The sequence below is a fragment of the Paraburkholderia sp. J8-2 genome, assembly GCF_905220195.1.
Lineage (GTDB): Bacteria > Pseudomonadota > Gammaproteobacteria > Burkholderiales > Burkholderiaceae > Paraburkholderia.
Genome location: NZ_CAJMZA010000005.1, coordinates 227842 through 423234, shown reverse-complemented (window position 1 = coordinate 423234; position 195393 = coordinate 227842). Strand labels below are relative to the sequence as shown.

At 64.9% G+C, this 195393-nt stretch carries 176 protein-coding genes, 7 tRNA genes, 1 other RNA gene and 1 riboswitch (1 of these 185 only partly in view); of the genes, 85 read left to right on the top strand and 99 right to left on the bottom strand.

Annotated features, from left to right (window positions below):
* From U5A52_RS15295 to U5A52_RS15280, 4 genes are all read right to left on the bottom strand, one after another.
* Positions 1-234: electron transfer flavoprotein subunit beta/FixA family protein (locus tag U5A52_RS15295; RefSeq protein WP_415773909.1), on the bottom strand; the 234-nt coding region annotated here is incomplete at its 3' end.
* Positions 235-456: 222 nt separating this feature from the next.
* On the bottom strand, positions 457-1266 hold the full coding sequence (locus U5A52_RS15290; RefSeq protein WP_321935167.1) for a MetQ/NlpA family ABC transporter substrate-binding protein: 810 nt from the start codon (positions 1264-1266) through the stop codon (positions 457-459).
* A 55-nt stretch (positions 1267-1321) separates the two neighbouring features.
* The gene (locus U5A52_RS15285; RefSeq protein ID WP_158758320.1) at positions 1322-1975 is read right to left on the bottom strand and encodes a methionine ABC transporter permease; all 654 of its coding nucleotides are present in this window, start codon (positions 1973-1975) and stop codon (positions 1322-1324) included.
* Positions 1965-2999 carry a methionine ABC transporter ATP-binding protein gene (locus U5A52_RS15280; protein WP_321913830.1) on the bottom strand — a complete coding sequence of 345 codons (1035 nt, stop codon included), beginning with the start codon at positions 2997-2999 and terminating at the stop codon, positions 1965-1967. Before U5A52_RS15280 ends, U5A52_RS15285 begins: the two co-directional genes overlap by 11 nt.
* 281 nt (positions 3000-3280) lie before the next feature.
* Between U5A52_RS15280 and U5A52_RS15275 the strand changes: the two genes are divergently transcribed.
* On the top strand, positions 3281-4171 hold the full coding sequence (locus U5A52_RS15275) for an alpha/beta hydrolase (protein WP_321935166.1): 891 nt from the start codon (positions 3281-3283) through the stop codon (positions 4169-4171).
* 13 nt (positions 4172-4184) lie between these two features.
* Here U5A52_RS15275 and U5A52_RS15270 read toward each other — a convergent pair whose 3' ends face one another.
* Together U5A52_RS15270 and U5A52_RS15265 are read right to left on the bottom strand one after the other, a co-directional pair.
* Positions 4185-4979 carry an enoyl-CoA hydratase gene (locus U5A52_RS15270; protein ID WP_321935165.1) on the bottom strand — a complete coding sequence of 265 codons (795 nt, stop codon included), beginning with the start codon at positions 4977-4979 and terminating at the stop codon, positions 4185-4187.
* A 64-nt stretch (positions 4980-5043) separates the two neighbouring features.
* Positions 5044-5970 (bottom strand): histone deacetylase family protein, encoded by a 927-nt coding sequence (locus U5A52_RS15265; RefSeq protein ID WP_321913833.1) that lies wholly within the window; start codon positions 5968-5970, stop codon positions 5044-5046.
* Between the two features lie 272 nt (positions 5971-6242).
* On the opposite strand from U5A52_RS15265, the gene mltB reads away from it, so the two are divergent.
* Positions 6243-7553, top strand: coding sequence for a lytic murein transglycosylase B (gene mltB, locus U5A52_RS15260; protein ID WP_321913834.1), 1311 nt, complete (start codon positions 6243-6245; stop codon positions 7551-7553).
* 69 nt (positions 7554-7622) lie between these two features.
* Here the strand turns inward: mltB and cysM are convergent, their stop codons facing one another.
* The 17 genes from cysM to gyrA form a co-directional block, all read right to left on the bottom strand.
* Complete coding sequence (cysM, locus tag U5A52_RS15255) at positions 7623-8525, bottom strand: cysteine synthase CysM (protein ID WP_321913986.1); 903 nt, start codon at positions 8523-8525, stop codon at positions 7623-7625.
* Positions 8526-8780: 255 nt separating this feature from the next.
* Entirely contained in the window at positions 8781-9131 is a 351-nt protein-coding gene (locus tag U5A52_RS15250) for a ComEA family DNA-binding protein (RefSeq protein WP_321913835.1), read from the bottom strand.
* A 73-nt stretch (positions 9132-9204) separates the two neighbouring features.
* Positions 9205-10197, bottom strand: a complete 993-nt coding sequence (gene rfaD / locus U5A52_RS15245; RefSeq protein WP_321913836.1) for an ADP-glyceromanno-heptose 6-epimerase — start codon at positions 10195-10197, stop codon at positions 9205-9207.
* Positions 10198-10315: 118 nt separating this feature from the next.
* Positions 10316-11320 (bottom strand): D-glycero-beta-D-manno-heptose-7-phosphate kinase, encoded by a 1005-nt coding sequence (rfaE1, locus tag U5A52_RS15240; RefSeq protein WP_321935164.1) that lies wholly within the window; start codon positions 11318-11320, stop codon positions 10316-10318.
* A complete protein-coding gene (locus U5A52_RS15235) occupies positions 11292-12689 on the bottom strand; it encodes a UDP-glucose/GDP-mannose dehydrogenase family protein (RefSeq protein ID WP_321935163.1) in 1398 nt (465 codons plus the stop codon). The genes rfaE1 and U5A52_RS15235 overlap by 29 nt, the downstream gene beginning before the upstream one ends.
* 86 nt (positions 12690-12775) lie before the next feature.
* Complete coding sequence (lapB, locus tag U5A52_RS15230; protein WP_321913839.1) at positions 12776-13951, bottom strand: lipopolysaccharide assembly protein LapB; 1176 nt, start codon at positions 13949-13951, stop codon at positions 12776-12778.
* Between the two features lie 64 nt (positions 13952-14015).
* On the bottom strand, positions 14016-14309 hold the full coding sequence (locus U5A52_RS15225) for a lipopolysaccharide assembly protein LapA domain-containing protein (protein WP_028208175.1): 294 nt from the start codon (positions 14307-14309) through the stop codon (positions 14016-14018).
* 296 nt (positions 14310-14605) lie between these two features.
* Entirely contained in the window at positions 14606-14929 is a 324-nt protein-coding gene (locus tag U5A52_RS15220) for an integration host factor subunit beta (protein ID WP_027817382.1), read from the bottom strand.
* A 25-nt stretch (positions 14930-14954) separates the two neighbouring features.
* Positions 14955-16685: a 30S ribosomal protein S1 gene (rpsA, locus tag U5A52_RS15215; RefSeq protein WP_321913840.1), complete on the bottom strand. Its 1731-nt coding sequence runs from the start codon at positions 16683-16685 to the stop codon at positions 14955-14957.
* A 182-nt stretch (positions 16686-16867) separates the two neighbouring features.
* Positions 16868-17563: a (d)CMP kinase gene (cmk, locus tag U5A52_RS15210; RefSeq protein ID WP_321913841.1), complete on the bottom strand. Its 696-nt coding sequence runs from the start codon at positions 17561-17563 to the stop codon at positions 16868-16870.
* Positions 17564-17591: 28 nt separating this feature from the next.
* Positions 17592-18896, bottom strand: coding sequence for a 3-phosphoshikimate 1-carboxyvinyltransferase (gene aroA / locus U5A52_RS15205; protein WP_321913842.1), 1305 nt, complete (start codon positions 18894-18896; stop codon positions 17592-17594).
* Between the two features lie 76 nt (positions 18897-18972).
* Complete coding sequence (locus U5A52_RS15200; protein ID WP_321935162.1) at positions 18973-19917, bottom strand: prephenate dehydrogenase; 945 nt, start codon at positions 19915-19917, stop codon at positions 18973-18975.
* 31 nt (positions 19918-19948) lie between these two features.
* Entirely contained in the window at positions 19949-21070 is a 1122-nt protein-coding gene (hisC, locus tag U5A52_RS15195) for a histidinol-phosphate transaminase (RefSeq protein ID WP_321913844.1), read from the bottom strand.
* A 139-nt stretch (positions 21071-21209) separates the two neighbouring features.
* Positions 21210-22295, bottom strand: coding sequence for a prephenate dehydratase (gene pheA / locus U5A52_RS15190; RefSeq protein ID WP_321913845.1), 1086 nt, complete (start codon positions 22293-22295; stop codon positions 21210-21212).
* A 63-nt stretch (positions 22296-22358) separates the two neighbouring features.
* Entirely contained in the window at positions 22359-23441 is a 1083-nt protein-coding gene (gene serC, locus U5A52_RS15185) for a 3-phosphoserine/phosphohydroxythreonine transaminase (RefSeq protein WP_321913846.1), read from the bottom strand.
* A gap of 225 nt (positions 23442-23666) precedes the next feature.
* Positions 23667-24275, bottom strand: coding sequence for a DUF2059 domain-containing protein (locus U5A52_RS15180; protein WP_158758339.1), 609 nt, complete (start codon positions 24273-24275; stop codon positions 23667-23669).
* Positions 24276-24482: 207 nt separating this feature from the next.
* Positions 24483-27092: a DNA gyrase subunit A gene (gyrA, locus tag U5A52_RS15175; protein ID WP_321913847.1), complete on the bottom strand. Its 2610-nt coding sequence runs from the start codon at positions 27090-27092 to the stop codon at positions 24483-24485.
* A 563-nt stretch (positions 27093-27655) separates the two neighbouring features.
* Between gyrA and ompA the strand changes: the two genes are divergently transcribed.
* The 4 genes from ompA to ssrA all read left to right on the top strand — a co-directional run bounded on the left by ompA (position 27656) and on the right by ssrA (position 30524).
* A complete protein-coding gene (gene ompA, locus U5A52_RS15170) occupies positions 27656-28300 on the top strand; it encodes an outer membrane protein OmpA (RefSeq protein ID WP_321913848.1) in 645 nt (214 codons plus the stop codon).
* Between the two features lie 225 nt (positions 28301-28525).
* The gene (ubiG, locus tag U5A52_RS15165; RefSeq protein WP_321935161.1) at positions 28526-29224 is read left to right on the top strand and encodes a bifunctional 2-polyprenyl-6-hydroxyphenol methylase/3-demethylubiquinol 3-O-methyltransferase UbiG; all 699 of its coding nucleotides are present in this window, start codon (positions 28526-28528) and stop codon (positions 29222-29224) included.
* A gap of 86 nt (positions 29225-29310) precedes the next feature.
* Positions 29311-30033 carry an HAD-IA family hydrolase gene (locus U5A52_RS15160; protein ID WP_321935160.1) on the top strand — a complete coding sequence of 241 codons (723 nt, stop codon included), beginning with the start codon at positions 29311-29313 and terminating at the stop codon, positions 30031-30033.
* Between the two features lie 121 nt (positions 30034-30154).
* Positions 30155-30524, top strand: a transfer-messenger RNA (tmRNA) gene (gene ssrA, locus U5A52_RS15155).
* A gap of 201 nt (positions 30525-30725) precedes the next feature.
* Here the strand turns inward: ssrA and U5A52_RS15150 are convergent.
* On the bottom strand, positions 30726-30992 hold the full coding sequence (locus U5A52_RS15150) for a hypothetical protein (RefSeq protein ID WP_321913851.1): 267 nt from the start codon (positions 30990-30992) through the stop codon (positions 30726-30728).
* A gap of 112 nt (positions 30993-31104) precedes the next feature.
* Positions 31105-32187, bottom strand: coding sequence for a substrate-binding domain-containing protein (locus U5A52_RS15145; RefSeq protein ID WP_321935159.1), 1083 nt, complete (start codon positions 32185-32187; stop codon positions 31105-31107).
* A gap of 130 nt (positions 32188-32317) precedes the next feature.
* On the opposite strand from U5A52_RS15145, the gene U5A52_RS15140 reads away from it, so the two are divergent.
* The 4 genes from U5A52_RS15140 to U5A52_RS15125 are packed head-to-tail and all read left to right on the top strand — an operon-like array spanning position 32318 to position 37583.
* Complete coding sequence (locus tag U5A52_RS15140; protein WP_321913987.1) at positions 32318-32833, top strand: NAD(P)H-dependent oxidoreductase subunit E; 516 nt, start codon at positions 32318-32320, stop codon at positions 32831-32833.
* Positions 32830-34389 (top strand): formate dehydrogenase beta subunit, encoded by a 1560-nt coding sequence (locus tag U5A52_RS15135; protein ID WP_321913853.1) that lies wholly within the window; start codon positions 32830-32832, stop codon positions 34387-34389. The genes U5A52_RS15140 and U5A52_RS15135 overlap by 4 nt, the downstream gene beginning before the upstream one ends.
* Before the next feature lie 13 nt (positions 34390-34402).
* Positions 34403-37339, top strand: coding sequence for a formate dehydrogenase subunit alpha (fdhF, locus tag U5A52_RS15130; RefSeq protein WP_321913854.1), 2937 nt, complete (start codon positions 34403-34405; stop codon positions 37337-37339).
* 4 nt (positions 37340-37343) lie between these two features.
* Positions 37344-37583 carry a formate dehydrogenase subunit delta gene (locus U5A52_RS15125; protein ID WP_254316108.1) on the top strand — a complete coding sequence of 80 codons (240 nt, stop codon included), beginning with the start codon at positions 37344-37346 and terminating at the stop codon, positions 37581-37583.
* A 55-nt stretch (positions 37584-37638) separates the two neighbouring features.
* Here the strand turns inward: U5A52_RS15125 and U5A52_RS15120 are convergent, their stop codons facing one another.
* The 3 genes from U5A52_RS15120 to U5A52_RS15110 form a co-directional block, all read right to left on the bottom strand.
* Positions 37639-39333: an FAD-dependent monooxygenase gene (locus tag U5A52_RS15120; protein WP_321913855.1), complete on the bottom strand. Its 1695-nt coding sequence runs from the start codon at positions 39331-39333 to the stop codon at positions 37639-37641.
* 120 nt (positions 39334-39453) lie between these two features.
* Complete coding sequence (locus U5A52_RS15115) at positions 39454-40524, bottom strand: cation diffusion facilitator family transporter (RefSeq protein WP_321935158.1); 1071 nt, start codon at positions 40522-40524, stop codon at positions 39454-39456.
* A complete protein-coding gene (locus U5A52_RS15110) occupies positions 40521-40841 on the bottom strand; it encodes a metalloregulator ArsR/SmtB family transcription factor (protein WP_321913857.1) in 321 nt (106 codons plus the stop codon). Before U5A52_RS15110 ends, U5A52_RS15115 begins: the two co-directional genes overlap by 4 nt.
* 142 nt (positions 40842-40983) lie before the next feature.
* On the opposite strand from U5A52_RS15110, the gene U5A52_RS15105 reads away from it, so the two are divergent.
* Positions 40984-42933: a tetratricopeptide repeat protein gene (locus U5A52_RS15105; RefSeq protein WP_321935157.1), complete on the top strand. Its 1950-nt coding sequence runs from the start codon at positions 40984-40986 to the stop codon at positions 42931-42933.
* 87 nt (positions 42934-43020) lie between these two features.
* Here the strand turns inward: U5A52_RS15105 and U5A52_RS15100 are convergent, their stop codons facing one another.
* A complete protein-coding gene (locus U5A52_RS15100) occupies positions 43021-44316 on the bottom strand; it encodes an MFS transporter (protein WP_321913859.1) in 1296 nt (431 codons plus the stop codon).
* 344 nt (positions 44317-44660) lie between these two features.
* On the opposite strand from U5A52_RS15100, the gene U5A52_RS15095 reads away from it, so the two are divergent.
* Positions 44661-45191, top strand: a complete 531-nt coding sequence (locus U5A52_RS15095) for a GNAT family N-acetyltransferase (protein ID WP_321935156.1) — start codon at positions 44661-44663, stop codon at positions 45189-45191.
* A gap of 184 nt (positions 45192-45375) precedes the next feature.
* Entirely contained in the window at positions 45376-46533 is a 1158-nt protein-coding gene (locus U5A52_RS15090) for a hypothetical protein (RefSeq protein WP_321935155.1), read from the top strand.
* Between the two features lie 117 nt (positions 46534-46650).
* On the opposite strand, the gene U5A52_RS15085 is transcribed toward U5A52_RS15090, so the two are convergent.
* The 3 genes from U5A52_RS15085 to U5A52_RS15075 all read right to left on the bottom strand — a co-directional run bounded on the left by U5A52_RS15085 (position 46651) and on the right by U5A52_RS15075 (position 50975).
* Positions 46651-47427 (bottom strand): DUF2968 domain-containing protein, encoded by a 777-nt coding sequence (locus tag U5A52_RS15085; RefSeq protein ID WP_321935154.1) that lies wholly within the window; start codon positions 47425-47427, stop codon positions 46651-46653.
* 273 nt (positions 47428-47700) lie between these two features.
* On the bottom strand, positions 47701-49044 hold the full coding sequence (locus U5A52_RS15080; RefSeq protein WP_321935153.1) for a gamma-glutamyl-gamma-aminobutyrate hydrolase family protein: 1344 nt from the start codon (positions 49042-49044) through the stop codon (positions 47701-47703).
* A 173-nt stretch (positions 49045-49217) separates the two neighbouring features.
* Positions 49218-50975, bottom strand: a complete 1758-nt coding sequence (locus U5A52_RS15075) for a cation:proton antiporter (RefSeq protein WP_321913864.1) — start codon at positions 50973-50975, stop codon at positions 49218-49220.
* Positions 50976-51135: 160 nt separating this feature from the next.
* Between U5A52_RS15075 and U5A52_RS15070 the strand changes: the two genes are divergently transcribed.
* From U5A52_RS15070 to U5A52_RS15035, 8 genes are all read left to right on the top strand, one after another.
* Complete coding sequence (locus tag U5A52_RS15070; protein ID WP_321935152.1) at positions 51136-52524, top strand: amidase; 1389 nt, start codon at positions 51136-51138, stop codon at positions 52522-52524.
* Positions 52525-52686: 162 nt separating this feature from the next.
* On the top strand, positions 52687-53217 hold the full coding sequence (locus tag U5A52_RS15065; protein WP_321913866.1) for a disulfide bond formation protein B: 531 nt from the start codon (positions 52687-52689) through the stop codon (positions 53215-53217).
* A 370-nt stretch (positions 53218-53587) separates the two neighbouring features.
* Complete coding sequence (gene xdhA / locus U5A52_RS15060) at positions 53588-55153, top strand: xanthine dehydrogenase small subunit (RefSeq protein WP_321935151.1); 1566 nt, start codon at positions 53588-53590, stop codon at positions 55151-55153.
* A 23-nt stretch (positions 55154-55176) separates the two neighbouring features.
* Entirely contained in the window at positions 55177-57549 is a 2373-nt protein-coding gene (xdhB, locus tag U5A52_RS15055; protein ID WP_321935173.1) for a xanthine dehydrogenase molybdopterin binding subunit, read from the top strand.
* Positions 57550-57627: 78 nt separating this feature from the next.
* On the top strand, positions 57628-58686 hold the full coding sequence (xdhC, locus tag U5A52_RS15050) for a xanthine dehydrogenase accessory protein XdhC (protein WP_321913868.1): 1059 nt from the start codon (positions 57628-57630) through the stop codon (positions 58684-58686).
* Between the two features lie 40 nt (positions 58687-58726).
* Positions 58727-59800 carry an adenosine deaminase gene (locus U5A52_RS15045; protein ID WP_321935150.1) on the top strand — a complete coding sequence of 358 codons (1074 nt, stop codon included), beginning with the start codon at positions 58727-58729 and terminating at the stop codon, positions 59798-59800.
* A gap of 193 nt (positions 59801-59993) precedes the next feature.
* Positions 59994-61301: a guanine deaminase gene (gene guaD / locus U5A52_RS15040; protein WP_321935149.1), complete on the top strand. Its 1308-nt coding sequence runs from the start codon at positions 59994-59996 to the stop codon at positions 61299-61301.
* 46 nt (positions 61302-61347) lie between these two features.
* Positions 61348-61503, top strand: a riboswitch (yybP-ykoY riboswitch).
* A gap of 92 nt (positions 61504-61595) precedes the next feature.
* The gene (locus tag U5A52_RS15035; RefSeq protein WP_321935148.1) at positions 61596-62168 is read left to right on the top strand and encodes a TMEM165/GDT1 family protein; all 573 of its coding nucleotides are present in this window, start codon (positions 61596-61598) and stop codon (positions 62166-62168) included.
* Between the two features lie 5 nt (positions 62169-62173).
* Here U5A52_RS15035 and U5A52_RS15030 read toward each other — a convergent pair whose 3' ends face one another.
* The gene (locus tag U5A52_RS15030; protein WP_321935147.1) at positions 62174-62860 is read right to left on the bottom strand and encodes a DUF4136 domain-containing protein; all 687 of its coding nucleotides are present in this window, start codon (positions 62858-62860) and stop codon (positions 62174-62176) included.
* A gap of 378 nt (positions 62861-63238) precedes the next feature.
* Between U5A52_RS15030 and pepN the strand changes: the two genes are divergently transcribed.
* The 3 genes from pepN (at position 63239) to U5A52_RS15015 (ending at position 67344) form a co-directional block, all read left to right on the top strand.
* Positions 63239-65929, top strand: a complete 2691-nt coding sequence (gene pepN, locus U5A52_RS15025; RefSeq protein WP_321935146.1) for an aminopeptidase N — start codon at positions 63239-63241, stop codon at positions 65927-65929.
* A gap of 255 nt (positions 65930-66184) precedes the next feature.
* Positions 66185-67201, top strand: coding sequence for a class 1 fructose-bisphosphatase (locus U5A52_RS15020; RefSeq protein WP_321935145.1), 1017 nt, complete (start codon positions 66185-66187; stop codon positions 67199-67201).
* A 67-nt stretch (positions 67202-67268) separates the two neighbouring features.
* A tRNA-Thr gene (locus U5A52_RS15015) sits at positions 67269-67344 on the top strand.
* Between the two features lie 84 nt (positions 67345-67428).
* On the opposite strand, the gene U5A52_RS15010 is transcribed toward U5A52_RS15015, so the two are convergent.
* Together U5A52_RS15010 and U5A52_RS15005 are read right to left on the bottom strand one after the other, a co-directional pair.
* A complete protein-coding gene (locus U5A52_RS15010) occupies positions 67429-69249 on the bottom strand; it encodes a tetratricopeptide repeat protein (RefSeq protein ID WP_321935144.1) in 1821 nt (606 codons plus the stop codon).
* A 148-nt stretch (positions 69250-69397) separates the two neighbouring features.
* Positions 69398-70360: a LysR family transcriptional regulator gene (locus U5A52_RS15005; protein ID WP_321935143.1), complete on the bottom strand. Its 963-nt coding sequence runs from the start codon at positions 70358-70360 to the stop codon at positions 69398-69400.
* A 117-nt stretch (positions 70361-70477) separates the two neighbouring features.
* Here U5A52_RS15005 and U5A52_RS15000 point away from each other — a divergent pair, with 117 nt between their 5' ends.
* From U5A52_RS15000 to U5A52_RS14990, 3 genes are all read left to right on the top strand, one after another.
* On the top strand, positions 70478-71596 hold the full coding sequence (locus U5A52_RS15000) for an aldo/keto reductase (RefSeq protein WP_321935142.1): 1119 nt from the start codon (positions 70478-70480) through the stop codon (positions 71594-71596).
* A gap of 550 nt (positions 71597-72146) precedes the next feature.
* Positions 72147-72296 (top strand): hypothetical protein, encoded by a 150-nt coding sequence (locus U5A52_RS14995; protein WP_027795377.1) that lies wholly within the window; start codon positions 72147-72149, stop codon positions 72294-72296.
* 277 nt (positions 72297-72573) lie between these two features.
* A complete protein-coding gene (locus U5A52_RS14990) occupies positions 72574-73164 on the top strand; it encodes a chorismate mutase (RefSeq protein WP_321935141.1) in 591 nt (196 codons plus the stop codon).
* Positions 73165-73167: 3 nt separating this feature from the next.
* Here U5A52_RS14990 and U5A52_RS14985 read toward each other — a convergent pair whose 3' ends face one another.
* The 3 genes from U5A52_RS14985 to U5A52_RS14975 all read right to left on the bottom strand — a co-directional run bounded on the left by U5A52_RS14985 (position 73168) and on the right by U5A52_RS14975 (position 75766).
* On the bottom strand, positions 73168-74334 hold the full coding sequence (locus U5A52_RS14985) for an exonuclease domain-containing protein (protein WP_321935140.1): 1167 nt from the start codon (positions 74332-74334) through the stop codon (positions 73168-73170).
* Positions 74335-74610: 276 nt separating this feature from the next.
* Complete coding sequence (locus U5A52_RS14980) at positions 74611-74814, bottom strand: cold-shock protein (protein WP_028205165.1); 204 nt, start codon at positions 74812-74814, stop codon at positions 74611-74613.
* Positions 74815-75577: 763 nt separating this feature from the next.
* A complete protein-coding gene (locus U5A52_RS14975; protein WP_321935139.1) occupies positions 75578-75766 on the bottom strand; it encodes a hypothetical protein in 189 nt (62 codons plus the stop codon).
* Between the two features lie 197 nt (positions 75767-75963).
* On the opposite strand from U5A52_RS14975, the gene U5A52_RS14970 reads away from it, so the two are divergent.
* Positions 75964-77112 carry a porin gene (locus tag U5A52_RS14970; protein WP_321913883.1) on the top strand — a complete coding sequence of 383 codons (1149 nt, stop codon included), beginning with the start codon at positions 75964-75966 and terminating at the stop codon, positions 77110-77112.
* Positions 77113-77201: 89 nt separating this feature from the next.
* Here the strand turns inward: U5A52_RS14970 and greB are convergent, their stop codons facing one another.
* Complete coding sequence (greB, locus tag U5A52_RS14965; protein WP_321935138.1) at positions 77202-77765, bottom strand: transcription elongation factor GreB; 564 nt, start codon at positions 77763-77765, stop codon at positions 77202-77204.
* Between the two features lie 132 nt (positions 77766-77897).
* Between greB and U5A52_RS14960 the strand changes: the two genes are divergently transcribed.
* Both U5A52_RS14960 and U5A52_RS14955 read left to right on the top strand, forming a co-directional pair.
* Positions 77898-77974, top strand: a tRNA-Arg gene (locus U5A52_RS14960).
* 81 nt (positions 77975-78055) lie between these two features.
* Positions 78056-78132 (top strand) — tRNA-Arg (locus U5A52_RS14955).
* A gap of 89 nt (positions 78133-78221) precedes the next feature.
* Here the strand turns inward: U5A52_RS14955 and U5A52_RS14950 are convergent.
* The 5 genes from U5A52_RS14950 to U5A52_RS14930 form a co-directional block, all read right to left on the bottom strand.
* On the bottom strand, positions 78222-78701 hold the full coding sequence (locus U5A52_RS14950) for a phage protein NinX family protein (protein ID WP_321913885.1): 480 nt from the start codon (positions 78699-78701) through the stop codon (positions 78222-78224).
* A gap of 205 nt (positions 78702-78906) precedes the next feature.
* The gene (locus U5A52_RS14945; protein ID WP_158758377.1) at positions 78907-81273 is read right to left on the bottom strand and encodes a RelA/SpoT family protein; all 2367 of its coding nucleotides are present in this window, start codon (positions 81271-81273) and stop codon (positions 78907-78909) included.
* Positions 81274-81383: 110 nt separating this feature from the next.
* Positions 81384-81587, bottom strand: coding sequence for a DNA-directed RNA polymerase subunit omega (gene rpoZ, locus U5A52_RS14940; RefSeq protein WP_006400783.1), 204 nt, complete (start codon positions 81585-81587; stop codon positions 81384-81386).
* A gap of 40 nt (positions 81588-81627) precedes the next feature.
* Positions 81628-82341, bottom strand: a complete 714-nt coding sequence (gene gmk / locus U5A52_RS14935) for a guanylate kinase (protein ID WP_321913886.1) — start codon at positions 82339-82341, stop codon at positions 81628-81630.
* 14 nt (positions 82342-82355) lie between these two features.
* Positions 82356-83294 (bottom strand): YicC family protein, encoded by a 939-nt coding sequence (locus U5A52_RS14930; protein ID WP_321935137.1) that lies wholly within the window; start codon positions 83292-83294, stop codon positions 82356-82358.
* Positions 83295-83597: 303 nt separating this feature from the next.
* On the opposite strand from U5A52_RS14930, the gene rph reads away from it, so the two are divergent.
* From rph to U5A52_RS14890, 8 genes are all read left to right on the top strand, one after another.
* Positions 83598-84338, top strand: a complete 741-nt coding sequence (gene rph / locus U5A52_RS14925) for a ribonuclease PH (RefSeq protein ID WP_321935136.1) — start codon at positions 83598-83600, stop codon at positions 84336-84338.
* Positions 84331-84978 (top strand): RdgB/HAM1 family non-canonical purine NTP pyrophosphatase, encoded by a 648-nt coding sequence (gene rdgB / locus U5A52_RS14920; protein WP_321935135.1) that lies wholly within the window; start codon positions 84331-84333, stop codon positions 84976-84978. The genes rph and rdgB overlap by 8 nt, the downstream gene beginning before the upstream one ends.
* A 44-nt stretch (positions 84979-85022) precedes the next feature.
* On the top strand, positions 85023-86192 hold the full coding sequence (gene hemW / locus U5A52_RS14915) for a radical SAM family heme chaperone HemW (protein WP_233271676.1): 1170 nt from the start codon (positions 85023-85025) through the stop codon (positions 86190-86192).
* A gap of 65 nt (positions 86193-86257) precedes the next feature.
* A tRNA-Ser gene (locus U5A52_RS14910) sits at positions 86258-86347 on the top strand.
* Between the two features lie 329 nt (positions 86348-86676).
* Positions 86677-86889: a hypothetical protein gene (locus tag U5A52_RS14905; protein WP_321935134.1), complete on the top strand. Its 213-nt coding sequence runs from the start codon at positions 86677-86679 to the stop codon at positions 86887-86889.
* A 127-nt stretch (positions 86890-87016) separates the two neighbouring features.
* On the top strand, positions 87017-87538 hold the full coding sequence (locus U5A52_RS14900; protein ID WP_321913891.1) for a TonB family protein: 522 nt from the start codon (positions 87017-87019) through the stop codon (positions 87536-87538).
* 386 nt (positions 87539-87924) lie between these two features.
* A complete protein-coding gene (locus tag U5A52_RS14895) occupies positions 87925-89241 on the top strand; it encodes an MFS transporter (RefSeq protein WP_321935133.1) in 1317 nt (438 codons plus the stop codon).
* 155 nt (positions 89242-89396) lie between these two features.
* Complete coding sequence (locus tag U5A52_RS14890) at positions 89397-89576, top strand: hypothetical protein (RefSeq protein WP_158758386.1); 180 nt, start codon at positions 89397-89399, stop codon at positions 89574-89576.
* Positions 89577-89648: 72 nt separating this feature from the next.
* On the opposite strand, the gene U5A52_RS14885 is transcribed toward U5A52_RS14890, so the two are convergent.
* The 8 genes from U5A52_RS14885 to map all read right to left on the bottom strand — a co-directional run bounded on the left by U5A52_RS14885 (position 89649) and on the right by map (position 95752).
* Positions 89649-89774, bottom strand: a complete 126-nt coding sequence (locus U5A52_RS14885; RefSeq protein ID WP_256094537.1) for a hypothetical protein — start codon at positions 89772-89774, stop codon at positions 89649-89651.
* Positions 89775-90044: 270 nt separating this feature from the next.
* Positions 90045-91052, bottom strand: coding sequence for a lipopolysaccharide heptosyltransferase I (waaC, locus tag U5A52_RS14880; RefSeq protein ID WP_321935132.1), 1008 nt, complete (start codon positions 91050-91052; stop codon positions 90045-90047).
* Positions 91053-91433: 381 nt separating this feature from the next.
* Positions 91434-91751: a YXWGXW repeat-containing protein gene (locus tag U5A52_RS14875; RefSeq protein WP_321935131.1), complete on the bottom strand. Its 318-nt coding sequence runs from the start codon at positions 91749-91751 to the stop codon at positions 91434-91436.
* A 230-nt stretch (positions 91752-91981) separates the two neighbouring features.
* Complete coding sequence (gene minE / locus U5A52_RS14870) at positions 91982-92236, bottom strand: cell division topological specificity factor MinE (RefSeq protein ID WP_027795398.1); 255 nt, start codon at positions 92234-92236, stop codon at positions 91982-91984.
* A 14-nt stretch (positions 92237-92250) separates the two neighbouring features.
* Positions 92251-93066 (bottom strand): septum site-determining protein MinD, encoded by an 816-nt coding sequence (minD, locus tag U5A52_RS14865; RefSeq protein ID WP_028205181.1) that lies wholly within the window; start codon positions 93064-93066, stop codon positions 92251-92253.
* A gap of 92 nt (positions 93067-93158) precedes the next feature.
* Entirely contained in the window at positions 93159-94040 is an 882-nt protein-coding gene (gene minC, locus U5A52_RS14860) for a septum site-determining protein MinC (RefSeq protein ID WP_321935130.1), read from the bottom strand.
* A gap of 235 nt (positions 94041-94275) precedes the next feature.
* On the bottom strand, positions 94276-94824 hold the full coding sequence (locus U5A52_RS14855) for a GNAT family N-acetyltransferase (RefSeq protein ID WP_321913896.1): 549 nt from the start codon (positions 94822-94824) through the stop codon (positions 94276-94278).
* A gap of 142 nt (positions 94825-94966) precedes the next feature.
* Positions 94967-95752, bottom strand: a complete 786-nt coding sequence (gene map / locus U5A52_RS14850; RefSeq protein WP_158758391.1) for a type I methionyl aminopeptidase — start codon at positions 95750-95752, stop codon at positions 94967-94969.
* A 212-nt stretch (positions 95753-95964) separates the two neighbouring features.
* Between map and U5A52_RS14845 the strand changes: the two genes are divergently transcribed.
* Entirely contained in the window at positions 95965-96759 is a 795-nt protein-coding gene (locus U5A52_RS14845) for a hypothetical protein (RefSeq protein ID WP_321913897.1), read from the top strand.
* Between the two features lie 79 nt (positions 96760-96838).
* Here U5A52_RS14845 and U5A52_RS14840 read toward each other — a convergent pair.
* The 3 genes from U5A52_RS14840 to U5A52_RS14830 all read right to left on the bottom strand — a co-directional run bounded on the left by U5A52_RS14840 (position 96839) and on the right by U5A52_RS14830 (position 99777).
* Positions 96839-96929 (bottom strand) — tRNA-Ser (locus U5A52_RS14840).
* Between the two features lie 146 nt (positions 96930-97075).
* Complete coding sequence (serS, locus tag U5A52_RS14835; RefSeq protein WP_321935129.1) at positions 97076-98368, bottom strand: serine--tRNA ligase; 1293 nt, start codon at positions 98366-98368, stop codon at positions 97076-97078.
* Between the two features lie 77 nt (positions 98369-98445).
* Complete coding sequence (locus tag U5A52_RS14830; protein ID WP_233882442.1) at positions 98446-99777, bottom strand: replication-associated recombination protein A; 1332 nt, start codon at positions 99775-99777, stop codon at positions 98446-98448.
* 235 nt (positions 99778-100012) lie between these two features.
* Here U5A52_RS14830 and cytX point away from each other — a divergent pair, with 235 nt between their 5' ends.
* The gene (gene cytX / locus U5A52_RS14825) at positions 100013-101329 is read left to right on the top strand and encodes a putative hydroxymethylpyrimidine transporter CytX (RefSeq protein WP_321913899.1); all 1317 of its coding nucleotides are present in this window, start codon (positions 100013-100015) and stop codon (positions 101327-101329) included.
* Positions 101330-101413: 84 nt separating this feature from the next.
* Here the strand turns inward: cytX and bioB are convergent, their stop codons facing one another.
* From bioB to U5A52_RS14775, 10 genes are all read right to left on the bottom strand, one after another.
* The gene (bioB, locus tag U5A52_RS14820) at positions 101414-102499 is read right to left on the bottom strand and encodes a biotin synthase BioB (protein ID WP_321935128.1); all 1086 of its coding nucleotides are present in this window, start codon (positions 102497-102499) and stop codon (positions 101414-101416) included.
* Between the two features lie 42 nt (positions 102500-102541).
* Positions 102542-103252, bottom strand: coding sequence for a dethiobiotin synthase (gene bioD, locus U5A52_RS14815; protein WP_321935127.1), 711 nt, complete (start codon positions 103250-103252; stop codon positions 102542-102544).
* Entirely contained in the window at positions 103249-104469 is a 1221-nt protein-coding gene (bioF, locus tag U5A52_RS14810; protein ID WP_321913902.1) for an 8-amino-7-oxononanoate synthase, read from the bottom strand. The genes bioD and bioF overlap by 4 nt, the downstream gene beginning before the upstream one ends.
* Before the next feature lies 1 nt (position 104470).
* Positions 104471-105859: an adenosylmethionine--8-amino-7-oxononanoate transaminase gene (gene bioA, locus U5A52_RS14805; RefSeq protein ID WP_321935126.1), complete on the bottom strand. Its 1389-nt coding sequence runs from the start codon at positions 105857-105859 to the stop codon at positions 104471-104473.
* A 421-nt stretch (positions 105860-106280) separates the two neighbouring features.
* Complete coding sequence (locus tag U5A52_RS14800) at positions 106281-107663, bottom strand: dienelactone hydrolase family protein (RefSeq protein WP_321935125.1); 1383 nt, start codon at positions 107661-107663, stop codon at positions 106281-106283.
* Between the two features lie 567 nt (positions 107664-108230).
* A complete protein-coding gene (locus U5A52_RS14795; protein WP_321913905.1) occupies positions 108231-108695 on the bottom strand; it encodes a YchJ family protein in 465 nt (154 codons plus the stop codon).
* A gap of 62 nt (positions 108696-108757) precedes the next feature.
* The gene (locus U5A52_RS14790; protein WP_321913906.1) at positions 108758-109435 is read right to left on the bottom strand and encodes an SDR family oxidoreductase; all 678 of its coding nucleotides are present in this window, start codon (positions 109433-109435) and stop codon (positions 108758-108760) included.
* An 86-nt stretch (positions 109436-109521) separates the two neighbouring features.
* The gene (locus tag U5A52_RS14785; protein ID WP_158758403.1) at positions 109522-110718 is read right to left on the bottom strand and encodes an acetyl-CoA C-acetyltransferase; all 1197 of its coding nucleotides are present in this window, start codon (positions 110716-110718) and stop codon (positions 109522-109524) included.
* A 73-nt stretch (positions 110719-110791) separates the two neighbouring features.
* A complete protein-coding gene (gene aceK, locus U5A52_RS14780; RefSeq protein WP_321935172.1) occupies positions 110792-112594 on the bottom strand; it encodes a bifunctional isocitrate dehydrogenase kinase/phosphatase in 1803 nt (600 codons plus the stop codon).
* A gap of 31 nt (positions 112595-112625) precedes the next feature.
* The gene (locus tag U5A52_RS14775; protein ID WP_321935124.1) at positions 112626-113057 is read right to left on the bottom strand and encodes a MerR family DNA-binding transcriptional regulator; all 432 of its coding nucleotides are present in this window, start codon (positions 113055-113057) and stop codon (positions 112626-112628) included.
* A 125-nt stretch (positions 113058-113182) separates the two neighbouring features.
* Between U5A52_RS14775 and U5A52_RS14770 the strand changes: the two genes are divergently transcribed.
* The gene (locus U5A52_RS14770) at positions 113183-114253 is read left to right on the top strand and encodes an MBL fold metallo-hydrolase (protein ID WP_321913909.1); all 1071 of its coding nucleotides are present in this window, start codon (positions 113183-113185) and stop codon (positions 114251-114253) included.
* 71 nt (positions 114254-114324) lie between these two features.
* On the opposite strand, the gene lolA is transcribed toward U5A52_RS14770, so the two are convergent.
* Positions 114325-115032 carry an outer membrane lipoprotein chaperone LolA gene (lolA, locus tag U5A52_RS14765; RefSeq protein WP_321913910.1) on the bottom strand — a complete coding sequence of 236 codons (708 nt, stop codon included), beginning with the start codon at positions 115030-115032 and terminating at the stop codon, positions 114325-114327.
* Between the two features lie 81 nt (positions 115033-115113).
* The gene (locus U5A52_RS14760; protein WP_321913911.1) at positions 115114-117435 is read right to left on the bottom strand and encodes a DNA translocase FtsK; all 2322 of its coding nucleotides are present in this window, start codon (positions 117433-117435) and stop codon (positions 115114-115116) included.
* Positions 117436-117851: 416 nt separating this feature from the next.
* Between U5A52_RS14760 and trxB the strand changes: the two genes are divergently transcribed.
* Together trxB and U5A52_RS14750 are read left to right on the top strand one after the other, a co-directional pair.
* Positions 117852-118847 (top strand): thioredoxin-disulfide reductase, encoded by a 996-nt coding sequence (gene trxB, locus U5A52_RS14755; protein WP_321935123.1) that lies wholly within the window; start codon positions 117852-117854, stop codon positions 118845-118847.
* A gap of 201 nt (positions 118848-119048) precedes the next feature.
* Positions 119049-119825, top strand: a complete 777-nt coding sequence (locus U5A52_RS14750; protein ID WP_321913913.1) for a Smr/MutS family protein — start codon at positions 119049-119051, stop codon at positions 119823-119825.
* A gap of 99 nt (positions 119826-119924) precedes the next feature.
* On the opposite strand, the gene U5A52_RS14745 is transcribed toward U5A52_RS14750, so the two are convergent.
* The 4 genes from U5A52_RS14745 to U5A52_RS14730 all read right to left on the bottom strand — a co-directional run bounded on the left by U5A52_RS14745 (position 119925) and on the right by U5A52_RS14730 (position 124247).
* Positions 119925-121046, bottom strand: a complete 1122-nt coding sequence (locus U5A52_RS14745; protein ID WP_321913914.1) for a sn-glycerol-3-phosphate ABC transporter ATP-binding protein UgpC — start codon at positions 121044-121046, stop codon at positions 119925-119927.
* 31 nt (positions 121047-121077) lie between these two features.
* Complete coding sequence (locus U5A52_RS14740) at positions 121078-121935, bottom strand: carbohydrate ABC transporter permease (RefSeq protein WP_321913915.1); 858 nt, start codon at positions 121933-121935, stop codon at positions 121078-121080.
* The gene (locus tag U5A52_RS14735; RefSeq protein ID WP_321913916.1) at positions 121925-122866 is read right to left on the bottom strand and encodes a sugar ABC transporter permease; all 942 of its coding nucleotides are present in this window, start codon (positions 122864-122866) and stop codon (positions 121925-121927) included. Before U5A52_RS14735 ends, U5A52_RS14740 begins: the two co-directional genes overlap by 11 nt.
* Before the next feature lie 133 nt (positions 122867-122999).
* Positions 123000-124247 (bottom strand): ABC transporter substrate-binding protein, encoded by a 1248-nt coding sequence (locus U5A52_RS14730; RefSeq protein WP_321913917.1) that lies wholly within the window; start codon positions 124245-124247, stop codon positions 123000-123002.
* A gap of 576 nt (positions 124248-124823) precedes the next feature.
* On the opposite strand from U5A52_RS14730, the gene zwf reads away from it, so the two are divergent.
* From zwf to U5A52_RS14715, 3 genes are all read left to right on the top strand, one after another.
* Positions 124824-126293, top strand: coding sequence for a glucose-6-phosphate dehydrogenase (gene zwf / locus U5A52_RS14725; RefSeq protein ID WP_321913918.1), 1470 nt, complete (start codon positions 124824-124826; stop codon positions 126291-126293).
* 93 nt (positions 126294-126386) lie between these two features.
* Positions 126387-127088 carry a 6-phosphogluconolactonase gene (pgl, locus tag U5A52_RS14720; RefSeq protein WP_321935122.1) on the top strand — a complete coding sequence of 234 codons (702 nt, stop codon included), beginning with the start codon at positions 126387-126389 and terminating at the stop codon, positions 127086-127088.
* Positions 127069-128985: a bifunctional transcriptional regulator/glucokinase gene (locus U5A52_RS14715; protein ID WP_321913920.1), complete on the top strand. Its 1917-nt coding sequence runs from the start codon at positions 127069-127071 to the stop codon at positions 128983-128985. The genes pgl and U5A52_RS14715 overlap by 20 nt, the downstream gene beginning before the upstream one ends.
* 70 nt (positions 128986-129055) lie before the next feature.
* Here U5A52_RS14715 and U5A52_RS14710 read toward each other — a convergent pair whose 3' ends face one another.
* Positions 129056-130288, bottom strand: a complete 1233-nt coding sequence (locus tag U5A52_RS14710; RefSeq protein ID WP_158758416.1) for a Bcr/CflA family multidrug efflux MFS transporter — start codon at positions 130286-130288, stop codon at positions 129056-129058.
* A 209-nt stretch (positions 130289-130497) separates the two neighbouring features.
* Between U5A52_RS14710 and U5A52_RS14705 the strand changes: the two genes are divergently transcribed.
* From U5A52_RS14705 to U5A52_RS14685, 5 genes are all read left to right on the top strand, one after another.
* Complete coding sequence (locus U5A52_RS14705) at positions 130498-131127, top strand: hypothetical protein (RefSeq protein ID WP_321935121.1); 630 nt, start codon at positions 130498-130500, stop codon at positions 131125-131127.
* A 178-nt stretch (positions 131128-131305) separates the two neighbouring features.
* Entirely contained in the window at positions 131306-132643 is a 1338-nt protein-coding gene (gene hemL, locus U5A52_RS14700) for a glutamate-1-semialdehyde 2,1-aminomutase (RefSeq protein ID WP_321935120.1), read from the top strand.
* Between the two features lie 79 nt (positions 132644-132722).
* Positions 132723-133841, top strand: a complete 1119-nt coding sequence (ribD, locus tag U5A52_RS14695) for a bifunctional diaminohydroxyphosphoribosylaminopyrimidine deaminase/5-amino-6-(5-phosphoribosylamino)uracil reductase RibD (RefSeq protein ID WP_321913924.1) — start codon at positions 132723-132725, stop codon at positions 133839-133841.
* A 35-nt stretch (positions 133842-133876) separates the two neighbouring features.
* The gene (locus U5A52_RS14690) at positions 133877-134515 is read left to right on the top strand and encodes a riboflavin synthase (RefSeq protein WP_321913925.1); all 639 of its coding nucleotides are present in this window, start codon (positions 133877-133879) and stop codon (positions 134513-134515) included.
* 407 nt (positions 134516-134922) lie between these two features.
* On the top strand, positions 134923-136758 hold the full coding sequence (locus U5A52_RS14685; protein ID WP_321913926.1) for an ABC transporter ATP-binding protein: 1836 nt from the start codon (positions 134923-134925) through the stop codon (positions 136756-136758).
* Between the two features lie 28 nt (positions 136759-136786).
* On the opposite strand, the gene U5A52_RS14680 is transcribed toward U5A52_RS14685, so the two are convergent.
* Positions 136787-137092 (bottom strand): HigA family addiction module antitoxin, encoded by a 306-nt coding sequence (locus U5A52_RS14680; protein WP_321913927.1) that lies wholly within the window; start codon positions 137090-137092, stop codon positions 136787-136789.
* Between the two features lie 11 nt (positions 137093-137103).
* On the bottom strand, positions 137104-137385 hold the full coding sequence (locus U5A52_RS14675; RefSeq protein ID WP_321935119.1) for a type II toxin-antitoxin system RelE/ParE family toxin: 282 nt from the start codon (positions 137383-137385) through the stop codon (positions 137104-137106).
* Positions 137386-137620: 235 nt separating this feature from the next.
* Between U5A52_RS14675 and ribBA the strand changes: the two genes are divergently transcribed.
* The 4 genes from ribBA (at position 137621) to U5A52_RS14655 (ending at position 141068) form a co-directional block, all read left to right on the top strand.
* Complete coding sequence (ribBA, locus tag U5A52_RS14670) at positions 137621-138787, top strand: bifunctional 3,4-dihydroxy-2-butanone-4-phosphate synthase/GTP cyclohydrolase II (RefSeq protein WP_321913929.1); 1167 nt, start codon at positions 137621-137623, stop codon at positions 138785-138787.
* 57 nt (positions 138788-138844) lie between these two features.
* Positions 138845-139360 carry a 6,7-dimethyl-8-ribityllumazine synthase gene (gene ribH, locus U5A52_RS14665; protein ID WP_321913930.1) on the top strand — a complete coding sequence of 172 codons (516 nt, stop codon included), beginning with the start codon at positions 138845-138847 and terminating at the stop codon, positions 139358-139360.
* The gene (nusB, locus tag U5A52_RS14660) at positions 139357-139791 is read left to right on the top strand and encodes a transcription antitermination factor NusB (RefSeq protein WP_028205233.1); all 435 of its coding nucleotides are present in this window, start codon (positions 139357-139359) and stop codon (positions 139789-139791) included. The genes ribH and nusB overlap by 4 nt, the downstream gene beginning before the upstream one ends.
* An 83-nt stretch (positions 139792-139874) precedes the next feature.
* Positions 139875-141068: a pyridoxal phosphate-dependent aminotransferase gene (locus U5A52_RS14655; protein ID WP_321935118.1), complete on the top strand. Its 1194-nt coding sequence runs from the start codon at positions 139875-139877 to the stop codon at positions 141066-141068.
* A gap of 82 nt (positions 141069-141150) precedes the next feature.
* Here U5A52_RS14655 and U5A52_RS14650 read toward each other — a convergent pair whose 3' ends face one another.
* A complete protein-coding gene (locus U5A52_RS14650; RefSeq protein ID WP_321935117.1) occupies positions 141151-142371 on the bottom strand; it encodes a lytic transglycosylase domain-containing protein in 1221 nt (406 codons plus the stop codon).
* A 669-nt stretch (positions 142372-143040) separates the two neighbouring features.
* Here U5A52_RS14650 and U5A52_RS14645 point away from each other — a divergent pair.
* The 3 genes from U5A52_RS14645 (at position 143041) to U5A52_RS14635 (ending at position 147020) form a co-directional block, all read left to right on the top strand.
* Entirely contained in the window at positions 143041-144618 is a 1578-nt protein-coding gene (locus U5A52_RS14645) for a UbiD family decarboxylase (RefSeq protein ID WP_321935116.1), read from the top strand.
* 172 nt (positions 144619-144790) lie between these two features.
* Positions 144791-146263 (top strand): NAD-dependent succinate-semialdehyde dehydrogenase, encoded by a 1473-nt coding sequence (locus U5A52_RS14640; protein WP_321935115.1) that lies wholly within the window; start codon positions 144791-144793, stop codon positions 146261-146263.
* 82 nt (positions 146264-146345) lie between these two features.
* Positions 146346-147020: a LysE family translocator gene (locus U5A52_RS14635; RefSeq protein WP_321935114.1), complete on the top strand. Its 675-nt coding sequence runs from the start codon at positions 146346-146348 to the stop codon at positions 147018-147020.
* A gap of 127 nt (positions 147021-147147) precedes the next feature.
* On the opposite strand, the gene U5A52_RS14630 is transcribed toward U5A52_RS14635, so the two are convergent.
* Positions 147148-147462, bottom strand: coding sequence for a hypothetical protein (locus tag U5A52_RS14630; protein ID WP_321913937.1), 315 nt, complete (start codon positions 147460-147462; stop codon positions 147148-147150).
* Here U5A52_RS14630 and U5A52_RS14625 point away from each other — a divergent pair.
* The gene (locus U5A52_RS14625; RefSeq protein WP_321913938.1) at positions 147440-147742 is read left to right on the top strand and encodes a hypothetical protein; all 303 of its coding nucleotides are present in this window, start codon (positions 147440-147442) and stop codon (positions 147740-147742) included. The two genes, U5A52_RS14630 and U5A52_RS14625, sit on opposite strands and share 23 nt — an antisense overlap.
* Positions 147743-147890: 148 nt before the next feature.
* Here U5A52_RS14625 and U5A52_RS14620 read toward each other — a convergent pair whose 3' ends face one another.
* Positions 147891-148328, bottom strand: a complete 438-nt coding sequence (locus tag U5A52_RS14620) for a hypothetical protein (RefSeq protein WP_321913994.1) — start codon at positions 148326-148328, stop codon at positions 147891-147893.
* A 326-nt stretch (positions 148329-148654) separates the two neighbouring features.
* Between U5A52_RS14620 and U5A52_RS14615 the strand changes: the two genes are divergently transcribed.
* The 5 genes from U5A52_RS14615 (at position 148655) to trmB (ending at position 151387) form a co-directional block, all read left to right on the top strand.
* Complete coding sequence (locus U5A52_RS14615; RefSeq protein WP_321913939.1) at positions 148655-148975, top strand: EthD family reductase; 321 nt, start codon at positions 148655-148657, stop codon at positions 148973-148975.
* 105 nt (positions 148976-149080) lie between these two features.
* Positions 149081-149644 (top strand): YggT family protein, encoded by a 564-nt coding sequence (locus U5A52_RS14610; protein WP_321913940.1) that lies wholly within the window; start codon positions 149081-149083, stop codon positions 149642-149644.
* Positions 149645-149763: 119 nt separating this feature from the next.
* Positions 149764-149838, top strand: a tRNA-Gly gene (locus U5A52_RS14605).
* A 249-nt stretch (positions 149839-150087) separates the two neighbouring features.
* Positions 150088-150297, top strand: coding sequence for a hypothetical protein (locus U5A52_RS14600; protein ID WP_321913941.1), 210 nt, complete (start codon positions 150088-150090; stop codon positions 150295-150297).
* A 307-nt stretch (positions 150298-150604) separates the two neighbouring features.
* Positions 150605-151387, top strand: a complete 783-nt coding sequence (trmB, locus tag U5A52_RS14595; RefSeq protein ID WP_321935113.1) for a tRNA (guanosine(46)-N7)-methyltransferase TrmB — start codon at positions 150605-150607, stop codon at positions 151385-151387.
* A 61-nt stretch (positions 151388-151448) separates the two neighbouring features.
* Here the strand turns inward: trmB and U5A52_RS14590 are convergent, their stop codons facing one another.
* The 3 genes from U5A52_RS14590 to U5A52_RS14580 form a co-directional block, all read right to left on the bottom strand.
* A complete protein-coding gene (locus tag U5A52_RS14590; RefSeq protein ID WP_321935112.1) occupies positions 151449-152303 on the bottom strand; it encodes an undecaprenyl-diphosphate phosphatase in 855 nt (284 codons plus the stop codon).
* 87 nt (positions 152304-152390) lie between these two features.
* Positions 152391-152978: a DUF1439 domain-containing protein gene (locus U5A52_RS14585; protein WP_415765252.1), complete on the bottom strand. Its 588-nt coding sequence runs from the start codon at positions 152976-152978 to the stop codon at positions 152391-152393.
* 79 nt (positions 152979-153057) lie between these two features.
* On the bottom strand, positions 153058-153369 hold the full coding sequence (locus U5A52_RS14580) for a YkgJ family cysteine cluster protein (RefSeq protein ID WP_321935111.1): 312 nt from the start codon (positions 153367-153369) through the stop codon (positions 153058-153060).
* A gap of 244 nt (positions 153370-153613) precedes the next feature.
* Here U5A52_RS14580 and hemN point away from each other — a divergent pair, with 244 nt between their 5' ends.
* From hemN to U5A52_RS14565, 3 genes are all read left to right on the top strand, one after another.
* Positions 153614-154999, top strand: coding sequence for an oxygen-independent coproporphyrinogen III oxidase (hemN, locus tag U5A52_RS14575; protein ID WP_321935110.1), 1386 nt, complete (start codon positions 153614-153616; stop codon positions 154997-154999).
* Between the two features lie 110 nt (positions 155000-155109).
* Positions 155110-155194 (top strand) — tRNA-Leu (locus U5A52_RS14570).
* Positions 155195-155400: 206 nt separating this feature from the next.
* Positions 155401-155622, top strand: coding sequence for a hypothetical protein (locus U5A52_RS14565; protein WP_321935109.1), 222 nt, complete (start codon positions 155401-155403; stop codon positions 155620-155622).
* A gap of 21 nt (positions 155623-155643) precedes the next feature.
* Here U5A52_RS14565 and poxB read toward each other — a convergent pair whose 3' ends face one another.
* Positions 155644-157362 carry a ubiquinone-dependent pyruvate dehydrogenase gene (poxB, locus tag U5A52_RS14560; RefSeq protein WP_321935108.1) on the bottom strand — a complete coding sequence of 573 codons (1719 nt, stop codon included), beginning with the start codon at positions 157360-157362 and terminating at the stop codon, positions 155644-155646.
* 267 nt (positions 157363-157629) lie between these two features.
* On the opposite strand from poxB, the gene U5A52_RS14555 reads away from it, so the two are divergent.
* Together U5A52_RS14555 and U5A52_RS14550 are read left to right on the top strand one after the other, a co-directional pair.
* Entirely contained in the window at positions 157630-158337 is a 708-nt protein-coding gene (locus tag U5A52_RS14555) for a 16S rRNA pseudouridine(516) synthase (protein WP_321935107.1), read from the top strand.
* 155 nt (positions 158338-158492) lie between these two features.
* Complete coding sequence (locus U5A52_RS14550) at positions 158493-158681, top strand: hypothetical protein (RefSeq protein WP_321913949.1); 189 nt, start codon at positions 158493-158495, stop codon at positions 158679-158681.
* Positions 158682-158715: 34 nt separating this feature from the next.
* Here the strand turns inward: U5A52_RS14550 and U5A52_RS14545 are convergent, their stop codons facing one another.
* Positions 158716-159801 (bottom strand): NAD-dependent epimerase/dehydratase family protein, encoded by a 1086-nt coding sequence (locus U5A52_RS14545; protein WP_321935106.1) that lies wholly within the window; start codon positions 159799-159801, stop codon positions 158716-158718.
* 131 nt (positions 159802-159932) lie between these two features.
* Between U5A52_RS14545 and U5A52_RS14540 the strand changes: the two genes are divergently transcribed.
* The 3 genes from U5A52_RS14540 to U5A52_RS14530 all read left to right on the top strand — a co-directional run bounded on the left by U5A52_RS14540 (position 159933) and on the right by U5A52_RS14530 (position 163005).
* A complete protein-coding gene (locus U5A52_RS14540) occupies positions 159933-160964 on the top strand; it encodes a CDP-6-deoxy-delta-3,4-glucoseen reductase (RefSeq protein WP_321913951.1) in 1032 nt (343 codons plus the stop codon).
* 367 nt (positions 160965-161331) lie between these two features.
* Positions 161332-162516 carry an acetylornithine transaminase gene (locus U5A52_RS14535; RefSeq protein ID WP_321913952.1) on the top strand — a complete coding sequence of 395 codons (1185 nt, stop codon included), beginning with the start codon at positions 161332-161334 and terminating at the stop codon, positions 162514-162516.
* An 18-nt stretch (positions 162517-162534) separates the two neighbouring features.
* Complete coding sequence (locus U5A52_RS14530) at positions 162535-163005, top strand: GNAT family acetyltransferase (protein WP_321913953.1); 471 nt, start codon at positions 162535-162537, stop codon at positions 163003-163005.
* Between the two features lie 95 nt (positions 163006-163100).
* Here U5A52_RS14530 and U5A52_RS14525 read toward each other — a convergent pair whose 3' ends face one another.
* From U5A52_RS14525 to U5A52_RS14495, 7 genes are all read right to left on the bottom strand, one after another.
* Positions 163101-163817: an ABC transporter ATP-binding protein gene (locus U5A52_RS14525; protein WP_158758447.1), complete on the bottom strand. Its 717-nt coding sequence runs from the start codon at positions 163815-163817 to the stop codon at positions 163101-163103.
* The gene (locus U5A52_RS14520; protein WP_321913954.1) at positions 163817-164593 is read right to left on the bottom strand and encodes an ABC transporter ATP-binding protein; all 777 of its coding nucleotides are present in this window, start codon (positions 164591-164593) and stop codon (positions 163817-163819) included. Before U5A52_RS14520 ends, U5A52_RS14525 begins: the two co-directional genes overlap by 1 nt.
* 15 nt (positions 164594-164608) lie before the next feature.
* The gene (locus U5A52_RS14515) at positions 164609-165778 is read right to left on the bottom strand and encodes an ABC transporter permease subunit (protein WP_321935105.1); all 1170 of its coding nucleotides are present in this window, start codon (positions 165776-165778) and stop codon (positions 164609-164611) included.
* A gap of 16 nt (positions 165779-165794) precedes the next feature.
* Positions 165795-166745: a branched-chain amino acid ABC transporter permease gene (locus U5A52_RS14510; RefSeq protein WP_158758450.1), complete on the bottom strand. Its 951-nt coding sequence runs from the start codon at positions 166743-166745 to the stop codon at positions 165795-165797.
* A 213-nt stretch (positions 166746-166958) separates the two neighbouring features.
* The gene (locus tag U5A52_RS14505) at positions 166959-167261 is read right to left on the bottom strand and encodes a hypothetical protein (RefSeq protein ID WP_321913956.1); all 303 of its coding nucleotides are present in this window, start codon (positions 167259-167261) and stop codon (positions 166959-166961) included.
* A gap of 550 nt (positions 167262-167811) precedes the next feature.
* Positions 167812-168783: a 4-hydroxy-3-methylbut-2-enyl diphosphate reductase gene (gene ispH, locus U5A52_RS14500; protein ID WP_321935104.1), complete on the bottom strand. Its 972-nt coding sequence runs from the start codon at positions 168781-168783 to the stop codon at positions 167812-167814.
* Positions 168784-168788: 5 nt separating this feature from the next.
* A complete protein-coding gene (locus U5A52_RS14495; protein WP_201695416.1) occupies positions 168789-169244 on the bottom strand; it encodes an FKBP-type peptidyl-prolyl cis-trans isomerase in 456 nt (151 codons plus the stop codon).
* Positions 169245-169433: 189 nt separating this feature from the next.
* On the opposite strand from U5A52_RS14495, the gene radC reads away from it, so the two are divergent.
* The 4 genes from radC (at position 169434) to nadB (ending at position 172852) form a co-directional block, all read left to right on the top strand.
* The gene (gene radC / locus U5A52_RS14490) at positions 169434-170255 is read left to right on the top strand and encodes a RadC family protein (protein WP_321935103.1); all 822 of its coding nucleotides are present in this window, start codon (positions 169434-169436) and stop codon (positions 170253-170255) included.
* Positions 170256-170556: 301 nt separating this feature from the next.
* Complete coding sequence (gene rpmB / locus U5A52_RS14485; RefSeq protein WP_027794135.1) at positions 170557-170790, top strand: 50S ribosomal protein L28; 234 nt, start codon at positions 170557-170559, stop codon at positions 170788-170790.
* A gap of 10 nt (positions 170791-170800) precedes the next feature.
* Positions 170801-170968 (top strand): 50S ribosomal protein L33, encoded by a 168-nt coding sequence (rpmG, locus tag U5A52_RS14480; protein WP_027817504.1) that lies wholly within the window; start codon positions 170801-170803, stop codon positions 170966-170968.
* A 282-nt stretch (positions 170969-171250) separates the two neighbouring features.
* On the top strand, positions 171251-172852 hold the full coding sequence (gene nadB, locus U5A52_RS14475) for an L-aspartate oxidase (RefSeq protein ID WP_321913959.1): 1602 nt from the start codon (positions 171251-171253) through the stop codon (positions 172850-172852).
* 90 nt (positions 172853-172942) lie between these two features.
* Here the strand turns inward: nadB and nadC are convergent, their stop codons facing one another.
* The 5 genes from nadC to purN all read right to left on the bottom strand — a co-directional run bounded on the left by nadC (position 172943) and on the right by purN (position 178928).
* A complete protein-coding gene (nadC, locus tag U5A52_RS14470) occupies positions 172943-173842 on the bottom strand; it encodes a carboxylating nicotinate-nucleotide diphosphorylase (protein WP_321935102.1) in 900 nt (299 codons plus the stop codon).
* The gene (gene nadA, locus U5A52_RS14465) at positions 173843-174973 is read right to left on the bottom strand and encodes a quinolinate synthase NadA (protein ID WP_321913961.1); all 1131 of its coding nucleotides are present in this window, start codon (positions 174971-174973) and stop codon (positions 173843-173845) included.
* Between the two features lie 175 nt (positions 174974-175148).
* Positions 175149-176345 (bottom strand): acyl-CoA desaturase, encoded by a 1197-nt coding sequence (locus tag U5A52_RS14460; protein ID WP_321913962.1) that lies wholly within the window; start codon positions 176343-176345, stop codon positions 175149-175151.
* A gap of 535 nt (positions 176346-176880) precedes the next feature.
* Positions 176881-178272 (bottom strand): RsmB/NOP family class I SAM-dependent RNA methyltransferase, encoded by a 1392-nt coding sequence (locus U5A52_RS14455; RefSeq protein ID WP_321935101.1) that lies wholly within the window; start codon positions 178270-178272, stop codon positions 176881-176883.
* Positions 178269-178928, bottom strand: a complete 660-nt coding sequence (gene purN / locus U5A52_RS14450; protein ID WP_321935100.1) for a phosphoribosylglycinamide formyltransferase — start codon at positions 178926-178928, stop codon at positions 178269-178271. Before purN ends, U5A52_RS14455 begins: the two co-directional genes overlap by 4 nt.
* Before the next feature lie 178 nt (positions 178929-179106).
* On the opposite strand from purN, the gene U5A52_RS14445 reads away from it, so the two are divergent.
* The 6 genes from U5A52_RS14445 (at position 179107) to dut (ending at position 186434) form a co-directional block, all read left to right on the top strand.
* Positions 179107-180102, top strand: coding sequence for a bifunctional riboflavin kinase/FAD synthetase (locus tag U5A52_RS14445; protein WP_321913965.1), 996 nt, complete (start codon positions 179107-179109; stop codon positions 180100-180102).
* 141 nt (positions 180103-180243) lie between these two features.
* The gene (gene ileS, locus U5A52_RS14440) at positions 180244-183093 is read left to right on the top strand and encodes an isoleucine--tRNA ligase (RefSeq protein WP_321935099.1); all 2850 of its coding nucleotides are present in this window, start codon (positions 180244-180246) and stop codon (positions 183091-183093) included.
* Positions 183093-183608, top strand: a complete 516-nt coding sequence (gene lspA / locus U5A52_RS14435; protein WP_321913967.1) for a signal peptidase II — start codon at positions 183093-183095, stop codon at positions 183606-183608. The genes ileS and lspA overlap by 1 nt, the downstream gene beginning before the upstream one ends.
* A 45-nt stretch (positions 183609-183653) precedes the next feature.
* Positions 183654-184883, top strand: a complete 1230-nt coding sequence (coaBC, locus tag U5A52_RS14430) for a bifunctional phosphopantothenoylcysteine decarboxylase/phosphopantothenate--cysteine ligase CoaBC (RefSeq protein WP_321935098.1) — start codon at positions 183654-183656, stop codon at positions 184881-184883.
* A 67-nt stretch (positions 184884-184950) separates the two neighbouring features.
* Positions 184951-185955: an LLM class flavin-dependent oxidoreductase gene (locus U5A52_RS14425; protein WP_321913969.1), complete on the top strand. Its 1005-nt coding sequence runs from the start codon at positions 184951-184953 to the stop codon at positions 185953-185955.
* Positions 185956-185987: 32 nt separating this feature from the next.
* A complete protein-coding gene (gene dut, locus U5A52_RS14420; RefSeq protein ID WP_321935097.1) occupies positions 185988-186434 on the top strand; it encodes a dUTP diphosphatase in 447 nt (148 codons plus the stop codon).
* 54 nt (positions 186435-186488) lie between these two features.
* Here the strand turns inward: dut and U5A52_RS14415 are convergent, their stop codons facing one another.
* The 3 genes from U5A52_RS14415 to clpS all read right to left on the bottom strand — a co-directional run bounded on the left by U5A52_RS14415 (position 186489) and on the right by clpS (position 190723).
* The gene (locus U5A52_RS14415) at positions 186489-187904 is read right to left on the bottom strand and encodes an amino acid permease (RefSeq protein ID WP_321935096.1); all 1416 of its coding nucleotides are present in this window, start codon (positions 187902-187904) and stop codon (positions 186489-186491) included.
* A gap of 216 nt (positions 187905-188120) precedes the next feature.
* The gene (gene clpA, locus U5A52_RS14410; protein WP_321913971.1) at positions 188121-190412 is read right to left on the bottom strand and encodes an ATP-dependent Clp protease ATP-binding subunit ClpA; all 2292 of its coding nucleotides are present in this window, start codon (positions 190410-190412) and stop codon (positions 188121-188123) included.
* Positions 190409-190723 carry an ATP-dependent Clp protease adapter ClpS gene (gene clpS / locus U5A52_RS14405; RefSeq protein WP_028213389.1) on the bottom strand — a complete coding sequence of 105 codons (315 nt, stop codon included), beginning with the start codon at positions 190721-190723 and terminating at the stop codon, positions 190409-190411. Before clpS ends, clpA begins: the two co-directional genes overlap by 4 nt.
* A gap of 585 nt (positions 190724-191308) precedes the next feature.
* Here clpS and cspD point away from each other — a divergent pair.
* On the top strand, positions 191309-191515 hold the full coding sequence (gene cspD, locus U5A52_RS14400; RefSeq protein ID WP_017776809.1) for a cold shock domain-containing protein CspD: 207 nt from the start codon (positions 191309-191311) through the stop codon (positions 191513-191515).
* A gap of 79 nt (positions 191516-191594) precedes the next feature.
* Here cspD and U5A52_RS14395 read toward each other — a convergent pair whose 3' ends face one another.
* Complete coding sequence (locus U5A52_RS14395) at positions 191595-193214, bottom strand: multicopper oxidase family protein (RefSeq protein ID WP_321913972.1); 1620 nt, start codon at positions 193212-193214, stop codon at positions 191595-191597.
* Positions 193215-193387: 173 nt separating this feature from the next.
* Here U5A52_RS14395 and U5A52_RS14390 point away from each other — a divergent pair, with 173 nt between their 5' ends.
* A complete protein-coding gene (locus U5A52_RS14390; protein WP_321935095.1) occupies positions 193388-193552 on the top strand; it encodes a hypothetical protein in 165 nt (54 codons plus the stop codon).
* A gap of 322 nt (positions 193553-193874) precedes the next feature.
* The gene (locus U5A52_RS14385) at positions 193875-194456 is read left to right on the top strand and encodes a lipid-binding SYLF domain-containing protein (protein WP_321913973.1); all 582 of its coding nucleotides are present in this window, start codon (positions 193875-193877) and stop codon (positions 194454-194456) included.
* An 81-nt stretch (positions 194457-194537) separates the two neighbouring features.
* On the opposite strand, the gene icd is transcribed toward U5A52_RS14385, so the two are convergent.
* On the bottom strand, positions 194538-195393 hold the 3' portion of the coding sequence (gene icd / locus U5A52_RS14380; RefSeq protein WP_321913974.1) for an NADP-dependent isocitrate dehydrogenase. It continues 401 nt past the right edge of the window; 856 of the gene's 1257 nt are visible here — the last part of the coding sequence; its start codon lies beyond the right edge, outside the window; its stop codon occupies positions 194538-194540.

Genomic DNA, 195393 nt, shown 5'->3' with positions numbered 1-195393 from the left:
GATGGCCAGTGCCGTGCGCAGCGTTTCCTGCGCTTGCGTCACGCCCGCCGAAACGGCGATGACTTCCGTCGCCACGCCCGCTTCCTTCAGACGCACCGCTTCTTCCACGGCGATTTCGTCGAACGGGTTCATCGACATCTTCACGTTGGCGATATCGACGCCCGTGCCGTCCGACTTCACACGAACCTTCACGTTGTAATCGACTACGCGTTTGACTGGCACAAGGACTTTCATTCACATGCTCCGAAGTTACGAATACGTCAACCTGGCGGACATTATAGCGATAGCCCTGTCGGGCCGATCTGCCACCAGCAATTTTCACGAACCACCGCTGCCGCACCCCTGCTTCACTCCGGCCATCAGTAGCGAACGATCGTGCGATTTTACGGTGGAAAAAACCCGGGCATCAAGCCCGGGCGCCGAAAAATATCTCTAATTTCACGGCCTGGAGGGGGCTTACCAGGCGGTGATGACCGCCCCGCCGAACTTCGTTTCGATGTACTGCTTCACTTCCGGCGAGTGGTAAGCGGCGACCAGTTTGGCCACCCAGGGCTTGTTGCGATCGGCTTCGCGAATCGCGAGGATATTCACGTAAGGCCCCTTCGGGTCTTCGATTGCGATCGCGTCCTGTTTCGGCTTCAGGCCCGCTTCCATCGCGAAGTTGGTGTTGATCGCGGCGGCGTCCACGTCGTCGAGCGAACGTGGAATCTGCGCGGCGTCCAGTTCGACGATCTTCAGCTTCCTGGGGTTTTCCACGATGTCGAGCGGCGTCGCCTTCAAGCCTGCGTTGGCGCGCAACTTGATAAGGCCCTGGCTTTGCAGCAGCAGCAATGCGCGGCCGCCATTCGTCGGATCATTGGGCACCGCGATGCGAGCGCCCGGCTTCAGTTCGGACAGCGATTTGATCTTCTTCGAGTAGATGCCCATCGGGAACGTGACCGTGTCCGCGATCTTGATGAGCTTGTAGCCGCGATCCTTCACCTGCGCATCGAGATACGGCCCGTGCTGGTAGCTGTTGGCATCGAGGTCGCCGCCCGCGAGCGCCGCATTCGGCTGCACGTAGTCGGAGAACTCGACGATCTTGATGTTCAGGCCGTTCTTCGCGGCCACGCTCTTCACGACTTCCATCACCTGCTCGTGCGGGCCGCCCGTCACGCCCACCTTGATGGTTTCGTCCGCGTGCGCCGTCATAGGTGCAAGCAGCGGAGCGATCAGCGAAGCCGCGCCAAGCGCTGCCGCGAGACGGATCATGAAACGACGTTGCATACCAAACCTTTGTCTTGTGTAGTGGTGTTGATCGAAAAACTGCCTGTTTTCAGGCTTATTTATGGCTCAGGCGCCGCACGAGCCAGTCGCCGAACGACTGCACGAGCTGCACGAACACGATCAGGATCACGACGACGATCAGCATGACTTCGGGCTCGAAGCGCTGATAGCCGTAGCGGATGCCGAGGTCGCCAAGACCGCCGCCGCCGATCGCGCCCGCCATGGCCGAATAGCCAACGAGCGAGATGAAGGTGATGGTGAGCCCCGCCACCACGCCCGGCAGCGACTCGGGCAGCAGCACCTTGAAGACGATCTGGCTCGTGCTCGCGCCCATGGCCTGGGCGGCTTCGATCAGGCCGCGATCGACTTCGCGCAACGCCGTTTCCACGAGTCGCGCGATGAACGGTGCAGCGGCAATGGTGAGCGGCACGATGGCGGCCGCCGTGCCGATCGACGAGCCGACCACGACACGCGTGAACGGAATCACGGCGACGAGCAGGATGATGAACGGCGTGGATCGCACGGCGTTGACGATCACGCCCATCACGCGATTCGCGGCGATGTTCTGCAGCACGCCGTTGCGGTCGGTGAGATAGAGCAGCACGCCGAGCGGCAGGCCGATGGCCGCGCCCACGAGTCCCGAGATGCCCACCATGATGAGCGTCTCCCAGAACGACTGGACGAACATGTCGAACATTTCACTCCACATGGGACAGTTCCTCCACCACGACACCTTGCTCGCGCAGCCATGCAATGGCCTGCGCCACCTTCACCGGATCGCCGGCCGCAAGCACCGCGAGCGAGCCGAACGCCTGCCCCTGGATCTCGTCGATCTGGCCGTGCAGGATGTTGAAATCGAGTTCGAAGCGGCGAATCGTTTCTGACAACACCGGCTGGTCGACGCCCGTCCCCTTGAACGCGAGGCGCAGCAAGTGGCCGCTGCCCTTCGCGAGGCGCTCGGCCACGCGCGCCTTGAGCGCGGGCGGCAATTCCTGGGCGATCACGTCGCCGAGCAGCGCGCGCGTGACTTCGTGGCGAGGCTGCAGGAACACGTCGAGCACGGGGCCGCTCTCCACCACGCGGCCCGCATCGAGCACGGCCACGCGGTCGCAAACCTGTTTGATCACTTCCATCTGGTGCGTGATCATCACGACGGTCAGGTTCAGCTCGCGATTGATCTTGCGCAGCAGGTCGAGAATCGCGCGCGTGGTTTCGGGGTCGAGCGCGGAGGTCGCCTCGTCCGAAAGCAGCACCTTCGGCTTGCTCGCGAGCGCGCGCGCAATGCCCACGCGCTGCTTCTGACCGCCGCTGATCTGCGAGGGATAGCGATCCTTCTGCGCGCTGAGGCCAACCAGTTCGAGCAGCGGCAGCACCGTCGCTTCGATCTCGGCGCGCTTCACGCCAGCAAGCTCCAGCGGCAGCGCGACGTTGTCGAATACCGTGCGCGACGACAGCAGGTTGAAGTGCTGGAAGATCATGCCGATCTCGCGGCGCGCCTCGCGCAGGTCGGCCGACGAGAGCGACGTGAGCGTGCGCCCGTTGACGACGATGTCGCCTTCGGTGGGCCGCGTGAGCAGGTTGATGGTGCGCACGAGCGTGCTCTTGCCTGCACCGCTGCGCCCGATGATGCCGAACACTTCGCCCGGCGGAATCGTCAGATTGACGTTGTGCAGCGCCTCGATCCAGCCTTGTGGGCCGGCGAAGCGCTGGGACACGTTTCGAATTTCGATCATGGAAAAAAGCAAAACGGCGGGTGTGCCGCGCGCCGCTCGCATTGACCGCCCCTTTCGGATATTCGGAAAACGCGTCGCGCCGGCAGACAGCCGCCGTTTGATGGACTGGATTTAGCTCGCCATTTTACCCTGGCACGCAAAATTCCTTTTAATAATCAATTTCGATATTTTCATAACCCATTTGCATTAGAGGGCACTGGCAGCGCGTCAGCGCTCGCCCGGCCGCTACACTGCTGCCGACAGACTGATACCGAAAACGAACCGCCCAACCAGGGAGCGAGATGGAGACCAGTCAGAAAACCGGCGCGGCCGACGCCATGGAGCCCACCGAGCGATCGACGCTGCGCACGCGCGACGGCGTCGAACTGCCGCTCTACGTTTGGCGCGCGAGCGCGCCGCCGCGCGCGGCCCTCGCGCTGGTTCACGGCCTGGCGGAGCATGCGGGCCGCTACGCGGCGCTTGCGGCGCGGCTGAACGCTGCGGGCATTGACGTCTACGCAATCGATCTGCGCGGCCATGGGCGTGCGCCAGGCCGCCGCACCTGGGTTGCGCGCGTCGACGAATATCTCGACGACGCCGAGGCGCTAGTCGCCCACGCGAGCACGCAATGCGCAGCACAGGGCACACCGCTCTTCCTGATGGGTCACAGCATGGGCGGCGCGATCGCCGCGCTCTACGCCGTCGAGCGCCTGCCGCAAACGCGCGTGCCGCTCGGGGGCCTGCTGCTCTCGAGCGCAGCGCTCGCGCCGGGCCGCGACGTGCCCGCATGGATGATCGCCGCGAGCCGCGTGATCAGCGCGATCTGGCCAACCTTTCCGGCGATGAAGATCGACGCGGCCCTGCTTGCGCGCGACCCCGCCGTGGTCGAAGCGAATCGCGCCGATCCGCTCGTGCATCACGGCGCGATACCCGCGCGCACGGGCGCGCAATTGCTGGAAGCGATGAAGCGCATCGAAGCGGGCCGCGCGCAATTGCGGCTACCCGTGCTGATCTGGCATGGCACTGAGGACAAGCTCACCGAGCCCGACGGCAGCCGCGCGTTTGGCGCGAACGTGGGATCGCCCGATCGCACGCTCACGCTGTATGAAGGCAGCTACCACGAAACGCTCAACGACCTCGATCGCGAACGCGTGATCGGCGCAATGATCGACTGGATCGATCAGCACTGCTGAGCGGCCAGACTCGCTATTTCGCTGCGCGCTTCTCGATGAATGCCTGCACGCCGTCGAGCGCGGGGTCGGTCATCATGTTGCAGGCCATGGTCTGCCCGGCCAGTTGATACGCGGCTTCGATGCCCATTTCGAGCTGCCGGTAGAAGAGCCCCTTGCCGGCCTCGACCGCCTCGCGCGGTTTCGCGCAGATGCTCGCGGCAAGCGCCGTCACGGCGGCGTCGAGTTCTTCGGCGGGCACCACGCGATTTACGAGGCCTTCGCGCAGCGCCTTTTCGGCGTCGATGAATTCGCCTGTCATGAGCATCTCAAAGGCCGCCTTGCGCGAAACGTTGCGCGAGAGCGGTACAGCAGGCGTCGAGCAGAAGAGCCCGAGATTGATGCCCGACACGGCAAAGCGCGCCGTGTCCGCCGCCACCGCCAGATCACACATCGCGACGAGCTGGCAGCCCGCCGCCGTCGCCACGCCTTGCACGCGCGCGATCACCGGCTGCGGCATCTTTTGAATGGTCAGCATCATCTTCGAGCAGCGTTCGAACAGCTTCGCGTAGTACTCGTGCGAGGGCGCCGCGCGCATTTCCCTGAGATCGTGGCCCGCGCAGAACGCGCGGCCCGCTGCAGCGATCACGATCACGCGCGCATCGGATTTCGCGAGCGCGGCGAGTTCGGCCTGCACGGCATCGATCAGCGCTTCGGAAAGCGCGTTGAACGCATCCGGGCGATTCAGCGTGAGGCGCACGACGCCTGGCACGCCGTACGCGTCGCACGTCACTTCAATCAGCGTTGGCGATGAGCAGGGATTGGCATTCACGATGCGTGTCTCCTACGTTCGAATGTGTGCGATGCGGGTCCGCGCCCAAAGCGGCGCGGGTTGCCTAGATATCGGCCAGCACGCGCAAATGCGCCACCACACTGCGGCCCAGCGCCGAGAGGTTGTAGCCGCCTTCGAGGCTGCTCACGATGCGCCCCTTCGCATAGCGGCGCGCGATCTCGCGAATCTGTTCCGTGATCCACGCGAAGTCGTCCTCCACGAGCCCCATGTTGCCGAGGTCGTCTTCGCGATGCGCGTCGAAGCCCGCCGAGACGAACACCATCTCCGGCTTGAACTCGTGCAGCCGCGGCAGCCACATGATGTCGATGGCCTCGCGCACTTCCATGCCTTTCGTGCGCGCCGCGATCGGCAAATTGACCATGTTCGGCGCCGGATTCTCGGCCCCCGAGTACGGATAGAACGGATGCTGGAAAAAGCTGCACATCAGCACGCGCGAATCGCCCGCGAACGCGGCTTCGGTGCCATTGCCGTGATGGACGTCGAAATCGACGATCGCCACGCGTTGCAGACCATGGACTTCCAGCGCATGGCGCGCCGCGATCGCGATGTTGTTGAAGAAGCAAAAGCCCATCGCGCGCGCGGGCTCCGCATGATGTCCGGGCGGCCGCACGCTGCAGAATGCGTTCTCGTAGCGCCCTGCGAGCACCGCGTCGGTGGCTGCGATCGCCGCGCCCGCCGCGCGCAGCGCCGCCTGCCACGTGTGCGGATTCATCAGCGTGTCGGGGTCGATGCTCGCGTAGCCTTCCGTGGGCGCCGTGTTGCGGATGAAGTCGATGTGCGCCTGGGTATGCACGCGCAGGAGGTCCGCCTCGGTCGCGAGCGGCGCCGATTCGTCGCGCTCGATCAGAGCGTCGATGCGGCTCGCGATCAGCTGGTCTTCGATGGCCTGCAGGCGCGCCGGGCATTCGGGATGCCATTCGCCCATCTCGTGCAGCAGAAAATCGGGGTGAGAGAAGAAACCGGTCGTCATGGGTCGCACTAACCGCGGGCTTCGCGCATGCGCGCGGCCGCGGGTCTCCTTCGATCTGTCGGCCAGAGATGGCGCTTTGGCGCCTGACTCTGGTCCCATGCAATCTGATTGCATTTGTCTGGCGGCGCGCCGGCCGGCGCGCGAACAGACACCACGTTACCACAGCGACCTGGTGCTCACGCGCCACGCCGGCGCGCAACGGCCCAATTCCCATAAGGCGCTCGGTTATACTGCCCGGGATCTTCCTGGCCCGCTCTCCCCCTCTCTCGCTCATGACGCTCAAGACCGCTCTGTCCGCTTCCAGCCGCCCACGTCGCACGACCCTCGCACTCGCGCTTTGCGTTGCGGCGTCGCTGTGCACCGGCGCGGCGCGCGCGCAAACTGCCGCGCCGAAATCGCGACAGACGCCGCTCACGCTCGCGCAAGCCCAGCCGCAAACGCCGGCGCAAGGCCAGACGTTCGAAGAGGAAATCGTCCCGCAGCGCTACGCGAACAATCCGGACGTCGATGGCTTCATCAACGACATGGTGGCGCGCTACGACTTCGATCCCACTGCGCTGCACGCGCTCTTCGCGAGCGCGAATTATTCGGCGACGGCGGTGAAGCTCGTCACGCCCTCGCCCGTTCCGGGCGTGAAGAACTGGCGCGCGTATCAGGCGCGCTTTCTCGACCCAGTGCGCATCAATGCGGGCGTGCGCTTCTGGCGCGCGAACCAGGCTACGCTGCAGCGCGCGTCGGAAGAGTTTGGCGTGCCGCCCGAGGTGATCGTCGGCATCATTGGCGTGGAGACGATCTATGGCCGCTACATGGGCAACTTCCGCGTGCTCGATGCGCTCACCACGCTGGCCTTCGATTATCCGAACACGCCGAACCGCGCCGAGCGCATGGCAACGTTCCGTAAGAATCTCGAAGACTATCTCGTGTGGACGCGCGACTCCCAGATCGATCCGTCGTCGGTGCTCGGCTCGTACACGGGCGCGATCGGCATTCCGCAGTTCCTGCCGAGCAGCATCGTGCAGTACGCGGTCGACTATGAAGGCAACAATCACATCGACCTGCGCGCGAGCACGGCCGACGCGATCGGCAGCGTGGCGAACTATCTGCGGCAGAACGGCTGGGAATCGGGCCGGCCCGTGGTGTGGAATATCGCGACCGACGCGGGCAGCCTCGGCATTGCGCAAGCCGCGGCGGACGGCAAGCCGGAACCGCGCTGGCCGCTCAGCCAGTTGCTGCGCTCGGGGCTCGTGCTCGATCAGCCGGACGTGGACATCGCCGCCGAGGCGGGCACGCCCGTCACGGTGATCGACCTGCCCTCGCCCGGACGCGGCACCGAGTACAAGCTCGGGCTCAAGAATTTCTATGTGCTCACGCGCTATAACCGCAGCTTCTTCTATGCGCTTGCGGTGTATCAGCTGGGTATGCGCGTGAAGGCGCAGATGCTGGCGACGCAGCCGGGCGTGGGTGTGGGCCCGGCGAACGGCAATGGTGAGAATGGTGGAAACGGTGGCGGCAACGGAAATGGCAACGGCATGAACAGTGCCCCGAACGGTACGGGCACGACGCCACCCGGTCAGCAAGACTAATTTCAGCGGCACAAAACAAAACGGCCTTCGGAAACACCGAAGGCCGTTTTGTTTGCACTTACGCTTGAATCAAGCGGGAAACACACCCGTAGACAGATAACGGTCGCCACGATCGCAGACGATGAACACGATCGTCGCGTTCTCGACCTGGCGCGCAACACGCAATGCCACCTCGCATGCGCCGCCCGACGAGATACCCGCGAAAATGCCTTCGACCGAGGCAAGCCGGCGCGCCATGTTTTCGGCGGCGGCCTGGCTCACGTTCTCCACGCGATCCACGCGGCTGCGGTCGAAAATCTTCGGCATGTACGCTTCGGGCCACTTGCGAATGCCCGGAATGCGCGAGCCTTCTTCCGGCTGCGCACCGACGATCTCGATGGCCTGATTCTTTTCCTTCAGGAACTGGGACGTGCCCATGATCGTGCCGGTCGTGCCCATTGACGAAACGAAGTGCGTGATGCGCCCTTCAGTGTCGCGCCAGATTTCCGGGCCGGTGGCCTCGTAATGCGCAAGCGGGTTGTCCGGATTGGCGAACTGGTCGAGGATGATGCCCTTGCCGTCGCGCTGCATTTGCTCGGCGAGGTCGCGCGCATATTCCATACCGCCCTTGACGGGCGTGAGCATGATTTCCGCGCCATAAGCGGCCATGCTCTGACGGCGTTCGACCGAAAGGTCCTCCGGCATGATGAGCACCATCTTGTAGCCGCGAATCGCCGCTGCCATGGCGAGCGCGATGCCCGTATTGCCGCTCGTCGCTTCGATGAGCGTATCGCCCGGCTTGATGCGGCCGCGCTCTTCGGCTTTGCGGATCATCGAAAGCGCCGGGCGGTCCTTCACCGACCCAGCCGGGTTGTTGCCTTCCAGCTTGGCCAGCAGGACGTTATTGCGGGCGCGGATTTCGTCGTCCGGCAGGCGGACGAGCTGCACGAGCGGGGTATTGCCGATCGTGTCTTCAATGGTCTTGTAGGGCATGGGAATGGCAGTAAGGCGCAATGACGTGATCCGTCGATTCTAAACCACGCGGCCACCGACCGCTGGAGACCCCGCTGGAACCCATTACGCTGGTATGGCCGCAGGCTCGCGACCCAATCTCGATGCGCGGCAAAAAGCCCGCGGCCCGGGCCGCGGGTCAACGTCGCGGGCCGACTTCACCTGAGCGACACCTGAAGGAGACTACACCCCGCGCGGCTTACGCACGAGACGCGGGGGAAAAACGCGAGCGGACGCCTACTTCTTGACGGCCACGGTAGCCGGCTGAGGCGCCCCTGCCTTCGCGGGCGTTGCCTGTGCAACCTTCGCCTGCCCCGCCTGGGCATTCGCGGGCCCGACGGCCAATCCTTCGGCCTGCAAACGTTCGACGGTATGGCCACCGAGGCCCTTCACGCGCTTGCCGAGGTCAGCGGCATCCTTGTACGGGCCGTGCGCGGAGCGTTCGTCGAGAATGGCCTTGGCGCGCGCGGGCCCAATACCCTTGATGCCGCGAAGCGCGTCTTCGTTGGCCGTGTTGACGTCCACGGCCGCGAAGGCGTGGCTGAATACGGCCAGAAGCGCGGCCGCCGCAAGGATTTTTCGGAACATGCTGGATCTCCCTGAAAACGCCGGCGACCATCGCCGGCGAGGAGAGTCCAGTTTATGAAGTCACGGCTTCGCGTTACACCTGGCCAGAAAGCCAACGTACGTAACGATCCACGCCTTCCTGCACCGTCAGGAACGGCGCGTCGTAGCCCGCTGCGCGCAGCTTCGACTGGTCCGCTTGCGTGAAGCACTGATACTTGCCGCGCAGCGCGTCGGGGAACGGGATGTACTCGATCAGCCCTTCCTTGACCTGCTCCGCGAGCGAAAGCGCAGGCTTGCCTTCCATCGCGCGCAGCGTATTCACCACGGTCGTTGCGATGTCGTTGAACGGCTGCGCACGGCCGCTTCCGAGATTGAAGATGCCCGTCTTCTCCGGATGATCGAAGAAGAACAGGTTGACCTTCACCACGTCCTCGACAGAGACGAAGTCGCGCGTCTGCTCGCCCGGCGCGTAGCCGTTGTACTCGCCGAACAGCTTCACGCGGCCTTCCGCGCGGAACTGGTTGAAGTTGTGGAACGCTACCGAAGCCATGCGCGCCTTGTGCGTCTCGCGCGGCCCGTACACGTTGAAGTAGCGAAAGCCCGCAATCTGGCTTTGCGCCTTGGGCAGCACGCGGCGGATCACCTGGTCGAACAGGAACTTCGAATAGCCGTACACGTTCAGCGGCGCTTCGACTTCGCGTTCTTCGACAAAGCGCGTCGAGCCGCCATAGATCGCCGCCGACGACGCATACAGAAACTGCACGCGCTGTGCGAGGCACGCGTCGAGCACGGCGCGGCTATAGCGGAAGTTGTTGTCCATCATGTAGCGGCCGTCGGTTTCCATCGTGTCCGAACAGGCGCCTTCGTGGAATACCGCGCGCACGTTGCCGAAATCGCCGCGCGTGAAGCGCTCGACGAACTCGGTCTTGTCGATGTAGTCGTCGATCTCGCAATCGACGAGATTCCTGAACTTGTCCGCGCGGGTGAGATTGTCGACGGCGATGATGCGGTCTTCGCCGCGTTCGTTCAGCGCCTTGACGATGTTGCTGCCGATAAAGCCGGCCGCGCCGGTGACGATGAGAGTCATGATAGGTCTGCGGTGACGAGGTTCACGCGAGGTTGATGCGAGGTTGACCCACAACCGGGAAAACTCTCCGGAAATCCCGGCCGGGGTGCGAGCGCGCTACGCGAGCGCGTGCGGAACGTTATTGAAAGAGTTCGTCGTAGTCGACGGTGGCCGTACCGAGCTTGCCGACCACGATGCCGGCCGCGCGATTCGCGAGCGCAACGCCCTCGACGAGCGGCAAACCCGCGCCCAGCATGACCGCGACAGTCGCGATCACCGTGTCGCCGGCGCCCGAGACATCATACACTTCGCGCGCGTCAGCCGCCGCGTGCAGCGCGCCGTCGTCGGAAAAGAGCGTCATACCCTCTTCTGAGCGCGTGAGCAGCAGCGCGTCGAACTGCAGTTCGTGGCGCAGCTTCGTCACGCGTGCGTGCAGGTCCTCCTCGGATTTCCAGGTGCCCACCACTTCGCGCAGCTCCGCGCGGTTCGGCGTGATGAGGCTCGCGCCGCGATAGCGCTCCCAGTCGTCGCCCTTGGGGTCGACCAGAACTGCCTTGCCCGCAGCGCGCGCCTTCGCGATCATCTGCGTGACGTGCGTGAGGCCGCCCTTCGCGTAGTCGGAGAGCAGAATCACGTCGTGCGTGGGCAGCAGCGCGTCGAAACGTGCGAGGCCGGCAAGCAGGATCTCGTGCGCGGGCGTGTTCTCGAAGTCCACGCGCAAGAGCTGTTGCTGGCGCGAAAGCACGCGCAGCTTGATGGTGGTCGGCAACGAGGGATCGCGTTCGAGATACGCGTTCACGTTGCTTTCGTCGAGCAACTCGACGATGCGCTCGCCGGGTTCGTCATGGCCCAACACGCACAGGAGGCCCGCATGGGCACCGAGCGCCGCCGCGTTGCGCGCGACGTTCGCGGCGCCGCCGAGGCGGTCTTCCTTGCGCTGCACATGCACGACCGGCACCGGCGCTTCCGGCGAGATGCGGTTGACGTCGCCGAACCAGTAGCGGTCGAGCATGACGTCGCCCACCACCAGCACGCGCGAGGTGGCGAGCTTCTCGCGCGGCACGACGCGCACTTCGGGCGCGATCGCCGTGGCAAGCGCGCTGACAGGCGCGGCTTCAGGCTGCGGAGTTTGCGAGATTGACATGGGGCCGCCCAATCGAGTGATAGTCAATGCCGAGCTCTGCCATGGCGTCGGGCTCGTAGAGATTGCGTCCGTCGAAGATACGCGGTGCCTTGAGCACCTTCTTCAAGTGCACGAAGTCGGGCGCCTTGAACGCGGTCCATTCGGTGACGATCACGAGCGCGTCAGCGTCCGTGAGCGCGTCGTCCTGGCTCGATGCGAACGAAAGGCGCGCATGCTGCTCGGGCGCGTGCGCGAGATCGAGCGCGAATACACGCTGCGCTTCCTCGGCCGCGACCGGATCCCACGCGGCCACCGTCGCGCCGCGCGCAAGCAGGTCGGCGATCAGACGGCGGCTCGGCGCTTCGCGCATATCGTCGGTGTTCGGCTTGAATGCGAGGCCCCACACCGCGAAGTGCTTGCCCGTGAGGTCTTCGCCGCACACCTTGGCGATCTTCTTGACGAGCACCTCCTTCTGGCCGTGATTGACCTCCTCGACCGCTTCGAGCACGCGCAGGTTCTGGCCCGACTCCGCGGCCGTGCGGATCAGCGCCTGCACGTCCTTCGGAAAGCACGAGCCACCGTAGCCGCAGCCCGCGTACAGGAAGTGATAGCCGATGCGCGGATCGGAACCGATGCCGCGGCGCACCGACTCGATGTCGGCGCCCACGCGGTCGGCGAGATTCGCCATCTCGTTCATGAACGAGATGCGCGTGGCGAGCATGGCGTTGGCCGCGTACTTCGTGAATTCGGCGGAGCGCACGTCCATGTAGATCGTGCGCTCGTGATTGCGGTTGAACGGCGCGTAGAGGCGTTTCATCTTCTCGCGCGCGGCGTTGCCGTTCTCGTCCTCGTCGAGCCCGATGATGATGCGGTCCGGGCGCATGAAGTCGTCCACGGCCGCGCCCTCTTTCAGGAACTCGGGATTCGAGACGACCGAGAAGCGATGGTCCACGCTGTGCATAAGGCCGCGCTTGGCCAGTTCTTCGGCCAGCACGCCGTGTACGCGCTGCGCCGTGCCGACCGGGACCGTCGACTTGTCGACGACCACCTTGAAGCCGTTCATGTGGCGGCCAATGCTGCGCGCCGCCTCGAGCACGTACTGGAGATCGGCCGAGCCGTCTTCGTCAGGCGGCGTGCCCACGGCGATGAACTGCACCTCGCCGTGCTCGACGCTCGCCGCCACGTCGGTGGAAAACGTGATGCGCCCGGCCGCGCGGTTGCGCGCGATGAGTTCGAGCAGGCCCGGTTCGTGAATCGGCACGCCGCCGCCATTCAAGATGTCGATCTTGCGCGGATCGACATCGAGGCAAAACACGTCGTGGCCGATTTCGGCAAGACACGCACCGGTGACGAGGCCGACGTAGCCGGTACCGACAATGGTGATCTTCATAGGCGCTCCGGTGACAGATGCTGATGTTGTATTGACTGTGTGTGCGTGGCCGCCCAGGCGCCCGGCAACGGGCGCTGCCCTTAGGCTCAGCTCGACGCGGGAACCGGCTCGACGCGGCGCGGCGCATAGGTTTCCCAACCGCTGCAGCCAGGACACTGCCAGTAGAAGAGGCGCGCCCGGAAGCCGCAGTTCTGGCAGGTGTAACGAGGCAGGTTCTTGGTGCGCTGCTGGAGCAGCTTGCGCATCAGTTCGAGTTCGCTGCGGCGCGGCTCTTCGGCCGTTGCCTGCTGCGCTTCGAGCAGGCGCGCCATGCCGGCGAGATTCGGGGACTTCTCCATCTGCGTGCGGGCGAGCGAGTGCGCCGCTTCGGCGCCGCGCAGCGCGGCGACATGCTTGTACGCGACGTCGAGCAGGTCGTTGGACGGATACGCATCGACCCACGTCGTGAGCAGTTGCGCGCCCTCTTCGGCGCGGCCGAGCGTCTCATAGGCCTTCATGACCTTTTCAGCGACGAGCGGTAAATACGCGGGGTTTTGCGCCTCGACTTCGCGCCAGTGACGAAGCGCCGTCTCGCAATCACCGCTTGCCGCATCGACATCGCCCGCGAGGATCGTCGCGCGCACGTTCTGCGCATTGGCCTTGAGCGCCAGCGTCAGCTGACGGCGCGCTTCGTCGGGCTTCTTCTGCTGGAGCGCTTCCTGAGCGAGCTCGCAATGGAACTGCGCGATCTCGAGGTCGAGCGAAGCCGCGCCCATCGTTTCGAGATGACGTGCGGTGTCGATGCAGCGGTTCCAGTCCTTCTCGATCTCGTAGATCGCGAGCAGCGCGCGCTGTGCGCCAAGCGCGAAGTCGCCCGACTTGAGCTTGCCGAAGGTTTCCTCTGCGCGGTCGAGCATGCCGGCCTTCAGGAAGTCCTGGCCGAGTTCATAGAGCGCGTGGTCGCGCTCGTTCACGGGCAGGTCGGAGCGCGAGAGCAAATTCTGATGCACGCGGATCGCGCGATCGGTCTCGCCGCGGCGGCGAAACAGATTGCCGAGCGCAAAGTGCAGTTCGACGGTTTCCGGGTCGAGCTTGGCGACCTCGATGAACGCGTCGATGGCCTTGTCCGGCTGCTCGTTGAGCAGGAAATTCAGCCCGCGGAAATACGAGCGCGGCAGGTTGGCGCTTTCGGAAAGGAGTGCCTTCAGGTCGTAGCGCGACGCCATCCAGCCGAGCGCGAAAGCCACGGGAATGACGAGGAGCCACCAAAAATCGAGATCCATGCGAGCGATGGTATGAGCGGAAAATCAGCCGCACCCGTTCAGGCGCGCGGCACGGCAATACAAATCAGATGAGCGGCGGCAGCGGCGGCTCGACGCTCGGCGTGGGCGTTTCACGCGCCACACGCAGGTCGCGTTTGAGGCGGCCGTTTTCCATGCGCAGCCGGAACACGCCAGGCAGCGCGGAAAGCAGCCCCGCCAGCAGCCCCACCACAAAGAACGCGAGGCCGATCAGGATCAGCGGAGCCTGCCATGAATATCCGGCCAGAAAGTTCAGCGTCGCGGTTTGCGTGTTGGCGAGCGCGAGTACGAGCAGCAGCACGAACACCAGCACACGGATCACCCAGGCGATCAATCTCATTGAAGGATTCTCTTGGCAGTTGAGAAAGGCGCCGGCGTGGCGGACATGCTGCGCCGCAGCACAAGCCGCGCCGAAGTGTCCCGTATTGTAATTGAACGGCTCGCGCGCCGACACGTGTGAGCGAGCGCGGCGCCAGATCAAACCGGGGCGCCAACGCAAACAGCGTCGAAAAGGCGCAGACGAAAAAAAGCGCCGGGGTGGTTCACCCCAGCGCTTTTTACCGGTCCATGCATTCTGGCCATCTGGCATTGACCGCCGACGACCGCAATCGCCTGATCGCAAAAACGATCCAACGCTTACAGGTCGTCGTCCGGCTCGTCCGCCTTCAGCGGCTCGCCCGAATTACGGTCCACGCGCTCGCGCAGTTCCTTGCCCGGCTTGAAGTGCGGTACGAACTTCTCAGGCACCAGCACCTTTTCACCCGACTTGGGATTGCGCCCAACGCGCGACGGCCGACGATTCAGGCCGAAGCTGCCAAAGCCACGAATTTCGATGCGATGGCCCTTGGCAAGCGCCTCGGACATCGCATCGAGCATCGTCTTGACCGCGAAATCCGCGTCCTTGAGAACAAGTTGCGGAAATCGCGTAGCCAGCTGCGCGACCAATTCAGATTTGGTCATACTTCAGCTTGCCCCCGTTTGAGGCTTACTGGTTCTGGCCGTCGAGCTTGGCCTTGAGCAGCGCGCCGAGGTTGGTCGTGCCGGTGGCAGCCTGACCCGAATCAGCCGACATGCTGCGCAGTGCTTCCTGCGTCTCGGCCGAGTCCTTCGCCTTGATCGACAGGTTGATGCCACGCGACTTGCGATCGATGTTGATGATCATCGCGTTGACCTTGTCGCCTTCCTTCAGCACGTTGCGAGCATCTTCCACGCGGTCTTGCGCGATTTCCGAAGCACGCAGGTAGCCTTCGACGTCCGCCGTCAGGGTGATAACTGCACCCTTCGCGTCCACCGACTTCACGACGCCGTCGACCGTTGCGCCCTTGTCGTTGATTGCAACGAAGTTGCTGAACGGGTCGCCTTCGAGCTGCTTGATGCCGAGCGAAATGCGTTCCTTCTCGACGTCGATGCCCAGAACCACGGCTTCGACTTCGTCGCCCTTCTTGTACTTGCGAACGGCTTCTTCGCCAGCTTCCGACCACGACAGGTCCGAAAGGTGAACCAGACCATCGATGCCGCCAGGCAGACCGATGAACACGCCGAAGTCGGTGATCGACTTGATTGCGCCTTGCAGCTTGTCGCCCTTCTTGAAGTTGCGGCTGAAGTCATCCCACGGATTCGGCTTGCATTGCTTCATGCCGAGCGAGATGCGGCGGCGGTCTTCGTCGATCTCGAGGACCATGACTTCGACTTCGTCGCCCAGCTGGACAACCTTCGACGGAGCAACGTTCTTGTTGGTCCAGTCCATTTCCGACACGTGAACCAGGCCTTCGATGCCCGATTCGACTTCGACGAACGCGCCGTAGTCGGTGATGTTCGTGACCTTACCGAACAGGCGCGTGCCCGACGGGTAACGGCGCGAGATGCCTTCCCACGGATCGTCGCCCAGTTGCTTGATACCGAGCGAAACGCGGTTCTTTTCCTGGTCGAACTTGAGGATCTTCGCGGTGACTTCCTGGCCAACCGAGAGAACTTCGCTCGGGTGACGCACGCGACGCCATGCGATGTCGGTGATGTGCAGCAGGCCGTCGATACCGCCGAGGTCCACGAACGCGCCGTAGTCGGTGATGTTCTTGACCACGCCGTTGACGATCGCGCCTTCCTTCAGCGTTTCGAGCAGCTTTGCGCGCTCTTCGCCTTGCGTGGCTTCGATCACTGCGCGGCGCGACAGCACGACGTTGTTACGCTTGCGGTCGAGCTTGATGACGCGGAATTCGAGGGTCTTGCCTTCGTACGGCGTCGTGTCCTTGACCGGACGCGTGTCGACGAGCGAACCCGGCAGGAACGCGCGGATGCCGTTGACCATGACGGTCATGCCGCCCTTGACCTTGCCCGTGATCGTGCCGGTCACGAGTTCGTTGTTGTCGAGGGCCTTTTCCAGCGACAGCCACGAAGCGAGACGCTTCGCCTTGTCGCGCGACAGGATGGTGTCGCCGTAGCCGTTTTCCAGCGCGTCGATCGCGACGGAAACGAAATCACCCGCCTGAACCTCCACTTCGCCCTGGTCGTTCAGGAATTCCTCGATAGGAATATAAGCCTCGGACTTCAGGCCAGCGTTCACGACCACGAAGTTGTGGTCGACGCGCACGACTTCAGCGGAGATGACTTCGCCGGCGCGCATGTCCTGGCGGGTCAGCGACTCTTCGAACAGAGCCGCAAAGGATTCGGTATTGGGGGTGGAGGTTTGCAGGTCGGACATAAAAATCTGGATTTGCATGGTTTTCGCTGCACCGTTGGCCAGTCTTGACCGGTGGTGCGTTGAGGCCGGAACGCTTACGCTCGCGGCACAGATGCAAAAGCCATACTGGGTTAAAGGGTTTAACACACGCCCTGTTTCTTTCCAGGGCACCAACTGGCACTGCTACTGCTTTCTTTACTGCGCTTTGCCGCGCTCGTGAATTACCGCACGGGCCGCAGTTGGCTCGCCCCCTGATACCACCGCACCACCTGTTCGACCGCCTGGTCGACGGAGAGCGCCGAAGTATCGAGAAGCTGCGCATCTGCTGCGGGCTTGAGCGGCGCGGCCGCGCGGTTACTGTCGCGCGCGTCGCGTTCACGCAAATCCCGAAGCAAGTCATCCATATTAGCAGAAAAACCTTTTTGGATCAATTGCTTATGCCGGCGGGCCGCGCGAGCCTCCACGCTGGCCGTCAAAAACACCTTCAGAACGGCGTCCGGGAAGATCACGGTGCCCATGTCGCGGCCGTCCGCCACGAGCCCGGGAAGCTTGCGAAACGCCCGCTGGCGCGCCACGAGCGCCGTGCGCACGGCCGGATGCGCGGCGATCATCGAGGCGCGGTTGCCCACCTCCTCGGCGCGAATATCGTTCGAAACGTCAACGCCGTCGAGCTGTGCGAGCCCCTCGCGGAACGTGATATGGAGGTCATCGATCAGTTTCGCCAGGCTCTCGGCGTCGTCGGCGGCAATTGTGTAGCGCACGCTCGCGAGCGCCGCCAGCCGGTACAGCGCGCCGCTGTCGAGCAGGTGAAAGCCGAGTTGGGCGGCGACCAGCGCGGCCACCGTGCCTTTGCCGGAAGCGGTCGGGCCGTCGATCGTGATGACGGGCGTCGGATAAAAGGGACGGGTCGATTTCATGCGGCAAAGGTACTCGGCTTCGTTTGAATCAAGGTTGCGCGAGCGCCAGGAAGCGCTCGAAATAATCGGGGAACGTCTTGCCGACGCACTTCGGGTCGTTGATGCGCACCGGCACGCCGCCGAGGCTCACGAGCGAGAAGCACATCGCCATGCGGTGATCGTCGTAGGTGTCGATTGCGGCGTTCGGCGTAAGTTTCTCGGGCGGGCGCACGATCAGGTAATCGGGGCCCTCTTCCACATTCGCGCCCACCTTGCGCAGCTCGGTGGCCATCGCGGCGATGCGGTCGGTTTCCTTCACGCGCCAGCTCGCGATGTTGCGCAACGTGGTCGCGCCATCGGCGAACAGCGCGGCGACCGCGATCGTCATGGCCGCGTCGGGAATCAGGTTGAAGTCCATGTCGATGGGGTCGAGCTTGCCGTGATCGTTGCCGATCCCGCGCACTTCGATCCAGTCGTCGGCGACCGTGACGTTCGCGCCCATGCGCATGAGCGCCGCCGCGAATTCAACGTCGCCCTGGATGCTCGAGCGCCCCACGCCTTCCACGCGCAGCGGGCCGCCGCCAATCGCGCCCGCGGCGAGGAAGTACGACGCGGAAGACGCATCGCCCTCCACCATGATCTTGCCGGGCGACTGGTAACGCACGCCCGCCGGGATCTCGAAACGATGCCAGCCGTGGCGCTCGACCTTCACGCCGAAACGCTCCATCAACTTGATCGTGATTTCGATGTAGGGCTTGGAGATCAGTTCACCGTCCACCTCGACGATCGTCATGCCGTCCTTCGCGCGCACGAGCGGCAGCGTCATGAGCAGCGCGGTGAGGAACTGGCTCGACACGTCGCCGCGCACGCGGATCGGCGCCTCGACCGAAATCGGCGCCGGGCGGATGCGCAACGGCGGAAAACCTTCGTTCTCCTCGTAATCGATCTTCGCGCCGATCTGGCGCAGGCCATCCACGAGGTCGCCGATGGGCCGCTCGTGCATGCGCGGCACGCCGTGAATGCGGTAGTCGCCGCCGTTCACCGCGAGCGCGGCCGTAAGCGGTCGCACCGCCGTGCCCGCGTTGCCGAGAAAGAGATCGGCGCGCACTGCCTGGAACGCGCCGCGCGTGCCCTGCACGACACAGGTGTCGCCCTCGCGCTTCAATTTCACGCCGAGCTTTTCCAGCGCGTCGAGCATGACGCGCGTGTCGTCGGAGTCGAGCAGGTTCGTGATGGTCGTGTCGCCCTCGGCCAGCGCCGCGAGCAGCAGCACGCGGTTCGAGATGCTTTTCGAGCCGGGCAGACGGATCGTGCCGGACGCATGGGTGAACGGTCCGAGATCGAGGTGTTCCATGAGCGTGTCCTGAGAATGCCTGGGTTGCAGCCTGGTTTTTGCGGCGCTCGCGCCGCCGGGCTTAAGTCCTGCTTGCTTATTTGCCTGGTGCTGCGTCGATGGCCGCCGCGGCGCCCTTGCCGCCGCGCTCTTGCCATGCCTCGCGCGCCGCGCGCGAACGCGCAAACACGGTTTCGAGCGCTGCGCCGTCGCCGGCGTCGATCGCCGCGCGCAGCCTCGCCAGCACCTCAGTGTAGCCGTCGAGTTCGGCAAGCAGCGCGGTGCGGTTCGCAAGGCACACGTCGCGCCACATTTCGGGGCTCGACGCGGCGATGCGCGTGAAATCGCGAAAGCCGCCCGCCGCGAACGAGAACTTCAGTTGCGCGTCGGGCGAAGCGAGAATCTGGTCGACGAGTGCAAACGACAGCACGTGGGGCAGATGGCTCACCGAAGCGAATACGCGGTCGTGTTGCGCGGCCGGCATCTCGCCGATCACGGCACCCGTGGCGCGCCACATCGCGGCAATGCGCTCGACCGATGCCGGCGCGTTTTCCTCGAGCGGGCACAGCACGACGTTGCGGCCCACGTAGAGATCGGGCAACGCAGCGTCGACGCCGCTCGACTCGCGCCCGGCGATCGGGTGCCCTGGCACGAACTGCGCGATGCGCGCGCCGAGCGCCGCACGGGCCGCGGCGATCACATCGCTCTTGGTGCTGCCGGCGTCGGTGACGATGGTCTCGCTGCCGAGGTGCGGCGCGATGCGCTCGAGCAGCGCCTGGGTTTGCGCAACGGGTGCGGCGATCAACACGATATCGGCGCCATCGAGCGCGGCGGCGAGCGCCGCTTCGTCGTCGAGCGTCGCGGCGGCGTCGATCACGCCGAGTTCGAGCGCGCGCGACACCGAGTGCGCACTGCGGCCCACGCCGATCACCTGCGCGCCCTCTCGTGCCGACGAACCGCGCTCGCGCAACGCACGCGCGAGCGACCCGCCGATCAGGCCCACACCGAAAATCACGAGTTTGTTAAACGAAAACTCAGTCACGACGCCACCGAATAGAGTAAAGGTCGCGCGCTCAAGGCGCGCCGAGCGCTCGCTCGAGGGCCGCGACGAACGCCGCGTTCTCCTCGGGCAAACCGATCGTCACACGCAGCCACTGCGGCAAACCATAGTTGCCCACCGGCCGCACGATCACAGCCTGCTTGAGCAGCGCGAGGTTCACGCGCTCGCCCGCGCCGTCGTCCGCTGCATCCTTCGCCACGCGCACCAGCACGAAATTACCGTCCGAAGGCACGTATTCGAGGCCGAGGCGCTCGAACGCGGCGGTTAGCGTGCGATAGCCTTCGGCGTTGAGCGCCGCGCTGCGCTCGAGGAACGCCGTGTCGCCAAGCGCGGCGATAGCGGCGGCCTGCGCGAGCGTGTTGACGTTGAACGGCTGGCGCAGACGGTTGAGCAGATCGGTCAACTCCGGCTGCGCAATCGCAAAGCCGATGCGCAGGCCGGCGAGCCCGTAGGCCTTCGAGAACGTGCGCGAAACGAGCAGGTTCGGATAGCGGCGCACCCACGCGATCGAGTCGTAGCGCTTCTCCGCCGCGAGGTATTCCGTGTACGCCTCGTCGAGCACGACTGCGACATGCGCGGGCACCTTCGCGATGAACGCCTCGAGCTTCGCACCGTCGATGAACGTGCCAGTCGGGTTGTTCGGATTCGCCACGAACACGAGACGTGTGTCTTCATCGATTGCCGCGAGCATCGCGTCGAGATCGTGCCCGTAGTGCACGGCCGGCGTGACGAGATGGCGCGCGCCAAGGCCCTGCGTCGCGAGAGCATAGACCGCGAACGAGTACTGCGAATAAACGATCGACTGGCCGCGCTCGACGAACGCATGCGCGGCCATTTCGAGAATGTCGTTGCTGCCGTTGCCAAGCGTGATCCATTCGGCCGGCACGTCGTAGCGCGCGGCCAGCGCGGCCTTCAACTCGAACGCGTTCGAATCCGGATAGCGGCCCAGTTCGCTCGCGGCCTGCGCGATTGCACGCTGCGCCGACTCGGGCACGCCGAGCGGATTCTCGTTCGACGCGAGCTTCACGATGCGCGCCTCGTCGAGCCCGAACTCGCGGGCGACTTCGGAAATCGGTTTGCCGGCGATGTAAGGCGCGATTGCGCGCACATACGAGGGGCCGAATTGCGTGGTCATGCGTCTCTCCAGGGCTCAAGGCGCCGGGCGTACAACGGCCGGTTGGGACGGATCGGGAAAGGCGCGCCGCCCGGCATCCTCATGCGGCGGGCGGCGATTGGGCGGCGTTCGGCGGTGGGCCGCCCGCACCTTCCGCGCTTTAGCGCGCGCGCGGATACGAGCCGAGAATCTTCAGAAACGCGGCTTTCTTGCTGAGTTCGTCGAGCGCGGCGGCCACGGCGGGTTCGTCGCGATGGCCTTCGAAGTCGATGTAGAAGTAGTACTCCCACGTGCTGCCAAGGCGTGCCGGCCGCGACTCGAAACGCGTCATCGACACGCTGTGGCGCGCGAGCGGTTCGAGCAGCTTGTACACCGCGCCCGGCTCGTTCTTCACCGAAACAATCATCGAGGTCTGGTCGCGGCCCGTCGCGCCCGCCGGCTGCTTGCCGATCATCACGAAGCGCGTGCGGTTGTGCGGGTCGTCCTGGATCAGCGCGTTGGCGATCAGCAAACCGTAGTGCGTGGCGGCGCGGTCGCCGGCAATCGCCGCAACCGTCGGGTCGGCGGCGGCCAGACGCGCGGCTTCCGCATTGCTCGACACCGGCTGACGCTCGAGCTGCGGCGCGTTCGCGGTCAGCCAGTGCTGGCACTGCGCGAGCGCCTGCGGGTGCGCGCACACGCGCTTCACGCCGTTCAGGTTGCCGCTCAGCGTCATCAGATTGTGCTGAATCGGCAGCGCGATTTCGCCGCCAATGACGAGCTGCGTTTCGAGGAACAGGTCGAGCGTGCGTGAAACGGCGCCTTCGGTCGAATTCTCGACCGGCACGACGCCGAACTCGGCGGCGCCCGCCTCGACCGAGCGGAACACCTCGTCGATCGACGGGCACGGCAGGCCTTCGATCGACTGACCGAAGTACTGGTACATCGCCTGTTCGCTATAGGTGCCGACCGGGCCGAGGAACGCGGCCGAAATCGTCTTTTCGAGCGAACGGCTCGCGGCCATGATCTCGCGCCAGATCGCGCTGATGTGATCGTTGCCGAGCGGGCCGTCGCTCATGTTCTGCAGGCGCTCGATCACCTGAAGCTCGCGCTCCGGGCGAAACACCGGCGCGTTGAAATGCTTCTTGACCTCGCCCACTTCGAGCGCGACCGAGGCGCGCTGGTTCAGGAGCGCGATGAGTTGCGCGTCGATCGCATCGATGCGTTCGCGCAGCGGCTTGAGTTGGGAGTTGAGTTCGTCGTCCATGCGTAAAACCGGCAATCTGAAAGGATGCGCGCGGCGCCGCTTCGCTCGGTGAGCGAGGCGCGCTTACGCGTGCTTCGCCTCGAATTCCTTCATGTACTCGACCAGCGCCTTCACTGCCTCGAGCGGCACCGCGTTGTAAATCGATGCCCGCATGCCGCCGACGGACTTGTGGCCCTTCAGCTGCAACAGCCCGCGCGCTTTGGCGCCGGCGAGGAAATCTGCGTTACGTGTTTCGTCGGCGAGGAAGAACGGCACGTTCATCCGCGAGCGCGCGCGGCGCTCCACCTTGTTAATGTAGAAGCTGCTTGCGTCGATCGTGTCGTAGAGCAGCTTCGCTTTTTCCACATTGCGCGCCTCGATGACTTCGAGACCGCCCTGGCGCTTGAGCCACTTGAACACGAGGCCCGCGATATAGATCGCGTAGGTCGGCGGCGTGTTGAACATCGAATTGTTCGCGGCCACGGTTTTCCATTCGAACGCCGACGGGCAAATCGGCATCGAACGATCGAGCAAGTCCTCGCGCACGATCACGACCGTCACGCCCGCCATGCCGATATTTTTCTGCGCGCCGCCGTAGAGCACGCCGTACTTGGCGATGTCCATCGGGCGCGACAGGATGTGCGACGAGGCGTCAGCCACGAGCGGAATGTCACCGAGGTCGGGAATCTCGAAGGTCTCGACGCCGTCGATCGTCTCGTTCGTGCACAGGTGCACGTAAGCGGGGTCGTCGGAAAGCTTCCACTCGCTCTTCGGCGGCGAATGCGTGAAGCCGGCCTCGGTACGACCCGTCGCTGCAATGTGCGCCTCGCCGTACTTGAGCGCTTCCTTCTGCGACTTCTGCGACCACGAGCCAGTCACGACAAAGTCGGCGCGCGGCTTCGAGCCGAACAGGTTGAGCGGCACGATCGCGTTCTCGCCAATGCCGCCGCCCTGCAGAAATAGAATCTGGTGACTGGCGGGCACCTGCATCAGCTCGCGCAGATCGAGCAGCGCCTCGGCATGAATCTGCATGAATTCCGGGCCGCGATGGCTCATTTCCATCACGCCCATGCCGCTGCCGTGCCAGTCGAGCATTTCGTCGGCGGCCTGACGCAGGACTTCTTCTGGCAACGCTGCCGGTCCGGCTGAGAAGTTGTAGACGCGCATCGTAAAAAGGATCCCCGAGGCAGGCGTTGTGGCAAAAACCACCGGAAAACACGCCAGAAAAAGTAAATGGCCGCTTGCGCTTATCGCGCAAACGACCATTATCGCATTGTCGCCGGGAACCCGCCACGCGTGGCGCGGCGGTGGGTTTCCGGGCCTACGCGGCCAATCCGGCCCCGCTACCGTACTTCATGGCGACGAACCGGAGGGCGCGTAATGCCGGAAGGCTTACTTGGCAGCCTTGACCGAAGCGACTTCCTTGTCGGCCTGGTCGCGCGTTGCCTTGATCGACTGCGGCATGTACTTCTGCATCAGGCTGTTCACGACGTCGCGGCCAACCTGGTCTTGAACCTGAATGAACTTGCGGCCGGTCGGGCTGCGGTAGAACGTGGTCAGGTCCTTGATTTCCTGCGTGCTGTAGTACTTCGCATACGCGTCGTACTGAGCTTGCATGGCGTCCTGCTTGAACGAGTCGGTCGCGAAGACCTGGCCTGCCGAGTCAACCAGCTTCGGCACGGCGTTCTTCTGCAGCGACGGGACGGCAGCTTGCTTCTGCTTGTCCGTCATCGTCTTGTTTTCCGAGAGCGCGTCCGACAGGATTGCCGGGACAAGCTGCTTGGCTTGCATCTGGGCGCTGTTGCCGATTGCGCCGACGAGCTTCTGTGCGTCGATCGCGTCGAGCAGGTCCTTGATCGCGGCTTGCTTGGCCGGATCGACGGGTGCTGCAGCCGCTGCCGGTGCCTGGGGGGCGGGCGCCTGGTTCTGGAGCGCCTGAGCCATGGCAAACGTCGGCACGAGAGCGGCCAGCAACATCACCTGCTTGAATCGTTTTTGCATCATTACTCCCTTTGAGAAATTAATCGATTTGCACTGCCGCGCGGACTGCGGGGCGCCGCATTGGCGTTCATTTGCGTTGTGCGCCCGCCGGCCGGTCCGCCCGGCATACCATTCATTTAGCTGACACTAACAAGGTTCGCTGAAACCCACCTTAAAGCCCGCGTAAGCGCATCGATTGAACGCACTTCTGCGGGCCTGGATGGAGCATCACTCTTCGCCTTCGCCCGGCTCGCCTTCACCTTCGGCGTCCGCCTCTGCGTCTGCTTCGGCGACCTGCTGGAGTCCGGAGAGCTTCGTCCCTTCGTCAAGGCTGATGAGTGTAACACCTTGCGTTGCACGGCCCATTTCGCGAATTTCCGACACGCGCGTGCGAATCAAAACGCCCGTGGTGGTGATCAACATGATCTGCGCTTCCGGGTCGACGAGTGTGGCCGCAACCACCTTGCCGTTACGCTCCGAAGTCTGGATTGCGATCATGCCCTTCGTGCCGCGGCCATGGCGCGTGTACTCCGTGATCGGCGTGCGCTTGCCGTAACCGTTCTCGGTCGCGGTGAGCACCGACTGCTGCTCGTCGCCTGCCACGAGGAGCGCGATGACCTGCTGATTGTCTTCGAGCTGCATGCCGCGCACACCGCGCGCTTCGCGGCCCATCGGGCGCACGTCGTTCTCATCGAAACGCACGGCCTTGCCGGCGTCGGAGAACAGCATCACGTCGTGCTCGCCGTCGGTGATCGCGGCGCCGATCAGGTAGTCGCCGTCGTCGAGACCGACCGCAATAATACCCTTGCGCAACGGGCGGCTGAACGCTTCGAGCGGCGTCTTCTTGACCGTACCCAACGCGGTGGCCATGAAAACGAACTTGTCGGCCGAGAACTCCTTGACCGGCAGCACGACCGTGATCTTCTCGCCGTCCTGCAGCGGGAACATGTTGACGATCGGACGGCCGCGCGAGTTGCGCGAGCCTTGCGGCACTTCATACACCTTCACCCAGTACACGCGGCCGCGATTCGAGAAGCACAGAATGTGGTCGTGCGTGTTGGCGATAAAGAGCGTGTCGATCCAGTCGTCGTCCTTCATCGAGGTCGCCTGCTTGCCGCGACCTCCGCGCTTCTGGGCTCGATATTCCGACAACGGCTGCGATTTCACATAACCGGCGTGCGACATGGTCACGACCATGTCCTGCGGCGTGATCAGGTCTTCGGTGTTGAGCTCCGTGGCGTTCATCTCGATCTTCGAGCGGCGGGCATCGCCGAATTCGCTCTTGATCGAGGTGAGTTCGTCGGAGATCATGGTAGTTACACGCTCGGGACGCGCAAGGATGTCGAGCAGGTCGGCGATCTGCGCCATGACTTCGCGGTACTCGCCGATGATCTTGTCCTGCTCCAGGCCAGTCAGGCGCTGGAGGCGCATTTGCAGGATTTCCTGCGCCTGCGTGTCGGACAGACGGTAGAGGCCGTCGGCCTGCATACCATATTGCGGGTTCAGCCCTTCCGGACGGTAGGCGCCGCGCCCGCCCGCGGCCGCGTTGTCCTGCTCCGCACGCGTGAGCATCTCGCGCACGAGCGACGAATCCCACGAGCGGTTCATCAACTCCTGCTTCGCGATAGGCGGCGTGGGCGCGGCCTTGATCAGTTCGATGAAGTCGTCGATGTTCGCGAGCGCAACGGCGAGACCTTCGAGCACGTGGCCGCGTTCGCGCGCCTTGCGCAGCTCGTACACCGTGCGGCGCGTGAGCACTTCGCGGCGATGCGAGAGGAAATGCTCGAGCATTTCCTTCAGGTTCAGCAGCTTCGGCTGGTTGTCCACCAGCGCGACCATGTTCATGCCGAACGTGTCCTGCAGCTGCGTCGCCTTGTAAAGATTGTTGAGGATGACCTCGGGCACTTCACCGCGCTTGAGCTCGATCACGACACGCATGCCGCTCTTGTCCGATTCGTCGCGAATATCGGAAATGCCTTCGAGCTTCTTCTCGTTGACGAGCTCGGCAATGCGCTCGAGCAGCGAACGCTTGTTCACCTGATACGGCAGCTCGTCGACGATGATCGCCATACGCTGACCGCGATCGATTTCCTCGAAGTGCGTGGCCGCGCGCATCACCACGCGGCCGCGGCCCGTGCGATAGCCGTCGCGCACGCCGGCGACGCCATAAATAATGCCGGCGGTCGGGAAATCGGGCGCGGGGATGATCTCGATCAGCTCGTCGATCGTCGCGTGCGGGCTCTTCAGCAGGTGCTGGCAAGCGTCGACAACTTCGTTGAGATTGTGCGGCGGAATATTCGTGGCCATGCCGACCGCAATACCCGACGACCCGTTGATCAGCAGGTTCGGAATGCGCGCGGGCAGGATCTGCGGCTCGCTTTCGCTGCCGTCGTAGTTCGGCCCGAAGTCGACCGTTTCCTTGTCGATGTCGGCCAGCAGCTCGTGACCGATCTTCGCCATGCGGATTTCGGTGTATCGCATGGCGGCGGCGTTGTCGCCGTCGATGGAGCCGAAGTTGCCCTGGCCGTCGACCAGCATGTAGCGCAGGGAGAAGTCCTGCGCCATACGCACGATGGTGTCGTAGACGGCCGTATCGCCGTGCGGATGGTACTTACCGATGACGTCGCCGACGATACGCGCCGACTTCTTGTAAGCGCGGTTCCAGTCGTTATTCAGCTCGTGCATTGCGTAGAGCACGCGCCGGTGGACGGGCTTGAGGCCGTCACGAACATCCGGAAGTGCCCGCCCGACGATCACGCTCATCGCGTAATCGAGATACGAGCGGCGCATTTCCTCCTCGAGGGAGATTGGCAGAGTCTCTTTGGCGAATTGATCCATTATCGATGTCTTATTTGGGCACGCGGTGTGCTAGCGCCTCGCCCCAACTGGAAGGACGGAGGTCGCCGCGGCCACCGCGAGACGCCCAGCTGTCGCATGGACGCCGCGGACGCAGCGCATCACGCGATTCTACCATGCACGACACCCTCGCCCGCCGCCTGCGTATACCTATTAGAGGAGTGGCGCCGAAGCGCTCAAAAGCGCCTTGAGCGTGGCGCAAACGCCGCAGTGCGAACCGGAATCAGATGCACCGCCAGCGATTTGGATAACAATGTGTGACAGCCCGCCTACCCAGGCGCACTACCAGGTAAAATAACGGGAACTTTTTTGTTGCGGGCGTACCACGTTCGACAAGCCGCAGTGAAAGGGGCGGATTTTTTTTATCGTCGGAGGGGAACGATATGGCAAAATGCCAACGCACAAAGTTAGACACTGCTCGAAGTCTACACAACGCAAAGCGTTCCCCACAACTTGCCAATGTTATACTTCGAGCAATGTATGACTTGTCTTCGTCATATGGCTCGCAGTAAACCTGCGGTAATCTCAATTTCGAGAGGAGAAATATGAATAAACTTTCAAAGCTCGCGTTCATTGCAGCTACCGCAGTTGTGGCTGCATCCGCTCAGGCACAATCGGTGCCGGCGTCGCGACAAGCCGTCAATGACAACTGGGTGAATGGTACCGGCGAATACGTGTGGATGAACGGCACGAACGAGCTTTGCTGGCGCGATGCATTCTGGACGCCGGCCACCGCCAACGCCAAGTGCGATGGCGCCCTGGTCGCCCAGGCACCGACGCCGCCGGTCGCTCCGGTCGCTCCGGCCATCACCAGCCAGAAGATCACGTACCAGGCTGACGCCCTGTTCGACTTCGACAAGGCGATCCTGAAGCCGGCAGGCAAGGAAAAGCTGGACGACCTGGCAAGCAAGATCCAGGCACTGAACCTCGAAGTCGTCGTCGCGACGGGCTACACCGACCGTATCGGCTCGGTTGCCTACAACGACCGTCTGTCGCTGCGCCGTGCGCAAGCCGTGAAGTCGTACCTGGTCAGCAAGGGCGTTCCGGCAGAGCGTATCTACACGGAAGGCAAGGGCAAGCGCAACCCGGTTACGACGGGCTGCAACCAGAAGAACCACAAGGCTCTCATCGCCTGCCTCGCACCGGACCGTCGCGTGGAAGTCGAAGTCGTCGGCACGCAAAAGCAGTAATCGCGAGCTTTCGACCGCAAGTCTCAAAAGCCCCGCTTCGGCGGGGCTTTTTTTATCCCGAGCGCTTTCCTCCTTTTTCCCTTCTTTCATTTCGCCTGACTCTGCGCGGCTTTATCGTTTTGGAAAGATTTACGGCACAGCGTGGCATTTGGCCGCCCTGTGCACCCACAGATATACTCGGGGTTTATTCTTTCTGACCCGCACCGCGCTTCAGGCTGCCACGACATGACGAATGCCGATCCCCACGAGCTGCAGAAATTCAGCGATCTCGCTCATCGCTGGTGGGACCCAAACGCCGAATTCAAGCCGCTGCACGAACTCAACCCCATTCGCCTTGGCTGGATAGACAGTCATGCGCACCTGCCGTCCAAGCGCGTGCTCGACATCGGCTGCGGCGGCGGCATCCTCTCCGAATCGATGGCGGGGCTGGGCGCGACCGTGAAAGGCATCGACCTTTCGCGCGAGGCGCTCGGCGTGGCGGACCTGCATAGCCTCGAAAGCGGCGTGACGGTGGACTACGAGCTGATCGCCGCCGAAGCGATCGCCGCACGCGAACCTGCGTCGTTCGACGTCGTGACCTGCATGGAGATGCTCGAACACGTGCCGGAGCCCGCCGAGGTCGTGAAGGCCTGCGCAACGCTCGTGAAGCCTGGCGGCTGGGTGTTCTTTTCGACGCTCAATCGCAACGTGAAGTCGTATCTTCTCGCCGTGATCGGCGCGGAATACATCGCGCAGATGCTGCCCAAGGGCACGCACGACTACGCGCGTTTCATCCGCCCCTCGGAGCTTGCCGCGTTCGTGCGCGACGCCGGCATGCGTGTCGCCGAAATCAAGGGCATCACGTATAACCCGATCACGCGGCACTTCGCGCTTTCGAACGACTCCAGCGTCAATTACATGATCGCCTGCCGGCGCGACGCCTGACGGCGCTTGCGCGATCGGCGCCGCCGGACCACCCTGCTCCGGCGGCATTTCCTGCACACGGGCGCGCCGCGCCATCGCTTCCAGACATGAACTCACCCACGAACGCCCAATCTGCCGCGGTCAGCGCCGCAGCGCTCGCCACCTGCGACGCCGTGCTGTTCGACTTCGACGGCACACTCGCCGATACGGCCCCCGACCTCGCCGCCGCCGTCAACCAGATGCGCCACGCGCGCGGCCTCATGCCCGCGCCGCTCGAGAAGCTGCGTCCGCTCGCTTCGGCCGGCGCGCGCGGCCTGATCGGCGGCGCGTTCGGGATCGGCCCCGACGATCGCGAGTTCGCGGCCATGCGCGAGGAATTCCTCGCCAATTACGAGGCGAATTTGCGCGTCGAGACGGCGCTCTTCGCCGGGATCGACGCCGTGCTCGACGACCTCGACACGCGCGGCGTGCGCTGGGGCATCGTGACGAACAAGGTCGCACGCCTCACCGAACCGCTCGTGAAGCTGATGCATCTGGACACGCGCGCAAGCTGCGTGGTGAGCGGCGATACCACGCCCTATTCCAAGCCGCATCCGGCGCCGCTGCTGCACGCGGCCGAGGCGCTCGGCATCGCGCCGCAGCGCGTGGTGTATGTCGGCGACGATCTGCGCGACGTGCAGGCAGGCGCCGCGGCGGGTATGGCGACCATCGCCGCCGCCTACGGCTACTGCGGCAACGACGTGCCGCCCTCGCAGTGGAATGCGCAATATGTCGCCGACACCACGGCGACGCTGCTCGCCCTGCTCCAGCACATCGGCAAGCCGGCCTGAGACAACGTGAAGACGGACGTAGAAGCCGAAGCGGCTTTTGCGCGCAGACAGCCCCGCGCCCCCTTGAACCGGGCGCGGTTCGCCTCATATGGCGAACTATGTGATAATTGTTCTTTCCTCTGGGGCCGACCTGGTTTCGACAGGGGTTATGAAGTAATCAGGGCATGCCGAGGACCCGTCACCTCGTTAATCAATGGGAAAAACGTAACTGCAAACGACGATACGTTCGCACTGGCAGCCTAAGGGCCGCCGTCCTCTGCCTAGCTTACTGACGGGCTAGCGTCGCAAGACCGGTAGCAATACCGCCAGAGGTCATTTACGTCAGTTAAGCCTTGTCGGCGTCACGACGCCAAGGTCGAAAATCTAGTGAATCGCCGTAGCGCAGCGTGTTCGTCCGCGTCGCTGCGGTTAAATCAAATGACAGAACTACGCATGTAGAACTGGTTATGGACTGCTTCTGGACGCGGGTTCGATTCCCGCCGGCTCCACCAGATATTTCCGGTCGTCCACGACGAACGGACTCAAGCCCCGGCGCCGCAAGGCTGTCGGGGCTTTTTGCTTTTTTGCGGATTCCCGCCGCCGGCCAACCCAACCCGGCAAAGCGCACACAAAAAAACTCGCGACGGCCCGTTCGGGCCTCGCGAGTTTTTTATTCCGCAAGCGGCGCGACTGCCGCCACTGCCCTTACGCCATTAATTGTCCTGCGGGCACTGCAGATTACAGCCGTTCGGATCACCCAGATCACCACGCTTACGTGCAGCGGACGCTTTGCCATGCTGATACTTTTCCGACGGCGCCGAAGCGGCGTACTGCATTTGCGGATGCTCGTTGAACTTGAACTGATCGCTCAGAATGCCGCCGGGGACGCCCGGCGAGTTCTGCGCGAATGCGAGGTTGAACGTAGCCAACAACGCCGCGGCCGTAGCGGCGGCAGCACCAACTTTGAGGACAAATTTCATGGTCGATCGGCGCGACGAACGCGCATCTGAAACGTGAGAGCGAATACGAACTGAAAGTATCACAAAAAGCGCCGCAGTCTGCAGCGTAGTCCGACCAATACGTTGCCTTCTATTACAACGCCCGCGGCTCGCCCCATGCGGCTTCGAGTTCCACGACGTCACCGCACGCGGCCGGATCGTACCCTTCGAGCTGGGCAACCGAAGTGCGGAACCCGGCACCGCGCAGCAACGACAGAACCGTCGCCAGCGGCTCGTGCGCGAGATGACCGCGATCACACGCGAAATAGTAGTCTTCGTCGGCGATTTCAATGAAATCGAGGCCGAAGTGGTGCGCAGCCGGTTCCACGCCGAAACCCACGTCGGCCATGCCGCTCGCCACGAACGCGGCAATCGCCGAGTGCGTGAGCTCCGAAGACGCATAGCCGTTCACGCGCTCGGGATCGACGCCAATGCGTGTGAGCAGCAGGTCGATCAGCATGCGCGTGCCCGAGCCCGGCTGCCGGTTCACAAAACGTATATCGCCGCGCGCGAGGTCGGCCAGGCCCTTGACGTGCTTCGGGTTGCCGCGCCCGACGAAGAGCCCCTGTTTGCGCTGCGTCAGATGGATGAGCACGTGCCGCTGCGGGTCGAGCCAGCTCCGGTAGGCGTTGGCGCACGCGGCGCGAAAGTCGCCGCGCGGCAAATGAAAGCCCGCTAAATCGCATTCGCCGCGCGCGAGCGCCGTGATCGCATCGACGCTATCGCGGTACTTGATCTCCACGGGCACCTGGTCGGCGACGAGCGCCGTCACGAGCGCCGCCACCGCATAGCCGTGCGAAGCGTGGATGCGCAGATCCTGCGCGTGGGGCGCGAGCCAGCGGTTCAGGTCGCTCGCCACCTCGCTTGCCAGCGCCTCGAGATTACCCTGCAGGCGTTCCCCGCACAGGCGCTGCGAGCGCAGCACAGCCTCGCCCAGTTCGGAGAGCACGGAGCCGCGGCCGCGCGCTTTCGCGATCAGCGCGCCGCCCAAGCGCTCCTCCACTTCGCGCAAAACACCCCACGCATGGCGATAGGACAAACCCTTACGCTGCGCGGCCTGCGCAATGCTTCCTTCTTCCGCGACAAGCGCAAGCAACGGCACAACGTCCGTCAGGCTTGCCTCGCGGCCATCCGCGTCGCGCACGACTAGCTGCGCATGGCACTCGACCTTGATCATTATGAAATGCTCCTTCCTATTGCGTCCGCCTTTCCACGGGCCTATTGTTCGGTCAGACAACAAGACAACCGCAGCATAGATGCACACTTTATGAATAACAAGTGCATATATGCCCAGGAGAAGCCCCATGATGGAAGAGACAGCTGTTAGCACGCCGGACGATCTCGTCCTGCGTCACGCGCAACCGGGCCGCACATTGCTTGCGATCCTGCACGCGATCCAGGACGACGTCGGCTTCGTGCCGCCGTCCACGGTCGTGCCGCTCTCGAAGGCGCTGAGTCTTTCGCGCGCCGAGGTGCACGGCGTGATCACCTACTACCACCACTTCCGCACTGCGCCGCCCGCGCCGGTCACGGTCCAGCTGTGCCGCGCCGAGGCGTGCCGCAGCATGGGCAGCGAAGCGCTCGCGCAGCACGTCGAGGCGCATACCGGCTGCCGGTTCGGACAGCACGGCCACGACGCCGAACACGCGCATGCCCACGAAGGTCCGGTCGCGCTGGAGTCCGTCTATTGCCTCGGCCAATGTGCGCTCTCGCCTGCCATGATGATTAACGGCACCTTGCACGCAAAAGTGACCCCGCAGAAGTTCGACAAGCTCTTCGCCGCCGCCATGACGGCGGTCGCCCGCACCGAGGAGGCCGCATGACACGCGTGTACGTACCCCGCGACTCCTCGGCCCTCGCGCTCGGCGCGGATGCCATCGCTGAAGCCATCGAACGTGAAGCCGCCGCGCGCGGCGCGAGCATCGAACTCGTGCGCAATGGCTCGCGCGGCCTGCTCTATCTCGAACCGCTCGTCGAAGTGCAAACGCCCGACGGCCGCGTCGGCTACGCGAACGTCGAGCCCGATGAAGTGGGCGCGCTCTTCGACGCCGGCTTCCTGCAAGGCGGCCAGCACGCGCGCAGCGTCGGGCTCGTCGAGCAGATTCCGTATCTGCGCAAACAGCAGCGCCTCACGTTCGCGCGCATCGGCATCACCGACCCGCTTTCCACCGACGACTACGTCGCCCACGGCGGCCTCGAAGGATTGCGCAATGCGTTGACGATGACCGGCGCCACGATCTGCGAAGCGCTCGTCGAATCGGGCCTGCGTGGCCGCGGCGGCGCCGCGTTCCCGGCCGGCATCAAATGGCGCACGGTCGCGAATGCGCAAGCCGACCAGAAGTACATCGTCTGCAATGCCGACGAAGGCGATTCGGGCACGTTCTCGGACCGCCTCGTCATGGAAAGCGACCCGTATGTGCTGATCGAGGGCATGGCGATCGCGGGCATCGCGGTGGGCGCCACCGTTGGCCATATCTACGTGCGCAGCGAGTATCCGCATTCGATCGCGGCGCTCGAGGAAGCCATCCAGCGCGCACGTGCGGCGGGCTGGCTCGGCGACGACGTGCTCGGCAGCGGCAAGCGCTTCGAGCTGTTCGTGGCCAAGGGCGCGGGCGCCTACGTGTGCGGCGAGGAAACGGCGCTGCTCGAATCGCTCGAAGGCAAGCGCGGCATCGTGCGCGCCAAGCCGCCGCTGCCCGCGCTCTCCGGTCTCTACGGCAAGCCCACGGTCATCAACAACGTCATTACGCTCGCCACGGTGCCGATCATCTTTGCGAGAGGCGCGGCGTTCTACAAGGACTTCGGCATGGGCCGCTCGCGCGGCACGCTGCCGTTCCAGCTCGCGGGCAACATCGCGCGCGGCGGCCTCGTCGAGCTTGCGTTCGGCGTGACGCTGCGCGAGCTGATGGTCGACTACGGCGGCGGCACCGCCAGCGGCCGCCCGGCGCGCGCCGTGCAGGTGGGCGGCCCGCTCGGCACGTATCTGCCCGAGAGCCAGTGGGACATTCCCATGGACTACGAAGCGTATGCGGCCGTCGGCGCGGTCGTGGGCCACGGCGGCCTCGTCGTGCACGACGATACGTCGAATCTCGCCGAACTCGCCCAGTACGCCATGGAGTTCTGCACGCTCGAATCGTGCGGCAAGTGCACGCCGTGCCGCATCGGTTCGACGCGCGGCGTCGAGGTGATCGCGAAGATCCGCAAGGGCGACACGTCGGAGAAGCAGGTCACGCTGCTGCGCGACCTGTGCGAGACGATGGTGTCCGGGTCGCTCTGCGCAATGGGCGGCATGACGCCCTACCCCGTGATCTCCGCACTCAACTATTTCCCTGAAGATTTCGGTCTCGAACCTGTTGCCGCTCCGGCAGCAGCAGCCTGAACGAGGAACCACCATGTCCGACACGCTCATGTCCCAAGCCGGTGGTTGCGGTTCCGGCAATTGCGCCTGCAAATCGGCCGCAATGAAGCAACGCTCGCCCTTCGACGACACCGATTTCGGCACGCCGCTCGTCCACGCCGACGTCGACGTCACGCTCGAAATCGACGGCCAGTCCGTCACGGTGCCGGCCGGCACTTCGGTGATGCGCGCCTCCATCGAGGCCGGCGTCAACGTGCCCAAGCTGTGCGCCACCGATTCGCTCGAGCCGTTCGGTTCGTGCCGCCTGTGTCTCGTGGAAATCGAAGGCCGCCGCGGCTACCCCGCTTCGTGCACGACGCCCGTCGAAGCGGGCATGAAGGTGCGCACGCAAAGCAATCAGCTGCAAAAGCTGCGCCGCAACGTGATGGAGCTGTACATCTCCGATCACCCGCTCGACTGCCTCACCTGCCCCGCCAATGGCGACTGCGAACTGCAGGACATGGCGGGCGTCACAGGCCTGCGCGAAGTGCGCTATGGCTTTGACGGCGCGAATCACCTGAAAGACAAGAAAGACGAATCGAATCCGTACTTCACGTACGACCCGTCGAAGTGCATCGTCTGCAATCGCTGCGTGCGCGCGTGTGAAGAGACGCAGGGCACGTTCGCGCTGACCATCGCCGGGCGCGGCTTCGAATCGCGTGTCGCCGCCGGCGCGAGCGAAGCGTTCATGGACTCGGAATGCGTGTCGTGCGGCGCCTGCGTGGCCGCGTGCCCGACCGCCACGCTGCAGGAAAAAACCGTCGTGATGCTGGGCCAGGCCGAACATTCGGTCGTGACGACTTGCGCCTATTGCGGCGTGGGCTGCTCGCTCAAGGCCGAGATGAAGGGCAACGAAGTCGTGCGCATGGTGCCGCACAAGAACGGCCAGGCGAATGAAGGCCATGCCTGCGTGAAGGGCCGCTTCGCCTGGGGCTACGCCACGCACAAGGACCGCATCAAGAAGCCGATGATCCGCGCGAAGATCACCGATCCGTGGCGCGAAGTAAGCTGGGACGAAGCGATCAACTACGCCGCGAGCGAGTTCCGCCGCATCCAGGCGAAGCACGGGCGCGATTCGATTGGCGGCATCACGTCGTCGCGCTGCACGAACGAGGAAACGTATCTCGTGCAGAAGCTCGTGCGCGCCGCGTTCGGCAACAACAACGTCGATACCTGCGCACGCGTGTGCCACTCGCCCACGGGCTATGGCCTGAAGACGACGCTCGGCGAGTCGGCGGGTACGCAGACCTTCGCCTCGGTCGATCACTCCGACGTGATCATGGTGATCGGCGCGAACCCCACCGACGGCCACCCCGTGTTCGGCTCGCGGCTCAAGCGCCGCGTGCGTCAGGGCGCGAAGCTGATCGTTGTCGATCCGCGCCGCATCGATATCGTCGATACCGCGCACGTGAAGGCCGAATATCACCTGCAACTGCGTCCGGGCACCAACGTCGCGATGGTCAACTCGATCGCGCACGTGATCGTCACCGAAGGGCTCGTGAACGAGTCGTTCGTGGCCGAGCGCTGCGAAACGCGCGCGTTCGAGCAATGGCGCGACTTTGTCTCGCTGCCGGAAAACTCACCGGAAGCCATGGCCGAAGTGACCGGCGTGCCGGCCGAGCAGGTTCGCGCCGCCGCGCGTCTCTACGCGCAGCAAGGCAATTCGGCGATCTACTATGGCCTCGGCGTCACGGAACACGCGCAAGGCTCGACCATGGTGATGGGCATCGCCAACCTCGCGATGGCCACGGGCAACATCGGCCGCGAAGGCGTGGGCGTGAATCCGCTGCGCGGCCAGAACAACGTGCAGGGTTCGTGCGACATGGGCTCCTTCCCGCACGAGCTGCCGGGCTATCGCCACGTGGGCGACGCCACGACGCGCGCGCTGTTCGAAGACGCCTGGAACGTCGCGCTGCAAAGCGAGCCGGGCCTGCGGATTCCGAACATGTTCGAGGCGGCGCTCGACGGCACCTTCATGGGCCTCTACTGCCAGGGCGAGGACATCGTCCAGTCCGACCCGAACACGCAGCACGTGGCGGCCGCGCTTTCGTCGATGGAATGCATCGTCGTACAGGACATCTTCCTGAACGAAACGGCGAAATACGCGCACGTCCTGCTGCCGGGCTCGTCGTTCCTGGAGAAGGACGGCACGTTCACCAACGCCGAACGCCGCATCTCGCGCGTGCGCAAGGTCATGCCGCCTGTCGCCGGCTACTCGGACTGGGAAGCGACGATCCTGCTCGCTCGCGCCCTTGGCTACGAGATGGGCTACACGCATCCCTCGCAGATCATGGACGAGATCGCGCGCCTCACGCCTACGTTCCACGGCGTCTCGTACAAGCGGCTCGACGAGATGGGCAGCATCCAGTGGCCGTGCAACGAGGAAGCGCCCGATGGCACGCCGATCATGCACATCGACGCATTCGTGCGCGGCAAGGGCAAGTTCGTCATCACGAAGTTCATCGCCTCGCCGGAGAAGGTCACGCGCCGCTTCCCGCTCCTGCTCACGACGGGCCGCATCCTCTCGCAGTACAACGTGGGCGCGCAAACCCGCCGTACCGAGAATTCGCGCTGGCATGAAGAAGACCGCCTCGAGATCCATCCGGTGGACGCCGAAGACCGCGGGATTCGCGACGGCGACTGGGTGGGCATCGAATCGCGCGCGGGGCATACGGTGCTGCGCGCAAAGGTCAGCACGCGCATGCAGCCGGGCGTCGTCTACACGACGTTCCACTTCCCCGAATCGGGCGCGAACGTCATCACCACCGATGCCTCCGACTGGGCCACGAACTGCCCGGAATACAAGGTGACGGCGGTGCAGGTCAGCCACGTGCAGCAGCCCTCGGAATGGCAGCGCGAATACTCGCGCTTCAACACGACCCAGCTCGAGCTGCTGAGCAAGCGCGAACCGCTTACAACCTCAGGGAAATAAAGCGATGAAAGCGGATCACTTGATCGAAATGGCGAACCAGATAGGCATGTTCTTCGACTCGCTGCCCGATCGCGAAGAAGCGCTCACGGGCATCGCGGAGCACATCCGCAAGTTCTGGGAGCCGCGCATGCGCCGCACGCTGCTCGCGGCACTCGATGGCGAAGGCGAGCAAGCGGGCTTCACGGAAATCGTGCTCGCCTCGCTCACGAAGCATCGCGAGGCGTTGATGCCCGCGGCGGCTTGATCTGTACCAGCCAGGCCAGCGCCATTGCATCACGCGCACGGCGCCGCCGGTTCGCTCAGACCGGCGGCGCCTGTGCGAATCCCGCTGCCGCATACCACGTCTCGCAGTGGCGCAGCAACGCATTGAGGTCCGACGCGGGACGCCCCCGCGCACCAATATAGCCGTCGGGCCGCACCAGATAAAACGCGGGCCGCGTGCGCCCGTACGATTCGCTTAGCGAGGCCGCGCCCTCGCCCGCCAGCGGCGTCTCGCCGTTGGCGAGATCGGCGATCCACCACACTCGCAGCGCTTGCGGAAAGAGCCGCTCGACGGCTTCGGCGAAACGCTTGAGCGTAGCGCCCGCTTCTTCGCCGTTTCTTGCCGCCGCGCCTGCAGTATCGGCATCGCCCTCGACGAGCATGAACAACGAGAAACACGCCGGGTCGTGCAGATCGAAGATGCGCCCCTTGCCCGGCGCCTTGCCTAGCGGACCGTCCACCACGCGCACGAAAGCGTCCGGGGCGCGCTCGCCCGCGCGCGGGCCGCCGTCCAGCACGCGCTCGAGCGTAAGCGGGCTGCGGCGATACTGGATCGACAGCTCGCTCACCGCCTGGCGCGCCGCGTCGCGCAGCGGCCCGAGCGCGACGAGCGCCGGCATCACGCGCTCGCGCAGCAGCTTGAGCGGGCCGTGATCGGCCTCCACCAGTTGCGTCATGAAGCTCGTCTGCTGCAGCACGAGCCGCTCGATCGGATAACGCTCCGCGTGATAGGTGTCGAGCAGGCGCTCGGGCGCGCCGCGCGCGTGCACACGCGCGATCTTCCAGCCCAGATTGAAGGCTTCCTGGATGCCCGTGTTCAAGCCCTGCGCGCCTGCGGGGCTGTGTACGTGCGCGGCGTCGCCGGCAAAAAAGGTGCGCTCCACGCGCAGTTGCCGCACCATGCGGCTGTTCACGCTGAAGTAGGAGGCCCAACCCATGTCCGAGACGGACACCGGGTGATGCACGCGCTGCTGGATGATCTCGCGGCATTCTTCCAGCGTGGGCACGGGGATCGTGCCTTCCGGCGCGGCGGGCAGCATCGCCTTGTGATCGGCGATCAGGCGGTAGCGGCCGTGGCCGAACGGGAAAAGCGCGGCGAGCCCATCGCCCGAGGCGAAGATGTGGAATTCGTCGTCGGACCAGGGCGTGCTCGCGCTCAGGTCGGCGAGCAGGAACGATTGCGCCATCGTCTCGCCGTCGAACTTCATGTCGAGGCGATGGCGCACCGTGCTATGCGCGCCGTCGGCGGCAATCACATAAGCGCAGCGCAGCGACTCCACGCGGCCGTCGGGGCGGCGCACTTCCGCGCTCGCACCGGCCGAGCCCTGGGTGTACTCCAGCAACTCGCAGCCGCGCTCGATCTCCACGCCAAGCGTCGCGAGATGCCCGGCGAGAATGCGCTCGGTAACGGTCTGCTCAATGAAGAGCAAATAGGGATAACGCGTGAAGAGCGGATCGAAGTCGAGCCGCGCGCGGCGCTGGCCGTTCGAATAGAGATTCGCGATATGCGCGCGGTGGCCAAGCTCGAGAAATGGCTCGACGACGCGATGCTGCTCGAACAGTTCGAGCGTGCGCGCCTGAATGCCGATCGCCCGCGAGTGGCGTCCTGGCTGCGGCGCGCGATCGATCAGCCGCACGGGAATATGCGCGCGCGCAAGACTCATCGCGGCGGCGAGCCCGGTGGGCCCCGCGCCCACGATAAGCACGGGCGCGAGAGAAGAAGCCACGGCCATGCAGACCTCCATGCGCTCGACACGATACGTAGTGTATCGCCCGCGCCTTAAGCGGTCGCGCGGCAGCGCATCAAAAGCAGCCTGAACGGCTCGGCACGCCGCGCTGCAAATTGCCGCGCTTCAGTGTGCGTGCGGATGGCCGTGCGCATGCTTGTGCGCGGCGCGCGGCATGTCCAGCGCGCAGCGATGCTCGCTCGTACCGAGATCGACCTGTAGCGTGACGTGCCGCATGCCGAAGCGCACTTCGAGCGACTCGACCATGCGATCGAGGGCGGCGTCGCCGGGGTGCCCCGCCGGCATCACGAGATGCGCGCTGAGCGCACAGCCCGTGGTCGAAAGCGCCCAGACATGCAGGTCATGCACATCGACTACGCCTTCCTGCTGCGAGAGAAAGCTGCGCACGCGCACGATGTCGACGTTCTCGGGCACTGCGGCGAGCGCGAGCCGCACCGACTCGCGCAGCAGCCCCCAGGTGCCGTACACGATCACGAGCACGACCGCGATGGACATGAGCGGATCGATCCAGCTGCGGCCGGTCGCGAGAATCACCAGACCGCTCACGGCCACGGCGGCGGACACGCCGGCGTCGGCGGCCATATGCAGGAAGGCGCCGCGAATGTTCAGGTCGTCCTTTTGCCCGCGCATGAACAGCCACGCCGAAAAGCCGTTGACCACCATGCCGATGGTCGCCACGACGAACACGTCGAAGCCCGCGACCGGCGCAGGATGGAGCAGGCGCCCAACCGCCTGCGCGAGGATTGCGCCGCACGCGAGAAGGAGCAACGCGGCGTTGGCGAGCGAGGCGAGAATCGACGAGCTGCCAAAGCCGAACGTGAAGCGCGCGGACGGACGGCGTGTTGCGAGCCACGCGGCGCCCCAGGCGAGCAACAGGCCGAGCACGTCGGAGAGATTGTGGCCGGCGTCGGCGAGCAGCGCGGTGGAATGGGCAAGCACGCCGTACACCGTCTGGACGACGACGATGAATACGTTCAGCGCGACGGCGATGGCGAACGCGCGGCCATGCCCCGCAACCGGTGCGTGATGATGGTGCTGATGGCCGTGCCCTTGCGCCGCGTGAGCGTCGTGCGCGCCGGCGTCGTGATGCGCATGATCGTGGCCATGCTCGCCCTTGTCCTCGTGCTTCCCTGCGCCTTTGGCGTCATGCGCATGCTCGTGGTCGGCGGCACTCATGCGCCCTCCTGCCATTGCGCCGAAGGCTCGGCAACGTGTTCCAGCATGCCGGCGATCATCGCGCTGATATGCGCGTCCGCGGCGGCATAGAACACCTGCTTGCCCTCGCGTTCGGCGCGCACGATGCGCGCGCCGCGCAGGAGCCGCAGATGATGGCTCACGAGCGAAGGCGACAAACCGAGCGCGTCGGCAATCGCCCCCACGGCAAGCCGGCCCTCGACGCAAGCGAGCACGATGCGCAAGCGCGTAGCGTCACCGAGCAAACGGAACAGGTCGGCGAGCGGGACGACACGCTCGTCGTCGGAAACTGGGGTCATGGCTACATACAATACATATGAACAGGTGTTCATATGTTAGTTCAGCAACGGATTCCCGTCAAACTCGGGCGAACTTCGGGAGCAGGTCCGCGAGTGTGGGAAAATGCCGCCTTTGTGTCTCGATCGTTTTGCTTCTTCAGTCATGGAACAGCTTTTTGTCCGCGCGTACGCCGCACATCGCGACGGCCGGCTGGACGACGCCGAGCGCGACTATCGCGCGACGCTCGCCGCCGATCCCGTGCACGTCGATGCGCTGCATCTGCTCGGCGTGCTACGGCATCAGCGAGGCCAGCACGCCGAAGCCGCGGACCTCGTGCGCCGCGCGGTCGCCTTGCGCCCCGACGACGCCGCGCTCCAGCTGAATCTGGGCAACGCGCTGAAGGCGCTCGGCGAACTCGAGGGCGCGATCGAGCGCTTTCGCAACGCCCTCACGCTCGCGCCCGCTTTTGCGCTCGCGCACTACAACCTCGGCAACGCCTACGCGGCGATCGGCCGCCACGAGGACGCGATGTACGCGTTCGGCCAGGCCGTGCGTCTGCAGCCCGGCGACGCCTCGTCGCACAACAATCTCGGCAACGCGCTGCACGCGCTCGGCCGCCATGCCGAAGCCGCCGACTCGTTTCGCCGCGCGCTCAAGATCCGCCCCGGCCACGCGGGGGCGCACAATAACCTCGGCATGTCACTCAACGCCCTTGGCGACAGCGCGAGCGCGGTCGAACACTTTCAGAAGGCGCTGCGCGTGCAGCCGCGCTTCGTCGCCGCACACTTCAATCTTGCGAACACGCTCGATGCGACCGGCCATCACCGCGAAGCCGTGGCCGCCTTCGAAACGGCGCTGTCGCTGCAGCCCCACTTCCCGCCGGCCCTCTTCGGGCTCGGCAATGCGCTTGCCGCGCTCGGCCGCCACGACGAAGCCATCGGACCCTATGAGCGGGCGATCGGCTTCGATCCGAAATTCGCGCTCGCCTGGCTCGCGCTCGGCGTGGCGCATCACGCAATCGGCCGGCATGCGGCCGCACTGCGCGCCTTCGACGAAGCGCTGCGCGTGCGCCCCGATCTGGCCGCCGCGCATTTGAATCGCGCGCTCACGTGGCTCACGCTCGGCGACTTCCGGCGTGGACTGCCCGAATACGAATGGCGGCTTGATCCGGCCGCCCGCGACGAGGCGCATGCCAATGCACCACGCGGCGCAGGCTATGCGCTGCCCCCACCAGTGGACGCACGGGCGGCATCCATTGCGCCCCGCACGCCGCAAGACACGCTGCCGCGCTGGCATGGCGAGCCCCTGAACGGGCGCACACTGCTGATCGAGGCCGAACAGGGTTTCGGCGACACGCTTCAGTTCGTGCGCTTCGTGCCGCTCGTCGCGGCGGCCGCGGCGCAATCAGGCAACGCGCGCGTCGTGCTCGAAGTGCAGCGCGCGCTCGTTCCGCTCATCGCGCCAGCCGCCGAAGCCTGGCGCGTCACGCTCATCGAGCAAGGCGCGCCACGCCCCGCCGCCGACCTGCACTGCCCGCTCCTCTCGCTGCCGCTCGCGCTCGGCACGAGCATCGACACGCTGCCCGCGCGCACGCCCTACCTCAACGCCAGTCCCGCCTACGGGCGTAAATGGCGCGGCTCGCTGGGCGGCCAGGCGCGCCGCAAGATCGGACTCGCATGGTCCGGACGCATCCAGAAGCACGAGAACCGCGCCGTTGCGCTCGCCGCGCTCGAACCGCTCTTTGCACTCGACGGTATCGACTGGATCGTGCTGCAGCCCGAACTCAGCGCAGCCGAACACGCGGCGCTCGACGCCCATCCGCGCTCGCGCTCGATCCATCGTCTTGGCGGCAAGCTGCAGGATTTCGCGGATACCGCGGCGGTCATCGAACGTCTGGACGCGGTCGTGTCGATCGACACGTCGATTGCCCACCTGGCGGGCGCGCTTGGCGCCAGACTCTGGGCCATGCTGCCGTTCGCCGCCGACTGGCGCTGGTTCGCGGATACCGACGAAAGCCCCTGGTACCCGCGGGCGCGGCTCGTGCGCCAGCCGCGCCCGCACGCATGGGCGGACGTCGTGGAAACGGTCGCGCGTGAATTGCGCGACGCGTAATCAGCGCAACACGCGGCACAAAGAAAACGGGGCGCCTAAGCGCCCCGTTTTTTATTGCTGGCATTGCGAGATTACTGCTTCACCCAATCAAGCCGCCTTGTACTGATTGCGCGCTTCCGGCGTGCGATAGAGCACGAGCGTCGCAATGAGGCCACATACGCCCGCCACGCCCATCACCGCCCCCGGCGCAGCCTTGTTGCCGCTCACGTGGATGAGGTACGTCGCGATCGCCGGCGTGAAGCCGCCAACCGTCGTCGCGAGGCTGTAGGCAAGCGAGAAGCCGGCGGTACGCACGTCGGCGGGCATGACTTCCGTGAGCGCCACGACCATCGCGCCGTTGTAGCAGGCATAGAGGAACGACAGCCACAGTTCGACGGTGAGCAAGCGGCCGAACGACGGCTCGACCACGAGCCACTGCACCGCCGGATACGCGGTGAGGATCGTCAGCACGGTGAAGGTGATCAGCATCGGGCGGCGGCCGATACGGTCCGACACCGCGCCGGAAACCGGCAGCCAGAACAGATTCGACAAGCCGATGCAGACCGTCACGATCAGCGTGTCGATTTCGTTCAGGCGGAGCACTTCCTTGCCGAAGGTCGGCGTGTAGGCAGTGATGAGATAGAACGACACGGTGGTCATGATGACCATGCCCATACCGGCGATCACGACGCCCCAGTTCTGCACCATCGACGCCATGATTTCGCCCATCGACGGACGGTGCTTCTTCTTCGCGAACTCCTCCGTTTCCTGGAGCGAGCGGCGAATGATGAACAGGAACGGCACGATCAGGCAGCCGATGAGGAACGGCACGCGCCAGCCCCAGTTCGTCATTTGCTCGACGGGCAGCAGGCGATGCAACAGCACGCCCAGCAGCGCGGCGAACACCACGGCGACCTGCTGGCTGCCCGACTGCCACGAAACATAAAAACCCTTGTTGCCCTTGGTCGCGATCTCGGAGAGATAAACCGATACGCCGCCCAGTTCCACGCCCGCCGAGAAGCCCTGCAGCAGGCGCCCGACCAGCACGAGCGCCGGCGCGAGTATGCCGATGGTTGCGTAACCGGGCACGACGGCGACCGCTAGCGTGCCGAGCGCCATCAGGCCGAGCGTGAGCATGAGGCCCTTGCGGCGGCCGTGATGGTCGATGTACGCGCCGAGGATGATGGCGCCGAGCGGACGCACGAGGAAGCCCGCCCCGAAGACGGACAGCGTGAGCATCAGCGAAGCGAACGCATTGTCGCTCGGGAAATAGGTCCGGGCGATCGCCGAGGCGTAATAGCCGTAGACCATGAAATCGTACATTTCCAGGAAGTTGCCGCTGACGACGCGGAAAACGGTCCGGAATTTTGATTCGCTTGGGGATGCGTGGGACGCGGTAGACATGACACTCTCTGAAGAGACCGTCCGGGAAGCCAATGCGGCTCGCGGGACAGTGAAAAACAATCACCTGCGGTAAAGCGAGGGTCGCGCGGGCGCGCGCGCGGGCATTTTATTGTGCGGTACGCGCCGGGAGTCAGATATTCGGGCATTTCCTTAAAAGAGGCCAGCAAAAAGCGTCAATGATCGCCATATCTTTCATATTTATTACTTTTTCCGTTCTATGCGCTTTCATATTTGGCGAGCCTGCCGCGAGTGCCCTCGGTTGGGGCACAATACTTTGCAGCAGGGCTCGGCACGCGGCCCCCGACGCGCGCCTTGATCCGGACGTCCACACGTCATCCATCCGCATGACCCAAATCCCCACCCTCACACTGCGCCCGGCCACCGTTGCCGATGCGCCCTTGCTCGCCGCCATGCACGCCGCAAGCTGGCAGGCCACTTATCGCACGCTGCTGCCCGCCTCATTTCTCGAACGCGAAGTCGACGCCGAGCGCTCGGCCTACTGGCGCGCACGCATGGAAGCCCCAGGCGGCGACCGGCGTCTCGTTCTGATCGCCGAGCTGGCATCGGGTGCGGCCGTGGGCTTCGTGTGCGTCGAACGCCAGCCGGGCTCCCCGTGGGGCGTGCTGCTCGACAATCTGCATGCGCTGCCGGCGCATCAGGGCATCGGCGTGGGCAAGCGGCTCATGCGTGCTGCGCAGGACTGGGCGCGCGCCCAAGGCGAGACGCAGCTCTACCTGTACGTGCTCGACGGCAACACGCCCGCGATCACGTTCTACGAGCGCCAGGGCTGGACCTATTCGGGCTCCGAACCCGACCGCATGGGCGGTATCGACATCACGGCGCTGCGTTACGTGTACAGGCTCGACGGCGCGTAAAGCGCACCCGCGGCCTGGCGCAAAGGTCTCCGGCTTTTCAGACATTTCCGATAGAAGAGCGGAATGGTGACGGTCATCATCAGCGCCATCCGTTTAATTACACGCGCCGCAGGCGGCCCATCAACGCGCGCCGCCGATGACATTGCCGCCCGGCGCCGTCGCCAAATCAGGGTTGCGAGAGACGATGTCCACATTTCCGTTCGTTCAGGTCGAAGGCGCGCTCGCGTTGCCGCACATTCGCCCGCTTGCCCGTTTGCCCGCTTCGTTTGGCCGGGAATGGGCGCTAACGCCTCCGCATTTCAGTCTGCGCACTGAACTGCGCGCGCTCTACGCGGCCATCATGCGCACGGTCTGCCTGAGCGCCGAGGCATTTCGTGCCGCGGTAGGCTGGGGCAACAATCACCGGCCCGCTGCGCAACCGCCCAGGCCCGTTGCTGCGCCTGTCGCGCCGGCTGCTTCCATGGGGTCCGTCGCGCGGGACGCCGCCGGTAATCCGCCAGCCGGGCGCGCTGCAAACGCGCGGAGCATGCCTGGAGTTTCGCCAGGCCACACGCCAAACCACATACCGCCGTTTCAGCAACGCAAGCTCACTGGCGGCGCGGTTGCGATTGGCGGCGCCGCACTGCTCGCATGGATCGTGGCAAGTCATGCACCGCACGATTCAACAGGCGCAACCGGCAACACGAGCCCACGCCCCACTGCGAGCGCGGGTCAAGACACGTCGCAGCGCCTTGCCGAAGCGCGCACACAGCACGAGCGCGTTACCTCCGAGGCAGTGAATCTGACGAGCCCTCCTGCACCGACGCCTGGCGCGATCTTGCCTCGCTCGGTGGAGAAGCCGGTGCAAGCGCCGGTCGCTGTGCTCGCGCAGGCGTCCCAAACGACCGTCGTCGGTACTCGCACGCCTTTGCAGGCCGTGGTGCCAGCACACGCGAAACCCGATTTCGCCGCGCGAGCGCGCACGCAGCACACATCGGCCGCGAGACTGGTCCAGCGCGAAACGCGCGGCAACGTGCTTGCAGTCAAGCGCGGCAGCGGTCAGCGCGTTGCAGAACGCGGTACGAGCCCGCGCCGCGACATCCGCGCGTTTACGCCATATCGTGAAGCCGCTCCGGTGACGTCGCATCGCATGCATGGCGCCTACTCGGAAGCGCAAGGCTATTCGCCACGGCAAACCGGCGCGAATCCCGCGGATGAATACGCGTCCATCCTTTCCTATGCGAAAACCTACGCGCCGGCACGCGTATCGAGTTCGCCTGCCGTGCCTGCCGACAGTACGGAATGGGTGAATCACGTTTCGCAACGCCGTATCACCGAGGTGCCGGACCGATTCGCAAAGTAATTAATGCGCCGATCCGCCCTCCGTTACACCATAGAAAAAGCCCGGCAGTTGCCGGGCTTTTTTGTTGTTTGCAGGAAAGGGGCTCCGCCAGTGGGGCGAAAAGCCGCCCCGCAACGCTCAGCGCCGCGCCCCGGGCAGTCCTGCCTCCGTTGCGCGCTGCAGTGCGTCCACTTGCCTCTGCAGTTCGCGCAATTGCGCCTGTGCCTGTGCCTTCTGTGCATTGAGCGCGGCTGCGTCGCCCTGCGCCTGGCGCTGGTAGTCGTCGACTCGCGCCTGCTGCGTGCGCGCGATGGCAAGATCGGCCTGCAGACGGCGCGCGCGTTCTTCGGACATCGCGATCACGCGCTCGATGAACGCCTTTTGCGCCTCGAGCTCCGTACGGCGTATTTCTACCTGGGAAAGCTGCTCGGTCTGGCGCACGAAGTCTGCATAGATCGCCTCTGAACGTGCTTCGTCCTGCGAACGGATCACGCGCCAGAAGTGCTTGTCCTGAAACAGTACGACGTAGTACGTCATCTCCGGTGGATAGAAGAAGAGACTCGCGCCATAGCTCGCGTTATAGGTCGTACGCAGTTCAACGAGCTGGGCGTCGTGAATCAGTTGCATAAGCGTGGCAACGTCGCCTTGCACGGCGCCGGCGCTGGCCTGCTCGCCCGCGTTGGCCATACCGCTCGACGGCGGCAACGCACCGGCTGGCTGCGGCGTCAAACTGCCAAGCGAGGGGCGGCTACCCGCCAGCGGCACACGCTCTGCGGCTGCGCCAGACATGTCGGCGGCGTTCGCCGCATTCGCCGCGTCGGCCGGCATGCCGGCCCATGCTGTCGTGCCCTGCTGGAGCAGCATGAGCGCTGCGGCGCTGAGCATCACACGACGCAACGTGATTGAGTGCTTCATACCTGCCTATTCCATTCAGGATTCTCAGTAACCCTTCATTATCGCCGCCGGGAAATCTCAAAAACGACGTTTAATTTTGGATAAGCAGTGGAATCGGAAGATTAGGACGAATCTTACGTAGGAAGCACGCCGATCAAGAACAGAAAGGATGCAAGGCGCGTAGGACGCCGAAGCAGATGAGCGAAATAAAAAGGCCGCGCGCAAGTTGCGCGCGGCCTGAGCGGGGTTGCTGCGGGTTGCTTTGACGCGTTGCGTTTCGCCCGTGGTTTGCAATCAAAAGCGCGTTTCGCGCGCGGCTCGCAAGAAGGTGTCGAGCAGCGGCGTGCAATCGAGCAGTTCGGCGCCGCCCGCGCGATGGAATTCGGGGTGCCACTGCACACCCACGACGAACGGCGAGCGCCGGTAACGCACCGCCTCGATGAGCCCGTCGCCCGCCGAAACAGCCTCGACGGTCAGGTCGCGTCCGAGGTTCTTCACGGCTTGATGGTGAATCGAGTTGACGATGGCCTCGCGGCGCCCGGGGAACATGGACGCGAACGTCGAACCCTCCGGGAATGTGACCGCGTGGCGATGCTGGTCGTAATGCTCGCTCACGTGCACGCCGGCCGTCGGCACGTCGGACGCGATGTCCTGATAAAGCGTGCCGCCAAACGCCACGTTGATGAGCTGGCAGCCACGGCACACGCCCAGCACCGGCTTGCCCGACTCGACGAATTCATGCAGCAGTTCGAGCTCGTACATGTCGCGCACGCGGTCGCCCGGCCATTCGGGGCGTGGCGAGATCTCCGCATACGTCTGCGGCGAGACATCAGCGCCGCCCTGGAGCAGCAGACCGTCGAGATGCTTCGCGTAATCGCGCAAGCGGATATTGCTCGGATGCAGCATGCCCTCGTGTCCGACCGTCGGGATCATGAACACGATGACGCCCCGGGACATCACCCAGTGTGCGATCGATTCCTCGAGGTATTGCAGCGTCTTGCCGCGCAGCCCTTGTGCGCCCGGCTCCGGGTGGAAGATCCGCGCCGAGACGCCAATGCGCAGCGTGCGCTGCGTAATGCGCTGACCGGCGCGATCGAACAGTTGCCGCGCACGCGCGGCGACGATGCGGCCGAAGATCGCCCAAGCCGAATCGCTCGCGCGCAAATAGCGCGGCGGTTCCGGCGGAATCGCGCCGGGCGGCGGTGGGTGATGCGCCGAGAAGTCGGGCGCCTGGCCAAAGCCCGCAGGCGCAGCACCAGGACGTTGCGGCGCAGCAGACGTTGCCGCCTCGTCAGCGCTTGCCGGTTCGGTATGCGGGGCCGGCGCGGGCGCGGACTTGCCGGCCTCGGCAGTTTCCTCGATCGGGATACTCGGCGTGGTGCCGGCCGGCGCCTGCTTCGGCGACTCGCCGGGCGTGACGGCCGAAGCGCTTTCGGGCGCATCGGTCGAAGCGCGTTGCGCGGCTTCCCCAGTGGGCGAAGCTGAAGGTGAAGCGGCGGTCGATGCAGAGGGAGAACCAGCAGAAGCGCCAGGAGAGCCGGCGGAAGGAGAGGACGAGGAGGCGCCGGCAGGACCGGCATCGGCAGGACGGCTTGCGCCGTCAGGGACCTCGGGATGGTCTGATTTGTTATCGCTCATGACGTGGGGTCAGGCGCGCGGCGCGCGAACGAATGAACAAGGTTCGATTATCCGTCGCGCGGCACATCGCCGCCACCCCCGTGCACAATTGCTCACATCCCGTCACACATGAACCGGCTCAAACCGGCGTGCGAGGCGCGCCACTTGCGAAGCCTTTGCTCGCAATGGCGAGGTCAGGCATCCGGCCGTTCGTCGAAGGTCTCGCGCAACGCAATCTGCATCGAGGCATGGATCTTCACGCACCAGCGCCACAGCAGCATGGTGAGCGCCGCGGCGCACACCAGCACGCCGATGAGGAAACCCGTAGGCGGCAGGATCGTCCCCGAAAGCGCCGCCACGAGCAGGAACACGCCGAACATCGACACCACGGGCACCAGTTCCGCAATGACATGACGGATCGCGCGCGTGAAGCGCCCCGCCTTCTCCGGCTGTACGCTCACTTCGGCGAGCAGGAGCGCGAGCGACTGCGTCTTGCGCCATACCGCGACGAGAAACGGCATCGCGAGCACGAGCGCGGCGCTCCAGAGCACGACGCGCTGGATGCGCTCGTCGCCGATCCACTGCGCCAGCAACGGCGCCGCGTAACGCGCGCCATAGGAAACGCCGATGAAAATCGCCGAGACGAGCGCGAGATTCACGGCAATCTGCACGACGATGCGCCTGGTGAGCGAAAAGATCGTGGGCCCGTCCGAGCGCGGCATCAGGCAACGCAGCCACTGGCTGTACATGCCGAACACGTTCGAGACGGCAGGCGGCATGGCGCGCGCGAGACGCTGCGAGAGCGGGTCGGCAATGCGGATGAGGTAAGGCGTGGTGAGCGTCGTGATGGCCGAGACCGTCACCGCGATCGGATAGAGGAAGCCGCTCGTCACCTTCAGCGTGAGGCCGAGCGAGGCGATGATGAACGAGAACTCGCCGATCTGCGAGACGGTCATGCCCACGCGCATGGCGGTGCGTCCGTCGCGGCCCGCGAGGAAGGTGCCGAGGCCGCACGACACGAGCTTGCCGAGCACCACGGCAATCGAGATCACGGCGATCGGCCACGCGTAGTCGACCAGCACGAGCGGGTTGAGCATGAGCCCGATCGTCACGAAGAAGATCGCGGAGAACGCGTCGCGCAGCGGCGCAACGAGATGCTCGATGCGATGCAGATGCCGCGACTCGGCCATGACCGCGCCAATCAGGAAGGCGCCGAGCGCGATCGAATAATCGAGCTTCACGACGAGCAGGCAAAAGCCAAAGCAAAAGCCCAGCACCGAAACGAGCAGCATCTCGTCGTTGCCCACGCGCGCGATGTAGCCGAGCACGCGCGGCACGATCAGAATGCCCGCGAGCAGCGAGACCAGCATGAAGAGCAGCAGCTTGCCGAGCGTGATGAGCGCAATGCCCGGCGAGAGTTCGCCCGTCTGCGCAATGCCGCCCAGCAGCACGAGCATGGCAATGCCGAGGATGTCCTCGACGATCAGGATGCCGAACACGAGCTGCGCGAACGGCTCGCGCTTCACGCCGAGATCGGAGAGCGCTTTGACAATGATGGTCGTCGAGGAAATGGCGAGAATCGCGCCGAGGAACAGCGAATCCATTGTGGCCCAGCCGAACGCACGGCCGATCTCATAGCCGATCCACAGCATCAGGACGATTTCCGAAAGCGCCGCGACGATGGCGGTCGCGCCCACCTGGAAAAGCTTGCGCAGGCTGAACTCGAGCCCGAGCGAGAACATCAGGAACACCACGCCGAGCTCGCCGAGCGTCTGGATGGTCTGCTCGTCGTGGATGAGCTGGAACGGCGGCGTGTACGGCCCGATGATCACGCCCGCCGCGATATAGCCGAGCACGACCGGCTGCTTCAGGCGATGAAACAGCACGGTGACAACGCCCGCGAGCGCCATCACGACTGCCAGATCCTGAATGAAGCCGATTCCCTGATGCATGAAGGTCTTTCCTTACAAATTGCTATCGAATTTCCGCATGTTACCCGATGCACGGCGTGAGCCAAATCGCACGCAAGGAAAAAAGCCGACCTACAATGATGCGACCCTCGCAGGCAATGCCCGCCCGCGCCGCAGCGCATCGACCGAATCTTCTGCCGCCATGACATCCGCATCCACCGCCTTTTCGCCGTTCCCTCCCCTTGCCCAGCTCGGCGCCGATCTCGCCGCAGGCCGCACAACGAGCCGCGCGCTCGCCGAAGCCGCGCTCGAGCGCATCGCCGACCCGGCCGGCCAGGGCGCAACTGTCTTCACGCATGTCGATGCCGAGCGCGTGCGCGCCGCCGCCGACGCACTCGACCGCCTGCGCGCGGCCGGCACGGTGCTGTCGCCGCTTGCGGGCATCCCCGTCTCGGTGAAGGACCTGTTCGACGTGGCGGGCGAAGTCACGCGCGCGGGCTCCACGGCGCTCGCGAATGCGGCGCCTGCCAAGGAGGACGCCGCCGCTGTCGCGCGGCTGCGCCATGCGGGCGCGGTGCTGGTCGGCCGGACCAACATGAGCGAGTTCGCGTTCTCGGGGCTCGGCCTGAATCCGCACTACGGCACGCCGCTTTCGCCCTGGCATCGCGGTGTAGCGGGCGACGCGCGCGTGGCGGGCGGCTCGTCCTCGGGCGCGGCGGCCTCGGTCGCGGACGGCATGGCCGCCGCCGCGCTCGGCACCGACACCGGCGGCTCCCTCCGCATTCCCGCCGCGTTCTGCGGCCTCACGGGCTTCAAACCCACCGCGAGGCGCATTCCGAAAACGGGCGGCGTACCGCTCTCCCCCACGCTCGACTCGTTCGGCCCGATCGGCAACACGGTGGCATGCTGCGCACTCGTGGACCGCGTGCTCGCCGGGCTCGCGCCGCGTGTGCCGGCCGCGCGCCACCTCGAAGGCGTGCGCCTTGGCGTGCTCACCAACTATGTCACCGACGGCGTGGACCCCGAAGTCGCGGAGACGATCGATACGGCGCTCAAGCATCTGGATGCGGCCGGCGCGATCGTGAGCGAAGTCCGCTTTGCCGCTTTCGAGCGCTTCGGCGAAATCAACCGCATCGGCTTCTCGCCGATGGAGGCGTATGCGTGGCATCGCGAGCTGATTGCGAAGCATCGCGATCAATACGACCCGCGCGTGCTCGTGCGCATCCTGAAGGGCGAACACGCTACGGCTGCCGACTATCTGGATCTGATCGCCGCGCGCGCGGCGGTCATGGAGGAGGCCCAAGCCACGCTCTGGTCGCGCTTTGACGTCGTGATCGCGCCGACCGTGCCGATCGCGCCGCCGCCCGTCGCGCCGCTCACCGCCGACGACGATGTCTTCGCGCGCACCAACGCGCTCGTGCTGCGCAATCCGAGCGCGTTCAACTTCCTCGATGCGTGCGCGCTGTCGCTGCCATGCCATCACTATGGCGCGGCGCCCGTCGGGCTGATGCTGGCCGCCGCGCCCGACAACGACGACGCGCTGCTCGCCATTGGCCGCGGCGTCGAGGCGGTGCTCGCACCGCTGCGCTGACCTGAGCGCCAGTCGCTCAAAACAACCGCTGCGCGCGAGCAAGGACACGTCCGCGCCGCGCGCGACCTTCGCGCTAGAATCCCGTCACGCCGTCGCAGCCGCCGGAAACCGCCAGGTCGCTGCGCCAGACAACCCGAACGAACGAGCCAATAAACGAGCCTCATGAACGACGATAACGCGCTGTTGCGCCGCGAGCGCGGCCTGCTGGTCCTCCTTGGCCTGATCTGCCTCGCGCTCCTCGCCGGCGCCCTGTACTTCCAGTATGTCGAGCATCAGGACCCCTGCCCGCTGTGTATCCTGGGGCGCTATTTCCTGGTCCTCATCGCGGTCTTCGCCTTTCTCGGCGCGCGCATGACGAGCTGGCGCGGCGTGCGCGTGCTCGAAGCGCTCGTGGCGCTCTCGGCGGCAGGCGGCGCGGTCGCGGCCGCGAAGCTCGTGTGGGTGCAGGCGTTCCCGAGCTACAGCTGCGGTTTCGACACGCTGCAGCCCATTGTCGACAGCCTGCCGTTCGCGCACTGGCTACCCGGCGTGTTCAAGGTGCAAGGCCTTTGCGAAACCACCTATCCGGCGACGCTTGGCCTGACCATGCCGATGTGGGCGCTGCTCGCGTTCATCGTCGCGTTTTTGGCGGTGACCTTGAGTCTGTGGCGCAACCGGCGCCGCCAGGTGTCGTGGCCCGGCATCCGCCGCTAACCGGCTATTGGGCACGGCGCGCCCGCGCCCGCCCAAACTCCCGCGCCTCATCCGCCGCCCAACCATCGGGCGGCGCGCCCCGCCAGCGCGATTCGAGCGCTAGCTTTGCGCAGCAACATCGAATCGCGCACGACTCCCGCATCTCCCCGGCCATCCAGGCGCGTTCGCCGCATGCAACGGCTGCGCACCGCCATTCGCGCTGTGACGGCTTCATGACCCAAGTCACATAACCCCCATCTAGCGGGGGAAATACTTTCCTGCGGCGAGCGGTGCTATCTTCGGAACTGGATGGCGATCTACGTGCGCGAGGCCGGTGTTGGCGCGCCCCTCTCGTAACGCGCGCCTGATCCGCAATGTCCCCGGGTTCACCATGACAACGCAAACCATCCGCTTCCTCCACCGAGGCGCTGTGCACGAAGTGCGCGGCCTGCCTCCCACGCGCACGGTGCTTCAGCATCTGCGTGAGGATCTGCGCGCCTGCGGCACCAAGGAAGGCTGCGCGGAGGGCGACTGCGGCGCCTGTACCGTCGTCATGGGCGAACTCGACGGCGAAGGCCGTCTCGTGCTCAAGGCCGTCAACGCCTGCATACAGTTCCTGCCTACCCTCGACGGCCGCGCGCTCTACGCCGTCGAAGATCTGCGCCAGCCCAATGGCGCGCTGCACCCGGTTCAGCAGGCAATGGTCGATTGCCACGGCTCGCAGTGCGGTTTCTGCACACCGGGCTTTGTTATGTCCCTGTGGGCGCTCTACGAGAATCAGCCCGCCGGCGCAGGCCTGCCGACTCGCGAAGAGATCAACGAAGCGCTTTCGGGCAATCTGTGCCGCTGCACCGGCTACCGGCCGATCATCGAAGCGGCGCTGCGCATGTTCGACGAAACCTGTCACCCGCGCGTGGCGCTCGATCGCACTCGCGTCGAAGCCCAGTTGCGGGCCCTGCAGCGCACCGGCACGTTCGAATATCACGGCCCCGATGTGCGGGGCGCCGCACACGGCGAAAGCACCTTCTACTCGCCGCGCACGCTCGAGGCCTTCGCGGCGCTGCGTGCCGCGCATCCTGACGCGCGCGTACTGGCGGGCAGCACCGATGTCGGCCTGTGGGTCACGAAGCAGTTCCGCGATCTGGGCGACCTCATCTACACGGGCAACGTCGAGGAAATGAAGAGCGTTTCGCGCGACGCCCAGACGCTCACGATCGGCGCGGCGGTCCCGCTCGAAGAAGCCTACGCGGCGCTCGCCATCGACTACCCGGAACTCGCGGAACTGTGGGCGCGTTTCGCCTCGCTGCCCATTCGCAACGCGGGAACGCTGGGCGGCAACGTCGCGAACGGCTCGCCGATCGGCGACTCGATGCCCGCGCTGCTCGCGCTCGACGCCACGCTCGTGCTGCGCCGCGCGGCGCGCGTGCGCACGCTGCCGCTCGCGGCGTTCTACACGGGCTATCAGAAGAACACGCTCGAAGCGGGCGAATTCGTCGAAGCGATCCGCGTGCCGCGCCCCGCGCCGACTCTGCGCTTTCGCACCTACAAGGTCTCGAAGCGCTACGACCAGGATATTTCAGCGGTGTGCGCCGCGTTTGCACTCGACGTGCGTGAGGACGGCACACTCGCGAGCGCGCGCATCGCCTACGGCGGCATGGCCGCGATCCCGCAGCGCGCCGCGCTCGCCGAGGCGCAGCTTAGCGGCGCACGCTGGGACGAAACCAGCGTTCAGCGCGCGATGGAAGCGCTCGCCACCGACTATCGGCCGCTCACGGACATGCGCGCGAGCGGCACGTATCGTCTAAAGGTCGCACGTAACCTGCTGTGGCGCTGCTGGCTCGAAACGCGCGACGATGCGCCGCTCGCGCTGTGTGACGTCAACGCGTTCGCCTTCGCCGAAGGCGACGACGATGGCCGGGATGATCAGGACAGCGCAACCGCCGGAGTCACGCCATGAACGATCAAGCCGAACCGCTCGTCATGCGCCAGGAACAACGCGATGAGCACGCACACGAACACGCGCTCGGCGCGCCGCTGCCGCACGAGTCGGCGGACGCCCATGTGAGCGGCGAGGCGCGCTACACCGACGACATCCCCGAATTGCACGGCACGGTGCACGCGGCGCTCGGCCTCGCGCGCCATGCGCACGCGCGCATCGTCGCGCTCGATCTGGAGCGCGTGCGCTCGTCGCCGGGCGTGCTTGCGGTGCTGTCGGCCGCCGACATCCCCGGCGAGAACGACTGCGGTCCCGTCGTGCACGATGACCCGGTGCTCGCAAGCGACGTCGTGCAGTACCTCGGGCAGCCCGTGTTCGCGGTGATCGCCACGAGCCACGAACTCGCGCGCCGCGCCGCGGCGCTTGCGGCAAGCGATGACGTCGTTCGCTACGAGCCGCTGGAACCCGTTCTCAGCATCGAAGAAGCACGCAAGCGCCAGCACTATGTGCTGCCGCCGCTGCGCCTGGTGCGCGGCGCGCCCGACGCGGCGCTCGCCGCGGCGCCGCATCGCCTCGCGGGAACGTTCACCGTGGGCGGCCAGGAACAGTTCTATCTCGAAGGCCAGGTGGCCTACGCGCTGCCGCAAGAGCAAACGGGCATGCTCGTCTATAGCTCGACGCAGCACCCGAGCGAGATGCAGCAAGTCGTCGCGCATCTGCTAGGCTGGCCCGCGCACCGTGTGAGCTGCGAATGCCGGCGCATGGGCGGCGGTTTCGGCGGCAAGGAATCGCAGTCGGCGTTGTTCGCTTGCGTCGCCGCGCTCGCGGCGCACAAGCTGCAGCGCCCCGTGAAGCTGCGCGCGGATCGCGACGATGACTTCATGATCACCGGCAAGCGCCACGACGCGCTCTACACCTACGAAGCGGGCTACGACGACGAAGGACGGCTCCTCGGCGCGCGCGTGGAGATCGCGCTGCGCGCGGGCTATTCCGCCGATCTTTCTGGCGCGGTCGCCACGCGCGCGGTTTGTCACTTCGACAACGCCTACTATCTTCCGGACGTCGAAATCGTCGCGCTCTGCTGCAAGACGAACACGCAGTCGAACACCGCGTTTCGCGGCTTCGGTGGCCCGCAGGGTGCGCTCGTGATGGAGGTCATGCTCGACGAAATCGCGCGGACGCTTGGCCGCGATCCGCTCGATGTGCGGCGCGCGAACTACTACGGCATTGGCGAGCGCGACGTCACGCCATACGGCCAGCGCGTGGAGGACAACGTGCTCGCGCCGCTCACCGACGATCTGCTCGCGTCGAGCCGCTATCGCGAACGACGCGCGGCCATCGACGCGTATAACCGCACGAGCCCCGTGCTCAAGCGCGGCATGGCGCTCACGCCGGTCAAGTTCGGCATCTCGTTCAACGTGCCGCATCTGAACCAGGCGGGTGCGCTCGTGCATGTGTACCGCGACGGCTCCGTGCTCGTGAACCACGGCGGCACCGAAATGGGCCAGGGGCTCAACACCAAGGTCGCGCAGGTCGTGGCGGGCACGCTCGGTTTGCCGCTCGCACGCGTGCGCGTGAGCGCCGCCGATACGTCGAAAGTGGCCAATACGTCGGCCACGGCGGCGTCCACAGGCAGCGACCTCAACGGCAAGGCCGCCGAGGACGCCGCGCTGACGATCCGCGCGCGCCTCGCGGCGTTCGCGGCGGCACAATACGGCGGCGCGCCCGAAAATGTCGCGTTCGAAGGGGGCCTCGTGCGGGCAAACGGCCAGGCGATCGCTTTTGCAGAATTCGTCGAACTCGCGTATATGAAGCGCGTGCAATTGTGGTCCGATGGCTTCTACGCCACGCCCAAAGTGCATTGGGACGCGCGCACGCTCACCGGCCATCCGTTCTACTACTTCGCCTATGGCGCGGCGGTCTCGGAAGTGGTCGTCGATACGCTCACCGGCGAATGGAAGCTCGTGCGCGCCGACGTGCTGCACGACGCGGGCCAGTCGATCAATCCGGCCATCGATCTCGGCCAGGTGGAAGGCGGCTTCATCCAGGGCATGGGCTGGCTCACGACCGAGGAGCTTTGGTGGAACCGCGACGGGCGGCTCATGACGCACGCGCCGTCCACGTACAAGATCCCGGCGGTGAGCGACACGCCGGAGGCGTTCATCGTGAAGCTGTATCGCAGCGGCGGCAACGACAATGTGGAGCCTACCGTGTTCCGCTCGAAGGCCGTGGGCGAGCCGCCCCTGCTTTTGCCGTTCTCGGTCTTTCTCGCGATTCGCGACGCCGTGGGCGCGGCGGTGCCCGAGGCGCGCGAGGCTGCCCCGCTGCGCGCGCCCGCGACGCCCGAAGCAATTCTCGATGCGCTGGACGCGCTGCGAGCGAGCGAACCCGCGGCGCTTCACACGCTCCAATCGTGAGGCGCGGTCGAAACAAGGCCACGAAGATTAACCGGCGGTACAGGCTACAACGTGCCGCCCCGTAGGGAGAACCGCCAGATGCAAGCCTGGCTTTCCGATCTGCAGCAACTGCTCGCGCACGGCGACGCCGCCGTGCTGGTCACCGTTGCGCGCGTCGAGGGATCGGCGCCGCGCGAGGCCGGCACGAAGATGATCGTCACGCGCGAAGCGGCCCGCCACACCATTGGCGGAGGCCACCTCGAATGGAAGGCCATTGAAATCGCGCGCCAGGTGCTGCGCGACGGCATGCGCACGCCGCACGCGCGGCGCCTCGAGCGCCTCGCGCTCGGGCCGAGCCTCGGCCAGTGCTGCGGCGGCGCCGTGGTGCTCGCGTTCGAGCGCCTCGACGTAGCCGACCTCGGCTGGCTCGCCACGCTCGCGCGCCGCCTCGCGGCAGGCGCGTCGACCGTGCGTAGCGTATCATTCCGCTCCTCGCGGAACGGGAGCCCCGAGGGCGAAGGCACCGCAGCCGATCCGGCCATGCTCTCCGAGCCGGAAGCGGGCGTGGAAGCGCCCGACTGCCTGCTTTGGGAAACGGGCGGCACGCTGCTCCTCACCGAGACGATCGCGCCGAACGACTTTCCCGTCGTGCTGTTCGGCGCGGGCCATGTGGGCGCGGCGCTCGTGCGCGTGCTCGGCACGCTGCCCTGCCGCGTGCTGTGGGTCGACGAGCGCGACGCCGCGTTTCCGACGCCCGAGGCATTCGCGCTGCTGGGCGCGCCCAACGTCGCGATCGACGCCAACGACGCGCCCGACGAAGCCGTCGACACCGCCCCACCCGGCACCAGTTTCATCGTGATGACGCACGATCATTCGCGCGACCTCGATCTCGCCGAGCGCATCCTGCGCCGCGGCGACTTCGTGTTCTTCGGCATGATCGGCTCGCACACGAAGCGCAAGCAGTTCGAGCACCGGCTCGCCGCACGCGGCATCGACCCCATGCAGATCGCGCGCATGAACTGCCCGCTCGGCGTGGACGGTATCGTCGACAAGTCGCCTGAAGTCATCGCCGTCTCGGCCGCCGCGCAACTGCTGCAGGCCATCGAGGCAGCGAAGCTGGCGAGCGCGGCGCATGTCCCCGCCACCCATTCCGCGTGATGTCAAACACTGAAGAACCCATAAGCGAATCGAAACGAACATGACGATCACGATCCCGGCCAACCCCGCCGCCAACACCGCCGCGAGCGCAACGGCACTCGTCGAAAAGGCCGCCAACGCGCCGAAGGCGGAGCTGCACATCCATATCGAAGGCTCGCTCGAACCCGAGCTGATCTTCGCGCTCGCGCAGCGCAACAACGTGAAGCTCGCGTACGACTCGATCGACGCGCTGCGCGCCGCCTACGCGTTCACCGACCTGCAGTCGTTTCTCGACATCTACTACGCAGGCGCGAGCGTACTGCTCACGGAGCAGGACTTCTACGACATGACGATGGCGTACTGCGAGCGCGCGCTCGCCGACAATGTCGTGCACACCGAAATATTCTTCGACCCGCAAACGCATACCGAACGCGGCGTGCCGATCGAAACCGTGGTCGCGGGCATCGACCGCGCGCTCGCCGACGCCGAAAAGCGCGGCCTCACGAGCAAGCTGATCCTGTGCTTCCTGCGCCACCTGAGCGAAGCCGATGCGCTCGCCACCTTCGACGCCGCGCAGCCGCTTTTCGCGCGCCATGCGCGCCTGATCGGCGTGGGCCTCGACTCGTCCGAGCGCGGCCACCCGCCCTCGAAGTTCGAGCGCGTGTTCGAGAAAGCACGCGCGATGGGCCTGAAGCTCGTCGCGCACGCGGGCGAGGAAGGCCCGCCCTCGTACATCTACGAAGCGCTCGATCTGCTCAAGGTCGATCGCGTCGATCACGGCGTGCGCAGCATTGAAGATCCTGCGCTCGTCACGCGCCTGGCCGACACGCGCGTGGCCCTGACCGTGTGCCCGCTTTCGAACACCAAACTGTGCGTGTTCGACGACATGACGCAGCACACGCTCAAGCAATTGCTCGACAAAGGCGTTGCGGTGACCGTCAATTCCGACGATCCCGCCTACTTCGGCGGCTACGTCAACGAGAACTACCGCGCCATCATCGAAGCGCTCAAGCTCGACGACGACGAGGTGTACACGATCCTGCGCAACGGCTTCGAGGCTTCGTTCGTGACGCCCGAAGAGCGCGCCGCGCTGATCGCGAAGCTCGACGCGAACTGGAGGCGCACAACGGCTTAAAGCGTGCACTAACGCGCGAACAAAAACGCGGACTCGTCCGCACAGCAAGCCCCAGCCCGGGCTGTCACACGAATCCGGTCCAGCGCGCGAGCGCCGGACCGTGGGCCCTCTCGCGCCTCGTTTTCAGGAGCGGCGCGCGACATGCGGGGCATGCATTGGACGAATACCTGAATTTATCGGAGACGAAGTTCCCATGACTCAATCGGCTTACCGCGCAAAACTGTTGACGTTCACCGGCGATCCCGCGCAATCGTCCGACGCCGCGGTCTTCAACGAAGACGGCGTCGTGATCGTTGAAGACGGCCACGTGCTCGCCTCGGGCGCGTGGTCCGCGCTCAAGTCGCGCGTGAGCGAAGGCGCAACGGTCCATGACCTGCGCGACAAGCTGATCGTGCCGGGCTTCATCGACACGCACATCCACTATCCGCAGACGGACATGATCGCGTCGCCCGCGCCGGGCCTCCTGCCGTGGCTGGACACCTACACGTTCCCGACCGAGCGCGGCTTCGAAAACGAAGCGGTGGCGCAGGACACGGCGCGCTTTTTCGTCGATGAACTGCTCGCCTGCGGCACGACCACGGCGCTCGTGTATTGCACCGTGCACAAGCAGTCCGCCGATGCGCTCTTCACCGCGAGCGAAGCGAAGAACCTGCGCATGGTCGCGGGCAAGGTGCTGATGGACCGCCATTGCCCCGAGTTCCTGCGCGATACGCCGCAAACGGGCTACGACGACAGCGCCGAGCTGATCGAGCGCTGGCACAACCGCGGGCGCCAGATGTACGCGCTCACGCCGCGCTTTGCGCCCACCTCGACCGAAGCGCAGCTCGAAGCGTGCGGCGCGCTCGCGAAGGCGCACGGCGACATCTTCATCCAGAGCCATGTGGCTGAAAACCCGGATGAGGTGAAGTGGGTCAAGGAACTGTTCCCGGGTCATCGCAGCTACCTCGATGTGTACGATCACTACGGACTCCTGCGCAAGCGCGCGGTGTACGGCCACTGCATCTGGCTCGACGACGAAGACCGACGCCGCATGGCGGACACCGGCACGGTTGCCGCGCACTGCCCGACCTCGAACCTGTTCCTCGGCAGCGGACTGTTCGACTTCGACAAGGCGGGCGCATCGTCGATGCCCGTGACGCTCGCCACCGACGTGGGCGGCGGCACCTCGTTCTCGATGCTGCAAACCATGAACGAGGCGCACAAGGTCGCGCGCATGGGCGGCCACCATCTCACGGCCACGCGCATGTTCTGGCTCGCGACAGCGGGCGCGGCCCACGCGCTCGATCTCGCCGACAAGATCGGCACGCTCGCGCCCGGCAGCGAAGCGGACTTCGTCGTGCTCGATGCGCAGTCCACGCCGCTGCTCGCGCGGCGTACGGCGCGCGCCGAATCGCTGGAGGAGCTGTTGTTCGCGCTCGCCCTGCTCGGCGACGACCGCGCCGTGTTCGAGACGTACGCGGCGGGCAAACGCGTGCACAGCCGCGACGGCGCGCACCGCTGAAAGCCCCGCCCGGCGCGGGTTACAGGGAAAACATGCATGGTATAATCCGCGCCTCATTGGGGAGTAGCCGCCTCCGAATCGCGCCACAGTGCCGCAGCGCCGGTCTCAAGACCCCGCGCTTGCCGCGCGCGAATTCGCGGGGACGTCCGTCAACAGACTTGGCCTGCGCGGCCATGGCGGACGCAGCCTTTATCCCGGGCCTGGCGAGACCGATGACCCATGACCGCCGCAACAGGGCCCGGCGGTGCGTGGGTCGTCGCTCGCACACACCACGGCCCGAGGATCCACCACAACGTGAACCAAGCTTTTCTGGTTTCCACCGGAGCCGTCGCGCTCGCCGAAATTGGCGACAAGACACAGCTGCTCTCGCTCGTGCTCGCGGCGCGCTACCGCAAACCCGTGCCGATCATTCTCGGCGTGCTCGTCGCCACGCTCGTCAACCACTCGGGCGCGGGCGCGCTCGGCACGTGGCTCGGCGCGCTCGTCACGCCCGGTGTGATGCGCTGGGCGCTCGCCGCCTCGTTTGTCGCCATGGGGCTGTGGATTCTCGTGCCGGACAAGCTCGAAGAAGGCGAAGCGAGCGTGAACCGCTCGCAGCTTGGCGTATTCGGCGCGACGGTCGTGACCTTCTTTCTCGCCGAGATGGGCGACAAGACGCAGATCGCCACCGTCGCGCTCGCCGCGCGCTTTCACGACTTCTTCGGCGTGGTGGCCGGCACGACGCTCGGCATGATGATCGCGAACGTGCCTGCAATCCTGCTCGGCGACCGCTTCGCCCACAAGCTGCCGACGAAGCTCGTGCATGCGATTGCGGCGGTGCTGTTCGTCGTGCTCGGCGTGCTCGCGATTCTGGGCGTGGGGTTCTGACGTGCCTATTTGGCGGGTGCGGCTGCGGCACCCTGCGCCGCTGCAGGCGAGGCCGCACTGGTCTCGTTCGGTGCGCCGCCGCCCTTGCCTAGCGGAATCTTGACCTCCGTCACGGTGCCGTTAGCTAGAGGGAAATTCCCCAGCGCGCTCTGCACGAGAAAGGGCATCACGCGCACGAGCGACGGATCGTCGCCGGAAGTGCGCGCAGTCACGTTGTAGACCTCCTTGCCGCTCGCCCTTTCGGTGATGCGAATGCCGAGCGCATGCGAATACACCGGATAGGTCTGGTTCACGTAGGCGGGCTGATACGGTCCCCACGCGCCCCACGGGTTCCAGGGGCCCCAGTACGGGCCCGGCCAGGGGTTGTAGAACACGGGCTGCGCAACCGTCACCGTGTCGGTGCGGCTGCCGTAAGCGAGCCCCACGAGGTAGTGCGCCTGCGGTTCGGCCACGAGGCGGAACGCATGCGTCGCGAGCCCGTTGGCGACGAACTGCTCGTAGGTGCTCTGCTCGATGCTCTGGCTCTGCTCGGCGCTGCGTGTGAACGCAAAGGTGCGCGTGGCGTCGCTGCCGCCGTCCCATGCGGAGAAAGCGGTCACCTGGCTCGTCACGTAAGTCGTGCAGCCGGAGAGCGTGAGTGCGAGCGCCGCCAGCATCAGTAGGGCGCGGCGGGTCCATCGGTCGTGCATCATGGTCTTCTCGTCTTCATTCAGTTGGAAAGGTGCAGTCGTGGGGGCCGCTCTCTCCGATACGAACTTTGCGCCGCGCTTATTCCCTGTTGGTGCCCTGTCCGGTCCGTGCGCGCTTCACGCCGGTCGTGTCCTGTCTTGTGGCCCGCTTTGTAGTCTGTCACCGCGCGGCAGGGCCTGATCATACTGACTCGCGGCGCAGCGCGAAAGTTCGCGGGCCGAGCCCTGACGGACAAAGCGGCCCGAGCCTTTGTACAATGGGGCGAACCGCCGTGCTCCCGCGACGGCAGGCAGCGCCCTGCGGGCGCCCACGCCGCCGCGGCCGGCCAATCCGATCCACACGATCGATCCACACCGATCCGACACGCCCCTATCCAGACCATGTCCGATACTGCCACGCCCACCGTGATCCGCCGCGAAGACTACGCACCGCCCGCGTTTCTGATCGATACCGTCGACCTCGAATTCGACCTCGCGCCCGAGCGCACGGTCGTCAAGAGCACGTTGCGCGTGCGGCGCAATCCCGACGCGCAACCCACCGCGCATCTCGAACTCATGGGCGAGCAGCTCGAATTCATCGGCGCGGCGATCGACGGCAAACCGTACGCGAACGTGCGCACGCACGAGCACGGCCTCACGGTCGAGAACGTGCCCGAGGCGTTCGAGCTCACGCTCACCGGCGCGTGCGACCCGGCCGCCAACACCACGCTCTCGGGCCTTTACGTGTCGAGCGGCAACTTCTTCACGCAGTGCGAGGCCGAGGGCTTTCGCCGCATCACCTGGTTCCTCGACCGCCCCGACGTGATGGCGACCTACACGGTCACGCTGCGCGCCGACAAGCTCGCCTACCCGGTATTGCTCTCGAATGGCAACCTGATCGCGCAAGGCGACCTGGCCGACGGCCGTCACTATGCGAAATGGGAAGACCCGTTCCGCAAGCCGAGCTACCTGTTCGCGCTCGTGGCGGGCAAGCTCGTGGCGCTGGAAGAACGCATCCAGAGCCGCTCGGGCAAGGAAAAGCTGCTGCAGGTGTGGGTCGAGCCGCACGATCTCGACAAGACGCGCCACGCCATGGACTCGCTCATCCACTCGATCCACTGGGACGAGCAGCGCTTTGGGCTCGAACTCGACCTCGACCGCTTCATGATCGTTGCCGTGAGCGACTTCAACATGGGCGCGATGGAGAACAAGGGGCTCAACATCTTCAATACGAAGTACGTGCTCGCCAATCCCGAAACGGCCACCGATGTCGACTTCGCAAACATCGAAGCCGTGGTCGGCCACGAGTACTTTCACAACTGGACCGGCAACCGCGTGACCTGCCGCGACTGGTTCCAGCTGAGCCTGAAGGAAGGCCTCACGGTGTTCCGCGACCAGGAATTCTCGGCGGCGATGTCGGGCGGCGATGAAAACGAAGCTGCGCGCGCGACCAAGCGTATCGAGGACGTGCGCGTGCTGCGCCAGATGCAGTTCGCCGAAGACGCGGGCCCGATGGCGCACCCGGTGCGACCGGAGAGCTACGTCGAGATCAACAACTTCTACACGATGACCGTCTACGAGAAAGGCTCGGAAGTCGTGCGGATGTATCAAACGCTGCTCGGTCGCGACGGCTTCCGCAAGGGTATGGATCTGTACTTCCAGCGCCACGACGGCCAGGCCGTGACCTGCGACGACTTCCGCCACGCGATGGCCGACGCCAATGGCCGCGACCTCGCGCAGTTCGAGCGCTGGTACAGCCAGGCGGGCACGCCGCGTGTGAGCGTGACGACGAGCTACGACGAAGGCACGCGCTGCTACAGCGTGACGCTCACGCAGGGCTACGCCAACGGCTCGCCCGCCGCGCGCGAAACGCAAAAGGGCCCGCTGCACATTCCGTTTGCAATCGGCCTGATCGGCCCGGACGGCGCGGACCTGCCGCTGCGCCTCGAAGGCGAAGCCGCCGCGCACGGCACGACGCGCGTGCTGGAGCTGACCGACACGCAGCAGACCTTCACGTTCGCCGATGTGATGGCCAAGCCCCTGCCCTCGCTGCTGCGCAACTTCTCGGCGCCGGTCATCGTCGATTACGACTATGGCAATGACGAACTCGCTTTCCTGCTCGCGCACGACAGCGACGCGTTCAACCGCTGGGAAGCGGGCCAGCGCCTCGCGACGCGCGAACTGCTCGCGCTTGCTGCTCGCGCCGCCGCGGGCCAGCCGCTCGAAATCAACAGCGCGCTCGTCGATGCGTTCCGCCGCGTGCTGACCGACGAATCGCTCTCGCCGTCGTTCCGCGAGCTTGCGCTCATGCTGCCTTCGGAAACCTATCTTGCCGAGCAGATGGCCGAATCCGACCCGGCCGCCGTGCACGCGGCGCGCCAGTTCGTGCGCAAGCAACTGGCAACCGCACTGCAACGCGAGTGGCTCGCGGCCTATGAGCGCAATGTCACGCCGGGCGCGTACGAGCCGACGCCCGAGGCGGCCGGACACCGCGGGTTGAAGAACCTTGCGCTATCCTATCTCTCGGAACTCGACGATGCTGCGCAAGCGGTGCGCCTCGCCACGGCGCAATACGACGCGGCGAACAACATGACCGACCGTTCGGCGGCGCTTTCCGCGCTGTTGAACGTGCAGGCGGCCACTGGCGGCGACGTCGCGCGCAAGGCGCTCGAAGACTTCTATGTGCGCTTCGAGAAGGAACCGCTCGTCATCGACAAATGGTTCGCATTGCAGGCCACGCAACGGGGCACGGCGCAACGCCCGACCATCGAGACGGTGCGCGCGCTCATGGGTCACCCGGCGTTCAACATCAAGAACCCGAATCGCGCCCGCTCGCTGATCTTCAGCTTCTGCGCCGCGAACCCCGCGCAGTTCCACGCCGCAGACGGCTCGGGCTACGCGTTCTGGGCCGACCAGGTGATCGCGCTCGACGCGCTCAATCCGCAGGTCGCGGCGCGTCTCGCTCGCAATCTCGAACTGTGGCGCCGCTTCACGCCCGCACTGCGTGACGCGATGCGCGCGGCGCTGGAGCGTGTAGCCGCTGAAGCCAAATCGCGCGACGTGCGCGAGATCGTCGAAAAAGCGCTGGCTTGATCAGACGAAACGAGGCGCAACGCGCGGTGCCTGATCCGCACCGCGCGCCAACCCACGAACCGGCCTTAGGCCGGTTTTTTTGCGCATTTTTTTCGTGATTATTTTCAGCGGCGCGACTACACCCGCCACCGGGCGAAAAGCCGCACCAGCAAGCCGGGCCGCGCCCCGGCGCTTTATTTTGCGCGGCTGTGCGACGGGCGGTCACAGTCGAGCGGGTAGAATTGCGCTATTCCCAAGCGTATCCGGAGTACTGCAATGGCTTTGCAACGTCGCACCACCCTCACCAAGTACCTGATCGAGCAGCAGCGCCAGCACAGCAACCTGCCCGCCGATCTGCGTCTTTTGATCGAAGTCGTCGCGCGCGCGTGCAAGGCGATCAGCTTCAACGTCAGCAAGGGCGCGCTTGGCGACGCGCTCGGCACGGCCGGCAGCGAGAACGTCCAGGGCGAAGTGCAGAAGAATCTCGACATCCTCTCGAACGAGATCCTGCTCGACGCCAACGAATGGGGCGGCAACCTCGCCGCGATGGCCTCGGAGGAAATGGAAACGTTCTTCCCGATCCCGGCCAACTATCCGAAGGGCGAATACCTGCTGGTGTTCGATCCGCTCGACGGCTCGTCGAACATCGACGTGAACGTGTCGATTGGCACGATCTTCTCGGTGCTGCGCTGCCCGGACGGCCAGCAGGCGACCGAAGAATCGTTCCTGCAGCCCGGCACGAAGCAGGTCGCGGCCGGCTACGCCGTGTACGGCCCGCAAACCGTGCTCGTGCTCACCACGGGCAACGGCGTGAACTGCTTCACGCTCGACCGCGAACTGGGCTCGTGGGTGCTCACGCAGAGCAACATGCGCATTCCGGAAGACACGCGCGAATACGCGATCAATGCATCGAACGCACGCCACTGGTATGAGCCGGTGCAGCAGTACATTGGCGAGCTCAACGACGGCAAGGACGGCCCGCGCGGCGAGAACTTCAACATGCGCTGGATCGCCTCGATGGTCGCCGACGTGCACCGTATCCTGAACCGCGGCGGCATCTTCATGTACCCGGCCGACAAGCGCGACCCGTCGAAGCCCGGCAAGCTGCGCCTGATGTACGAAGCGAACCCGATGTCGTTCATTGTCGAGCAGGCGGGCGGCATGGCGACCAACGGCGAGGAGCGCATTCTCGACATCCAGCCGAAGAGCCTGCATGAGCGCGTAGCCGTGTTCCTCGGCTCGAAGAACGAGGTCGAACGCGTCACGCGCTACCACCACGAAGCCAAAAAATGAAAAAAGATGAGGAAAGGGCTTGCATAGTTCGCGGCGACTTCCTATAATCTTTCTTCTCTGATGTGACGCCGGAATAGCTCAGACGGTAGAGCAGCGCATTCGTAATGCGAAGGTCGGGGGTTCGATTCCTCTTTCCGGCACCAGGATTCAAGCAAAAAGCCCAGTCTTCGGACTGGGCTTTTTGCTTTGTGCACGCTGTCTGCGTGCGGTGCCGAGCAGCGGCTACGTCACGCTTTCGGCGGCAGCGCATCCAGCGCCTCGCCTACCTCCTCGATCACCTCATCCCATCGCCCCAGCTCGCGCTGCCTGAAAAGTCTCGCCGACGGATACCAGGGACTATCGGTGCGCTGCGTCATCCAGCGCCAGTCCGTGCAGGTCGGCAGCAGGATCCACACCGGCACGCCAGCCGCACCGGCAAGATGCGCGACCGAGGTGTCGACGGTGATCACAAGATCAAGCGACTGGACGATGGCGAGCGTGTCCACGAAGTTCGCGATCTCCGGCCCGAGCGGCGTGATGTCGATGTCGTGAGGCAACGCCCCCAGCTCGCTTTGCGCGCCGCCCTTCTGCAGCGAAAACCACGACACGCCACGCCGGGCGAACACAGGCAGCAACGTGTGCAGCGCAAGCGAGCGGTAACGGTCGAATTCGTAGTCGGGGTTCCCAGCCCAGACGAGCCCCACGCGGCGTTGGCGCGCGCCACGATGCGCCCCGCCGGCAACCCGCTCACGCCAATGGCCGACGCACTCAGGCGGCGCGCCCAGATAAGGCATGGCCAGCGGCAGCCTGTCCACCGTCAGTTTCATGGACTCTGGAAAGCGGAACATACGGCTCCAGAAGTCATAGGGACCCGGCGGCAATGTGGTCCAGGCCTTGTTCACTCCACGCGCGCATGCCGCGACGTCGCCAATCGCCTTGTCGACCCAGACATCGACCGTCGCGCCCTGGCGCTGCAGCCATTCGATGTAGCGCAAGGATTGAAGCTGGTCCCCCAATCCCTGCTCACCGATCAGCAAAAACCGACGCCCGTTCACGGCTTCACCGGACCACACCGGAAAGCCAGGACGCACGAGCGTACTGTTCTGCGGCAAGCGTTCGTGCCAGTGATAGTGCCGCCACCCTCGCTCGAAGTCGCCGTCGCGCAGCATCGTGACGGCGGCGTTGAACTGAACATGTTCGTCGTCGGGAAGCAAGCGCGCCGCCTCTGCAGCGTGATGCCGCATACGCGCATGTTCGCCGAGCATGTTCGACGCGTAGCTCGCGTTGTGATGGAGCTTGCCCCGCGTGGCATCGACGGCAAGGCCCTCCCGCGCGACTTGATACGCGTCGTCGAAGCGATGAAGCTCGTTGAGCCGCAAGGCGAGGCTTTCGAGTGCTGCGGCGTCTGCCGCGAACTCGGTGCGCATCTGCGAGATTTGCGCGATCAGTTCCGCAGGGCGTTCGAGGCGCACGAGGACCGTTAGCAACTCGAGCCCATCTGCTAGCCGCGAGGTCCCCACTGCGCGTGCGCGACGCAGATATTCCGCAGCCGCTTCCAGGCGTTCGTCTTCGAGATTCAGTCGCGCCAGGCAGCACAATGCGTGATGAAGTGTGGGCGCATAGTCGAGCGCCTTTTCGTAGTGCATGCGCGCTTCCTCGCGGCGCTTCGCCAGCTTGAGTACGTCGGCCAGGTTGCGATGCAAGCTGGCTGTGCCACCGCTGAGCGCTATCGCACGATGGTAGAACGCTTCGGCGGCGACGTGCTCGTTCGCCATGGCCGCGAGCAAGCCGCGATGCTCCCAGAGCTCGGCGCGTTCGGGCGCCACGCCGATTGCGCGTTCCAGATGGTCGCGCGCGAGGTCGCGTTGTCCGTCGCGAAAATACGAGAGCGCCAGACGATGCAACACATGCGCGTTGCGTGGCTCGTGCGCGAGCAGTTCCTGATACGCGAGCAGCGCGTCGCGCGTTCTGCCCGAGTCGAAGTGCTGGTTTGCGAGCGCAAGCGCCGCCTTCGTGCGCGCTTGCTCGTCCGAGGCTTCGGCCGGCGTGGTGGCAGGGTTGCTCATCATAGGATCGCGCCGGCAATGTGGCGCGCGGCGCTGTTACGTTGCTATCTGGAAAAAGGGGAGCGCCGTTCGGCGTCATGAGCCTCACGTGCGAATCTTTTAAAGATAAGTGCGATCTTCACGCGACCGAATCAGACGTATCTGAAAACGGCTACGCGAATCCAGGCGCCACACGCTTCTCGCGCAGGAAGTCGATGAACGCACGCAGTTTGGGCGGCAACTGGGCGCGCCCGGCCGTATACAAATAGAAGCCGGGAAACGATGCGCCCCACGACTCGAGCACCGGCACGAGCCGGCCTTCGTCCAGTGGCGAGCGCACGTAGTCTTCGATCACGTGCAGGAGGCCCACGCCCTGCTCCGCGGCGCGCACCATCGTGCGCAGATCGTTGGTCACGAAGCGGCCCTCGGTGACCACGTCGAATACGCGCCGGGGATCGTCCGGCCGCGCGAACTCCCAGCGGTAGACGCCACCCGTCGCGAAGCGATAGTGCAGGCAATCATGCGCAGCCAGATCCTCGGGGCTAACTGGGCGCGCGTGGCGTTCGAAGTATTGCGGCGAGCCCACCACGACGATGCGTATCGGCCCGCCGATCGGCACCGCCACCATGCCAGGCGCCACTGATTCGCCCAGGCGAATGCCCGCATCGAAGCCCTCGCCCACCAGATCGGCAAAGCCGTCGTCGAGCGCGAGTTCGAGCTTGATCTGCGGATAGCGCATCATGAATTCCGCGAGATGCGGCATGACGAGCAATTCGCTCGCCACGCGTGGCAGGTTGATCCGTAGCGTGCCGGCCGGCGCGTCGCGCGAGGCGTCGAGCGCATCGAACGCCGCTTCGATCTGAGTGAGCGCGGGCTGCACGCGCGCCAGAAACTGCGCGCCCGCCTCGGTCAGCGCGACGCGGCGCGTCGTGCGATTGAAGAGCCTCACGCCGAGTTGCGCTTCGAGCGCCCGCACGGCCTGGGACAGCGCCGAAGTCGAGAAGCCTAGGGCTAACGCCGCGCGAGTGAAGCTGCCGTGCCGTGCGACGGCAGCCACGGCAAGCAGAGCGGGCAAGCGCCCCGCCAGCCCGGACGCGGCGCTCGGCGCTGGCGCCGGATCGGAAAGCGGGCCCATGCCGTCTCCATTGTGAAGCTCAGCTTCACGGTGATTTCAGGTGAACCCGATTTTTCCACAAAAAGGAAAGGCGCAAGATGAGTTCGCGTTCGCCACCCATCCTTTAAGGACACCGCCATGAAACTCGATAGCTACACCCTGCTCGGCCGCTCAGGCCTGCGTGTCAGCCCCATCGCCCTCGGCACGATGACGTTCGGCACCGAATGGGGCTGGGGCGCCGACGAAGCTTGCGCACAGCGACTCTTCGACCTCTATGTCGATGCGGGCGGCAACTTCATCGACACCGCCGACCTCTATACGGAAGGCACAAGCGAAACCTGGGTGGGGCGCTTCGCGGCGGCGCGAGGCCTGCGTGAGCGGCTCGTCATCGCCACCAAGTATTCCTACAACGCGGAATCGGGCAACCCGAACGCCGGCGGCAACCATCGCAAGAACCTGCTGCGAGCGCTCGACGGCTCGCTCAAGCGGCTCGGCACCGACTACATCGATCTCTACTACCTGCACACATGGGACCGCATGACGCCCGCCGACGAAGTAATGCGCGCCATGGACGACGCAGTGCGCGCAGGCAAGATCCGCTACGTGGGTCTCTCCGACGTGCCGGCCTGGTACGCAGGCCGCGCGCAGACGCTGGCCGATTGGCGCGGCTTCGAACCGGTGGCGGCCATGCAGCTCGAATATTCGCTGATCGAGCGCAACGCGGAGCACGAATTCGCCGATGTGGCGACGCAGCTCGGCATGGGGCTCGTGCCGTGGAGTCCGCTCGGGATGGGCGTGCTGTCGGGAAAATATCGGCCGTCACAGGCTGGTGAAGGTGTGAGCGGTGCGGGCCGCCTGCAGACGGTGGGCGCGAAGCCGCCGCCCGGCTTCGACAAGCTCTCCGCGCGCAACTTCGCGATCGTGGCCGAACTGGAGCGCGTTGCGCACGAAGCCAACCGGCCCATGGCGCAGGTGGCGTTGAACTGGCTGTATCAAAAGCGCGGCGTGGCGAGCATCATCGTCGGCGCAACCAAGGCCGCACAACTCGAAGAATCGCTCGGCTCGCTCGACTTCACGCTCGCCCCCGAACTGGTCGCGCGCCTTGACGCCGCCTCCGAACCCGCACATCCGTTTCCATACTACATGTTCGCGGACGGCCACCAGTCACGCATTCATGGCCAGGTGGACGTACGCGCGACGCCCGCGAACCACGCTCACGTGCAACGCGTGCCGGCGCCGGCGAACGAGCAAACGTAACGAATTATCGGAGTGCATCAATACGCCGCGCTGGAATGCGCGGCGATTTACGTACGTTCGGTCATTAAGTCGCGGCCAAATGACACGGATCAAAGTATTAATCGCCCGATCGGATAGAAACGGACACTTACATAGTTTTAATTCTTATTAACGTTTCGACGTCAACGGCTAAGCATAATCGTCCGTTGTAGATGAATGATGGTGCACGTTGATCCAGCGGGACTGGCCCCTCGCTTGCGGCGCCGCGCAAGACAGGCGCGGCAGGCAGCCCGAGCGAGCGCGGGCTCAGAGCCGGGGGAAGTGCGATTGAGGCGTTGTGCGACCGCAGCAGCCGCTGTGCGCGAGATTCGGTGAATCGAGAACCGAACCCGATTCACGCAGCATGTGCGAGTGTGAAGGACATCTCAACAATTATATTCCCGCGCCGTTAATCATTTGCATCGCTGTGCGAAGAAAGCAACACGCGTGCGAGAAAAGCACTGTTACCGTAAGCGGGACTAGCGCAGTAGAAGTGCCGAGCCGGATAATCGGCTTACATAGGAGAAAGATCATGGACGCCAAACCGCCAAGGATTCCGACCCCGGACCAAGTCTTCAGCCCGGATCCGGAACCGGTGGCCGTTGAGTTTCTCGGCGACGAATTGCCTGCTCACGTGCGGGCTTTTCTGGACGAGCAACGCAAGGCACACGAACAGAAGTGACGGGGAAACGCACACGTTCGCGCTCGCGTGGGGAACGCGCGCAGTAGACGTTCGTGTGCAGATTGGCACGCGTAGTACGGGGACGCGCGTGTCATGCTGCGCGCGCGGTTTTGCGCCGTCGCGCGCCGTAGCGATTTGCGTTCGGCACGCTAGATGGAGCGCGCGCGTTCATGCGGCCATCGCGATTCGACTTCTGCGCCCTTCTGCGCTTTTAGACGCAAGCGCACTGTAACCGGCTATGCTTCGGTTTTTATTGCCGGCGTCTTTCTTCCTCTCGATGACATTGCTGACCCGCGCAAGTGCGCGTTGCGCTGCCGCGCTGCTCTTCGCCCTGCCGATCGGATCCGCCCACGCCGACGGTGACGACACCGCCCTGACCAACCTCGTCGCGCTTGTTTCTCAGCGGCTGGCGCTCGCCGAGCCGGTTGCACACTGGAAATGGCAACATCACAAGCCGATCACCGATACGCCCCGTGAAGACGCCTTGCTCGCCGACGTGCAAAAGCGCGCCACGGCGGCCGGCGTCGACCCCACGTTCGCGCGTGCGTTTTTCCGCGATCAGATCGATGCCAGCACGCAAATGCAGAAGTCGTTGTTCGACACGTGGCGTGCCTCGCAGGCGCCCAGCGACCCGGCGCCCGATCTCGCTACGGCCACGCGGCCCCAACTCGACAGACTCACCGGGCAATTGATCGGCGCGCTCGCTCGCGTGCAGTCAATGCGCGGCGCACCGGATTGCCCGGCGCGCGTCGCACGTACGGTTGCGAACTGGAAAGAGCTCACCCGCTACGACTCCGCGCGCACGAATGCGATGAATCAGGCGCTGGAGCATGTGTGCGAATCGGGTGGAGTGGGCGGCGTCGCCTAAGGCTCAGGCCGCGCTCGTGAGGCCGTCGGCCTCGGTTGGCTGCAGCACCTGCACACGCAGGCCGCGTTCGAAGTGCGTCTGCAGAATGCGCCAGGTCGAAAGCTCGAACACCCGCTCGGCGCCGTGGTCCACCAACGCCTCAGCCTCGGTCGTGCTCTGAAAGGCACCCATATAGCACCAGCGGTCGATCAGGTGATAAACGTCGCCGCCATTCGTCGAGTCCTGCTCCAGCACGACCACTGCGCCGTCGAACGGCCAGGGCGCCGCCCCAAGGTCGGCGGGATCGCGCTTCGATACACGCGGCACGCGATTGAACGAGGGCTTGAGCGCTGCGATCCATTGCGCTTCGACAAGGAGCGCACCAAGCTCGCCGCCTGTTGCACGCCACTCCACCCGGCGCACCTGCTGCGCCATTCGTTGTTCGCGGGAAGAGCGCCGCTCCCCCGAAAGATGCGCGCGCACGCGCTGGCGCACCCGCACGCTGCGGCCCACGTAGAGCGGCACGTCGTCCTCGCCGTAAAACGCATACACGCCATGACCTGCCGGCGCGGTATCGATGAGGTCGTCGGTGATGTCGCCGGCCAGCACGTGACGGCGCGTCGTGCGCTCGATCTGCGCCGCCAGCGCTTCCCCCGGCACCAGCGCCGGCAGGCGCTGCCAGAACTGCCAGAGGAGATCGGCGTCGGCGAGTGCGCGATGGCGATCCGATGGCACGAGTGCATGGCGCTCGACCAGCGCATCGAGCCCGTGGCGCTTCTCACCCGGGAAGAGCGCCCGCGACAGGCGCACGGTGCACAGTACATCGGGGTTGAAGGAATAGCCCGCGCGCTCGAACTCCGCACGCAGGAAGCCTCGGTCGAAGGCCGCGTTGTGCGCGACGAAGAGCTTGCCGGCGAGTCGCCCGTGCAGTTGCGCCGCAATGTCGGCGAAGCGCGGCGCGCCGCGCACCATCTGGTCCGTAATACCGGTGAGCTGCTGGATAAAGGGCGGGATGGGCTGACCGGGATCGACGAGGGTGCTCCATCGTGTCACCTGCCCTTGCGCCACCTCCACCACGCCAACTTCAGTAATCCGGTGCTCGCCTACCGAACCACCAGTCGTCTCGAGGTCTACGAAGACGATGGGAAGGTCGCCGGCGGGCTGTGCGGCGTTCAAGGAGGACTCAAGCATGGTGAAACGACAGGGGAAATGGAAAACGGCCCAAGTATGCACCGTTTGGACGCCACGCGCCGACGGTTCCGACAGCGCAAGTGCAACTTTGGGTATTTAGTGAAAACCCGAATCAGGAAAATCGAGAGATCCCAGGGTTTTCCCGATTAAATCTGTTTAAGAAAAGTGGCTACTAATATTGCTCGAATATCAATATGCCAAAATAAAAAAGCCCCGGGTTTGCCCGGGGCCTGATGTTGCATGAGCGCTCGCACAGCGAGCACTCGCACGCTGCACTTACAGCGGCTGGATGTTCGCGGCCTGCTTGCCCTTCGGACCGACCTTGACGTCGAACGACACACGCTGGTTCTCCTTCAACGACTTGAAGCCGTCGGCGCGGATTTCCGAGAAGTGCGCGAACAGATCGTCGCCGCCGGCGTCAGACGTGATGAAGCCAAAGCCCTTCGCATCATTGAACCATTTGACGATACCGGTTTCCATGTTTCCGTTTCCCTCGAGATTTTAATGGCGCGGGCAATAACCCTCACGCCGTATCCAGCCAATTCCCGCCGTCCCGCTTCAGCGAATTCCACGTTTGAAATTGCAGCGGAACGAAAATCAGCTTTGCCGTTATACGGGGAACGCCAATCGCCAGTCAAGCGAATTTTTTATAACAGCTTTCCCGATTCAACGATAAAAGCGGTACGCATCAAAAAGCTGACAAAAAATCGTATGCGATCCGAATCAATATATAAGAACACGTCATTTTTACGCGATTATCTCGATCACGTCATTTCTACCGGGAAGTTTTCCCGAAGTGTAACAATTCGTGTCAAACGTAAGTGTTTCTCCCGGTTGTTCGAGTAATACATTCAATTCATGATCCATATTGTTAGCGGCATCGGAGGTCATCATGCTGACAACTCTGCGGCGATGGATTCATTGGCTCGTACAAACGGACGGGATTGCACCAACGGCCGAGGAAGCCGAAACCTATGGCGCATGGCACGGGGACCACTGGCACAACCTGCTGTGTTCCCCTATGGACGCCAGGCACTACGTAATGGAAGACTGGAGCCTGCAGTCTGAGCCGCCGCAAGCGGGCACCCAGTAAGCGGTGCGCGTAGCGCGTGGCCTGAAGACGGGCAAAAAAAAGCGCGGCTGAAAAGGCCGCGCCGACAAAGGTTTGGAGATCTTTTTCGTCAACGAAAAAGTCTGCTTCGGAAAGCAGCGATTGAAGTATAGCCGGACCCACGTCTGACGATTAAGCATACGGCGCACAATCATCTGTTACGCCAGACGCAATAATCAGTTCTGATTGATTTAAACCGTTTTCTGCAATCAATTGTTGTAGCGATCGCACAACGCTCGCGCGGTTGACAGTTTCACCCTCCTTCCGGGAAATCCGCTCAAAGCCTTTACCAGCAGGGCTTAAGGCGAGCGCGATAATCATTTCCGATAGCGCAATACTTTATTGCGGAATTCGGAATACCCCCTCTCCGAGCACCCTCTCTACACTCTGCCTGTCTGGAAACCGACTGGCACGGATTAATTCGTACCACGCGAACTTTGCCTCTCGCTGCGCTTCGCATGGGCGGTTTCCCAAACAGGGTTCAACGAAACCCACCTCTGTTCTCGGAGTTTACAAAGATGAAAAAGACTCTCATGGTCGCCGCCCTGACGGGCGTTTTTGCAACGGCTGCACACGCGCAAAGCAGCGTTACGCTGTACGGCCTGATCGACGCAGGCATCACCTACGCAAACAACTCCGGCGGCCACAGCCTCTGGAAGGCATCGAGCGGCACGGTCAACGGCAGCCGTTGGGGCCTGCGCGGTTCTGAAGATCTCGGTGGCGGTCTGCACGCGATCTTCACGTTGGAGAACGGCTTCAACATCATGAACGGCAACTCCGGCCAGTCGAGCCGCATGTTCGGCCGTCAAGCGTTTGTCGGTCTGGCAAGCGACCAGTACGGTGCCGTCACCCTCGGTCGTCAGTACGACTCCGTGGTCGACTACCTCGCACCGCTGTCGAACACCGGCACGCAATACGGCGGCACGATCGCTGCGCACCCGTTCGATAACGACAACCTGAACAACTCGATCCGTTTCAACAACACGGTCAAGTACTCGAGCGTCAACTACGCTGGCTTCAAGTTCGGCGGCACGTACTCGTTCTCGAACAGCACCGAATTCGCGAACAACCGCGCATACAGCGTCGGCGCATCGTACAACTGGGGCGGCCTGAACGTTGCGGCTGGCTACCTGCACCTGAACAACGACGTCAACAACCTGCAAAACCTCGCCAGCAACTCGGGCGCGCAAACGGGTGAGTGGACGTTCGCTGCAGGCCGTCAAAGCACGTTCGGCGGTGGCATCAACTACACGTTCGGCCCGGCAACGGCTGGCTTCGTGTACACGCAAACGCAACTGGGCAACGCAGTCGCCATCTCGGGCACGCAAGCTGGCCGGTCGAGCAACATCGGCCTCGGCGGCAACAGCGCCCGCTTCCAGAACTTCGAAGGCAATGTCCGTTACGCTCTGACCCCGGCACTGAGCCTGGCTGGCGCGTACACGTACACCCGCGCGAACTTCGGCGGCGGCGAGAACCCGAACTACAACACGGTCGCACTGCAGTCGGACTACGCACTGTCGAAGCGCACCGACGTCTACCTGCAAGGCGACTGGCAGCACGTGTCGTCGAACCCGCAAGGTATCGGCGCTTACCTGAACGGTCTGGGTTCGGCTTCGACCCGTCAAGACCAGGTCGCTGTGACGGTTGGTATGCGTCACCGCTTCTAAGCGGCACGCTGCTGGCCGCTTCGGCCAGCACTGCAGCAAAAAAGGCACCTTCGGGTGCCTTTTTTTATCTGCGCTGCGAAAGCTCGAATTCAGGCGCGCGGCGGCGGATAGCGCACGTCCAGCACGTCGATCGGCTCCGGCCCCGCCGGCGTGTACAGCGTCACCTGATCGCCGATCTTCGCCTTCAGGAGCGCCCGTGCGATAGGCGAAATCCAGCTCACGTGGCCGTGATCGAGATCGACCTCGTCGATACCGACAATCGTGATCGTATGCGCCTCGCCGTCCTCGGTGCCGTACTCGACGGTCGCCCCGAAGAACACCTGGTCCACACTCTCCTGCCGGCTACTGTCCACGACTTCGGCCAGATCCAGCCGCTTCGTGAGAAAGCGGATGCGGCGGTCGATTTCCCGCAACCGGCGCTTGCCGTAGATGTAGTCGCCGTTTTCGGAACGGTCGCCGTTCGAGGCGGCCCACGAGACGAGCTTGACCACTTCGGGCCGATCCTCGTCTATCAGGTGCAGCAACTCGCTGCGCATGCGCTCATAGCCGGCGGGCGTAATGTAGTTCTTCGTGCCGGCGGGAATCTCGGGGTGACCGGCTTCGAGATCGTCGTCGTCGTTGTCGGTCGATTCTTTGACAAAGGCCTTGTTCATGATGGGATCACTACGTACGTGTACTGGCTCACTCAACTCACTACTGCCAGCGTACACGAACCTCGCCCCAAGACAAATCGCGATAAGGGTCTTCCCTTTTTTCGAACCCCTGCTATAATCTCACTTCTGCGTGCGGCTGTAGCTCAGTTGGATAGAGTACTTGGCTACGAACCAAGGGGTCGTGGGTTCGAATCCTGCCAGCCGCGCCACTTATTCGAAATGTTCCCTGTCAATTTGATCTTGGAACACTTTCAAGCAGTATCGTGTTGTAAGTAGTATCGTTTTAGCGTGCGGCTGTAGCTCAGTTGGATAGAGTACTTGGCTACGAACCAAGGGGTCGTGGGTTCGAATCCTGCCAGCCGCGCCACCATTCGAAGGGCCTTTCCGAACGGAAAGGCCCTTTGTCTTTTCAGCTGCAGAATCGGGTATGTCTGCCGTCTCGCGCGATGCACGCCCCTAGCGCGGCGGCGTACCGATGTCGCCGATTTGCGCGTCGGGTCGCGGCAGGTCCTCCACATCGCCAATCGCGGTGGGCTCCGCTACGGGCTCCATGCCCATGCCCAGCAATGCCTGGGGCTGTCGCAGCATCTCCCCTACCGTCTCACCAAAGCGGCTTGCGACGAACGCCCGCAGCAGCGCCTCACGCGTGGTTTCTCCGTGGGCTTTCACGGCGCCCGCCCCACTCTCGAACTCCGCCACACAGGAAGCCGGCTCGCCTTCGCGAAGCTCCACGCGCTTTGCGCGATCCAGCACCACGCCGGCCGCCTCCCACGAATCGGTCGGCATGAAGCGGCCATCCCATGGACGCCCACGGTCGTTGCCGCGCACGGCGACTGTCTCGCCACTGTCGGTGAAATAGATTTCGCGTACGAAGTCCGGCAGACTGCGCGCCACCCAATAATCGAGCGCGAGGCCGGTCAGTTCAGCTACGTTCATTTCGAGTCCCTCGTTTCGGGTCGAAGGAAGATGGCGGCATGACCGGCAAGCCCGGCCAGGTTGCCGCAGCGATGCGGCATGAGATAACGGTAGATTACCGCGCGAGGCGCTCGGTGGGAGTGGTTCGTGGCACGTAACGGCGCATCGTGATGCGACGCGCCAGCGCGACGCGCCCGAGCTCTCCGCCCGGAGCTACGCGCCCCGATCAATAATCCGCGCGCTCTCGTTCGATGCGCATGCCGCCGTCGTGGCGGTGGTGCCCGTCGTCGCTCGAACGCTCGCGCGCAATGCGCATCACGTCCGGATTCGTGCGCACACGGCGCATGACGTTCGCGAGGTGCACGCGGTCGCTCACCTGGATCACGAAACGCAACATGTTCGATTCCTGCGCCAGATCGTCGTCCATCGCGATGTGTACGATGTTGGCATCCGCCGAGGTAATGTCGGCCGCCACCCGGGCGAACACGCCCTTGGTGTTCTTCACGAGCACCTTCACCGCGACGTCGAACAGACGCCCCGGCTGCGGCGCCCATGCCACGTCGATCCAGCGGCCCGGATCGCGCCGGTGGATACGTTGCGCGACGCGGCAGTCGGTCGTATGGATCGCCATACCGAGACCGATGCCGATATAGCCCATGATGTCGTCGCCAGGGATCGGGCGGCAGCAAGCCGAAAGCTGCACCGACATGCCTTCGGTGCCCGTGATGACAACAGGCGGCGCCGGCGGCGCATTCGGGTCGCGCGGCGGATGATGATGCTCGGCGTCGTCGGCATCCTGGCCGCTCATCAGCACTTCGATGCGCTTGGCCATGACCGCGGCCACGCGCCGGCCAAGACCGATGTCCGCGAAAATTTCCTGGCGGTTCTTGTTGCCGGTCCACTGCACCAGCTTTTCCCACACCTCGGGCGTGACTTCCGAAAGCTGGTAGCCATAGCCCTTGAGCGCCTGATCGACAAGCCGCTCGCCAAGCTGCACCGACTCCGTGAGCCGCATCGTCTTCAGATAGTGCCGGATCGCCGAACGCGCTTTGCCGGTGCGCACAAAGCCGAGCCACGCCGGATTCGGCTTGGAGTACGGCGCGGTGATCACCTCGACGATGTCGCCGCTCTTCAGTTCAGTACGCAGCGGCAGCAGCTCGTTGTTGATCTTCACGGCCACGCACTGGTTGCCGAGGTCGCTGTGGATCGAATATGCGAAGTCGAGCGCCGTGGCGCCGCGCGGCAGTGCCATGATCTTCGACTTCGGCGTGAACACGTACACGGCGTCCGGGAACAGGTCGATCTTGACGTGTTCGAGGAATTCGCTCGAGTCGCCGACTTCGCTCTGGATGTCGAGCAGCGACTTAAGCCACTGGTGCGCGCGCTTTTGCACGTCGTTGAGATCCGCGCCGCCGTTTTTGTAGAGCCAATGCGCGGCCACGCCTGCCTCGGCGATTTCGTGCATCTTGCGCGTGCGGACCTGGAACTCGATGGGCGCGCCGAACGGCCCCACGAGCGTGGTATGCAGGGACTGATAGCCGTTCACCTTGGGAATGGCGATGTAGTCCTTGAACTTGCCCGGAACCGGCTTGTAAAGCGCATGGAGCGCGCCGATGCAGGTGTAGCATTCCAGCGCCGACTCGACCACGACGCGAAAGCCGTACACGTCGAGCACCTGCGAGAATGACAATTGTTTGTCGCGCATCTTCTTGTAGATGCTGAAGATGGTTTTCTCGCGGCCCGTGACTTCGGCGTCGAGCTTGGCGTCGGCAATTGCCCGCTGCACCGCTTCCAGAATCTTGCTCACCACTTCGCGGCGATTGCCGCGCGCGGCCTTCACCGCCTTTTCGAGCGTGGCGTAGCGATTCGGGTTGAAGTTCGCGAAGCTCAGGTCCTGCAGTTCGCGATAGGTGTTGTTCAGACCAAGACGGTGCGCGATGGGCGCGTAGATGTCGATGGTCTCGCGCGCCACGCGGCGGCGCTTTTCGGGCGGCACCGCGCCGAGCGTGCGCATGTTGTGCAGCCGGTCGGCGAGTTTCACCAGAATCACGCGCACGTCGCGCGCCATCGCGAGCAGCATCTTGCGGAAGTTTTCCGCCTGCGCTTCCTCGCGGTTGCGAAACTCCATCTTGTCGAGTTTCGACAGGCCGTCGACCAGTTCCGCGACCTTCGCGCCGAAGCGCTCGGCGAGTTCCGCCTTGGTCACGCCCTGGTCTTCCATCACGTCGTGCAGGAGCGCGGCCATGATGGACTGCGCGTCGAGCTTCCAACCGGCGCAGATTTCCGCGACGGCGACGGGATGGGTGATATAGGGTTCGCCGCTCTGGCGATATTGCCCGAGGTGGGCTTCATCGCTGAAGTGGAACGCCGCCTTGACCTCCTTGATTTCCTCGGGGGTGAGGTAACCGGAGAGCGCGGCGGTCAGATTGGCGATGGAGACGACCCCGTGCTTGCGGGGCTGCTCCGGCGTCGCGGTCGGCCCGAACAGATGGCGAAACGACTGTTCGAGGACCGCGTCGATGTAATTGCGCGCAGGGCTCGCTGTCTCCGCTTCCTGGTCCACGTCGGTGGCCGGCGAGGGCGTGGTGCTCATGTTCCCCTCCGTATCAGGTTTGGCGTTGACGGTTAAAGCCGGTTAATGCAACTACGGCAACTGCGCGCGGTACGAACTACGTGCCTTGCGGAATGCCTGCGAACGCGCCCTTAGACGGGCACCTTCTTCAGCATTTCGAGGCCGACCTGGCCAGCCGCGATCTCGCGCAGCGCGACAACGGTTGGCTTGTCGCGGCTTTCAATCTTCGGCGTGTGACCTTGTGCGAGCTGGCGAGCGCGATAAGTCGCGGCGAGCGCCAGTTCGAAGCGGTTCGGAATCTGTTTCAGACAGTCTTCGACGGTGATGCGGGCCATGTCGGGTTCCTTCTCATTCTCAGCAGGTTCTTATTCTACCTTATGTGCCCGATGCGCCGGGCTGCGGGTGGTGGATACCGAGCTGCACGAACAGCTCGGTATGCCGCGCGTATTGCGAAGCGAAGCGCAAGCGCGTGGCGCTCACGATATTGCGCAGCTCCTGCAACGCGCGATCGAAGTTCTCGTTGATCACGACGTACTCCGATTCGCTCGCGTGTGCGATCTCGCTGCCCGCTGCAAGCAGGCGTCGCGTGATGACATTCGGCTCGTCTTCGCCGCGCTTTTTCAGGCGGTCGGCGAGCGCTTCGAGCGACGGCGGCAGGATGAAAATTTCCACGGCATTGCGGAACTGCTTCTTCACCTGCTGCGCGCCTTGCCAGTCGATTTCGAGCAGGACGTCATGGCCGATTTTCATCTGGTCTTCGATCCACACGCGCGACGTGGCGTAGTAGTTGCCATGCACTTCAGCGCTCTCGAGAAACTCGCCCGCGGCGTGGCGCGTGAGAAAGTCGTCGACGGACGTGAAGTGGTAGTGCTCGCCGTCGCGCTCCTTCGAACGCGGCGCGCGCGTCGTGTACGAAACCGACAGGCGGATCGCGCTGTCTTCGGCGAGCAGCGCGTTCACGAGCGTCGACTTGCCCGCACCCGACGGCGCCACCACCATGAAGAGGTTGCCGGGGTACATGCCCGCATACGGATTGCGCTTCTTGTCGTGCTTCGCGTCCGCTTTGGGGGCGCTACTTTGGTCGGTCATGTTCGTTGCTTCCTTCATTCGAGATTCTGGACCTGCTCGCGCATCTGCTCGATGAGCAGCTTGAGCGTCATCGAGGCGTCTGCGAGTTCCTTCGCCGCCGCCTTCGAGCCGAGCGTGTTCGCTTCGCGGTTGAGCTCCTGCATCATGAAGTCGAGGCGCTTGCCGACGCGGCCGCCCTTCTCGATCACGTGCCGCGTTTCGTTCAGGTGCGCCGTGAGGCGCGAGAGCTCTTCGGCGATGTCGATGCGAATGCCGTACATCGTCACTTCCTGGCGAATGCGCTCGGCAATTTCTTCGCGCGAAATATTGCCGATGCTGCCGCCGTTGCCATTGCTGTCCGGCGCGGCAATGCCGAGCGCTTCCTGCAGACGCTCGACGATCTTCTGCTGGTGCTTCGCGATCAGCTCCGGCACGAGCGGCGTGATGCGCGCGACGATCGCCTCCATTTCGGTGACGTTTGCCAGCAGCATGTTGGCGAGCTGCGCGCCTTCGCGAGCGCGCACTTCGATCAGATCGGCGATGGCCTGCTTGCCGCAGCCGAGCACGGCGTCGCGCAGGACTTCGGCCGCCACGCCGCTTTCCGCCAGCACGCCGGGCCAGCGCAGGATTTCACCCGTGCGCAGACGGCCCGACTCGGGAAACGCTTCGAGCACGGCGCGCTCGAGTCCGGCGAGCTGATCGAGCGCGTCGCGGTTGAGCGTGCCCGCATTGGCGCCTTGCTCGCTCTTCTGGATGTTGATGCGGATGTCGACCTTGCCGCGCGAGAGCTTCGTCATCAGCATTTCGCGCAGCGTGGGCTCGCACACGCGCACGTCTTCGGGCATGCGGAAGTTCAGGTCGAGAAAGCGCGAATTCACCGTGCGCAATTCGACGGAGACACTGGCGCCGCCCGTGCCCGATGCCGCAGCAAGCTCGCGCGTGGCGCTGGCATAGCCGGTCATGCTGTAAATCATGGTTCGTCTCGCGAAGAAAGCCGTGACGTCGTGCGCAAGGCGCTCGGGTCACGGCGGAGGAATCGAGGCGCCCGGCGTGTTGTCGCGATTGGACGAAAAGCGCGGGGCGGAGAATCCACATTATCCCATTTTTGAGGGCGCGCCTTCGCAAGCGCGGGCGGCATGGCGCGCCTCGCTCAGGCGGCCCCCTTTTTCCCCTCCCGGCGCCTCCTCGCCACCTTCGGGCGGCGTCCGTCGCGAGGCGCGCTTAGGCGGTAAAATCATGGTTTCCCCTTCCCTCTCGTGCCCTCGCGCACCCTCACGATGACCCAATCCAACCAGCGCCCCTCCGGCCGCGCCGCCGACCAGCTTCGCGAAGTCCGCATCACCCGCAACTACACGAAGTACGCCGAAGGATCGGTCCTCGTCGAGTTCGGCGACACGAAGGTGCTGTGCACCGCGAGCGTGTCCGAAAGCGTGCCGCCGTTCCTGCGCGACAAGGGCCAGGGCTGGCTCACCGCCGAGTACGGCATGCTGCCGCGCGCCACGCACACGCGCAGCGACCGCGAAGCCGCGCGCGGCAAGCAAACGGGCCGCACGCAGGAAATCCAGCGCCTGATCGGCCGCGCCATGCGTGCGGTGTTCGACCTCGAGGCGCTCGGTGCACGCACCATCAACCTCGACTGCGACGTGCTGCAAGCCGATGGCGGCACGCGCACCGCGAGTATCACGGGGGCGTTCGTGGCCGCCCACGACGCCGTCTCGAAGCTGCTGGCCACCGGCCGCCTGGAGCGCTCGCCGATCACCGACTACGTGGCCGCGATTTCGGTCGGCGTGTACGAAGGCGTGCCGGTGCTCGACCTCGACTATGACGAAGACTCGCAATGCGACACCGACATGAACGTCGTCATGACGGGCTCGGGCGGCATGGTCGAAGTCCAGGGCACGGCGGAAGGCGCGCCGTTCTCGCGTGAAGAACTGAATGCGCTGCTCGATCTGGCGCAAGGCGGCATCCGCTCGCTCATCGAGAAGCAGAAGGCGGCGCTGGAGAGCTCGCATGGCTGACTTGCAGCCGGATTCGGCGGCTAATACCGCGGCTCACGCGCTCGCGCGCGTCGTGCTCGCCTCGAACAACGCGGGCAAGCTGCGCGAGTTCGCGGCGCTGCTCGGCGCGGCCGGCATCGAGCTCGTGCCGCAAGGCGCGCTCAACGTGCCCGAAGCCGAAGAGCCGCATCCGACCTTCGTGGAGAACGCGCTCGCCAAGGCGCGCCACGCGGCGAAGCTCACGGGCCTGCCCGCGCTCGCCGACGACTCGGGCCTGTGCGTGCGCGCGCTGCGCGGCGCGCCGGGCGTGTATTCGGCGCGCTATGCGCAGCTAGCGGGCGGCGAAAAGAGCGACGCGGCGAACAATGCGCTGCTCGTCGCGAACCTGAAGGATCACGCGGATCGCCGCGGCTACTACTACTGCGTCCTCGCACTCGTGCGCCACGCCGACGACCCCGAGCCGCTCATCGCCGAAGGCCGCTGGCACGGCGTGGTGCTCGACACGCCGCGCGGCGACAACGGCTTCGGCTACGACCCCTACTTCTACGTTCCCGAGCTGGAAGCCACCGCCGCCGAACTCGATCCGGCGCTCAAGAACGCGTCGAGCCATCGCGCAGTCGCCCTGCGCCAACTGCTCGCGCGACTGCAGGAGGAAGCGTGAGCCAGCAGCATCGAATCGGCATCGACGTGGTGCAGTCGTTCACGATGCCTGGCAGCATTCGCCTCACTTCGCTGCCGCCGCTCGCGCTCTACGTGCATTTCCCGTGGTGCGTGCGCAAGTGCCCGTATTGCGATTTCAACTCGCATGAATGGAAAGGCGAGCGCTTCCCCGAAGACGACTACCTCGACGCGCTGCGCGCCGATCTCGAACAGGCGTTGCCGCTCGTCTGGGGCCGCCAGGTGCATACGGTGTTCATCGGCGGGGGGACACCCAGCCTGCTTTCCGCAGCGGGTCTCGATCGGCTGCTTTCGGATGTGCGCGCCCTGCTGCCACTCGACGCCGACGCGGAAATCACGCTCGAAGCGAATCCCGGTACGTTCGAAGCCGCGAAGTTCGCGCAGTTTCGCGCGAGCGGCGTGAACCGGCTCTCGGTGGGCATCCAGAGCTTCAACGAGGCGCATCTGAAAGCGCTCGGGCGTATTCACGACGCGGCGCAGGCTCGACATGCGGTCGAGGTCGCGGCGAATACTTTCGACAACTTCAACCTCGACCTGATGTTCGCCTTGCCGCAGCAAACGCTCGCCGAATGCCAGGCCGACATCGAGACGGCGCTCTCGTTCAAGCCGCCGCATCTGTCGCTGTATCACCTGACGCTCGAACCGAACACGCTGTTCGCGAAGTTCCCGCCTGCCTTGCCCGACGACGACCAGTCCGCCGACATGCAGGACTGGATTCACGAGCGCACATCGGGCGCGGGATACGGACGCTACGAGGTTTCGGCGTACGCCCAGCCCGATCGCCAGTGCCGGCATAACCTCAACTACTGGCGTTTCGGCGACTATCTCGGGATTGGCGCGGGCGCACACACGAAGCTCTCGTTTCCGAACCGCATCGTGCGTCAGGCGCGCTACAAGCATCCGGCGACCTTTATCGAGCAGGCGCGCGCGGGCACGCCGGTGCAGGAAGAGCACGAAGTGAACGCACGCGACTTGCCGTTCGAATTCATGCTCAATGCGCTGCGGCTCGTGGAAGGGTTCCCGGTGCATCGCTTCATCGAGCGCACGGGCCTGCCGATCACGACGATCGAACCGGCGCTGCAGGAAGCCGAGCGGCGCGGGCTCATCACGCGCGATTACGAAAAAATCGCGCCGACCGAACTCGGACAGCGCTTCCTGAACGACTTGCAGGCGCTGTTCCTGAAGGACCCGCAATAAGGTCGACCTGGATCGACTGGGCGAGTGCCGCCGCGCTTGCGTTTCGGGTTACAATGCGCGGCTCCGGAGGTGTGGCAGAGTGGTTGAATGCACCGGTCTTGAAAACCGGCGAAGGGGTAACCCTTCCGTGAGTTCGAATCTCACCGCCTCCGCCAATTCTTGAAACCTGGCGCGTCTGCGCGCCAGCGTGTCGTCAAAGCGCCGGCCATCAGGCCAATACGCCGCTGATCAACGAGATGCCACCCCAATGCCACGAGAGCATGCGTGGTCAGCATCGAGGAATAAATAATCAGGACTGCGATTAATTTAACGACGGCAAGCCGTGCTTAGCCAGGGCGCGCCGACATTCGGATCGAATATCCCGTCACAACGCCCGCAATTAAAGGGTCGAACCCATAAATCGCCGCAAGAAACCGCGCGCAATTCACTAGGTGAAAACCCTAACCATGAGGTAAAATCCTACCCATCGATGGGAAAGATCACCATGCCGCACCAATACCAACTGCTCGAAAAATTCGCGTTCTCGCTTGTCGTCCTGTTCGCCGTGATGTGCTCCAGCTACATCGCGTGGGAAACTTCGCCCAATCTTCGCGACAACTTCCAGGTCGGCAAGGAACTGTTCCTGAAGAGCGGCGAGTACTCGTACGCCTGCGCGACGACCACGGTCGATCCCTGCGCACAGTTCCCGGTCGAATAAGCACGCTCAGGCACCCGCCGCTTCGCACGTTTGTCCCACGTCCCGTAACAACGCGGGACAGTTCTGATTGCTTCCCGCTGCGTATCGTCTAAGCTCGAATCAGGTTCCGCTTCCGAGCTTGTTCGACATGCTCATCTGCGTCCAGTGGTCATGCGGTTCGTCCGCACCTCGCGCCTTCCTCGCACGGCGCCTCGGTCTGGTTTTGCTGCTCGCGATTCTCGGGTGCCTCGGCGCCTGCACGATCACGCCGCCGCCCAAACCGCTCCTCGCCATTCCTCCCGCGGCAATCAACAGCGCCACACTCGACGACTACCGCACCACGGTCGCGAAACACATCGTCGCGCACAACCCGACCTACGTTTTGCACGGCACGCCGCAGGCCATGCTCCGCTCGCTCGTGGTCGTGTCGTTCACGGTCAATCGCAATGGCCAGATCGTGAAGTCATCGGTTTATCGAACCAACGGCGACAACGAAGCCGAGGCCACCGCGCTCGCGACACTGCGCCGTGCCGCGCCGCTGCCGCCACCGCCCGGCGGCCTGCTCAATTCCGCCGGCCAGCTCGAGATGTTCGAGGACTGGCTCTTCAACGACAACGGCAAGTTCCAGTTGCGCACGCTCGCTTCGCCGCAAGCGCAGAACTTCCAGTAACGTCAACGCTTCGCCCGCCTGTTTACGCCCGCCTTGCTGCGCGGCGCGCACGGTCGTTATAATTTTTCGCTATCCCCAGCCGGCGCCCGCCGGCCATGCCTCTCGCCACGCGCCATCCGCGCCGCCGCGTGAGGCTTCGATCGTGCTCGCGCCCCTTCGTGCCTATCGGCACGCGCCATAGCCGGTCAGGAACCACCGCGCACAGCCCGCGCTGTGCGATGCATACTGGCGAAGCGTCGCCGCCTGACGGACGCTGCGTGCTGGAAGCGCCCTGAGCGTCGCGCGCCAGAGCGCGCCCCGCCACGCTTCGAGCCTGAACAAAGACGTCCGCGCAAGCCTCGCAAGACGGGAGGCGTAAGCGCGTCACAACGACTGGAGACCCTTGAATGTCCACCTCCCCCATTTCGCCCGCGCGCGCCGATCAGGCAAACGCAGCGAAGCAGCAAAGCACCGCACGCGTGATCTTTGCGAGCTTTATCGGCACCGCAATTGAGTTCTACGACTTCTATGTGTACGCAACGGCTGCCGCGCTCGTCATCGGCCCCGTGTTCTTCCCGCACGGCTCGGCCACCGCGCAGGCGCTCTCGGCGTTCGTCACCTTCGGCATTGCGTTCGTCGCGCGGCCAATCGGCTCGTTCATCTTCGGCCACTTCGGCGACCGCATCGGCCGTAAATCGACGCTGGTGGCGTCGCTGCTCGTCATGGGCCTGTCCACCACGCTGATCGGCTTCCTGCCCGGCTATGACGCGATTGGCAGCCTCGCGCCGATCCTGCTGTGCATCCTGCGCTTTGGCCAGGGCATCGGCCTGGGCGGCGAATGGGGCGGCGCCGCGCTCCTCGCGACGGAATACGCCCCGCAAGGCAAGCGCGGCTGGTTCGGCATGTTCCCGCAACTCGGGCCGTCGGTGGGGTTCCTCGCCTCGAATGGCCTTTTCTTCGGGCTCGCCTCGACGCTCTCCGACCAGCAGTTCCGCGACTGGGGCTGGCGCGTGCCGTTCATCGTCTCGGCGGTGCTCGTCGCGCTCGGTCTGTACGTGCGCCTGAAGATCGCTGAAACGCCCGCCTTCAAAGCCGCTGTCGAGCGCGAGGAACGCGTCAAGGTGCCGATCGCGACGCTGCTCTCGCAGTACTGGTGGCCGACGCTGCTCGGCGCGCTCGCCATGGTCGTGTGCTACACGCTGTTCTACAACGCGACGGTGTTCTCGCTCTCGCACGGCGTGACGGCGCTGCACATTGCGCGCCCGACCTTCCTCGGCATGCTGTGCATCGCCGTGGTGTTCATGGGCATCGCCACCCCGATCTCGGCCTGGCTTTCCGATCGCTTCGGCCGCAAGCCTGTGCTGATCGTCGGCTGCATTCTGGCGATTCTCTCGGGCTTCACGATGGAGCCGCTGCTCGGCAGCGGTGCAACGCCGCTCGTGCTGCTCTTCCTCGTGATCCAGCTGTTCCTGATGGGCGCCACGTTCGCGCCGATGGGCGCGCTGCTGCCCGAGTTGTTCCCGACGAACGTGCGCTACACGGGCGCGGGCGTGGCGTACAACCTCGGCGGCATTCTCGGCGCTTCGGTCGCGCCGTATATCGCTCAGGTGCTCGCCGCGCGCGGCGGTCTCTCGTGGGTCGGCGCGTATGTGTCGATCGCCGCCTGCGTGAGCCTGTTCGGTGTCCTGTGCATGCGTGAAACGCGCCATACGTCGCTGTCGTAACGCGTCGCCGCATCAAAGAAAAAGCGGAGTCCGCCAGCCGGACTCCGCTTTTTTTACGCCCTTGCAAATCGCGATTTTTGATCGCTTTGGGCACGCGCAATGCGTGGCTATACTCGAATCAACAGGCGGGGAGCGATCTCCCGGGGGAGCCGACGATGAACCTGCATCTGAGCAACGCCGACATTGTTCTGATCATCGCCCTCGCCCTGGGCATCTCCCTCCTGATGGCGTTTCGCCTGCGCACCGCGAGTTGGCGCGCGGTCGTGCTCGAAGCGCTGGCGGCGAACGCCGCGGCAATTGCCGCAGTCGTCGCAATCGAAATGCTGCTTGCCTGAAGGCCGGCATGCCGCTGGTGCCGCTGGTGCCATTCGCACGGCGCCATGGGGTGCTGCGCCGTGTGGCGGCGATCAGCGGTAGTAGTAGCCGTGATGGTAGCCACCGCCGTAGTAGCCGCCGGCTGGCACCACGACGCAGCCGCCCAGCGAAGCCGCAAGCAAAGCGCCGGCGATGAGGGTAAGCGTCAATCGTTTCACAGTGTTCTCCCTTCAAGTCAGTGTCTGGGTCCAGCCATGCGATGTCGGGCTGGACGGTTACGATTGAACACGACGGCGAAGGCGTGAGGCGTTGCAATTTGTAAGCAGCGGTATGGCTCGTGTAACAGCATGGGCGTCCAAAGCCTTTTGCACGTGCGCCCACACGCGCGCGTGCAATACGAGCGCGACACTTTTAACAAGCTCGTAATAGGAAACCGCGAGGCAACGGCGAGAAAAGCGCGCGGCAAGCGCGCGCCGAAGCGCGAAAACTCAAGCGGCGTGAACGCGCGATGCCTGCGTGGATGGGCCACCGTCGCGCGCGGGGTAGATGCGGTCGACGGCATCGATCGCTACCTGCACGGGCGGCACGTGATGGCCATCGCCGATCGAGATCGAACGATTGGGCGCACGCACGCCGCTGTGCTCGGCGTCGGTCGAAACGAAGACCATCACGGTCGGCTTGATGAGCGCGTGCGAGAGATGCACGAAGCCCGTGTCGGTGCCGACCACGAGCGCGCAATCTTCGATGCGCTGTGCGACTTGCGAGACCGTGAGGCGCGACAGCACCGTAGCACCTGGGATGAGCGCCGCGATCTCGAGCGCCGTGGCGTGCTCGCTATCGGAACCCCACGGCAGTTCGATGCGCAGGCCACGCGCGATCAACGCGTTGCCCAGTTCACCCCAATGCGCGACCGGCCACTTCTTCTCGTCTTTCGAGGTCGCATGAAAGAGCAGCGCCGTGGGCGACTCAGGCGCAGGCAGCGCGGTGCCGTCGCGCGGAATGCGCATCTGAAAGTCGGGCGGCGTATCGACTGTGTAGCCAAGCGCCTCGCCGGCGCTGATGCGCATGCCGTGCCACGCATCGCATTTCGGACGCGGCCCGAAGCGGCCGTTGTACGCGAAGGCCGCGCCACGCTCGCCGAGATCCTGCGACAGATAGCCGAAGCGGCGCCGCCCGCGCGCGATAAACGCGATGATCGCGCTCTTGTACACGCCGTGAATGTCGACGATCGCGTCGTAGCGGTAAGCGCGCAGTTCCGAAATCGATGCCCAGATCGCCTTGAAGTCGCTCCAGCGGCGCGCCTTCTTGAAGCGGCGCAGCGGCGCGCAGAGCACGCGGTCGACACCTGCGTTCCAGCGCACGATATCGGCAAAGGCCTCGTCCGCGGCCCAATCGACCTTGACGCCAGGGAAGGCGCGCTGCACGTCGGCGACGACCGGAAGCGCTTCGACGATGTCGCCGAGCGAAGTCACTTTGACAATCAAAACTCGTTTCATTGTGCTGCGGACCGCGGGGCCCGATATTCCAGTCTTCAAGGGATTTCCGGAGATTCTAGCGGACGAACCTTGCGTCAACCTGCGAATAGTCGATTCGATGCGAACGATATCTGTCCCTTTCTTACTCAAACGACGTGTGGCATCGACAACGCGCACCGCAAAACACACCGGGCCCGACGCGACAAAAGCGCGTCGGGCCCGGAATGGACGACCCGTCGACGGACCGATAACAACGGTCAACGGCTAGTAGATGACGACCGGCGCGGGTCTCACGTACATGGGCCGCGCCGGCACGACGATGCAGCCCGCCAGCGTAAGCGCGAGCACGGCTGCCGCGAGCAGTTTTTTACTCATATTAAGGCTCCCCTCGGGCTCGAAAGATCAAGCGGCCCAGTGGCCTTCGACCCAGCGCCAGTTCGGGCCGTGCGCGATCCAGTGGCCCGGCACCCAGTGATAGCCAACACGCTCAGCCTGCCAGTGGCCCCGCACCCACACGTACTGGCCGTGGTCCCAACGCCAGTGGCCCTTGTCCCACGCGTAGCCCGCACGCGGCGCCGGCATGACTTCCACGCGTTCGGCAGGCGGCGGCGCGCTCGGCTCGATCACGACGATTTCGGCAAGCGCGGGAGCCGCGACAGCGCATGTGCCCGCAGCAACGATCGCGGCCTTGGCGATGAAGAGGCGAATGGAGTTGTTCATGTTGATCACCCTTGAATGTGGACGCCATGATTGGCGATACCCGATCAATGCACGAACAGGGCGTTGCGCTGACAGCGGCGGTGTAACGGCGCAGGGTGAAGTGAAACCGAATATTTCGGTAAGGCGGAAGGGGCGTTGGCGCGCAGCGCGCGAGAAAGCAAGGCGCGAAGGAAAAGCGAAGCGATACGACAAACGACGCGCGCAGCGCAGCGGCTGCGCGCGCTTAAGACTCAAGCCTGCGGAATCTCGATCTTGACCTCGAGCACTTCGAGATCGTCCTGACGTTCGAGGCTCACGCGAATGTCTTCATCGGAGATCTTCACGTACTTGGAGATCACCGCGACCAGTTCGCGTTGCAGGGCCGGCAGATAGTCGGCGGGCGGATGGCCGCCTGCGCGCTCGTGAGCAATGATGAGCTGCAGGCGTTCCTTCGCTACCGAGGCGGACTTCTTCTTCTCGCCGAGAAAAAACGAAAGAAACGACATGACGTTCGCCTCCCTTACTTGCTACCGAAGAGGCGCTGCAAGAGGCCCGGCTTCTGGTAATCGGTGAAGCGAAGCGACTTGTCCTCGCCGAGAAAGCGCGACACGACGTCCTTGTACGATTCGGCGACGTCGGTGCCGTCCAGATGCACTGCCGGCAGACCCTGGTTCGATGCGTGCAGCACCGCTTCCGATTCGGGGATCACGCCGATCAGTTCAATGCGCAGGATCTCCTGAATGTCGTTCAGCGAGAGCATTTCCCCTTCGCTCACGCGCTTCGGGTTGTAGCGGGTGATGAGCAGGTGCTCCTTGATCGGGTCCTTGCCGTCGATCGCGCGCTTCGTCTTCGACGACAGCATGCCGAGAATGCGGTCCGAGTCGCGCACGGAAGACACTTCCGGGTTCGTCACGATGAGCGCTTCGTCGGCGAAGTGCATCGCGAGCAGCGCGCCCGACTCGATACCGGCGGGCGAATCGCACACGATGTACTCGAAGTCCATCTTGCGCAGGTCCTCGATCACCTTCTCCACGCCTTCCTTCGTGAGCGCGTCTTTATCGCGTGTTTGCGAGGCCGGCAGGATGAAAAGGTTTTCGCACTTCTTGTCCTTGATGAGCGCCTGATTGAGGTTCGCCTCACCCTGGATCACGTTGATCAGGTCGTACACGACGCGGCGCTCGCAACCCATGATCAGGTCGAGATTGCGCAGGCCCACGTCGAAGTCGATGACCGCGGTCTTGTGGCCGCGCAACGCGAGGCCCGATGCGAAACTCGCGCTCGTGGTCGTCTTGCCGACACCACCTTTGCCCGAAGTCACCACAATGATTTTTGCCATTCCCTTACCTTGCGTTCGTCAGTTTCTCAGTTTGGTCTCATCGCGTGCCGCTCATGCCCCTGCTCGCCTGCGCACGACGCTCGAGCTGCGACTCAGGTGAGCCTCAACGGTTCGATCAACAGCTTTTCTTCCTCGAGCCGGATTTGAGCCGGCTTGCCGCGCACGTCGTCGGCGAGTGGGACTTCAGTGGTACGGTAGATGCCCGCAATCGAAATCAGTTCCGCCTCGAGGCTCGTGCAGAAAATGCGTGCGTCGTGGTTGCCGTGCACGCCCGCGAGCGCACGGCCGCGCAACGGCGCGTAGATATGGATGTTGCCCTCTGCGATCACTTCCGCGCCGTTGGAAACGAGGCCGAGCACGACCACGTCGCCCTTTGCGTAGATGCGTTGACCCGAACGCAGCGGCCGGTCGACCACGAGCGTGGGTTCCGCGCGTGCGCCGGCTTCGAGCGACGCCGCGGCGCTCACCGTAGCCGCCGCGCTCGCCTGGGCGGCGGCCGGGTCCGTTTCGGAGGGAAAGAGTTCGGGCTGTGCAGCAGTGGTTTGCGGCGCGGCCGATGCGGTGGCAGAAGCGCTGGCAGATGCAGTGGCAGGCGCATTCGAAGCCTCGCCGTCGCTCGCCGCTTCATCGAAGGCCGGCTTCGTGCCCGCGCCGCGGCGGTCGCGCGCTTCGAGGAAAGGCAGGCCTGCTGCAGCGGCCCAGCCATGTTGCTCAGGCTGTGCAACCACGCCGACCGGGCGCATGCGCACGCTTTCCAGCAGACGCGCGATGTCGCCGAGCGCGACCTGCTCGCCGTCGGCGAGACGCCGCACGTCGATCGCGACGGTGTCGTTTGCGAAGAATTCAGGCGTCGCCTCGAAGCGCCGCGTAAGTTCTGCGCGCATGGCATCGAGCTCGGTCGTCTTGACCACGAACAGAAGCGTATCGACTGAACCGCTCTTCAGTTCAAAATATGGCGATTTCCTGGGCGACATGGCGTTCGGCTAAAAATTTTGCGTATTTTACAGGCGCGGACGCACACGGCCATTATTTTTAATGGTGTATTCGGCCAAATTCCCTGCTCGATACGCACAACCCGCGCACAAACAAAAATGGCGCAAAAAAAGCGCGCGAAGCGAGACCGCGAGCGCAAACGATCGGGTTCGGTCTGTCGTACGGAGGGAAGTGAAGCAGGAGCGCCGCCGCGCACAGCGGCGCGAACGGCACGTGTTATGGCGAAGAAGCCGGTGAAGAAGCGGACTTCGCGTGCTCGCCGAGCGCGCGCATGAGCAACGTTTCCCATTGCTCGGGCTGTTGCTGGCTGCGCGCGTGATCGCCGGTGGCGACAAAGCCGAGGCGCTCGTAGAAACGCATGGCCGTGGTGTTCGCGTCTGTCACCCAGGCGTAGACCTGCGTGGCGCCTTCGCTCACGAGCCATTCGATGGCGCTGTTTAGAAGCAGTTCGCCGCCGCGCAGATGACGCACCGCAGGCGCGACCCACAGCGCCGATACGAACGCGCGGCGCGCCGGCGCGCTTTCGAAACTCGCGCCGATCAGCCCGGCCGGATGGCCCTCGGTATAGAGAATGAACGACGTGCCGGTGTGCGAAACCGCATGGCGGGCCGCCGCGGCGTCGAAAACGGCGGCATCGGCCGATAGCGCGTCTTCGAGCGTGTCGCCGAATGCATAAGGCGCGTCGCGCAGCGATGCTGTTCGAAGCTCGCGGAGCACGGCACCCTGATCGGCGGCGATACGGCGAACGGTCAGTGACGGACTCATGCAGTCGTAAACCCCAATAAAGCGCTAACGCGTAGCTTTAACCGAACTGGCTTGAGAGTCAAATCCTTATTTGACAATTGCCTGCAGACCACGCCTCGCGCGCGATCCTTGACAGACGGCCGCAGAGGCCGCACAACCGCGCTCACGGGGCCTCGTAGGCGCCTGTGCCGTCCGGCCAGGGCGTGAGGAGTTCGTAGCCGTCGTCGGTGACCGCAACCATGTGCTCCCACTGCGCCGAGAGCGAGCGGTCCTTGGTGACGACCGTCCAGCCGTCGCGCTGCACCGTCGTGCCGGCGCGGCCTGCGTTGACCATCGGCTCGATCGTGAAGACCATGCCCGGCTTCAGTCGCACGCCCTGCCCCGGCTGGCCGTAGTGCAGCACCTGCGGCTCTTCGTGATAGACCTTGCCGATACCGTGGCCGCAATACTCGCGCACGATCGAGAAGCCATCGCTTTGCGCGCGCTTCTGGATGGCGTTGCCGACGTCGCCGAGCGTCGCACCCGGCTTCACCTGGCGGATGCCCGCGAGCATCGCTTCGTAGGTCGTGTCGATCAGCTGGCGGCCCACCGTGCTCGGTGTGCCGACGCAGTACATGCGGCTCGTGTCCCCGAAATAGCCGTCCTTGATGACGGCCACGTCGATGTTGATGATGTCGCCGTCCTTGAGCACCTCGCCGCGGCTCGGAATGCCGTGGCAGACCACGGAATTGACGGACGTGCAGATCGTCTTCGGAAAACCGAGGTAGCCGACATTGGCCGGGACGGCCTTGAGCGTGTTGACGATGTAGTCGTTGCAGAGGGCGTCGAGGTCGTCGGTGGAGACGCCCGGCTTCACGTGCTCGCCGATCATCGCGAGCACGTCGGCGGCGAGCCGGCCCGAAATGCGCAGGCGGGCGAGATCGTCGGCAGACTTGTAGGTGATAGGCATCTGTGGACCGAAGTAGGCGCGGCGGTGTGCTGGAAAACGCTTCGCCGCAAATTCAAAGGAGCGATTGTACCGGCGCTGCAGCGTCGCTAGCGCAGCAAGGCGCGTCATCGCCATGACGCCGGGCGTGGAATTTTCAGATATCTCCGATTGTTCGAGCGCAACCCACCGTCAAAAATGAGAAATATCTTACATCGCAAGCAGGAAGCCCGATCATGACCTCAAGTCATCCCGCCCCCTCCTCCACTCCGAACACGGCGCTCAACGTCCTGATCGCGCTGCCCACCTACGACAACTCGGTGCATTTCGACTTCGCCATGGCGCTTGCCCGCCTCATGGAAACGCTCAAGGAGCGCGGCATCGGCTTCGAGTACATCCACACGGCTTCGTCGCATATCATCCGCGCGCGCAATTTCTTTGCGAATTATTTTTTGAGCCATCCCGAGTTCACCCATCTCCTCTTTCTCGATACGGACATGGACTTCTCGCGCGAAGCGGTTCTGCGCCTGATCGCCGGCGACAAGCCGGTGGCCGGCATCGCCTGCCCGTACCGCTTCTTCGACCGGGAAAAGCAGATCACGACCGCCGATGTGGGGCTCACACTGCGCGAATGGCAGGAAAAAACGGTGGACTACAACACGGCGATCCTCGCCGACGAAGCGGGCAGCAGCTTCGTGTCCGATGGCTGGGCGGAGGTGAGCCATATCGGCACGGGCATCTTCCTCGTGCGGCGAGACGCGCTGGAGTCGATCGTGGCGCACACGGAGCTATACCGCCCGCCTGCGCAATACGCGGGCTACCTGCCGGACGGCAAGTTCTATGCGTTCTTCGACACCGTCGGCGAAAAAGGCGTGTACCTCTCGGAAGACCTGTCGTTCTGCCGGCGCGTGCGTGCGGCAGGCAAGTCGGTGTGGGCGCTCGTCGACGAGAAGATCGTGCATCACGGCGGGTCGTCGATTTCCGGAACGTACCTGCGCGCGCTGGAGATGCGCGGGCATATGCAGCAGTAGTGCGCGCACCTGCGCGAGCACCGCGCGCAGAAAAGCAAAAACCCCTGCAGCGGTTAAGCATGCAGGGGTTTTCTGAATTTGGCGGAGAGGGTGGGATTCGAACCCACGGTACGGGGAAACCGTACGCCTGATTTCGAGTCAGGTACATTCGACCACTCTGCCACCTCTCCGGTGTACTGCCTTTTACTGCTTCTCTAGCCTTGGTCGGCGACCAGAGAAGCGAAGATTATAGAACATTTTTTGAATTCCGCAAGCCCTCTTTGGAAAAAAGTTTCGAGGGCAAGCCAATCCCATGTTCTGTTCGCGAAGCAGTGCCTCAGGCGCTCATTGCAAGGCGCGCCACGCCGCCCATATACGGCCGCAGCGCTTCCGGCACGGTGACCGAGCCATCCGCTTCCTGATAGTTCTCCAGCACGGCAACGAGCGTGCGGCCCACGGCGAGGCCCGAGCCGTTGAGCGTATGCACGAGTTCGGGTTTGCCCTGCGCGTTGCGGTAACGCGCCTGCATGCGGCGCGCCTGGAAAGCTTCCGTATTCGAGCAGCTCGAAATTTCGCGATACGTGTTTTGCGCCGGCAGCCACACTTCGAGGTCGTAGGTCTTGGAAGCCGAGAAGCCCATATCGCCCGTGCACAGCGTGATGACGCGATACGGCAGGCCGAGCTTGCGCAGGATGGCTTCCGCGTGAACGACCATCTGCTCGAGCGCGTCGTACGACGTTTCAGGCGCAACGATCTGCACCATTTCGACCTTGTCGAACTGGTGCTGACGGATCATGCCGCGCGTGTCGCGGCCATACGAACCGGCTTCCGAGCGGAAGCACGGCGAGTGCGCCGTGAGCTTGATCGGCAGCGCGCTGCCTTCCACGATGCTCTCGCGCACCGTGTTCGTGAGCGAGATTTCCGAAGTCGAAATGAGGTACTGCGTGACGGTGTTCTCGCCGCCGCCCTTTTCCACGCGGAACATGTCGTCGGCGAACTTGGGCAGCTGGCCCGTGCCGTACAGGATCTCCGGGTTGACGATGTACGGCGTGTACGTTTCCGTATAGCCGTGCTCGAGCGTGTGCGTGTCGATCATGAACTGCGCCAGCGCACGATGCAGGCGCGCGATCTGGCCGCGCAGCATCGTGAAACGCGCGCCAGAGAGTTTCGCGCCCGTCTCGAAGTCGAGGCCCAGCGGCGTGCCGACATCCACGTGATCCTTCACCTCGAAGTCGAACGCGCGCGGCGTGCCCCAGCGGCGCACTTCCACGTTGTCGGCCTCGTCCTTGCCTGCGGGCACGCTCTCGTGCGGCAGGTTCGGCACGCCGAGCAGCAGGTCCGAGAGCTTCGACTGGATCTCGTCGAGCTTGGCTGCCGACGTCTTCATCTCGTCGCCGATGCCGCCCACTTCGGCCATGACCGCCGAGGTGTCCTCGCCGCGGCCTTTCATCGCGCCGATCTGCTTCGACAGGCTGTTGCGGCGTGCCTGGAGCTCTTCGGTGCGGGTCTGGATGGCGCGGCGTTCCGCTTCGAGCGCGGAGAAGGCGGCGACGTCGAGGGTGTAGCCGCGGTCGGCGAGGCGCTTCGCGACGCCGTCGAGGTCTTTGCGCAGCAGCTGGATGTCGAGCATGGGATTGTGAGACGCAGTTTCGTTGTGTGAAGGGACGATTTTAGCGCACCGGCCGGGGCATCCCGGCGGGACTGGCATCAGCCTTTGCGCTTCCTTTCGCGGATTTCGTCGCGATGCTCGTCGCGCCATTGCGCGTCGAGGTCGGCGAGGCGCGCGAGCTTTTCGCCGATCTTGCCTTCGAGCCCGCGCGGCGTGGGCTGATACCAGCGCGGCTCGCGCATGCCGTCGGGCAGGTAAGTCTCGCCGGCCGCGTAGGCGTCGGGCTCGTCGTGCGCATAGCGATATTCGTGGCCGTAGCCCAGTTCCTTCATGAGCTTGGTCGGCGCGTTGCGCAGATGGATGGGCACCGCGCGCGACTGGTCCTTGCTCACGAAGCGCCGCGCCTCGTTATAGGCGTTGTAGCCCGCGTTCGACTTCGGCGCGACGGCCAGATAGATCACGGCCTGCGCGAGCGCGAGCTCGCCTTCGGGCGAGCCCAGACGCTCGTAGGTCTCGGCGGCGTCGAGCGTGATACGCCCGGCGCGCGGGTCGGCGAGCCCGATGTCCTCCCACGCCATGCGCACGATGCGCCGCGCGAGATAACGCGGATCGGCGCCGCCATCCAGCATGCGGCAGAACCAGTAGAGCGCGCCGTCCGGGTTGCTGCCGCGCACCGACTTGTGCAATGCGCTGATCTGGTCGTAGAACGCGTCGCCGCCCTTGTCGAAGCGGCGCAGGTTTTCGGCCAGCGCGCTGCCGAGCAGCTCGCCGTCGATCTCGGTCTTCTTTTGCTGCGCGGCCGCGCGCGCGACGATTTCGAGGTTGTTCAGGAGCTTGCGGCCATCGCCGTCAGCGGAACCGATCAGCGCCTTTTTCGCCTCGTCGGTGAAAGTCAGGCCGCCCAGCTCCTCGCTCGCGCGCGCAAGCAGTTCACCCTGCTCCTCCTCGTCGAGGCTCTTGAGCACGTACACGGCCGCGCGCGAGAGCAACGCGCTGTTCACTTCGAACGACGGGTTTTCCGTCGTCGCGCCGATGAACACAAAGAGGCCCGACTCCACATGGGGCAGAAAGGCGTCTTGCTGGCTCTTGTTGAAGCGATGCACCTCGTCGACGAACACGAGCGTCTGGTGGCCACGCGCACGATGCAGCTGCGCCTGCTCCACGGCCTCGCGGATGTCCTTCACGCCCGAGAGCACGGCGGAGAGCGCGATGAATTCGGCGTGGAACGCATCGGCCATGAGGCGCGCGAGCGTGGTCTTGCCCACGCCCGGCGGCCCCCAGAGGATCATCGAATGCGCTTCGCCGGACTCGAACGCGACGCGCAGCGGCTTGTTGGGCCCGAGCAGATGCTTCTGGCCGATAACCTCGTCGATGGAGCGCGGACGCAGCCGTTCGGCGAGCGGGACGTTGGCACGGGTTTCTTCAAACATGACGTTTTCGCGATAATGACGGCTTTCCGGCTGGCCGAGCGTGAGCTGCCCAGGTTGCCTGGTCAGCCGCAGATTCGGGGACACAACGTCCGACACTACAAAACGGCCTGCCGCACCGGATGCAGTCGTGCATTATGACAGCGAGTGCCGCGGCGCGAAGCGCGGGCCGAGCCGCTCATGCTGACGAGCCCGGATAAAACAGACAAAACACACGACACAGAGGAAAGCGTTCCACATGACTCAAGATTCGCACGCCGGCGAGGCCGGCTCCACCTACGCGCCGAACGTGCCCGTACCCGACGCGCGCCGGCAGTTCCGCACCGGCGACGCCTTCGCGCTGTGGTTTTCGCTCGGCATCGGCCTGCTGGTCGCGCAGGCGGGCGCACTGCTCGTGCCGGGCCTGTCGCTGCCGCACGCGCTGGTGGCCATCGCCATCGGCAGCGTGATCGGCGTCGTGCTGCTCGCGCTCGCGGGCGTGATCGGCACGGATACGGGCCTTGCCGCCATGGCGTCGCTGCGCCCGACGCTCGGCGTTCGTGGCGTGTCGGTGCCGGCCGTCATCAACATGGTGCAGCTCGTGGGCTGGGGCTCGTTCGAGATCATCGTGATGCGCGATTCCGCCGATGCGCTCGCCAAACAGGCCTTCGGCCTGTCGATGCCGCTCGTCTGGACCGTGATCTTCGGCGTGCTCGCTACGCTGCTCGCCGTGAGCGGCCCGCTCTCGTTCGTGCGGCGCTTCCTGCGCACGTGGGGCATCTGGCTGCTGCTCGCGGGCGCGGCGTGGCTCACGTGGAGCCTGCTCGTCAAGCAGGACCTTGGCGCGCTGATGCGCCGCCCCGGCACGGGCGAAATGCCGTTTGGCAGCGCCATCGACCTCGTGGTGGCGATGCCGCTCTCGTGGCTGCCGCTCATCGCCGACTACACGCGTTTTGGCCGCAAAGCGGGCGAAACCTTCCGCGGCACGCTGTTCGGCTATGGCATCGCGAACCTCTGGTTCTATGCGCTCGGCGCCGTGTACGGGCTGGCTGCGGGCGGCGGCGACGCGCTCCTCACCACGGCGCTCGCGCAGGCCGGCGGCGGCTTCGCGCTGCTGCTCGTACTGATCGACGAAATCGACAATGCGTTCGCCGATATCCACTCGGCCGCCGTCTCGACCGGCACGTTCTGGACGCGCGCCAGCGTGCCCTGGCTCTCGGCAGCCTTCGGCGCGCTGTGCACGCTGATCGGCCTCGTCGTGCCGATGGCGAAATACGAGAACTTCCTGCTCTTCATCGGCTCGGTGTTCGCGCCGCTCTTTGGCGTGGTGCTTGCCGATCACTTCATCGTGCGCCGTCGCCGTATCGATCCGCAGGCGCTCGCCGACCTGAACGGCGTGTATGGCTATTCGGGCGGCTGGCACGTGAGCGCGTTCGTTGCCTGGGCGGTCGGTTTCGGCGCGTATCAGGCGCTCAACCAGTGGCTGCCGAACCTCGGCGCGACGCTGCCGTCGCTCGTGATCGGCGCACTGTGCTATCTCGTGCTCGCGGGGCGCCGGCGCGCGGCCTACGCTTAAGGCGCCGTACTCCGCGTCCCCCACGCAATGAAAAACGCCACGCTTCGCAGCGTGGCGTTTTTGCTTCCGGCAACTTGCGCGGTGTTACTCGCAGTGGCCGCAGCCGCCGTGCGAATGGTCGTGATGACCGTGACGTTCGTGGTCGTCAGCGGGCAGGTGCTGCGCGGCCTGCGCCGTGATGCCCAGACGCTGCAGCAGCTTGCGGTCGGCTTCCGCTTGCGGATTGCTCGTGGTGAGCAGCTGGTCGCCGTAGAAAATCGAGTTCGCGCCGGCCATGAAGCACAGCGCCTGGAGCGCGTCGTCCATCTGCTCGCGGCCCGCCGAGAGGCGCACCATCGCCTTGGGCATCGTGATGCGCGCCACGGCGATCGTGCGCACGAACTCGAACGGGTCAATCGGATCGGTCCCTTCGAGCGGCGTGCCCGAGACCTGCACGAGATTGTTGATGGGCACCGACTCCGGGTACGGCTCCATGTTCGCAAGCTGCGCGATCAGGCCCGCGCGCTCGCGGCGCGACTCGCCCATGCCGACAATGCCGCCGCAGCACACGTTGATGCCCGCGTCGCGCACGCGTTCGAGCGTCTCCAGACGGTCCTCGTAAGTGCGCGTCGTGATGATCTTGCCGTAGTACTCCGGCGACGTATCGAGGTTGTGGTTGTAGTAGTCGAGGCCCGCATCGGCAAGTTCCTTCGCCTGGTGATCTTCGAGCATGCCGAGCGTCACGCAGGTTTCCAGACCCATCGCCTTCACGCCGCGAATCATGTCCTTGATCGGCTCCAGATGGCGATCCTTCGGATTGCGCCACGCCGCGCCCATGCAAAAGCGCGTCGCGCCGTTGGACTTGGCCGCACGCGCGGCTTCCAGCACAGCGTCCACGGCCATGAGCTTGCCGGCTTCGAGTTCGGTTTCGTAGTGCGACGACTGCGGGCAGTACGCGCAATCTTCCTCGCAGCCGCCGGTCTTGATCGAGAGGAGCGTAGAAAGCTGCACGGCGTTCGCGTCGAAATGCTCGCGATGCACCTGCTGCGCGCGGAACATCAGGTCGTTGAACGGCAGCTCGTAGAGCGCGGCGACGTCGGCGACCTTCCAGCGCGCGGCGGCTTCAGCGGCGGCGTGGGCGCTCGGCGCGGTCGCCTTCAGCGAAGTAATGTCGATGTGGGTTTGCGTCATGGTGTCGTGGTCCTTCTTTACGTGACTGTGCTTGAATGTGCGTCAAGCGTCGGCGCGCAAGCGCGCTAGCAACGCGTCGATGTTCAGATGTTCTGCTGCGTCATCGGCGCTCGCGCCGCGCATATGCGGCACAACACCGACGAGCGGCGCGCCGTACCGGGCGGCGAGACGCTCGCGCAGCGCGTCGATGTTTTCTTCGGGGAACGTCATGGCCGGGTCGATCCGGTTCGCGACCCAGCCCGCGAGCTTCAATCCGCGCGCGGCAATCGCTTCGGCCGTAAGCAGCGCGTGGCTGATGCAGCCAAGGCGCATGCCCACCACGAGCACCACGGGCAGACCGAGCGCGACGGCGAGATCGGCGGTGTCTTCGGTCGCCGTGAGCGGCACGCGAAAGCCGCCCACGCCTTCCACGACGATGGCATCCGCGCGCTCGCGAGCCGCGCGGTAAGCATCGACGATACGCGCCATGTCGAGCGTCACCCCTTCGAGCGCAGCGGCGATATGCGGCGCGGCGGGCTCCTTGAGCAGGAACGGCGTGCGCATCTCCGGCGGCAGCAGCACGCTCGCGGCGGCGTCGAGCTGATCGGCGTCCTCGTTGTGCCAGACGCCGTCGCGCTCGTACGCGCCCGCGGCGATCGGCTTGAGCGCGGTCGCGCGCAGCCCCGCGTGGGCGAAGCCGCGCAAGAGCGCGGCGCTCACGAAGGTCTTGCCGATCTCGGTATCGGTGCCGGTGACGAAAAGCGAAACCGTCATTGCGCGAACTCCTGCGCGTTTGCGCGTGCTTCGAGGCTCGCGCGTTGCAGCGATGCGTTCAGCCGGTCGAGGTCCGCATCCGAATGTGCCGCGGAGAGCGAAATACGCAGGCGCGACGTGCCCTCGGGCACGGTGGGCGGACGGATGGCCGGCACCCACAGGCCGTCGCCCTCGAGCTTGGCCTGCAGCGAGAGCGTCGCTTCGTTGGCGCCGATGACGAGCGGCTGCACGGCGGTATGCGAATCGACGGGCTGCCAGCAGGTTTCCTGCAGGAGCGAACGCGTGCGGCCAATCAAATGCTTGAGATGCGCGCGGCGCGCATCGCCCTCCTCGCCCCCGATCAGACGCAGGCTCGCGGACACCGCATGCGCCACCGCCGGCGACGAAGCTGTCGTGAAGATATACGGACGCGCGCGCTGCACGAGCCATTCGATCACGGTGCCGTGCGCGCAGATGAACGCGCCCGAAACGCCGGCCGCCTTGCCGAGCGTACCGACCATCACGAGATGTTCCGAACGCAGCGCGGCTTGCGCCGGCGCGCCGCGGCCCTGCGGGCCGAGCACACCGAAGCCATGCGCGTCGTCGACCACGAGCCAGGCGCCATGTTTTTCCGCGAGTTCGACGAGGCGCGCGAGCGGCGCGATATCGCCGTCCATGCTGAACACCGTGTCGCTCACGATCACTTTCGCGCTCGCGTCCGAGCTTTCGAGCATCGAAGCAAGCGCTGCCATATCGGCATGAGGATAGATCTGGACATCGGCGCGCGAGAGCCGTGCGCCGTCGATCAGCGAGGCGTGGTTGAGCGCGTCGGAGAAGATCGTCGTGCCGCGGCCCGCGAGCGCCGTGAGCACGGCCAGATTCGCCATGTAGCCGGTGCTGAAGTACAACGCGCGCGGTGCATCGACGAAGGTACCTGCGAATGCTGCGAGATCGTCTTCGAGTTGCGCATGCGCGCGCGAGTGGCCGCCCAGCAGATGCGAGCCGCCACTACCCGCGCCGTAGCGCTGCGCGCCTTCGGCGATGGCCGCGGCCAGTTGAGGATGCGCGGCAAGACCGAGATAGTCGTTGCTGGCAAAGCCGATAGTCGCGCGGCCGTCCACCTGCATGTGTGCGCTGCACGGCGTGTCGGCGGTGCGCCGGCGGCGGCGCAGGCCGCGCGCGTCGATGTCGCGCAAGCCCTGTTCGAGGGTTTCGAGCAACAGATTGTGATGCGCCATATCAGAGGTCCTCCGCGACGGTGGCGTCGAAGGTCTCGCGCGTGCGTGTTGCGAGGAACGCCTGCATTTCGTTGTCCAGAATATATGGCGGCATGACATAAACCGTCGTGCCGATCGGGCGCAGCAGCAGTTCGCGCTGCAGCGCATTTTCGAAGAAGCGGCGCGAGAACGTCGCTGCGCGCTGCGGGTCGGCGAGCGCTACGTCGAACGCGAGGATCGTGCCGCACTGGCGCAGGTTGCGCACGAGCGGGTGCGCGGCGAACGGCTCGAACAGCGCGCGCAGTTGTGCCGATTTGCGCGCGTTCGCAACGAGCACGTCGTCGCGCTCGAACAGGTCGAGCGTGGCGAGCGCGGCACGACACGCGAGCGGATTGCCCGTGTACGAGTGCGAATGGAGGAAACCGCGCGTGGTGTCGTCGTCGTAGAACGACGCGTAGACGGCGTCGCGCGACAGCACGATCGAAAGTGGCAGATACCCGCCGCTAATGCCCTTCGAAAGCGTCAGCAGATCGGGCCAGATGTCGGCCTGCTCGCACGCGAAGAAAGTGCCGGTACGCCCGCAGCCCACGGCGATTTCGTCTGCGATCAGGTGCACGCGGTGACGGTCGCATAGTGCACGCAGGCCCTTGAGATACGCGGGATCGTGCATCGCCATGCCGGCCGCGCATTGCACGAGCGGCTCGACGATCAGCGCGGCGATGCGGCCTTCGCGCTCGATGAAAAGACGCTCGACATCGGCCAGTGCGCGCGCCGCGACATCCGCCGCCGTTTCGCCGGAGTGCGCCACGCGCGCGTCGGGTGAAGCGACCACATGCGCATGATGCAGCAGCGGATCGTAAGCATCCCTGAAGAGCTTCACATCGGTCACGCCGAGCGCACCGATGGTTTCGCCGTGGTAGCTATTGGCAAGACAGACGAATTCGCGCTTGTCGCTCTCGCCGCGGTTGCGCCACGAGTGGAAGCTCATCTTGAGCGCGATTTCGACGGCCGACGCGCCATCGGACGCGAAGAACGCATGGCCGAGCACGCCGCCCGTGCGCGCCGAAAGACGCTCGGCAAGCTCCACGGCGGGCTCGTGCGTGCAGCCCGCGAGCATGACGTGCTCGAGCGTGTCGAGCTGCGCCTTGAGCGCGGCATTGATCGCAGGATTGGCGTGGCCAAAGAGGTTCACCCACCACGAACTGATCGCGTCCAGATAGCGACGGCCTTCGCGGTCATGAAGCCACGGGCCCTCGCCCCGCGCGACGGCCACGAGCGGCAGGCGCTCGTGATGTTTCATCTGGGTGCAGGGGTGCCACACGGCGCGCAGGCTGCGAGCGACCCAGTCGGTCGCGCCGCGGTCTTCGCGGGCAAGGTGCGCGGGGTGCGCAGTGTGCGATTGCGAATTCAAATACGACTCCCGATACGACAGCGGGACCGAGATTAACGTGTTCGCTGCCGCAATGCACTACCCCTGAAATTGCCCTCGAACGCCCGACGGCACGGCGTTTCGAGCCGTTCTGGACAACTCGTGACCGATGAAAAACAAAGACCAGAAATGCGCGGAGATGACGACGGCAAAGTGAACCCGCCTTATGCAAAAAAATCTGCGCCGCGGTGCGAAATTGCAGAACGCGGGACGGCGTAACGGATATTTTTGGCGCGCGTGGTAAGTACGCAGGTGTGCGAAGGTCAGACGATATGGCGCGCCGCGATGGGATTGCGTGCGAGGAAATGGCTTGAGGGGAATGAAAAGCAAAGCGGCCCGCATTGGGGCCGCGCTGTACTGCAGTGATCGGAATTTGAACCCGGCAGCAGCCGGATGCCAACGCTTAGCGGCTCGCCAGTGCGTGGTCGCTCTCGTCGGCGTTGTCGTTGTCCGCCGTGGCGCGCGTCGTGTCGCTGTCGCCGTTCTGAGCGGTCTGCGTGCCGCCGTTGTTCCAGACCACCGTATTGTTCACGGCGTACAGACGGCACGGATCGGAGCTGTGCTTTTCGCAGTTCGAGATCGCCACGGCCATCGGATTGTCGCCGCCTTCGGCCCACGACCATGCGCCGGAGTCGGACACCGCGAATGCGCGGCTCGGATACTGCTTGAGGAAGTTGCGATAGCCGTCGCGGCCAGCCTGATCGACGAACGGCACCGCGCCGACCGAGTCGATCTGCGCGAAGCCGGTGCCGCGGGGGGCAGCCTGTGTGGCCACGCGGTACTGCACCGCCGTCGGCAGGCCACGGTTGGCGAGGAACGCCTCGACCGTGGGCCACCAGATCTTCACACCATCGCGATCGCCCACGAGGCGATGCGCATCGTTCTTGTACGCGCCGAAGTCCACGAGCTTCGCCGTCGCGGCCGGGTGGTCCTCACCCGTTTGCGCGTCGCGGTAAGCGGCGAACATCTTTGTGACGAGATCGGGCGACCAGACCGAGTCGTTGTCGCCGTAGAGCCAGAGCGAGGCCACGCGAGCCTTGCCGCCGTAGTCGCCGAACGCCTGGGTCAGGTTGTTTTGCCAGCCCGTGCAGGCGTCCTGGCGCAGACCGCCCGAGAAGTTGATGAGCGCGCGCACGCCGCTCGCCGCCTCGGTGCCATAGGCCATCGTGGCGAGGCCCCCGTGCGAGGTGCCCGCGACGATGATCTGGGTTGCGTCCACGTAGGGTTGCTTCGACATGTAGGCGATCGTCGAAGCGACGTCGGCCGCCTGGCCGAGGCCGTTGCTCGCAACATCGCAACCGTCCTGCTGATACGAGCCGCCCGAATCCGCGAAGCCCTGGCGGTTCGGCGCGACGACGACATAGCCGCGGCGCACGAATTCGCGCGCGAACGAAAGCGGGTCGCTGCGCGCCTGGAGGTGCGGGTCGCCGGGAATCTTGCCGTGGTTGAAGATCACCATCGGGAACGGGCCGGGGCCGTTCGGGCGATAGATCGTGGTTTCGAGCGTGACGTCGCCGGAGGCGTCGACGGGAACGCGGATCACCTGCTCGTTCATGCTGGCGGGCACGACGGGCAGATACGCGTCGTCGAGCGCAATACGCGGCACGTTGGCGCTGCCGAGGGGACCGCCCGCGAGACTGGCAGAATGCGCTGCGGAAGTGTTGGCGGCGAGTTGCGGGTTCGCGCTCGCATTTGCCGGATCGGAAAGCGACGCTGCGTGCGCAACCGAAAGCACACACGCGGTGCCGGCTACGACCCATCCGGTAAGGAGCTTCCTGAACGCCATGCGCTACACCACCTGCAAAAGACCTGCTGCTGTGAATCCGCCAACCGTCCGATCATTACCCGTGCTTCGCCCGTTTCAGGGCACAACGAGACACCGTTGCTCATGGTCGCGAGACCAGGAGCGGGCGTGTGACCCGTCACGTGGGATTGCATCGATCAGAACACCTGCGCGGCGCAGTTCTATCGTCGATCAGACCCGCCGCCAGCACCCATTTGCAGTCAATACATGCATGCGTGAAAAAGGTTTTTTCACTATGCACTTACGTATTGTGCAGGGCACCGTGATTAGATACTCGCACGACAAATATTTGTTGTGCAATTCAGGGGTAACCCGGCATAAGGCATGCCAACCGCGCGCGGCCCTATGAAGCATGGCGCACACGCGGCTTTCGATCAGTCGCGAACGCGGGAATTTTTAAAAAGGTCCGGGAGGCGAGCGTCGCGCGCGGACAACAGCCGCGCGATTGCTCAGTAAGCGCTTGTTTGCAAAGGCATTATTTCCGGCGCCATGACGGCGAACCGGGGTGGGAACTCGCGCCGGCAAATTACGGCGGCAGTCAGTTATTCGTTAGCTTGATGAAACTTCGCCGTCAACGTAACGCCAGCGGCCGTCCTCGCCGCGCGTGAAGCGGCTTGTTTCGTGCAGCCGGAACGCGCGGCCGCCCGTCTTGTAGCGCGCGACAAATTCGACGATCGCATGCGTGTCGTCGCGTTGTTCGTGGCGCTTGACGGCAAGTCCGAGCCAGCGCGGGGCGCCAACGGCCGCGGGGTCCACGTCGAGATCGGCGGGGCAGGTCTCGCTCGCCCACGTCGAGCGCAAGTACGCTTCGTCGCCCAGTGCATACGCCGTGTAGCGCGAGCGCATCAATTCGAGCGCCGTGGCGGGCACCGCAGCGTCGTCGATGAAGCGGCCACAGCACTGCGCGAAGCGCGGCGCCCTCGCGCCCGGCTTCTGGTTGGGCGCAGCGCCGCCGCAGGGACAATCTGCGGGGCGGGTGGTTTTCCCGGTACCGCGGGCGGTTTCAGCGTTCATGAGTCAGGGCTCCGTTGCGAGAACCCGCAAGCGTAGCGCAGACAAGCGGCGCTTTACCAGGCTTACCAGTCGAGTTCCGTGCCGTCGTACTGGAAGAAGCGGCCATTGAAGACGTCGCGCGCAGCGGCCGCCTCGGCCACCACCTCGCGCATGCCGGCGACGCTCGCCTCCGGGTCGATCGCCGCGTGCGCGCCACCCATGTCGGTGCGCACCCAGCCCGGATGAAGCGCGACGCAGGTGGCGCGGCGCGTTTGCAGCGAGGTGATCTTCAGCACGTCGTTGAGCGCGGCCTTGCTCGCGCGATAGAGCCAGCCCGTCGTGCCCGTGGTCTCCGCAATACTGCCCATGCGGCTCGACAGCACGGCGAGCACACCGTGGGCCTCGTCGACGAGCGGCAGCAGGATCGGAATCAGTTGCATCGGGCCGCGCACGTTGGTGTTCATCACATATTCGAAGTCTTCGGCCGTGATGGTTTCCACACCTTCGGTGCGCGGGCCATAAACGCCCGAGACGACGAGCGCCACGTCGAGCCGCACGCCGTCGAGCTTCAAGCCGAGCGCTTCGATTTCCTCGGGCCGCGCGATGTCGAGCTGGAAGGTCTGCGCGCCGATTGCGCGCAAGGCTTCGAGCGCTTCGGGCCCGCGCGCCGTGGCCAGCACGCGCCAGCCGGCCTTCGCATACTGCCGCGCGAACTCGAGACCCAGGCCTCGCGACGCGCCCACGATCAACGCTGTTTTCATCTCGTCACCTTTTTTGTCCGTGCATTGAAACGCTGCAGCGCGCCGCCTCGCCGCTCTCGACGCGGCGCGCTTCACCTGGCGCTAGCCTACAGCAGTTCGACGCCCATCGCCGTGGCTTCTCCGCCGCCGATGCACAGCGTCGCCACGCCGCGTTTGCCGCCGCGGGCGCGCAACGCGCCGATCAGCGTCACGAGAATGCGTGCCCCCGACGCGCCGATCGGATGACCGAGCGCACACGCGCCGCCGTTCACATTGACCTTCTCGTGCGGCAGATCGTGCTCCTTCATCGCAGCCATCGTGACCACGGCGAAAGCCTCGTTGATCTCGTAGAGATCGACGTCGCTCGCTTTCCAGCCGGTCTTCTCGAACAGTTTCGTGATCGCGCCCACCGGCGCGGTCGTGAACTTCGCGGGCTGTTGCGCGAAGGTGGAATGGCCCGTCACGCGTGCGAGCGGCGTGAGGCCGAGCTGCTTCGCCGTCGATTCCCGCATCATCACGAGCGCCGCCGCACCGTCCGAGATCGACGACGAGTTCGCCGCCGTCACCGTGCCGGTCTTGCTGAACGCGGGCTTGAGCGTCGGGATCTTGTCGAGGTTGGCCTTGAACGGCTGCTCGTCGCGCTCGATGGTCGTTTCACCCGCACGCGAGGCGACCTTCACCGGCGCGATTTCCCACGCGAACGAACCGTCCTCGTTCGCACGCTTCGCGCGCTTGAGCGACTCGATCGCGAACGCGTCCTGGCGCTCGCGTGAAAAGTCGAACTCGCCCGCGCATTCTTCCGCGAACGTGCCCATCAGGCGGCCCTTGTCATAGGCGTCTTCGAGACCGTCGAGGAACATGTGATCGAGCACCTGGCCGTGGCCCATGCGCATGCCGGCGCGCGCCTTTGGCAACAGGTAAGGGGCGTTCGACATGCTCTCCATGCCGCCCGCGACGATCACATCGGCCGAGCCTGCCAGCAGCATGTCATGCGCGAACATCGCCGCACGCATGCCGGAGCCGCACATCTTGTTGACGGTCGTCGCACCGGCGGCAAGCGGGAGCCCCGCGCCGAGCGCCGCCTGGCGCGCGGGCGCCTGGCCCTGCCCTGCGGGCAGCACGCAGCCCATCACGACCTCGTCGACCTGCTCAGGCTTCAGGCCCGCGCGCTCGACCGCCGCCGCGATCGCTGCCGCGCCGAGCTGCGGCGCGGTGAGCGATGCGAAATCGCCCTGAAAACCCGCCATCGGCGTACGCGCCGCCGAAACGATCACGATGGCGTCCTGCTTTTGTGTCTCACTCATGTTTCTGCTCCTTGATGAATCCGCTTGAATCCTTGTGAATCCTTGTGATTCCGTTTTGACTCGTTAGCCGCGCTCAAGCGACGCGCACCACCGGCGCGTCGTCACGCGTGAATCGTTCGGGGTAACGCACGCTAAACCGTATCGATGCGTCGTAGGGAAAGCAGTCCGGCACCTCGCCCGCGATGAGCTTCGCGCGGCTCTCCTGCCAGAGCGCGGGCTCGAAGAAATCTGCGTGATGCGCAAGAAATGCGCGCTTCACGCGCGGGTCGCCGAGCAGGAAGGTGCCGTACGTCTCGGGAAAAATATCGCGAGGGCCGACCGGATACCATGTCTCGCCCGATAATTCGTCCTCCTCATTACGCGGCGGCGGCACGGCGCGCACGTTGCAATCGGTGAGATATTCGATCTCGTCGTAGTCGTAGAACACCACGCGGCCGTTGCGCGTCACGCCGAAATTCTTGTAGAGCATGTCGCCCGGAAAGATGTTCGCGCGCAGCAGGTCTTTAATCGCATTGCCGTATTCGCGAATGCCGTGCTCGACTTCGGCGTCGCTGCCGTTCTGCAGATAGAGATTGAGCGGCACCATGCGCCGCTCGATGTAGACATGGCGGATGACGAGGTTGTCGCCCTCGTACTCGATCATCGACGGCGCAAGCGTTTCCAGTTCGCGCACGAGCGCTTCGTCAAGGCGCGCAACAGGTAGCGCAACGCTCGAATATTCGAGCGTGTCGGCAAGCCGCCCAAGGCGATCGTGGCGCTTCACGAGCTGATACTTCTGCACCACCTGCTCGCGCGTGGTTTCCTTGGGCGCGGGAAAGCTGTCCTTGATGACCTTGAACACGTACGGAAACGAAGGCAGCGTGAACACGATCATCACCATGCCGCGTATGCCGGGCGCGATGATGAACCGGTCGCTCGAATGCCTGAGGTGGTGCAGCAAGTCGCGATAGAACAGGTTCTTGCCCTGCTTCTGCAACCCGAGCGACGTGTAGATCTCGCCCTTGGCCTTGCGCGGCATGATGGTGCGCAGAAACTCCACGTAGGCGGACGGCACTTTCATGTCCACCAGAAAATACGAGTGCGAAAAGCTGAAGAGGATGAGCAGTTGCTCGAGGCGCAGCAGCACCGTGTCCAACGCGAGCTTGCCCGCCTCCACGTGACGCACCGGCACGACGAACGGCGCAAGCAGATCGCCGTTGATGATGCGCCCGACGATATACGCGCCTTTGTGCCGGAAAAACAGCGACGAAAGCACGTGAATCTGGAAGTTCGGCTTGGGCTCGACCACGCCGAAGGTGTCGAGCATGGTCTGCATGATGCAGTCGACGTCGCGCCCGAGGTCTTCGAAGGGCGTTTCCAGCTGGAAGTTCGTGACGATGCGCTCGAGCGTCGCTGCGAGGCCGTCCTTGCCCGGATAGTACGCACGGTAGGTGGGCTTCGCGGCAGGTTCGTCGTTCTCGATGTATTCCGTCGAGATGGCAGGCCGCACGAAGATGAAATCGTTGTTGAAGTACGAGCGGTGCAGGATCTTGCAGCACACAGAGTTGAAGAACGTCTCCGCGCATTCGGGCTGCCGGTGCGTCGTAAGGAGGCCGATGTAGTGCAGTTTGATCTGCTGCCAGACTTCGCCGTCGATGCTCTCGGCACCGTATTCGTCTTCGAGCACGACGACGCACTCCTTCACGCGCTCGTCATACGAAGCGATACGCTCGCGCGCGAGTTGCTGCAGCGCATGCCAGTCGGCGGCTTCGAAGAGCGTGCGCGCCCGCACGGCCGCGTCGCAGAAGTTGCGGTAGTGACGGTTGAAGCCGTCGAGCATGGTCTGCGCGACATCGAAGCCGATCTGCGAAGAGAGCAGTTTCGGAAAGTGTTTCATGGCGGCCATGCCCGTTTCGCAAGCGCGGGCGTCAGGTTTTCGCGGGAGCGCCGCTTTCATGCGCCGCGCTCTCGTGCGCCGCATTCCGGTCGAGCAGCGCGCGCGCCTGGGCTTCGTACTGCGCGAGGTCTTCGAGCGTCGCGTCGAGGTCCGCGCGCTGGCGCTCGAGTATCTCGCGGTGATGGACCACCGTGTCGAGGAACGCCTGGAGCTGCGGGAGCGTGTCGGTCGGCGACTCGTAGAGGTCGAGCAGCGTGCGGATTTCCGAAAGCGTGAAGCCGAGCCGCTTGCCGCGCAGCGTCAGCTTCAGCCTCGTGCGATCGCGCCCCGAAAAGACGCGCTTCAGCCCCCCCGCGCCTTCGCGGCTCGGCGCAAGGAGGCCCTGGTCCTCGTAGAAGCGGATCGCGCGCGGCGTTACGTCGAATTCCCGGGCAAGTTCGGTAATCGTGTACTGGGTCGTCATGATGTGCGGAAGGCGGCTGGCCCGGCTGTGGTCTGCACGACAGCGCGAGGAACGATAGAATCGACGTTTACGTTATCGTCAAGTACGCGGTTGCGCAACCGGCGAGACAGGAGAAGACACCCACAATGAACGCCCTCGAACACCAACTCGACTATCCCTACGCCGACACCCTGCCGGAGCCTGGCCTTGCCTTCGACGTCGCGCCCGGCGTGAAATGGCTGCGCATGCCGCTGCCGTTCGCGCTCGACCACATCAACCTGTGGCTGCTGCGCGACGAGATCGACGGCCAGCAAGGCTGGACCGTGGTGGACTGCGGCATCACCAACGACACCATCAAGGAACGCTGGGAAGCGGTGTTCGAGAACCAGCTGGAAGGCCTGCCGGTGCTGCGCGTGCTCGTCACGCATTGCCATCCCGACCATATCGGCCTTGCTCACTGGATTTGCGCGGGCGGCGACAAGGCACGCTGGGACGTGCGCCTGTGGGCCACGCTCGGCGAATACATGCAGGCCCGCGTGATGGCCGCCGGCGACGGCTCGAACGCGGGCGGCGAAGGCGCGGCGCGCCATTTCGCGCGCCACGGCCTCACGGACGAAGCGTCGCTCGACAAGCTGCGCAACCGCCGCGGCTATTACGGCAGCCTCGTTCCCGCGCTGCCCACACAGTATCGCCGCCTGCGCGAAGCCGATACGGTGGCGATCGGCGGGCGCGGCTGGCGCGTCATCACGGGCTACGGCCATTCGCCCGAGCACTGCGCCCTTTTTTGCGAGGAAACCGGCGTGCTGATCTCCGGCGACATGGTGCTGCCGCGCATCTCGACCAATGTCTCCGTGTTCGACATGGAGCCGGAAGGCAATCCGCTCGGCCTGTACCTCGAATCGCTCGGCCGCTACGAAACGCTGCCCGAAAACACGCTCGTGCTGCCCTCGCACGGCAAGCCGTTCAGGGGCGTGCGCACACGTATCGCGCAACTACGCGCGCACCATGACGCCCGCCTTGCCGAAGTGATGGAAGCCTGCGAGCGAGCGCCGCAAAGCGCCGCCGACATCGTGCCGATGATGTTCAAGCGCGAGCTCGACATCCACCAGATGACCTTCGCCATGGGCGAAGCGCTCGCGCACCTGAACTTGCTGTGGCTCGCGGGCAAAGTCACGCGCTCGACCGGCGCGGACGGGGTGATCCGGTTCGCCGCCTGATTACCTGGCGCACACAAACAAAAACGGGCGGCCCGTAAGGAGCCGCCCGTTTTTACGTGGCGCGATGCGCGTTAGTTCGAGCCGCCCGTGATCAGATCGGCGCCTTGCGGCCGCACGAACTTGAAGGTCGAAGCCGGCAGCGACGGGTTCTTTTCGATGTTGGAGAACGTGAGCAGCGTCACGTTGCCGAACACATCGTGCAGTTCCATGGCTTCGAGGTTGCCGTCGCGAAAGCCGATGCCCACACTCTTGAACTGCGTGTCCTTCGACTTCGGAATCAGCTCCAGCCAGTCGATGCCGTTCTTCACGCCCGCATCCGAGAGCGTGAAGTTCTTGTCGAGATCGTTGCTGCCGAACAGGATCGCCGCCGGGCTCGCGCCGAGCGCGCCGCCGAGCTTGCGCTCGGTCACCTGGTTCAGGTCCTTGTCGTAGACGTAGAGGTTGTCGCCGTCCGACTGCAGCAGCTGCTGATACGGCTTCTCGTACGACCAGATGAACTTGCCGGGCCGCGCGAACACGAATGTGCCGCTCGACGTCTTGGCGTTCAGCGTGGCCGTGGCAATGGCGTCGCTGGCGTTCTTCGCACCCGAAGGCGCCTTCAGTTCGCGCTGCACGAAGCTGCCGCGCGCGGAGTGGACCTGCGAGACGAACTGCTTCAGTTGATCGGTGCCGCTCGCATACGCCTGCGAGACCATCAGGACCGACGCGCCAAGCGCAAGGAACAGCATGCGGCGCGCGGTGCGCGCAAAGCGGGTCGGAAGTCCAGCCGGATACTGCATCTATCGTTCTCCAAGAGGTGTGTCTTTGGCCGCCGGAAATGCCGGAAAGGTTGGCAAAGCGGCGGCCAGGCGCGGCGTGGCCTAGTCGGCGTCGCCGCGGTTGGGCACGAGGATCTCGCGGTTGCCGCTCGACGACATCGCCGAAACGAGCCCGGATTGCTCCATCTGTTCGAGCAGCCGCGCCGCGCGGTTGTAGCCGATGCGCAAGTGCCGCTGCACGAGCGAGATCGACGCGCGGCGATTCTTGATGACCACTTCGACGGCCTGATCGTACAGCGGATCGGACTCGTCGCCGGTGCCGCTGGTTCCCGCAGCCGTACCCTCGTCGCCCTCACCTCCCACCGCGCCTTCGAGGATGCCCTCGATATAGTTCGGCTCGCCCTGCTCCTTGAGCTTCTCGACGACGCGGTGCACCTCGTCGTCGGAGACGAACGCGCCATGCACGCGCACGGGCATGCCCGAGCCCGGCGGCAGGTAGAGCATGTCGCCCATGCCGAGCAGCGACTCGGCGCCCATCTGGTCGAGAATCGTGCGCGAGTCGATCTTCGACGACACCTGGAACGCCATACGCGTGGGCACGTTGGCCTTGATGAGACCCGTAATCACGTCCACCGACGGGCGCTGCGTCGCGAGAATCAGGTGAATGCCCGCCGCACGCGCCTTCTGCGCGATACGCGCGATCAGCTCTTCGACCTTCTTGCCGACCACCATCATGAGGTCGGCGAGTTCGTCGATCACGACCACGATATGCGGCAGCTTCTGGCACGGCTCCGGATCGTCCGGCGTGAGGCTGAACGGGTTCGGGATCTTCTCCTCGCGCTTGTTCGCCTCTTCGATCTTGTTGTTGTAGCCCGCGAGATTGCGCACGCCAAGCTTGCTCATGAGCTTGTAGCGGCGCTCCATCTCGGCCACGGTCCAGTTCAGCGCGTTGCCGGCCTGGCGCATGTCGGTCACGACCGGGCAGAGCAGATGCGGAATGCCCTCATAGACGCTCATTTCGAGCATCTTCGGGTCGATGAGGATCATGCGGACCTGCTCGGCGCTCGCCTTATACAGCAGCGAGAGGATCATCGCGTTGATCCCCACCGACTTGCCCGAGCCGGTCGTGCCGGCCACGAGCAAGTGGGGCATCTTCGCGAGATCGGCGCAAACCGGCTTGCCGCCGATGTCCTTGCCAAGGCCCATGGTGAGCGCCGAAGGCGCGTCGGCATAGACCGCCGAGCCGAGAATCTCGGAAAGGCGCACGGTCTGGCGGCGCTGGTTCGGCAACTCCAGCGCCATGAAATTCTTGCCCGGAATCGTTTCCACCACGCGGATCGAGACGAGCGAGAGCGAACGCGCAAGGTCCTTCGCGAGGTTCACGATCTGGCTGCCCTTCACGCCCGTGGCCGGTTCGATCTCGTAGCGCGTGACGACCGGGCCCGGATACGCGGCCACCACGGCCACGTCCACGCCAAAGTCCTTGAGCTTCTTCTCGATCAGGCGCGAGGTGAATTCGAGCGTGTCGTCGGAGATGGTTTCCTGGGTGGCCGCAGCCGGGTCGAGCAGCGAGATCGCCGGCAGCGTGGAGTCGCCCGGCAGGTCCTTGAAGAGCGGCACCTGGCGCTCTTTTTCCACGCGCTCGGAGCGCTGCGGCGTGACCACCGGCGGCACGATCGTGACCGGCTCGTGTTCCTCGATCTTCACGCGGCCGCGCTCGACCTTGCCTTCGCGCTTCACGGCCGCCGCTTCGCCGAGCTTGCGGTCGCGGCCCGCCTCGCGGCGCAGTCTGGCCATGGTCACGGCGTTGATGATGGATTCGCCGACTTTTTCGGCAACCGAAAGCCACGAAAAGCGGAAATAGAGCGAAAGGCCGATCGCGAGCGCGAGCAACAGCGCGAGCGTGCCCCCCGTGAAGCCGAGCGCGTGCGAAACGCCGCGCGCCACCGCCCCGCCCACCACGCCGCCGGGCGCCTGAGGCAATTGCACCTTGAGCGACCACATGCGCAGCGCCTCGATGCCGCAGCTCGACAGCATGACGAGCACGAACGACAAGGCTTCGGCGACCCAGCTGATGTCGCGCGGCTTGTCGTCGTCATCGTCGGCAATCGCCTCGTTGCGCGTGATGCGCTGATAGTTCGCCGAGATGAGGCGCGCGAGCAGCACGATCCACCAGTAGGCGGACAGGCCGAACAGCAGCAGCAGGATGTCCGAGACGCGCGCGCCGACGCGTCCCGCCCAGTTCGAGATGTGGTCGACCTGGGCCGCGTGCGTCCAGCTCGGGTCGTGGCGGCTGTAGCTGATGAGCGCCATCAGCAGGAACACGCCTAGCGCGACCTGCAGGATCCAGCGAATTTCGGTGAAAAGGCGCGACATGCGGTGAGGCAATGCCTGCGCCTGCGCGGAATAAGGAGCTTTGGCCATTGAATCCTGGGCTGATTCTTGATGCGTTTGCGGTCCGCCAGTGCTTCCGTGTGCCCGAAACCCCGGGCAGACGGGCGCGGCCGCCGTCGTCCGATCCGGCCTATTGTAAACGCGTTGTTTCGGCCCCGGCGGCCCCACGCTGTAAATGACGGTAACTGACAACGGTGTGGGGGCGGCGTCAGGCTGCGCCAGATGCGGCGATCCGCCGCCCTGCGCGCGCCGCGACAGCACCCAGGCTATCGCTGCGATCAGTAAGCTTCATCGAGCGGCCGTCTTCCCCCGCCTTTATAATTGCGGGCTGATGCCCAACTACATGCGTGAGCCCCGCCACAACGCCGGGCGCGCCCAGGCCGGCCGCACCTGTGCCGGCCGCCCGATATATCGCGCCACGCAGCGTCTTTCTACGGAATTCGATCATGTCTGCAACCAAACACGCCAAAGTTCTGATTCTCGGGTCCGGCCCCGCCGGCTACACGGCAGCCGTCTATGCGGCGCGCGCGAACCTTTCGCCGCTGCTCGTCACCGGCCTCGCCCAAGGCGGCCAGCTCATGACGACGACCGACGTCGAAAACTGGCCCGCAGACCCGAACGGCGTGCAAGGCCCCGAGCTGATGCAGCGTTTTCTCGAGCACGCCGAGCGCTTCAACACGGAAATCGTGTTCGATCACATCCACACGGCCAAGCTCAATGAAAAGCCCATCCGCCTGATCGGCGACTCGGCCGAGTACACCTGCGACTCGCTCATCATCGCGACCGGCGCGTCGGCGCAATACCTCGGCCTGCCGAGCGAAGAGCTGTACATGGGCCGCGGCGTCTCGGCCTGCGCGACCTGCGACGGCTTCTTCTACCGCAACCAGCACGTCGCCGTGATCGGCGGCGGCAACACGGCCGTTGAAGAAGCGCTGTACCTCTCCGGCATTGCGAAGAAGGTCACGGTCATTCACCGCCGCGACAAGTTCCGCGCCGAGCCGATCCTGATCGACCGCCTGCTGGAAAAGGAAAAGGAAGGCGTGGTCGACATCAAATGGGATCACGTGCTCGACGAAGTGAAGGGCAACGAAGGCGGCGTGAACGGCCTGCGCATCAAGAACGTGAAGACGGGCGAATCGACCGATCTCGATCTGCAGGGTCTGTTCGTCGCGATCGGCCACAAGCCGAACACGGACATCTTCGAAGGCCAGCTCGAGATGAAGAACGGCTACATCATCACGAACGGCGGCCTGAACGGCAACGCCACCGGCACGAGCGTGCCGGGCGTGTTCGCGGCCGGCGACGTGCAGGATCACGTCTACCGCCAGGCGATCACGAGCGCGGGTACGGGCTGTATGGCCGCACTCGACGCGCAGCGCTACCTCGAGACCGTGAACGAGCTGGGCCAGGCGCATGTGATGAGCGCCGAAGCCGAACGCTAATCAGCGAACGGTGTGCCGCCCGACACTTCGATCGGGCGGTACGCAAACGCGCGGGGCGCCACGCCGCTAAAATAGCGGTCTGAAGCCCGGCGGCGCAGCAGCAACGAGGGCCGCGGCCAGCCAGCCGGCGGCCCTTTGCTTTTGCGACGGTTCGCGCGCAGCCAACGATTCACCCAGCCGATTTACCCAGCGTCTTTCGCCATGCCCAAGAACGTGCCCCATCCGGGCGAGCCCAAGCGCCCCGCCTCCGTACGCCCTACGCCGGCGCCCACGCCTGCCCCCGCAGCGGACGACGGCGTGCCCGGCAAGGCGGCTTCCGGCTTCGCCGGCCTCGGCAGCCTGCGCGACGCGCTTAAGGTGCAAACCCGTCAGCGCGAGCGCGAACGCGTGGCCGCGCAGGCGGCGCGCGTCGAAGCCGCCGCCGACAGCGACCTCTTTCGCCGCGAGATCGGCCAGATCGCGCCGCTCAAGCAGCCGGCTCGCGCGCAGCCGCGCCGCGAAGCCCCCGTGCCGCTGCCGCTGCAAACGCGCCTGGACGAGCAGGCCGTGCTGCACGAAGCGATCTCCGACGAATTCGACCCGGAAGCGCTGCTCGACACCGACGACTCGCTGTACTACCACCGCCCCGGCGTGACCGAAGAAGTCGTCAAGAAGCTGCGGCGCGGCACGTGGATCGTGCAGGCGCAGCTCGACCTGCACGGCATGCGCCGCGAAGAGGCGCGCGAGGCGCTGCAGAACTTCATCCGCGAAGCAGGCAAGCGCGGGCTGCGCTGCGTGCGCGTGATCCACGGCAAGGGCCTCGGGTCGGTCGGCAAGGAGCCGGTGCTCAAGGGCAAGGTGCGCGCGTGGCTCGTGCAGAAGGAAGAAGTGATCGCGTTCTGCCAGGCGCGGCCGCACGACGGCGGCGCGGGTGCGGTGCTCGTGCTGTTGCAGCCGCATCCGGTCGGGCACGGACAGCATCATCATCACGCGCCCTGACCGAACCCGTTATCGGCGTGTCGACATGAAAAAACCCCGTTGGCTGCGTGAGCAGCAACGGGGTTTTTTATCGCGCCAGCACTATCTGGCGAACGAAGATCAGGCGATGCGCGCTTCCGTCTTCGGGTCGAACAGCACGGCCTTCGAAACGTCGAACAGCAGCTCCATGCTGTTGAGCGGCTGCGGGTTCGAGCCCGGGTGCACGCGGCTCACGATACGCTTGCCGTTGACCTGCGCGAACACGAGCGTGTCCGGACCGGTCGGCTCGATCACGTCGACCTTCACCGAATGGCGCTGCAGTTCGTGGCCATGGCCGTCGTGCGAGCTGCGCGCGTCGGTGATGCGCTCAGGGCGCAGGCCCAGCACCACTTCCTGGCCGATGTAGCTGCGCAGCTTGTTCGCGTCGAACAGCGGCAGGTTCAGCACGTTGCGCGCCACGCCCGTGTCGAGTTCGATGCCGACGCCCGAGCCCTGCTCCACCAGCTTGCCTTCGATGAAGTTCATCGGCGGTGCGCCGATGAAACCCGCGACGAACAGGTTCGACGGCGAGTCGTAAATGTCCTGCGGCGCGCCGAACTGCTGCACGATGCCGTCCTTCATGACCGCGATACGGTCGCCGAGCGTCATCGCTTCGATCTGGTCGTGCGTCACATAGACAATCGTCTTGCCCACGCGCTGATGCAGCAGCTTGATTTCCGAGCGCATCTCGATACGCAGCTTGGCGTCGAGGTTCGAGAGCGGTTCGTCGAACAGGAACATGATCGGGTCGCGTGCGAGCGCGCGGCCCATCGCCACGCGCTGGCGCTGGCCGCCCGAAAGCTGGCCCGGCTTGCGGTCGAGCAGATGCTGGATCTGCAGCATGCTCGACACGCGGTCGACGATCTGTGCCTGTTCCGACTTCGGCACCTTGCGGATGTTCAGACCAAACGAGATGTTCTCGCGCACCGTCATCGACGGATAGAGCGCGTACGACTGGAACACCATTGCGATATCGCGATCTTTCGGCGAGAGGTTGTTCACCACCTTGCCGTCCATGCAGATCTCGCCCTTGGTCACGGTTTCGAGACCCGCGATCATGTTGAGCAGCGTCGACTTACCGCAACCCGAGCCGCCGACCAGAATCAGGAACTGGCCGTCTTCGATGTCGATGTTCACGCCCTTGAGGACGGGGACCCCGTTCGGGTAGGTCTTGTAGACGTCGCGAATGGAAAGGCTTGCCATGCTATGAATCCTTTTAATCGAATAGAGCTTCTTAGCCCTTCACCGCGCCCGCCGTGAGACCGCGCACAAAGTAGCGGCCGGCGATGACGTAGACGAGCAGCGTGGGCAGCGCGGCGATGATCGCGCCGGCCATGTCGACGTTGTATTCCTTCACGCCCGTGGACGTGTTCACGAGATTGTTCAGCGCCACCGTGATCGGCATCGAATCGACACCCGAGAACACGATACCGAACAGGAAGTCATTCCAGATCTGCGTGAATTGCCAGATCAGGCACACCATGAAAATGGGCAGCGAGATCGGCATCATGATGCGCGTGAAGATCATGAAGAAACCGGCGCCGTCGATGCGCGCGGCCTTCACGAGCTCAGCGGGCACGCTCACGTAGAAGTTGCGGAAGAACATCGTGGTGAACGCGATACCGTACACGACGTGCACCAGCACCAGACCGCCGATCGTGTTCGACAGGCCGAGGAAGCCTTCGAGACGCGCCATCGGCAGCAGGATGGCCTGGAACGGAATGAAGCAGCCCACCAGCAGCATCGTGAAGAGCGCGTCCGCGCCGCGAAAGCGCCAGTGCGTGAGCACGTAGCCGTTGAACGCGCCGATGATCGACGAGATCAGCACAGCCGGAATCACCATCTTCACCGAGTTCATGAAGAACGGCTGCATGCCGTCACAACGCACGCCGGTACACGCTTCGCTCCACGCCTTGATCCACGGCGCGAAGGTCGGGCTCGTGGGCAGCGAGAGCATGGTGCCCGTGTGAATCTGGTCGAGCGACTTGAACGACGTCGACAGCATCACGTAGAGCGGGAACAGGAAGTACAGCGCGAACAGGATCAGCGCCGCGTACACGACCACGCGGCTCACAGTCATCTTAGGCTGCATTGCGCGTGCTCCTCGATTCCAGATACATGAGCGGCACGAGCACGGCCACGACAGTGGCGAGCATCATCATCGACGAAGCTGCGCCGACGCCGAGCTGCCCGCGGTTGAACGAAAACGTGTACATGAAGATGGCCGGCAGCGACGACGACGTACCCGGACCGCCCGCGGTGAGCGCGACAACGAGGTCGAACGTCTTGATCGTGATGTGGCACAGGATCAGCAGCACGGAGAAGAACACCGGACGCATGCTGGGGATCACGATCTTGCGGTAGATCGTGGGCAGCGTCGCGCCGTCCACCTGGGCCGCCTTGAAGATTTCGCTATCGACACCGCGCAGGCCGGCGAGGAACAACGCCATGCAAAAGCCCGTGGATTGCCACACGGCGGCGACCACGATACAGAAGATGGCGCGGTCCGGGTTGTTGAGCCAGTCGAGCTGGAAGCTCGTCCAGCCGATGCTGTGCATCACCTGTTGAATGCCGAGGTCCGGATTGAAAATCCATTGCCATGCCGTGCCCGTCACGATGTACGACAGCGCCATCGGATAGAGGAACACCGCGCGCAACGCGCCTTCCTGACGGATCTGCTGGTCGAGCAGGATCGCGAGGAACAGCCCGAGTGCCACGCAAATCGCGATGAACGGGATGCCGAACCATCCGAGGTTCTGCGCCGACGTCCACCAGACGTCGTTGGAGAACAGCTCGCGATAGCGGTCGAGACCCGCGAAGTCATAGCGCGGCATCAGTCGCGAAGTCGACAGCGACAGGTAGCCGGTGATGAGGATAAAGCCGTAGACGAATACAAGGCTGATCAGAATGCTGGGCGAAAGCACCAGCTTCGGGATCCAGCGGTCTGCGAGCGCCGCCATCGGCGACGCGCGGCGGGTAGCAGGCGTAGCAGCCTTGCCGTTGCCGCTAAGAGAAGCAGTCACTGCGCAACTCCTGGTACGGTGCGAAAACATCTTCCGCACGATGATGGGGTTCAGAGGGTGAACCGTCATGCCCGGGGTGCGCCACGTGTGGCGCACCCCGTCTTACAGCACTAACCTTCTACGCTCACTTCGCTCACTTCGTCTTCGCAGCCTTCGCGAGCGCTTCCACCGCGCTCTTCGAATCCTGGTTCGAGTTCATGAACTTCGTCACGACGTCGGTGATCGCACCGGCCGTCGCGTCCGGCTGAGCCATACCGTGCGCGAGCGACGGCACATAGCCGCCGGCCTTGATCGCGGTTTGCTCATCCGCGTACGACTTCTTGGCGCAGTCGTCGAACTTGCTCATGTCCACGCCCAGGCGCACCGGGATCGAACCCTTGTACAGGCTGAACTGCTCCTGGAATTCCGGGCTCATGATCGTCTTGGCGAGCGCGAGCTGACCCGCCGTTGCCGCCTTCTGGCCCTTCTGCTGGAAGAACACGAACGAGTCGACGTTAAAAGTGTAGGCCTTTGCGGTGCCCGGCACTGCTGCGCAGACGTAGTCCGTGCCCGGCTGCTTGTTCGCGCTCGCGAACTCGCCCTTTGCCCAGTCGCCCATGAACTGCATGCCGGCCTTGCCGTTGATGACCATGGCCGTGGCGAGGTTCCAGTCGCGGCCCGTGCGGGCGTTATCCATGTACGACTCGATCTTGCGGACCGTGTCGAACACGCCGACCATCTGCTGCGACGTAAGGGTCTTCTGGTCGAGGTCGACGAGCGCCTTCTTGTAGAAGTCCGCGCCCTGCGAGAGGACCACGTCTTCCCACAGCGTCAGGTCTTGCCACGGCTGACCGCCGGCGGCGACCGGCTGGATGCCCGCGGCCTTGAACTTGTCAGCCAGTGCAAAGAATTCCGGCCACGTGGTCGGCGCCTTGCCGCCCACCTTGTCGAGCGCGGCCTTGTTGATCCACACCCAGTTCACGCGGTGCACCGAGAACGGTGCGCCGACGTAATGGCCATCCGCATGCATGATCTTGTCGATTTGCGGCGGGAGGTTGGCCTTCCAGTCGGTCGCGGCGGCGTCGATCGGCACCAGCACGCCCTGCTCCGCCCATTCCTGGATCAGCGGGCCCTTGATCTGTGCGGCCGTCGGCGCGTTGCCCGAGATCACCTGGGTCTTCAGTGCGGTCATGGCCGCCGCGCCCGCGCCACCGGCGACCGCGAAGTCCTTCCACACATAACCCTGCTTCGTCATGTCGTCCTTGAGCACGCCAACGGCCTTCGACTCGCCGCCCGAGGTCCACCAGTGCAGCACTTCGAGAGACTCGGCTGCTTGCGCCGTGGCGACGCCGCCCAACAGACCTGCTGCGCACAGGGCGCCCATGATCGCGCGGAATTTCATTGCTTATCTCCTCCAGACACCTGAACAAAAAACGATTGGCCCCTGATCGCCAGGGTGCGGTGGTTGGTCAAACAGGCAAAACAGGCAAAACACTGGACGGACGGGCGCCGGAGTGCCGCGCGCGCGTGCTTTTCGTTAGATGCGCGCGGGCCGCGTGCCGGTTACCGGCCGCAGGACGCTCAAGAGATGAGTGGATCTGAATGCAACTTGACTGTCTCCTCTTTTGATTTTCACCGGCCAGCTGGCCGGCCGAGGCGCCGCTTGCGTCACACGGCCTTGAAGCCTCCGCACGCTGGGGAACCGGGCGCACGACTCACTGGCAAGCCGGCTGAGTCCCGCGTGGTTCTCCGTTAACATGAGGGGGCATTCCGTCCGCTCGCGAAACCGCGCAAACCGCCTTGCTGGCTGCGTTTCACGCTTTTTTCATCGAATGAACGTTACCTCTTGATTTGGATTGTAGTTAAACTACAATTCAGTGTCAAAAAAAATTTTATCGGACTACGGCCGCCCGATCGCCCACATCGATGGGCTCCCGATGTACCCTGCAGCGGCCCCCCAGGACTCTGACTGAGACTCATGCAAAACCAGATCGATTCAGGTTTCACGTTCGTGCTCTTCGGCGCCACCGGCGACCTGTCGATGCGCAAGATTCTCCCCGCCCTGTATGAAGCACACCGTTCAGGCATGCTCGCGGAGTCCGGCAAGATCGTGGGCGTCGCGCGCCACGAAGAGGATCGCGCGGCGTACATCCAGTGGGTCGACGAGCACGTCAAGCCGCATGTGACGAAGAACGGCGGCTTCGACGACAGCGCATGGGCCAGCTTCCTCGAGCGCATCGTCTATGTGAAGCTCGACCTCTCGCGCGCCGAAGACTTCACGCACTTGCGCGACGGCATCGCGTCGCTGCCCGGCATTCGTGTGTTCTATCTGGCTACGGGCCCGTCGCTGTTCGTGCCGATCTGCCGCGCGCTTGCCGCCGTCGGTCTGAACGAGAACTCGCGCATCGTGCTGGAAAAGCCGCTCGGCTACGACCTCAAGTCGTCCAATGCGATCAACGACGCCGTGGGCGAGATCTTCGCCGAAGGCCAGATCTACCGGATCGACCACTACCTCGGCAAGGAGCCGGTGCAGAACCTGCTCGCGCTGCGTTTCGGCAACGCGCTCTTCGAGCCGCTGTGGCGCCGCGAGTGGGTCGAGAGCATCCAGATCACGATTGCCGAGGAACTCGGCGTCGAAGCGCGCGGCGATTTTTATGACAACACTGGCGCGCTGCGCGACATGGTGCAAAATCACCTGTTGCAGCTGCTTTCGATCGTCGCCATGGAACCGCCGCATTCGATGGATTCGGATTCGGTGCGTGACGAAAAGCTGCGCGTGCTGCGCGCGCTCAAGCCGATCAACCCGCTCGACATCAGCAAGGTCGCGGTGCGCGGTCAGTATCACGCGGGCGTGATCCGCGGCCAGGCGGTGCCGGGCTATGCGACCGAGCATGGCGTGAAGCCCGAAAGCCACACCGAGACCTTCGTGGCGCTCAAGGTGGAGATCGAGAACTGGCGCTGGGCGGGCGTGCCCTTCTTCCTGCGCACCGGCAAGCGTCTTGCCGACCGCGTGGCCGAGATCGTCGTGAACTTCCGCCCGGTGCCGCATTCGGCGCTCGGCGCGCCGGCGCTGCGCCCCGGTGCGAACCGCCTCGTGATCCGCCTGCAGCCGAACGAGAACATCCGCCTCTACTGCCTCGCGAAGCAGCCCGGCGAAGGCATGAATCTCGCCAGCGTGCATCTGGATCTCGCGTTCGACCAGTTCTTCCGCGAAGGGCAGATGGAGGCTTACCAGCGCCTGCTGCTCGACGTGATCAACGGCCGCCTCGCACTCTTTGTGCGCCGCGACGAGCAGGAAGCGGCCTGGACATGGGTCGAGCCGATCCTGAACGAGTGGGCGGCTTCGCCGCGCGCGCCCAAGCCATACGCGGCCGGCACGTGGGGACCCGCGGCGGCGAGCGCGATGCTCGCGCAGCACGGCACCTGCTGGCTCGAAGAAGAGAACTGATGGCATTGCATGGCTTCGCGCACCGCGAGCGCGAAGTCGGACCGGACAGATGAACGACCCTGTAGACCTACAAAAAAGCAGCATGGAGGAGAAGTGATCGAGCTTCACGTATTCGACGACCCGCGCGTCCAATCCGACGCGTTGGCGCGAGCCGTGGGCGACGCGCTACATGCGTCGCTCGCCGCTCAGCAAGCGGCGCCCGGTACTGCCGTGCGCCGTGCAACGCTTGCCGTCTCCGGCGGCACGAGCCCGCGCCCCTTCCTCGAGACCCTGTCGACGCACCGCTTCGACTGGGCGCACATCGACGTGACGCTCGTCGACGACCGCTGGGTGAGCGACACCGACTCCGCGAGCAACGCGCGCCTCGCGCGCGAGACGCTGCTCACGCACGAAGCGGCCAACGCGCGCTTCCTGCCGCTCGTCGATGTGGCGCAGGATGTCGACGCGCACGTCGCCGCGCTCAACGCCGACCCCGCCCGCAAGCTTCCGAACGTCGCCGTGCTCGGCATGGGCGAGGATGGCCACACGGCCTCGATTTTCGCCGACGCGCCAGAATGGCACGAAGCGATCACCACGGCGCGCCCGTTCGTGGCCGTGCATCCGCAGGCCGCGCCGCACGCGCGCGTTTCGTGGTCGATGCAGGCGCTGCGCCAGGTCGACCGGCTGTTCCTGCTGATCGCGGGACAGCGCAAGCTCGAAGTGCTGCAACAGGCCGCCGCGGCCGAACAAAACAACGCCATCTCGAAGCTGGCGAACGACAAGGGAGTGAGACTCGATGTCTACTGGTGCGCCTAATAAAAACGCCCCTGGCGCAGGCCAGCACGCCGACGGTCCGAGGCTGCTCGCCGACATCGGCGGAACCAACGCGCGCTTCGCGCTGGAAACGGGTCCTGGCGAGATCGGCCAGGTGCGCGTGTATCCGTGCGCGCAGTATCCGGGCGTTGCGGAAGTGATCCAGCAATACCTGAAGGACAACAAGATCGGCCGCGTGAATCATGCGGCCATCGCCATTGCGAATCCGGTCGACGGCGACCAGGTGCGCATGACCAATCACGACTGGACCTTCTCGATCGAAGCCACGCGCCGCGCGCTTGGCTTCGACACGCTGCTGGTCGTCAACGATTTCACCGCGCTCGCCATGGCGCTGCCCGGCTTGACCGACTCGCAGCGCGTGCAGGTGGGCGGCGGCCAGCGCCGCCAGAACAGCGTGATCGGCCTGCTCGGTCCGGGCACGGGTCTCGGCGTCTCGGGTCTCATTCCCGCCGACGACCGCTGGATCGCGCTTGGCAGCGAAGGCGGCCACGCCAGCTTCTCGCCGCAGGACGAGCGCGAAGACATCGTGCTGCAGTTCGCGCGCAAGAAGTGGCCGCATGTGTCGTTCGAGCGCGTATGCGCGGGGCCCGGCGTCGAGCTCATCTATCGCGCGCTCGCCGCACGCGACAAGAAGAAGGTGTCCGCGGACCTCAACCCGGCCGAAGTCGTGAAGCGCGCACACGAAGGCGAAGCGCTCGCGCTCGAGACCGTCGAATGCTTCTGCGGCATTCTCGGCAGCTTCGCGGGCAACATCGCGATGACGCTCGGCTCGCTCGGCGGCATCTATATCGGCGGCGGCGTGGTGCCGCGCCTGGGCGATCTGTTCACGCGCTCGTCGTTCCGTCAGCGCTTCGAGGCGAAAGGCCGCTTCGACACCTATCTCGCGAACGTGCCCACCTACGTCATCACGGCGGAGTATCCGGCGTTCCTCGGCGTGTCGGCCATTCTCGCGGAGCAGCTTTCGAATCGCGCGGGCGGCGGATCGTCGGCCGTGTTCGAACGTATTCGCCAGATGCGCGACGCGCTCACGCCCGCCGAGCGCCGTGTGGCCGACCTCGCGCTCAACCACCCGCGCTCGATCATCAACGATCCGATCGTCGATATTGCGCGCAAGGCCGATGTGAGCCAGCCCACGGTCATCCGCTTCTGCCGCTCGCTGGGCTGCCAGGGCCTCTCGGACTTCAAGCTGAAGCTCGCCACGGGCCTGACCGGCACGATTCCGGTGAGCCACAGCCAGGTGCATCTGGGCGACACCGCCACCGACTTCGGCGCCAAGGTGCTCGACAACACCGTCTCGGCCATCCTGCAACTGCGCGAGCACCTGAACTTCGAGCAGGTCGAGAACGCGATCACGCTGCTCAACGGCGCGCGCCGCATCGAGTTCTATGGGCTCGGCAACTCGCACATCGTGGCGCAGGACGCGCACTACAAGTTCTTCCGCTTCGGCATCCCGACCATCGCCTATGGCGACCTGTATATGCAGGCCGCTTCCGCCGCGCTGCTCGGCAAGGGCGACGTGATCGTGGCCGTCTCGAAGTCGGGCCGCGCGCCGGAACTGCTGCGCGTGCTCGACGTCGCGATGCAAGCGGGCGCGAAGGTGATCGCCATCACGTCGAGCAACACGCCGCTCGCCAAGCGCGCGACCGTGGCGCTCGAAACCGATCATATCGAGATGCGCGAGTCGCAGCTTTCGATGATCTCGCGCATTCTGCATCTGCTGATGATCGACATCCTCGCGGTGGGCGTCGCGATTCGCCGCGCTTCGCCCGATGCGGATCTCGGCAACGCCGTCGAAAAGGCGCGCGAACATGCCGACGACGACGCATCGGCCGTGCTCGACTGGCTGAGCCATGGCGCGTCGCCTACAGCGCGCGACTGAAGTCCGCTTAATCAAGCGATAAAAAATGGGACGCCTCGGCGTCCCATTTTCGTTTTGCGCTACGTCGACTTCATGGCGTGGCCGTTTGCACCGTGTCCGGCGCCGGCGTGCCGTGCCACTTCACGACGAGCGCGCGCCCCACCCACGTCATCAGGCCGCACACACCGATCGTCACGCCCATGCCGAACGGCGAGATACCCGGGAACCAGCCGACCACGGCGCTTGCGAGCGCGCCGAGGGCAAGCTGCGTCGCGCCGAATACCGCCGCTGCCGCGCCCGCGTTCTTCGGATAGCGGTACATGAGATCGGTCGCGCAGTTCGCGCCGAGCAGCCCCACCACGCTCACCACGAAGAAGAGGCCGAACACGATCGACCACAGGCCGCCCCAGCCGGTTACGCACATGAGCGCGACGAACAGCGACGCAACGATGCTCACGCCTGACGCGATCGACACCATGCGCAGCGTGCCGAGACGCCCGATGAAACGCGTGTTGAGGAAGTTGCCGAGCATGATGCCGAACACGTTCGCGCCGAAGAAGAACCCGTAGTGCTGCGGCGAAACGTGGAAATACTCGATGTAGACGAACGGCGTGGCGGAGATATAGGTGAACATCGAGGCGAACGCCATGCCGCCGCAGAGCATGTGCCCCCAGACGAGCGGATCGCGCAGCAAGCGTCCGTAAGCTGCGAACGAGCGCAGCACGGCTGCGCTTTCGCGCTTTTCCGGCGGCCAGGTTTCAGGCACGCGCAGGTAGGCCGCCACGGCGCACGCAAGGCCGAAGAGCGTGAGCACGACGAACACCACGCGCCAGCCGCCGATCAAAAGCAACTGTCCACCGATGAGCGGCGCGAGCAGCGGCCCGATCGCGGTGACGATCGCAACCATCGAGAGGACTTTGGCGGCGTCGGAAGGCTCGTGGGCGTCGCGCGCGATAGCCCGCGACAGCACCGAGGCCGCGCCCGCGCCGAGCGCCTGAAGGAAGCGGACGATCACGAGTTCGCCCACCGAGAACGAGAGCCAGCAGGCGATACTAGCCAGCGTGAAAAGCGCGATGCCGCCGAGCAGGACGGGGCGGCGGCCATAGGCGTCGGAAACCGGGCCGTAGAGCAGCATGCCGATCGAGAAGCCGGCCATGAAGCTCGTGAGCGTCGAGGCCGCGGCGGCGGCGCTCACGCCGAACGACTGCGCGATGGCAGGCAGGCTTGGCAGATACATGTCGGTGGCGAGCGGGCCACAGGCGGCGAGTGCGCCCAGCAACAGGATCAGCCGGCCATCGGGCCGGCGGCGCGGGGAATGGGACATGGTGTGTAGGGCGGCGGAGCGCGCGCGGCTCGCGCGTGCTCGATGTCATGGGCCGTTCTATCCGTCGCTGCGGGAGCGGACAAAACGGCAACGCAGTGCCGTCGAATTGTACCTGACGCCCTTTCTCCGCCCTTCGCCGCTCCCCATGCGGCATCGCCGCGGCTTTGCGCTAAGCTGCGCGCTTTCGCTCAACTTGCCACGTCGCCGACATGACCGCCTTCCTGCTCATCTGGAGCCCCAAGAAGTGGCCCTGGCCCGAACTGCCCGACTTCGCGCGCCGCGTGCGCGCCGGAGAAGCCGTCGCCGACACCTGGGGATGCGGCTTCGCGCGCGGCATCCTGCCGGGCGACCGGGTGTTCCTGCACCGCGTGGCCGCCGAGCCGCGCGGGCTCTTCGGTTCCGGCTACGTCACGCGCGCGCCCTACGAGGTGCCGGACGCCGCGTACAAGCGCGGCTACCGGCTGTGCATCGACTTCGTCTACGACTGGCTCGTCGACGCGGGCGAGGAAGTCGTCATCGCACGCGACGATTTACGCGCGCATCCGTTTTCAGTCCAAACCTGGGACGCACAGAGTTCGGGCACGGTCATCAAGCCGGTTGCCGAAGGCGCGCTGGAAAAGCGCTGGGCGGAGTTGACCGGGCGGCGGCCGATGCCGGCGCCGGCGCTCGCGGCCATGCAGGCGTGGCACGACGCGCACGCGGCATCGGCGGCGAACGATGCACCCGCACCGGGCGCAATTCGGCCCGCCCGCAAACGCGCGGCCGCCAAAGTCGAAGCGCGCGACACGGCGCCGCACCTCGCGCCGCCAGCGCGCAAACGCAGGCAGCCAACGCGCTGAATCCGGCCGCCCGGAGGTGCCCCGAGCCAACCCGGGGCTCCGGCCCGATCCGCGCGACTCCGGTACAATTTCGAGAGAACAGCCCCATCGCCCGCGCCCACGCGGCGCCGCATGGGTCCGTACGCCGGCCCCATTCGTCAGGGTCGCGCGCCACACCACTTTCGCAGGTCCAGCACTCATGTCCAGCACCAAGTCCAGCACCCAGTCCAGCACGCAGAACCGCAACGAAGCCCTCTTCGAACGCGCCCAGCGCACCATTCCGGGCGGCGTGAACTCGCCCGTGCGCGCGTTCCGCTCGGTCGGCGGCACGCCGCGCTTCATCGAGCGCGCGCAGGGGCCGTACTTCTGGGACGCCGAAGGCAAGCGCTATATCGACTACATCGGCTCGTGGGGCCCGATGATCGTCGGCCACGTGCATCCGGAAGTGCTCGAAGCCGTGCAGCGCGTGCTCGCGAACGGCTTCTCGTTTGGCGCGCCCACCGAGGCCGAGATCGAGATCGCCGAGGAAATCTGCAAGATCGTCCCGTCGATGGAGCAAGTGCGCATGGTGTCGAGCGGCACCGAGGCGACCATGAGCGCGCTGCGTCTTGCGCGCGGCTTCACGAAGCGCGATCGCATCGTGAAGTTCGAAGGCTGCTATCACGGCCACGCCGACAGCCTGCTCGTGAAGGCGGGCTCGGGCCTGCTCACGTTCGGCAACCCGACTTCGGCCGGCGTGCCCGTGGACATCGCGAAGCACACCACGGTGCTCGAATACAACAACGTCGCGGCGCTCGAAGAAGCGTTCAAGGCGTTCGGCGACGAGATCGCCGCCGTGATCATCGAGCCGGTCGCCGGCAACATGAATCTCGTGAAGGCCACGCCCGAATTCATCCACACGCTGCGCAGCCTCACGGCGAAGCACGGCAGCGTGCTGATTTTCGACGAAGTGATGTGCGGCTTCCGCGTGGGTCTGCGTGGCGCGCAGGCGCTCTACGGCGTCGAGGCCGATATGGTGTGCCTCGGCAAGGTGATCGGCGGCGGTATGCCGGCGGCCGCGTTCGGCGGCCGTCGCGAGATCATGGATCACCTCGCGCCCAACGGCACGGTGTACCAGGCGGGCACGCTCTCGGGCAACCCGATCGCGGTCGCGGCGGGTCTGAAAACGCTGCAGCTCATCCAGGCGCCCGGCTTCTACGAGCAGCTCACGGCGAAGACCGAACGTCTCGCGAAGGGGCTTACGGCAGCCGCGGGCGAAGCGAAGGTGCCGTTCGTGGCGGATTCGGTGGGCGGCATGTTCGGCCTCTATTTCGCGGACAAGGTGCCAGGCAGCTTCGCCGAAGTCACGAAGAGCGACATCGCGCGCTTCAACCGCTTCTTCCACCGCATGCTGGACGCGGGCGTCTACTTCGCGCCGTCGGCCTACGAGGCCGGCTTCGTCTCGAGCGCTCACGACGATGCGATCCTCGACGAGACGATCGCCGCGGCGCGCAGCGCGTTCGCAGCGGAAGCCGCGGCTGAAAACGTGACGCAGTAAGGCTTCACGCTATCGACAGCCGGCGCGCCACGCGCCCGCCGGCCCACCACCTGACCGCCGCCCGAGAGAAAGCCTGACGATGTTTTCGCAATCCGATTTCGTCCACATGGAGCGTGCACTCGCGCTCGCGCAGCGCGGCCTGTACACGACCGACCCGAACCCGCGCGTGGGCTGCGTGCTGGTGAAAGACGGCGTGGTGATTGGCGAGGGCTTCACGCAGCCGGCAGGACAGGATCACGCCGAAATCCAGGCGATGAAGGACGCCCGCGCGCGCGGCCACGACCTGCGCGGCGCGACCGCCTATGTGACGCTCGAGCCGTGCAGCCACTTCGGCCGCACGCCGCCCTGTGCGAACGCGTTGATCGAGGCGAAGGTCGGGCGCGTCATCGCTGCGATGGAAGACCCGAACCCGCTCGTGTCGGGCCGCGGCCTGTCGATCCTGCGCGACGCGGGTATCGACGTGCGCTGCGGGCTGCTCGCCAACGAGGCGCGCGAGCTGAACATCGGCTTCGTTTCGCGCATGACGCGCAAGCGCCCATGGGTACGCATGAAGGTGGCCGCATCGCTCGACGGCCGCACCGGCCTGCCCTCGGGCGAAAGCCAATGGATCACGGGCGAAGCCGCGCGCGCCGACGGCCACGCCTGGCGCGCGCGCGCCTCGGCCATTCTCACGGGTATCGGCACGGTGAAGGAAGACGATCCGCGCATGACCGTGCGCGCCGTCGACACGCCACGCCAGCCCAAGCGCGTGCTGATCGACAGCCGGCTCGACGTCTCGCCGCTCGCGCAGATCTTCGTGGGCGCGCCGACACTCGTGTTCTGCGCGGCGCTCGACGCGAGCAACGAAGAACGCGCCGAAGCGCTGCGCGTGCGCGGCGCCGAAATCGTTGCGCTTGGCAACGATCAAGGCAAGGTCGATCTGCCGGCCATGCTCTCGGAACTCGCCGCGCGCGGCGTGAACGAGCTGCACGTGGAAGCCGGCTACAAGCTCAACGGGTCGCTCCTGCGCGAAGGCTGCGTGGATGAGTTGCTCGTGTACGTGGCGCCGTCGCTGCTCGGCACGAACTCGCTCGGCATGATCGACATCGCCGCGCCCGCAACGCTCGACGAGCGCACGCGCCTCGCATTTCATTCCGTCGATCGTCTCGGCAACGACCTGCGCATTCTTGCGCGCGTCGTCACGACGCAAGACGCCTGACCCTCACTGATGCACTGAACACAAGGAACAGCACGATGTTTACCGGAATCGTCGCGGCAGTGGGCCGCATCGAATCGATCAAACCGCTCGGCACCGAAGCCGACGCCGGCGTGCGCCTGACCGTCAACGCGGGCGACCTCGGCCTCGACGACGTGCAGCTCGGCGACAGCATCGCGATCCAGGGCGCGTGCATGACCGTCATCGAGAAGTCGGCAACGAGTTTCGACGTCGATGTGTCGCGCGAAAGCCTGAACCGCACGGTGGGCCTCGCGGCAACCGGCGAAGTGAACCTCGAAAAGGCGCTGCGCGCGAACGACCGTCTGGGCGGCCACATCGTCTCGGGTCACGTGGACGGTCTTGGCACCGTCACGCGCTTTGCGCCCGTGGGCGAGTCGCACGAGCTGCGCATTCTCGCGCCGGCGGAAATCGGCCGCTATCTTGCCTACAAGGGCTCGATCACCGTGAACGGCGTGAGCCTCACGGTCAACTCGGTCGACGATCGCGCCGACGGCTGCGAATTCTCGATCAACCTGATCCCCCACACTGTGGATGTGACCACGCTCAAGCATCTTCAGGCTGGCACGAAGGTGAATCTCGAGATCGATCTGATTGCGCGGTATGTGGAGCGCATGCTCTCGGCCGACAAGGCAGCTGGTTCGGCCGCACAAGACTGAAAACGGCTGAGCCAGCGCAATGCATGCCCCGGACGCGCGCAAGCACGCGCGCCGGGGCGCTGATAGAATCTAGCCTTTCCCTACGCGCTCGCCGCACGGCGTGCCGCGTTCCCATCACCCGAATCGAACAAGGAGGCACAGTTGGCAACGATTGAAACGAGCGCCGCCATGCCGATGGTCCGGGTGATGTTGCAAGTCGCGTCTCACCACGCAACCTTCCCGCTTCCAGCGCAGCCATAGCGCGTCCCGCGCGGCCTGTTTTCAAACGCCGCGCCGTGTATTTCCGAGAATTCGTGGTCAGGCCGTCCGGCAACGCATGCCAGGGCGCGCTGGTCCCGTTTTCCGTCTTAACGCTTCACGCTTCCTTCAGGAGAGTCTTCGGGCGCCACGTCCGGAGCATGCTGTCCATGACAGAGCTAAATAACAAACCCGAATCGGGCGGACAAACGTTCCGCAAGGTCCTCGGCTTCACCTTCCGGCACTGGGCGCGCCAGCCTGCGCGCGTGACGGCCGTGGCGCTCGCCTCGCTGCTCGGCGCGCTCGCGGACGTGCTTACGCCGCACTACGCAGGCCAGCTCGTCGACGCCCTCACCCACGACGGCGCCGCGAGCAGCGCCGCCGCATGGCATGCGGCGGTCGTCGCGTTCTGGGCGCTCACGGCGCTCGGGCTCGCCGGCACGATCATGCGGCAGGCCGCGTACCGCAACATCATCACGCTGACGCTGCGCATGATGAGCGAGATCGCCACGCAGGCCTTTCACCGCGTGCAGCGCTTCTCGACGGACTGGCACGCGAACAGCTTCGCGGGTTCCACGGTGCGCAAGGTCACGCGCGGCATGTGGGCGCTCGACCTGCTCAACGACACGCTGCTCGTTGCCCTCTTCCCGTCGCTCGTCATGCTGGTCGGCTCGACCATCCTGCTCGCGGTGCAGTGGCATGTCATGGGCCTCGTGGTCGGCCTTGGCTCCGCGGTGTATCTGGCGATCACGGTCTCGCTGTCGCTCTTTTACGTTGCGCCCTCGGCTCGGCTCGCGAACCAGTGGGACACGAAGATGGGCGGCGCACTCGCCGACGCCATTTCGTGCAACGCCGTCGTGAAAGCCTTCGGCGCGGAAACGCGCGAGGAAGCGCGGCTCGCGCGCGTCGTATCGAAGTGGAGCAGCCGCACGCGGCGCACGTGGCGGCGCGGCACGCTCAATGGCGGCGTGCAGGGCGCGCTGCTCGTTGGCATGCAGGCGGCCATCCTCGGCGCAGCGCTGCTGCTTTGGGCACGCGGTCTCGCGAGCGTGGGCGACATTACGTTCGCGCTCACGCTGTTCTTCCTGCTCAAGGGTTATCTGCGCGATGTGGGTATGCACGTGCGCAACCTGCAGCGCTCGGTCAACGACATGGAAGAGCTCGTCTCGCTCGACGCGGCGCCGCTCGGCATCGAAGACCTGCCCGATGCGCCGCCGATCGTCGTAGATCAAGGTGATATCCGCTTCGAGAACATGACGTTCCGCTATGGCGCGAACGCGGACGCGAGGGCGCTTTACGAGAACCTCACGCTACGCATCGCACCGGGCGAGCGCGTGGGCCTCGTCGGTCATTCGGGCTCCGGCAAGACCACGCTCATCAAGCTGATCCAGCGCCTTTACGACGTTTCCGGAGGGCGCATCACGATTGACGGCCAGGACATCGCGCGCGTACAGCAGGCGTCGCTGCGCTCGCAGATCGCCATCGTGCAGCAGGAGCCGGTGCTGTTTCACCGCTCGCTTGCCGAGAACATCGCTTACGCCCGGCCAGGCGCCACGCACGCCGAGATCGAGCGCGCGGCGAAGCTTGCTAGCGCCCACGACTTCATCGTGGCGCTGCCGCACGGCTACGACACGCTCGTGGGCGAACGCGGCGTGAAGCTCTCGGGCGGCGAGCGCCAGCGCGTGGCGATCGCGCGCGCGTTTCTCGCGAATGCACCGATCCTGATCTTCGACGAAGCGACCTCAAGTCTCGACAGTGAAAGCGAAGTGCTGATCCAGCAAGCCATGGAGCGACTCATGGAGGGCCGCACGACCGTGGTTGTCGCACATCGGCTTTCGACCGTGCGCGCGCTCGACCGGCTGCTGGTGCTCGAGCGCGGACGCGTAGCGGAGGAAGGCACGCACGACGCGCTCGTGCGCCGCGAGAACGGCCTGTACCGGCGCCTGTTCGAGCGCCAGGCGCTGGAACTGACAAAAGGACTCGCCGACGACGTGATCCTGCGCTGACGCCGCCGCCCTCCCGCCGCAAACCAGCTCAGGCGGGAACGGCGCGCGCGTGCGGCGTGATGCGCGCGAGCACCTCGGCCAGCGCTTCGCTGGCGATTTCCGTGTCGTAGTGCGCCTGCAATTCCATCCAGCTGCGCGCGTCGGTGCCGAAATACACCGCAAGGCGCACTGCGGTGTCCGCCGTGATGGCGCGCTTGCCGAGCACGATCTCGTTGATACGGCGCGGCGGCACGCCGATCGCCTTGGCGAGTGCGTACTGGCTGATGCCCATCGGCTTGAGCCACTCTTCGTTCAGAATCTCGCCCGGTGTGGCAAGCGGTACTTCACGTGCCATGGTTTTGCTCCTCAGTGATAGTCCACGATGCCTACGTCCGATGCCTCGCCGCCCGCGAAATGAAAGCAGATGCGCCACTGACCGTTGATGCGGATGCTGTACCAGCCTTCCAGCTCCGCGGAGAGACTCTCCAGCCGGTGACCCGGCGGCGCCCTCAGGAACGCGAGCGTGGCGGCCGCGTGGATCTGCTGCAGCTTGCGCATCGCGACCGTTTCAATGGCAACGAAGCGGGCGACACCTCGCCCGGCGAAAAGCGCCGCGGTGTCGCGGCAGGCAAAGGAAGTAATCGGCATGGATAGTAACGTATCACGTTAATAACGTCAAGCGTTACTAGTGTGGAATATGTGCGATTCGCGCACCAGTCGGCCGTTCGGCCAACACGGAAGCCCGCCCGCCGCCGCGCAGATACGCCGGAACACAGGGCCACCAGGCAAAAGGCGTGGCGCTGTCCCGCGTTCTGGGCGACGCGCCCGCCCGCGTGGCGTAAAATGTGGCCTTTCCAGCCAGAATCGCAGCCAGAATCCCAACATGACGCTCGCCTCCACCCCTGAGATCATCGCCGAGCTCAAAGCCGGCAAGATGGTCATCCTCGTCGACGAAGAAGACCGGGAAAACGAGGGCGACCTCGTCATCGCTGCGGAGTTCGTCACGCCTGAAGCCATCAACTTCATGGCGAAGTACGGCCGCGGGCTGATCTGCCTCACGCTCACCCAGGAGCGCTGCAAGCTGCTCAACCTGCCGCTCATGACCTACCGCAACGGCACGCAGTACGGCACGGCGTTCACGGTCAGCATCGAGGCCGCAGAAGGCGTCACGACCGGCATTTCCGCCGCCGACCGCGCACGCACGATCCAGGCCGCCGTTGCGCACGACGCGCGCGCCGAGCACATCGTGCAGCCCGGCCACGTGTTCCCGATCATGGCGCAGCCGGGCGGCGTGCTCGTGCGCGCGGGCCACACCGAAGCGGGCTGCGACTTCACGGCGCTCGCGGGCCTGACGCCTGCCTCCGTGATCTGCGAGGTCATCAAGGACGACGGCACGATGGCGCGCCTGCCCGACCTCATGGAGTTCGCACAGGAGCACGGCCTGAAGGTCGGCACAATCGCCGACCTGATCCACTATCGCAGCCGCACCGAATCGATCGTCGAGCGCGTGGCCGAACGCACCATGCAAACGGCGCACGGCCCGTTCCGCGCGATCATGTACGTCGATCACCCCACGCGCACGCCGCACATTGCGCTCGTGCGCGGCACGCCCAAGCCCGGCATCGATACGCCCGTGCGCGTGCACGAGCCGCTCTCGGTGCTGGACCTGCTCGAAACGGGCTCGTCCACGCACTCCTGGACGCTCGACGCCGCCATGCGCGAGATCGCCTCGCGCGACGTGGGCGTGATCGTCATGCTCAACTGCGGCGAACCCAAGGAACACCTGATCGACGTCTTCAAGGCGTTCGACCAGAAAGAGCGCGCGGAGGCGCTCGCGCGCCGGCCCGTGGACTTCAAGACCTACGGCATCGGCGCGCAGATCCTTCGCGAACTCGGCGTGGGCCGCATGCAGGTGCTCTCGAAGCCGCGCCGCCTCGGCAGCATGTCGGGCTACGGCCTCGAAGTCACCGGCTTCGTGCCGATGCCCGGCGGCAATGCAGAAGCGCCCTGCCCGCCGGAAGCCGCTGACCCTGCCTCGTCGCGCGCCTGAAGTCGCATCGCGCTCATTTCACGCGTCACCACGCTCAACCGAACTTACGGACACCACATGGAAATCGGACAATACCAACCGAACCTCGACGGCGACGGACTGCGCATCGGCATCGTCCAGTCGCGCTTTAACGAACCCGTCTGCAACGGCCTTGCCGACGCCTGCATCGAAGAGCTCGAGCGCCTCGGCGTGACGGGCGAAGACGTGCTGCTCGTCACCGTGCCGGGCGCACTCGAAATCCCGCTCGCGCTGCAAAAGCTCGCCGAAAGCGGCCAGTTCGACGCCCTCATCGCGCTCGGCGCGGTCGTGCGCGGCGAGACGTACCACTTCGAACTCGTCTCGAACGAAAGCGGCTCGGGCATCTCGCGCGTCTCGCTCGACTTCAACGTACCTATCGCGAACGCCGTGCTCACCACCGAAAACGACGAGCAGGCCGTGGCCCGCATGACCGAAAAGGGTCGTGACGCCGCGCGTGTCGCCGTTGAAATGGCGAACCTGACGGTGGCGTTGGAGCAGCTTGACGGCGGCGACGACGAAGAAGAAGACGAGGAAGACGAAGAGGAACAGCAATGAAGAGCGCGCGCCGCCGCTCCCGCGAACTGGCCACGCAGGGGTTGTATCAGTGGCTGCTGTCGGGTGTGCCCGCCGGCGAGATCGACGCGCAACTGCGCGGTTCGCAGGGGTACGACAAGGCCGATCACGAGCATCTGGACGCGATCCTGCACGGCGTCATCCGCGAGTCGGACGAACTGTCCGCCTCCATCACGCCGTGCCTCGACCGTCCGATCGAGCAGCTTTCGCCCGTCGAACGCGCCGTGCTGCTCGTCGCGACCTACGAGTTCAAGCATCACGTCGACATTCCGTATCGCGTCGTGATCAACGAGGCGGTCGAGCTCACGAAGACCTTTGGCGGCTCGGACGGCTACAAGTACGTGAACGGCGTGCTCGACAAGCTCGCGGCGCAACTGCGCGCCACCGAAGCACAAAACGCCCGCAAGTCGTAAGAACGCGAGCCGCCGGGGCAAGCGGCGCGCCTGAGCGCCCTGCCCCGCGCGCCGCGTGATCTGTCAGTACTGGAAAGACCCGCATGAACATCGTTGCCGAACCGCTGCTGCGGCTAGCCGCGCGCGTCGACGAGATCCAGCCTTTCTACGTCATGGAATTGGCGAAGGAAGCTGCGAAGCTCGAGCGCGCCGGACGCGACATCATCCACATGGGCATCGGCGAGCCGGACTTCACGGCGCCCGAGCCCGTCGTCGAGGCCGCCGCAGCCGCATTGCGCCGCGGCGTCACCCAATACACGAGCGCACTCGGTATCCACGCGCTGCGCGAGGCGATCGCCGCGCACTACCAGCACGCCTACGGCCTTACGGTCGACCCCGCGCGCATCGTCGTGACGGCGGGCGCCTCGGCGGCGCTCCTGCTCGCATGCACGGCGCTCGTCGACCGCGACGACGAAGTGCTGATGCCCGACCCCTGCTATCCGTGCAACCGGCATTTCGTGGCCGCCGCGGAAGGCAAGCCGGTGCTGGTGCCAAGCGGTCCCGAGGCGCGCTACCAGCTCACCGCCGCCGATGTCGAGCGCCTGTGGTCGCCGCGCACGCGCGGCGTGCTGCTCGCCTCGCCGTCGAACCCCACCGGCACGTCGATCGAACCCGACGAACTCAAGCGCATCGTGCAAACCGTACGCGCGCGCGGCGGCTTCACGATCGTCGACGAGATCTATCAGGGGCTTTCGTACGACGCGCCGCCCGTTTCCGCACTTTCGTTCGGCGACGACGTGGTGACCGTCAACAGCTTCTCAAAGTACTTCAACATGACCGGCTGGCGCCTGGGCTGGCTCGTGGTGCCCCCTTCGCTGGTAGGTGCATTCGAAAAGCTCGCGCAGAACCTGTTCATCTGCGCGTCGGCGCTCGCACAGCATGCCGCGCTTGCCTGCTTCGAGGCGGACACGCTCAAGATCTACGAAGCGCGCCGGCTGGAATTCAAGCGCCGCCGCGACTTCATCGTGCCGGCGCTCGAGTCGCTCGGCTTCACGGTGCCCGTGGTGCCGGACGGCGCGTTCTACGTCTACGCCGACTGCTCGAATGTCACGCACCCCGCCGCCGGCGACAGCGACGCGCTCACCCGCGCGATGCTGCACGACGCGGGCACGGTGATGGTGCCCGGCATGGACTTTGGCGTCGCCGCGCCGCGCCAATATGTACGGCTCTCGTATGCCACGGCGTACGAGCGCCTGGAAGAAGCAGTCGGCCGGCTGCATACGTTCTTCGGCCGCTGATCCGCGCGGGTCGGTCAAACAAAAAAAGAAAAAGGCACCCGAGGGTGCCTTTTTTGTTACGTCTGATCTTTCAGCCCGGTACTCAGGCACCCAGTTCCGACGAACCGTGTTTCTGAGCCGTCGTGCTCGTGCTGGCGTCGTCCTGCTCGGAACCGCTGTTCGCCGACGACTTCTCGACCATCGCGTGGGCGTTGTCGAGCGTCACGTGCACGCGCTTCTCGCCGTTGATGCTCGCCACCTTCTGCGGCGCAGGCGTGCTGGCCGTGCTGGTGACGGGCGCCTGCGGCGCGTTGATCGGCACGTTGCGGCCGCGTGCGACGTCGCGCAGACGCCCGCGCTCGGCCATTACCTTGGCGCCGTAGCCGCCGTCGTCGGGTGAACTCGAACCAACGTAGAGGCGCAGGCCGCCCGGCAGCGAACCGCCGCGCGCGATGCAATCCTTGAGCACCAGCGCACCGACCTTGATGTTCGCGAGCGGATCGAGCGCCGCCCTTTGGCCGCCGAAATACTGGAACTTGTCCGAGTGCACCTTCGACATGACCTGCATGAGGCCCTGCGCACCCACACCGCTTTCGGCGTAGGGGTTAAAGCCCGATTCGATCGCCATCACGGCGAGCAGCAGCAGCGGATCAAGCCCCACTTCACGGCCGGTGTCGAACGCCGCCTTTACGAGTTCGCCAACCGGTTCCTGCGCTACGCGGTAGCGGCGCGCCAGATAGGTAGCGACGAGCGCCTGTTCGCGCGCCGAGACGAGTACGCGGTCGTCACGTGCGTCGGGCGTGATGCGCTGGGGCGGAATCATGCGCGCGAGCGAACCGACATTGCTCGGCAGAGCACGCGGATCGAGGCCGTTGAGCGCCACGGCGTCGAGTGTGGCGATGCCGCCGTTCGACACGGCGGTCGCAACCTTCGCGACCGGGCCGTTGGAGCCCGCGGGCGCGACGCCCGTGGCGCCAACAGAACCGGCGGCACCGTTAGCGGGTGCAAGCGCCGTGGGCAGCATCGCGCCGTCGGCGTTGTCGTCGTTGGTCGCGGCGCCGCGGGGTGCGAACGAGGGCAGCGGGTTGCCTTGCAGCAGGCGCGCCGGACCGGCCTGCACCGCCGCGGAAACGAAGGGCATCACGCGAGCGGCCAGCGTGCCGCGCCACGTGGGCAGCAGCCAGACGGCAAGCGCGAACAGAACGGCACAGCCGCCAACAATGCTGAACAGGTGATGGCTAAGACGCGTGCCACGACGCAGCAGCGCACGCAGACCCAGAGCTACACGCTCGTCGGCGCGCCACCACGATAACCAGGTATTCATCTACAGATCTCCCCATGTTGCATGATCCGGCAAAGGAGTCGGCACAAGGCAGACGGCCAATCACAGGATCAAGACACCGCGCGCCCTGGCTGGTGCGGCAGCGGTGTCGGGAAAACGGCAAGTCGCCGTGAGTGGAACTCCTCCTGGACAACCAGGCACGCAATGTGCGCGCGCCGGGAGTTCTCACGCGAAAAGCCAGCGCAAAGGGGCGCTGACAAGAACAACCAATCTAGACCGTATGCAAGCCGTGCAGGGGTTCGGCAAAACGGCGACGCGTTGCGTCTGAAGGGCCGGGAAGGTGGTTAAAAATTTCAAACCCTGCAACCAGTGTGGACGGATTCTAGCAGCCTGTTATAGATCGTCAATACTATAGATTGTCAAATCTATAACTAATTGTAATGATGAACACCGTTCAATCGGTCGGAAACCGCGCGCCAAGGGGGTCTGCGGCTTGTTATGCGGATTGGCTATCAGCGTGCGCCAACCAACACAGGTAAAATCGACAATCGTTACGCCGCGTTTCGCCCGGCTTCAAGCGCCGGCCGTGAACCGCAGCAATCCTGCAACCGCCGTGCAGCTGTCCGATCCAGCCCCTGTACTGGCTGCGCGAGCCGCGCCTGCCGGGTTGCCCAGCGAGTTGCCCACTGAGTTGTCCAAGACTGGCCCCCAATGAAATACAAAGACCTGCGCGACTTCGTTGGTCGCCTGGAGACGCTCGGCGAATTGCGCCGCGTTCCGCAAGCTGTCTCTCCGGTGCTGGAAATGACCGAGCTGTGCGACCGCGTCCTGCGCGCCGGCGGCCCGGCCCTACTCTTTGAGAACCGTTCGACGCACGCGTTCCCGGTGCTCGGCAATCTGTTCGGCACACCCCGGCGCGTCGCACTCGGCATGGGCATCGACGCGCCGGAGAGCGGCGGCGACGGCGCCGCGCTGGAGTCGCTGCGCGACGTGGGACGCCTGCTCTCGGCGCTCAAGGAGCCCGAGCCGCCGCGCGGACTGAAGGACGCGGGCAAGCTCCTCACGCTCGCCAAGGCTGTCTGGGACATGGCGCCGAAGACCATGAGCGCACCGCCCTGCCAGGAGATTGTCTGGGAAGGCGACGACGTCGATCTCGCGAAGCTGCCGATCCAGACCTGCTGGCCCGGCGACGCTGGCCCGCTCGTCACGTGGGGCCTGACTGTCACGCGCGGTCCCAACAAGACGCGCCAGAATCTCGGCATCTACCGCCAGCAGCTCGTTGGCCGCAACAAGCTCATCATGCGCTGGCTCGCGCACCGCGGCGGCGCGCTCGACTTCCGCGAGTTCGCGCTGAAGAACCCTGGCAAGCCGTATCCGGTGGCGGTCGTGCTCGGCGCCGACCCCGCCACGATCCTCGGCGCCGTCACGCCGGTGCCCGACACGCTGTCCGAATACCAGTTCGCGGGCCTGTTGCGTGGCGCCCGCACCGAGCTTGCGAAGTGCCTGACGCCCGGCGTCGACACGCTCCAGGTGCCCGCGCGCGCCGAGATCGTGCTCGAGGGCTTCATCTACCCGCAGGCGGGCGAGCCCGGCCCCGCACCGGCTGGCGCGCCGCCGCGCCCCGCCAAAGGCGCGAGCGCCTCGTACGAGCACGCGCTCGAAGGCCCTTACGGCGACCACACGGGCTACTACAACGAACAGGAGTGGTTCCCCGTCTTCACGGTCGAGCGCATCACCATGCGCCGCGACGCGATCTACCATTCGACGTACACGGGCAAGCCGCCCGACGAGCCCGCAGTGCTCGGCGTGGCGCTCAACGAAGTGTTCGTGCCGCTCTTGCAGAAGCAGTTTCCCGAGATCACCGACTTCTATCTGCCGCCTGAGGGGTGCAGCTACCGCATGGCGATCGTGCAGATAAAGAAGAGCTACCCCGGGCACGCCAAGCGCGTGATGTTCGGGGTATGGAGCTTCCTGCGCCAGTTCATGTATACAAAGTTCATCGTCGTAGTCGACGATGACGTGGACATCCGCGACTGGAAGGAAGTGATCTGGGCGATCACCACGCGCATCGATCCGGCGCGCGACACGGTCCTCGTCGAGAACACGCCGATCGACTATCTCGACTTCGCTTCTCCAGTGGCCGGTCTCGGCTCGAAGATGGGGCTGGACGCCACCAACAAGTGGCCCGGAGAAACGGACCGGGAATGGGGCCGCGCCATCGAGATGGATGCGGCCGTGAAGACGCGCGTCGACCGTCTCTACGACGAGCTCGGCCTTGGCCGCAGCTAGCGCGCCGCGCCTCGCGACCCGGCGTTACCGGGCGTTGATTGCCAGGCGTGAAGCCTCGAGCGCCACGCCGGCCGATTGATCCGCGACGCCTTTTTCGCGACGCCGCGCTTACCGCGTCGCGGCTCGTGCATGGCACGAGCCGCGGCGCCAGTGAACCTGAGGAGACTCGAAGATGAGCTTGTCCGCATCGGAGCGCCTGACGCAACTGAACGATCCCGCCCTCTTCAAGACCCGCGCGTACATCGACGGCGAGTGGAGTGGCGGAGCGGCCACGTTCGCCGTGCTCGATCCCGCCGACAACAGCGAAATTGCGAGCCTGCCCGACTTCGGCGCCGATGAGGCGCATCGCGCCATCGCGGCCGCGAATGCCGCACTGCCGGCATGGCGCGCGAAGACCGGCAAGGAGCGTGCGGCCGTGCTGCGGCGCTGGTTCGACCTCGTGATCGAGCACGCCGACGACCTCGCCGCGATCATGACCGCCGAGCAAGGCAAGCCGCTCGCCGAAGCGCGCGGCGAAGTGATCTACGGCGCGTCGTTCCTGGAGTGGTTTGCCGAAGAGGCCAAGCGCGTGAACGGCGACGTGCTCGCGAGCCCCGCCAGCGACCGCAAGCTCGTCGTGCTCAAGCAGCCGATCGGCGTGTGCGCCTCGATCACCCCGTGGAATTTCCCGATCGCGATGATCACGCGCAAGGTCGCGCCAGCCGTCGCCGCGGGCTGCACGATCGTCGTGAAGCCCGCTGAGCAAACGCCGCTTTGCGCACTCGCGCTCGCCGAACTGGCGCAGCGCGCAGGGGTGCCCAAGGGCGTGTTCAACGTGGTCACCGCCGACTCGACGAACTCCATCGAGATCGGCAAAGCGCTGTGCGAAAGCGATATCGTGCGCCATCTCTCGTTCACTGGATCGACGCCAGTGGGCCGCATCCTCATGGAACAGTGCGCGCCGACAGTCAAGAAAATCGCCCTCGAGCTGGGCGGCCACGCCCCCTTCATCGTGTTCGACGACGCCGATCTCGACGCCGCCGTGGAAGGCGCAATGATCTCGAAGTACCGCAACGCGGGCCAGACCTGCGTCTGCACGAACCGCTTCTATGTGCACGACAAGGTGTACGACGCCTTCGTCGAGAAGCTCGCCGCCGCCTCACGCAAGATCACGGTGGGCAACGGCTTCGAGAATGGCGTGAACCAGGGGCCGCTGATCGACGACGCGGCCGTCGCCAAGGTCGTGCAGCACATTAGCGACGCAACTGCCCAGGGCGCGAGGCTCGTGGCGGGCGGCAAGGTCAGCTCGGGGCGCTATGTCGAGCCCACCGTACTTGCCGACGTCACGCGCGACATGCTGATCGCGCGCGAGGAAACCTTCGGCCCGGTTGCGGCGGTCTTCCGCTTCAGCGACGAAGCCGAAGTCATCGGCCTCGCCAACGACACCGAATTCGGCCTCGCCTCCTACTTCTATAGCCGCGACATCGGCCGCGTCTGGCGCGTGGCGGAAGCGCTCGAGTACGGCATGGTCGGGATCAACACCGGACTCATTTCGAACGAGGTCGCGCCGTTTGGCGGCGTAAAACAGTCGGGCCTCGGGCGCGAGGGGTCGAAGTATGGCATCGACGAATATGTCGAGCTGAAGTATCTGTGCATCGGCGTTTGAAGCACGTTTGAGCCGCGACGCCCGCTTCCTGCGATGCGGGCGTGTGCGGCACGCAGTCCCATACCAACAAGAAATCGTTTTCATGTCTCACGTTTCCCTGCTTTCCGACGGCTTCTTTCTGTCGCTTTCGCTTTGCCTCGACATCGGTCTCGTCAACGTCGCCATCATCTCGCTCACGCTCACGCACGGCTTCCGTTCGGGCTTCTGGCTGGGGCTCGGCTCGTGTCTCGGCGACCTCATCTATGCCGCGCTCGCGCTTGCTGGCATGGCCGCGCTGCTGCAGTTTTCGCCCGTGCGCTGGATCGTGTGGATCGGCGGCGCCGCCCTGCTGCTCATGCTCACGTGGAAGATGGCGCGCGAGGCGCTCAATCCGGCGTCGGCGCCGCCCGTGGAAGGCGAAGCCGACAACGCCGCGCCGCTGCCCAACCCATGGCGCAGCTTCGGGCGCGGCGTGCTGCTCGCACTGTCGTCGCCGAGCGCCATTCTCTGGTTTGCCGCTGTCGGCGGCGCCCTTATCGCCAAGTCGGGGGCGACGAGCGCCGGCGCTGCCTCGCTCTTTCTGCTGGGCTTTTTTGCGGGCGGGCTCGGCTGGACCTTGTTCCTTTGCGGACTGGCCAGTCACGGCCGCAAACGGGCCGGCACCGGCCTGCTGCGCGCCTGTCACGTGCTTTCGGCGCTGCTGTTCGCGTACTTCTCGTACAGCGTGATTGTGCACGGCTATCGCGACCTGATCCTGCAGGGCGCGGGCGCGACGTAATCCGCGTCACGCGCGCCGTGCAGGCGGCGAACGCGAACGCCAAAAAACAAACAGCGCAACGCGGCGTGAGCCGGCGTTGCGCTGTTCGTCAAACTTGCGGCCGGGCGGCGTGCCCCGCCCGTCACGCTCAACGACGGTAGTAGCCGCCGTGGCCGTAGTACCCATGGCCGTAATAGCCGCCGCCGCGGTAGTAGCCGTGATGCCAGTACGGACGGCCGTAGTAGCCGCCCACGACGACAGCAGGCGGCGGAGCGTACACCACCGGCGGCGGCGCATAGACCACGGGCGGGGGCGGCGGTGCGTAGACCGGCGCAGCATAGACGGGATAAACCGGGGCCACCGGAATGCCAATGCCGATACCCACCGAGACGTGCGCCTGGGCCGCGCTGACGAACCCCACACCCAGCGCGGCGGCAACGATGAACGATACGGTCTTTTTCACTTCTCTTCTCCTGGCGGCCGCCAGCGGCGACGCGCATATTACGGGCACTGCCCACGCATTCAATGTATCGAAAACGGCGGCCGGCATTGGTAGCCATTTGTTTCGAATTGCAATGCTACTTGGGGGGCGCTTAATCGCGCGTCAAGCCCAGTGGGCGCGGCTGCCGCGAAAAATCGCCGCACATGCGCCCGATCACGACGCCATTCGTTACAAAAACGAGGGCGCTGTCATTGTTACCTGCGAGAGGGCGTCGGGAGGCGAGTCTCCCGGTAATGTTTGATTACAAATTGGTTGGGCTGCCGACCTTCGAACTGCAGCCGCCTGCGCGCGGCGAGACTGTAAACGACGATGCCCGGTCCTGGAACCGGGCATCTCGTCCAACTTGCCGGCGGCGCGCACATCGCCGCCGCACTGCAACACACTCTCCGCTATCCGACCTTCACGTAGGTGAACTCGCGCGTGACGTTCGGCGGCACATAGGCGCCGCTGATGCGAACGCGCGGCGTCAGGCGCTTCTTCTGATCCCACCAGCGGCGACGCTGAAATGGCGTGAGAAACCGCAGATGCTTTCGGTAAGCGAAGATGCTCATGGTGGACTCCCCGAATCGGACTACCGACAGGAACAAACCCAATTGCACGACTGCAACAACGAAACCGAAACGATAAAAAGTATTGTGCTTAGATTCCGCGACAACAATGGCAGTGTTGCGAGATAGCCTCACGGGCGCCGTATACGCGCCGCGCACTGTTCGTTGCGGCTTCCCCGTGCTGGGCTCGGGTGCTGCGCACAGGCGCGCCCGCCAGCCATCAGCAGAAACCGTGCCGCGTGAAGCGACCAGTAGTGACGTCGCGCCCGTCAGTGTCATTTGTAGTCGCTCGGTCGGCACGTGCTCGGTACGAAAGCGAACATTTCTCGCACCGCGCGGCTGCGGCGCAACACTCGGGTCGTAAGGCCCGTGTCTGACGTGGTCTGTCGGAAACACTGTATCTGTTCGCAGAAAAGCCTGCTGCGAGTGCAGCCATTCTGTGCGGCGCGCACGCCGGAAACCGCACCGGCAGCTGCGTGCCAAACCCGTGCGGCTGCATCGTTCGCCCATACTGGCGAGGCGTGAGCCGTGGTAATGTGGCGACGGCGCGCGCATCGCAACCGCACGCAACGCGCGCCTTTGGGACTCACCGACGAGAACGCACAATGATCAAGGTCAGCATCCTCTATCCGTATCGCGAGAACGGGCGTTTCGACACCGGGTACTACTGCACGCACCACATGCCGCTCGCGGCGAAGCTCTTTGGCGAATCGCTCAAGGGCTGGTCGGTCGACATCGGCATCAATGCGGGGCCGCCGGGCACGCCGCCGCCGTACGTCGCGGCTGGACACTTTCTGTTCGAGACGATGGACGCGTTCTACGCGGCATTTCAACCGAATGCCGACACCCTCCTCGACGACATTCCCAACTACACCGATGGCGGAAATGGCACCATTCTGATCAGCGAGGTCAAGGTGTCCGTCTGACGTGCTCCGCTCGGCCTGCTGGGACGAGCGGACTTCGACTAGACCTTTCATCGGCCGCCACACGCCAGGTGCGCCGCCACCCAACACAAGAAGGAAACAACACCGATGTTCGGCGATATCGCCCGCTTTCTGCTCAATACGGTCTTCACGCTGTTCGGCGCCGCCCTGCTGCTGCGCGCCTGGCTCCAGTACGTGCGTGTGCCGCCGTACAACCCCGTGACCCACGCGATCCAGCAGGTCACCAACTGGCTGGTGCTGCCGCTGCGGCACGTGATTCCCGGCGTGCGCGGCATCGACTGGGCAAGCGTGGTCGCCGCGCTGATCTCGGCCATTGCCTACGTGCTGCTCATGGTCTGGATCGCGGGCGTGGACCCGCTAGCTCTGTTGCCAACGCTTCTCATCGTTGCCGTGCTCACGCTGGTGAAGTGGGCGCTGAACCTGCTGATCTGGCTGACGATCCTGATGGCGCTGCTCTCGTGGCTCAATCCGCGCTCGGCGGCGATGCCGGTGCTGTTCCAGCTGACGGCGCCGTTCCTCAACCCGCTGCGCCGTATCCTGCCGAACCTGGGCGGCCTCGACCTCTCGCCGATTCTGCTCTTCGTGATCGTGCAGGTGCTGCTGATGGTGGTCACGCGCGCAGCTGTTTCGCTCACGCTGTTTGGTATCTGAGCGGCGTCCGGGGACGTATCCACGCACACGCCAGTGCACCGGCGGCGCGCCCAGCGCGCCGCGTCGTTTGACCGCAGCGTTGCGCAAAGCGGCCAAAACCGCGTAAAATGGCGCGCTCTGCGGGCGTCGTATAATGGCCATTACCTCAGCTTCCCAAGCTGATGACGTGGGTTCGATTCCCATCGCCCGCTCCACGTCGGCTTGCCGACCTCTCTTCGAGGCCAGGGCTTTCGAACTGCGCCCCTCCCGGGACGCCTTGCCCGCCCGACCGGCACATGCCGGGCACGACCTGAATTCCTCCGTTGCACTATGCACTTTGGCGCTCCTCGGGTCCTCCCGCACGCGCCGCGAGCAGGTCAGCCGCCACGCATTTCGCTCGACTGCCGCATAACGACTCGCTGCGCGCCCTATGGCGCATCAGTCCTCCGATGGATCAATTTTTCATGTCCCGGCCGAGCGCGATCGCCCTGATCGTGCGCTCGCGCCAATCCCTTCTCGCCGACGCCGACGAACGCCCATTAGCCGAAGCCGAGCGCCTGCGCGCCACCGCCGCCGACCTCATGCGCCTCCTGTTCGACGTGCGCGCCGGGCGTGTGAATGCGTTCGAGCTGAACGAACCTACGCGCATGCGGGTCGTCGTTTCGGCCGCTTGAGGTGCCGCTGCGAGGAGCAGCCACCCCGCCGCCGCCCGCCAGCCGCCGGACCCGTGCGAGCGCGCTGATATAATGCGCGACGGCTTTGGAGCCGCTGCGCTTCAAGTGCGCCGCGCCCGCCCCGCCGGGCCGATGGCCGCCGCCGGTTCTGGCGAACGCAAAAGCGGCCCACAAGGCATCAGGCCACACCGTAGCGCCTCGCGCCGGGCGGTATGCTGCCCTGAATAGCCCGCGAAATGGCCAGCACCAAGCCTGCCCCGATTATCGACAGCCGCGAAATCCGCCGCTCTCACACCCACCCGCGAAGATGAATCACGAACCCAACGACGCCGCCCGTCCCGACAGCACACCGTCAGACGCACAAGACGCCGCCTCCGACACGAACGCGCAATCCGGGCCGCCCGCCGGCGACGCGCTGCACCACCGCCGCATCCGCAGCTTCGTGACTCGCGCCGGCCGCGTCTCGACCGGCCAGCGTCGTGCGATGGACGAACTCGGCCCGCGCTTCGTCGTGCCCTACGCGCCGGAAGCCGCCGACTGGGACGCCGTGTTCGAGCGGCACGCGCCGCGCATCCTGGAGATCGGCTTCGGGATGGGCGCGAGCACGGCGGAAATCGCCGCATTGCGCCCGGAGGACGACTTCCTCGGCGTCGAAGTCCATGAACCTGGCGTGGGAGCGTTGCTGAAGCTGATCGGCGAGCAGAATCTGGAGAACATCCGCATCATCCAGCACGACGCCGTGGAAGTGCTCGAGCACATGATCGCGCCGGCGAGCCTCGACGGCGTGCACATCTTCTTCCCCGATCCGTGGCACAAGGCGCGCCACCACAAGCGCCGCCTGATTCAGCCGAAGTTCGTCGCGCACCTCGTCTCGCGCATGAAGCCGGGTGCGTACCTGCATTGCGCAACCGACTGGCAGAACTACGCCGAGCAGATGCTCGAAGTACTCAGCGCGGAACCCGCTCTCGAGAACACGGCCGCCGACTACGCGCCGCGCCCCGACTACCGACCGGTGACGAAGTTCGAACGCCGCGGTCTGCGGCTCGGCCACGGCGTGTGGGATCTCGTGTTCCGCCGCCGCGCGGACTGAAACCAGGAACCCTGCAGTAAAACGACGGGCGCCGCGATATCACGCGGCGCCCGTTGTATTTTTAGTCGTCCCAGCCGAGGCCGCCGCCATAGCCGAACAGCAGGATCACAAGACCGAAAGCGATGCGGTACCAGGCGAAAGCGGTGAAGTCGTGCGACGCGACGAAGCGCAGCAGCCAGCGCACACATGCGAACGCACTCACGAATGCGGCGACGAAGCCAACGCCGAAGAGCCCGAGCCAGTCCGCGGAAAGCTCGTGCCAGCTCTTGTATAGCTCATACACGGTTGCGCCAAAGATCACGGGAATCGCAAGGAAGAACGAGAACTCGGTCGCGACGCGCCGCTCGAGGCCGAACAGCATCGCGCCGATGATGGTCGAGCCCGAGCGCGACATGCCCGGAATCAGCGCGAAACATTGCGCGCAACCCACCTTGAACGCGTCGAGCGGCGTGATCTCGTCAATCGAGTTCACGCGCGCGCTGTGTTGCGCCGCGACCGGCAGTCCCTTCGGACCGCGCAGGCGATTTTCGACCCACAGGATGACAAGGCCGCCGCCCACGAGCGCGAACGCGACCGGCACCGGCGCAAAGAGAACCGACTTGATCGCCTTCTCGAACATCAGACCGAGCACGACTGCCGGAATGGTGGCGACGATCACGTTGAGCGTGAAGCGCCGCGCATCGGGCCGCGAAGGCAGCCCTACGACAACCTCGCCGATCTTGCGCCGGAACTCCCAGCACACGGCGAGGATCGCGCCGAACTGGATCACCACGTAGAAGGTCTTCGCATAGTCGCCTTCGAAGTTGAGCAAGCTGCCGACGACAATAAGATGCCCGGTACTCGAAACGGGCAGAAATTCCGTCAGCCCCTCGACGATGCCAAGAATCACCGCCTTGCAGGTCAAAATCCAGTCCATCCCTTTTATCCCTCTTTTTGAGCGTCGGGACGGCGCACGCCGCGCCACGCGACCGACGACGGCCGCGTGTGCCCGTGTTCCGTCTGCTTACTTCTCGACGATCTGCACGCGTATGCCGTTTGTAAGGATGGTGATTGTACCGGGTTCGTAGTTGACGCCGGCAAACTGGAGCTGGTCGGGCTTGAACGTGTAGACCGGATAGTTGTTGAGCAACTGCGTGGCGACGAGCGCGGCGACCGCGCTCACCTGCGACGCGTAGGCAGCGGCGTTGCCTGTCATGTCGACGCCATCGACCGAAGGCGAGCGCAGCACCACGGCGCGGCTCGCGCTGTCGTAGGCGAGTTCGCTCGACACCGTGAACGCGCCGCTCACGGGCTGCTGCATCAACGGGCTTTCGAGGTGCGCATCGAGCCGCACGGCCACGCGATTGCGATCGGGCTGCAGCGTGACCACGGGGTTCGTGAGCGAGACATCGAAAATCTGCTGCATCGAGCGGTGATAAGGAAACTTGCGCTGCACCGCGTCCTGCACCTGCTGCTGCGAAAACGTGTAGTGATCGGGAATGAACGGGAAAATCCCCGTCGCACACGCGCCGAGCGACATCGCCGTTCCCGCCGCAGCGCAGGCTGTGAACAGGAAGGCGCGCCGGGAAACGCGCGTTGCGGTGTGGACCATGCGAAATCTCCTTGTTTGGCCGGGTTTGATGCGCCGTCATTCTGGCGCATCACGGCTGGCCGCCGCAGTTTGCGCCGGTTCAGCGCGTGGCCGGCGTCTGCGATTGCGGTTGGGTTTGCGCCTCGAGACGCGTGAGCCAGACGATGGCCTCCTCGCGCGATGCTCCGCACATCTCGGGCTGCGGCTGCAGGCCCGAGCAGCATGCCGGGCGCAATGGCGAGCCGAAGATCATGCAGCGCAGGTCGTCGCCGAGTTGAACGCAGCGCACGCCGGCCGGCTTGCCTGCGGGCATGCCCGGAATCGGGCTCGTAATGGACGGCGCGATGCAGCACGCGCCGCAACCGGGGCGGCATGCATGCACTGAGACATCAGCGGAAAAAACGGTACTCACTTCGGCTTCCTGGAACTCTGACAAATTGTTTCCGAGGCGCTGGAGACTACGACACCATGCCGCGACGGACCAGACGCATTGTGCCATCGCCCGCATGCGACCTTTTTACACAATCGCTTCTTCCTACCCGCTCGTACACTTTGTCAATCTGGCGCTGTAGGACAAAGGACAGGCCACCTGTGCGCGGCGTTCCGCGGCGCCGGACGCTGCCCACCCGTGCGCCGCCCTTCCAAGTGAGCTTTGCATGAGCGACGCAGACCTGCTCTTTCGCCCCGACCTGCTTGCCAAATACGGCGCCAACGGCCCGCGCTACACGTCCTACCCCACCGCCCTGCAGTTCCGGGACGACTTCGATCCCGCCGACTACCGCCGTGCGGCTGCCGATCCGGGCGCAAGCGATACCGACCTCTCGCTGTACTTCCACGTCCCGTTTTGCGACACCGTCTGCTTCTATTGCGGTTGCAACAAGGTCATCACGAAGAACCGCGGCCGCGCGAAACCGTATCTCGCGCAGATGATCCGCGAGCTGGAGCTGCAGGCCGCCCTCTTCGACACGAAGCGCCAGGTTTCGCAGCTGCATTGGGGCGGCGGCACGCCCACCTTCCTCTCGCTGGACGAAATGAGCGCGCTCATGGCCGCCACGCGCGAGCACTTCGCACTGCAGCCCGACGACGCGGGCGAATACTCGATCGAGATCGACCCACGCGAAGCCACGGCGCAGACCGTAGCGCATCTGCGTTCGCTCGGCTTCAACCGGCTGAGCCTCGGTGTTCAGGACTTCGATCCGGTTGTGCAGAAGGCGGTCAACCGCATCCAGCCGCTCGAGCTGACGGTCGACGTCATGAACGCCGCGCGCGCGAACGGGTTCGAATCGATCAGCGTCGATCTGATCTACGGCCTGCCACACCAGAACGTCAAAACATTCGGCCGCACGCTCGAGACGATGCTGCTGCTCGCGCCCGATCGCATCTCGGTGTTCGGCTACGCGCACATGCCGCATTTGTTCAAGATGCAGCGTCAGATGGATGAAGCCACCTTGCCCTCGCCCGCCGAGCGCATGGCGTTGTTGAGGCTCGTGATCGAGCAGCTCACCGAGGCAGGCTACGTCTACATCGGCATGGATCATTTCGCGCTGCCCACCGACGAACTCGCGCGCGCCCAGGCGCAACGCACGCTGCATCGCAATTTCCAGGGTTACAGCACGCGCGCCGACTGCGACCTGATCGGCTTTGGCGCTTCGGCGATCGGCAAGGTTGGCGACGTCTACGCGCAGAACGCGAAGGACCTGATCGGCTATGGCGCGGCCATCGACGCGGGCAAGCTCGCGACCGCGAAAGGCGTGCGCCTCACTGCCGACGACCGTCTGCGCCGCGACATCATTACGGAACTCATGTGCAATCTCGAACTGCGCTACGACGAGTTCGAGGCTGCCTACGGTGTACGGTTTCCGACGACCTTTGCGACCGAGCTCGAACGGCTGCGCGAGTTCGAGCGCGACGGTCTCGTCGCGCGCAGCGCCAACCGGCTCGAGGTACTGCCCGCTGGGCGCATGCTCGTGCGCAATATTGCGATGGTGTTCGACCGCTATCTTGGCGCACAGCAGCCCGAACGGTTCTCGCGGACGATTTGAGGGCTTGCGGCCGCCGTGTAGTTGCCCGGGCGCACAATTTGCGTCATAATCTAAGGCTACTTCGAGCGCATGCACGTGTGCGCTCGGTTGCTCGCAGCACGCAAGCACACGCCTCGGTGGTGAAATTGGTAGACGCGCCGGACTCAAAATCCGGTTCCGAAAGGAGTGCCGGTTCGATTCCGGCCCGAGGCACCAGAATACTTTCCGGCAGGTTTCAGCACTTGCCGCCGGAATCCAGAAACCCGCGAAAGCTCACGGCTTCGCGGGTTTTTTCTTGCCCGCTCGAATACGACACGCCTGTTATTGGACGAAGATCAAGCGTCTCGCAGATGCCGCGTGTCTCGCCGCACCCCGCTGCTATCGTTATCGGTGTTATTGAGATAGCACGCCGGGAGAGCACGATGGACCGCATTTTCATGACACGAGAGGAAGCCATACGCATCCTCATCGAGGCCCACGAGTCCGTCTCTGGACGCACCGCAGCGACGCTGATCAAATCGGGCAACGACCGATCCGCCAGGCTCGAAGTGCTGGACCGGTTGCTGCTCGACGTGCGCGCTGGCCGGGTCGATGAATTTATCACCCACCCCGAGGACAACACCTGCGTCTCGATCACTGACTGACGCAGGTCTGCCGCACGAGCCTCAGCGCAAATTCGTCTGCGCCAGCTCTACCACCTCGTCTCCGCGCCCGCTCAGCACCGCGCGCAGCATGTAGAGACTGAACCCCTTCGCCTGCGCCCACTGCAGCTTCGGCGGCATGGCCAGTTCATGCTTCGTCGTCACCACGTCGACGAGCGCCGGTCCTGCGTGCGAGAAGGCCGCGCGCAACGCCTCATCGAGCGCTTCGGACGTCTCCACGCGCACACTGAAGAGCCCCGCGCCTTTCGCAATATCCGCAAAGTTGGTCGCGACCAGATCGGTGCCCGTCTCCACGTAGCCGCCAGCCTTCATCTCCATGGCGACGAAACCGAGCGAGCCATTATTCAGGACAACGATCTTGATCGGCAAATCGAGCTGGCGCGCCGTGAGAATGTCGCCGAGCAGCATCGAAAGACCGCCGTCGCCGGAGAGCGAGACCACCTGGCGTCCGGCGTGCGCCGCCTGCGCGCCGAGCGCCTGCGGCATGGCGTTCGCCATCGAGCCGTGATTGAACGAGCCGTGCAGACGGCGCCGGCCGTTCATCGTCAGGTAGCGCGCGGCCCAGAGCGTGGGCGTGCCCACGTCGACCGCGAAGATCGCATCGTCCTCGGCGAGCGCATCGAGCCGCGACACCACGTACTGCGGATGCAGCGGCTTGCCCGCGGCAGCCGGGCGCGCGAGTTCGTCGAGCCCCTTGCGCGCGCTCGCGTAGTGCTCGCGCGCGCGATCGATAAAGCGACGGTCGGTCTTGCGCGTGAGCTTCGGCGTGAGCGCGCGCAGCGTTTCGCGCACGTCGCCGACGAGTCCGAGTGTGAGCGGCGCGCGCTTGCCGAGCGCTGCCGCGTCGCGGTCGATCTGCACGATGTTCGCGTGCTGCGGATAGAAGTTGCGATACGGGAAGTCGGTGCCGAGCATGACGAGCGTGTCGCACGACATCATCGCGTGGTAGCCCGAGCTGAAGCCGATCAGCCCGGTCATCCCCACATCGTATGGGTTATCCCATTCGACATACTGCTTGCCGCGCAGCGCATGCACCGTCGGCGCGCCGAGCGCGTCTGCGAAGGCCACCACTTCGTCGTGTGATCCCTTGCAGCCGCTTCCGCATAGCAGCGTCACCGCTTCGGAGCGATTGAGCAGTTCGGCGAGCCGATCGATATCCGCCGACGAAGGCAAGGTCGCCGGACGCGCCGCCTGGGCCCACGCCGGCTCCTCGTCGGACGCATCCAGAAGCGCCACGTCGCCGGGCAGCACGATCACGGCGACGCCCTTCTGGTCGATCGCCGTGCGCAGCGCGGTGTCGAGCACGCGCGGGAACTGCGATGCGTTCGTCACGAGTTCCACGTAATGGCTGCACTCGCGGAAGAGTTCGGTCGGGTGCGTTTCCTGGAAATAGCCGAGGCCGATTTCCGTCGACGGAATGTGCGCCGCAATCGCGAGCACCGGCGAACGGTTGCGATGGCAGTCATAAAGACCGTTGATGAGATGCAGGTTGCCGGGCCCGCAACTGCCCGCGCACACGGCGAGCCGGCCGGTTGCCGCAGCCTCGGCGCCCGCCGCGAAAGCAGCGACTTCTTCGTGCCGCGTATGCATCCAGCGGATCGTGCCTAGCTTGCGCAGACTCGCCGACAACCCGTTCAGGCTGTCGCCCGTCACGCCCCAGATGCGCTCGACGCCAACCGCCTCGAGCGTTTTTGCCAGATGATCCGCTATCGTCTTCGCCATGGTGTTCTCCACGTGAGCCGTAACGCGCAGCGCGCGCACCGAGGCCGGGCGCTGCACGAGAAGATACTTGGGGGGTCAAATACGTAGGCGTCCAGGCCCGGCAACCGGGCCGGGCCTGCCAATACCTCGCGCTACGTTACGCCATCCGCCCGAAATACGTGGTCAAGCCGTGCGCGGCAAATTGGCAGGGCGTGCCTGGATCGCGCGGGGGCGCGCTGCACGTCGCGACGGATAAAATACCCCGCTCTACGCTGTTCGCCGTCCGTCATGAATCTCGAAAGTATTCTCTTCACCCAAGGTTTCGGCTCACGCCGCCAATGCCGCACGCTCATCGCCGACGCGCGGGTCGCCGTCGCGGGCGAGCCGTGCACCAACCCGCTCGCCACGTTCGACACGGCGGGCCTCGTCTTCAGCGTGGACAGCACGCCGTGGCCGTTTCACGAGCGCGCGTACATCGCGCTCAACAAGCCCGCGGGCTATGAGTGCTCGCGCGATCCGCAGCATCACCTGAGCGTGTTTCATCTGCTGCCGCCACAGTTCGCCGAGCGCAACGTGCAATGCGTCGGCCGCCTCGATCAAGATACGACCGGCCTCCTGCTGCTTTCCGACGATGGCCAGTTCGTGCACGCCTTCACGTCACCCAAGCGCAAGGTGCCGAAGCTCTACGTGGCGACGACACGCCACCCGCTCGACGAAACCCAACTGCACGCCCTGCGCGAAGGCGTGCTGCTGCACGGCGAGCGCCAGCCGAGCGCCGCCGTCGCGGCCAGCGCACGGGCGGACCACGAGCTGGAGCTAACCGTGCTCGAAGGCAAATATCACCAGGTCAAACGGATGGTGGCGGCGGCCGGCAACCGCGTCGAGGCGTTGCACCGCGAGCGCATCGGCGGCTTTTCCCTGCCCGCCGGACTGGCTCCCGGCGCCTGGCAATGGCTCGACGACGACGCGCTCGACGCGTTGCGCAACAAGGGGTAAACCACCACCGGGCGGCGCGAACGCCCGCCGCTCAGTGTGCTGACGCACCGATGCTTGCACACTGGCACCGTTATCGCCGCGCCGCAGCATGTCCTTGCCGAGCTTCCGCCCTATACTCGTTTGTAGAACGATTACAAGTTGCAAGGAGGGGCATCATGATCATCAACGGCTCATTCGAAATCTCACTCGTGTTGATGGCCTTCATGGCGCTTGGGGCGGTTCTGATTGGGGGCCTGCTCGCGTCGATGCATATGCGACATCAGTACCATCCGAACCTCATCGGGGCGCTTATCGGAGCGCTAATGTGCTTCCTCCTGCTCGAAGCGCTGCCGGCCATCACGTGAACGGCACGCTTTGCGCCGCGCCGCCCGCCCGAAGTCACGGGTGCGGCGGCAGCGTGCGCAAGAAAGCATCGACATCCGGATAACGCAAACGCACGCCCAGTTCGCGCTTCAGACGCGTATTGGCGAGCCGGCGCGACTCGCGCATGAACGACAGCAAGACGGGCTCGAGTTCGCGCTCGGCCTGCGCGCGACTCACGCGTGGTGCGCGCGCAAGGCCGAAGGCATCGGCTACGCGGTCGAAATACTCGCCCATCTTCAGTTCGCTGTCGTCCGTCGCGTGGATCGTGCGCCCCGGGCGGCCATGTGTCGCGAGGCGCAGGAGAATCGCCGCAAGATCGTCCGCGTGGATGTGGCTCGTGTAGACGTCGTCGCTCGCGACGAGCGCCGGCGTGCGCTTCGCGAGGCGTGCGAGCGGGAGGCGGTTCGCTGCGTAAATGCCGGGAATGCGCGCGATCGTGGCGCTCAGCGCGCCGCCGCGCGCCGTTGCGCGCCGCAGTTGCCGTTCGGCCGATACCCGGCGTTTGGCGCGGGCGTTAGCTGGCTGCACCGTGCGAGTTTCGTCGATGCGCGCGCCACCGCAATCGCCGTACACGCCCGTCGTGCTTGCGTATACGAGCTTCGTGCGTTCGAGGCGCTGGCGCCGGGGGCGAGAAAACCGCCGGATGCGCTCGGGTACAATAACGGATGCTCCCGCGCCTGTGGCGGGGTCGAAAGCGCTGCGGCGCATGCGGCCCACGAGAGCACGTAATGGGGGCCGCAATGCGCGCGGCGCCACACCCGCCAGCACAGGCCGCGCCCTCGCACGGCGGCGCGCCGCGAGTGCTGCGAGCAGGCGGCGCGTGCGCAGGTCGTCGTCGCCGTTTTTTTGCGGCGGCGCCAGGTGCAGGACGGTGCCAGCCAGGCCCGCGATCCGCGTGAGGCTCGTGCGGAAATCGAGGTCGCCGCGCACCGGCGTTGCGCCCGCGGCCCGTACCGCGTCTGCGCGCTCGGATCGGCGCGTGAGCGCAAAAACGCGCGCGCGGTCTGGCCGCTCGCGCAACTGGGCGACGCAGCGCAGGCCGACGTCGCCGCAACCGACAATCAGGATGCGCGCACGGCGCAAGGTTCGTGTGGCAATCATGGTGGAACCATTTTAGCGGCCCGGGCCTCGCGGCGAAGGCCGGCAAGCAAACGCGGACACTAGCCGGAAAAGTCCGGAACTGGCCCGCACCCGGAATCAACCCTCGGATACAGACTTACGCTTCCCTGAATATGGCTTTCAACGTAACGCTCAAGCAAAGCGGCCGGCAATTCCAGGTCGAGCCCGACGAACCCATTCTCAACGCGGCCCTGCGCCAGGGCATCGGCCTGCCGTATGGCTGCAAGAACGGCGCGTGCGGCTCGTGCAAGGGCACGGTCTGCCACGGCGAAGTGGAGCAGCGCGCTCACGCGGCTTCGGCGCTGTCCAACGACGAAAGGACGCGCGGCATGGCCCTCTTCTGCTGTGCGACGGCGCAAACCGACCTCGAAATCGATATCCGCGAAGTGGCGGGCGTGGGCGACGTGCAGGTGCGCAAGCTGCCTACCCGCATCGCCGCCATCGAACGCAAGGCCGACGACGTCGTCGTCCTCAAGCTGCAGTTGCCCGCCAACGAGCGTCTGCAGTATCTCGCCGGCCAGTACCTTGAATTCATCCTCAAGGACGGCACGCGCCGCAGCTACTCCATGGCGAGCGCGCCGCACGAGGAAGGCCCGATCGAGCTGCACATCCGCCACATGCCCGGCGGCAAGTTCACCGACCACGTTTTCTCGCAGATGAAGGAGCGCGACATCCTGCGCTTCGAAGCACCGCTCGGCACCTTCTTCCTGCGCGAGGAGTCCGACAAGCCCATCGTGCTGCTCGCTTCGGGCACCGGCTTCGCGCCGCTCAAGGCGATTGTCGAGCACGCGGTCCACAAGAACCTGAACCGCCCGATGACGCTCTACTGGGGCGCGCGCCAGAAGAAGGACCTGTACCTGATGGATCTCGCCGGGCAATGGGCGAAGGACATCCCGAACTTCCGCTTCGTGCCGGTGCTCTCCGAGCCCGCCGCCGACGACAACTGGACCGGCCGCACGGGCTTCGTGCACCGCGCCGTGATCGAGGATCTGCCGGACCTTTCGGGCTATCAGGTCTATGCGTGCGGCGCACCGGTGATGGTCGAGTCGGCGCAGCGCGACTTTACGCAACATCACGGTCTGCCCGAAGACGAGTTCTACGCGGACTCGTTCACGAGCGCCGCAGACCTCGCGAACGCCGTCTGAGCGTTGTTGGGGCGGGTCGTTGCGTGCACAATGCAATGACCCGTATCGACCGGCAAAGCTGGCCGTCACGAAAAATTCTTCGGCCGATTGGACAAAATCGGCACATTGACGGTTTACATCGCCGTTCGGCTTGTCGTATTCTTGCGCCCATGAACTGCATCCTGTCCGCCCTCCGACGTCGCCGCTCGCCCCATCTTTAGGGCCTGGCTACTCGCGGACGCGCGTTGCACTTCGCAACGCACAGCAAGTTCGAATCACGAAAGCCACGGCCAGTCCGTGGCTTTTTGTTTTTCCGCCGTATCGTTTGCAACCCCGTTTGCAACCCCGTTCTCAACCCTTTAGCAGCCCCAACGCGGAGCCCGTTGCCATGAATTATTCCGAGTACCCGATCGAGTCGCTGATGTACATCACCAACCGGCCCGAAATCGTTTTCACGCATGGCAAGGGGTCGTGGCTCTACGACAACGAAGGCAAGCGATACCTGGACTTCATCCAGGGCTGGGCCGTCAACAGCCTCGGGCACTGCAACGAAGGCATGATCGAGGCGCTGGAAAAGCAGTCGCGCCTGCTCATCAACCCGTCGCCAGCCTTCTACAACGAGCCGATGGCGAAGCTCGCGGGCCTGCTCACCGAGCACAGCTGCTTCGACAAGGTGTTCTTCGCCAACAGCGGCGCCGAAGCCAACGAAGGCGCGATCAAGCTTGCGCGCAAGTGGGGCAAGAAGCATCGCGACGGCGCCTACGAGATCATCACGTTCGACCACAGCTTCCACGGCCGCACGATCGCGACGATGTCGGCGAGCGGCAAGCCGGGCTGGGACACGATCTACGCGCCGCAAGTGCCGGGCTTCCCGAAGGCGGACCTGAACGATATCGCCTCGGTTGAAAAGCTCATCAACGCGAAGACCGTCGCCGTGATGCTCGAGCCGATCCAGGGCGAAGGCGGCGTCATTCCCGCCACGCGCGAATTCATGCAGCAACTGCGCGCGCTCACGAAAAAGCACGGCATCCTGCTGATCGTCGACGAAGTGCAAAGCGGCTGCGGTCGTGCCGGCACCCTCTTCGCCTACGAACTTTCGGGCATCGAGCCGGACATCATGACGCTCGGCAAGGGCATCGGCGGCGGCGTGCCGCTCGCGGCGCTGCTCTCGAAGAAGGAAATCGCCGTGTTCGAAGCGGGCGACCAGGGCGGCACGTACAACGGCAACCCGCTGATGACGGCCGTGGGCTATTCGGTGATCTCGCAACTGGTTGCGCCCGGCTTCCTCGAAGGCGTGCGCGCGCGCGGCGAATATCTGCGTGAAAAGCTGCTCGAGCTTTCGGCCGAACGCGGCTTCCAGGGCGAGCGCGGCGAAGGCTTGCTGCGCGCGCTGCTGCTCGGCAAGGACATCGGACCGGAGATTGTCGAGAAGGCGCGCCTCATGCAGCCCGACGGCCTGCTGCTCAACGCCGCGCGTCCGAACCTGCTGCGCTTCATGCCGGCGCTGAACGTGACGACGCAGGAAATCGACCAGATGATGGCGATGCTGCGCACGATTCTCGACTCGCTGTAATCGGACGGAGCACGGGCGATGTCCATCACGATCCGCGTGTTCAGCGAAGCCGATACGGAAGCGGTGATCGCGCTTTGGCTGCAGGCGTTTCCCGAGTACAACGACACGAGCCGGCCGCACCGCAATCCGCGGCTGTCGATCGCGAACAAGCTCGGCACGCAGCCGGAGCTTTTCTTCGTCGCGATTCGCAGCGACGGCGACGTTGACGGCGCACTCGTTGGCACGGCGATGGCCGGTTACGACGGGCATCGCGGCTGGCTCTATTCGGTCGCCGTCGCGCCCGAAGCGCGGCGTCACGGTCTCGGCACGCGGCTCGTGCGTCACGCGGAAGATGCGCTCGCCGCGATGGGCTGCCTGAAGCTCAACCTTCAGGTGCTCACCGACAAGGCCGAGGTGCTCGCGTTCTACGAGCGGCTCGGCTATCGCGCCGACGCCGTGGTGAGTCTCGGCAAGCGGCTTGCCGTGCAGGAGTCCGAAGCGCTCGCCTGAGCCTGATTCGTCGATGGCATGAAAAAAGCCGCATGGGTGACCCACCCATGCGGCTTTTGTTTTATGCGGCCGCGAGGACCGCAACGCCGTGCAGCTTACTCGCCCAGGTACGCGGCGCGCACCTTCGGATCGTCGAGCATCTGCTTGGCTTCGCCTTCCATCGTCACGAGGCCCGAGTCCATCACGTAACCGCGGTTCGCCGCCTGCAGCGCGAGGCGCGCGTTCTGCTCGACGAGCAGCACCGTGATGCCTTCCGACGAGATCGTGCGCACCACCTCGAAGATCTTCTCGACCATGATCGGCGAGAGACCCATCGACGGCTCATCGAGCAACAGAAGCTTCGGCTTGCTGATGATCGCGCGCGCCATGGCCAGCATCTGCTGCTCGCCGCCCGAGAGCGTGCCTGCGAGCTGCGTGGCGCGTTCCTTCAGGCGCGGGAAGAAGCCGAACATACGATCGACGTCCTTCTGGATGCCGTCGTTGTCGCTGCGCAGGTACGCGCCCATCTGCATGTTTTCGAGAATCGACATGCGCGCGAAGATGCCGCGGCCTTCCGGCACCATCGCGAGGCCGCGCTTGAGCAGCTCGTACGCCGGCACGCCCTTGATCGACTGGCCCATGTACTCGATGTCGCCCGCCGAGTACGGCTTCAGGCCGGTGATCGCCTTCATGGTCGTGGTCTTGCCCGCGCCGTTCGCGCCGATCAGCGTGACGAGTTCGCCCTGGCGAACTTCCATGTCCACGCCCTTGACCGCCTGGATCCCGCCGTAGTTGACCTGCAGACCCTTGATTTTCAGAACCGATGTCGACATCAGTGAACCCCCGCACCCAGATATGCCTCGATCACCTTCGGGTCCTTCTGCACGTCTTGCGGCAGCCCTTCGGAGATCACCTTGCCATAGTCGAGCACTGTCATCCGGTTGCACAGGCCCATCACCAGTTTTACGTCGTGCTCGATCAGCAGGATGGTCTTGCCATCGGCGCGGATCTTGTCGAGCAGGCGCGTGAGTTCGACCTTCTCGGTCGCGTTCATGCCGGCCGCCGGCTCGTCGAGTGCGAGCAGCTTCGGATCGGTCGCGAGCGCGCGCGCAATTTCCAGACGGCGCTGGTGGCCGTACGAGAGATTGCGCGACGTGTAGTCGGCGTACTGCGCGATGCCCACATATTCGAGCAGTTCGATCGCGCGTTCCTTGATCTCGCGTTCTTCCTGCCGCTCCGACGGCGTCTGGAACACCGCGCCGAGCAACCCGTGCTTCGTACGCACGTGACGACCGACCATCACGTTTTCGAGCGCGGTCATGCCACCGAACAGGCGAATGTTCTGGAACGTACGCGCAATGCCGGCCTGCGCCACCTGATAGACGGCGGTCGGCGTATAGGCCGTGCCGTCGAGCTTGAACTCGCCCGAATCAGGCGTGTAGAGACCGGTGATCACGTTGAAGAACGTGGTCTTGCCGGCGCCGTTCGGACCGATCAGGCCGTAGATCGTGCCTTCCTCGATCTGCAGGCCGACGTCGGACAGCGCCTGCAGGCCGCCGAAGCGCTTGTTCACGCCCTTCACGGACAGGCGGATGGATTTGTTGCTCATAGTCTGTTCTCCCCGTTATGCGCGAATCGGCTTCTTGCTGGCGCGCTTGGCGATCTTGGCGATCTTGTCTTCGTGCTTCGCCGCGGGCCACAGGCCTTCCGAGCGATACAGCATGATGACGACCATGGCGAGGCCATAGAGCAACTGGCGGATGACTTCCGTATCGACGATTTCGTGGCCGAACAGCATGTGCTGGAGCGGGCCCATGGTCGAGCGCAGGAACTCGGGGAAAATGGCGAGCAGCACGGCGCCGAGAATCACGCCGGGGATGTGGCCCATGCCGCCCAGCACCACACAGGCGAGCACGACGACCGATTCCCAGAACGTGAACGATTCCGGCGACACGAAGCCCTGGAACGCACCGAACATCGCGCCCGAAAGACCGCCGAACGACGCGCCCATCGCGAACGCGAGCAGCTTGACGTTACGGGTGTTGATGCCCATGGCCTTGGCGGCGATTTCGTCTTCGCGGATCGCGGCCCATGCACGGCCGATACGCGAGTGCTGCAGACGCGTACACACCCAGATCACGAGCAGCGCACAGATCACGAACACGTAGTAGTACATGTACACCGACGTGAAGGTGAAGCCTAGGATCTCATGCGGCTGCGCGAGGTTGAAGCCCATGACCTGCAGCGGCGCGACGCCAGTGATACCCTGCGGCCCGTTGGTGATGTTCACCGGACGGTCGAGGTTGTTCATGAAGATACGAACGATTTCCCCGAAGCCCAGGGTCACGATGGCGAGGTAGTCGCCACGCAGACGCAGTGTCGGCGCGCCGAGCAGCACGCCGAAGAGCGCGGCGAGCGCCATCGCGCACGGAATCACGATCCAGTACGGCGTATGCATCCCGCCCGGGAACATGTTCGCGATCCAGGCGAACTGATTTGCGAGGTGCGGCGAAGTCAGCAGCGCGGCCGTGTAGGCGCCCACCGCGTAGAACGCGATATAGCCCAGGTCCAGCAGGCCGGCGAAGCCCACCACCACGTTCAAGCCCAGCGCGAGCATCACGTACAGCATCGCGAAGTCGAGCACGCGCACCCAGTAGTTGCCACCCGTGGCGCCGACCACGAAGGGCAGCGCGGCCACGACGACGGCCGTCACGATACCCACCGCGAGGGTCTTCGTCGTGTTCTTTTCGGGGATGAGCGTCGTCGACGGCTCGATCGGTTGAATTGAAGTCATGTTGTGCTACTCCCTCTTATGCGCGGTCCGCGACACGTTCGCCCAACAGCCCCGACGGACGGAACACGAGCACGACGATCAGCACGATGAATGCGAAGACATCCTGATAGTTACTGCCGAACACCCCGCCGGTCAGGTTGCCGATGTAGCCTGCGCCGAGCTGCTCGATCAGACCGAGCACCACGCCGCCGACCATCGCGCCGCCGAGATTGCCGATACCGCCCAGCACGGCCGCCGTGAAGGCCTTCATGCCGGGGATGAAACCCATGTAGAAGTGCGCGTTGCCGTATTCCGAGGCGATCATCACGCCGGCGAGCGCTGCGAGCGCCGAGCCGATCATGAACGTGGCCGAGATCACGAAGTTCGGGTTCACGCCCATCAGCGAGGCATTGTTCGGGTTCTCGGCGATCGCGCGCATGGCGCGGCCGAGCTTGGTCTTGTGCACGAGGAGCAACAGACCCGCCATCACGAGGAACGCGACCACGATGATGACGATTTCCGTCATCGAGATCACGGCGCCCACGCCGGTTTCAGTCGGCTTGATGACGTTGATCGGGTCGGTCGAGATGAGCTGGGGGAACGCGAGCGGGTTACGGCCCCAGATGATCATGGCGAGCGTCTGCAGCAGGATCGACACACCGATCGCGGTGATCAGCGGTGCGAGGCGCGGCGCCCGGCGCAGCGGCCGGTACGCGACCTTTTCGATCGTGTACCCGACGCCCGCACACACGACCGCGGCGACGGCCAGGGCGATGCACAGCGTGGGGATGTTCCCGAGGCCCGGGAAGTGATTGTGGAGCACATTGATCGCGGAGAGCGCGACCATGGCGCCCACCATGAGCACGTCGCCGTGCGCGAAGTTAATGATGCCCAGAATCCCGTACACCATGGTGTAGCCCAGAGCGATGATGGCGTAAATGCTGCCAAGCACCAGCCCATTCAGGATCTGCTGGATGAAAATATCCATTTAATGCTCCTTAGCCCGTGCAACCGGATTCGCGCTCGTCATCGGCCGGTGGGCGATGTTTTACGGAACCACAACGACACTTTCGGGTATTGAAGTAAAAACCGGTAACGGTTGGCCGCCCTGGTTCGCGTTGCCGCTGTGTTGCAGCGGCAGGCTCGCCAAAAGCGGATGCAAAAACGGCACCGTCGGATGGTTCGGTGCCGTCGGGTTCAATCAACTACGCGTCATATTCACGTTGGCGTATTCACGGCGAGCCTCGCGGCCCGCAAACGCGAATGCGTCAAACGTCATGACTCCCTCTCCCCGGCCGCCCACGCGCTTCAGGATCTCACCTGCGAGATCCATCGCACCCAGGCGGCGAACCGGCATGACAACGCCGGAGCATGCAAAAGCAATCTGCATGCCAGGAATGATCGATGTTGCGCTCATACCCGTCTCGACATTGCGGCTGTGCCACGTGTTGCGTAGCGCAACCGCATTAATCGATGACGCGGAAAAAGCAGACTTGAATTGCATTAATCAGGTCTCCTGCGCCTTCCGAAATGCTTGCCTGATGGCCTTCTCAACGATGTCCAGCCTTCAGAACGCGCGCATTGTAACGCCAATTATGCGACGGGCAATATTGTTGAACCGGCAGGGTTTTCCTGCATTGCAACCATATTTTTAGATAACAGCCTGTATCGGGTTGCACCGTAGGTTGCGCCGCATTTTCGTGCACCAGTTGCACCAAAAATCCGCGGGTTTCGCATCATGTGTTGCGAATAATGGCCGCAATGCCTTGTCAGGCGGGCATTGGTTCAAATGAACGGTATTTAAGGGAGAGCATAAAAATGCTGCCCCGACGCGGTGCATGCGTGTCGAAAGCGTGTCAATTACCTCATACATTTGGGGTCATACCACGCAATTCGATGCCCCACTCTAGCGAAAACACTAATAAGAACACCCGGCCAATGTGAGGTTAACCTCTCTTTTCTGGCAATATGCCCCTTATTAATGACACCCTGCGTCCGTCGCGGGCATAAAAAAACGCGCCGGATGGGCGCGTTTTTGCAGGGAGCGGGAAGCTTCAGGCCGGCTGGCCGAGTCCACGCGGCAAGGGGAACGCAATGTTCTCCTCGATGCCTTCGAGTGCACGCACGTTGCGCGCACCAAGTTCGTGCAGACGGCGAATGATTTCCTGCGCGAGCGCCTCGGGAGCCGACGCTCCAGCCGTCAGACCGATCCGGCGTTTGCCGACGAGCCACTGGGGGTCGATCTGCTCGGGGGCATCCACCATATAGGCGGGAATGCCGCGCTTCTCGGCCACTTCGCGCAGCCGGTTCGAATTGGAGCTGTTCGGGCTCCCCACCACGATCACGACATCGCACTGCGGCGCCATGAACTTGACGGCGTCCTGGCGATTCTGCGTGGCGTAGCAGATGTCCTGCTTCTTCGGCTCGCGAATCGCCGGAAAGCGCGTCTTGAGCGCGGCGATGATTTCCGCGGCGTCGTCCACCGACAGCGTGGTTTGGGTGACGAACGCCACGCGCTGCGGATCGCGCAGCTTGAGCGCCTCGACGTCGGCAATGTCTTCGACGAGGTACATGCCCTCGGCCACCTGCCCCATCGTGCCCTCCACTTCTGGATGGCCCTTGTGCCCGATCATGACGATGTCGAGCCCTTCGTCGCGCATCTTCGCGACTTCCACGTGCACCTTCGTGACGAGCGGGCAGGTCGCGTCATACACGCGCAGTCCGCGCGCCTCGGCATCGGCACGCACCGACTTGGAGACGCCGTGCGCACTGAAGATCACCGTGTTGCCGGACGGGACCTCATCGAGCTGCTCGATGAAGATCGCGCCCTTCTTGCGCAGGTCTTCGACGACATACGCGTTGTGGACGATTTCGTGACGCACGTAGATCGGTGCGCCGTGAAGCTGGATCGCGCGTTCGACGATCTCGATGGCCCGATCGACGCCGGCGCAGAAGCCGCGCGGCTGGGCGAGCAGGATTTCCGCTTCCGTCAGGTCTGCGACGAGGGACGTGTCCGTGTTGGTCATGGGCTTTAAAGGATTCCGATGATTTGCACTTCGAACGCAACCGCCTGGCCAGCGAGCGGATGGTTGAAATCGAACAGCGCGGAGGTCTCGTTCACTTCCTTGAGCACCCCCGCGTAGCGGCCGCCGTTGGGCGCATTGAACTCGATCAGGTCGCCCGGGCTGAACTCCTCGCCGATCATGCCGTTCTCGCGCAGGGTCTTGAGCGAGACGCGCTGGATCAGGTCGGGGTTGCGCTGGCCGAAAGCGACGCCCGGTTCTAGCTGAAAGGTCGAGTGGTGCCCCACCTTCAGGCCCTGCAAAATATCTTCCAGCGGCGGCGCGAGCTGGCCGGCGCCCATCAGCAGAGTGGCGGGACGGTCGACAAAGGTATTGACGATTTCGGTGCCATCGGCGAGCGAAAGCCGGTAATGCAGCGTCACGTGGGAACCGGGTTTCACTTCGGAGATGTCGATGATGCTCATGCGTAACTCTTTTCGTCGGAACGCGCGCTTCGCGCGTGCGCGCCGCAAGGCGCCGGTCCGGCTTGCCTTGGGCGGCCGGAAAACATCTATTGTAAGCCACTTGGCCGGGGCGGTCGCGGCACGATTGTGCGCTGCCACCACCCGCGCTCGCGTACGCCGCGCGCTCCTTATTTGTCTGTGGAGATTGCCATGACCGAACTTGCCTGCCTGCCAGACACGGCGCCCGGCACGATTGCCGGCACCTTCGCCGGCCGCCCGCACGGCCTGGGTTGCGCGGAGCGCGGCCCAGGCGACGCCGCCCTTCCCGCGCCGGCTACGCCTGCGGTGCCGGTTCGCAACAGCGGGGCTGCGGCACGACGCCGCGACATGCCACGCGAGCGGCTGCGCACGGCGGGCGCGGCCGCGCTATCGGACGCGGAACTGCTAGCAATCCTGCTCGGCTCCGGCTTGCCGGGCCACGATGTCTTCGAAGTGGCCCGCACGCTGCTGGCCCAATTCGGATCGCTGCGCGCCATGCTCGACGCGCAGCGCGAAGAATTCCTGGCCTTGCGCGGCATCGGGCCCGCGAAAGCCTCGATGCTGCAGGCGGTGACCGAACTTGCGCGGCGCGCGCTCGCCGAAGCGCTCGACGACAAGCCGCTCGTCGACTCTCCGGGCGCGGTCGAGGACTATTTGCGTCTCTTGATCGGCGGGCGGCCGCATGAGGTGTTCGTCTGCCTCTTTCTGGATGCGCGCCATCGGCTGATCCGCTCGGAGGAAAGCTCGCGCGGCTCGCTCACGCGCATGGCGGTGTATCCTCGTGAAATCGTGCGGCGTGCGCTAACCCTTAATGCCGCGAGCCTCATCGTCGCCCATAATCACCCTTCTGGCGCGGTGCAGCCGAGCGCGAGCGACCGGCGCCTCACGCGGGTGTTGCGCGAAACGCTGGCGCTCGTGGAGGTTCAACTCATCGATCACCTGGTCATTGGCACGCGCGAGACGTTTTCCTTCGCGCGCCAGGGCTGGAGCTGAGGCGGCCGCGCGCGTGGTGGCACCCGCGGCGACCGCGGACAGCTGCAGGAAACTGCGAGCAACCGCGGCAGCGCACAACGATATCCGCAAATCGTGTTTGATTTTCCTGGCATTTTTCTGCTAGACTCACGGTTTGCCTATTTCCAACCCTGTTCTGAAGCCCATCGAGGTCTTCCAGGGGAAATACGGCCTGGGTTCGAGGTTGTCTCTCATCCATACGTGAGCGCGCTCTTATTCCGGCCATTTCTCGCCTGGGAAACTTAAGCGGCTCTCGAACTCAGAATTTCCGTAGGAGTGTCTCATGGCACGTGTATGCCAAGTCACTGGGAAAGCGCCGATGAGCGGCAACAACGTTTCCCACGCTAACAACAAAACCAAGCGCCGTTTCCTCCCGAATCTGCAAAACCGCCGTTTCTGGGTTGAAAGCGAAAACCGTTGGGTGCGTCTGCGCATCTCGAACGCAGGCCTGCGCCTGATCGACAAGAACGGCATCGATTCCGTGCTCGCAGACCTGCGCGCACGCGGCGAACTGTAAGGAGTAAATCATGGCCAAGGGTATTCGCGACAAGATCAAGCTCGAGTCGACCGCAGGCACGGGTCACTTCTACACGACCACGAAGAACAAGCGCAACATGCCGGAAAAAATGTCGATCAAGAAGTTCGACCCGGTTGTTCGCAAGCACGTCGAGTACAAGGAAACCAAGATCAAGTAATTGATCGGTTTCGAGCCTGACGAAGACAGAAAAACCCCGCTTTTTAGCGGGGTTTTTCTTTTTGCGCGCCGGTCCTGGACACCACCGCGCCTAGGTTCGCGCCGTGCAAAGGTGTTTTAACTGCAGCGCCCAAACTGCCGCTACCCCTTCGCTCGTCTCTCGGAGTATGCTTCCCGCTTTATACCGGCTGCCACACGCGTGTCATACGTCCGCGACGGCGCAGGACCGCGGCAAATGCGCCGGCCGGAATGCGTAGAACAAGAGAGACGGAGAAGCAGGATCATGAATTTCGATGTAGCGATCGTCGGCAGCGGCCTCGCAGGACTGAGCGTCGCGCTGAATCTCGCCGACTCGCGTCGTGTGGTCATCATCGCCAAGCGCGCGATGACCGAAGGCGCGAGCGACCGCGCGCAAGGCGGCATTGCCGCCGTGCTCGACTCGGCCGACAGCGTGGAGAACCACGTGGACGATACGCTCGTCGCCGGCGGTGGCTTGTGCGACGAGGCGGCCACGCGCTACATCGTCGAGCATGGCCGCGAGGCGATCGAATGGCTGATCGCCCAGGACGTGCCGTTCACGAAGGACGCCGCCGCCGAACTCGGCTTTCACCTCACGCGCGAAGGTGGCCACAGCCATCGCCGCATCATCCACGCTGCCGACGCCACCGGCCACGCGGTCGTGCAAACGCTGCTCGAGCGCGCCCGCTCGCACCCGAACATCACGATCCTCGAAGACCATCAGGCAATCGACGTCATCACGTCCGACCGTCTGGGACTGCCGGGCCGTCGCTGCCACGGACTGTATGCGCTCGATCTGAAGAACGACCGCACGGTGACGATCCAGGCGCCGCACACGGTGCTCGCCACGGGCGGCGCGGGCAAGGTCTACCTCTACACGACGAACCCCGACACGGCCACCGGCGACGGCATCGCCATGGCATGGCGCGCGGGCTGCCGCGTGGCGAACATGGAGTTCATCCAGTTCCACCCCACTTGCCTTTTCCATCCGCATGCCAAGTCGTTCCTGATTTCGGAAGCCGTGCGCGGCGAAGGCGGCGTGCTGCGCCTGCCCGACGGCACGCGCTTCATGCCCGAGCACGACGAGCGTGCCGAACTGGCGCCGCGCGACATCGTCGCCCGCGCGATCGACTTCGAGATCAAGAAGCACGGCATCGACTGCGTGCATCTCGACATCAGCCATCAGCCGCCGGCGTTTCTTGAAGAGCACTTCCCGACCATCCTCGCGCGCTGCCGCGAGTTCGGCATCGACATCACGAAGGAGCCGATTCCGGTCGTGCCCGCCGCGCACTACACCTGTGGCGGCGTCGTCACCGATCTAGCCGGGCGCACCGATCTCGCGGGCCTGTACGCCGTGGGCGAGACCTCGTACACCGGCCTGCACGGCGCGAACCGGCTCGCGAGCAATTCGCTGCTGGAGTGCCTCGTGATCGGCCGCTCGGCGGCCGAGGCGATTGAGGAAGAAGGCTTCAGCGCTGGCGCGCATGCACCGCTGCCCGACTGGGACGAAAGCCGCGTTTCCGATTCCGACGAAGAAGTCGTCGTTGCCCACAACTGGGACGAGCTGCGCCGGCTGATGTGGAATTACGTCGGCATCGTGCGCACCGACAAGCGGCTCGAGCGCGCACAGCATCGCATCGCCCTGCTGCGCGATGAAATTCTCGAGTACTACGCGAATTTCCGCGTCACGCGCGACCTGCTCGAATTGCGCAACCTCGTCGAAGTCGCTTCGCTGATCGTGGAAAGTGCGCGCTCGCGCCGCGAGAGCCGCGGCCTGCACTACAGCCGCGACTGGCAGAACTCGCTGCCCAAGGCGCTGCCGACCGTGCTCGCACCGGAGCGCGTACGCAATCGCACGGTTTCTTAAGACCTACGTAGCAAGCGCGCCGCAAAAACAAAGGCCGCCTCATCGCGAGGCGGCCTTTTCGTTTCGGTTCAGCTCAACGCATTTGCCGATTCAGACAATGCGCATCGAAAAGTCCGTCGCGCGCACATCTTTCGTCAAAGCGCCGATCGACACCCGGTCCACGCCCGTTTCCGCGATCGTGCGCACCGTGTCGAAGTTCACGCCGCCCGAGACTTCGAGCACTGCGCGCCCCGCCGTGAGCTTCACCGCGTCGCGCATCATGTCGAACGAGAAGTTGTCGAGCAGGACCGATTTGGCGCCGTGCGCGAGCGCCGTTTCGAGCTGTTCGAGCGTCTCGACTTCGATCTGGATCGGCACGCCCGCATCGAGCGCGAGCGCAGCGTCCATTGCCGCGTCCACGCCGCCCGCTGCCGCGATGTGGTTTTCCTTGATCAGGATGCCGTCGTAAAGCGCGAGGCGCTGGTTTGCGCCGCCGCCCACGCGCACTGCGTACTTCTGCGCGAGGCGCAGGCCGGGCAGCGTCTTGCGCGTGTCCAGAATACGCGTGCTCGTATGCGCGATCATGTCGACATAGCGGCGCGTCACGCTCGCCACGCCCGAAAGAAGTTGCAGGAAGTTCATCGCGTTGCGCTCGGCCGTGAGCAGCGAGCGCGCCGGACCGCGCAGCGAGCAAACGGTCGTGTCGGCGGCCATGCGGTCGCCTTCGCGATAATGCCAGCGCACCTCGATGCGCGGATCGACCTGCTTCACTACGCCGTCGAACCAGAGCACGCCGCACAGCACGGCCTCTTCGCGCACGATGATGCGTGCGTCGCGCATTTCGTCGGCGGGCACGAGGCGGCCGGTCTGGTCGCCAGGGCCTACGTCTTCCTCTAGCGCGTCGGCCACATTGCGCACGATCGCGGCGTCGAACGCTGCGCCGTACTGCGCGCGCACTTCATCGAGCACGGGCGAAACGGCATCGACTGCGAGCAATTCGAGTGCACCCATTTACGCCGCCCCCACTTGCGAGAACAACGCGGTGTCGCGCGCAAGGTCGCCGCTCGCCTGCACGCGGCGCTTGTGCTCCGCCGCGAACGCCAGCATGCGGTCGATCGGCAGACGCGCGCGTTCACCGATCGCGGTGTCGACGTGAATCTCGTTGTGGCCGCGCTCGAGCACGTCGGCGAGATTCGCGAGGCCGTTCATGGCCATCCACGGGCAATGCGCGCAGCTCTTGCAGGTGGCGCTGTTGCCGGCCGTGGGCGCTTCGATGAAGGTCTTGCCCGGCGCCGCGAGACGCATCTTGTGCAGGATGCCTAAATCGGTCGCGACGATGAAGCGCTGCGCGTCGAGCTTCACGGCGGCGTCGATCAGCTGCGTGGTCGAGCCGACCACATCCGCAAGCGCAACGACCCCTTCCGGCGATTCGGGGTGGACGAGAATCTTTGCGTCCGGGTATTCCGCGCGCAGCAGATCGAGCTCGATGCCCTTGAACTCGTCGTGCACGAGGCACGAGCCCTGCCACAGCAACATGTCCGCGCCGGTCTTCTTCTGGATGTAGCTGCCCAGGTGGCGGTCCGGCGCCCACAGAATTTTTTCGCCCTTGGCGTGCAGGTCGGCGACGATCTCGAGGCCGATGGACGACGTGACCATCCAGTCCGCACGCGCCTTCACAGCCGCACTCGTGTTCGCATAAACGACGACGGTACGGTCCGGATGCTCATCGCAAAACGCGGAGAATTCGTCGATCGGGCAGCCGAGATCGAGCGAACAGGTCGCATCGAGATCGGGCATGAGAATGCGCTTGTTCGGACTCAGAATCTTCGCCGTCTCACCCATGAAGCGCACGCCCGCCACGACGAGCGTCTGTGCCTCGTGGTCGCGGCCGAAGCGCGCCATCTCGAGCGAATCGGCCACGCAGCCGCCCGTTTCGTCGGCGAGCTCCTGCAATTCGGGGTCCACATAATAGTGCGCGACGAGCACCGCCTTCTCGCGCTTGAGCAACGCGCGAATCCGCTCCTTCAATGCAACGCGCTCTGCCGTGGACGGTGCGTCGGGCACGCGCGCCCAAGCCTGTCCAACGCTGCAGACGGCACCCTGCGGCCGGTCGTATTCGACCTTCCTGATTGCCTGACTCATGATCTCCTGCCCCTACCGATCGCCGCGCCATTGAAGCCATTGTGGGGACTCCGGCTTTTTTGCGGCCCAAAAAGAAAAACCCCGCCAGCGCGGGGTTTTGTGACGTCTCGTCATTCTAAAGGATTTTCTTACGCCCTACTGAGGGGCCAAAATCCCCTCCGGACGATGAGGCCAATCAGGCGTAACGGCGCAGACGCGACGCGAATTCCTGCAGCGCCTTGATACCGCTTTGTTCAGCGCGATGGCACCAATCCTGGAGCTGTGTGAGCAGTTGTTCGCGCGAGGCGCTCGAACGTTCCCAGATTGCGGCCAGTTCGTTGCGCAGTTCGATGTACGTGCGCAGCTTCTGGCTGTTCGCGAAAATTTGCGGAAGCTGGCGCTTCTGCGGCTCGTTCAGGCTGGCTTCTTCCTTGTCGAACCACTTGCGTGCACCACGCATGACCTTGTACTTCTCGCGCTCACCCACTTCCTTGAGGTGCGCGAGTTCCTGGCGGTACGCCTGCTTCACGGCCTTGCCGTAACGCGCCATCACTTCGTAGCGATTGGACAGCACGGCCTGCAGCGTTTCGTGATCCGGCACCAGCTTGCCCTTGGTCAGGCGCGGCGTGGGCGCGACCTTCTTCACCTTGGCAAGACCCACCGCTTGCATCATGCGGATGTACATCCAGCCGATGTCGAACTCGTACCACTTGTTCGAGAGCTTCGCGGAAGTCGCGAACGTGTGGTGGTTGTTGTGCAGTTCCTCGCCGCCGATGATGATGCCGAACGGAAGAAGGTTCGTGCTTGCGTCGGACGAATTGAAGTTGCGGTAGCCCCAGAAGTGACCGAGGCCATTCACGACGCCAGCGGCCCAGAACGGGATCCACGCCATTTGCACGGCCCACACGGTCAGGCCGACCGCGCCGAACAGCGCGACGTCGATCACCATCATGATGCTCACGCCGAGAATGGGGTAGCGCGTATAGACGTTGCGCTCCATCCAGTCGTTGGGCGTGCCGTGGCTGAAGCGGCGCAGCGTTTCTTCGTTCTTCGCTTCGGCGCGATAGAGTTCGGCGCCCTCGAGCAGCACCTTCCAGATGCCGCGCGTTTGCGGGCTGTGCGGATCTTCTTCCGTTTCGCACTTGGCGTGGTGCTTGCGGTGAATCGCCGCCCACTGGCCCGTGAGCATGCCCGTGGTCATCCACAGCCAGAAACGGAAGAAGTGGCTCGCAATGGGGTGCAGGTCCAGCGCGCGGTGCGCCTGGCAGCGGTGCAGGTACACCGTCACGCCGATAATCGTGATATGGGTGACCACCGCCGCGAACAGCACGATCTGCCACCACGAGAAATGGAGCACGCCGTGGGCGAGGAAATCAAGCAGGGAGTTCAACAAGGCATTTACCTGTGAAGCGAAGCGCGTCGGCCTTTCAGCCCGGCGCCGGTGTCAAGAAAGTGAAAGCGACTAGATGCGTTGGACGGCATTCTACTAGAACCGTTCCAAGTGTTTGTAACAAAGGAAGATTTTTTTCTTTAATGGTTACGGCGTCAACGTCTGAAGGACGTTTTGAGGCGCTTTGCCGCACCCCAACCGGCCCTTTCCGAAGTATCTGTCCCCATCTAATCTTTCACTGCAATCCGCACCTCGCGTTGAGCAGCGGTATCGCGATCCCATGTTCCGCGCCTTCTAACCAGAATTCTGGCTCAAGTTGGGTGGCGTCGCGCGAAAATTCAATGGGATGCGATGGTCGTCGGGAATCAGGTCTCGATGCCACATCCACATCCCAACCTGAATACCGCCTGCCTGACGGTGTCGCCAATACGCAACGAGGGGTCAGCCGTGACGCGGCACGACCTCGCGTACCCGCTATCTCGGACCGCCCGGCCTGTGTAGGCCGGACGGTCCCGCATCGCGGCTGCCTGCCGTGCGCTTACTCCAGCGCGGCGTCCGGCTCGGCGGCTTCGCTTTCCTGCGCCTTCGCGATTGCGTCGGACGTTTCCTGCACCGCCGCGGCTTCTTCAGGCGTGGTCTGCGCGCCGGCCGCCTTCGTCTTCGGCTTCGCATCGCCGCGCCGTTCCAGCACGGCGGCAAAGAAACCGTCGGTGGCGTGGCGGTGCGGCCACAGCGAGAGGTAGTCGCCCGTGTCGAGGCCCACACGCTGCTCGGCCAGCACGTCGCGCGCGCTCACCAGCACGTAGTCGGGGTGCGCCTCGAGGAACTGCTTCACGACCGCTTCGTTCTCGGCGTCGAGAATGCTGCAGGTCGCGTAGACGAGACGGCCGCCGCGCTTGAGCAGGCGCGCGGCACTCGTGAGAATCGACAGTTGCTTGGGCACAAGCTCGGCAATCGACTCGGGCGACTGGCGCCACTTGAGGTCGGGGTTGCGGCGCAGCGTGCCGAGGCCCGAGCACGGCGCGTCCACGAGCACGCGGTCAATCTTGCCGATCAGTCGCTTGATCTTGGCGTCGTGCTCGCTGTCGATCAGCACCGGATTGACGTTCGACAGGCCGCTGCGCGCGAGACGCGGCTTGAGCTTGGCAAGGCGCCGGTCGGACACGTCGAAGGCGTAGAGCCGGCCCGTCGAGCGCATCATCGCGCCGAGCGCCAGCGTCTTGCCGCCCGCGCCCGCGCAGAAGTCCACGACCATCTCGCCGCGGCGCGGCGCGAGCAGCGTGCACAGCAGCTGGCTGCCTTCGTCCTGCACCTCGAACCAGCCGTCCTTGAACGCGTCGAGTTTCGAGAGCGCGGGCTTGCCCGTCACACGTACGCCGAACGGCGCGAACGGCGTTTCGCCGCCTTCGATGCCCGAAGCGGACAGCGCACGGATCAGTTCCTCGCGGTTCGCCTTAATGGGATTGGCGCGCAGATCGAGCGGCGCCGGGTAATTCAGCGCGGCGGCCAGTTGTGCGAGTTCGGCCGGCTCGAAGCGCGTTTCCAGCGCCTTCATGATCCACTCCGGCAGATTCAGCTGCACGCGCTGCGGCAGGCTCGCCGGGTCGATCTTCGAAACATGCTCGAGCCAGCTGGCCTCGGCGTCGGAAACGAACGGACGGATCGCCGAGCGGCCCGCCGTCGCCATGAGGCCAAGCAGCGTGAGGCGGCGCGTCGGGCTGCCCGAGCCGCTTTCGGCCAGGTGCGCGAATTCCATGCGCCGGCGCAGCACGGCGAACACGGCTTCGGCGATCACGCCGCGCTCGGCGTGGCCGAGCTTCGGATGCTCGCGGAAGAAACGGCTCGTCACCGCGTCGGCCGGGCCCGTGAATTTGAGGACGTCGGCGAGCAACGTTTCAGTTTGTCCAATCAGAAAACCATGCAGTCTCATGCGCCCTCCCCGGCGGCTTGCGAGTCGTCAAAGAAGAGCCACTGTGGCTCGGCCGGCGTGAGCGTCACGCGTTCGCCGTCGAGCGCGAGGCGCCCTTCGACGAACCAGCGCACTGCGCGCGGATACATTACATGTTCGGTCTTGAGCACGCGCGCGGAGAGCGCCGCGGCGTCGTCGCCCGCGCGCACCGGCACCACCGACTGCGCGACGATCGGGCCATGATCCAGCGTGGGCGTCACGAAATGCACCGTCGCGCCGTGCACGCGGCAGCCCGCGTCGAGCGCCTGCTGATGCGTCTTGAGGCCCGGAAACATCGGCAGCAGCGAGGGATGGATATTGAGCATCCGACCCGCATAATGGCCGACAAACGATTCGGTCAGCACACGCATGAAACCCGCCAGCACGACGAGGTCCGGCGCATAGCCGTCGATAACTTGAGCGAGCGCCGTGTCGAAGCTGGCGCGATCGGGAAACTGGCGGTGATCGACGACCGCCGTGGCAATGCCGTTCGAAGCCGCGAACGCGAGGCCCGCGGCGTCAGGACGGTTGGCAATCACGGCGGCGATGCGCGCGCCCCAAGCTTCCTGCGCGCAAGCGCGCACGATGGCTTCCATGTTGCTGCCCCGTCCCGAAATCAGGATGACGAGATTTTTCATCCGCGGATTTTATCATCGGGGGGCCTGCTCGACGCTCGTGCGGCGGCGATCGTCGCCTCGTGCGTTTATAATCTTCTGTTTCGTCGCGGTCTTTGGGCCGCGAATGGCCAAGTCAGAAGGTCCTTAGCACGCGCGCTGCGCCAGCGCGCTTTTTGAGGTTCCACCAGGTTCCGCTATCGTGAGAGTCTTCCGCGGTCTTCCCAATGCCGAAAGCCGCGCGCCCTGCGCGCTGACCATCGGCAATTTCGACGGTGTCCACCGCGGGCATCAGGCATTGCTCGCGCGCGTGCGCGCGGCGGCCGACGCGCGCGGCCTGCCCGTCTGCGTGATGACCTTCGAGCCGCATCCGCGAGAGTTCTTCAACCCGGCCAGCGCCCCGCCGCGCATCGCCATGCTGCGCGACAAGCTCGAGGCGCTGCGCGAAAACGGCGTGGACCGCGTCGTGGTCGAGCATTTCAACCACACGTTCGCGAGCCAGTCGCCCGAGGCGTTCGTCGAGCGCATCATCGTGGGCGGCCTGCACGCGCGCTGGATGATGATCGGCGACGACTTCCGCTATGGCGCGAAGCGCGCGGGCGACTTCGCCTCGCTGCAGGCCGCGGGCGCGCAGTACGGCTTCGAAGTCGAACAGATGGCGACCGTGGCCGACCCGTCGGGCGTGCGCATTTCCAGCTCCGCCGTGCGCGCGCAACTGCACGCGGGCGACCTCGACGCCGCGCGCGCCTCGCTTGGCCGCGGCTATCACATCAGCGCGCACGTCACGCATGGCCTGAAGCTCGGCCGCGACCTCGGCTTCCCCACGATGAACCTGCTGATCGGCCACAAGCGGCCGGCGCTCAAGGGCATTTTCGTCGTGATGGTGCATGGCATCGCCGACCACCCGCTGCCTGGCGTCGCGAGCCTCGGCCTGCGCCCGACCGTGGACGACTCGGGCCGCGTGCTGCTCGAAGTGCATCTGCTCGACTGGCACGGCGACGCCTACGGCAAGCTCGTGCGCGTCGAGTTTCTCAAGAAACTGCGCGACGAGGAGAAGTTTCCCGACCTCGAAACGCTCACCGCCGCGATCGCCCGCGACGTGGCGAACACCCGCGCGTGGTTCGCCGCCGCGGGCGCCAGCGTGGCCGGCGGCGCGTCCACCGGCTTCGCCACCTCGGCCACCGACCGAATTAGGTGACCTGCGGCCCGCATGCGCGGGCTGCCCCGCCCCCAGGCGCCGCGTGCGGAACGCACGGCATGCAGCGCCCGAGGCGACGGTTGCGCGGCATCGGCCGCAACGCTGACGCCATGCATCCCCCGAATTCCACGTGATCTCACCATGAGCGACAAGAAAGCATCCTCCGGCAAGCCGCAGAAGTCCGAATCGAAGTACCCCGTCAATCTGCTCGACACTCCATTCCCGATGCGCGGCGATCTGCCCAAGCGCGAGCCGCAATGGGTCAAGGAGTGGGAGGAGAACCAGGTCTACGAGAAGATCCGCGCGGCCTCGAAGGGCCGCAAGAAGTTCATCCTGCACGACGGTCCCCCGTACGCGAACGGCGACATCCACCTCGGCCACGCGGTGAACAAGATCCTCAAGGACATGATCGTCAAGGCGCGCAACCTCGCGGGCTTCGACGCGGTCTATGTGCCGGGCTGGGACTGCCACGGCATGCCGATCGAAATCCAGATAGAAAAGCAGTTCGGCAAGTCGCTGCCCGCCCAGGAAGTGATGCAGAAGGCGCGCGAATACGCGGCCGGCCAGATCGAGACGCAGAAGAAGGGCTTCAAGCGCCTGGGCGTGCTCGGCGACTGGAACAATCCGTACAAGACCATGAACTTCGCGAATGAGGCCGGCGAGATCCGCGCACTCGCGAAGATCATCGAGAAGGGCTACGTGTTCCGGGGCCTGAAGCCCGTGAACTGGTGCTTCGACTGTGGCTCGGCGCTTGCCGAAGCGGAAGTCGAGTACAAGGACAAGACCGACCCGACCATCGACGTGCTGTTCACGTTCGCGCAGCCGGCTGAAACGGCGGCCGCGTTCGGCCTCGCCGCCCTGCCGCGCGAAGAAGGCGGCATCGTGATCTGGACCACCACGCCCTGGACGATCCCGTCGAACCAGGCGCTGAACGTGCATCCGGAAATCGACTACGCGCTCGTCGACACGCAACGCGGCCTGCTGATCCTCGCGGTCGAGCGCGTGGAAGCGTGCATGAAGGAATTCGGCCTCGAGGGCAAGATCGTCGCCACGACGAAGGGCGAGAAGCTCTCGCTGCTGCGCTTCAACCACCCGCTCGCCTCGGCGCACCCGGGCTACAAGCGCACCTCGCCGATCTATCTCGGCGACTATGTGACGACCGACACCGGCACGGGCATCGTGCACTCGGCGCCCGCCTATGGCGTGGAAGACTTCGTGTCGTGCAAGGCGCACAACATGGCCGACTCGGACATCATCAGCCCGGTGATGGGCGACGGCCGCTATATCGAGTCGCTGCCGCTCTTCGGCGGCCTCTCGATCTGGGCGGCGAACCCGAAGATCGTCGACGCGCTCGACGCCGCCGGCACGCTCCTGCGCAGCGAAAAGTACCTGCACAGCTACATGCACTGCTGGCGCCACAAGACGCCCATCATCTACCGCGCCACGTCGCAGTGGTTCGCGGGCATGGACGTCACGCCCAAGGACGGCGGCAAGACGCTGCGTGAAACCGCGCTCGAAGGCATCGAGGCAACGGCGTTCTACCCGTCGTGGGGCAAGCAGCGCCTGTATTCGATGATCGCCAACCGCCCGGACTGGACGCTCTCGCGCCAGCGCCAATGGGGCGTGCCGATGGCGTTCTTCGTGCACAAGGAAACCGGCGAGCTGCATCCGCGCACGCTGGAGTTGCTCGAACAGGTCGCGCAGCGCGTGGAGAAGGAAGGCATCGAAGCGTGGCAAACGCTCGACCCGCGCGAGCTGATCGGCGACGACGCGAACCTGTACGAGAAGAACCGCGACACGCTCGACGTGTGGTTCGACTCGGGCACGACGCACTGGCACGTGCTGCGCGGCTCGCACAAGGACGAGCTGCAGTTCCCGGCCGACCTGTACCTGGAAGGCTCGGACCAGCACCGCGGCTGGTTCCACTCGTCGCTGCTCACGGCTTCGATGCTCGACGGCCGCCCGCCCTACAACGCGCTGCTCACGCACGGCTTCACCGTGGACGGCGAAGGCCGCAAGATGTCGAAGTCGCTCGGCAACGGCGTCGATCCGCATGAAGTGGCGAACCGCCTGGGCGCGGAAATCATCCGTCTGTGGATCGCCTCGACCGACTATTCGGGGGAGCTTGCCATCTCGGAAGAGATCCTGAAGCGCGTGACGGAAGGCTATCGCCGTATCCGCAACACGCTGCGCTTCCTGCTCTCGAACCTGTCGGACTTCGACTTCGAGAAGCACGCGCTGCCCGCGAGCGAATGGCTCGAGATCGACCGTTATGCCGTCGCGCTCACGCACACGCTGCAAAACGACGTGCTCTCGCACTACGACCGCTATGAGTTCCACCCGGTCGTGGCCAAGCTGCAGACGTTCTGCTCGGAAGACCTGGGCGGCTTCTATCTCGACGTGCTGAAGGACCGCCTCTACACGAGCGCGGCGGACTCGAAGGCCCGCCGCGGCGCGCAAACGGCGCTGCACCACATCACGCATAGCCTGTTGCGCATCCTCGCGCCGTTCCTTTCGTTCACGGCCGAAGAAGCGTGGAAGGTGTTCCAGCCGCAAAGCGAAACCATCTTCACCGAAACCTTCCACGCCTTCCCGGACGTCGAAGGCGCGCCGGAGCTGATCGCCAAGTGGACGCTGCTGCGCGAAGTGCGCGGCAACGTGACGAAGGCGCTCGAAGAGGCGCGTGTGGCGAACCAGATCGGCTCGTCGCTGCAAGCCGAAGTGCGCATTCTCGCAAGCGGCGCGCGTTACGACGCCCTCACCTCGCTCGGCGACGACCTCAAGTTCGTGCTCATCACCTCGGCGGCGGAAGTCGTGAAGGTGGAAAGCGAAGCGGAGGAAGGCGTCGAAGTGGTCACCTCGAAGTACCTCAAGTGCGAGCGCTGCTGGCACTACCGCGAGGACGTCGGCGCGAACGCGGAGCATCCGGGCCTGTGCGGCCGCTGCGTCGTGAATCTGTTCGGCGACGGTGAAAAACGGAGCGCGGCATAATGGCAAAAACGCTGCCGAAGCAAACCCGGTCGAACGGCGCAAGCGGCACGCTCGCGCCGTGGCTGGGCATCGCGGTCATCGTGATCCTCGCCGACCAGCTCACGAAAATCGCCATCAACAAGGTGTTCAGCTACGGCGAAGGCCGCGTGATCACGCCGTTCTTCAACCTCGTGCTGGTCTACAACAAGGGCGCGGCGTTCAGCTTCCTGTCGGCGGCGGGCGGCTGGCAGCGCTGGGCGTTCACGGCGCTCGGCGTGGTGGCGGCGCTCGTGATCTGCTATCTGCTCAAGCGCCACGCCACGCAGAAGCTCTTCTGCACCGCGCTCGCGCTCATCATGGGCGGCGCGCTCGGCAACGTGATCGACCGCCTGCTCTACGGCCACGTGATCGACTTTCTCGACTTCCACGTGGGCGGCTGGCACTGGCCGGCATTCAACCTGGCCGACAGCGCGATCTGCATCGGCGCGGCGCTGCTGGTGTTCGACGAACTGCGGCGCGTGCGCGGCGCGCGCTGAGTGTGCCCGCTGCACTGCCCGCTGCACGGTTAAAGGAGCTGTGACTTGAACACGTCCGCTGCAAACCCTGGCGAACTTGCCGGCCGCCACCTCGTGCTCGGCATGACGGGCGGCATTGCCTGCTACAAGATCGCCGAGCTCACGCGCCTCCTGACCAAGGCAGGCGCGACCGTGCAGGTCGTGATGACCGAGGCGGCCACGCAGTTCATTACGCCGGTCACGATGCAGGCGCTCTCGGGCCGCCCCGTCTACACGAGCCAGTGGGATGCGCGCGTGCCGAACAACATGGCGCACATCGACCTCTCACGCGAGGCCGACGCCATCGTCATCGCGCCTGCCTCCACCGACTTCCTCGCCAAACTCGCGCACGGTTTCGCCGACGACCTGCTCTCCACGCTGTGCGTGGCGCGCGACTGCCCGCTGCTCGTCGTACCCGCGATGAACCGGCAGATGTGGCAAAACCCGGCAACGCAGCGCAACGTCGCGCAGCTGCGCGCGGACGGCATCGAAACGCTCGGCCCCGATTCCGGCCCGCAGGCGTGCGGCGAGATCGGCGACGGGCGCATGCTCGAACCCGAAGCCGTGTACGAGGCGATCGTCTCCTTCTTCGCGCCGAAGGTGCTCGCGGGCCGCAAGCTCCTGATCACCGCCGGCCCGACCTTCGAGCCGCTCGATCCCGTGCGCGGCATCACCAACCGTTCGAGCGGCAAAATGGGCTTCGCGCTCGCGCGCGCCGCGCAGCAGGCGGGCGCCGAGGTGCATCTGGTCGCGGGCCCGGTCGCGCTGCAAACGCCGTGGGGCGTGTATCGCGAAGACGTTCAGACCGCCCGGCAGATGTACGACGCGGTCATGCGCGCCGCCACCGACGCCGATGTCTTCATCGGCGTGGCGGCTGTGGCCGACTGGCGCGTCGACCATGTCGCCGAGCACAAGATCAAGAAAACGGCCGAGCACCGCATGCCGACGTTCACGTTCGTCGAGAACCCGGACATCCTCGCCTCGGTCGCGGCCCTGCCGAATCCGCCGTACTGCGTGGGCTTCGCCGCCGAAAGCGGCAATCTCGACGTGCACGGCGAAGAAAAACGCGCACGTAAGAAAGTGCCGCTCCTGATCGGCAATCTCGGCCCGCTCACCTTCGGCCAGGACGACAATGAAGTCGTGCTGTTCGAGGCGGCCGGCCGCACGCCGCTGCCGCGCGCGGCCAAGCAGGCGCTCGCGCAGACGATCGTCGCCGAGATCGCGCGGCGTCTGCCCGACCAGAGCATCATCTCGTGACGCACGCGCCGGCGCACCCGTGTGCCGGCGCGCGGCGCCGCGAACACAGGCAAGGAGCAGTACTGCCATGACACTGCTTTCCGTACTCGACCAGTCGCCCGTCATCGCCGGGCACAGCGCGGCGGATGCCATCGCCGCCACCATCGAACTCGCGCAGCTTGCCGACGACCTCGGCTACACGCGCTACTGGTGCGCCGAACACCACGGCCTGCTGGGCGTGTGCAACCCCAGCCCCGAAGTCATGCTCGCGCGCCTTGGCAGTGTGACGAAGCGCATCCGCATCGGCTCGGGCGGGATCATGCTGCCCTATTACAGCCCGTTCAAGGTCGCCGAGCAGTTCATGATGCTCGAGGCGCTCTTTCCGGGACGCGTCGATCTCGGCGTCGGTCGCGCGCCGGGCGGCGACATGCGCACCGCGCAGGCTGTGGCTGCGGGCGCCTACAACCGCGGCGACCAGTTCACGCAGCAAGTGCAGGATCTCGTCGGCCTGATGGACGGCAACCTCCCAGCCGACCACCTCGCGCACGGCGTGGTGCTGCAGCCGCAAATCGACACGCGCCCGCAGCTCTGGGTGCTCGGTTCGAGCGACTTCGGCGGCATTCTCGCCGCGCAGCTCGGGCTGCGCTTCTCGTTCGCGCACTTCATCAACGCGCACTTCGGGCACCTCGTGGCAGAGGCGTATCTCGACCGCTTCAAGCCGGGCCACGAGGCGAAGCCGTATCTCGCGTGCGCCGTGTTCGCGATCTGCGCCGACACCGAAGCCGAAGCCGCCGACCTCGAAAAGGCCGTCGACCTGCGCCGCGTGCAGATGGCCTACGGGCTGAACGCGCCAATTCCGAGCCTCGAGCAAGGGCGCGCGCAGGAATACGGCGAGCGCGAGCAGATCGTGATCGACCGTGAGAAGCCGCGCAGCGTGATCGGCACGCCGGAGAGCGTCACGGAGCGCCTTCTTGCGATCAAGGACAACTTTCGCGCCGACGAACTGATCGTGCTGACCGTTGCGGGCAGCTACAAGGCTCGTCTGCGCTCCTATGAACTGCTCGCCGAGGCATTCCAGCTGCCTCGCGCCTGAGCGAACCACCACCGCCCCATCACCCTGACTTCATGAAAATCGACATCAAGATCCTGAACGAGCGCATGCGCGACCAACTGCCCCACTACGCCACGCCGGGCAGCGCCGGCCTTGATCTGCGCGCGTGCCTCGACGCGCCGATCACGCTCGAACCGGGCGAAACGAAGCTCGTGCCGACGGGTCTCGCCATCCACGTGGCCGACCCCGGCTACGCGGCACTGATCCTGCCGCGCTCGGGCCTTGGCCACAAGCACGGCATCGTGCTCGGCAACCTGGTCGGCCTGATCGACTCGGACTACCAGGGCGAACTGATGATTTCGACCTGGAACCGCGGCCACACCACCTTCACGCTCAACCCGCTGGAGCGCCTCGCGCAGCTCGTGATCGTGCCGGTCGTGCAGGCGCAGTTCAACATCGTCGACGACTTCGAGGCGAGCGAGCGCGGCGTGGGCGGTTTCGGCAGCACGGGCAAGCACTAACCCTAGCGGTTGCGCTGACAACAAAAAAGCACGCCAAGGCGTGCTTTTTTTCGTTTAGACGGAGGCTTCGGTTCGCTGCGCGGCGCCCGGACGCCGGCGATACCAGAGCGCATAGACCACCACGAGCACCGCGAGAAACGCGAGGCCGTAGACCAGCGTCATGCGGAATTCGCGCGTAAAGGCCGTGCCAGCCAGAATGCCGAGCATCAACAGCGCGCCCAGCACGCTCGTGAACGGGAAACCCCACATGCGGAACGCCAGCGGCGCAGCGCCTTCGCGCGCCTGGCGCATGCGGAAAAAGATCTGCGTGACGAAGATCATGAACCACGTGAACATCGCGCCGAACATGGCGATCGACATCATCAGCGTGAACGCCGCCTGCGGCCAGAGTGCGTTGAGCACAGCCGCCACCGCGATGCCGATGGTGGACAGCGACAGCGCAGCGGTCGGCACGCCGTGGCGTGTGAGCCTCCCGAACGCCGCGGGCGCATAGCCCGCGCGCGAAAGGCTGAACATCATGCGCGTGGTGATGTAAAGCTGGCTGTTCATGGCGGAGAGCGCCGCCACGAGCACGATGAAGTTGATCGCGCCCGCTGCATAAGGCACGCCGGTCGCGGCCATCACCTTCACGAACGGGCTCTCGTTGCCGCCCGCCTGAGTCCACGGCACGATGGCGAGCATGAGCGCGAGCGTGAGCAGATAGAACAGCACGAGCCGCAGCACGGTCGCGCGAAACGCACGCGTGACGGCGCGCTGCGGGTCCTGCGCCTCGGCAGCCGCCACGGCGATCGTCTCCACCCCGAGGTAGCTGAAGAGCGAGACGATCGTGCCCACCCACACGCCCCACCATCCATGCGGCAGCAATCCGCCGTGCGACGTGTAGTTCGCTAAGCCCACGCCCGAGCCGGCTGGTGCCCGCCAAACGAACCAGGCGCCCAGCACGATGAACGCCACGATGGCCGCGATCTTGAGGCTCGAAAAAAGGTATTCGATGGTGCCATAAGCGCGCACACTCATTGCGTTCACAACGATCAGCGCTGCTGAGAATCCGATGATCCAGTAAAGCCCCGGCACGTGGGGAAACCAGAACTTCATGTAGACGGCGATCGCCGCGACCTCGGTGCCGACAGCCAGCACATAGGCCGACCAGTACGCGTAACGCACGACGAAGCCGGCGAGCGGCCCGATGTAGTGCTCGGCATACGCGCCGAACGAGCCCGCCACAGGATGCGCAACGGTCATTTCGGCCAGTGCGCCCATCAACAGCAAGGCGATCAGCGCGCCGATCGCGTAGGAAATGAGCACGCCCGGACCGGCGAAAGAGATCGCAAAGCCGCTGCCGAGAAAGAGCCCGGTGCCGACTGCGCCGCCAATGGCGATCATCGTCATCTGCCCGGCGGACAGGCCCTGGCGCAGCCCTTGTTCGCGCTCGACGATAGCTTCGAACGCGCCCGATTTACGTGGTACCACTGTTACACCCCTGCTTCGCGCGAAGCGCTACTGAAGCGCTGCGCATCAAGAAAACGCCGACGGCGGGACAAATGCGTATTTTACCGGGCAGCGGCTCGCCCACCCGCGCGCCACGGCGCAACACCCGAACCGGCCAGCCCAAAAGAAAAAACGGCGCAGTCCTTTCGGACTGCGCCGTCTTGCCTGAAGGCTCTGTGCGCGCTTTCGCGCTGCCGCTTACTCCACTTCCACCGCTTCCGGATTGCGCGGCGCCGGCTGCTCGTCGAACGTGAGCTGGACCTTGTCGTCCGCATCGACGTCCACGGTCACGCGGCCGCCGTTCATGAGCTTGCCGAACAGCAGTTCGTCGGCGAGCGCACGGCGGATCGTGTCCTGGATCAGGCGCTGCATCGGCCGCGCGCCCATGAGCGGGTCGAAGCCATGCTTTGCCAGATGCTTGCGCAGTGCGTCGGTGAAGACCGCGTCGACCTTCTTCTCGTGCAGTTGGTCTTCCAGTTGCATGAGGAACTTGTCGACCACGCGCATGATGATTTCCTCATCGAGCGCACGGAAGCTGATCGTCTGATCGAGCCGGTTGCGGAACTCCGGCGTGAACAGGCGCTTGATATCGGCCAGCTCGTCGCCCTGCTCGCGCCGGGTCGTGAAGCCGATCGTCGACTTGTTCATCGCCTCGGCGCCCGCGTTCGTCGTCATGATGATGATGACGTTGCGGAAATCCGCCTTGCGGCCGTTGTTGTCGGTCAGCGTGCCATGGTCCATGACCTGCAGCAGCACGTTGAAGATGTCCGGGTGCGCCTTCTCGATTTCGTCGAGCAGCAGCACGCAGTGCGGCTTCTTCGTGACGGCTTCGGTCAGCAGACCACCCTGGTCGAACCCGACGTAGCCCGGCGGCGCGCCGATCAAACGGCTCACCGCATGGCGCTCCATGTACTCGGACATGTCGAAGCGGATCAGCTCGATACCGAGCGTGAACGCGAGCTGGCGCGCCACTTCGGTCTTGCCGACGCCGGTCGGGCCCGAGAACAGGAACGAGCCGATTGGCTTGTCCGTCTTGCCGAGACCCGCGCGCGCCATCTTGATCGAAGCCGAAAGCGCATCGATAGCCGGATCCTGGCCGAACACCACGGCCTTGAGGTCGCGGTCGAGCGTTTGCAGCTTGCTGCGATCGTCTTGCGAGACGCTTTGCGCCGGCACGCGCGCGATCTTCGAGATGATCTCTTCGATCTCGCTCTTGCCGATGGTCTTCTTCTGCTTCGACTTCGGCAGGATGCGCTGGGCCGCGCCCGCTTCGTCGATCACGTCGATTGCCTTGTCGGGCAAGTGACGGTCGGTGATGAAGCGTGCCGACAGTTCAGCGGCCGCGTTCAGCGCGCCCGACGAATACTTCACGCCGTGGTGCTCTTCGAAGCGCGACTTCAGGCCACGCAGGATCGCCACGGTCTGCTCGACAGTCGGCTCGACCACGTCGACCTTCTGGAAGCGCCGCGACAGCGCCGCGTCCTTCTCGAAGATGCCGCGGTATTCCGTGAACGTCGTCGCGCCAATGCACTTGAGCGTGCCCGACGAGAGCGCCGGCTTGAGCAGGTTCGACGCATCGAGCGTGCCACCCGACGCGGCGCCTGCACCGATCAGCGTATGAATTTCGTCGATGAACAGAATGGCGTGCGGACGCTCTTTCAGTTCCTTGAGCACCGTTTTGAGGCGCTGCTCGAAGTCGCCGCGATACTTCGTGCCCGCAAGCAGTGCACCCATATCGAGCGAGTAGACTTGGGCGTCTGCGAGAATGTCCGGCACTTCGCCGCGCGTGATGCGCCAGGCGAGCCCTTCCGCGATCGCGGTCTTGCCGACACCGGCCTCGCCCACGAGCAGCGGATTGTTCTTGCGGCGGCGGCACAGCACCTGCACCACGCGCTCCACTTCCAGTTCGCGACCAATGAGCGGATCGATCCGGCCGTCCTTCGCCATCTGGTTCAGGTTCTGCGTGAACTGGGCGAGCGGGGTTTCCTTCTGGCCGGCGGCGTCTTCGGCTTCGGCGTTCGCGTCGCTGGCCTTGGCGGCTTCGCCGCTGCCCGTCTTCGCGATACCGTGCGAAATGAAATTCACGACGTCCAGACGCGTGACGCCCTGCTGCTGCAGGTAGTACACCGCGTGCGAATCCTTCTCGCCGAAGATGGCGACCAGCACATTCGCGCCCGTCACTTCCTTCTTGCCGTTGGAAGTGGACTGGACGTGCATGATCGCGCGCTGGATCACGCGCTGGAACCCGAGCGTCGGCTGCGTATCGACGTCATCCGTGCCGGGAACCGTAGGCGTATTGTCGTGAATGAAGTTGCGCAGGTTCTGTCGCAGGTCTTCGATATTGGCGGCACACGCACGCAACACTTCCGCCGCTGTTGGGTTGTCCAACAGCGCCAGCAGCAGATGCTCGACCGTTATGAACTCGTGCCGTGCCTGACGTGCTTCCATGAACGCCATGTGCAGGCTGACTTCCAGTTCCTGGGCAATCATGCTTCCTCCATCACACACTGCAGCGGATGCCCGGCCTGCCGTGCATGGGTAACGACTTGCTCAACTTTGGTCGACGCGATGTCTCGCGTATAGACCCCACAAACGCCCCTGCCCTCGCGATGCACCTTCAACATGATCTGCGTTGCGGTCTCGCGGTCCTTATTGAAATATTCCTGCACGACCATCACGACGAATTCCATCGGCGTGTAGTCGTCATTCATTAGCACGACCTTGTACATGGAGGGCGGTTTGACCTTTTGCTCCTGCCGCTCCAGTACGGTTGAATCCTGCTTGTCCGGGATAATCGCCATACACCCATTCTAAACAACTCGGACAGGCCCGCAATCCTGCCGTAACCTGACCGGCCGGCCGGTGAACCCGGCGCTCCCGACCTGCGACCCGCTGCAAGCAATTCATGCACCCTGGCCCGGCCCCGATCCCTTGGACCGGCTGCGGGGCCGGTACACAATCCTGCACTGAGCAGCTTTCACGCCACCGTTGAATCGAGTATCGCACAACCTTGACGTTGTCGTGGGAAGCGACTGTAGGCGCCCGCACGCTCAGTGTCAGATTCCATGGTGCGGTGCATCGCATATGCGTCGCTTGCGTGCTTTTTCAAGATGGCTCATGCACACCACTTTGTGCACCGGCGCCCAGCGTCGGCGAAAAGCAGGAAAAACCCTGGAAATGCGCTCTTTACAACGCGTCAAACAGCGTCTCAAAATATTCTTGACAGCAGAATAAAGACCCTCAACAATCAAGCTGGCACTTTTTTCAACCGCCTTAAATTCGAAAAAATGCCGTTGGTGAGCTTGTGAGGAGGGGGCGATCGCACCGCGATCGTTTAGCTTTTCGAACTGCTCGTGGTAGTGACATGAGTTACAGGGGAAGTTGGTATGGCAACCGGTACGGTCAAGTGGTTCAACGACGCGAAGGGTTTCGGGTTCATCACGCCGGATGAAGGCGGCGAGGACCTGTTCGCTCACTTTTCGGCTATTCAAATGAATGGCTTCAAGACCCTCAAAGAAGGTCAGAAGGTGAGCTTCGAGGTCGTGCAAGGCCCGAAGGGTAAACAGGCATCGAACATTCAGGCAGCCGCCTGATCTGTTCGGTACCCGTACCTTGGAAACCCGGCTTCGGCCGGGTTTCTTTTTGGCGTCATCGTTTTTTAACGTTTGAGTGTTAGCTCACGCGTAACGTGCCCATCATGCCGAGATCCTCGTGCTCGAGGATGTGGCAATGAAACATGCGGTCGCCCGCCTCGTGCTGGACGGTTGCGATGTGCACCGTTTCGCCCGGCCGCACGTTCACCGTGTCGCGCCACGCCAGCAGTTCCTCTTCCTTGCGCACGCCGCCACGCTCGCGCGCCATCACCTGAAATTGCGTCCCGTGCAGATGAAACGGATGATCCATGTCCGTGCCGTTTGCGATCGCCCAGTGCTCGACTTCGCCGCGCCGGCTCGCCAACGTCACGCGCGCCGGATCGAAGACCGCTCCGTTCACCATGAACTGCATGCCGCGCGGCATCGCCTGCGCGGACGCACCCGGTGCGTGCATCGCTTTCATGTCCATGGCTTCGCTGAACACCACGCTTTTTTTCGGAATCGTTAGCGGACCTGATGAAACGAGCGGCGCAAGCTTGCGCAGTCGATCCGGCAACGGCGGTTGCGCTGTTGCGCCTGCCGGTGTGAAGCCAACGTTCGCCAGGATCAGCGATGGCCCCGCAGGCAAACTGCCGTGTGTCATCGCCATCTTGTGGCGATCGTATTGCGCGGCGATCAGCGACGCACGCGAGGCGCCCTGCCCCACGCGCACGATCAGTTCCGCGCGCTCACCCGGTGCCAGCAAAAGCGCGGTGACGCCCTCGCGCGGCGCGCCCAGCAGCCCGCCGTCCGTGCCCACCTGCGCGAAAGCGCGGCCGTCATCGAAGGCGAGTTGCAGATAGCGCGCGTTACAGCCATTCCAGACGCGCCAGCGCTCGTCGCGCACGACCTCGATGTGCGGCTCGCGCGCCCCGTTCACGAGCACGTACTGGCCTTCGCGGCCGTTCATCCAGTCCATCATGCTGTTCGCGGGAATCGTGCCGTCTGCCGCGAGCTTCAGGTCGGAAACGAACAGATGCCGCTCAGGCCACGACGCTGCGAGCGGATCGCCCGCGGCGCGCACGATGAACGGGCCCGCCAGCCCGCGGAACACCTGCTCCGAACTCAGCATATGGGGATGCGGGTGATACCAGTAGGTGCCCGCACTGCCCTGCGGCAGCGTGAAGCGATAAACGTGCTGCTCGCCCGGCGCGACAGGTTTCGACGGATTGCCGTCCTGATCGGGCGGCACGGGCAGGCCGTGCCAGTGGATTGTCGAAGGCTGCGGCAGCCGGTTCACGAAAGTGATTTCGACGGTATCGCCCTCGCGCACGTCGATCAACGGACCGATGACGGGCCCGTCGTTTTCCGTCGCGGCTCCCGCGCCGAGCGCGTCGTATTGCCAGAAGACCGTTTGCGGTTTTCCGGGCAGCAGCGCACGTGCAGCCGGCTGCGCGATCAGCGTCGCGCGAAACTGGCCCGGCTCGCGGCCCTGATTGGCAAGCGTGCGCAGCGCGGCAAGCGGCGCGCCGGCGGGCAACGCATCGGCAGCGGCTAGCGGCGTTTGCGCCTGCATCATGGCGCCCGACATCGATGGCATATCCGACATGCCGTGCATCGCGTGCATGCCATCGTCCGCACCTAGCGCGAATGCGCGGCGCGCGAACAGGGTCGCGGTGGCGGCGCTCAACGCGCCGGAAATAAATGCTCGTCGTTTCATCGATGAATTCCTCATACCTCGTTCATGCCAGAGCACGTGGCGCGCAATAGCAGGCACGCCGCGCGTGCGGCCGTTCGCTTCGCGCATGCGAAGCACTTCGAACGACTCAGACGATCGGAGGAGGTAATGGAGGAGCGTGGGTAATCCCGGCACGTAGCAGGGCCGGAAGAACATTGAGCGCGGAGCCATCGGGCGCTTGCATACCCAATGCCAACGCAACGGGCGGCGCACCGCAATGCACGCCGCAGCCCACGACACAGCAACTCGTGCCGCACACACCGTGCGAGCCGTGGCCGCTCGTGTTCGGCATGTCGCCGGATTTCGCCGTGCCGCAATGAGCGGCGGCCACCGCCATGCTGTGCGCCGCCAGCCCGATTCGCTGCGAATGCTCGCAAGCCGTCGCGCCGCGCACGGCAAAGAGCGCGAACAGGCAAGCAAGAAAGAGGCGGCACAAAAAACGCATGCGACTTGGGCGAAGGACTAACCAGGTTGATACGCATCATCATATCGCACAGCAGACATCGCGACGCACGCGACAGCGTGCCGCGCACCGTGTCCAGGACAAAGACAACGGCATGAAAGGCCGCCAGGATCGCTCAAGCCCTGCCCGCACGCACGACGCGGGCCGGTGCCGCACAGATAACACTGGGAAGATCCACCATGTCACGAAAAATCCTGCGCATTGCCGCTGTTCTCGCCACGCTGCTCGTCGCGGCTTGCTCCATGCCTAACCCCATGACCTCGGCAAGTTCATCAAGTAGCGCTGACTCGCGCACGCAACTCGTTCACGATGCCCGCCAGGCCATGAACAGCCTGTATGCCAGCACACCGCACGCGAAGTCGTTGGCCGACAATTCATTCGGTATTCTTATTTTCCCGGGAATTCTTAAAGCAGGCTTCCTGGTTGGCGGCGCGGGCGGCGATGGCGTGCTGTTTTCGAAGGATGGCAGAGTGCTCGGCTATTACAACGTCAGCGCCCTCTCCTATGGATTGCAGGCCGGAGCGCAAAACTTCTCGGAGGCGATGTTTCTCATGACGCCTGGCGCGAAGCAATATCTCGATAGCAGCGACGGCTGGTCGGTCGGCGCGGGCCCGAGCGTCGTGCTCGCCGATACGGGCATGGCCAAAGACTTTTCGACCACCACGGTGCGTTCGGATGTGTATGCGTTCGTCTTCGGCCAGACCGGGCTGATGGCCGGGCTCGGCGTGCAAGGGCAGAAAATTACGAAGCTCACGGAGTGAGGCGCAAATAGAAAAACCCCGGTGAACCAGAGGTCCGCCGGGGTTTTTGCATTCCGTCCTGCTTCAATCTAGCAAATTCTCTTACATATTCTCGATCATCACCTGCCCGAAGCCCGAGCACGACACTTGGGTCGCCCCTTCCATCAGCCGTGCGAAGTCGTAAGTCACGCGCTTCTGCAGAATCGACTTCTCCATCGACGCAATGATGAGATTCGCCGCTTCAACCCAGCCGAGATGGCGCAGCATCATTTCCGCCGAGAGAATCTCGGAGCCCGGATTCACATAGTCCTTGCCCGCATATTTCGGCGCCGTACCGTGAGTGGCTTCGAACATCGCGACGGAGTCCGAAAGATTCGCACCCGGTGCGATACCGATGCCGCCCACTTGCGCCGCCAGCGCGTCGGAAATGTAGTCGCCATTCAGGTTCAGCGTGGCGATCACGTCGTATTCGGCCGGGCGCAGCAGAATCTGCTGGAGGAAGGCATCGGCGATCACGTCCTTGATCACGATATCGCCACCCGTCTTCGGATTCTTGATCTTCATCCACGGGCCGCCATCGATCAGTTCCGCCGCGAACTCCTTCTGCGCGAGCGCATAACCGTAGTCGCGGAACGCGCCTTCGGTGAACTTCATGATGTTGCCCTTGTGCACGAGCGTAACGGAACGGCGCTCGTTGTCGATCGCATACTGGATCGCCTTGCGCACGAGGCGCTCCGTGCCCTCGCGCGACACCGGCTTCACGCCCACGCCCGAGCTGTCCGGAAAGCGGATCTTCGCCACGCCCATCTCTTCGCGCAGGAACTTGATGAGCTTCTTCGCGCCTTCGGATTCGGCGGGCCATTCGATGCCCGCATAAATATCCTCCGAGTTCTCGCGGAAAATGACCATGTTGACCTTCTCCGGCGCGCGCACCGGCGAAGGCACGCCCTTGAAGTAC

Excerpts from the sequence above, each read along its gene's own strand:
- U5A52_RS15290 (WP_321935167.1), bottom strand. The coding sequence starts at position 1,266 with ATGCAACGTCGTTTCATGATCCGTCTCGCGGCAGCGCTTGGCGCGGCT.
- U5A52_RS15285 (WP_158758320.1), bottom strand. The coding sequence starts at position 1,975 with ATGTGGAGTGAAATGTTCGACATGTTCGTCCAGTCGTTCTGGGAGACG.
- U5A52_RS15280 (WP_321913830.1), bottom strand. The coding sequence starts at position 2,999 with ATGATCGAAATTCGAAACGTGTCCCAGCGCTTCGCCGGCCCACAAGGC.
- U5A52_RS15275 (WP_321935166.1), top strand. The coding sequence starts at position 3,281 with ATGGAGACCAGTCAGAAAACCGGCGCGGCCGACGCCATGGAGCCCACC.
- U5A52_RS15265 (WP_321913833.1), bottom strand. The coding sequence starts at position 5,970 with ATGACGACCGGTTTCTTCTCTCACCCCGATTTTCTGCTGCACGAGATG.
- mltB (WP_321913834.1), top strand. The coding sequence starts at position 6,243 with ATGACGCTCAAGACCGCTCTGTCCGCTTCCAGCCGCCCACGTCGCACG.
- cysM (WP_321913986.1), bottom strand. The coding sequence starts at position 8,525 with ATGCCCTACAAGACCATTGAAGACACGATCGGCAATACCCCGCTCGTG.
- U5A52_RS15250 (WP_321913835.1), bottom strand. The coding sequence starts at position 9,131 with ATGTTCCGAAAAATCCTTGCGGCGGCCGCGCTTCTGGCCGTATTCAGC.
- rfaD (WP_321913836.1), bottom strand. The coding sequence starts at position 10,197 with ATGACTCTCATCGTCACCGGCGCGGCCGGCTTTATCGGCAGCAACATC.
- rfaE1 (WP_321935164.1), bottom strand. The coding sequence starts at position 11,320 with ATGTCAATCTCGCAAACTCCGCAGCCTGAAGCCGCGCCTGTCAGCGCG.
- U5A52_RS15235 (WP_321935163.1), bottom strand. The coding sequence starts at position 12,689 with ATGAAGATCACCATTGTCGGTACCGGCTACGTCGGCCTCGTCACCGGT.
- lapB (WP_321913839.1), bottom strand. The coding sequence starts at position 13,951 with ATGGATCTCGATTTTTGGTGGCTCCTCGTCATTCCCGTGGCTTTCGCG.
- U5A52_RS15225 (WP_028208175.1), bottom strand. The coding sequence starts at position 14,309 with ATGAGATTGATCGCCTGGGTGATCCGTGTGCTGGTGTTCGTGCTGCTG.
- U5A52_RS15220 (WP_027817382.1), bottom strand. The coding sequence starts at position 14,929 with ATGACCAAATCTGAATTGGTCGCGCAGCTGGCTACGCGATTTCCGCAA.
- rpsA (WP_321913840.1), bottom strand. The coding sequence starts at position 16,685 with ATGCAAATCCAGATTTTTATGTCCGACCTGCAAACCTCCACCCCCAAT.
- cmk (WP_321913841.1), bottom strand. The coding sequence starts at position 17,563 with ATGAAATCGACCCGTCCCTTTTATCCGACGCCCGTCATCACGATCGAC.
- aroA (WP_321913842.1), bottom strand. The coding sequence starts at position 18,896 with ATGGAACACCTCGATCTCGGACCGTTCACCCATGCGTCCGGCACGATC.
- hisC (WP_321913844.1), bottom strand. The coding sequence starts at position 21,070 with ATGACCACGCAATTCGGCCCCTCGTATGTGCGCGCAATCGCGCCTTAC.
- pheA (WP_321913845.1), bottom strand. The coding sequence starts at position 22,295 with ATGGACGACGAACTCAACTCCCAACTCAAGCCGCTGCGCGAACGCATC.
- serC (WP_321913846.1), bottom strand. The coding sequence starts at position 23,441 with ATGCGCGTCTACAACTTCTCAGCCGGACCGGCAGCGTTGCCAGAAGAA.
- U5A52_RS15180 (WP_158758339.1), bottom strand. The coding sequence starts at position 24,275 with ATGCAAAAACGATTCAAGCAGGTGATGTTGCTGGCCGCTCTCGTGCCG.
- gyrA (WP_321913847.1), bottom strand. The coding sequence starts at position 27,092 with ATGGATCAATTCGCCAAAGAGACTCTGCCAATCTCCCTCGAGGAGGAA.
- ompA (WP_321913848.1), top strand. The coding sequence starts at position 27,656 with ATGAATAAACTTTCAAAGCTCGCGTTCATTGCAGCTACCGCAGTTGTG.
- ubiG (WP_321935161.1), top strand. The coding sequence starts at position 28,526 with ATGACGAATGCCGATCCCCACGAGCTGCAGAAATTCAGCGATCTCGCT.
- U5A52_RS15160 (WP_321935160.1), top strand. The coding sequence starts at position 29,311 with ATGAACTCACCCACGAACGCCCAATCTGCCGCGGTCAGCGCCGCAGCG.
- U5A52_RS15150 (WP_321913851.1), bottom strand. The coding sequence starts at position 30,992 with ATGAAATTTGTCCTCAAAGTTGGTGCTGCCGCCGCTACGGCCGCGGCG.
- U5A52_RS15145 (WP_321935159.1), bottom strand. The coding sequence starts at position 32,187 with ATGATCAAGGTCGAGTGCCATGCGCAGCTAGTCGTGCGCGACGCGGAT.
- U5A52_RS15140 (WP_321913987.1), top strand. The coding sequence starts at position 32,318 with ATGGAAGAGACAGCTGTTAGCACGCCGGACGATCTCGTCCTGCGTCAC.
- U5A52_RS15135 (WP_321913853.1), top strand. The coding sequence starts at position 32,830 with ATGACACGCGTGTACGTACCCCGCGACTCCTCGGCCCTCGCGCTCGGC.
- fdhF (WP_321913854.1), top strand. The coding sequence starts at position 34,403 with ATGTCCGACACGCTCATGTCCCAAGCCGGTGGTTGCGGTTCCGGCAAT.
- U5A52_RS15125 (WP_254316108.1), top strand. The coding sequence starts at position 37,344 with ATGAAAGCGGATCACTTGATCGAAATGGCGAACCAGATAGGCATGTTC.
- U5A52_RS15120 (WP_321913855.1), bottom strand. The coding sequence starts at position 39,333 with ATGGCCGTGGCTTCTTCTCTCGCGCCCGTGCTTATCGTGGGCGCGGGG.
- U5A52_RS15115 (WP_321935158.1), bottom strand. The coding sequence starts at position 40,524 with ATGAGTGCCGCCGACCACGAGCATGCGCATGACGCCAAAGGCGCAGGG.
- U5A52_RS15110 (WP_321913857.1), bottom strand. The coding sequence starts at position 40,841 with ATGACCCCAGTTTCCGACGACGAGCGTGTCGTCCCGCTCGCCGACCTG.
- U5A52_RS15105 (WP_321935157.1), top strand. The coding sequence starts at position 40,984 with ATGGAACAGCTTTTTGTCCGCGCGTACGCCGCACATCGCGACGGCCGG.
- U5A52_RS15100 (WP_321913859.1), bottom strand. The coding sequence starts at position 44,316 with ATGTCTACCGCGTCCCACGCATCCCCAAGCGAATCAAAATTCCGGACC.
- U5A52_RS15095 (WP_321935156.1), top strand. The coding sequence starts at position 44,661 with ATGACCCAAATCCCCACCCTCACACTGCGCCCGGCCACCGTTGCCGAT.
- U5A52_RS15090 (WP_321935155.1), top strand. The coding sequence starts at position 45,376 with ATGTCCACATTTCCGTTCGTTCAGGTCGAAGGCGCGCTCGCGTTGCCG.
- U5A52_RS15085 (WP_321935154.1), bottom strand. The coding sequence starts at position 47,427 with ATGAAGCACTCAATCACGTTGCGTCGTGTGATGCTCAGCGCCGCAGCG.
- U5A52_RS15080 (WP_321935153.1), bottom strand. The coding sequence starts at position 49,044 with ATGAGCGATAACAAATCAGACCATCCCGAGGTCCCTGACGGCGCAAGC.
- U5A52_RS15075 (WP_321913864.1), bottom strand. The coding sequence starts at position 50,975 with ATGCATCAGGGAATCGGCTTCATTCAGGATCTGGCAGTCGTGATGGCG.
- U5A52_RS15070 (WP_321935152.1), top strand. The coding sequence starts at position 51,136 with ATGACATCCGCATCCACCGCCTTTTCGCCGTTCCCTCCCCTTGCCCAG.
- U5A52_RS15065 (WP_321913866.1), top strand. The coding sequence starts at position 52,687 with ATGAACGACGATAACGCGCTGTTGCGCCGCGAGCGCGGCCTGCTGGTC.
- xdhA (WP_321935151.1), top strand. The coding sequence starts at position 53,588 with ATGACAACGCAAACCATCCGCTTCCTCCACCGAGGCGCTGTGCACGAA.
- xdhB (WP_321935173.1), top strand. The coding sequence starts at position 55,177 with ATGCGCCAGGAACAACGCGATGAGCACGCACACGAACACGCGCTCGGC.
- xdhC (WP_321913868.1), top strand. The coding sequence starts at position 57,628 with ATGCAAGCCTGGCTTTCCGATCTGCAGCAACTGCTCGCGCACGGCGAC.
- U5A52_RS15045 (WP_321935150.1), top strand. The coding sequence starts at position 58,727 with ATGACGATCACGATCCCGGCCAACCCCGCCGCCAACACCGCCGCGAGC.
- guaD (WP_321935149.1), top strand. The coding sequence starts at position 59,994 with ATGACTCAATCGGCTTACCGCGCAAAACTGTTGACGTTCACCGGCGAT.
- U5A52_RS15030 (WP_321935147.1), bottom strand. The coding sequence starts at position 62,860 with ATGATGCACGACCGATGGACCCGCCGCGCCCTACTGATGCTGGCGGCG.
- pepN (WP_321935146.1), top strand. The coding sequence starts at position 63,239 with ATGTCCGATACTGCCACGCCCACCGTGATCCGCCGCGAAGACTACGCA.
- U5A52_RS15020 (WP_321935145.1), top strand. The coding sequence starts at position 66,185 with ATGGCTTTGCAACGTCGCACCACCCTCACCAAGTACCTGATCGAGCAG.
- U5A52_RS15010 (WP_321935144.1), bottom strand. The coding sequence starts at position 69,249 with ATGATGAGCAACCCTGCCACCACGCCGGCCGAAGCCTCGGACGAGCAA.
- U5A52_RS15005 (WP_321935143.1), bottom strand. The coding sequence starts at position 70,360 with ATGGGCCCGCTTTCCGATCCGGCGCCAGCGCCGAGCGCCGCGTCCGGG.
- U5A52_RS15000 (WP_321935142.1), top strand. The coding sequence starts at position 70,478 with ATGAAACTCGATAGCTACACCCTGCTCGGCCGCTCAGGCCTGCGTGTC.
- U5A52_RS14995 (WP_027795377.1), top strand. The coding sequence starts at position 72,147 with ATGGACGCCAAACCGCCAAGGATTCCGACCCCGGACCAAGTCTTCAGC.
- U5A52_RS14990 (WP_321935141.1), top strand. The coding sequence starts at position 72,574 with ATGACATTGCTGACCCGCGCAAGTGCGCGTTGCGCTGCCGCGCTGCTC.
- U5A52_RS14985 (WP_321935140.1), bottom strand. The coding sequence starts at position 74,334 with ATGCTTGAGTCCTCCTTGAACGCCGCACAGCCCGCCGGCGACCTTCCC.
- U5A52_RS14980 (WP_028205165.1), bottom strand. The coding sequence starts at position 74,814 with ATGGAAACCGGTATCGTCAAATGGTTCAATGATGCGAAGGGCTTTGGC.
- U5A52_RS14975 (WP_321935139.1), bottom strand. The coding sequence starts at position 75,766 with ATGATTATCGCGCTCGCCTTAAGCCCTGCTGGTAAAGGCTTTGAGCGG.
- U5A52_RS14970 (WP_321913883.1), top strand. The coding sequence starts at position 75,964 with ATGAAAAAGACTCTCATGGTCGCCGCCCTGACGGGCGTTTTTGCAACG.
- greB (WP_321935138.1), bottom strand. The coding sequence starts at position 77,765 with ATGAACAAGGCCTTTGTCAAAGAATCGACCGACAACGACGACGACGAT.
- U5A52_RS14950 (WP_321913885.1), bottom strand. The coding sequence starts at position 78,701 with ATGAACGTAGCTGAACTGACCGGCCTCGCGCTCGATTATTGGGTGGCG.
- U5A52_RS14945 (WP_158758377.1), bottom strand. The coding sequence starts at position 81,273 with ATGAGCACCACGCCCTCGCCGGCCACCGACGTGGACCAGGAAGCGGAG.
- rpoZ (WP_006400783.1), bottom strand. The coding sequence starts at position 81,587 with ATGGCCCGCATCACCGTCGAAGACTGTCTGAAACAGATTCCGAACCGC.
- gmk (WP_321913886.1), bottom strand. The coding sequence starts at position 82,341 with ATGACCGACCAAAGTAGCGCCCCCAAAGCGGACGCGAAGCACGACAAG.
- U5A52_RS14930 (WP_321935137.1), bottom strand. The coding sequence starts at position 83,294 with ATGATTTACAGCATGACCGGCTATGCCAGCGCCACGCGCGAGCTTGCT.
- rph (WP_321935136.1), top strand. The coding sequence starts at position 83,598 with ATGACCCAATCCAACCAGCGCCCCTCCGGCCGCGCCGCCGACCAGCTT.
- rdgB (WP_321935135.1), top strand. The coding sequence starts at position 84,331 with ATGGCTGACTTGCAGCCGGATTCGGCGGCTAATACCGCGGCTCACGCG.
- hemW (WP_233271676.1), top strand. The coding sequence starts at position 85,023 with ATGCCTGGCAGCATTCGCCTCACTTCGCTGCCGCCGCTCGCGCTCTAC.
- U5A52_RS14905 (WP_321935134.1), top strand. The coding sequence starts at position 86,677 with ATGCCGCACCAATACCAACTGCTCGAAAAATTCGCGTTCTCGCTTGTC.
- U5A52_RS14900 (WP_321913891.1), top strand. The coding sequence starts at position 87,017 with ATGCTCATCTGCGTCCAGTGGTCATGCGGTTCGTCCGCACCTCGCGCC.
- U5A52_RS14895 (WP_321935133.1), top strand. The coding sequence starts at position 87,925 with ATGTCCACCTCCCCCATTTCGCCCGCGCGCGCCGATCAGGCAAACGCA.
- U5A52_RS14890 (WP_158758386.1), top strand. The coding sequence starts at position 89,397 with ATGAACCTGCATCTGAGCAACGCCGACATTGTTCTGATCATCGCCCTC.
- waaC (WP_321935132.1), bottom strand. The coding sequence starts at position 91,052 with ATGAAACGAGTTTTGATTGTCAAAGTGACTTCGCTCGGCGACATCGTC.
- U5A52_RS14875 (WP_321935131.1), bottom strand. The coding sequence starts at position 91,751 with ATGAACAACTCCATTCGCCTCTTCATCGCCAAGGCCGCGATCGTTGCT.
- minE (WP_027795398.1), bottom strand. The coding sequence starts at position 92,236 with ATGTCGTTTCTTTCGTTTTTTCTCGGCGAGAAGAAGAAGTCCGCCTCG.
- minD (WP_028205181.1), bottom strand. The coding sequence starts at position 93,066 with ATGGCAAAAATCATTGTGGTGACTTCGGGCAAAGGTGGTGTCGGCAAG.
- minC (WP_321935130.1), bottom strand. The coding sequence starts at position 94,040 with ATGTCGCCCAGGAAATCGCCATATTTTGAACTGAAGAGCGGTTCAGTC.
- U5A52_RS14855 (WP_321913896.1), bottom strand. The coding sequence starts at position 94,824 with ATGAGTCCGTCACTGACCGTTCGCCGTATCGCCGCCGATCAGGGTGCC.
- map (WP_158758391.1), bottom strand. The coding sequence starts at position 95,752 with ATGCCTATCACCTACAAGTCTGCCGACGATCTCGCCCGCCTGCGCATT.
- U5A52_RS14845 (WP_321913897.1), top strand. The coding sequence starts at position 95,965 with ATGACCTCAAGTCATCCCGCCCCCTCCTCCACTCCGAACACGGCGCTC.
- serS (WP_321935129.1), bottom strand. The coding sequence starts at position 98,368 with ATGCTCGACATCCAGCTGCTGCGCAAAGACCTCGACGGCGTCGCGAAG.
- U5A52_RS14830 (WP_233882442.1), bottom strand. The coding sequence starts at position 99,777 with ATGTTTGAAGAAACCCGTGCCAACGTCCCGCTCGCCGAACGGCTGCGT.
- cytX (WP_321913899.1), top strand. The coding sequence starts at position 100,013 with ATGACTCAAGATTCGCACGCCGGCGAGGCCGGCTCCACCTACGCGCCG.
- bioB (WP_321935128.1), bottom strand. The coding sequence starts at position 102,499 with ATGACGCAAACCCACATCGACATTACTTCGCTGAAGGCGACCGCGCCG.
- bioD (WP_321935127.1), bottom strand. The coding sequence starts at position 103,252 with ATGACGGTTTCGCTTTTCGTCACCGGCACCGATACCGAGATCGGCAAG.
- bioF (WP_321913902.1), bottom strand. The coding sequence starts at position 104,469 with ATGGCGCATCACAATCTGTTGCTCGAAACCCTCGAACAGGGCTTGCGC.
- U5A52_RS14800 (WP_321935125.1), bottom strand. The coding sequence starts at position 107,663 with ATGGCGTTCAGGAAGCTCCTTACCGGATGGGTCGTAGCCGGCACCGCG.
- U5A52_RS14795 (WP_321913905.1), bottom strand. The coding sequence starts at position 108,695 with ATGAACGCTGAAACCGCCCGCGGTACCGGGAAAACCACCCGCCCCGCA.
- U5A52_RS14790 (WP_321913906.1), bottom strand. The coding sequence starts at position 109,435 with ATGAAAACAGCGTTGATCGTGGGCGCGTCGCGAGGCCTGGGTCTCGAG.
- U5A52_RS14785 (WP_158758403.1), bottom strand. The coding sequence starts at position 110,718 with ATGAGTGAGACACAAAAGCAGGACGCCATCGTGATCGTTTCGGCGGCG.
- aceK (WP_321935172.1), bottom strand. The coding sequence starts at position 112,594 with ATGAAACACTTTCCGAAACTGCTCTCTTCGCAGATCGGCTTCGATGTC.
- U5A52_RS14775 (WP_321935124.1), bottom strand. The coding sequence starts at position 113,057 with ATGACGACCCAGTACACGATTACCGAACTTGCCCGGGAATTCGACGTA.
- U5A52_RS14770 (WP_321913909.1), top strand. The coding sequence starts at position 113,183 with ATGAACGCCCTCGAACACCAACTCGACTATCCCTACGCCGACACCCTG.
- lolA (WP_321913910.1), bottom strand. The coding sequence starts at position 115,032 with ATGCAGTATCCGGCTGGACTTCCGACCCGCTTTGCGCGCACCGCGCGC.
- U5A52_RS14760 (WP_321913911.1), bottom strand. The coding sequence starts at position 117,435 with ATGGCCAAAGCTCCTTATTCCGCGCAGGCGCAGGCATTGCCTCACCGC.
- trxB (WP_321935123.1), top strand. The coding sequence starts at position 117,852 with ATGTCTGCAACCAAACACGCCAAAGTTCTGATTCTCGGGTCCGGCCCC.
- U5A52_RS14750 (WP_321913913.1), top strand. The coding sequence starts at position 119,049 with ATGCCCAAGAACGTGCCCCATCCGGGCGAGCCCAAGCGCCCCGCCTCC.
- U5A52_RS14745 (WP_321913914.1), bottom strand. The coding sequence starts at position 121,046 with ATGGCAAGCCTTTCCATTCGCGACGTCTACAAGACCTACCCGAACGGG.
- U5A52_RS14740 (WP_321913915.1), bottom strand. The coding sequence starts at position 121,935 with ATGCAGCCTAAGATGACTGTGAGCCGCGTGGTCGTGTACGCGGCGCTG.
- U5A52_RS14730 (WP_321913917.1), bottom strand. The coding sequence starts at position 124,247 with ATGAAATTCCGCGCGATCATGGGCGCCCTGTGCGCAGCAGGTCTGTTG.
- zwf (WP_321913918.1), top strand. The coding sequence starts at position 124,824 with ATGCAAAACCAGATCGATTCAGGTTTCACGTTCGTGCTCTTCGGCGCC.
- U5A52_RS14715 (WP_321913920.1), top strand. The coding sequence starts at position 127,069 with ATGTCTACTGGTGCGCCTAATAAAAACGCCCCTGGCGCAGGCCAGCAC.
- U5A52_RS14710 (WP_158758416.1), bottom strand. The coding sequence starts at position 130,288 with ATGTCCCATTCCCCGCGCCGCCGGCCCGATGGCCGGCTGATCCTGTTG.
- U5A52_RS14705 (WP_321935121.1), top strand. The coding sequence starts at position 130,498 with ATGACCGCCTTCCTGCTCATCTGGAGCCCCAAGAAGTGGCCCTGGCCC.
- hemL (WP_321935120.1), top strand. The coding sequence starts at position 131,306 with ATGTCCAGCACCAAGTCCAGCACCCAGTCCAGCACGCAGAACCGCAAC.
- ribD (WP_321913924.1), top strand. The coding sequence starts at position 132,723 with ATGTTTTCGCAATCCGATTTCGTCCACATGGAGCGTGCACTCGCGCTC.
- U5A52_RS14690 (WP_321913925.1), top strand. The coding sequence starts at position 133,877 with ATGTTTACCGGAATCGTCGCGGCAGTGGGCCGCATCGAATCGATCAAA.
- U5A52_RS14685 (WP_321913926.1), top strand. The coding sequence starts at position 134,923 with ATGACAGAGCTAAATAACAAACCCGAATCGGGCGGACAAACGTTCCGC.
- U5A52_RS14680 (WP_321913927.1), bottom strand. The coding sequence starts at position 137,092 with ATGGCACGTGAAGTACCGCTTGCCACACCGGGCGAGATTCTGAACGAA.
- U5A52_RS14675 (WP_321935119.1), bottom strand. The coding sequence starts at position 137,385 with ATGCCGATTACTTCCTTTGCCTGCCGCGACACCGCGGCGCTTTTCGCC.
- ribBA (WP_321913929.1), top strand. The coding sequence starts at position 137,621 with ATGACGCTCGCCTCCACCCCTGAGATCATCGCCGAGCTCAAAGCCGGC.
- ribH (WP_321913930.1), top strand. The coding sequence starts at position 138,845 with ATGGAAATCGGACAATACCAACCGAACCTCGACGGCGACGGACTGCGC.
- nusB (WP_028205233.1), top strand. The coding sequence starts at position 139,357 with ATGAAGAGCGCGCGCCGCCGCTCCCGCGAACTGGCCACGCAGGGGTTG.
- U5A52_RS14655 (WP_321935118.1), top strand. The coding sequence starts at position 139,875 with ATGAACATCGTTGCCGAACCGCTGCTGCGGCTAGCCGCGCGCGTCGAC.
- U5A52_RS14650 (WP_321935117.1), bottom strand. The coding sequence starts at position 142,371 with ATGAATACCTGGTTATCGTGGTGGCGCGCCGACGAGCGTGTAGCTCTG.
- U5A52_RS14645 (WP_321935116.1), top strand. The coding sequence starts at position 143,041 with ATGAAATACAAAGACCTGCGCGACTTCGTTGGTCGCCTGGAGACGCTC.
- U5A52_RS14640 (WP_321935115.1), top strand. The coding sequence starts at position 144,791 with ATGAGCTTGTCCGCATCGGAGCGCCTGACGCAACTGAACGATCCCGCC.
- U5A52_RS14635 (WP_321935114.1), top strand. The coding sequence starts at position 146,346 with ATGTCTCACGTTTCCCTGCTTTCCGACGGCTTCTTTCTGTCGCTTTCG.
- U5A52_RS14625 (WP_321913938.1), top strand. The coding sequence starts at position 147,440 with ATGAACGATACGGTCTTTTTCACTTCTCTTCTCCTGGCGGCCGCCAGC.
- U5A52_RS14620 (WP_321913994.1), bottom strand. The coding sequence starts at position 148,328 with ATGACACTGACGGGCGCGACGTCACTACTGGTCGCTTCACGCGGCACG.
- U5A52_RS14615 (WP_321913939.1), top strand. The coding sequence starts at position 148,655 with ATGATCAAGGTCAGCATCCTCTATCCGTATCGCGAGAACGGGCGTTTC.
- U5A52_RS14610 (WP_321913940.1), top strand. The coding sequence starts at position 149,081 with ATGTTCGGCGATATCGCCCGCTTTCTGCTCAATACGGTCTTCACGCTG.
- U5A52_RS14600 (WP_321913941.1), top strand. The coding sequence starts at position 150,088 with ATGTCCCGGCCGAGCGCGATCGCCCTGATCGTGCGCTCGCGCCAATCC.
- trmB (WP_321935113.1), top strand. The coding sequence starts at position 150,605 with ATGAATCACGAACCCAACGACGCCGCCCGTCCCGACAGCACACCGTCA.
- U5A52_RS14590 (WP_321935112.1), bottom strand. The coding sequence starts at position 152,303 with ATGGACTGGATTTTGACCTGCAAGGCGGTGATTCTTGGCATCGTCGAG.
- U5A52_RS14585 (WP_415765252.1), bottom strand. The coding sequence starts at position 152,978 with ATGGTCCACACCGCAACGCGCGTTTCCCGGCGCGCCTTCCTGTTCACA.
- hemN (WP_321935110.1), top strand. The coding sequence starts at position 153,614 with ATGAGCGACGCAGACCTGCTCTTTCGCCCCGACCTGCTTGCCAAATAC.
- U5A52_RS14565 (WP_321935109.1), top strand. The coding sequence starts at position 155,401 with ATGGACCGCATTTTCATGACACGAGAGGAAGCCATACGCATCCTCATC.
- poxB (WP_321935108.1), bottom strand. The coding sequence starts at position 157,362 with ATGGCGAAGACGATAGCGGATCATCTGGCAAAAACGCTCGAGGCGGTT.
- U5A52_RS14555 (WP_321935107.1), top strand. The coding sequence starts at position 157,630 with ATGAATCTCGAAAGTATTCTCTTCACCCAAGGTTTCGGCTCACGCCGC.
- U5A52_RS14550 (WP_321913949.1), top strand. The coding sequence starts at position 158,493 with ATGATCATCAACGGCTCATTCGAAATCTCACTCGTGTTGATGGCCTTC.
- U5A52_RS14545 (WP_321935106.1), bottom strand. The coding sequence starts at position 159,801 with ATGATTGCCACACGAACCTTGCGCCGTGCGCGCATCCTGATTGTCGGT.
- U5A52_RS14540 (WP_321913951.1), top strand. The coding sequence starts at position 159,933 with ATGGCTTTCAACGTAACGCTCAAGCAAAGCGGCCGGCAATTCCAGGTC.
- U5A52_RS14535 (WP_321913952.1), top strand. The coding sequence starts at position 161,332 with ATGAATTATTCCGAGTACCCGATCGAGTCGCTGATGTACATCACCAAC.
- U5A52_RS14530 (WP_321913953.1), top strand. The coding sequence starts at position 162,535 with ATGTCCATCACGATCCGCGTGTTCAGCGAAGCCGATACGGAAGCGGTG.
- U5A52_RS14525 (WP_158758447.1), bottom strand. The coding sequence starts at position 163,817 with ATGTCGACATCGGTTCTGAAAATCAAGGGTCTGCAGGTCAACTACGGC.
- U5A52_RS14520 (WP_321913954.1), bottom strand. The coding sequence starts at position 164,593 with ATGAGCAACAAATCCATCCGCCTGTCCGTGAAGGGCGTGAACAAGCGC.
- U5A52_RS14515 (WP_321935105.1), bottom strand. The coding sequence starts at position 165,778 with ATGACTTCAATTCAACCGATCGAGCCGTCGACGACGCTCATCCCCGAA.
- U5A52_RS14510 (WP_158758450.1), bottom strand. The coding sequence starts at position 166,745 with ATGGATATTTTCATCCAGCAGATCCTGAATGGGCTGGTGCTTGGCAGC.
- U5A52_RS14505 (WP_321913956.1), bottom strand. The coding sequence starts at position 167,261 with ATGCAATTCAAGTCTGCTTTTTCCGCGTCATCGATTAATGCGGTTGCG.
- ispH (WP_321935104.1), bottom strand. The coding sequence starts at position 168,783 with ATGACCAACACGGACACGTCCCTCGTCGCAGACCTGACGGAAGCGGAA.
- U5A52_RS14495 (WP_201695416.1), bottom strand. The coding sequence starts at position 169,244 with ATGAGCATCATCGACATCTCCGAAGTGAAACCCGGTTCCCACGTGACG.
- radC (WP_321935103.1), top strand. The coding sequence starts at position 169,434 with ATGACCGAACTTGCCTGCCTGCCAGACACGGCGCCCGGCACGATTGCC.
- rpmB (WP_027794135.1), top strand. The coding sequence starts at position 170,557 with ATGGCACGTGTATGCCAAGTCACTGGGAAAGCGCCGATGAGCGGCAAC.
- rpmG (WP_027817504.1), top strand. The coding sequence starts at position 170,801 with ATGGCCAAGGGTATTCGCGACAAGATCAAGCTCGAGTCGACCGCAGGC.
- nadB (WP_321913959.1), top strand. The coding sequence starts at position 171,251 with ATGAATTTCGATGTAGCGATCGTCGGCAGCGGCCTCGCAGGACTGAGC.
- nadC (WP_321935102.1), bottom strand. The coding sequence starts at position 173,842 with ATGGGTGCACTCGAATTGCTCGCAGTCGATGCCGTTTCGCCCGTGCTC.
- nadA (WP_321913961.1), bottom strand. The coding sequence starts at position 174,973 with ATGAGTCAGGCAATCAGGAAGGTCGAATACGACCGGCCGCAGGGTGCC.
- U5A52_RS14455 (WP_321935101.1), bottom strand. The coding sequence starts at position 178,272 with ATGAGACTGCATGGTTTTCTGATTGGACAAACTGAAACGTTGCTCGCC.
- purN (WP_321935100.1), bottom strand. The coding sequence starts at position 178,928 with ATGAAAAATCTCGTCATCCTGATTTCGGGACGGGGCAGCAACATGGAA.
- ileS (WP_321935099.1), top strand. The coding sequence starts at position 180,244 with ATGAGCGACAAGAAAGCATCCTCCGGCAAGCCGCAGAAGTCCGAATCG.
- lspA (WP_321913967.1), top strand. The coding sequence starts at position 183,093 with ATGGCAAAAACGCTGCCGAAGCAAACCCGGTCGAACGGCGCAAGCGGC.
- U5A52_RS14425 (WP_321913969.1), top strand. The coding sequence starts at position 184,951 with ATGACACTGCTTTCCGTACTCGACCAGTCGCCCGTCATCGCCGGGCAC.
- dut (WP_321935097.1), top strand. The coding sequence starts at position 185,988 with ATGAAAATCGACATCAAGATCCTGAACGAGCGCATGCGCGACCAACTG.
- clpA (WP_321913971.1), bottom strand. The coding sequence starts at position 190,412 with ATGATTGCCCAGGAACTGGAAGTCAGCCTGCACATGGCGTTCATGGAA.
- clpS (WP_028213389.1), bottom strand. The coding sequence starts at position 190,723 with ATGGCGATTATCCCGGACAAGCAGGATTCAACCGTACTGGAGCGGCAG.
- cspD (WP_017776809.1), top strand. The coding sequence starts at position 191,309 with ATGGCAACCGGTACGGTCAAGTGGTTCAACGACGCGAAGGGTTTCGGG.
- U5A52_RS14395 (WP_321913972.1), bottom strand. The coding sequence starts at position 193,214 with ATGAAACGACGAGCATTTATTTCCGGCGCGTTGAGCGCCGCCACCGCG.
- U5A52_RS14385 (WP_321913973.1), top strand. The coding sequence starts at position 193,875 with ATGTCACGAAAAATCCTGCGCATTGCCGCTGTTCTCGCCACGCTGCTC.